The 230686-nt window shown below is 43.6% G+C and carries 182 protein-coding genes, 2 tRNA genes, 1 other RNA gene, 1 pseudogene and 2 riboswitches (2 of these 188 cut by a window edge); of the genes and pseudogenes, 93 read left to right on the top strand and 93 right to left on the bottom strand.

What is annotated here, in order from left to right; genetic code table 11:
* On the top strand, positions 1 to 784 hold the end of the coding sequence (locus ACMFL8_RS04805) for a heavy metal translocating P-type ATPase (protein WP_413190249.1). Its footprint begins 2051 nt before the window's first position; the window shows 784 of its 2835 coding nt (coding positions 2052-2835); its start codon lies off the left edge, out of view; its stop codon occupies positions 782 to 784.
* 356 nt (positions 785 to 1140) lie between these two features.
* On the opposite strand, the gene ACMFL8_RS04810 is transcribed toward ACMFL8_RS04805, so the two are convergent.
* Positions 1141 to 1863, bottom strand: coding sequence for a Bax inhibitor-1/YccA family membrane protein (locus ACMFL8_RS04810; protein ID WP_010199412.1), 723 nt, complete (start codon positions 1861 to 1863; stop codon positions 1141 to 1143).
* Positions 1864 to 2161: 298 nt separating this feature from the next.
* Here ACMFL8_RS04810 and ACMFL8_RS04815 point away from each other — a divergent pair, with 298 nt between their 5' ends.
* Positions 2162 to 3166 (top strand): NAD(+) kinase, encoded by a 1005-nt coding sequence (locus ACMFL8_RS04815; RefSeq protein WP_010199415.1) that lies wholly within the window; start codon positions 2162 to 2164, stop codon positions 3164 to 3166.
* 38 nt (positions 3167 to 3204) lie between these two features.
* A complete protein-coding gene (locus ACMFL8_RS04820; RefSeq protein WP_010199419.1) occupies positions 3205 to 3516 on the top strand; it encodes a YeaC family protein in 312 nt (103 codons plus the stop codon).
* A gap of 110 nt (positions 3517 to 3626) precedes the next feature.
* Here ACMFL8_RS04820 and ACMFL8_RS04825 read toward each other — a convergent pair whose 3' ends face one another.
* The 5 genes and pseudogenes from ACMFL8_RS04825 to ACMFL8_RS04845 form a co-directional block, all read right to left on the bottom strand.
* Positions 3627 to 4001 carry a HopJ type III effector protein gene (locus ACMFL8_RS04825; RefSeq protein WP_010199421.1) on the bottom strand — a complete coding sequence of 125 codons (375 nt, stop codon included), beginning with the start codon at positions 3999 to 4001 and terminating at the stop codon, positions 3627 to 3629.
* Positions 4002 to 4195: 194 nt separating this feature from the next.
* Positions 4196 to 4363: pseudogene (csrA, locus tag ACMFL8_RS04830) on the bottom strand (carbon storage regulator CsrA); the annotation flags it as partial.
* Between the two features lie 360 nt (positions 4364 to 4723).
* Complete coding sequence (locus ACMFL8_RS04835; RefSeq protein WP_210540794.1) at positions 4724 to 6010, bottom strand: aspartate kinase; 1287 nt, start codon at positions 6008 to 6010, stop codon at positions 4724 to 4726.
* Between the two features lie 310 nt (positions 6011 to 6320).
* Positions 6321 to 8993, bottom strand: a complete 2673-nt coding sequence (alaS, locus tag ACMFL8_RS04840) for an alanine--tRNA ligase (protein WP_413190250.1) — start codon at positions 8991 to 8993, stop codon at positions 6321 to 6323.
* Between the two features lie 169 nt (positions 8994 to 9162).
* On the bottom strand, positions 9163 to 10878 hold the full coding sequence (locus ACMFL8_RS04845) for a TIGR00341 family protein (RefSeq protein ID WP_413190251.1): 1716 nt from the start codon (positions 10876 to 10878) through the stop codon (positions 9163 to 9165).
* A gap of 310 nt (positions 10879 to 11188) precedes the next feature.
* Here ACMFL8_RS04845 and ACMFL8_RS04850 point away from each other — a divergent pair, with 310 nt between their 5' ends.
* Positions 11189 to 11401, top strand: a complete 213-nt coding sequence (locus tag ACMFL8_RS04850) for a hypothetical protein (protein WP_189584363.1) — start codon at positions 11189 to 11191, stop codon at positions 11399 to 11401.
* Between the two features lie 202 nt (positions 11402 to 11603).
* Here the strand turns inward: ACMFL8_RS04850 and ACMFL8_RS04855 are convergent, their stop codons facing one another.
* Entirely contained in the window at positions 11604 to 12857 is a 1254-nt protein-coding gene (locus ACMFL8_RS04855) for a L,D-transpeptidase family protein (RefSeq protein ID WP_413191367.1), read from the bottom strand.
* Positions 12858 to 13332: 475 nt separating this feature from the next.
* Between ACMFL8_RS04855 and prmB the strand changes: the two genes are divergently transcribed.
* Both prmB and aroC read left to right on the top strand, forming a co-directional pair.
* Complete coding sequence (prmB, locus tag ACMFL8_RS04860) at positions 13333 to 14499, top strand: 50S ribosomal protein L3 N(5)-glutamine methyltransferase (RefSeq protein WP_194620136.1); 1167 nt, start codon at positions 13333 to 13335, stop codon at positions 14497 to 14499.
* Positions 14500 to 14575: 76 nt separating this feature from the next.
* Complete coding sequence (gene aroC, locus ACMFL8_RS04865) at positions 14576 to 15679, top strand: chorismate synthase (protein ID WP_413190252.1); 1104 nt, start codon at positions 14576 to 14578, stop codon at positions 15677 to 15679.
* Positions 15680 to 15886: 207 nt separating this feature from the next.
* Here the strand turns inward: aroC and ACMFL8_RS04870 are convergent, their stop codons facing one another.
* The 4 genes from ACMFL8_RS04870 to ACMFL8_RS04885 form a co-directional block, all read right to left on the bottom strand.
* Positions 15887 to 16087, bottom strand: coding sequence for a hypothetical protein (locus ACMFL8_RS04870; RefSeq protein ID WP_413190253.1), 201 nt, complete (start codon positions 16085 to 16087; stop codon positions 15887 to 15889).
* A 161-nt stretch (positions 16088 to 16248) separates the two neighbouring features.
* The gene (gene creC / locus ACMFL8_RS04875; RefSeq protein WP_413190254.1) at positions 16249 to 18078 is read right to left on the bottom strand and encodes a two-component system sensor histidine kinase CreC; all 1830 of its coding nucleotides are present in this window, start codon (positions 18076 to 18078) and stop codon (positions 16249 to 16251) included.
* Between the two features lie 214 nt (positions 18079 to 18292).
* The gene (locus ACMFL8_RS04880) at positions 18293 to 19075 is read right to left on the bottom strand and encodes a response regulator (protein ID WP_194620128.1); all 783 of its coding nucleotides are present in this window, start codon (positions 19073 to 19075) and stop codon (positions 18293 to 18295) included.
* Positions 19076 to 19488: 413 nt separating this feature from the next.
* The gene (locus ACMFL8_RS04885; protein WP_413190255.1) at positions 19489 to 20874 is read right to left on the bottom strand and encodes a glycerophosphodiester phosphodiesterase family protein; all 1386 of its coding nucleotides are present in this window, start codon (positions 20872 to 20874) and stop codon (positions 19489 to 19491) included.
* A 160-nt stretch (positions 20875 to 21034) separates the two neighbouring features.
* Here ACMFL8_RS04885 and ACMFL8_RS04890 point away from each other — a divergent pair, with 160 nt between their 5' ends.
* The 3 genes from ACMFL8_RS04890 (at position 21035) to ACMFL8_RS04900 (ending at position 22911) form a co-directional block, all read left to right on the top strand.
* A complete protein-coding gene (locus ACMFL8_RS04890) occupies positions 21035 to 21706 on the top strand; it encodes an alpha/beta hydrolase (RefSeq protein WP_413190256.1) in 672 nt (223 codons plus the stop codon).
* 85 nt (positions 21707 to 21791) lie between these two features.
* Positions 21792 to 22170, top strand: a transfer-messenger RNA (tmRNA) gene (gene ssrA, locus ACMFL8_RS04895).
* A gap of 366 nt (positions 22171 to 22536) precedes the next feature.
* Positions 22537 to 22911, top strand: coding sequence for a hypothetical protein (locus tag ACMFL8_RS04900; RefSeq protein WP_413190257.1), 375 nt, complete (start codon positions 22537 to 22539; stop codon positions 22909 to 22911).
* Between the two features lie 188 nt (positions 22912 to 23099).
* On the opposite strand, the gene ACMFL8_RS04905 is transcribed toward ACMFL8_RS04900, so the two are convergent.
* From ACMFL8_RS04905 to ACMFL8_RS04915, 3 genes are all read right to left on the bottom strand, one after another.
* Positions 23100 to 24764 (bottom strand): alkaline phosphatase D family protein, encoded by a 1665-nt coding sequence (locus ACMFL8_RS04905; protein WP_413190258.1) that lies wholly within the window; start codon positions 24762 to 24764, stop codon positions 23100 to 23102.
* 224 nt (positions 24765 to 24988) lie between these two features.
* Complete coding sequence (locus ACMFL8_RS04910) at positions 24989 to 25378, bottom strand: hypothetical protein (protein ID WP_194620121.1); 390 nt, start codon at positions 25376 to 25378, stop codon at positions 24989 to 24991.
* A gap of 108 nt (positions 25379 to 25486) precedes the next feature.
* Entirely contained in the window at positions 25487 to 25720 is a 234-nt protein-coding gene (locus ACMFL8_RS04915) for a hypothetical protein (protein ID WP_194620120.1), read from the bottom strand.
* Between the two features lie 182 nt (positions 25721 to 25902).
* On the opposite strand from ACMFL8_RS04915, the gene ACMFL8_RS04920 reads away from it, so the two are divergent.
* Positions 25903 to 26217, top strand: a complete 315-nt coding sequence (locus tag ACMFL8_RS04920; protein ID WP_194620119.1) for a hypothetical protein — start codon at positions 25903 to 25905, stop codon at positions 26215 to 26217.
* 115 nt (positions 26218 to 26332) lie between these two features.
* On the opposite strand, the gene ACMFL8_RS04925 is transcribed toward ACMFL8_RS04920, so the two are convergent.
* A complete protein-coding gene (locus ACMFL8_RS04925) occupies positions 26333 to 26848 on the bottom strand; it encodes a hypothetical protein (RefSeq protein ID WP_010199475.1) in 516 nt (171 codons plus the stop codon).
* Between the two features lie 320 nt (positions 26849 to 27168).
* Here ACMFL8_RS04925 and recJ point away from each other — a divergent pair, with 320 nt between their 5' ends.
* Positions 27169 to 28980: a single-stranded-DNA-specific exonuclease RecJ gene (recJ, locus tag ACMFL8_RS04930; protein ID WP_413190259.1), complete on the top strand. Its 1812-nt coding sequence runs from the start codon at positions 27169 to 27171 to the stop codon at positions 28978 to 28980.
* Positions 28981 to 29245: 265 nt separating this feature from the next.
* Here recJ and ACMFL8_RS04935 read toward each other — a convergent pair whose 3' ends face one another.
* From ACMFL8_RS04935 to ACMFL8_RS04960, 6 genes are all read right to left on the bottom strand, one after another.
* A complete protein-coding gene (locus ACMFL8_RS04935) occupies positions 29246 to 29911 on the bottom strand; it encodes a trimeric intracellular cation channel family protein (RefSeq protein WP_010199481.1) in 666 nt (221 codons plus the stop codon).
* An 89-nt stretch (positions 29912 to 30000) separates the two neighbouring features.
* On the bottom strand, positions 30001 to 30636 hold the full coding sequence (locus tag ACMFL8_RS04940; RefSeq protein WP_189584397.1) for a trimeric intracellular cation channel family protein: 636 nt from the start codon (positions 30634 to 30636) through the stop codon (positions 30001 to 30003).
* Between the two features lie 14 nt (positions 30637 to 30650).
* Positions 30651 to 31787: a multidrug resistance efflux transporter family protein gene (locus tag ACMFL8_RS04945; RefSeq protein WP_413190260.1), complete on the bottom strand. Its 1137-nt coding sequence runs from the start codon at positions 31785 to 31787 to the stop codon at positions 30651 to 30653.
* Positions 31788 to 31965: 178 nt separating this feature from the next.
* Complete coding sequence (queE, locus tag ACMFL8_RS04950; RefSeq protein WP_352310179.1) at positions 31966 to 32697, bottom strand: 7-carboxy-7-deazaguanine synthase QueE; 732 nt, start codon at positions 32695 to 32697, stop codon at positions 31966 to 31968.
* A 227-nt stretch (positions 32698 to 32924) separates the two neighbouring features.
* On the bottom strand, positions 32925 to 33746 hold the full coding sequence (gene dapD, locus ACMFL8_RS04955) for a 2,3,4,5-tetrahydropyridine-2,6-dicarboxylate N-succinyltransferase (protein WP_010199491.1): 822 nt from the start codon (positions 33744 to 33746) through the stop codon (positions 32925 to 32927).
* Between the two features lie 165 nt (positions 33747 to 33911).
* Entirely contained in the window at positions 33912 to 34853 is a 942-nt protein-coding gene (locus tag ACMFL8_RS04960) for an alpha/beta fold hydrolase (RefSeq protein ID WP_413190261.1), read from the bottom strand.
* A gap of 302 nt (positions 34854 to 35155) precedes the next feature.
* Here ACMFL8_RS04960 and ACMFL8_RS04965 point away from each other — a divergent pair, with 302 nt between their 5' ends.
* From ACMFL8_RS04965 to ACMFL8_RS04990, 6 genes are all read left to right on the top strand, one after another.
* The gene (locus tag ACMFL8_RS04965) at positions 35156 to 36271 is read left to right on the top strand and encodes an FAD-dependent oxidoreductase (protein ID WP_413190262.1); all 1116 of its coding nucleotides are present in this window, start codon (positions 35156 to 35158) and stop codon (positions 36269 to 36271) included.
* Positions 36272 to 36541: 270 nt separating this feature from the next.
* Positions 36542 to 37540: an arsenosugar biosynthesis radical SAM (seleno)protein ArsS gene (gene arsS, locus ACMFL8_RS04970; protein ID WP_194620107.1), complete on the top strand. Its 999-nt coding sequence runs from the start codon at positions 36542 to 36544 to the stop codon at positions 37538 to 37540.
* A gap of 12 nt (positions 37541 to 37552) precedes the next feature.
* The gene (locus ACMFL8_RS04975; RefSeq protein WP_189584415.1) at positions 37553 to 38398 is read left to right on the top strand and encodes a DUF547 domain-containing protein; all 846 of its coding nucleotides are present in this window, start codon (positions 37553 to 37555) and stop codon (positions 38396 to 38398) included.
* 14 nt (positions 38399 to 38412) lie between these two features.
* Positions 38413 to 39126 carry a TIGR04283 family arsenosugar biosynthesis glycosyltransferase gene (locus ACMFL8_RS04980; RefSeq protein WP_413190263.1) on the top strand — a complete coding sequence of 238 codons (714 nt, stop codon included), beginning with the start codon at positions 38413 to 38415 and terminating at the stop codon, positions 39124 to 39126.
* A gap of 17 nt (positions 39127 to 39143) precedes the next feature.
* Complete coding sequence (locus ACMFL8_RS04985; protein WP_413190264.1) at positions 39144 to 39791, top strand: TIGR04282 family arsenosugar biosynthesis glycosyltransferase; 648 nt, start codon at positions 39144 to 39146, stop codon at positions 39789 to 39791.
* Between the two features lie 98 nt (positions 39792 to 39889).
* Positions 39890 to 40933 carry a methyltransferase domain-containing protein gene (locus ACMFL8_RS04990; protein ID WP_194620101.1) on the top strand — a complete coding sequence of 348 codons (1044 nt, stop codon included), beginning with the start codon at positions 39890 to 39892 and terminating at the stop codon, positions 40931 to 40933.
* A 312-nt stretch (positions 40934 to 41245) separates the two neighbouring features.
* On the opposite strand, the gene mtnP is transcribed toward ACMFL8_RS04990, so the two are convergent.
* Positions 41246 to 42139 carry an S-methyl-5'-thioadenosine phosphorylase gene (gene mtnP / locus ACMFL8_RS04995; RefSeq protein WP_194620100.1) on the bottom strand — a complete coding sequence of 298 codons (894 nt, stop codon included), beginning with the start codon at positions 42137 to 42139 and terminating at the stop codon, positions 41246 to 41248.
* A gap of 408 nt (positions 42140 to 42547) precedes the next feature.
* On the bottom strand, positions 42548 to 43024 hold the full coding sequence (locus tag ACMFL8_RS05000; RefSeq protein ID WP_189584441.1) for a GFA family protein: 477 nt from the start codon (positions 43022 to 43024) through the stop codon (positions 42548 to 42550).
* 496 nt (positions 43025 to 43520) lie between these two features.
* Between ACMFL8_RS05000 and ACMFL8_RS05005 the strand changes: the two genes are divergently transcribed.
* Genes ACMFL8_RS05005 through ACMFL8_RS05015 form a run of 3 tightly spaced genes read left to right on the top strand, consistent with a single transcriptional unit; the run spans position 43521 to position 47080 of the window.
* Positions 43521 to 44543: a TAXI family TRAP transporter solute-binding subunit gene (locus tag ACMFL8_RS05005; protein WP_189584442.1), complete on the top strand. Its 1023-nt coding sequence runs from the start codon at positions 43521 to 43523 to the stop codon at positions 44541 to 44543.
* The gene (locus ACMFL8_RS05010; protein ID WP_194620099.1) at positions 44521 to 45066 is read left to right on the top strand and encodes a DUF1850 domain-containing protein; all 546 of its coding nucleotides are present in this window, start codon (positions 44521 to 44523) and stop codon (positions 45064 to 45066) included. The genes ACMFL8_RS05005 and ACMFL8_RS05010 overlap by 23 nt, the downstream gene beginning before the upstream one ends.
* 10 nt (positions 45067 to 45076) lie before the next feature.
* The gene (locus ACMFL8_RS05015) at positions 45077 to 47080 is read left to right on the top strand and encodes a TRAP transporter permease (protein ID WP_194620430.1); all 2004 of its coding nucleotides are present in this window, start codon (positions 45077 to 45079) and stop codon (positions 47078 to 47080) included.
* A 144-nt stretch (positions 47081 to 47224) separates the two neighbouring features.
* On the opposite strand, the gene lipA is transcribed toward ACMFL8_RS05015, so the two are convergent.
* Entirely contained in the window at positions 47225 to 48271 is a 1047-nt protein-coding gene (gene lipA / locus ACMFL8_RS05020) for a lipoyl synthase (protein WP_189584448.1), read from the bottom strand.
* A 368-nt stretch (positions 48272 to 48639) separates the two neighbouring features.
* Between lipA and acnB the strand changes: the two genes are divergently transcribed.
* The 3 genes from acnB (at position 48640) to ACMFL8_RS05035 (ending at position 53278) form a co-directional block, all read left to right on the top strand.
* Positions 48640 to 51243 carry a bifunctional aconitate hydratase 2/2-methylisocitrate dehydratase gene (acnB, locus tag ACMFL8_RS05025; RefSeq protein ID WP_194620098.1) on the top strand — a complete coding sequence of 868 codons (2604 nt, stop codon included), beginning with the start codon at positions 48640 to 48642 and terminating at the stop codon, positions 51241 to 51243.
* Between the two features lie 241 nt (positions 51244 to 51484).
* Positions 51485 to 52657 (top strand): Shedu anti-phage system protein SduA domain-containing protein, encoded by a 1173-nt coding sequence (locus ACMFL8_RS05030; protein ID WP_413190265.1) that lies wholly within the window; start codon positions 51485 to 51487, stop codon positions 52655 to 52657.
* 177 nt (positions 52658 to 52834) lie between these two features.
* Positions 52835 to 53278 (top strand): PACE efflux transporter, encoded by a 444-nt coding sequence (locus tag ACMFL8_RS05035; RefSeq protein ID WP_194620095.1) that lies wholly within the window; start codon positions 52835 to 52837, stop codon positions 53276 to 53278.
* A 119-nt stretch (positions 53279 to 53397) separates the two neighbouring features.
* Here ACMFL8_RS05035 and ACMFL8_RS05040 read toward each other — a convergent pair whose 3' ends face one another.
* Complete coding sequence (locus ACMFL8_RS05040) at positions 53398 to 54195, bottom strand: enoyl-CoA hydratase/isomerase family protein (RefSeq protein ID WP_194620093.1); 798 nt, start codon at positions 54193 to 54195, stop codon at positions 53398 to 53400.
* A gap of 369 nt (positions 54196 to 54564) precedes the next feature.
* On the opposite strand from ACMFL8_RS05040, the gene ACMFL8_RS05045 reads away from it, so the two are divergent.
* Positions 54565 to 55377 (top strand): alpha/beta fold hydrolase, encoded by an 813-nt coding sequence (locus ACMFL8_RS05045; RefSeq protein WP_194620091.1) that lies wholly within the window; start codon positions 54565 to 54567, stop codon positions 55375 to 55377.
* 112 nt (positions 55378 to 55489) lie between these two features.
* Here the strand turns inward: ACMFL8_RS05045 and ACMFL8_RS05050 are convergent, their stop codons facing one another.
* The 5 genes from ACMFL8_RS05050 to ACMFL8_RS05070 form a co-directional block, all read right to left on the bottom strand.
* Complete coding sequence (locus ACMFL8_RS05050; RefSeq protein ID WP_413190266.1) at positions 55490 to 56569, bottom strand: HpcH/HpaI aldolase/citrate lyase family protein; 1080 nt, start codon at positions 56567 to 56569, stop codon at positions 55490 to 55492.
* 69 nt (positions 56570 to 56638) lie between these two features.
* Positions 56639 to 57865: a cysteine protease StiP domain-containing protein gene (locus ACMFL8_RS05055; RefSeq protein WP_413190267.1), complete on the bottom strand. Its 1227-nt coding sequence runs from the start codon at positions 57863 to 57865 to the stop codon at positions 56639 to 56641.
* A 32-nt stretch (positions 57866 to 57897) separates the two neighbouring features.
* Complete coding sequence (locus ACMFL8_RS05060; RefSeq protein ID WP_413190268.1) at positions 57898 to 58722, bottom strand: HAD hydrolase family protein; 825 nt, start codon at positions 58720 to 58722, stop codon at positions 57898 to 57900.
* Between the two features lie 42 nt (positions 58723 to 58764).
* Complete coding sequence (locus tag ACMFL8_RS05065) at positions 58765 to 60087, bottom strand: phosphoribosyltransferase domain-containing protein (protein WP_413190269.1); 1323 nt, start codon at positions 60085 to 60087, stop codon at positions 58765 to 58767.
* Between the two features lie 65 nt (positions 60088 to 60152).
* A complete protein-coding gene (locus tag ACMFL8_RS05070) occupies positions 60153 to 61385 on the bottom strand; it encodes a S1 family peptidase (RefSeq protein ID WP_201591542.1) in 1233 nt (410 codons plus the stop codon).
* Between the two features lie 859 nt (positions 61386 to 62244).
* Between ACMFL8_RS05070 and ACMFL8_RS05075 the strand changes: the two genes are divergently transcribed.
* Positions 62245 to 62952 (top strand): hypothetical protein, encoded by a 708-nt coding sequence (locus ACMFL8_RS05075; protein ID WP_352310162.1) that lies wholly within the window; start codon positions 62245 to 62247, stop codon positions 62950 to 62952.
* A 121-nt stretch (positions 62953 to 63073) separates the two neighbouring features.
* A complete protein-coding gene (locus ACMFL8_RS05080) occupies positions 63074 to 63814 on the top strand; it encodes an MHYT domain-containing protein (RefSeq protein WP_352310161.1) in 741 nt (246 codons plus the stop codon).
* Between the two features lie 251 nt (positions 63815 to 64065).
* Here ACMFL8_RS05080 and ACMFL8_RS05085 read toward each other — a convergent pair whose 3' ends face one another.
* Positions 64066 to 65208, bottom strand: a complete 1143-nt coding sequence (locus ACMFL8_RS05085; RefSeq protein WP_413191368.1) for an ATP-grasp domain-containing protein — start codon at positions 65206 to 65208, stop codon at positions 64066 to 64068.
* A gap of 728 nt (positions 65209 to 65936) precedes the next feature.
* Between ACMFL8_RS05085 and ACMFL8_RS05090 the strand changes: the two genes are divergently transcribed.
* Entirely contained in the window at positions 65937 to 67241 is a 1305-nt protein-coding gene (locus ACMFL8_RS05090; RefSeq protein ID WP_201591534.1) for a TerD family protein, read from the top strand.
* A gap of 139 nt (positions 67242 to 67380) precedes the next feature.
* On the opposite strand, the gene ACMFL8_RS05095 is transcribed toward ACMFL8_RS05090, so the two are convergent.
* The 12 genes from ACMFL8_RS05095 to queC form a co-directional block, all read right to left on the bottom strand.
* The gene (locus ACMFL8_RS05095; protein ID WP_010199561.1) at positions 67381 to 67989 is read right to left on the bottom strand and encodes a TerD family protein; all 609 of its coding nucleotides are present in this window, start codon (positions 67987 to 67989) and stop codon (positions 67381 to 67383) included.
* 181 nt (positions 67990 to 68170) lie between these two features.
* The gene (locus tag ACMFL8_RS05100) at positions 68171 to 68923 is read right to left on the bottom strand and encodes a TIGR00266 family protein (RefSeq protein ID WP_189584490.1); all 753 of its coding nucleotides are present in this window, start codon (positions 68921 to 68923) and stop codon (positions 68171 to 68173) included.
* A gap of 222 nt (positions 68924 to 69145) precedes the next feature.
* A complete protein-coding gene (locus ACMFL8_RS05105) occupies positions 69146 to 69721 on the bottom strand; it encodes a TerD family protein (RefSeq protein WP_189584493.1) in 576 nt (191 codons plus the stop codon).
* Positions 69722 to 70201: 480 nt separating this feature from the next.
* Positions 70202 to 71269: a DUF475 domain-containing protein gene (locus tag ACMFL8_RS05110; protein ID WP_189584496.1), complete on the bottom strand. Its 1068-nt coding sequence runs from the start codon at positions 71267 to 71269 to the stop codon at positions 70202 to 70204.
* Positions 71270 to 71563: 294 nt separating this feature from the next.
* Positions 71564 to 72139 (bottom strand): TerD family protein, encoded by a 576-nt coding sequence (locus ACMFL8_RS05115; RefSeq protein WP_189584499.1) that lies wholly within the window; start codon positions 72137 to 72139, stop codon positions 71564 to 71566.
* Positions 72140 to 72393: 254 nt separating this feature from the next.
* Entirely contained in the window at positions 72394 to 74736 is a 2343-nt protein-coding gene (gene rlmKL, locus ACMFL8_RS05120; RefSeq protein ID WP_194620073.1) for a bifunctional 23S rRNA (guanine(2069)-N(7))-methyltransferase RlmK/23S rRNA (guanine(2445)-N(2))-methyltransferase RlmL, read from the bottom strand.
* A 602-nt stretch (positions 74737 to 75338) separates the two neighbouring features.
* Positions 75339 to 75866, bottom strand: a complete 528-nt coding sequence (locus ACMFL8_RS05125; RefSeq protein WP_194620071.1) for a peroxiredoxin — start codon at positions 75864 to 75866, stop codon at positions 75339 to 75341.
* Between the two features lie 506 nt (positions 75867 to 76372).
* A complete protein-coding gene (locus ACMFL8_RS05130) occupies positions 76373 to 77560 on the bottom strand; it encodes a mechanosensitive ion channel family protein (RefSeq protein WP_227669940.1) in 1188 nt (395 codons plus the stop codon).
* Positions 77561 to 77711: 151 nt separating this feature from the next.
* Complete coding sequence (locus tag ACMFL8_RS05135; RefSeq protein ID WP_413190270.1) at positions 77712 to 79208, bottom strand: dihydrolipoyl dehydrogenase; 1497 nt, start codon at positions 79206 to 79208, stop codon at positions 77712 to 77714.
* A gap of 132 nt (positions 79209 to 79340) precedes the next feature.
* Positions 79341 to 79838, bottom strand: coding sequence for a peroxiredoxin (locus tag ACMFL8_RS05140; RefSeq protein ID WP_194620064.1), 498 nt, complete (start codon positions 79836 to 79838; stop codon positions 79341 to 79343).
* Between the two features lie 158 nt (positions 79839 to 79996).
* Complete coding sequence (locus ACMFL8_RS05145; RefSeq protein WP_189584517.1) at positions 79997 to 80326, bottom strand: hypothetical protein; 330 nt, start codon at positions 80324 to 80326, stop codon at positions 79997 to 79999.
* A gap of 229 nt (positions 80327 to 80555) precedes the next feature.
* Positions 80556 to 81272 carry a 7-cyano-7-deazaguanine synthase QueC gene (gene queC / locus ACMFL8_RS05150; protein ID WP_265087668.1) on the bottom strand — a complete coding sequence of 239 codons (717 nt, stop codon included), beginning with the start codon at positions 81270 to 81272 and terminating at the stop codon, positions 80556 to 80558.
* A gap of 342 nt (positions 81273 to 81614) precedes the next feature.
* Here queC and ttcA point away from each other — a divergent pair, with 342 nt between their 5' ends.
* A complete protein-coding gene (ttcA, locus tag ACMFL8_RS05155) occupies positions 81615 to 82691 on the top strand; it encodes a tRNA 2-thiocytidine(32) synthetase TtcA (RefSeq protein WP_413191369.1) in 1077 nt (358 codons plus the stop codon).
* A gap of 263 nt (positions 82692 to 82954) precedes the next feature.
* Here ttcA and ACMFL8_RS05160 read toward each other — a convergent pair whose 3' ends face one another.
* From ACMFL8_RS05160 to ccoN, 6 genes are all read right to left on the bottom strand, one after another.
* Entirely contained in the window at positions 82955 to 83536 is a 582-nt protein-coding gene (locus tag ACMFL8_RS05160; protein ID WP_010199599.1) for a FixH family protein, read from the bottom strand.
* Between the two features lie 175 nt (positions 83537 to 83711).
* Entirely contained in the window at positions 83712 to 85121 is a 1410-nt protein-coding gene (ccoG, locus tag ACMFL8_RS05165; protein ID WP_194620049.1) for a cytochrome c oxidase accessory protein CcoG, read from the bottom strand.
* A 490-nt stretch (positions 85122 to 85611) separates the two neighbouring features.
* On the bottom strand, positions 85612 to 86760 hold the full coding sequence (ccoP, locus tag ACMFL8_RS05170; RefSeq protein WP_413190271.1) for a cytochrome-c oxidase, cbb3-type subunit III: 1149 nt from the start codon (positions 86758 to 86760) through the stop codon (positions 85612 to 85614).
* Positions 86757 to 86939: a CcoQ/FixQ family Cbb3-type cytochrome c oxidase assembly chaperone gene (locus ACMFL8_RS05175; protein WP_010199605.1), complete on the bottom strand. Its 183-nt coding sequence runs from the start codon at positions 86937 to 86939 to the stop codon at positions 86757 to 86759. The genes ccoP and ACMFL8_RS05175 overlap by 4 nt, the downstream gene beginning before the upstream one ends.
* Positions 86939 to 87577, bottom strand: a complete 639-nt coding sequence (gene ccoO, locus ACMFL8_RS05180; protein WP_010199607.1) for a cytochrome-c oxidase, cbb3-type subunit II — start codon at positions 87575 to 87577, stop codon at positions 86939 to 86941. The genes ACMFL8_RS05175 and ccoO overlap by 1 nt, the downstream gene beginning before the upstream one ends.
* Before the next feature lie 9 nt (positions 87578 to 87586).
* Positions 87587 to 89065 (bottom strand): cytochrome-c oxidase, cbb3-type subunit I, encoded by a 1479-nt coding sequence (gene ccoN, locus ACMFL8_RS05185; protein WP_010199609.1) that lies wholly within the window; start codon positions 89063 to 89065, stop codon positions 87587 to 87589.
* An 865-nt stretch (positions 89066 to 89930) separates the two neighbouring features.
* Here ccoN and ACMFL8_RS05190 point away from each other — a divergent pair.
* Positions 89931 to 90320: a hypothetical protein gene (locus ACMFL8_RS05190; RefSeq protein ID WP_010199611.1), complete on the top strand. Its 390-nt coding sequence runs from the start codon at positions 89931 to 89933 to the stop codon at positions 90318 to 90320.
* A 158-nt stretch (positions 90321 to 90478) separates the two neighbouring features.
* Here the strand turns inward: ACMFL8_RS05190 and ACMFL8_RS05195 are convergent, their stop codons facing one another.
* Positions 90479 to 91459 (bottom strand): hypothetical protein, encoded by a 981-nt coding sequence (locus ACMFL8_RS05195; RefSeq protein WP_189584545.1) that lies wholly within the window; start codon positions 91457 to 91459, stop codon positions 90479 to 90481.
* 447 nt (positions 91460 to 91906) lie between these two features.
* On the opposite strand from ACMFL8_RS05195, the gene ACMFL8_RS05200 reads away from it, so the two are divergent.
* From ACMFL8_RS05200 to ACMFL8_RS05210, 3 genes are all read left to right on the top strand, one after another.
* A complete protein-coding gene (locus ACMFL8_RS05200) occupies positions 91907 to 93142 on the top strand; it encodes a lipoprotein-releasing ABC transporter permease subunit (protein ID WP_413190272.1) in 1236 nt (411 codons plus the stop codon).
* Positions 93143 to 93257: 115 nt separating this feature from the next.
* On the top strand, positions 93258 to 93938 hold the full coding sequence (gene lolD / locus ACMFL8_RS05205; protein WP_010199619.1) for a lipoprotein-releasing ABC transporter ATP-binding protein LolD: 681 nt from the start codon (positions 93258 to 93260) through the stop codon (positions 93936 to 93938).
* Between the two features lie 378 nt (positions 93939 to 94316).
* Positions 94317 to 94625: a hypothetical protein gene (locus ACMFL8_RS05210; RefSeq protein ID WP_010199620.1), complete on the top strand. Its 309-nt coding sequence runs from the start codon at positions 94317 to 94319 to the stop codon at positions 94623 to 94625.
* A 36-nt stretch (positions 94626 to 94661) separates the two neighbouring features.
* On the opposite strand, the gene ACMFL8_RS05215 is transcribed toward ACMFL8_RS05210, so the two are convergent.
* On the bottom strand, positions 94662 to 95237 hold the full coding sequence (locus tag ACMFL8_RS05215) for a DUF2062 domain-containing protein (protein ID WP_227676173.1): 576 nt from the start codon (positions 95235 to 95237) through the stop codon (positions 94662 to 94664).
* Between the two features lie 305 nt (positions 95238 to 95542).
* Between ACMFL8_RS05215 and ACMFL8_RS05220 the strand changes: the two genes are divergently transcribed.
* The 4 genes from ACMFL8_RS05220 to ACMFL8_RS05235 all read left to right on the top strand — a co-directional run bounded on the left by ACMFL8_RS05220 (position 95543) and on the right by ACMFL8_RS05235 (position 101893).
* Positions 95543 to 98569, top strand: a complete 3027-nt coding sequence (locus tag ACMFL8_RS05220; protein ID WP_413190273.1) for a ComEC/Rec2 family competence protein — start codon at positions 95543 to 95545, stop codon at positions 98567 to 98569.
* Positions 98570 to 98819: 250 nt separating this feature from the next.
* On the top strand, positions 98820 to 99875 hold the full coding sequence (sppA, locus tag ACMFL8_RS05225; RefSeq protein WP_413190274.1) for a signal peptide peptidase SppA: 1056 nt from the start codon (positions 98820 to 98822) through the stop codon (positions 99873 to 99875).
* Positions 99876 to 100119: 244 nt separating this feature from the next.
* Positions 100120 to 101010, top strand: coding sequence for an alpha/beta fold hydrolase (locus tag ACMFL8_RS05230; protein WP_413190275.1), 891 nt, complete (start codon positions 100120 to 100122; stop codon positions 101008 to 101010).
* A 91-nt stretch (positions 101011 to 101101) separates the two neighbouring features.
* Positions 101102 to 101893, top strand: a complete 792-nt coding sequence (locus ACMFL8_RS05235; RefSeq protein ID WP_352310153.1) for a CPBP family intramembrane glutamic endopeptidase — start codon at positions 101102 to 101104, stop codon at positions 101891 to 101893.
* 68 nt (positions 101894 to 101961) lie between these two features.
* Here ACMFL8_RS05235 and dusA read toward each other — a convergent pair whose 3' ends face one another.
* From dusA to ACMFL8_RS05250, 3 genes are all read right to left on the bottom strand, one after another.
* The gene (gene dusA, locus ACMFL8_RS05240; RefSeq protein ID WP_352310152.1) at positions 101962 to 102933 is read right to left on the bottom strand and encodes a tRNA dihydrouridine(20/20a) synthase DusA; all 972 of its coding nucleotides are present in this window, start codon (positions 102931 to 102933) and stop codon (positions 101962 to 101964) included.
* A gap of 108 nt (positions 102934 to 103041) precedes the next feature.
* Complete coding sequence (locus tag ACMFL8_RS05245; protein WP_352310151.1) at positions 103042 to 104346, bottom strand: MFS transporter; 1305 nt, start codon at positions 104344 to 104346, stop codon at positions 103042 to 103044.
* A gap of 236 nt (positions 104347 to 104582) precedes the next feature.
* Positions 104583 to 106226 carry a phospholipase D family protein gene (locus ACMFL8_RS05250; protein ID WP_201591426.1) on the bottom strand — a complete coding sequence of 548 codons (1644 nt, stop codon included), beginning with the start codon at positions 106224 to 106226 and terminating at the stop codon, positions 104583 to 104585.
* A gap of 691 nt (positions 106227 to 106917) precedes the next feature.
* Between ACMFL8_RS05250 and ACMFL8_RS05255 the strand changes: the two genes are divergently transcribed.
* The 4 genes from ACMFL8_RS05255 (at position 106918) to ACMFL8_RS05270 (ending at position 110924) form a co-directional block, all read left to right on the top strand.
* The gene (locus tag ACMFL8_RS05255; RefSeq protein ID WP_413190276.1) at positions 106918 to 108192 is read left to right on the top strand and encodes an O-succinylhomoserine sulfhydrylase; all 1275 of its coding nucleotides are present in this window, start codon (positions 106918 to 106920) and stop codon (positions 108190 to 108192) included.
* A 94-nt stretch (positions 108193 to 108286) separates the two neighbouring features.
* The gene (locus ACMFL8_RS05260) at positions 108287 to 108616 is read left to right on the top strand and encodes a YbaB/EbfC family nucleoid-associated protein (protein ID WP_189584573.1); all 330 of its coding nucleotides are present in this window, start codon (positions 108287 to 108289) and stop codon (positions 108614 to 108616) included.
* Positions 108617 to 108853: 237 nt separating this feature from the next.
* Complete coding sequence (gene recR / locus ACMFL8_RS05265; RefSeq protein WP_010199654.1) at positions 108854 to 109447, top strand: recombination mediator RecR; 594 nt, start codon at positions 108854 to 108856, stop codon at positions 109445 to 109447.
* A 151-nt stretch (positions 109448 to 109598) separates the two neighbouring features.
* Positions 109599 to 110924, top strand: a complete 1326-nt coding sequence (locus ACMFL8_RS05270; protein ID WP_413190277.1) for a ribonuclease D — start codon at positions 109599 to 109601, stop codon at positions 110922 to 110924.
* On the opposite strand, the gene ACMFL8_RS05275 is transcribed toward ACMFL8_RS05270, so the two are convergent.
* The 5 genes from ACMFL8_RS05275 to gcvT form a co-directional block, all read right to left on the bottom strand.
* Entirely contained in the window at positions 110914 to 111603 is a 690-nt protein-coding gene (locus tag ACMFL8_RS05275) for an esterase/lipase family protein (protein ID WP_413190278.1), read from the bottom strand. The genes ACMFL8_RS05270 and ACMFL8_RS05275 overlap by 11 nt on opposite strands.
* 220 nt (positions 111604 to 111823) lie before the next feature.
* Complete coding sequence (gene gcvP / locus ACMFL8_RS05280; RefSeq protein ID WP_413190279.1) at positions 111824 to 114721, bottom strand: aminomethyl-transferring glycine dehydrogenase; 2898 nt, start codon at positions 114719 to 114721, stop codon at positions 111824 to 111826.
* 62 nt (positions 114722 to 114783) lie between these two features.
* A complete protein-coding gene (locus tag ACMFL8_RS05285) occupies positions 114784 to 115542 on the bottom strand; it encodes a nitroreductase family protein (protein ID WP_189584601.1) in 759 nt (252 codons plus the stop codon).
* Between the two features lie 328 nt (positions 115543 to 115870).
* Positions 115871 to 116251 (bottom strand): glycine cleavage system protein GcvH, encoded by a 381-nt coding sequence (gene gcvH / locus ACMFL8_RS05290; RefSeq protein WP_189584604.1) that lies wholly within the window; start codon positions 116249 to 116251, stop codon positions 115871 to 115873.
* A gap of 69 nt (positions 116252 to 116320) precedes the next feature.
* Positions 116321 to 117493 carry a glycine cleavage system aminomethyltransferase GcvT gene (gene gcvT, locus ACMFL8_RS05295; protein ID WP_413190280.1) on the bottom strand — a complete coding sequence of 391 codons (1173 nt, stop codon included), beginning with the start codon at positions 117491 to 117493 and terminating at the stop codon, positions 116321 to 116323.
* A gap of 168 nt (positions 117494 to 117661) precedes the next feature.
* Positions 117662 to 117825, bottom strand: a riboswitch (glycine riboswitch).
* Between the two features lie 54 nt (positions 117826 to 117879).
* A riboswitch (glycine riboswitch) is annotated at positions 117880 to 118051 on the bottom strand.
* A 237-nt stretch (positions 118052 to 118288) separates the two neighbouring features.
* Between gcvT and ACMFL8_RS05300 the strand changes: the two genes are divergently transcribed.
* The 5 genes from ACMFL8_RS05300 to ACMFL8_RS05320 all read left to right on the top strand — a co-directional run bounded on the left by ACMFL8_RS05300 (position 118289) and on the right by ACMFL8_RS05320 (position 123594).
* Positions 118289 to 118609 (top strand): YcgL domain-containing protein, encoded by a 321-nt coding sequence (locus tag ACMFL8_RS05300; protein WP_010199666.1) that lies wholly within the window; start codon positions 118289 to 118291, stop codon positions 118607 to 118609.
* A gap of 282 nt (positions 118610 to 118891) precedes the next feature.
* Positions 118892 to 119536, top strand: coding sequence for a hypothetical protein (locus ACMFL8_RS05305; RefSeq protein WP_413190281.1), 645 nt, complete (start codon positions 118892 to 118894; stop codon positions 119534 to 119536).
* Between the two features lie 368 nt (positions 119537 to 119904).
* Positions 119905 to 120768, top strand: a complete 864-nt coding sequence (locus ACMFL8_RS05310; RefSeq protein ID WP_413190282.1) for an AAA family ATPase — start codon at positions 119905 to 119907, stop codon at positions 120766 to 120768.
* 94 nt (positions 120769 to 120862) lie between these two features.
* Positions 120863 to 122086: a vWA domain-containing protein gene (locus ACMFL8_RS05315; protein WP_189584617.1), complete on the top strand. Its 1224-nt coding sequence runs from the start codon at positions 120863 to 120865 to the stop codon at positions 122084 to 122086.
* Between the two features lie 311 nt (positions 122087 to 122397).
* Positions 122398 to 123594: a globin domain-containing protein gene (locus ACMFL8_RS05320; RefSeq protein ID WP_413190283.1), complete on the top strand. Its 1197-nt coding sequence runs from the start codon at positions 122398 to 122400 to the stop codon at positions 123592 to 123594.
* 198 nt (positions 123595 to 123792) lie between these two features.
* Here the strand turns inward: ACMFL8_RS05320 and ACMFL8_RS05325 are convergent, their stop codons facing one another.
* Both ACMFL8_RS05325 and ACMFL8_RS05330 read right to left on the bottom strand, forming a co-directional pair.
* Entirely contained in the window at positions 123793 to 124614 is an 822-nt protein-coding gene (locus tag ACMFL8_RS05325; protein ID WP_413190284.1) for a phosphodiester glycosidase family protein, read from the bottom strand.
* A gap of 83 nt (positions 124615 to 124697) precedes the next feature.
* Entirely contained in the window at positions 124698 to 126500 is a 1803-nt protein-coding gene (locus ACMFL8_RS05330; RefSeq protein ID WP_194620007.1) for an FMN-binding glutamate synthase family protein, read from the bottom strand.
* Between the two features lie 303 nt (positions 126501 to 126803).
* Here ACMFL8_RS05330 and rluF point away from each other — a divergent pair, with 303 nt between their 5' ends.
* Both rluF and ACMFL8_RS05340 read left to right on the top strand, forming a co-directional pair.
* A complete protein-coding gene (rluF, locus tag ACMFL8_RS05335) occupies positions 126804 to 127808 on the top strand; it encodes a 23S rRNA pseudouridine(2604) synthase RluF (RefSeq protein WP_413190285.1) in 1005 nt (334 codons plus the stop codon).
* Positions 127809 to 127909: 101 nt separating this feature from the next.
* Positions 127910 to 128353, top strand: coding sequence for an SRPBCC family protein (locus ACMFL8_RS05340; RefSeq protein ID WP_189584631.1), 444 nt, complete (start codon positions 127910 to 127912; stop codon positions 128351 to 128353).
* Positions 128354 to 128428: 75 nt separating this feature from the next.
* Here the strand turns inward: ACMFL8_RS05340 and ACMFL8_RS05345 are convergent, their stop codons facing one another.
* Positions 128429 to 128740, bottom strand: a complete 312-nt coding sequence (locus ACMFL8_RS05345; protein WP_010199695.1) for a DUF1244 domain-containing protein — start codon at positions 128738 to 128740, stop codon at positions 128429 to 128431.
* A gap of 477 nt (positions 128741 to 129217) precedes the next feature.
* Here ACMFL8_RS05345 and ACMFL8_RS05350 point away from each other — a divergent pair, with 477 nt between their 5' ends.
* The gene (locus ACMFL8_RS05350; protein WP_194619999.1) at positions 129218 to 130270 is read left to right on the top strand and encodes a TRAP transporter substrate-binding protein; all 1053 of its coding nucleotides are present in this window, start codon (positions 129218 to 129220) and stop codon (positions 130268 to 130270) included.
* Positions 130271 to 130389: 119 nt separating this feature from the next.
* Here the strand turns inward: ACMFL8_RS05350 and ACMFL8_RS05355 are convergent.
* A tRNA-Gly gene (locus ACMFL8_RS05355) sits at positions 130390 to 130464 on the bottom strand.
* A gap of 260 nt (positions 130465 to 130724) precedes the next feature.
* Here ACMFL8_RS05355 and ACMFL8_RS05360 point away from each other — a divergent pair.
* The 3 genes from ACMFL8_RS05360 (at position 130725) to ACMFL8_RS05370 (ending at position 134985) form a co-directional block, all read left to right on the top strand.
* A complete protein-coding gene (locus ACMFL8_RS05360) occupies positions 130725 to 132395 on the top strand; it encodes an alpha-keto acid decarboxylase family protein (protein ID WP_413190286.1) in 1671 nt (556 codons plus the stop codon).
* Positions 132396 to 132589: 194 nt separating this feature from the next.
* Positions 132590 to 132925 (top strand): GlpM family protein, encoded by a 336-nt coding sequence (locus ACMFL8_RS05365; RefSeq protein ID WP_240215896.1) that lies wholly within the window; start codon positions 132590 to 132592, stop codon positions 132923 to 132925.
* Between the two features lie 275 nt (positions 132926 to 133200).
* Positions 133201 to 134985: a potassium/proton antiporter gene (locus tag ACMFL8_RS05370; RefSeq protein ID WP_413190287.1), complete on the top strand. Its 1785-nt coding sequence runs from the start codon at positions 133201 to 133203 to the stop codon at positions 134983 to 134985.
* Between the two features lie 187 nt (positions 134986 to 135172).
* Here the strand turns inward: ACMFL8_RS05370 and ACMFL8_RS05375 are convergent, their stop codons facing one another.
* Complete coding sequence (locus ACMFL8_RS05375) at positions 135173 to 136093, bottom strand: LysR family transcriptional regulator (protein ID WP_413190288.1); 921 nt, start codon at positions 136091 to 136093, stop codon at positions 135173 to 135175.
* 247 nt (positions 136094 to 136340) lie between these two features.
* On the opposite strand from ACMFL8_RS05375, the gene speB reads away from it, so the two are divergent.
* The 8 genes from speB to ACMFL8_RS05415 all read left to right on the top strand — a co-directional run bounded on the left by speB (position 136341) and on the right by ACMFL8_RS05415 (position 147151).
* The gene (speB, locus tag ACMFL8_RS05380; protein WP_010199708.1) at positions 136341 to 137309 is read left to right on the top strand and encodes an agmatinase; all 969 of its coding nucleotides are present in this window, start codon (positions 136341 to 136343) and stop codon (positions 137307 to 137309) included.
* Between the two features lie 172 nt (positions 137310 to 137481).
* Complete coding sequence (locus tag ACMFL8_RS05385; RefSeq protein WP_194619987.1) at positions 137482 to 138828, top strand: purine-cytosine permease family protein; 1347 nt, start codon at positions 137482 to 137484, stop codon at positions 138826 to 138828.
* On the top strand, positions 138825 to 139625 hold the full coding sequence (locus ACMFL8_RS05390; RefSeq protein ID WP_413190289.1) for a carbon-nitrogen hydrolase family protein: 801 nt from the start codon (positions 138825 to 138827) through the stop codon (positions 139623 to 139625). Before ACMFL8_RS05385 ends, ACMFL8_RS05390 begins: the two co-directional genes overlap by 4 nt.
* Positions 139622 to 140365 (top strand): MBL fold metallo-hydrolase, encoded by a 744-nt coding sequence (locus ACMFL8_RS05395; protein ID WP_413190290.1) that lies wholly within the window; start codon positions 139622 to 139624, stop codon positions 140363 to 140365. Before ACMFL8_RS05390 ends, ACMFL8_RS05395 begins: the two co-directional genes overlap by 4 nt.
* Before the next feature lie 92 nt (positions 140366 to 140457).
* Positions 140458 to 142191 carry a 5-guanidino-2-oxopentanoate decarboxylase gene (locus ACMFL8_RS05400; RefSeq protein WP_413190291.1) on the top strand — a complete coding sequence of 578 codons (1734 nt, stop codon included), beginning with the start codon at positions 140458 to 140460 and terminating at the stop codon, positions 142189 to 142191.
* A gap of 64 nt (positions 142192 to 142255) precedes the next feature.
* The gene (dld, locus tag ACMFL8_RS05405; protein WP_413190292.1) at positions 142256 to 144094 is read left to right on the top strand and encodes a D-lactate dehydrogenase; all 1839 of its coding nucleotides are present in this window, start codon (positions 142256 to 142258) and stop codon (positions 144092 to 144094) included.
* Complete coding sequence (locus ACMFL8_RS05410; protein ID WP_413190293.1) at positions 144075 to 145481, top strand: YjiH family protein; 1407 nt, start codon at positions 144075 to 144077, stop codon at positions 145479 to 145481. Before dld ends, ACMFL8_RS05410 begins: the two co-directional genes overlap by 20 nt.
* Positions 145482 to 145639: 158 nt before the next feature.
* On the top strand, positions 145640 to 147151 hold the full coding sequence (locus ACMFL8_RS05415; protein WP_413190294.1) for an aldehyde dehydrogenase family protein: 1512 nt from the start codon (positions 145640 to 145642) through the stop codon (positions 147149 to 147151).
* 169 nt (positions 147152 to 147320) lie between these two features.
* On the opposite strand, the gene ACMFL8_RS05420 is transcribed toward ACMFL8_RS05415, so the two are convergent.
* From ACMFL8_RS05420 to ACMFL8_RS05430, 3 genes are all read right to left on the bottom strand, one after another.
* Positions 147321 to 148166, bottom strand: coding sequence for an IclR family transcriptional regulator (locus ACMFL8_RS05420; protein WP_010199717.1), 846 nt, complete (start codon positions 148164 to 148166; stop codon positions 147321 to 147323).
* 475 nt (positions 148167 to 148641) lie between these two features.
* The gene (locus ACMFL8_RS05425) at positions 148642 to 149907 is read right to left on the bottom strand and encodes an MFS transporter (protein WP_210540698.1); all 1266 of its coding nucleotides are present in this window, start codon (positions 149905 to 149907) and stop codon (positions 148642 to 148644) included.
* Positions 149908 to 150054: 147 nt separating this feature from the next.
* Entirely contained in the window at positions 150055 to 151209 is a 1155-nt protein-coding gene (locus ACMFL8_RS05430) for an acyl-CoA dehydrogenase family protein (RefSeq protein WP_010199721.1), read from the bottom strand.
* A 328-nt stretch (positions 151210 to 151537) separates the two neighbouring features.
* On the opposite strand from ACMFL8_RS05430, the gene ACMFL8_RS05435 reads away from it, so the two are divergent.
* The 6 genes from ACMFL8_RS05435 to ACMFL8_RS05460 all read left to right on the top strand — a co-directional run bounded on the left by ACMFL8_RS05435 (position 151538) and on the right by ACMFL8_RS05460 (position 158903).
* A complete protein-coding gene (locus ACMFL8_RS05435) occupies positions 151538 to 152314 on the top strand; it encodes an enoyl-CoA hydratase (protein ID WP_413190295.1) in 777 nt (258 codons plus the stop codon).
* A gap of 143 nt (positions 152315 to 152457) precedes the next feature.
* The gene (locus ACMFL8_RS05440) at positions 152458 to 154035 is read left to right on the top strand and encodes a 3-hydroxyacyl-CoA dehydrogenase (RefSeq protein WP_413190296.1); all 1578 of its coding nucleotides are present in this window, start codon (positions 152458 to 152460) and stop codon (positions 154033 to 154035) included.
* A 90-nt stretch (positions 154036 to 154125) separates the two neighbouring features.
* Positions 154126 to 155328: a 3-oxoadipyl-CoA thiolase gene (locus tag ACMFL8_RS05445; RefSeq protein WP_413190297.1), complete on the top strand. Its 1203-nt coding sequence runs from the start codon at positions 154126 to 154128 to the stop codon at positions 155326 to 155328.
* 119 nt (positions 155329 to 155447) lie between these two features.
* Positions 155448 to 157169, top strand: coding sequence for a fatty acid--CoA ligase (locus tag ACMFL8_RS05450; RefSeq protein WP_413190298.1), 1722 nt, complete (start codon positions 155448 to 155450; stop codon positions 157167 to 157169).
* 97 nt (positions 157170 to 157266) lie between these two features.
* Complete coding sequence (locus tag ACMFL8_RS05455) at positions 157267 to 157737, top strand: acyl-CoA thioesterase (RefSeq protein WP_413190299.1); 471 nt, start codon at positions 157267 to 157269, stop codon at positions 157735 to 157737.
* A gap of 134 nt (positions 157738 to 157871) precedes the next feature.
* Complete coding sequence (locus ACMFL8_RS05460; protein WP_413190300.1) at positions 157872 to 158903, top strand: hypothetical protein; 1032 nt, start codon at positions 157872 to 157874, stop codon at positions 158901 to 158903.
* Positions 158904 to 159088: 185 nt separating this feature from the next.
* Here ACMFL8_RS05460 and ACMFL8_RS05465 read toward each other — a convergent pair whose 3' ends face one another.
* A complete protein-coding gene (locus ACMFL8_RS05465) occupies positions 159089 to 159253 on the bottom strand; it encodes a hypothetical protein (RefSeq protein ID WP_413190301.1) in 165 nt (54 codons plus the stop codon).
* A gap of 270 nt (positions 159254 to 159523) precedes the next feature.
* Here ACMFL8_RS05465 and ACMFL8_RS05470 point away from each other — a divergent pair, with 270 nt between their 5' ends.
* Positions 159524 to 161206 carry an NAD-dependent malic enzyme gene (locus ACMFL8_RS05470; RefSeq protein WP_189584705.1) on the top strand — a complete coding sequence of 561 codons (1683 nt, stop codon included), beginning with the start codon at positions 159524 to 159526 and terminating at the stop codon, positions 161204 to 161206.
* Positions 161207 to 161665: 459 nt separating this feature from the next.
* Here the strand turns inward: ACMFL8_RS05470 and ACMFL8_RS05475 are convergent.
* From ACMFL8_RS05475 to ACMFL8_RS05505, 7 genes are all read right to left on the bottom strand, one after another.
* Positions 161666 to 161742, bottom strand: a tRNA-Ile gene (locus ACMFL8_RS05475).
* Between the two features lie 93 nt (positions 161743 to 161835).
* On the bottom strand, positions 161836 to 162642 hold the full coding sequence (locus ACMFL8_RS05480; protein WP_413190302.1) for a pteridine reductase: 807 nt from the start codon (positions 162640 to 162642) through the stop codon (positions 161836 to 161838).
* A 33-nt stretch (positions 162643 to 162675) separates the two neighbouring features.
* A complete protein-coding gene (locus ACMFL8_RS05485; RefSeq protein ID WP_413190303.1) occupies positions 162676 to 163878 on the bottom strand; it encodes a tRNA nucleotidyltransferase in 1203 nt (400 codons plus the stop codon).
* Between the two features lie 163 nt (positions 163879 to 164041).
* Positions 164042 to 166366: an NADP-dependent malic enzyme gene (locus tag ACMFL8_RS05490; protein WP_413190304.1), complete on the bottom strand. Its 2325-nt coding sequence runs from the start codon at positions 166364 to 166366 to the stop codon at positions 164042 to 164044.
* A gap of 352 nt (positions 166367 to 166718) precedes the next feature.
* Positions 166719 to 168185 (bottom strand): protein adenylyltransferase SelO, encoded by a 1467-nt coding sequence (locus ACMFL8_RS05495; protein ID WP_413190305.1) that lies wholly within the window; start codon positions 168183 to 168185, stop codon positions 166719 to 166721.
* Positions 168186 to 168461: 276 nt separating this feature from the next.
* Entirely contained in the window at positions 168462 to 169640 is a 1179-nt protein-coding gene (locus ACMFL8_RS05500) for an acyl-CoA desaturase (RefSeq protein ID WP_413191370.1), read from the bottom strand.
* Between the two features lie 450 nt (positions 169641 to 170090).
* Positions 170091 to 170819: a glycerophosphodiester phosphodiesterase gene (locus ACMFL8_RS05505; RefSeq protein WP_413190306.1), complete on the bottom strand. Its 729-nt coding sequence runs from the start codon at positions 170817 to 170819 to the stop codon at positions 170091 to 170093.
* A gap of 426 nt (positions 170820 to 171245) precedes the next feature.
* Here ACMFL8_RS05505 and ACMFL8_RS05510 point away from each other — a divergent pair, with 426 nt between their 5' ends.
* Entirely contained in the window at positions 171246 to 172226 is a 981-nt protein-coding gene (locus ACMFL8_RS05510; RefSeq protein ID WP_413190307.1) for a hypothetical protein, read from the top strand.
* 137 nt (positions 172227 to 172363) lie between these two features.
* Here ACMFL8_RS05510 and ACMFL8_RS05515 read toward each other — a convergent pair whose 3' ends face one another.
* Positions 172364 to 173005 (bottom strand): cob(I)yrinic acid a,c-diamide adenosyltransferase, encoded by a 642-nt coding sequence (locus tag ACMFL8_RS05515; RefSeq protein ID WP_413190308.1) that lies wholly within the window; start codon positions 173003 to 173005, stop codon positions 172364 to 172366.
* 239 nt (positions 173006 to 173244) lie between these two features.
* On the opposite strand from ACMFL8_RS05515, the gene cysS reads away from it, so the two are divergent.
* From cysS to pdxH, 5 genes are all read left to right on the top strand, one after another.
* Positions 173245 to 174705 (top strand): cysteine--tRNA ligase, encoded by a 1461-nt coding sequence (cysS, locus tag ACMFL8_RS05520; RefSeq protein WP_413190309.1) that lies wholly within the window; start codon positions 173245 to 173247, stop codon positions 174703 to 174705.
* A 313-nt stretch (positions 174706 to 175018) separates the two neighbouring features.
* Positions 175019 to 177013, top strand: coding sequence for a mechanosensitive ion channel family protein (locus ACMFL8_RS05525; RefSeq protein WP_413190310.1), 1995 nt, complete (start codon positions 175019 to 175021; stop codon positions 177011 to 177013).
* Between the two features lie 697 nt (positions 177014 to 177710).
* Positions 177711 to 179183: an IMP dehydrogenase gene (gene guaB / locus ACMFL8_RS05530; RefSeq protein WP_189584734.1), complete on the top strand. Its 1473-nt coding sequence runs from the start codon at positions 177711 to 177713 to the stop codon at positions 179181 to 179183.
* 230 nt (positions 179184 to 179413) lie between these two features.
* Entirely contained in the window at positions 179414 to 180781 is a 1368-nt protein-coding gene (glmM, locus tag ACMFL8_RS05535) for a phosphoglucosamine mutase (protein WP_010199765.1), read from the top strand.
* A gap of 239 nt (positions 180782 to 181020) precedes the next feature.
* Positions 181021 to 181674 carry a pyridoxamine 5'-phosphate oxidase gene (pdxH, locus tag ACMFL8_RS05540; protein WP_189585264.1) on the top strand — a complete coding sequence of 218 codons (654 nt, stop codon included), beginning with the start codon at positions 181021 to 181023 and terminating at the stop codon, positions 181672 to 181674.
* A gap of 298 nt (positions 181675 to 181972) precedes the next feature.
* On the opposite strand, the gene ACMFL8_RS05545 is transcribed toward pdxH, so the two are convergent.
* The 7 genes from ACMFL8_RS05545 to ACMFL8_RS05575 form a co-directional block, all read right to left on the bottom strand.
* Positions 181973 to 183250, bottom strand: a complete 1278-nt coding sequence (locus ACMFL8_RS05545) for an HlyD family secretion protein (RefSeq protein ID WP_413190311.1) — start codon at positions 183248 to 183250, stop codon at positions 181973 to 181975.
* Positions 183251 to 183339: 89 nt separating this feature from the next.
* Positions 183340 to 185028 (bottom strand): MFS transporter, encoded by a 1689-nt coding sequence (locus ACMFL8_RS05550; protein ID WP_413190312.1) that lies wholly within the window; start codon positions 185026 to 185028, stop codon positions 183340 to 183342.
* Positions 185029 to 185221: 193 nt separating this feature from the next.
* The gene (locus ACMFL8_RS05555; RefSeq protein WP_010201074.1) at positions 185222 to 185857 is read right to left on the bottom strand and encodes a glutathione S-transferase family protein; all 636 of its coding nucleotides are present in this window, start codon (positions 185855 to 185857) and stop codon (positions 185222 to 185224) included.
* Positions 185858 to 185887: 30 nt separating this feature from the next.
* Positions 185888 to 186565 carry a type 1 glutamine amidotransferase domain-containing protein gene (locus ACMFL8_RS05560; protein ID WP_010201076.1) on the bottom strand — a complete coding sequence of 226 codons (678 nt, stop codon included), beginning with the start codon at positions 186563 to 186565 and terminating at the stop codon, positions 185888 to 185890.
* Positions 186566 to 186739: 174 nt separating this feature from the next.
* Positions 186740 to 187789, bottom strand: a complete 1050-nt coding sequence (locus ACMFL8_RS05565; protein ID WP_413190313.1) for an NADP-dependent oxidoreductase — start codon at positions 187787 to 187789, stop codon at positions 186740 to 186742.
* Positions 187790 to 188115: 326 nt separating this feature from the next.
* Positions 188116 to 189327, bottom strand: coding sequence for an iron-containing alcohol dehydrogenase (locus tag ACMFL8_RS05570; RefSeq protein ID WP_189584749.1), 1212 nt, complete (start codon positions 189325 to 189327; stop codon positions 188116 to 188118).
* 272 nt (positions 189328 to 189599) lie between these two features.
* On the bottom strand, positions 189600 to 190202 hold the full coding sequence (locus ACMFL8_RS05575; protein ID WP_189584752.1) for a TetR/AcrR family transcriptional regulator: 603 nt from the start codon (positions 190200 to 190202) through the stop codon (positions 189600 to 189602).
* A gap of 377 nt (positions 190203 to 190579) precedes the next feature.
* Between ACMFL8_RS05575 and ACMFL8_RS05580 the strand changes: the two genes are divergently transcribed.
* Positions 190580 to 192064 carry an aldehyde dehydrogenase family protein gene (locus tag ACMFL8_RS05580; protein ID WP_210540675.1) on the top strand — a complete coding sequence of 495 codons (1485 nt, stop codon included), beginning with the start codon at positions 190580 to 190582 and terminating at the stop codon, positions 192062 to 192064.
* Between the two features lie 123 nt (positions 192065 to 192187).
* On the opposite strand, the gene ACMFL8_RS05585 is transcribed toward ACMFL8_RS05580, so the two are convergent.
* Positions 192188 to 192436, bottom strand: coding sequence for a hypothetical protein (locus ACMFL8_RS05585; RefSeq protein WP_010201084.1), 249 nt, complete (start codon positions 192434 to 192436; stop codon positions 192188 to 192190).
* Positions 192437 to 192914: 478 nt separating this feature from the next.
* Between ACMFL8_RS05585 and ACMFL8_RS05590 the strand changes: the two genes are divergently transcribed.
* The 4 genes from ACMFL8_RS05590 to ACMFL8_RS05605 all read left to right on the top strand — a co-directional run bounded on the left by ACMFL8_RS05590 (position 192915) and on the right by ACMFL8_RS05605 (position 196851).
* A complete protein-coding gene (locus ACMFL8_RS05590; RefSeq protein WP_413190314.1) occupies positions 192915 to 194309 on the top strand; it encodes a DASH family cryptochrome in 1395 nt (464 codons plus the stop codon).
* 69 nt (positions 194310 to 194378) lie between these two features.
* Complete coding sequence (locus tag ACMFL8_RS05595) at positions 194379 to 194816, top strand: DUF3429 domain-containing protein (RefSeq protein WP_413190315.1); 438 nt, start codon at positions 194379 to 194381, stop codon at positions 194814 to 194816.
* Between the two features lie 210 nt (positions 194817 to 195026).
* Entirely contained in the window at positions 195027 to 196268 is a 1242-nt protein-coding gene (locus ACMFL8_RS05600; protein ID WP_413190316.1) for an NnrS family protein, read from the top strand.
* Positions 196269 to 196338: 70 nt separating this feature from the next.
* Positions 196339 to 196851 carry an Rrf2 family transcriptional regulator gene (locus ACMFL8_RS05605; protein WP_194619934.1) on the top strand — a complete coding sequence of 171 codons (513 nt, stop codon included), beginning with the start codon at positions 196339 to 196341 and terminating at the stop codon, positions 196849 to 196851.
* 88 nt (positions 196852 to 196939) lie between these two features.
* On the opposite strand, the gene ACMFL8_RS05610 is transcribed toward ACMFL8_RS05605, so the two are convergent.
* From ACMFL8_RS05610 to ACMFL8_RS05620, 3 genes are all read right to left on the bottom strand, one after another.
* Positions 196940 to 197686 (bottom strand): hypothetical protein, encoded by a 747-nt coding sequence (locus tag ACMFL8_RS05610; protein ID WP_194619932.1) that lies wholly within the window; start codon positions 197684 to 197686, stop codon positions 196940 to 196942.
* A 333-nt stretch (positions 197687 to 198019) separates the two neighbouring features.
* The gene (locus ACMFL8_RS05615; RefSeq protein ID WP_413190317.1) at positions 198020 to 198775 is read right to left on the bottom strand and encodes a hypothetical protein; all 756 of its coding nucleotides are present in this window, start codon (positions 198773 to 198775) and stop codon (positions 198020 to 198022) included.
* 146 nt (positions 198776 to 198921) lie between these two features.
* Positions 198922 to 199908: a dienelactone hydrolase family protein gene (locus ACMFL8_RS05620; protein WP_413190318.1), complete on the bottom strand. Its 987-nt coding sequence runs from the start codon at positions 199906 to 199908 to the stop codon at positions 198922 to 198924.
* 601 nt (positions 199909 to 200509) lie between these two features.
* Between ACMFL8_RS05620 and ACMFL8_RS05625 the strand changes: the two genes are divergently transcribed.
* From ACMFL8_RS05625 to mmsB, 9 genes are all read left to right on the top strand, one after another.
* Entirely contained in the window at positions 200510 to 201643 is a 1134-nt protein-coding gene (locus ACMFL8_RS05625) for an MFS transporter (protein ID WP_210540830.1), read from the top strand.
* Positions 201644 to 201852: 209 nt separating this feature from the next.
* On the top strand, positions 201853 to 203523 hold the full coding sequence (locus ACMFL8_RS05630; protein WP_413190319.1) for a fatty acid--CoA ligase: 1671 nt from the start codon (positions 201853 to 201855) through the stop codon (positions 203521 to 203523).
* 245 nt (positions 203524 to 203768) lie between these two features.
* Positions 203769 to 205814, top strand: coding sequence for a propionate--CoA ligase (locus ACMFL8_RS05635; RefSeq protein WP_413190320.1), 2046 nt, complete (start codon positions 203769 to 203771; stop codon positions 205812 to 205814).
* Between the two features lie 161 nt (positions 205815 to 205975).
* Complete coding sequence (locus ACMFL8_RS05640; protein WP_413190321.1) at positions 205976 to 207364, top strand: GntP family permease; 1389 nt, start codon at positions 205976 to 205978, stop codon at positions 207362 to 207364.
* A gap of 506 nt (positions 207365 to 207870) precedes the next feature.
* The gene (locus tag ACMFL8_RS05645) at positions 207871 to 209355 is read left to right on the top strand and encodes a CoA-acylating methylmalonate-semialdehyde dehydrogenase (RefSeq protein WP_189584786.1); all 1485 of its coding nucleotides are present in this window, start codon (positions 207871 to 207873) and stop codon (positions 209353 to 209355) included.
* A 176-nt stretch (positions 209356 to 209531) separates the two neighbouring features.
* Positions 209532 to 210692, top strand: a complete 1161-nt coding sequence (locus ACMFL8_RS05650) for an acyl-CoA dehydrogenase family protein (RefSeq protein WP_010201119.1) — start codon at positions 209532 to 209534, stop codon at positions 210690 to 210692.
* Positions 210693 to 210797: 105 nt separating this feature from the next.
* A complete protein-coding gene (locus tag ACMFL8_RS05655) occupies positions 210798 to 211580 on the top strand; it encodes an enoyl-CoA hydratase (RefSeq protein WP_210540662.1) in 783 nt (260 codons plus the stop codon).
* A 57-nt stretch (positions 211581 to 211637) separates the two neighbouring features.
* The gene (locus ACMFL8_RS05660) at positions 211638 to 212870 is read left to right on the top strand and encodes an enoyl-CoA hydratase/isomerase family protein (RefSeq protein WP_413190322.1); all 1233 of its coding nucleotides are present in this window, start codon (positions 211638 to 211640) and stop codon (positions 212868 to 212870) included.
* A gap of 140 nt (positions 212871 to 213010) precedes the next feature.
* Complete coding sequence (gene mmsB / locus ACMFL8_RS05665; RefSeq protein WP_210540660.1) at positions 213011 to 213946, top strand: 3-hydroxyisobutyrate dehydrogenase; 936 nt, start codon at positions 213011 to 213013, stop codon at positions 213944 to 213946.
* A gap of 90 nt (positions 213947 to 214036) precedes the next feature.
* On the opposite strand, the gene ACMFL8_RS05670 is transcribed toward mmsB, so the two are convergent.
* Positions 214037 to 214795, bottom strand: a complete 759-nt coding sequence (locus ACMFL8_RS05670; RefSeq protein WP_194619914.1) for an IclR family transcriptional regulator — start codon at positions 214793 to 214795, stop codon at positions 214037 to 214039.
* Positions 214796 to 215385: 590 nt separating this feature from the next.
* Here ACMFL8_RS05670 and ACMFL8_RS05675 point away from each other — a divergent pair.
* Positions 215386 to 216258, top strand: coding sequence for a hypothetical protein (locus ACMFL8_RS05675; protein WP_194619913.1), 873 nt, complete (start codon positions 215386 to 215388; stop codon positions 216256 to 216258).
* 120 nt (positions 216259 to 216378) lie between these two features.
* Here the strand turns inward: ACMFL8_RS05675 and ACMFL8_RS05680 are convergent, their stop codons facing one another.
* The 3 genes from ACMFL8_RS05680 to ACMFL8_RS05690 all read right to left on the bottom strand — a co-directional run bounded on the left by ACMFL8_RS05680 (position 216379) and on the right by ACMFL8_RS05690 (position 218676).
* Complete coding sequence (locus tag ACMFL8_RS05680) at positions 216379 to 217173, bottom strand: 4'-phosphopantetheinyl transferase family protein (RefSeq protein WP_210540659.1); 795 nt, start codon at positions 217171 to 217173, stop codon at positions 216379 to 216381.
* Between the two features lie 172 nt (positions 217174 to 217345).
* Positions 217346 to 217864, bottom strand: coding sequence for a peptidoglycan-associated lipoprotein Pal (gene pal, locus ACMFL8_RS05685; RefSeq protein ID WP_201592843.1), 519 nt, complete (start codon positions 217862 to 217864; stop codon positions 217346 to 217348).
* Between the two features lie 170 nt (positions 217865 to 218034).
* Positions 218035 to 218676 (bottom strand): DUF6231 family protein, encoded by a 642-nt coding sequence (locus tag ACMFL8_RS05690; protein WP_413190323.1) that lies wholly within the window; start codon positions 218674 to 218676, stop codon positions 218035 to 218037.
* Between the two features lie 480 nt (positions 218677 to 219156).
* Here ACMFL8_RS05690 and pepN point away from each other — a divergent pair, with 480 nt between their 5' ends.
* Entirely contained in the window at positions 219157 to 221757 is a 2601-nt protein-coding gene (gene pepN, locus ACMFL8_RS05695) for an aminopeptidase N (protein ID WP_413191371.1), read from the top strand.
* A 174-nt stretch (positions 221758 to 221931) separates the two neighbouring features.
* On the opposite strand, the gene ACMFL8_RS05700 is transcribed toward pepN, so the two are convergent.
* Positions 221932 to 223014, bottom strand: coding sequence for a 3-deoxy-7-phosphoheptulonate synthase (locus ACMFL8_RS05700; protein ID WP_010201135.1), 1083 nt, complete (start codon positions 223012 to 223014; stop codon positions 221932 to 221934).
* A gap of 395 nt (positions 223015 to 223409) precedes the next feature.
* Here ACMFL8_RS05700 and lpxB point away from each other — a divergent pair, with 395 nt between their 5' ends.
* From lpxB to ACMFL8_RS05715, 3 genes are all read left to right on the top strand, one after another.
* Entirely contained in the window at positions 223410 to 224729 is a 1320-nt protein-coding gene (gene lpxB / locus ACMFL8_RS05705) for a lipid-A-disaccharide synthase (RefSeq protein WP_413190324.1), read from the top strand.
* Positions 224730 to 224942: 213 nt separating this feature from the next.
* Positions 224943 to 225809, top strand: a complete 867-nt coding sequence (locus tag ACMFL8_RS05710) for a ribonuclease HII (protein ID WP_413190325.1) — start codon at positions 224943 to 224945, stop codon at positions 225807 to 225809.
* Positions 225810 to 226144: 335 nt separating this feature from the next.
* On the top strand, positions 226145 to 227323 hold the full coding sequence (locus ACMFL8_RS05715) for a CAP domain-containing protein (RefSeq protein WP_413190326.1): 1179 nt from the start codon (positions 226145 to 226147) through the stop codon (positions 227321 to 227323).
* Between the two features lie 124 nt (positions 227324 to 227447).
* On the opposite strand, the gene ACMFL8_RS05720 is transcribed toward ACMFL8_RS05715, so the two are convergent.
* A complete protein-coding gene (locus ACMFL8_RS05720) occupies positions 227448 to 228113 on the bottom strand; it encodes a DUF924 family protein (protein ID WP_413190327.1) in 666 nt (221 codons plus the stop codon).
* 159 nt (positions 228114 to 228272) lie between these two features.
* On the opposite strand from ACMFL8_RS05720, the gene ACMFL8_RS05725 reads away from it, so the two are divergent.
* On the top strand, positions 228273 to 229511 hold the full coding sequence (locus tag ACMFL8_RS05725) for a carboxynorspermidine decarboxylase (protein WP_413190328.1): 1239 nt from the start codon (positions 228273 to 228275) through the stop codon (positions 229509 to 229511).
* A gap of 235 nt (positions 229512 to 229746) precedes the next feature.
* Positions 229747 to 230686 carry the 5' portion of a saccharopine dehydrogenase NADP-binding domain-containing protein gene (locus ACMFL8_RS05730; RefSeq protein WP_413190329.1) on the top strand. 335 nt of this gene lie beyond the right edge of the window, so only the first 940 of its 1275 coding nucleotides appear in the window; its start codon is at positions 229747 to 229749; the stop codon falls past the right edge of the window.

Genomic DNA, 230686 nt, shown 5'->3' on the forward strand with positions numbered 1-230686 from the left:
CGCTTATCAATTACATTTGCCACCCACTCAAGCCTTGCAGCATTATCCAGCAGGCGGGGTAGAAGCCATGATTGATGGCGTTCTATATCGTATTGGTCATATGGATTTTGCTTTGGATAAAAGCGCCACTGGTGAAAATGTAGACAATAATTTAACGATTGATTTGTTGAGCCATCGTGCCAGCTCAGCGGTTGTGTTGTCTTGTCAAACAAGCTCCTCAAGCACATGGCAAGCACTGGCGTGTTTTTACTTTAGCGATAAAGTGCGTGATAACGCCCGCTCAATGCTGGATACGCTCAAAGACTTAGGGATTGAGTCTGTGATGCTGACGGGCGACCCCAGTCCACAGGCGCTGGTCATGGCGGAGAGTTTGGGCATGCAGTCGGCATATAATGGTTTGTCGCCAACGGATAAGGTCAATCATATCCAGCAGCTGCAAGCGCAAGGGTCAGTCGTGCTGATGGTTGGTGATGGTATCAATGATGCACCCGTATTGGCAGCAGCAGATGTGTCGACTTCGATTGCTGGCGCGGCAGATTTGGCGCAGGTGTCGAGTGACAGTATCATTCTAAATGGACAGATTGAAGCCATTACAGCTGCCAAACGTATCGCGGATAAAACGGAAAGTATCATCAAACAAAACTTCCGCTGGGCATTAGCTTATAACAGTATCGTATTATTGCCTGCCGCGTTCGGTTATGTCCCACCTTGGCTTGCCGCCATTGGAATGTCATTGAGTTCATTATTCGTGGTATTAAATGCACTGCGTCTAAAACGTGCTTAGGGTCTGTTGAACATTCAAATATTAGGACTGCTGATCGCTAAAACCGCATTAAACTATGCGTAAACCGACGATAATGTCGAGACCTTAGCTAGGTTTGCAACAACGTTTGGGCTGATTTTAGTATCAGCCCCAAGTATACAAGCAGGGGCAGGACTATTTTTTGCCAATACATGGCGAAATTGCCTAACCTAGAACGACTAGGCGTCAAAAATTTCACTGCGTATTGTCTAAAAAATAGCCACTGCCAGTTCCACATTTGAATGTTCAACAGACCCTAGTTTCACCCATAAAAAAACCGCCTTTAGCAAAAGACGGTTTTTTATTTTAGGTGTCATTATTATTAGATAGGTTTTACATTAGTCTTGTAGGTAGCTGAGCAGACGCATAAATTCGATATACATCCATACTAGCGTCGCAAGAATACCGATACTAAATAACCATTCGTAGTCTTCAGAAATACCAGCTGCTACGCCGCGATCAATGTTATCAAAATCAAGTAATAGCGTAAAAGAAGCGATAACAATCACGAACAAACTGAAGCCAATAGCGATAACGCCACCTTCAAATAAGAAAGGTAAGCTTGAACCGAACGCTAAAGAAAGTACCCACTGCGCAACATAGACGAGCATGATGGCAATAAGCGCTGAGGTGACGATAGAGCGGAATTTCTGCGTTACCTTAACGAGACCAGAGCGATATAGCCCTAGCATAACGGCTGCTGTCACAAAGGTCGCACACATTGCCGTCACTGGCACGCTTGGATACATTCTCATAAAGAACAGCGAGATGCCGCCTAAGAAGATACCTTCTAAAAGTGCATAAGGGACGGCAAAGGTTTTGGCCTTTTGCGGTTTAAAAGTGATAAAAATCGCGAGACCAAAAGCGGCAAACATACTACCAAAGGCCGCCATGGTAATAAAGCTTTGTGATAGACCTGCCATCAGCGCATAAAAGAAAAAGCCGATACCAGTGATAGCAGATAAACCAAGCAACAAGCTGGTCTTTTGGATGACACCTTTGACGGTCATCGGCTGACCGCCGATCGCAAGCTCTGCGCGACTGACAATAGGATTGGCCATACATATGTCCTTAATTAAAAATGATATAAATTACTGCTACTTTAGCAAAAGCTCGGTTATTGTCAACTGTGTTTGCGTGACGGCTGTCGAGGCCTGATGCAGCTACGGTATGACTTATTTGTGTTTGATAGGCATTGATGCTCAGTAGCGCTGTAAACACGCTATAAAGGGGCGTGCAATGGTAGATATATGGGGTCGATTACGACAGTTAACAACGATAATTGATAAAACATGCTAGTTTAAGCGCTCATTTATCGCTATCATTACTCTGTACTTTACCGTTATTCCGAGTCGTTTTATGGAAAACTCCGCGCAGTCCGAAAGATTGCCACACTTACATGAATCAGAGCTGTTCCACGCCATCAAAAACCCTGCGTTTCGGCGTATTGGGCTAATGGGGCGCGCAGGCAAGCGCAGCGTCACCCAAAGTCTGGTGCAGATTGCCCAAACGATCAATGAGATGAATCTCACCTTGATAATGGACATGCAAACCGCCCATCTACCAACCTTGGATCTCACTGAGATTGAAAAAGTCAAAATCGTTAAGCGTAGCTTGATTGGTGAGATTTGTGATTTGGTCATCGTCGTCGGTGGTGATGGTTCCATATTGCATGCTGCTGAAGCACTGGCACGTTATCGCGTACCTGTGTTGGGTGTCAACCGTGGTCGTCTTGGATTTTTGGCCGATGTCAAACCTGACGAAGCTGCTTTTAAATTGCGTCAGGTATTGATGGGTGATTATCAGTTGGATCATCGGTTTCTACTGACGATGGAGATACGAGAAGGGCGCAACATCATCCATGAAGATATGGCGCTCAATGACATCGTATTGCATGCGGGTAAGTCGGTACATATGATTGATTTTCAATTGAAAATTGATGGTCATGATGTCTATAGGCAACACAGCGATGGCTTGATTGTTGCGACGCCTACCGGCTCGACAGCCTATGCACTCTCTGGTGGTGGGCCTATTATCCATCCGAGTATGGATGCGATATGTTTAGTGCCCATGCATCCGCATACCTTATCCAGCCGTCCAATTGTGGTCAGTGGTAATAGCGAAGTTTGTATTCGTATCCATGAGGACAATCGCACGCAACCAATGGTCAGTGCAGATGGCAAACCCAGCATACCACTCGATCAAGAGCAGCGGCTTTATATTCGTAAGCACCCTGATAAGCTGACGCTACTGCATCCACCAGGGTTTGATTTTTATGAAGCCTGCCGTACCAAATTACACTGGAATGTCCATGCCGAAGAATTCAGTCTTGATATCGATGATGATATTATGGATGATGAATAAAAGCAGTTGTCGTATAAAAAATAGTAGCGGAGAGTAAGATGGACAAGCAAACAATATTAGCAACACTAACGCCTGACATGGTCGATAAATTTCGTATGGCTATTGAGCTTGGCAAATGGCCGGATGGTCGCAAATTAACGGCTGAGCAGCGCGACACCTGTATGCAAGCAGTGATGGTTTGGGAACATGAGCACCTACCTGCTGCCGAGCGTACCGGTTATATTCATAAACCCGTAAAAGACAATGGCTCCATCGTCGGTGCTGAATGTGATGTGGAGCATGAGCATCATTATCCCAATATGCCCAATCCTAAAGGTGCTATCCAGCCGGTTAAATTTCTTGATAAATAAGCTTTGTGATAATGATAAATAAGCAAGAGTATCGCTAATCACAGCAGTAGTCGCTCAATAAAAAAGCCACGCTATATAATAGCGTGGCTTTTTTGCATGCTCAAAAATAATTAAAGTGCAGTAGTATCAACACTAGGGCGAACGGTCAATGGATTTTTTTGCATCAAAAACCCTTGCCAACCCCAATGTAAAAAGTTGCGAATATTGGCGTGGTCAGTACCGTTAGGCGTCGCTTGAACCTTGGCATAGTGCTCGCCGAATAGCTTTAGCGTGTCCAACTGATTCAGACCATGGTGCTTAGCAAAACCAAAAATCTTCGCACTACCTTCATTTTCACCCGCTGCATTATGCACCATACCATTAACGAAAGGAGCGGGCGCATAGCGATAAAAATCATCAATAAAACTGATGACATCATTGAATCCAATGGCTTTTTTATTCAAACCATTAAGTAGAGCCGATACATCTGATTGGCGGATACTCATAAATAAATGACCTCAGAGCAGATTAAAAAATACAGTATTTGTGTACACTGCTTATAAAAATATAATGCTTATATATATTCAATAATAATTATTGATTAAGCGTTAACTGTTATAGCTTAGCGATTGAAATAGTCTTCGTCATCAAATGAAGGCGCAAAACTGCCTTGCTCAAGATGCTGCATTTGCGACTGTACAGAACGCTCATGCTGAATACGTTGATAAATTTCTTCGCGGTGTACGGCAATGTCTTTTGGTGCATTAACACCGATACGCACCTGATTGCCTTTAACGCCCAAGACAGTCACACTGACCTCGTCGCCAATCATTAACGTTTCGCCCACGCGGCGTGTCAAAATTAACATGCGTCACACTCCTTATGTCGCATCAACAGATTATTACTCATCAGATTACATCTCAATTGCAGGACATTACCATCGCACTAGACATCTCTTGTATTTAACTTACAAGCTACTATGTCTAAAGTTAGGCGAATAGCGGTAATGATAGGTAGATTCATTTAGCCCAAATGAAAGCCCCATTATAGGGGGCATAACAGATACTGTCACGGGTTTTCACAAAACTATTAGCTATATACGAACCAGAGCAATAATAAAAAATAAAAATAGGATCTAATAAGACCCTATTTAATTAAATTTTACTAAAAGTAATCAATAGCTTTTTAATTGATAACTATTAACTCTGGCACATGCTCGTTATAGCATTTATAGTCCAGCGATTTTGCTTTCACCGTCTTCACGATCAAGGCCAAATGCGGTGTGTAATGACTTAACGGCTTTTTCCAAGTGTTGGTCTTGAATCAGCACAGACACTTTGATTTCGCTGGTCGATATCATTTGAATATTGATGTTGTTTTCGGCTAAGGTTTGGAACATTAGGCTGGCAACACCTGCGTGTGAGCGCATGCCAACGCCAACCAATGAGACTTTAACAACTTCGCTGTTACCTGATATCTCTTTTGCACCAATCTCATTTTTGACTTCTTCATTAAGCACTTTTAGCGTCTTGTCTAAGTCAGTGCGATTAACCGTGAAGGTAAAGTCGGTGGTACCATTATCCGAAAGGTTTTGGACGATCATATCGATTTCGATATTGGCACGACCAATTGGGCTTAAGATAGCAGAAGCGATGCCAGGGTGGTCAGGCACGCCGCGTACTAAGATTTTTGCTTCGTCTCTATTGAACGCGATACCTGAGATGATTGCCTGTTCCATATTGTCTCCTTCGTCTATCGTAATTAGGGTGCCCACGTTGTCTTGAAACTCTTGGTCAAAGCTGCCGTCAGTATTTTCATCAAAGCTAGAGAGTACACGCAGTGGCACGCCGTACTTACCAGCGAATTCTACCGAACGAATCTGTAGAATTTTAGAACCAAGACTGGCCATCTCAAGCATTTCTTCAAAGGTGATTTTTTCAAGCTTTTTGGCTTTTGAGGTAACGCGTGGATCAGTGGTATAGACGCCATCGACGTCGGTATAAATCTGACACTCATCAGCACCCAAAGCCGCTGCAATCGCAACGCCTGTCGTATCAGAGCCGCCACGCCCTAGTGTGGTTGCATTGCCTTCGTCGTCGATACCTTGAAAGCCTGCCACAATGACGATATTGCCAGCATCTAGCTGTTCGCGTATGTTTTTGTCGTCGATACTTTCGATACGCGCTTTGTTGTGCGAGCTATCAGTTTTGATCGGCACTTGACGACCAGTAAATGAACGGGCGCCAATACCAAGCTCTTTAATTGCCATGGCCAGCAGTGAGATAGAAACCTGCTCACCCGTTGAGACCATTTGATCGTATTCACGAGGGTCAGGCTGAGAGCTAATTTGGCGGGCCAGATCAATCAAACGGTTGGTTTCGCCGCTCATGGCAGAGACCACGACAACCACTTGATGACCATTGTCATGCCAGCGTTTGACTCGTTTCGCGACGTTTTTGATGCGGTCGATACTGCCCATCGAGGTGCCGCCATACTTCTGTACTATTAACGCCATAAAAATCTACCTATTATTCAATAATGACCTTTTATTATCATCGATAAGAGTCAACATGATACTCGTCAATGTTTATATAGATAAAGCCAGATTATAAGAGTTACGCCCTATGTCTTTCATTCATATAGTGGTATTTGCTTCAACCTCAGTGAATGAGTAATATCTTCAAACGTCGACCTTTATACCATATCTACAGCGTAACTTTAAGTCTCAGTACTACTTAGATATATGGCGATTGGTTATAATGGTTATAACCAATCACGTATTCTATGCGTTATAGATCAGCGTGAAGCTCCGTGTTTTTGCCAACTTAGCTAAGCTGGGCTTCAATCCAAGCAGGTAGCGCATTGATAACCGCTGCACTGTTACCAGATTTAGGTGCGCCGCCCTGTGCGTAGTCAGGCTTACCGCCGCCTTTGCCGCCAAGCTCACCCGCCAAATGACGAATGATATCACCGGCTTTCACTTTAGCAGTGACAGACTTTGCTACGCTAGCTGCTAGCGCTAACTGGTCATCTTTGTCACCAATTAATACAATGACGCTATCAGGCAGTTTTGACTTGATATCGTCCATCAGCGTACGAATCGATTTGCCATCAACACCGCTTAAGGTACTGATAAGAACTGGCGTACCTGCGATAGTCTGTACGTCGTCGAGTAAGTTCGCTGCTTGTGCGCTGGCTATTTTTTGCTGCAAACGCTCTAGTTGTTTTTCTAGATCGCGCTGCTTATCTGCCATGGTACGGACACGCTGAGCAACTTCAGGGCGTTTTACTTTAAGCTGACTGGCAAGCTCGCTCAATTGTTGTTCGCTTTGCTGAATGTTTTTGACCGCATTCATACCAGTGACGGCTTCAATACGGCGGATACCAGCTGCAATACCTGATTCGCTAGTAATTTTAAGCACACCGATATCACCAGTACGCTGTACATGCAACCCACCACATAGCTCGATAGAGAAGGGCTTGCGTTGACCATCAACGATAGTGTCTGTACCCATAGTCAGTACGCGAACGTCACTGCCGTACTTTTCGCCAAATAATGCCATTGCACCGTTTTTCATGGCGTCATCAATCGACATATTCTCAATACGGGCAGGAGTGTTGGCTTGGATTTGTTCATTAACGAGACGTTCGATACGGCTAATTTCAGCAATACTGACGGGCTTGTCATAAGAGAAGTCAAAACGTAAGACTTCGCTTGAAACCAATGAGCCTTTTTGCGTGACCGCGTCGCCCAATACTTCTCTTAGCGCTGCATGCAATAGATGCGTGGCTGAGTGGTTTTTGGCACTGGCCGCACGGATGCTAGAGAGTACTTGTGCTTCAGCCGTTTGCTTAGTGCTAATGTCGCCCATGGTCACGACACCATAATGGATAATCGCCTGACCAGATTTTTTGGTATCTTGTACTTCAAAGACCCCTGATGCAGTGCGGATTTCACCAAGCTCACCAACTTGACCACCACCTTCAGCATAAAATGGTGTGCGATCAAGTACCACAACGCCTTCCATACCTTCCGTCAAGCTGTCTGCTGGATTGCCGTCTTGATAAAGCGCGTCAACAGTCACGCCATCTTCTTCAAGCTGTTCATAGCCGATGAATGTCGTTGGCGTCTCTACTTGGATAACGCTGCTGTAATCGACGTCGAATTTGCCAGCATCACGCGCACGCTCACGTTGTGCTTGCATATGCTCATCAAATTCTGCTTCATCAATAGCAATACCGCGCTCGCGAGTGATATCAGCGGTCAAATCAAGCGGGAAACCATACGTATCATAGAGCTTAAAGGCTGCTTCACCAGAGAGCGTATCGCCATCTTGCAACCCTTCAAGTTCGCTGGCAAGCAAACGCAGACCTTGTGCCAAGGTTTTAGCAAACTGTGCTTCTTCTTTTTGAATGGCGTTTTCGATGACGCTTTGTTTGTCTTTTAGCTCAGGGTAGGCTGTGCCCATTTCAGCCACGAGTGGGGCTACCATTTTGTAGAAAAAGTCACTATCAGCGCCCAGCTTATTGCCATGACGTACGGCGCGGCGAATCACACGGCGCAGCACATAGCCACGCCCTTCGTTACTTGGCATGACGCCATCAGCGATTAAGAATGACACGGCACGAATATGATCTGCGATGACTTTTAAGGATGATTGCTGTTCATTATCAATCTCTAAAATCTCAGCAGCAGCATCCATCAAATGAGTGAATAAATCTATCTCATAGTTGCCATGCACGCCTTGCATGATGGCACTAATACGCTCAAGTCCCATGCCCGTATCGACACTTGGGGCTGGTAGCGGTAACAATGTACCGTCCTTTTGACGGTTAAACTGCATAAATACGCAATTCCAAATCTCAATATAGCGATCGCCATCTTCTTCAGGCGTGCCAGGCAAGCCACCTTCGATATCGGCACCGTGGTCATAAAAGACTTCGGTACAAGGGCCACAAGGACCCGTGTCGCCCATCGTCCAAAAGTTATCAGAGGCATAAGGCGCGCCTTTATTATCGCCAATACGGATAATGCGCTCACTTGGAATACCGATGTTCTTATTCCAAATATCAAAGGCTTCGTCATCGGTTTCATATATAGTGACATACAAGCGGTCTTTATCAATCGCTAGCCATTTATCTGACGTCAAAAACTCCCAAATGTATTCAATACCTGCTTGCTTGAAATAATCACCAAAGGAGAAGTTGCCAAGCATTTCAAAGAAAGTATGATGACGGGCGGTGTAGCCGACATTATCCAAATCATTGTGTTTACCGCCAGCACGTACGCACTTTTGCGACGTCACCGCACGTGTATAGTCGCGTGGTTCCATACCCAAAAAGGTTTCTTTAAACTGATTCATACCGGCATTGGTAAACAGCAATGTCGGATCATTATGTGGAATCAAACTAGACGAAGAAACAGGGGTATGCTGCTTGCTTATAAAAAAATCGATAAAAGCTTGACGAATATCGGCTGAGCGAAATGGCTGGCTCACAGCGGCTCCTTACTGACGGATGGGATTAAAGATGGCTTTAATATAAAAAAGGATTAAATAATTTTGCAAGCGATTTTAGCACAAACGCCTAAGCTCTTGGTACAAGAGTTACAACTGCTGCGTTATTCTGCGTCTCTAGATAGTCGATGGTTTTGGTAGCGTATAAAAGCTAATTGGTCAAAATCGCCGCATCTGTCTTGTCGAGTTTGTCTTGTATCAATGGATCCGATTCAATTACTTGCACCGGCAAGTAGCGTAATTGTATTTTGATCGGTAAATAATCAGGGAAATTTTCCGCCATGTCTTGGGTAATAGCGGCTTCAATTTGGCGGACATCGTAATAGCTAGGAGTGGTCTCACCGCGAATAACAGCACGAACGATTTGATTTTTTTCCGCCGTATCGAACTGGGTGTTGGTCAGTACATTACCTTTGTCAATAAAGTAGCTGTTGATCGCCTCTTTGACACTGCTTTCAAAGACTTGTTGCTTGGCATTAGTTTGTAGATTGATAGTCAGATAAGTACCCAGTCCTGCTAATAACAGCAAAGTCACGGCATTACGTTGCAAAAAAGTCAGATAAGTATTGGATTTATAATCGTCCTTCACCAAACGGCGGAAACCTAAAACCCACAACACAAGCGCATTGGTAAATTGGATCGCAATAATGTTGGTAATGGCCAACAGTAGGGCACCAAAGCCAAGCTGAATCTCACTATTGGCAAATAAAATACCACTGGCGGCAAGAGGTGGCACTAAGGCCGTGGCGACTGCCACACCCACGACGGCGACTGATAAGTGCGGTGACACCATCGCATAAGCACCAGCAGTACCACCCGCTAAGGCAATCATTAAGTCCATGGAAGTGGGCTGGGTACGCGATAGTATCTCTGTCGTCAACGGTTGATCTTTGTGCAGCCAACCAACGATGAAACCGACCAATACGACCAGTGAGATACCAGCAATAACCGTAATAAGCGACTTACGTAACAGCGGCGCACGGTAGTCGATAATCGCTAGCGCCACTCCTGTGATCGGACCTAACATCATGGCGACCAACATCGCACCAATGACGACAGCGGCTGAATTGGTCACCAACCCGTAACTGGCGATGATGGCAGAAAGTATGTTCATGATGAAATACATTTTGCTGGGCAGCGCATTTGCTTCAATTCTGACGCGTACTTCTGGATAGTCTACCTTTTGATTATTAAACTGCTCAGCGACAAATTGCTTATAAGACTCTAGTTTGGCTTCTTTTTGTTCTTTGACTTCGTCCTCTTCCTCACCGTCTTTATTTTGCGCCTTTACCATAGTATTTGTATCTGGCGCAGCGTTGGCGTCATTGATTTTTTCTACATTCGTATTTTCTACGGACATGTTTTCGTCTGTCTTAGAATAAGTTGCATCTGATGTCGGTTCATTATGACTGGCTTTGCTAGCAGTATTCAGCGCCGCAGAATCGTTAGCATCCTCTGCTTCAACTGTGGCTTCATCGACTAGCGGCTCCTGACCATTTTCAGTATGTTGTTTTTCTACATCATCAGCACTTGACGCGCCAACTTCTGTTTTTTCCATGTCGGCAGACGCTTGGGTTTCTGGCTCCGATGTTTCAACGCTCGCAATCACCACATCCGGTCCAAGCGATTCCATTGTTACTTTAGCTTGAGGCGGCTGTGCACCTAGGGTTTTTTGCTCGATACCGTCTTGCTCAATGTCGCTTTCAGGATTCGTTAAATTTTCACTATTTAAAGCTTCACTATTTACAGTTTCATCAGTCGCATTTGTATGAGCAACAGATTCTGATACCTGTTGAAGGTCAATCTCGTCTGAGGCGTCTTTTGTCGTTGCTGACTCAACAGGTAACTGTTTATGAGATAAGGTCATAGCGGAAAACTTTCTTAGAGAATGACAGAAAGTCACTATTGTAATGATAAATTTAGAAAAGCGTATAAGTTTTTTACGACTAGGCAGGCGGGAAATAAGCAGATATAAAATCAACTGATAGCTGATAAAAGCAATGTATTTTGCTATTTCTTGCAATGAATACTATTGTAGATAAATCCTTAATTATATTGGGGTCTTTATGCTAGGTCACCCGATATAACTGGCTTGAAGGTTTTAATTAAATACTTACTTTTTTTGTGGGTTTAGTGTATAAAGGTATTATATCCACAACAAAAATGAGGAATAAATTATGAACTGGCCATTATTTTCTGTCATCTATGCAATCGCCTCAACAGTTACCATTGGTGTCTTTATGATTGGCGCCTTGGTCACAGGGTTCAATGAGATACCCCATATCCAAATGGCAGTAGCAGCGGGTATTTTGTGCTCTATTCCTGCAGGCTTATTTTTCACCAAAAAAGTCGGCAGCATTACTGGTAACGAGGAAGGTTACAAAGTATAAGGCGCAGCACGATGGGCAATTCTAAAATTCCTTGACTATATTTTACATTGATATTTTTTCTGCTGATTTATGAACGATGTGTCAGTGTTTGGTGAAATTTAGCCATAAAAAAAGACCCTACCAAGAGGGTCTTTTTTGTTTAGTATTTCTGATTGCTTATTCAATCGACGAATACGAGTGGTACATTCGTCGTTAAGCCAATTTAGTTAAGGACAACAGTTGCGCCGTTTTCGATATTGGCATAAACCTCTAACACATCCCAGTTGGTCAAACGTACACAACCTGCTGACCCTTGGCGACTGATACCTTCAGGTACTGGTGAGCCATGTAAGCCATAAGAAGGTTTAGACATTCCCATCCATACCACACCTACTGGATTGTTCGGTCCAGGCGGTAACATATGAATTTTCTTTTGAGCACCTTCGCCAACGGTTGCTTTATACCAAGGCATTTTGACTTTATTGATGATTTTAAATGTACCTTTTGGTGATGGTGTGGCATCACTACCAACAGTCGTTGGGTAAGTGGCAACCAGTTTATCATCATTGTAAGCGTACAGCGTTTTGTCTGCTTTATTGGCAACCACGCGATTGATACGTTGATTGAGCTTTTCACGAGTATTCAATACGGTGATTGTCTCACCAGCGGTATACGTTTTATTTTTATTGAGCTTGTCTAAATAACGTACGTCCATGTGGAAGCGCTCACCCAGCATCTCTTTGATATCTTGGTAATACAAGCCTTTCATTTTTGACTTTGCTTCTGAACCAGAAGGAGTGGCCGCGAAGTTGGTTTTTATATCATCCTCAGTCAGCGTATAAGTCACTAGCACCGGCTTATTAGGAGCGATGTTTTTAACCAAGGCATTCCAAGTTTTTTGATCCATTTTTCCGGTTGGTGGCAAGCCTTTCATGGTTTGGAAATTGATCAGGGCTTTTTTGCTGTTCATACCCCAGCCGCCATCGATAGGACCAGGAGAAGCATGGTTCCAATCGAGCAATGCCTGCATCTTAATGGTCATCGCTGAGTTAACCTTCATGCTTGGTGACCAAACAGCATCGTTAACTTGTGTGGCGTAGTTGGACAAGTTTAGCGTGGTATATCTTTTGCCATCTTTGTCTTCGATGTTTTTGATGGTGGGGTCATCACTGAAGTCTTGACGTTTTTCGCTGTCAGGCAATTCAAAAGCTAAAGGGTCAGATGAGTCAATAGACGAGACATCGCTAGGGGCGGCAACGGCCTGACCTTCGCTCATATCGTCAGTTCTGTCAGATTGCTCATCCTTACGGGTCAGCTCTTCTGCGCTTATGTTATCAGCAGTGGCTGCTGGCGCTGACGGCTTAGTCTTTTGCTTTGAATCAATCAATTGCGTCATGCGGTCAGCTGGTTTTGCGGCAGTGACAGGAGCGCGACTCTCTTGCACATTAAGGCTGACTTTCTTGGCGATACTAGGCATTGAGTCAGCGGTGCGTACTGGCAATGTGCGAGTACTGTCAGCGGTGGCAGCAAATGCAGTAGCACTGGCGCTAACAACAACGATAGATATGGCAGTAATAAGCGGTTTTATTTTCATCATATTGAGTTACTTGTGGTTGCTACTAATGAAGCTATTATGCGCATAATTAATAAGCTTCGCAAACTTTTGACACATATTTTTATGTCCGTAGGGTGCTAAACGTCAACTGCTGACGTATTCACTACAGTTGGGCAATAATTTAGCCATGGTATGTATGAAGTTTTGCTGGATTTTAACGTAAGTCACTTGTTATATATGCTATTTTTTTTACACTAAAAAGCACAGTGATTGGCGCTATCTAGCGTTTGCGTCTATAATGGTTGGCTAGATTCTTATTTAATAAGTCAGCTCATTATAAAGAGCAATTTAACTTACCCGCATGTCGTCAGTGGACATGTAATCAGCAAGGTGCGATATGTCAGAAGACCAAACAATGAGCGCAGAAGAGTTTCAAAATCAGTACCTCAACGACGATGGTCTAGAGGGTGGTATGGTATTTGATTCAGAGACTGGGCTTCTCGGTGAAGATGATCAATTTGCCAATTTGCCTGCAGAGCTCGAAGAAGCACGCGAGCAGCTGGTCAGTATTCGTGATTTTATACGTTTTTCGGTTACTCAGCTTCGTAATTATGATGTGGTCGTGGCTCAAGGAACGACTGATGAGTTTGCTGAAGCATCGGCGATAGTATTGCATTCTTTGTCGTTAGATTGGTCGGCGAATGAGCAGATTCTAGACTGCCGGTTGACTACATCAGAGAAGCAAGTGGTACTGAGCTTGCTAGAAGAGCGTATCGCTGAGCGTAAGCCTTTGAGCTATTTGATTAATTTATCGTACTTTTGTGATTTGCCTTTTTATGTCGATGAGCGGGTTTTGATTCCGCGTTCACCTGTGGCAGAGCTGATTCGTCAGCAGTTCCATCCGTACTTTGATACCAATGAGCTGGCCAAGCCATTGGGTATGAATGTCAACGATCAGGCAACCGCTTTTTACGATCATGGTTTAGATATCAAGCAACTATCGCAGCCTGAGCGTGTTTTAGACTTATGCACGGGTTCTGGTTGTATTGCGATTGCGATTGCAACACGTTTCGTCGATGCCTTGGTCGATGCCGTGGATATTGATAAAGGTGCGCTTGAAGTGGCGATGGTCAATGTAGATCACCATGATCTTGGTCATCAAGTGAATGTGATCGAGTCGGATCTGTTTGCCAAGATTCCTGCTGAAAATCAATACGAGCTTATCGTTACCAATCCTCCATATGTCGATGCTGCTATCATGGCAGATTTACCGCCTGAATTTTTATATGAGCCTGAGCACGCATTAGCGGCAGGTCAAGATGGACTGGATCTGGTACATCGCATTCTTTTTGAAGCACCAGATTACCTAAGCCCAGAAGGTCTACTTGTCTGTGAAGTGGGCGATAGCGAATGGGCACTAAAGCAAGCCTATCCTGAGATTCAGTTTGACTGGTTGAAGTTTGCTCATGGCGGTCATGGGGTGTTTGCGATTACCTATGATGAGCTAATGGCACATCGTCAGCTGTTTGCTCCTTTTGTGCAGATGTTAGACAGTCATCAATAAGTCTAGACTGGCAGTCAATAATTATAAATAATGGGTCAAATTAGCATAAGTTGCGTTTACTTGTTTAAGGATAAATATGGCAGGCAATAGTATTGGGCAAGTTTTTACGGTTACCACGTGCGGTGAGTCGCATGGTGCTGGTCTCATGGCAATCGTCGATGGCGTACCACCGGGTTTAGCATTATCCGCAGAAGATTTGCAGATTGATCTAGATCGCCGTAAACCGGGTACGTCTAAGTACTCGACCCAGCGCCGCGAGTCTGACGAAGTTGAGATTATCTCTGGTGTGTTTGAGGGTAAGACAACTGGCACGTCTATTGGCCTGCTGATTCGTAATACCAATCAAAAATCCAAAGACTACAGTGAAATTAAAGATACCTTCCGTCCTGGTCACGCCGATTATACTTATAGTATGAAGTATGGTTTTCGTGATTATCGTGGTGGCGGGCGCTCTTCGGCGCGTGAGACTGCGATGCGCGTGGCGGCAGGTGCTATCGCTAAGAAATATCTACAAGAACGCTTGGGTGTGCAAGTCCGTGGTCATGTCACCCAAATTGGCAATGAGTACAGCAATATCCTAGAACCTAGCAAAATCGATTGGGACTTTGTAAATAGTAACCCGTTCTTTTGTGCGGATGCCGATGCTGTCAGTCGCTTTGAGACTTTGATAGATAACCTACGCCGTGAAGGTACTAGCTGTGGTGCACGTTTAGAGATTATCGCTAGTGGTGTACCCGTTGGACTGGGTGAGCCAGTATTTGATCGTCTCGATGCAGATATTGCTCATGCCATGATGAGTATCAATGCGGTCAAAGGCGTTGAGGTCGGTGATGGTATGGCAGTCGCAGGGCAGTTTGGTCATAGCTCTCGTGATGAGCTGACGCCAGATGGCTTTACTGCCAATCATGCGGGTGGCATCTTAGGTGGTATCTCATCAGGACAAGATATCCGTGTCAGTATTGCACTTAAGCCAACCTCTAGTATTACGACGGCTGGCAAGAGTATCAATACGCAAGGCGAGTCGGTTGATATGCTCACCAAAGGTCGTCATGACCCTTGCGTTGGGGTACGTGCCACGCCCATTGCAGAAGCCATGCTAGCCATTGTTTTATTGGATCACTATCTGCGTCATCGCGGTCAAAATGCGGATGTGATGCAGCCAGTAGAGTCGATTACTTAGGGTAGCTTTTCGAATTATATCCTAGAGATTTAAGCCCTTGATTGTTTCTGATAATTTTATTAGAAACAACCAAGGGTTTTTTTGTGGAAGATTAAAAATGAGCGATTCAACAGGTAGGGCGCGATCAACAGACCCTAATAAAGTGGATTTACTTTGAAACAGATGCAGTGCGACTGGGATGAGTTTTTCGTAGCCTTAATAATAGTTCTAAGCAGCTACTTGATAATCATCAACCGCCACACACTGCTGATAGCGAAATACTAGTAGCAATTGCTGACTAGGAATTGCCAACCAATGGCCGAATTCGATACTATCGATGCCTTGGTTCGATAAGGCCTGCGCGCAATACTGACGATTGTAGCCTAAGCAATTTTTTATCATTTGGTTTTGGTTAGTAGATTTTTTCATAGCATTTCTATCCTTAGTTTTGATAACGAATTTGAATAACGCTATCGTAAAACAAGCAAATAGAAAATCTGTGTAGGAACGATGGAAATTTAATGAATTGTCGTTATTAATCATTTTATTTTTGAGTATAGAAAGTGAGCGCGTCTATTTTAGCCAAACATTTATTCTTTAGTTAAAGGCAAGGTAATACTGACCATCACGCCTGAATACTGCTTAATAGCAGCATTATTTTCAGTGAGAATGCTACTACTGTCATCATTATTTGCTTGAATATTGCTAATAGCGACCTGACCGCCGTGATGCTCAATAACTTGCTTGACCAAGGTTAAGCCAAGTCCCGTCCCTTTTTTTGGCGTATTACCAGACATGCTAGGCTGCGTTTGCTCAGTATCGGGAGTTGAACTTTTCTCTGTTGAAAATATTGATAGAGGCTCTGATGTAGTATCAGTAGATTGACTCTGGTGCGATAAACTGAAATAACGGTCGAATACTTTACCAACGGCGTAATCAGGTAATAATTTACCATTATTAAATATATCGATAGTCACAGTTTGCGCAGAATTGTTTTGCGCGGTGCTGTGCAGATAAATAGCGACTGTGCTATCGGCAAAATGAATGGCGTTATCCAATACGTTTTGCAGCACCTGTACCAACCAAAACTGATCAGCGCAAACGCTGGTATTTGCCAAGATATCTGGCGATAAAGTCACTGTTTCAGTAACCCGTTTATCATCAAGATAAATGCCGATAGGCGCTAGGTGCTGCTGTTGCAATTTAGCGGTGTTGTCTTTTGCAAGGGTTTGCAGTAACGATAGTAGAGGTGTCAGCTGCCGATTCAGCTTAAAGCTCGGTTGTTCAACCTTAGCAAGTAATAGCAAACGGTCAATTAATTGCTGCATTTTGATACTTTGTTCACCAATGGATTGGATGAGCATCTGTCGGTCTTCCTCATCAAGCCCGTCGTCTTCTAGCAACTCACTGCTGGCACGGATAGCGGTTAATGGGCTTTTGAGCTCATGGGTGAGGGTATGGACATAGTCGGTGACATAGGCACGATTTTCCAACCGATGCTTCATAGATTCAATGGTATTTGTTAGGCTGTTAAGCTCATGACCTAAGTAAAAATAGGGCTTTTTGGTATCCTCTGCCAGCGCACTGGTATATTGGGTAACCAAGGTGATGCTTTGCTTAAGCCACCATGCGACCAGTCCTGCTAATATTAGGGCAGCAATACTCATGAGCAGTGCTGTGATAAGCATGCGATTGCGCGTATTGTCCAAATAAGGCAACACGCTCGCGACAGGCTTGCCGACGCTGACGATACCAATCAGGTTGCCAGCGTTATTTTTTATCGGCTGCGCCACATACATGACCGTACCATCGCGCTGACTATGATCTCGTGTCGTACTTCTAGCGCCATATTGACCTTTTAAGGTTAAATAAACATCGTTCCAGCGACTATAATCTCGTCCTTCATCATTGTCGGGTTCAGGTAGAGAGTCGTATATGACGATGCCTTTATCATCTGTTACGTATATCCGAAAGCTGCTATAATTTTTATTTTTATACTCAGGCTCTTGAGTTTCGCCAATTACTGGCATGCCAATAAATGCCGCATCAAGTCTTCTTTGATAGGCATCATCGTATAGCTGCCCTGAAGACAGTGGCATCTGTAAACTTGCCGCCAGCAATTTGCTGGTATCTAATAACGTGTCTTCGATGACTTGCTGCGCCGTCGGTTTGACATAACCAAACAGTTGAGTAAATGCGACGACACCGCAGATAATCAACACCAACGCCAAGGCAAGCCAAATCCTAAAAAAAATACTCAAATTCAGTAGTCGTTTTGGTTTAGTCGTTTGCTGCGCGGTGCCAATGGGATGCAGTTTTGCATACCAATTGCTTTGGCTGGCATGAGTGCTATTGTCAGCCTTGTTATTAATATGAGTATTAGGGCGGCTATTCACGCTATTACTGGTTTTATGATTCATATTTTTAGGTATGCTATTTGACGTTATAGAAGATCGGTTTTAATCAAAATATGGCTATATAGTCGATACTAAATAAAATGGGTACACGACATAATGATGCGTGACTGGCACAAACTTTTCTTGCTTGCTGTGCCTACGCAGACAGAGGCTACGAAAAATTTATACCAGTCACGCTGTCTCTTTTTTATATTGACCTGACTATAGTTAGTTATGACTAAGCGGGACATAATGCGTAACCCAATCCACGGTGAGTATGAATAACCTCAATGCTCGCGTCGACAGTGGCCAGCTGCTTACGAATGGACTTAATATGACTGTCTATGGTTCTGGCCAAGCGATGATCAGGGTAGTCGCTCACAGCGCTGAGTAATTGCTCACGGCTAAAGACTTGATTGGGTGCTTGTAATAATGTCAGCAAAATTTTGCGCTCGGTATTGCTGAGCTCCAGCTTTTGCTCTTGCCACATCAAGGAGTAATTGAGCGGTTGGTAATGCCAAACGCCAGATTGACATTCAAACGTCAATGCTTGCCCTGACATACTATTCGAAGAAGCACGGTTAGTTGTATTATCGGTGGCTGTGGTATGAGTAGCAGATTGCTTAGACAGTAATTGCTCACGTCGCCAAATGGCTTTTAGACGGGCAACCAACTCGCGCGGGCTAAAAGGTTTGGCACAATAATCATCACCGCCCATCTCTAAACCCAAAATCCTATCAACCTCGTCGCTACGAGCCGTCAAAAATACGATAGGGATGTCTTTTAAGCCATCGATATCAGGGGTGTGTCGTATTTGTTGGCAGAGGCTGAGACCATCACCATCTGGCAAGCCAACATCTAAAATAATCGCCGATAGATCTTGCGCCTCAAGGCTATGAAGCATTGGTAACACGCTGCTCGCATTGTCTAGCCAAGTGATTTTCCAGCCTTCACGTTTGCAAGTAACTTTGAGTGACATCGCAATAGCAGGATCGTCTTCTACCAGTAAAATATGGGTCATAGTTTCTATATCGTTTTATAATTTTAGTAAATTATCGTAGCACAAAACAGCAGCCTGCTCTTGCTACCACTATCCAAACAGTGTGAAAACTTGATGGAAAAGCAGGGTATTAGGGCATGTCCTCATTTTGAAAATGGAAATAAAAAGAGATAGATTTTTGCCAATCGATGGAAATTTTGCAGAGAATATGAACATATTGTCTATAAATTTTCGAAAAGTGGCGAGAATATAGCCTTTTTTAACCCATTTAAAAGGTTTTGTTCAGATTGAGGACACGCCCTAAGCAAATGGTTCTTATCCAATGATGCTGATACAACCAATGGAAAATAAAAAACCAGCTTAACAATAATTAAGCTGGTATTGGGCGTGTCTTAATATTAGACACTTAGATAAGAAAAAGGAGTCGGATTAACCTATTTTAAGCCTTTGCAGTTGGCATAATAACTCACTGTAGCAGGCCAATCTGAAAAGATACCTTGAACACCGACGTCTTGTGCCAACACATCGATATAATTCATCATATCACCATCATTATTGATAGCCTCGCCAAGACCACTATAATACCAGTCACCGCCATCGGTTAATGGCCCTGAACGCTCTATCGACCACGTAATGATTTTTAGGTCATTGGCTTTTGCTTGTTTTGCATAGGCTGACGGTATCATTTTTCCATTGTCATCAGTTGTGACTAATAGCCAAAGTGCTGGCGCAATGATGTTAATGCCACGGGCTTTGATCTCAGCCAAGGAGTGCTTCCATGTTGTCGCATCATCTTTATCAAACGTCTTGTTTTTAGCGGTTTCATTACTGTCATCGATGAGATAAACGGCATTGGCACCATAAGCTGGCTCATTTTTTATCCAGTAATCAAGGTCTTCTATATTGAATGACTGCGCAAATACATCGTTTGCAGGCACACCCGCTGTCTTATAAGTCTCTATGAGCTGTTGGCGGTAATCGTCTAAACGGTAACCATTGAACGGCATGGTCACGGCAGGCGCTTTTAGCTCAGGCGTGTGCTTCATGCCCAGTTGGCGTGCTAATGCGATATGCTCTTTCAAAGTCAATACCTTGCCATTTTGTGAGTATAAGTCCGTTCGCCAAGGCGCAGTCGCATTCATATATTCATCGATACTGGTCGCTTTTTTATTCGCGGCGTCCATTTTCCCTGTGAGGGTTTTAAATTCACTTGCGCTAATGTCTGAGGTACGGCATTCAATACTGTCAGCATTGGTCAGTACACCATTGGCATCTATGATTGGCGGTACGGTGCACTGTTTGGCCAGCGGGGTAGCAAGGATATTAGTAGTGGTATGCAGATCGTCTTGTGCATGGCGGCAGACCAGCTCACCGTCATTGGTAAAAGCCACGTCACATTCTAATATGCCTGCACCCATTTGCGCTGAGGCAACATAGCTATCATAAGTATGTTCAGGTAGTTGTAATGGCGCACCTCGATGGGCAATAGAAAAGTTCGTTTTACTAGGTAATTGTGCTTTGCAAGCCAACAGCTCTTCTTTTAATGGGCTCTCATCCATATCATTGATCAAATAAAATGGCCGCACACCATAGGTATAGGCGAGAGGCTTAGCAGGCAAGCTTTTTGGTAATTGTTTTAGTGATGGCTTGATAGTTTGATTGGATGTTTGAGTCAATGTGGTATTGCGTATATCGTCTGCGGCCATTGATAGGGTGCAAGTAGCCCCTAGTGCTATGGCTATACTGACCGTCTTAACGGTTTTAAATGGCGTTTTTTTGAGTTGATTGAGCGTCGCCACTGAATTATCTAACATTGTCATGTAAACTGTCCCTACAAAAAGTGAAAAATAATAAGTACAATATTGCTGTCATTTATCCATCCCTTACGTTACCTGATAATTTTTAAAAGATAATGACAGGCGAGTGATTGTTACAAAAATATTTCACTCCCAATTCTCAAAACTGTATTAAGGATCAGTCATGACTGACTATTTAGACGCTGTTACTGTTGAACATAACCCTTCTCAAAAAAAGATAGATCGCGCTGTCATTTGGTTGCATGGTTTGGGTGCCAGCGGCCATGATTTTGAGCCAGTAGTACCGCAGTTAGAATTGGCTAATGATATGGCAGTACGCTTTATCTTTCCACATGCACCTAAGCGCCCAGTGACCGTGAATGGCGGGATGGTGATGCCTGCTTGGTACGATATTTTAGAGATGAGCCTTGAGCGCAAAATCGATGTGGCTCAAATTGAAGAGTCTGCCCAACAGATCAATGATTTGATTAGCCGTGAGGTTGAGCGCGGTGTTGCTCCTGAGCATATTGTGATTGCAGGGTTTTCGCAGGGCGGGGCAGTGGCTTATCATGTGGCACTCGGCTATCCGAAGCGCTTGGCTGGCCTGATGACGCTCTCTACGTATTTAGCAACCAATGATAATATTGATTATAGTGCTGCTAATAGAGACATGCCAATATTGATTGAGCATGGTACTCACGACCCAGTCGTTCCTGTGATCTTAGGCGAGCAAGCGCAGCAGCTTTTATCAGCAAAAGATTATAATGTGTCTTATAATACCTATCCAATGGCACATCAGGTATGTATGCCACAAATTCAAAATATTGGTAAATGGTTAAATAAAGTATTGGCTTAGAGAATTGAGCTGTAACGTAATGTAATGAGGGTGTTTTATAGGTTGAAAGTTGGTACTTAATTCCTATATAATACTCGACCTTATTGGGGATGTTCTGGCTTCGACGCTGGTGATGAAACTCAATGATGCATGTCGAGAGTATATGTCCTCTCGTTAATCCAACATATATTGTTATAGTCGCAAACGACGAAAATTACGCTCTAGCAGCATAAACCCAGTTTACTTGGTTTAGACCCTGCTTACTAAGTTGCTGATCACCTACAGTTGGTCAACTAAGTTGAAGCGTCCGCATGTAGGCTCGCCACAAGGGATTGTCTCAATCGCTTGGGTTCAAAAGTAGAGAATCGGCTAATCCATCCTGACTGTCGGATCGGTGCAGACTAAAATTAAAGACAGAAACTAAACATGTAGATTCATGAGCGTAATGCTGGCGGACGCGGGTTCAACTCCCGCCATCTCCACCAAATATTTTAAATGAAGTCAGTCACTTAGGTGGCTGACTTTTTTTATGGCAATTTTTTGTTATTAGCTTTCCTGATTAGCTTATATAAGCTTAACCATATCAACTATAGACAATAGTTACTTGGAGGAGTTTAGTTGATTCGGTGTAATGGACATTTTTTATGCTGGCTCAGGTTTTAAATCTATATACCGTCTTACTATTACCAACCGCACACGCAGTTTTACATTTCCTGTCTTAAAAAATAGCCCTCTATCTTATAGGATACATTAACAAAGCACGACCTACCAAGCATGCAAATGAATGCTGGGTGATGGTCATAAAGTCAGGCGTGCTAACGTATATTATAATTGAGGTCAGGGATATATCCATGTTTGATATCAAATCATTTTTTAAAAGAGAAGTAGAAAAAAAACTCATCAATGTAGACGATTATATTTTTATGCCTGAGCGAGTAGAGATGGAGCTGGAGGACGGATTATTAAATTGTGTACTCAACAGTGATGGTCGAGTCGATATTTTTTATAGTAAGCAAGGCGTGACAGAGGTCAGCTCGGCATCGCGTAAGCATCCCTTTACGGCATTCGAAACCGAACTATATCATGGTGTTTATGATGACGTTATTAATGATTTGATCAAAGAAGTAGACAAGATTATCGATGGCTCTTCTAAGTATTTTAGTCGCAGTAAAATACTGCCTTTCGCAGCAGCTCTGTCACAGAGTCCAGTTGACAAAAACAAGTAATAAGCCAAAGTAATAAGCCAAAGTAATAAGCCAAAGTAATAAGCCAAAGTAATAAGCTGAGAGGAGTGGATAGTACAAAGGCTCAGCAATAAAAAGGGTGCGTTATAAATAACGCACCCTTTTTGTTGTTTTGTATTCTCAACGAACATTACTTTAATGCTTTAAATATCTGTAGCACTTAACGATACTTATATTTTCATCCCGACGGCTTTATTTGCAGCAGCTAAAGCAGCGACGTTGGTGATAGGACGAGATTGACTGCCTTCAACCAAATGATTGGTCTTCGTCTGGGTATACAGCCCTTTGGCAAAGCGAGTGCTGTCATCGCGCTCAGTCAGTGTATCCGTATAATACCAATCGCACTGGCAGGCCTGCTCGGTGATATCGAGTAGCATATATCCATGATCGGTTTGATTGTTAAACTTCTGATGGGGATTAGCCTCTGGTCCATTGTTATTTTCAGGGAAGGCAAGGGAAGTCAGAGCAGGGCAAACGAACTCGACAGCCAGCGACCCTGCACCAGTATTTGGGTTGTAGCTGCTAGCATCAAATGGGTTTTTACAGACATCAAAAGCGAAGGAAGCATGGTAATCGCCAGTCAGCACGACGGTGTTATCGATATTGTTGTCTTCAATAAAATTGAGCAGACGATCGCGCGCACTGGCGTAGCCATTCCAAATATCTCCAGAGTTGGTCGCAGATGCACCTTTGAACGGCGCTAAAATGACTTGTTGTCCCAGTATTTGCCATGTCGCATCGCGGCGCTTTCCCTCTAGCATATTTAGATAGAGCCAGTTTTCTTGCTCAAGTCCTAGCAGTTGACGCTCAGGCTCATTACTGGCTGTCGCATCTAGCTTTTCACGGCCAAATATACGCGTGTCTAACATATTTAGATCAAACAACTTACCAAACTCAAAGCGTCGATAAATCCGCAGCTGACTGTCGAGCTCGTTGCTGCTATCGTCACGGATAGGCATCCACTCGTGATAGGCGCGAACCGCTGACATTTTACGTTCTATATAGCTGCCTTTACTGTCAGTATGGAACCGAGCACCACCCTTCCATGAGTTGTCTGCAATCTCATGATCGTCCCAAACGGCGATAAAGGGATGTTGGCGATGACATTCTTGCAAGTCAATATCAGTGCGATAGCAGGCATAGCGACGACGGTAATCTTCTAAGCTAATGATTTCATTCTTTGGGTCTATCGGCCGCTCTTCTATCAAGGATTGATCCCGATAAAACCCCTCTGGATACTCATAAATATAGTCACCCAAATGCAACACGGCTGATATATCTGCTTGTTTAGCGATATCTGCATAGCCATTAAAGTATCCATAGCCATAATTAGAGCAGGAAACCACTGCTAAGCGCACGTGATCTACTTCGCTGGCTGGCAAGTCTGCATTGGGTATCGTGCGCGTGCGACCGATAGGGGATGTATAGCCTAAAGCTTCAAAAGTGTAATAGTAAGTGGTATTAGGTTGGGGAAGTTTTGGGTCGACTTTGACCGTAAAGTCAGACTCTGAGGTGGCCAATGCTCTGCCGCTAGCGACAATGTTTTTGAGCTCTGGATCTGTCGCGATGACATATCCGACTGGAATGCTAGTGGTACTGATACTGCCGTCATTGGTGATTCGTGTCCACAGTATCACTCGATCATGCAAAGGGTCACCGCTGGCGATTCCATGTACGAAAGGTGCTGCACCTTGATAGCTCAAATCATCTAATGGCGCCAAGCTATCTGACTTCACAAAATCATTATTATCATCTCCACAAGCACTAAGCTGGGTCAATAATGCGCCAGCGACAGTAGCTTGACCGCCTAGTTTTATAAACTCACGTCTTTTCATCTATCATCCTTGATATCTGTTAAAAGTAATGATCATTTAAAGTCAGCTTAAAATAACTAGGATAACAGTAATTCAGCGAAAAATACTGCTAATAGTCGACTGAATTTGACAACGTATCCGATTTATATAGGGCTGACTATATTTTAATAATCTATATGAAGAAGCTGGGTTAAGCAATCGCTAACCCAGCTTATGTTCACTCCAAAAATACAAAGCGTTTTAATTTATTTGGTGAAACTTGCATAACACGTTTGTAAAGATTTGGCGACGACTCTGGTTACCAACTGTGTGCGATACTGTGTGTCTATCGCTGCATTACCCAATTCAACAAGGGTCACTTGCTGCGGGGCTTGCTCACTGACACAGCCACAGACATTGCTTTTTATGGCTTCTTCTTGCGTTTCAGTCATGGCTACACTGGCAATGCGCCAAGCGCTTTGATTTTCAATCTGACTACGGCACTGATTATCAACTGCTGCTTTAAATACGTTCATACCGATATTATTTGCTGTACCAATCGCATTGCCAGCATTAGTATTCATACCGTCCGTCGTTGTGCAACCCGCTAGGGCGAAGGTAGCAAGCATAGCCGTTGAGATTAAGATTTTTTTCATGGGTTAGTCCTTTAAAGTGTCGGCGCTATTTAGAACTGTATATTATCAGCAAAACCTAATAATGACACCATCAACTATACCGTATCTGATTTTAGAGGATTCACTCTGTTAATCCAGCCATGCATAAGGATGATAATACGTATAGGCTTTATAACCAATGTATCCAATAATCATCAGTAAACCACCCACGATAAATAACCACGTAGTGATGTGTTTCCACGAAAAGTTATCAAAACTGTCATTAAACACCGCAGAAATACTGGCGATGAAAAGCATGATGCAACCCAACAGCAGCATTACTGTTGACGTGAACTCATAACCATCTATTCTAAAATGTGGCATGTAATAATCTACGTATAAAATTCATCTTAATGTAACGAGTTTTATAGATAAGAGAGATGAAATTTACATGGAGTATTTATGTAGTAAATCCACTATAAAAGTTCGCATTGTCGACCCACTTGGATCTGACTATGCACAGAGAAGTGATTCAAAATATATTTTAACTAGGGGTAAAATGTCATATGAATCGTAAGTTACTTATTTTCTGTGTCTTAATTGCTTTAATACCCAGCCTGTTTTTTATAAGAAGTGTATATGTGATGTCTGATTATCATATAGAGCAGTGTCATTGGAAAGGCTCTACATCAAAAGTCATGGGAGATGGATTTAGTTTTGATAACGATGTTCGGCTCGAAGATGGGGTAATTCTCATAGAGAACAAACCAACAGCGAAAATAATGGTTAGAAAGTATCGTCCTTATGCAGATAACATTATTATAATTAGTGATATAGAGTATTCTGAGTTAGAAATGTATTATGAAAAAGGCTGTCATTAAATTGAGAAATTAAACCTATATATGCATATGCGTAACTAAGCACAAAAAAACCAGCTAAGACAATGCGTCTTAGCTGGTTTTACTTTATAGAGCTATTCTCTATTGTTTAACAGAGTTAGACATTCTTGCCGTGTTGCTTTTGCTGAATGTCTTTTGCTAATTTGTAGCACTCTTCGATATGATCATTCGCGATTTTTTTGAAAATCATATAGCCCATCGTAGCAGCAACCATTTGGCCACCTAACGGGATGAATTTCGTCACTTGCTTGGCAGCGATACGACCGCCGAAGCCTTGTACGGTCTTTTTGACGATACCGCGCGTCGCCATTAATCCTGCAAAATCGACAGTACGATCTTTTAGAGCACCCCAATGAATCGCGCGTGACTCTAGGTCAACTGCTGATTGACGTCCTTCAATCAAGCCAAAGCGTTCACTGATTTCTGGCAATAGTTGGGTAAGCATGCCCGCATCCACAGCAACATCAAAAAATGGCACAGGAATGATGGCGACACCGGCAGAATATTTGGCGCGTTTTTTGACCAGCTTTTGGCACTCTTTTTTTACTGTTTCCAAATCTAAGCTAGGATCGATAGTATTTGGTAGTTTTTCAGCGGTTGGTGTGGTTTTCATAACGCATCCTTATAAATAGTTAAAATAAAAAAATCAGATTAAAAGTCTCAATAGATAGCAAGTCTCTCAGTTGGTTACTATTTTATGGATTTATAAGAGGCATACAATCATTGCTTTGTAGCAAAATGCAGAAAAATACGGTCACTATGCACCGTTTTTGTAAATGCGCAGTTATGTGCGCTAGGTAGGTAAGCATGGATAACTTGATTTACGCAGGCAGTAAAGTATGATTTATTACAATGTAATGCAATCAAAAACGATATACCGAGGCATTATAAATTACCATTGTGACCCTCTGCTAAAGCCAGTAGAATAGCCTCATGCTAAATTTAACCCCCCGTTATACCAGCACTCGCATCGACGAGTTGCCCACCGCGTTGCAACCACTTGCCGCCCAATCATTAACGCTCGCTCGCTTATATGCAGCTCGCGGTATTACCCAGCCCGATGAGCTTGAGACTGGCCTGTCAGGTCTGTTGCCCGCAGAGATGCTGCATGGCGTCACAGAAGCAGTGCGTCTATTAGACGTTGCCATCGATGACGGTCAGCGTATCCTTATCGTGGGCGATTTTGACTGTGATGGCGCGACCAGTACCGCGCTGATGATGCGTGCACTCAAAAAAATGGGCGCAGTTGTCGACTTCCTAGTACCAGATCGCTTTAAATACGGCTATGGTTTGACGCCAGAGATTGTCGAATTAGGCATTAAGACGTATCAGCCAGAGTTGATTGTCACGGTAGACAACGGTATATCAAGTCATGAAGGCGTGGCACGTGCGCAGGCCGACGGCATCACTGTGATCATTACGGATCATCATCTGACTACCAAAGAGACACCACCTGCTGAAGCGGTGGTCAATCCCAACCAGCTCGACTGCAACTTTACCAGCAAAGCGCTCGTAGGGGTCGGCGTGGCATTTTATGTGCTCGGACGCTTAGCTAAGCTGCGCCGTGAAGCCGATAAATCTACCGTGCAAGTCAGTCAGTATTTGGATTTGGTGGCGCTTGGGACGATTGCAGACGTTGGTGTACTGGATAAAAATAATCGCATCTTAGTGCATCATGGACTGGCGGCTATCCAGCAAGGACGCTGCTGTCTGGGTATATTGGCATTGCTTGAGCAAGCGGGCCGTGATCCCCAAAAGATGCAGGCGCAAGATTTTGGTTTTGTATTAGGACCTCGTATCAATGCTGCCGGACGTATGGACAATATGCGCATCGGTATCGAGTGTCTATTGACCGAAGACTGGAGTACGGCGCAGCGCTTGGCGCAAGAGCTTGAGCAGCTAAACCGTACCCGTCGTCACGTAGAAGGTGAGATGCGCGCGCAAGCGGATAGCATCGTACAAGCATTAGCTGCTACTAATAACGATAATGATGCTGACGAAAGCGGCGATACTATTATTCAGCATAACACTGAGAGACAGGCTGTTAATAATCAAGATCGCAGCATTATTTTGTATCAAGATGACTGGCATCAAGGTGTTATCGGTATCGTCGCTGGACGTTTAAAAGAAAGTCATTATTTGCCCAGTATCGTTTTTGCGCCAGCAGATACAGAGCGTACAGGTGACGACGATGCCATTAAAGGTTCTGCGCGGTCTATCGCTGGCGTGCATATTCGTGATGCGATTGAACAAGTTGCTGAGCGCCATCCTGACCTAATCAGCCATTTCGGTGGTCATGCGATGGCAGCAGGTCTGACCTTGAAGCGTCGCAACTTTGAGGCATTTGCCACAGCGTTCAATGACGTCATGGCAGAGATGGAGGATGACGTATTTGCTGAGCAGAAATTCACCGATGGAGCGTTGCAGGCGAGCGACTTTAGCTTATGGTTTGCTGAGCATTTGGCCAATGCCAGTATTTGGGGTCATGGCTTTGCACCGCCGATATTTGATGGGGTATTCGAAGTATTAAGCTTTAAGGTATTAAAAGACAAGCACCTTAAACTATCACTGCGTTATCCTGATGTGCAGTATCCGATTGAAGCGATTTATTTTAACTTCGATAGCGAGGCATGGGACTATCGTGCCGAAAAAGTGCATGTGTTATTTCAATTGGATATTAATGAATGGAATGGCAAGCAAAGTCTGCAACTGATGGTAAGGGACTTAGCAGTCGTTAATGAATAAGGATGTTACCTTATTCTAAGACTACGAAAAGACAATAATAAGGCGTCAACTGTGTTTAAGGTTGACGCTTTTTTAATATTGGCATTGTAGGGCGTGTCTTCATTTCAGAAATGGCGATAAAAATGAGATAAATTGCCGTCAAACAAGAAAAATAGCGTAGATAATATCGGGATATTAACAAGCTATTTGACGATGTTTGGCAAGATTTAGCCATTTTTAGCCCATTTAGATGACTATCGAGTGAATTGAAGACACGCCCTAGGGTTTAATACTTCCATTCAAGAGCAGGGAATTGCCAATCGTAGCGAATGGCGAGCATTCTTAACGTAAAAATCGTAGTCATGGCAGAGATGTCAGCAATCCAATCCGCCACGCCTAAATTGTGCAGGGCAAAGTATAGAATGCCGCCTGTTAAGGCTGCGGTGATATAAATCTCTTGCTGTAGCACCAGCGGAATCTCATTGCAAATCATATCGCGGATGATACCGCCGACAATAATAGTAATCACCCCAAGCAATAACGCCACGGGCACATTGGCGCCCATACTATCGGCAACCTTGATACCAATCAAGGTAAAGGCTGACAGACCAATGGTATCGGAGAGCTTGAGAAATCTATCGACGCGTCTTGAATTAGGACGAAAAAATATTTGTGTCGCTAATGAGCAGAAGGTGATGACGGTCAAGTAGCTCATATCTACCATCCAGAACAGTGGATGACGATCCAAAATTACATCACGGACGGTGCCGCCGCCGATAGCGGTCACGATTGATACCAACAAGCAGCCAAAAACGTCGAATTTTTTATGTTTTGCTAGGATAGTCCCTGAGATACTACAAGCCACAATGCCGATCATGTCAAACAAGTAGAGCAAAGAACGCGGGTCGAACGTCGTGATCAGTACCGTAGGGTCCAACGCGATAGCCAACATGTGCGAATCTCAGTAAGTTTTTATGATGATTGGCTAAGCATTATAAGCGAATATAAGAGAGGTTGCTTTTTAAACAATCCAAATCCGTCTTATTTAACCAAGCGAATAGAAGGCAGGTGCCAATCAAAGCGCAACGCTAACATTCGCACTGCAAAGATAACGCCCAGCATAACAAATTCATTCAATCCGGCATCCATACCCAAACTGTCAAGCAGCAAATAAGTGACCGAGCCTACAATACTTGCAGAGATATAAATCTCGCGCTGTAGCACCAGCGGTATCTCATTACAAATAATATCACGTAGCATACCGCCAATGATGGCTGTCCAAACACCCATCATAATGGCAATCACGGGCGACATATCTTGGGTCAATGCTATTTTAAAACCAATAACGCTAAAGGCGGCTAGCCCAATGGCATCAAAGAGTTTGAGGGCGTTATCAATCTTGTGATACAGATGAAAAAATATCTGTAGGATAAGGGAGGTGACGGTGATGACAATCACATAGTTAAGATCGGTCATCCAAAATAGCGGATGGCGATCTAGCGCCATATCGCGTAGCGTACCACCGCCAATGGCATTGACCATCGAAACTAAGATGCAGCCAGCAATATCGAACCCTTTATGTTGGGCGAGCAAAGTACCGGCGATAGCACAAGCAATCACACCAACCATATCGAGTAAATACAGCAGAATATCAGGAAAAATAAAATTATTCATCATAGCGTTATTTGGTCTCACCCATCTTTGGCAAATAGTACCAGTCCCAACATAATCAGCCCAATACCGACCAACCCCAATGTGGAAGGTATCTCGTTGTTGAGCAATAATATACCGCCTATCAAGGCAAATATCACCTCGCTGGCTTGAGTAGAATCAACGCCCGCAACCTCACTTGAGGTAACCGCTTGCTCACGTGCATACAAAAATATGGTGGTCGCTGCCACACCCGCCAATAGAGCAACGAGCAACGTATTAAATATTTGTGAGACTTGTGGTTGATCAGGGCGCACTATAATGCCTAAAAACATCCAAAAGGGCAAACTCCCGAGCGTCATTAGCCATACTTTATTAAAGGCATTTTGCAGCAGCGTGGTTTCGATAGAGGGAATACGAGCAATTAGGTTTTGTAGGGATGATGTTGCCGTCTCACTTTTATATGTACTATCGATATCGGTAGCATCATAAGTGGCAGCTGGTAAATCATAGGCTTCAGATATGAGTGGCTCATTACTATTGAGATTGTCTCGTTGAGCCTTTAACGCCGCTGCTTCTTGTAGATGAGTATTACGCTGGCGAGCATTATGAGACGCTTGCCAAACCAATTGATTGCCAATGGGATAGCTAAAAGCGGCGATGAGAGCAGGTAATGCGCCATAGAGCAGCATATCAGACATGGGGACGGCATCAGCATCGACTATGGCCGCCGCGTGCAAGCCTTCGCTGACATTGACCAGTACCACACCGATAAAGACAATAACGGCATAAACGATGAATTTTTTATCAAAACGTTGGCCAAATGCCAGTAAGACGAGCAGGCTAGTCACGACGGTAAACATAAAGGTGGCTGCTACCACCCAACCGGCGACATGGTCGGCGGCATAGCAAATACCCGTATAAAATAGCCCAAATCCGATACTGCCAGTCAGGCACCAAAAACCCCAGTGCTGAAAAAAAATCGCTGTTAGCGCTTTGATACGACCAAAACCATGCTGCATAACAATAACAGCGGTGATAATCAACCACATAAAGACATAGCGGAGACTGGCTGACCAAAACCAGTGACCGCCTGCATCACTCATCAGCTCGTTTAAAATAAAAGTGGAACTAAAGAACGCACCCGCCAACAAGCCGAGCAAAATGAGTTTGACCATCCCTGAATCCTTACCGTTGGCTATATAGAGTCAATCCTCTATAAATTGGATACGGTGTCAAGCTTGCTCAGTCTACTACTTGTAGTACTTTCACTCGCCTTCCTTGTATCCAAATTATACTGAACCGACTATATGTCCGTTCGTTTAGTGATTTTTACCTGCTTTTTTATGGGCTTTTCTATTTACCTTTAGCATCTGCCCAAATGATTTTGTGCAATTGTAATTGAAAGCGGACAGGCAAGGCATCAGCCAGCATCCATTCAGCAAGTTCTCGTGCTAACACAGGTACGTCAGGGCTGAACTGTTCATCGATATCATCGGCGACGTTAAACATCGGAGAAAACCAAACGGTTCCGACCAATTCATTTAGCTTATGCTCGATTAGCATAGCTTGCGCCCAGTCGTAATCTTTACGGTTCATGATGACAAACTTGATTTGGTCATGCTGAGTAAGATGGTCCAAATTTGACCATAAGTTTTTATCGACCTCGCCTGAGCTTGGCGTTTTAAGATCCATCACCTTGCTGACCGCTGTTGGTACGTTTTCTACCGTGAGCGCGCCTGCGGTTTCAAGGGATATCTCATAACCGTCGCTCAGCAAACGTTTCATCAATTCAATGGCATTCGGCTGCGCTAATGGCTCGCCGCCTGTCAGACAAATACGCTTGCAAGGATAAGCTTTGATAGTTTCTATAATGGTCTCTAGCGACTGACGTTCGCCGCCCGTAAATGCATATTCGGTATCACAATAGACACAGCGCAGCGGGCAGCCAGTCAGACGCACAAATATCGTCGGCAAGCCTGACGTTATCGCCTCACCTTGCAAAGAGTAAAAAATTTCAGTCAGACGTAATCCTGCTTCAGGATCAGTGACAGGAATAGCGGCGGTGCGTAATGGTGATTCACTCATAATATGTCAAATACAGTTAAAGGTTGATAAGGCGATCAGGCACTTATCAATCGTAATAAAAAAGGCAGATGGTTGTGTGGGTGTTTTTATGTTTGCATAAAGCCAAACCAACAAAGGATTATAACGCAACACCTTATATTAAGCTGCAAAAAAGATGCTGGAGTCATCCTCCAGCATCTTTATATAAAGTATATGTTATTTAACAAATAATGGTACGTGCTAAATATTTAGGCTAAGCGTAATAGCTCATTTACCGATGTTTTTGCACGAGTTTGCGCATCTACTTTTTTCACGATGATAGCAGCGTACAAGCTGTGCGTGCCATCTTCTGACGGTAAGCTACCCGGTACGACAACAGAACCTGCTGGTACACGGCCGCGATGAATCTCGCCAGTCTCGCGATCATAGATACGCGTTGACTGACCGATAAATACACCCATCGAGATGACTGAGCCTTCTTCGACGATCACGCCTTCAACAATTTCAGAACGCGCACCGATAAAGCAGTTGTCTTCGATGATCGTTGGATTCGCTTGCAATGGCTCCAATACACCGCCGATACCAACGCCGCCTGATAGATGCACGTTTTTACCGATTTGGGCACATGAACCGACCGTTGCCCACGTATCGACCATCGCGCCTTGATCGACATATGCGCCGATGTTGACATACGACGGCATTAATACTGCGCCTGCCGCGATGAATGAGCCTTTACGAGCGACTGCCGGTGGTACAACGCGTACGCCTGCTTCTTTAAACTGTGCTTCAGTCCAGTTAGCAAATTTAGTTGGTACTTTGTCATAAAACTGTACATGCTCGCCAGCTGCTTGAACGTAGTTGTCGTTTAAGCGGAATGATAGTAATACCGCTTTTTTTGCCCATTGATTGACGACCCATTCGCCATCTTTCTTTTCGGCAACGCGCAAGCTACCGTTGTCTAGTTGCTCAAGGACTTGATTGATAGCATCACGTACGTCTTGTGGCATAGTGCTTGGGCTGTATTCATTGCGGTTTTCAAAGGCTTGTTCAATGGTTTGTTGTAATGACATGGATAAAAATTCCTAAGATGGATGAAAGGTAAATAAAAAGATTTTATCGTTAACTATATCGTAAAGAATCGACTAAAAATATTGCCTGCCACATTGTCGCTAATTTGGCAGCTTTTAGCAAATAAGTTGGGCGTAATGGTCATTGCTTATAATAAATAATGCCGTCTAGACCGTTGAGCTATTATCGTCTATCCATTCTAAGATATCGTGATAGACCACTTTATTAGCCTGCTCATGTAGGGGCTCGTGGCGCATGTTTGGATAGAGCTTTACACTCACGTTATTAAAATTTTGTTTCTTTAGGCGGCTGACAATATTGCGAATGCCGCTGCCCATGTCACCGATGGGGTCGCTTTTTCCACTGGCAAAAAGCATCGGAAAGTCTTTGGCAATTGTCGTGGCCCAGCCTTTATGCAAGCTAGTTGCCATCAAGGTAAACAACGTCATAAAACCATTATTGGTAAAGTCAAAACCCGTGAGTGGATCGGCTTCATAAGCGGCGATATTGGTTGGGTTTTCACTGATCCAAGCAAACTGTGAATCAGAAGTACGGTTATTAAGCTTGCTGTTAAGTACCTTGTTCATTACCTTGGCAAATACGGCGTTTGGCTTTCTTGGTGCAGCTTTTGCCAATAGTTTATTGATTGGTAGTAGCACTTTGGTCAACGGATTGGCATCAGCAGTGCCCATCAAGATAGCACCGGCAAAGTCTTGAGCATGATGTTTGAGGACATTACGGACAATAAATGAGCCCATAGAGTGTCCCATGACAAAGTGCGGCACATGAGGATGACGAGCCTTTAAGCTATCAGCCATAACGATGACGTCTTTTAACAATGACTGCACCGGATGCTCGCTGCCAAAAAACCCCAAATCAGCGTGTGTTTTTACCGTTTGACCATGACCAAGCTGATCGTAAGTTGCTACTGCAATACCATTATCAGCCAAAAACTGGGCAAAGTCCGCATAGCGACCGCTATGCTCTGACATGCCATGGACGATCAGTAGCGTGGCTGTAATCTTTTTGTCGCTATCGCGCGGCTCAAAGAAGGTATGATGCAGATAGTGGGTATTATCAGAGGAGGTGATCTGGTCAGAATTACTCATAAGCGTAGAATCCTTGCATGGTTAGAGGATAAAAACAAACTGTTTTTATGGTTTTTAAGTGTTTAACGACGAGCACTAAACGTATTGTCAATATGGCTTTGCTAGAGAATAAGCCGTCAGTCAGGTTGTATTATCAGGATAGGTGATTGCTGCCACCAATTTAATCACAAAGCCTTAGCAGGTCAATATTATTTACTGAATCGTCGTTATCGTACAATAGTCTTGCTTTAAATGCTTTTAACTTATGTTTTAATTTCTATTGCCAAACCATTCAAAAACTATCAAAGACACTGAGCGATGAGATGCCCACAAAAAAAATGCCTGTAAAAAAACTGCTGTTGGCAGGTGCTGGTCATGCGCATATTGGCTTGTTGCGTCGACGCTGTATGACACCTTCCATCAAATTAGATATCACATTAATCAGCGCACAGCCGCAGTTTGTTTACTCTGGTATGTTACCTGGTTGGATGGCGGGACATTATACTTTAGATAATATCCGTATCGATATAAAGTCACTCTGCTCTCAAGCAGGTGTGCGCTTTATTCAGCAGCCAATCACAGCAGTAGACGCTAAATCTCAGCAAGTCATGACCGCTGACGATAGGCATTATAGCTATGATGTATTGTCATTAAACACCGGTGCAGATACCGATATGCGCTGGTTACATAATGCTGAGACGAGTAGCGTTATCGCTATTAGGCCATTATCAGAATTTATCAGACATTGGCAGCAGATTCTGACGGATGCTCGACAATCTAAAAAGTATCAACTGGCTATCATTGGGGCTGGAGCGGCAGCGATAGAGTTGGTCATGGCTGCTCAAGTAGCACTACAGCAAATCAACACTAACCATCAAGTGACACTGGTGTGCGGTGAGCATCTTTTATCGGGATTTAATCCGCGTTTTCAGCAGCGTGTTATGAAGCAGCTATATCGCCATGGCATTAAGATGGTTCAGGAGCGAGCAACAGATTATCGTGATGGTCAGCTGTCAACCGCTACTGACTCGTTGACGATGGATGCGGTTATCGCTGCGACTGGCGTGATGGGGTCGGCATGGACAGCCGCTACTGACTTGCAAACCATTGATAATGGTTTTATCGCTGTCAATGCCCTGCAACAGAGTGTCTCCCATCCGAATGTGTTTGCTGTCGGCGATGTAGCAACGCGAGTAGATGAAGACATGGCACATTCGGGAGTTCATGCGGTACGTGGCGGTGCTATAGAAGCTGATAATTTGCTAGCATATCTGAGAGGTGAGCCTATGCAGAAGTATCAGCCCAAAACACGTACGCTATATTTATTGTCTTGCGGCGATAAATACGCTATCGGCAGTTGGGGCAAGTTTAGCGTGCAAGGTCGCTGGGTTTGGTATCTAAAGCGGCAAATCGACAAGCGCTTTATAAATGCAAAATAACGCTTTTGACCCGCTTTATAATTTACATTTGACCATGATATTTCCTTTTTAATAGAAATACTAGGGACATAATACGGTATCATTGATTAGTTAAACTGGAAAGAAAGCATAAATTGATTAGCAACTTGTCAATAATAGCTATGATTTCTATTGTGGTTTAATGATGATACTCAAGATTTTTCATTATCAATGAGTTTGTATGACTTCTGAGACTGAGTCAAAACTGACTTAATCTGCTAATAAAATGCTACTGAATGGATTCAATAATTTATGAAATCTACCATTGAACTACTCGAATTTACCGATTTCCCCGCTATCAAACGCCGTCAACTGACGATATTACAAGTCAATATGGGCTACTTATGCAATATGTCTTGCGTCCATTGCCACGTGGCTGCCAGTCCTTATCGGACAGAGATGATGTCGCGTGAGCTGGTTGAGATGATACCCAAAGTGCTGCAAGCGCAAAATATTGATACGCTCGATTTGACGGGCGGTGCGCCTGAGATGCATGAGGACTTTAAGTATTTGGTAAAGGCGGCTCGCGCCCTAGGTGTCAAAGTAATAGATCGCTGTAATCTGACTATCCTCATGGAAGATGGGTATGAGGACATGGCGCAGTTTTTAGCAGACAATCAAGTTGAAGTGGTGGCATCTTTACCTTGTTATTCCTTAGAAAATGTAGACAAACAGCGCGGTAAGGGTGCGTTTGATGACAGTATATTGGGACTGCAAAAGCTCAATGCCTTAGGTTATGGCAAGCCTGATTCAGATTTGACATTGAATTTGGTCTATAACCCACAAGGTGCCACGCTGCCGCCCAATCAACAGCAGCTTGAAGCGGACTATAAGCGCGAGCTAAAAGAGCATTTCGATATTGAGTTTAATCAGTTGTTCGCTTTGACCAATATGCCGATTCAGCGTTTTGGCGCGGTGCTGTTGGCCAAAAACCAATTCCACCCGTATATGGATTTGCTCAAAGAAAATTACGTGGCTGCCAATTTAGCGGAAGTCATGTGCCGCTCGACCATCAGTGTCAACTGGTTGGGTGAATTGTTCGATTGTGACTTCAATCAGCAGTTAGAGATTCCTGTACCCAATAAGTCACGTCAGCACCTAAGCGATTTGCTGACTCAAAACCCTTCTGGTGACGTCATCGCTATTGCTGACCATTGTTATGGTTGCACAGCAGGACAGGGGAGTAGTTGCGGTGGCGCGCTAGAAGAAGAGACAGCAGACCAGACGATAGAAAACACCTCATCGATTTAAACGGAGTCACTCATGAATATTTTTGATAACATCAGTAAGAGCACAAGCAGTTTTTCAAGCAGTCGTTTAATGATCAAAACGGCAGTGGCCACTTCTATATTATTGGCCAGTGTCGCCAGTTATGCTGATTTTAATCATAGCACTTGGGACAGCTTACTCAACAAAAACGTCACTATGACGAATGGTGGCAAAGCCTCTGTCGTTAATTATAATGGCATGAAAGCGGATAAGAGCAAGCTTGATAGCTATATGGCGGCCACTAGCAAAGTCAGCCAGTCAGAATTCAATCGCTGGAGCAAAGACGAGCAATTGGCCTTTTTGATCAATGTTTATAACGCAGGTACGGTAGAGCTAGTGTTGACCAAGTATCCTAGCATTAAGTCGATTAAAGATATCGGTGGGATATTTGGCTCGCCATGGAAACAAGATTTTGTCACGCTACTAGGCAAAAAGCGCTCGCTCGATGACATCGAACACAATCTAATCCGTGGCTCCAAACGCTACAATGAACCACGTATTCACTTTGCGGTGAACTGTGCTAGCATTGGCTGTCCAGCCTTGTTAGACGATGCTTTTACAGGCAGCAAATTGGATAAGCAATTAGAGCAAGTAACCAGTAAGTTCTTAGCCGATAGCAGCCGCAATCGTCTCAAAGGAGGCACACTTGAGGTATCGCCAATTTTTAAATGGTATAAAGAAGACTTTGAGTCTAATTGGCGCGGCACCAAAGATTTAGAAGGATTTTTAGCTCGCTATAGCTCATCTTTAAGTCTGGATAAATCGCAAACGGCTGATCTAAAAGCAGGTAAAACGAAGATTGGCTATACCGATTACAATTGGAATTTGAATAAAAAGTAAGAATACGGCCAACTATGACAGCGACGGTTTCTATCATTATTCCAGTACTCAATGAGGCAGATAATTTGCCTCATTTGTTTGCAAATATAGACAGCCTAAATCCCATACCGAAACAAGCTATCTTGGTCGATGGTGGCTCAAGCGATGACTCTATCGGCATAATGCAAAGTTTTATTAAAGAGTCAATGCTCGATAATTATCGTAAAGTGGATTGGCAAATGATTGAGTCCAAAGCAGGGCGTGCGCAGCAAATGAATGCAGGTGCAGCATTAGCAACTGGCGATATTTTGCTATTTTTACATGCAGATACGCAACTGCCAATCCAAGCTATTGCAGAAGTAACGACTGTTATAAATTCCTCAGAATGGGGTCGTTTTGATGTGCAGCTTAATAGCCGTCAGCCGATGCTGCGATTGGTCAGTCAAATGATCAATTGGCGCTCACGATTGAGCGGAATCGCTACGGGCGACCAAGCTATTTTTATTAGGCAACCTTTATTCGAGAAAGTCGGTAATTATCCTAATCAGGCATTAATGGAAGATGTTGAGCTTTGCAAACAACTAAAAGGTATTGCCAAACCTGCTTGCTTGAAAAGTAAAGTCATCACCTCGGCCAGACGCTGGCAACAATATGGCACTTGGCGGACGATTGTCTTAATGTGGCATTTACGTTTTGATTATTGGCGTGGGGTGTCGGCTGATAATATTAAAGCGCGCTATTATAAATAAAAGAATAAACGCTTACCATGAATCAAAAATCACAAACTTGCATCATTCTTTTTGCCAAATTTCCCGCACAGGGTATGGCAAAGACCCGTCTGCAACCAGCGCTTGGTATTGAAGGCGCCGCGCAAATGGCACAGCAACTGCTGTTGCATAGCATAGAAGAGGCCGTTGCTACTGGCTTTACAGTTGAGCTATGTGTTAGTCCTGCGCCAAGTGATCCTTGCTGGCAAGCGCTTGATTTGCCTGACCCACTGCAATGGTCAGCGCAAGTGGAGGGTGATTTGGGCTTTCGTATGCTGGGAGCCAGTCAGCGAGTATTGCAACGTTTTGAAAAGGTTTTATTAATTGGTACGGATTGTCCTAGCCTCATGGCAGCGCGTATTCAACTAGCAGCACAGCAGCTAGATCAGCATGATGCAGTCATGATTCCTGCATCAGATGGTGGTTATGTGTTGCTCGGATTTAAACAAGCGGATAAAAGTCTTTTTTCAAATATCAGCTGGAGTACGGCTAGCGTGGCTGCGGTGACTAGGCAGCGCTTTGCAACATTAGATTGGACACTCGCACTATTATCACCTTTACATGATATTGATGAGCCTGAAGATTTGCAGTATTTGCCAAATGGCTGGCTGGATTCTCACGTCAATATCAAGGTCGATGACAGCTGATAAGCGTTTTAATAAATTGGCTAAAATAGTGCGGCTATATTTATCAAAGTCATCACTAAGACTTTTAACTGGATTGTACATTCAATAAGGATATTGTTATGCAGGACGTGGTTCAGGATTATTATGGTAAACAGCTACAAAGCACTGCTGATTTAAAGACCTCGGCGTGTTGCGATATTAGTAATATGCCTGAATGGCTCAAACCGCTGCTGGCTAATATTCATGATGACGTCTTGAGTCGTTATTATGGTTGCGGATTGGTTTGTCCGGCGTTACTTGAAGGCTGCCGCATTTTAGACTTAGGAAGTGGTTCGGGCCGCGATGTCTATGCACTAGCGCAATTAGTTGGCGAGACGGGGCATGTGGTCGGTGTCGATATGACCGATGAGCAATTGGCAATCGCAAAACAGCATCAAGACTATCATGTCGACAAGTTTGGCTATGATAATGTGACTTTTATAAAAGGCTATCTTGAAAAGTTAGATGAGCTAGCGTTAGCAGATAATAGCTTTGATATTATCGTCTCAAATTGCGTCATCAATTTATCCACTGATAAAGCTGCAGTGATGGCCAGTGTGCAGCGTTTACTTAAGCCTGGTGGAGAGTTTTATTTTTCTGACGTCTATGCTGATCGCCGTATTCCGCAACATCTAATCGAAGATCCTGTCCTTTATGGAGAGTGTTTGAGTGGTGCCTTGTACTGGAAGGACTTTACCCGTTTGGCAAGAGGCGCAGGATTTTTAGACCCGCGTCTGGTCGAGGATCGCCCACTTGAGATTACTGATCCCGCACTGGCGGCTAAAATCGGTGACATTCAGTTTTTCTCTGCTACTTATCGTTTGTTTAAGATTGCCGCGCTTGAAGACGCCTGCGAAGATCATGGACAAGCAGTGATATACAAAGGATCTATTGAACAGTCACCTCATCGTTTTGATCTGGATAAGCACCATGCTATTGAGGCGGGTCGAGTGTTCCCTGTCTGTGGCAATACGTTTCGAATGCTACAAGAATCTCGCTTTGCACCGCATTTTGAATTTATCGGTGATGACAGTCGCCACTACGGTATTTTTGCAGGTTGCGGCGAGCTAATGCCATTTAATCAGTCTGTAACGCTAGCACCTGAGCTGGGCGGCTGTTGTTAGTGTCAAAGCTGTGTATAGTCAGTGAAAAGTAATATCGACACATGACGTACTGCTGATATCAATTTTTCTTGCTTACTGTGCCTGCGCAGACAGAGGCTACAAAAAATTGATATCAGCAATACCGTAGCGTTTTTAGGATACTTTGACTATAGTTAGCGTACGTTGCAAATATACGAGCTAAAATCCTAAAAAAGGCCATTAATTCAAGTTAATGGCCTTTTTGTATGTGCATGTTTGTATGTGTATGGAAATTTAACACTTTGCTGTCTGTCATTATTTCAGACAAGCATCTATCGATACACTTTTAAATATTTAGTACAGTAATGCAGCAAGTCTGGTTTTGGTCTGCTCGTCCATCACGTTCACAGGCGTTACCAGTGCTTGGGCTAAGGCATTATGTGCGATTGAATCTGGCAGTTCAGCGGCAATCAGAGCGACCGCTTCCTTAATCACTTTCTGAGCATTTTCAGCATTTTTCATCAGGTTTTTTATGGCGTAATCTGCACTGACTGCTTCTTCGGTAGGATGCCAACAATCAAAATCTGTCACCAAGGCCAACGTAGCATAAGCAATGCTGGCTTCACGTGCCAGTTTGGCTTCTGGCATATTGGTCATGCCGATAATACCTGCCTGCATTTGCCGATACCACTGGGACTCTGCACGAGTTGAGAACTGTGGCCCTTCGATACAGACATAAGTTGCCTGTGAGTGACATGCTCCCTCAAAAATATCTGCTTTGTCGTAAGCTCGCTTTAGGATATCTGCTAGGGCAGGACATAGTGGATCTGCCATCGATACATGAGCGACTGCGCCTTCACCAAAAAACGTACTGACTCGCTGCTTGGTCATATCAATCATTTGATCGGGTACGACCATATCTAGCGGCTCAATATGCTCTTGCAAAGAACCGACTGCGGATACTGACAAGATATAGCGCACGCCTAATGTCTTTAGTGCATAAATATTGGCGCGATAAGGGACTTCAGACGGGATGAGTTTATGACCTTGACCATGGCGTGTCAAAAAAGCAACCGTCACACCCTCTAATTCACCAAGGACAATATCATCAGAAGGGCTACCATAAGGCGTCTGTATGGTGATATTGCGTTTATTGGCGAGTGATTGCATTTGATAGAGACCACTGCCGCCAATGATAGCAATGTCGGCAGAGTGTTTTTGCGTGTTTTCTACTGCAATTGAAGTCATATCAGGTTCCAAATGATAGCTAGTAAAAGTCGTAAAAGCTGGTGTTACTCGCTTTTTCCTCAAAATATAGGCAATAACAAAGGTCTTGGTAAATGTGTTCTGAGAAAGGGTTTTACATTCTAAATATAGCCACTAACGTTTAGGGCGTGTTGAACATTCACAAATAGGCACTGCTGATTGCGAAAACTGTTCTAGACAAGGCGTAAAACGACGGTAATGCTCATGCCTTAACTAGGTTTACAACGCAGCATAGGACAGTTTTCGCATCAGCTCTAATATCAACAGAGGGAGACAGGACTATTTTTTGCCATTTCATGGTTAAAAGTAGACGCTTAGAATGACTAAACTTACTGTTTTTAACGTCGAACTGTCTAAAAAATAGTCTCTGTCAGTGCCATGGTCGAATGTTCAACACGCCCTAGTGACTCTCTTATACATACCTTGAGCAAGCGCCTTAACTGTCATCGCCTGACTTTGTACAAAGCCATTGCACTTAGGCAGGTCATCATCCATATCTTGGACTCGGCGATTATAAAATAGATGCATGCTAGGTTCAGGTAGCGCGGCGACATTAGGGAGATTTGTCGTGGGTATTAATATGAGGTTTCCGCCCACTGCTGTTTCTATACTGGGTTTATTGCAGCGCGTACACAGCCCGCGGCTAATATTCGGCGGAAGTTTCCAACGGCGGAATTTGGTTCTAATCAGGTTTAACTTACTCACATCCGATTTGAGTAAAATCGTTACATCATTATACGCTTGGCCAGTGAATTCTTGGCAAATAGTACAGTGGCAGATAAAGCGGCCGATGGGCTTATTATTGATAGTATAGGTGTTGCTAGAACAGGAGCAAGAGCCTTCCTGTGGTATAAATTCGCTGCTCATTGGTCAATCCTTATCAACAAAGTTGTTATTATTTATCATACTCAAAACATAGCACTATCTTAGCTTACTATAGTCGGTTCAAGATGATTTAGATACAATAAAGGCGTGTGACAGTACTACAGATAGTAGACTGAGCAAGCCTGACCCCTTGTCCAATTTGTATAGGATTGACTGCTCTATAAGTATTATTGAAGGTAATCACAAATACCCTTATTTCTGTTTGGGTAATGATAAAGGTTTACACTCGGTCTAATTTTTGTTTAAATAGTTTAACTAATGAAACTTTGTTCCGCATGGCAGAACATGCTAAATGCCCATCAATTAGACAAATTACTATTTTTGACTCAAAACGCTTTATTTGTAAGGTTTTGAGAGAAGGTAGGCTACGGTTTATTTATGACAGAAATTACTATACTATTACAGGTCTGTAACGCATTAACATTTAAATGTTGATGCCGTTAGATGTATTAAACTGATTATTTCAAGGATGAATGCAATGCTCAAATTCACAAAATCTCCGTTATTTTTATCAGCGATGTTAAGTGCCACTCTAGGCCTAACCGCGTGCTCATCGCCAAGCTCAGAAAGCACTGACAGTACGGAAACAGACAGTGCTGCCACCGAGGCCACTGCTGCCGATAAGCTGGATACCAAATTTCTTACCATCGCTACAGGCGGGGCATCTGGTCCTTATAACATCATTGGGACGTCATTGTCCGAAATCTATGTCAAAACTTTTGGGGTCAACTCAAAGACACAAACCACGGGCGCATCAGTCGAAAACGTCAATCTATTGACCCAAGGTAAAGTCGATATGGTATTGGCGCTCAGTGATGTGGTCACGGACGCAGTCGAAGGTAAAAATAACTTTGATAAGCCGATCGCTAACATTCAACAGATTGCTGTCTTGTATCCTAATGTGGTGCAAATCGTCACCACCAAAAAATCCGGCATCAAAAGTATTGAAGACTTACGTGGCAAGCGCATCGCTGTAGGCGATCAAGGCTCTGGAACGGAAGTAAATGCGCGAACTTTATTAGAAGGGTTTGGCATCACGTATGATGATGTCACGGTCGATTATTTGGGCTTTTCTGAAGCGGCTGATGGTATGAAAGCAGGTAAAATTGAAGCGGCTTTCTTTAGCAGTGGTCTACCAAACTCTTCATTGATGGAGCTAGAGCAGGGCTTAGACTTGCAATTGATTACCATCAACCAAGACAAGCTAAAAGAAATCATTGCGACCAAGCCTTACTTCAAAACCTTTGAGATTCCTGCTGGCACGTATGGCAACGAAACTGCCATTCCAACCGCAGCAATCATGAATGCTTTGTTGGTTAGCTCTGATCTATCTGAAGCTGATGGTTATAAGTTAACCAAAACATTATTTGAGAACTTGGAAGGTCTAAAAACAGCGCACCAAGCGGCAAATGATATCAGCTTAGAGACTGCCCGTGAAGGCATGGTCGCCCCAATCCATCCTGGCGCTAAAAAGTACTATGACGAACAAGCAGCCAAATAATTCATTATGGCTATCAACTGGCGCAGCATTTATTGCCGCGCTGGTTTTTTTTACGCTATGGATGGGGCTTATTCTCCAGCCTGTGGTCGAAGTGCGGATCAAAGGATTAGAGGGATCTGACGATAAGGTGTGTTATTTCGTCGAGCCTGATTTTCAGCTACGCTGGATACATTCTGTAGAAAAGCAATGGTGGGAGGAGCAATACCAACGTGAGAGCGATGGCCTGCTGCTGACCACCACGTATTTTGAAGCCTTTGGCGCAGGTACACCCTCAACCGAAGCGCTTGCTCCCATACAAAAACCTGGCTATCTGGGTTATCAAATCAATGAAAAGCTCCCTAACTTAAATTGGATCGTATCCAGACTGACCAAAGGCGAGATTGATTATGGCGACCACCGTGTTTTGATTCACCAGATGGTGCCGGACTATTCTGAAGTGGTGATCATGCCTAAGACGTATGGTTTAATTGATAGATTTAAAAAGGACTTGTGTCATGAACTCCCAAGTGACGGATCACGGTAGCGTAACTACCATGCCAGACGCTGATGTTGATAAAGATGCTGAGGCAGATGCGATCAACAAAGCGGTATTGGAAAAATATGACCGAGAGTCAATCACGCGTCATATCACCCAAGGACCAGTGAAGTATCTCATCGCTGGAATTTGTATACTCTATTCCCTTTTTCACTTATATATTACTTTTAATCCGATGCCAGCATTGCTACAACGCTCTGTACACGTGGGCGTTGGTTTTGCATTAATATTCTTGATTTTCCCTGCTAGCAAAAAAAGTAGCCGAAAAAGTGTGGCATGGTATGACTGGATTTGGTTTGCACTGTCTTTATCTGGCATGGGCTATCTGATTTATGAGTATCAAGACATTGTGACCTCGCGTGGCGGTATGGCAAATCAGGTTGATGTGATATTTTCACTGATTACCGTGGTCTGTGTACTAGAAGGCAGTCGCCGAATCACTGGTTGGATTTTGCCGATATTAGCAGGGATATTCTTAGCGTATCCATTTGTCAGTCATTTGGATTTTATGCCCGATCGGCTACTGACTCGCCCTTATGATATGGGTGATATTTTTGGTCAACTATTCTTAAAAACGGAAGGCTTGTATTCGGTTGCGATTGGTGCATCAGTCACGTTCATTTTCTTGTTCATTCTCTTTGGTGCGTTCTTAGCACGCTCAGGAATGGGACAGTTATTTAATGATTTGGCACTGGCAATCGCTGGTCATAAAAAGGGTGGGCCTGCAAAAGTAGCAGTCATCTCTAGTGGTTTTATGGGCAGTATTAATGGCTCTGCGTTATCGAACGTGGTCAGTACCGGTGCCTTTACAATTCCGTTAATGAAAAAGGTCGGCTATCATAAAGATTTTGCGGGTGCCGTTGAGGCAAGTGCTTCTGTAGGCGGGCAGATATTGCCACCGATTATGGGCGCGAGTGCGTTTATTATGGCGGAGACAACAGGACTGCCGTATAGCACGATTGCGTTGGCCGCATTACTACCAGCGATTTTGTATTACTTGGGCGTCATTGCGCAGGTGCATTTTCGCGCTGGACGTCGTGATTTAAAAGGCATCGCTAAAGAGAACTTGCCAGCAGTAAAAGAGGTGCTAAAAGCGCGCGGTCATATGCTATTACCGATCGTCTTTTTGGTTTTCTTATTAATCAGAAATGTCCCTGTCGGCTATGCAGCGGCTTATACCATTGGTTTTACAGTCGTGGTTAGTATGCTGCGAAAAGAGACTAGAATGGGCTTTTCCGACATTTTGGGGGCATTAGAAGATGGCGCTCGCCAGTCGCTCGCCGTGATGGCTGCTTGTGCGGTCGTCGGTATTATCATCGGGGTCGTGAGTCTGACCAGCTTCGGGACAGTGATGACCTCCTCTATCGTAACATTAGGCGCAGGGTCGTTATTCTTTACGCTTATTTTAACGATGCTTGCCTCAATGGTCTTAGGCATGGGGCTACCGTCTATTCCTGCCTATATCATTACTGCAACGATGGCAGCGCCTGCATTAGCAGGTTTTGATATTCCGATTTTGTCAGCGCACATGTTTGTTTTCTATTTTGGTATCTTTGCCAATATCACACCGCCTGTATGTCTGGCAGCCTTTGCTGGTGCGGGTATATCCGGTGGCGATCCGATGAAAACAGGATTCTTGTCGCTGAAATTAGCTTTGGCTGGATTCATCGTACCGTTTATGTTTATCTACAATCCAACGATGCTGATGATAGATCCAACGGGTCTGGCAGTTACGGCGAAAGATTTCCCACTGCCGCCTATTATCGATATCATCACGGTGGTAGTGACTTCAGTGACGGGTGTCATCGCGTTAAGCTCGGCACTCGAAGGATACTTCAGAGGCGGTATGAATACACTGACTCGTATCATCTTGGCTATTGGTGCTTTACTATTGATTTATCCTGAGATTACCACTGGTATCGCAGGTGGGATTATTGTCCTTGGTATTGCTGTGTTGAATATAAAAACGAACGGAAAGCCAACACCAACTTTAACTGTTTGAAGCGTTGGCCTTGAAGGCTTTACAAGTTTATTAAAGTCACAAAAAAAGGGTGAATAACAAATCTGTTATTCACCCTTTTTCTATTCTTAGGAGATGTCTTAGCAATTATCTTAGCAACTATTCTCACATTACTTTATTGCTAAATTAGCAGCCAAGTTTGCCTTCAGCTTCTAATGCTTTTTTGCTGCGAATTGGTGCAGGGCAATCTTCGCCATAGTATTGACGATCTGCGAAGTAGCTTGAGCGTACCATTGGGCCTGCCCAAATGCTAAAGAAGCCAATTTTTTTGCCGTAGTCCATATAGCGTTGGAACTCATCTGGATGGACATAACGATCAACGGGCGCATGATTTTTACTAGGCTGTAGATACTGACCAACCGTAATCATGTCTACATCATGGGCTTTTAGATCATCAAGTAGTGCATAAATCTCTTCTTCGGTCTCACCAAGGCCGACCATAAAGCCACATTTGGTAGCGATATCTGGACGACGCTCTTTATACAGCTTGAGCAAATCAAGTGAGTGCTGATAATCAGAACCCGGACGGAACGCTTTATATAGGCGTGGCACGGTTTCGATATTGTGGTTAAAGACATCTGGCGGCGTTTCAGTTAGCAAGTCTAATGCTACTTCCATACGACCACGGAAATCAGGAACCAATATCTCGATCAGGCAATTTGGGCTGAGCGCTCTGGCTTCATTAAGCACTTCAACAAAATGAGCGGCACCGCCATCTTTTAAATCATCGCGATCGACTGAGGTAATAACCGCATACTTCAGTTTTAGACCTAAGATCGTCTCAGCCGTATGACGAGGTTCGTCGGCATCGAGATTGTTAGGGCGACCATGTCCGACATCACAGAATGGACAGCGACGGGTACAGATATCACCCATAATCATAAAGGTGGCCGTACCATCAGCGAAGCACTGTGGTAAGTTTGGACAAGCCGCTTCTTCACAGACGGTATAGAGCTTTTGCTCACGTAGCGTTGCTTTGATGCGAGCCACTTCAGCAGGTGATGACATTTTGACCCGAATCCAATCTGGCTTTTTCTTCGCCTCGATGGTCGGGATCACTTTAATTGGGATACGTGCAACTTTATCGTAGCCACGTAGTTTTTCTCCCTGAACTGCTTTTTTGGGTTTAGCTTTGGCAGCAGGAACGTGTGTTTGTACGGCTAATGAGCTCATAGTCTTATCCTAAACCCTGATAATCCTAAACCTTTGTAGGATAAGGGTTTTGTTTATTATTTTCTAAGAATAGGTCGTAAAATTCGTATAGGGATTATAGCAAATCTCAGTCTAAATTTCATCCAACCGTTTTATAATACTGTTATTGATTTTTCAGCATTGAAACAGGCCAAGTAACCGTATAAAAATACCTTATATTTTTTTAATAAATATTGACTATGGAGGCGGGAAAGCGCTTTGCTGGTTAACATTTTGCCCATTTTAAGCTATATTAGCGGGGATAATTATTCCATTTGGTACATAGGCGCAGGCTGTCATGCTGACTACCCACGTATTGTGCTAATCCCCAACTGACGAGGACGACTATTGTGTTAGAAGCTTATCGTAAACATGTCGAAGAACGTGCTGAGCTAGGAACGGTTCCGCTACCACTGAACGAAAAACAAGTAGCAGAGTTGGTTGAACTTTTAAAAACGCCACCTGCAGGCGAAGATGCGTTCTTGATGAACTTGCTAGAAAACCGTATTCCTGCTGGTGTTGACCAAGCTGCTTACGTTAAAGCGGCGTTTTTAGCGGCTATCCTTAAGGGTGAAACATCTTCACCACTTATCAGCAAGCAAAAAGCTGTTGAAATTCTAGGCACCATGCAAGGTGGCTACAACGTTCAGCCGTTGGTTGCTGCATTAGATGATAAAGAAGTTGCACAAGACGCAGCTGAAGCACTGAAAAAAACGTTGCTCGTATTTGATGCGTTCAATGACGTGACTGAAAAATCGGAAGCTGGCAATACCATCGCAAAAGAAGTTGTTCAATCTTGGGCTGATGCAGAATGGTTCTTGAACCGTGCTGAAGTACCACAAAAATCAACTTATACGACGTTTAAAGTCACTGGCGAAACCAACACTGATGACTTGTCACCTGCGCAAGATGCGTGGAGCCGTCCTGATATCCCATTGCACTCATTAGCCATGCACAAAAACTCTCGTGACGGTATCGTCGCTGACGAAGAGGGTGTTGTTGGTTCTATGAAGCAGATCGAAGAGCTGAAGAAAAAAGGCCATCAATTGGCTTATGTTGGTGATGTCGTCGGTACAGGTTCTAGCCGTAAGTCTGCGACCAACTCAGTACTTTGGTTAATGGGTGATGATATCCCTAACGTGCCAAACAAACGTGGCGGCGGTCTAGTACTTGGTAACAACATCGCGCCTATCTTCTTTAACACTATGGAAGATTCTGGCGCATTGCCAATCGAAAAAGTGAATGTTGATAACCTAAACATGGGTGATGTATTTGACATCTATCCGTATGAAGGCAAAATCACTAAGCATGACTCTGATGAAGTATTGTCTACGTTCAAGCTAAACTCGCCAACTTTGCTTGATGAAGTTCGCGCTGGTGGCCGTATTCCATTGATCGTTGGTCGTGGTTTGACCAACCGTGCTCGTGAATACATGGGTCTTGGTCATTCAGACATTTTCGCTAAGCCAGAAGAGCCAGTTGATACTGGTAAAGGCTTTACTCTAGCGCAAAAAATGGTTGGTAAAGCTTGTGGTCTAGAGGGCGTACGTCCTGGCATGTACTGTGAGCCTAAAATGACTACCGTAGGAAGTCAGGATACGACTGGTCCGATGACGCGTGATGAGCTAAAAGATTTGGCTTGCCTAGGTTTCCAAGCAGATCTAGTAATGCAGTCATTCTGTCACACTGCTGCTTATCCAAAGCCAGTTGACGTTGAGACTCAGCACACACTACCTGACTTCATCATGAACCGTGGCGGCGTAAGCTTACGTCCGGGCGATGGTATTATCCACTCATGGTTGAACCGTATGCTACTTCCAGATACCGTTGGTACTGGTGGTGACTCGCATACTCGTTTCCCAATGGGTATCTCGTTCCCAGCGGGTTCTGGTCTGGTTGCATTCGCAGCAGCGACTGGTGTTATGCCACTTGATATGCCTGAGTCTGTCCGTGTACGCTTCGTTGGCGAACGTCAGCCTGGTATCACGCTACGTGACTTAGTCCATGCGATTCCTTATCAAGCCATCAAAGAAGGTCTATTGACTGTCGATAAGAAAGGCAAAATCAACGAGTTCAACGGTCGTATCTTAGAGATCGAAGGTCTAGAAGACTTGACTGCTGAGCAGGCGTTTGAGCTATCTGATGCCTCAGCTGAGCGTAGTGCTGCTGGTTGTACGATTACTCTATCTGAAGCGTCAGTGACTGAGTACCTAAACTCAAACATCACGCTACTTAAGTGGATGATCTCAGAAGGCTATGGCGATGCGCGTACTATCAGCCGCCGTGTTGAGCAGATGCAAGAATGGTTGGCTAACCCAAGCCTGATGCGTGCTGATGACGATGCTGAATACACGATCGATATGACTATCGATATGAGCACGATTAAAGAGCCGATTCTTTGCTGCCCGAATGATCCAGATGATGCTAAGACACTAGCTGACGTCGCTGGTGATACCATTGATGAAGTATTCATTGGTTCATGTATGACCAACATTGGTCATTTCCGCGCCGCTGGTAAACTGCTACAAGATGTACCAGCAGGTAGCTTAAAAACTCGTCTATGGATTGCGCCACCAACTAAGATGGATGCGCGTCAATTGATGGAAGAAGGGTACTACAACATCTACGCTCAAGCCGGCGCTCGTACTGAGATGCCAGGTTGTTCACTATGTATGGGTAACCAAGCACGTATCGCACCGAAGTCTACTGCGGTATCGACCTCAACTCGTAACTTCCCGAACCGTCTAGGTCAAGGCGCTAACGTATACCTTGCTTCTGCAGAGCTTGCAGCGGTAGCAGCGGTACTTGGTAAATTGCCGACTAACGACGAATATCAGCAGTATGCTGGCATGCTTGATAGCATGGGTGAGGAAGTGTATCAATACATGAACTTCGACCGTATGACTGATTATACTGAAGAAGCAGACAAAATTAACGTCGCTCAGTTGACCTAATTTTGTTTAAATCTTAAGTTAAACGTTTTTAAGTTCTAAAAATAAACCCCGTATCGTGATGATGCGGGGTTTATTATATGTTTTCTATCTATTAATTAACAAAAGAAGGATCTTATTAATCAACAATATAATTAAAACTTTAATTTATATGCTTAACTTTACTGTTCTAACGTTATACTTACTTCTTTGTAAATGCATATCAACGAGATATTAACTGGCTTTTAATAATATAGAGGTTTTAATGCTGTTTGAAAAATATGTTTCAGAGGTTAAAAGTATATTTGAAAGTTATTTTAAATATGTATTAGAGATGCAGAAAGAAGGGAGTCTAGATTCACAAGGTAATACTATACTTTATCCAAACATTTTATTAATTACAAATTGTTCTGGGTACTATGTAGCTGAGCTTATAGGTGCTGTTAGAGTATATGATGGTCTTACAGTAAAAAGGCATAAGGAAAAATCTATATATCGTTATTTAAGTCAATTTGATGGTTCGAAACCTGATCCTTGCTTTAACCTTGAGGGTAAAAATTCTGGATTTAGATTTTTGTGTTTAGCTCAAGATGCAGACTTTAAAGCGCTGAAAGAAAGATTTCCATCTATAGAAACTTATGGTTCAAAGTTAAATAGAACAGGTGGTAAAGGAAGTGTCTTTTCTTTCGGAGAAAATTTTGAGTCATGTTCAATTGAAAACTGTATTCTTGTAAATCGGTTAGATAATCTATATCGTTGTAAAAATATATTGGCCACATACATTTTTAAAAGTGCTGTAACTAAAATAGAATTAATCGATTTTTTTAATAAAAATTTAAGTGAAAAAGAAGTTAAAGGTATTCATACCGTTAAAGGAAAAAGCGAAGAGCAACTTATTGTTGCAGGTCAATTGCAAAGTATGTATTTATTTCCTGGAATACATGAAACTACAATTGGAGAGTTCTTAAAATTACACCCTGAAATAATAAAAAAAGCATTTAAAACAGAACACTTTGAATATGAGCCTTATTTAAAGTGGCTTGAACATGATGGGACATGTGATGATACTGCAATAAATCCTGACTTGCTGATTAAACGCTCTGATGGATATTATGATATATATGATTTGAAAACTGCTGCGTTAGCAAAAAAAAATATTACTAAAGGTGGAAGAAAAAGACGTAGGTTTATTGATTATGTCGAGGAAGGTGTTGCACAACTTGCCAATTACGAAGAGTATTTTACATATCAAAAAAATTCAGATTTTGCAAAAGAAAAGTATGGGATTGAAGTTAAAAACCCCAAATTAGTACTAGTCGTTGGAAGTTGGGAAAACTCCTCACCTGAGGAAGTTGTTCAAGCAAGAAGAAGATATGCGGGAATTGAAATAATAGATTATGATACCTTTTGCCAATTGTTTATTGGCACAGAACAATAAGTTATTTAAATAAGCCCTTTATTACTTTTGTTTTGCTATAAGCACTAACTGATTTTCTCAGTTATCTTCTGTATAATATAAGCGCAGGCGGAAACCGTGGCTCTGCACTCAATCTATATTTTTTCTCTCGGGACGGACCGATACTTTGATATGCACTTAGGTGCTTTGGAGTCTTGGTTGATTACTTTATCCCCACTCAAACGTCGTATCGTCTACGTGATTGTGTTTGAGATTATCGCAATTATTTCCTCTACCTTTGTATTAATGAAGCTAAGCAATAGCGATGCAGCAGACTCTCTACCCGTCGCGATGATGGTATCTTTGGCTGCAATCATTTGGAACTTTGTATACAACACCGCTTTTGAGACTTGGGAGGAGCGCAGGCAGATAGCAGAGCGCACGCTGCTGATTCGTAGTGTCCATGCATTGATATTTGAAATCGGTTTGGTTTTGATCTGTTTGCCGTTATATATGTTTTGGTATCAGGTTGGTTTGCTCCAAGCATTTATAATGGAAGCCGCTTTACTCGTATTTTTCTTGATTTATAATTTTGTGTTTACCTTTATTTTTGACAAGGTATTTACCTTACCTTATCACTATAAGTCAGCATCTGCTTCTTAACCACAGACATAAACGAAAAAAGGGCTACCATATTGGCAGCCCTTTTTTTGATGCTATGAATAGTGAATTATCTGGTTAAGAATAGGTTCAGCCGCCAAATTGAACAGCCTATTACCCAGTTATTTTCCCTGATAAACTGGCTTGCGCTTTTCCATAAAAGCGGTAATGCCTTCTTTAAAGTCATCCGTGACTGCCATCATGTTTTGTTGTTCAACTTCCATATCAAGCGCTTCATTGAGACCAGAAAAAGCGTGAACATTAATCATATGCTTCATTGACGCCAATGCTTTACCCGGTAATTGACTCAAACGAGTGGCAAGAGCCTGCACGCTTGCGTCTAATTCACCTGCGCTGACGACACTATTTACTAAGTCTAAACGTGCCACATCGTCTGCTTTGAGCTTATCACCTAGCATCACCAGCTCAGTGGTCTTGGCAGCACCAATCAATTGATTTAGTAGATAAATACCACCAGCATCTGGAATCAAACCGATATTGACAAAGGCTTGGACGAATTTTGCATTGTCAGCGGCGATACGGAAATCGCAAGTCAGTGCCAGATTCATGCCCGCACCAGCGACCGCACCTTCCAATTTAGCAATAATTGGCTTGTGAATATTACGCAGCTTTAAACTCACTTCAGCGACTTCACGTAGCATAAAATCAAGCTTTGCGACCAATGCCTCAGACTCCATACCGTTCTCTAGCATTTCACCGATATGACCACCACTAGAAAAATTATTATTTGACCCTTGTAGCACAATCACGCGTACGTCTGCGTCTTTATCCGCTTTATCAAGCGCATCTATCATTGCGTTTTTTAATGGCGTGCTAAAGGCATTCAGGGTCTTAGGATCGTTCATGGTGATGGTAGCGATATGATTTTCGCTTTGATACTCGACTAGAGATGGTGACATCTTGGCTTTCCTTAGTTAAATTAGCTGGGTAATAGAGGGTTTAAAATAGAAGCTGAGCAGGTTTTGTAACAAATAATTCACTATTGATTACTATAGCAGCTTGCTATGATTATAAAAGCAGGTTTTGTGGGCGCTTAGGACAAATCGACAGTGTGGTTTAATTTATCTCGCTGTGCTAATTCCTTAGGAGGCCCCGATAAAAACGGCCCATTCAGAAATAAGACTATTAACTGAGTGGCTGGTGAATTATGCTAAAAGAACAGTGGAAAAAGTAAAGTGTTAGAAAGACAGGGCTAAAAAGAAAAGACAGTCATATGCTTAGGGTCTGTTGAACATTAATTTTTTAATCGATTACACAAGGAAGTTGTTATGCCAAAGATAAAAATCAATAACGCCAATATCTATTACGAAGATAGCGCCCCAAACGATACGCAAAAACCAGTCATGGTCTTTGCTCACGGGCTACTTTGGAACACTAGAATCTATGACAAACAAGTTGAGCATTTTCAGGACAGCTATCGCTGCATCGCTTTTGACTTTCGCGGACAAGGTCAGTCGCAAATTACCAAAGACGGCTACGACATGGACACCTTGGCAGATGATGCTATTGGTCTACTAGCAGCGCTCGATATAGACAGCTGTCATTATGTCGGTCTATCGATGGGCGGCTTCGTTGGACAACGCATCGCTATCAAAAAACCAGAGCTGCTAAACTCATTAACCCTAATAGATACTTCGGCTGATGCTGAAGACCCTGATAATATTCCTGGCTACAAAAAGCTCATTACGGCTATTCGTTGGTTGGGTATGAAAAGGGTGAGTAAAAAAGTCATGCCTATTATGTTTGGCAGCACTTTTTTGACAGACAAAGCCCGTAAAACCGATCAAAAAGAATGGTTGGCGATGCTCAACGGTAATCGCAAAGGTGGCGTCGTCAAAGCCACGATGGGAGTCATCGAACGTGACGCTGTCTATGATCAGCTTGATAGCATCACGACGCCTACTTTAATCATCGTTGGTGATGAGGATGTCGCTACTCCTTACGACAAAGCTGAGCGTATGCACTTCGCCATCGATGGCTCTAAGCTTGCGATAATAAAAGGCTCTGGACATACTTCAACGGTAGAAGAGCCTGAACAGGTCAATAAAGTGCTCAGTCATTTTTTGACGAGCTGTGTATGATAAATACTGCTAACTCATAATAATAAAGACGCCGTTATCATTGATTTGATAACGGTGTCTTTGGTTTTAATGCTAACTAAGCTAGAGCTCTAGGCGTGATGTGTAGCTAAAGCTACAGTCGCGATGCATAGTCACTATGACCATCATTGATGGTGCCGAATACGTCGGCACGATTGACGATTTCGGTTGCCCATGCACGATGCGTGGCAGGCTCTAGCATGGTGTTGTTGTATTTAAACACCGCTTTGGCTTCGCTATGCAATATGGCTTGTGCCTCATCTAACGTGCTCATCGGCACACAGTAGGCCTGTTGGACTAAAGCGATTTGGCTAGGATGGATGACTGTTTTACCGACTAAGCCCAAGCTGACATCTCGGGTCAGCTCTTGCATAAACAGCGTTGGCTGATCTAAATACTCAAAGACCGGCGCAGTGAGGTAAAAGCCATGCGGCACAAAGCAGCCAAGCAGCTGATAAACAAGAGTACCGATAGGGGTGTCATAGACAATACTGTTTTTCGGACGGCGCAAGCGCAGCGCGGCAAACAAGTCATTGCCGCCGATACGTAGAGCAAAGACTGGCTGGCTAAAGGCTTCTTTAAAACCAATGGCCAGTTCTTGATTGTGATGCGGGTTAAATAGCGCAGCGGTCTCAAGCGTGGGCATGAGCAACTGATCGATGCTGAGATTCTGACAGGCCATCCGCCAGTCGGATAAGCTATACATATCGACTTTGGGCATGACGAAGCCGTCGATAAGATCTATATGAGTATAGTCTGCCAGTTGTTGCAACATCATCGGATTGCGCGGACGTATAAAGACCAGTGGACGCGTCGGATGCTGGTTTTTTTGCTCTGATTGCTGCTCTGATTGAATGCCAGATTCTCTTGATGGATCATTGATACTATCGACGTGTATCGCCCAAGTATTGAGCAGGGTTTGCAGTCGTGTCAGTGCCAGCTCGACATCGCTGTGACTAACGGCATCTTCTAGGCAGATAATAATACTATTAATCGTTGGTAATTTATCACGCTTAATAACTTGCCAAATATCTTGGCGAGTAGCAGGCATATAAAGGCTTGCACCTAGCTGATACGGATGATGAGTACTGGGCTTGACCATCACATGCCGTTCAGTGATGAGATGCGCATAAGACTGAGTATAGTTATAAAGGTTTGATTCGTTGTTTGACATAATTGGCATCGTAAATAGTGATAAATGAGTGGTTATACATGGTCATAACAGACAGCTTATATCGTTGATTCAACTGTCTTTGCTACGCTGCTTGATAAGAGTGATGGCTTGATAGGGTAGTATTTTATCACCTAATACACTGATATTGATATTTCGCTGCGCACATAAATGTCGCAACAATACAGTATCAGGATGCTCAGCAGTGGCTAATAGGATGCGCTCAGGGTCACGGCGCAATATCGCCCGTGTTGCCTCCGCAATCGTTGGCTTAATACGGTTACGATTGGTGATAGCGTAGTCCGCTGCCAGCTTATTGATTAATTCAGCAGTTTGGTAGCGCGGCTGCTGGTAGGTTGGCAAGCACTGTGGGGGTGTGCTCAATGAACGCCGTGCCGCATCAATATGATTGATAAATGCTAAGCTATGATCTACCGCGACCAAATTATCATAAAAGACGCTGCGATGGAGACCTGATTGCGGCTCGGTATATAAGCTACGCGAAATCAAACCCGAGACGGTACTGTTTAGCAGTCCCGATGGTATCAACCAATCTTCTTCACTAGCCGACAGCCAAGCAACACCAGCGGGATCAGCGAGTGTTAAGAGGGGTATGACGGTAGTGTTATTGACAGTACCTTGATCAGAAGTGCTTTGATCAAAAGTATCTTGACCAAAAGTGCTTCGATGAAAAATATTGGCAAAATGTGCATGACTAGGGTCGCTAAAGGCTTCAAGACTCCGCGCCAATTCTTGATAAATGGCACCTTTTCCTGTCCAGCCATCGACGAATACTATCGGACTGTTTGGATAAGCATCCAGCAGCATTTGCAAAGCGACTGGATCAAGCCCGCGATCTCGAATGATGCTGATGCCATAATGCACACATGGCAATGTGTAGCTGCTATCGATATCTGTTAAAGCACGCTGCAATAATACCCCAATCGGCAAACCAGCTCGCACCAAGCTGACCAATACTAATGGGCGTTCAGCGTTAACCGCTTGCTCGAAAGTATTGTGCAATGTGTAAGCCAAGTTGGCAATATCAGTCGCAGTCCTCGTTGTGCCTTGCTTTAGCGCCTGAGAATATAGCTGCTCATGCATCGCAGTTGGCGCGACCTCTAAGGTCAGCATATCTGAATAGTGCCGTTGCCCACTTTGGATCAGCGCTTCTTTTTGGCTAACAGGTACATCAGCGACCGCGTCTTTATCGACAATATCGAGCAGCACGGTCACATCGCTGGCAAGATAGCTGCCTGAGCCGTATTTCTCTAGTTTTTGAATATAAAGGTTAGTCATAGAAGGTCTTTTACTCGTATAAGCTACTGTTGTTATAATTGTTGAGAACTAAGATGGTCATGTAGCTGACCATGGTTGGGCATACCGTACCAGTCCAATAGCTGTAGAAAAGGCAAGTCGGCTAAGCTATCACCAAAACCAAAACTGGGGCGCTGGCTGTCTAAATAATTCTCTAATAAAAACTGTACTGCATGGCGCTTGTGAACCGCATGCGGCAGTATCGCTAAGTTATTGGCATTCACATGGACATAAAAATCTTGATCAAAATTTGGTATGAGTGTGGGTAGCTGCTTGGCTAAATCGGCTAATACTTGATGATCTTTTTGCGCGTGTTTAATCGCCAAATAAATAGTGAGTTCACTGGCAATAAAAACATCGCTATGCGGGGTAAGTTTTAAGCCATTATTAGCCCCAATGTCTTCTTGGTTATGATTACCAATCAAGTCAGTCAACTGCTTTAGTTTGGCTTGTAATGGTGCAAGCTGCTCATGCATATACTGCTGCCATGCGCTTAACAGCTCACCCTCAGCCGTTAAAATAATCGCGCCATGGGTTAAGACTTGCCAACTGTAAAAAGGCAATTTAACACGTTTTATTTCATCGCGGTCACGTGCCGTCACTACTATCAATTCGGTACTAGCCAATAGCCAATTAAAGAGTGAGGCTTGGCGCTGACTCATAAAGCTTAACGGTTCGCCTTGCTTATTGACCGTGGCGCAAACCAAATTTTCAGGTTCAGTAGTAGGCAAATCCCATGCGTCGATTTTACGCTGGGTTTGAAACAAGGTATCGTCCAAATCCATAAGTGTGTAAGGTTTAATAATGTCGGGGTTGGCTTGGAAAAATGGCGTAGTCATAGAAATGTCCGTAAATCGTGGGTTTGAAAATCATTGAATAACTTACAGCGTAGGACTTACCACCAGTACATTATCTAAATTTTGCCACAGGTCATCAACACTATCGCTTGAGGTTTCTACACACAATACGATCAAGTCCCAATCACTAGGCTCGACATTATAAGCAAAATTGGTCATACCAAGCCCATAATTATCGCCAAAGCTCAGCATCGTCTTAATTGCACCACCAAGCGCAATCGGTGAGCGGGTCAACGCACTAAATTTAACGATAGCATCTGTGTCTGAATCTGACTTTTGAGCCGCTGCCTCAAGCCATTCCGCCAATAAAAACGGTAACCAAACAAACTCATTGCTGCCCAATACCAAGATTCTTTTTGGCAACTGAGTAACATCAAAGCTTTTTTGATCAAGAAAGCTTTCTTGGTTATTAAAGCGTGCAAATGCAGCCTGAAAACTTGAAAGATACTTATCAAACCCCTCTGTACTATCTAGCGTTGGAAAACGCCCCCAGTTGCCCGTATGACCAAGCGCCTGACTACCAGCAGCAGTGGTATCGACCGATGGCATCGTGATGGGTTCAGGATTGGGTGCATCTGTCCATTGCCATGCGCCAGACAGTAAGTGATGACGATGAAACTCAATACCTGTCAAACGATCCGCCATCCGCGCAGGCTTGGTATCCTCTGTCTGCTTGTTTGTGTTTTCTTGATCTAATGACCAATCCACCAAAGTGGTGAGATGTACTTGCTTTAATTGTGTCAGCCCTGCATTGCGTAAGGCAGTGACGACATTGACGCATGTATTACCCGTTGACGCCTCATCATCGACCATAATCAGCGTTTTACTAGCAAGTAGCTGCTCCTGAGTAACGCTATCTTTGCTCTGATAAATCAAATGCTGGCTAGCATGACTGTGGTCTTCACAGAAAGTCGTCAGTAAAGAGTTGGCACCATTAGGATCACTATTTTCATCATGTTGTGCATGACGAGTAGAGTTCAATAGTAGCGCTTGAGGATAGCGCGTTTGTAATGCTTGATGGACGCCAGCAGATAGACCGACAGCGGTCTCTGCCATACCAATGACCAGAATTGGCGTTGGCAATTCATTAGGCACTAGGTTTGCCAAATCCGTAAAAGCATGTCGCATGGTACTGGGCGCGACTGGAATATGGCGACCTAGCACTTTTGATACAAATAAAAATGCACGTTTGGGATTAATGCGCTGAGCAAAGCCAAGCAAGTCTTTTAATTGATAGCTATCGTCTCTTTCTGAATCACGGTTACTCACGACCATATTCGTTTGATAAGTGAGATCAAGCGTACCGCGTGGTAGCGTGATGGTGGTGCTTTGTTGCTTGTTTGACATTCATATTCCTTAACACACTCTGTTGAAGTGGCTATTTTTATATTAACTTGATTTTTTTAGATATTTTAACCTTGACAGCCCACCAGCCAAAGCGCCCCGCGACTCTGTTTACTGAGTTGCGGGGTAGTCAGTGGAGCAGTTGTGGCGTTAGATCCGTGAGCAGCGCTATCCAAACTGATACCAGCGCTCGCAAGTAGGGCAGATAATAACTGAAATTTTACCGCATAGTTCATATTTTGTGCATGTTCATGGACGAGGCTGGCAGTCACCATGCCGATTACCTCGCCTGTTGGCAGTAACAGTGGACTGCCACTAGAGCCGGGCTGAATTGGTGCGGTAAATTGCATGTAACGAATGTCATCGCTTAAGCCTGTTAGTCCTGAAATACAGCCCTGCGTGACTTGTAGTTGACTACTAAGTCCTGATAGCGGGAAGCCCAAAGTGGTGATAGTCTCGCCCAAAATATCCGAACACTGCTGCGCCAATGGCAGGTGGCAAGGTAAAGGGTCGCTCACTCTAATAATGGCTGAATCGCTACCGATATCACTGAGTACCACTTGCGCCTCACGGTCAGGCTGACCTTGCTGGCGTACACCAATCATCGCCGCCGATTCAATGACATGATAACAAGTCAGTAGGTGATACTCATCAATCGCAAAAGCCGTACCTGTCCATGTTTCACCAGCTTGAACTTGGCGAGGCGTGCGAGTGTCACTATTGGGAGAACCACGCTGCTGCTGCTGCGCCTCTTGAATGAGCGCATGAGTATCTGGCGGACGAATATCTAGACTGACTTGTACTCGTTGCTCAAGGCTTGCCAGTCCTTGAGTCGAGCTTTCACCGAGCGCTCGACATTTAAATTGCCCATTGCGTTTATAAATCTCAAACACGATTGCGGCTTTGACATGGCGCTCGCTTGCTAGGAAGTCATAGTGAATAGCACCACCGTTTAATGTCAAACTTACCTTGTGTAATTCGACAGCGGGTAAATTAAGTGTTGGCTCTTGATAAGTATAAGCGATTAGTTGTAAGAAGCTAACCCCTTGCACATCAAATAAATCAGGTAAATCAAGCTGCCATTCGCGTGGCGTATCGCTATTGTCCAGCTTTGCCCAGTCTTTAGGCTCGTGCAAATAGGCGGGACTACAGACCGCTTTGCGCTGCTCATTTAGAGGTAGCCATAATAGTCCAAGTTGCTGCCCAAACCTAAGCGAATCTGAGGTCGTAAATTCAACAGTACAGCGTTCTTGAGTGATCACTGTGTTTGCGCCTAACACTAATGTGGTCTGTGCTGTCATCGTATGTATCCTAATTGATATTTTCGTGTAGTCGTACTCGCGCGGAGGCTTTATTCGTATGACTGCGATAGAAACCATATTTAGCTATGCTAAGAGTTTAACTCAGATGTTATATCAGTGATTTTAGAAAAATGAATATGCTATGGGGTAAATAGTAAGTGAAAAGCATAGCGTCAGTTTAAAGTAAAAAACGTGTACTCGTCACAATGTTTTACTGACAAGCTTTCGCTATTAATAAGAATGATAGAAGCTAAAGAAAATCTATTAATAACGTCACATAGTTTTAATATGATTCGATAGAAACTCTATTGAGTTGAGTAAAACCTTATCCAAATCATGGCTTTAAAGAAATAAGATGTCTATAAATTAGTAAACTTATATTCTGTATTATGCCTTGAGCCATCTATCGGATAATGTCACCACCTATCGGACAATGGCTTGTGAAGTATTGCTAGACCATAAGAATATCGTGATAATGCGATAAAAATTCATTACTGTTTAGAAACTTTACTGTAGCCTGCTGCTCGTAAAGAGATTTCAAAAGTAACCCCGTATCTGAGACCACCGTTCCTGTCTTATTTTAGCGCTCACTTTTTATTTTTAAATATACAAAAAGCTAAGAATTGCATAGCTGCGAGTAATGCTGTGTTTGATAACTATGCTTATAAATTTATCAGTTATTACAAGTAAGACGGTTTAGTCACTCTATGTTTAATCGCATAGTTAGAAAAGAATTTTACATATTGCCTTCCCATCATATTTATACGACATAACAGTTAACGAGATAGAAGCTCGCTGTCTGATTTATACAAATGGTTTGGTATAAAAGCTTAGCAGTATTTTAGAAAAGGAATGACTTTTGAAATTTTCTTGTGCATTAGAGACGTCTTCTGAACGCATTCGTTTGGTTAATGTTATTTCACCACTTATCAAAGCAGGTTATCAGCTCGTCTCCCAGAGACAAGAATCATCAGGCAGTGGTGGCAACATCATTCATGTCATTGCGAGAAGTATAGGCGCTAAGACGCAAGCGGATTTGATCGACGACTTGTCCTCTATTGATGGTTGTACCTTGTTTAAACTCGAAATTGATGAAGAAGGTATCTCATCATCAGCACCTGTGCAAACAGGCGAGGATGAAAAAACGACGTTAGCCGCTATTGGTGCTCAATACCCCAAAATAACAGATATCGTCAGCCAATACGAGGTTAGCTTGCCTAGCGATCAGCGTGCCGCTGCACTGCATCAGTTAGGACGAAAGGTTGGCGGTGGTATTTATCAACGTGATTATTCACTTGGTAGTCCACTAAAAATGCCAACGACAATCAGCCGAGAACTCGTACCAGCCTTGAAAGGGTTTTGTAAGGTCAAAGCGAAGAATAACGTGGTTTCTTTAATTAAATGTCCATTCTGTAAGTCATCAGACAGCAATCATTCAGGATGTCATTTTGTCATCGGTTATATCGAAGGATTTTTGGCGAGTAATCCTGCTATAGAGACAGTCCAAGTTGAGGAAACCAGCTGCGGTGCTGGTAGTACCAATATTTGTGAATTTACCATCGGGTAAACAAAATTAATCATAGACGACTCAATGTCTATATAAAACAATAGTGAGCGCATGGTGTGTAAGGGCTTATTCAAGTCTACGCTAAAAGGCTCAATTCTCATTAAATACAAAAGGCGAAAAAATGATTGAAGTTGAATATAACCTGCTTTTGGTGTTGGTTTCATATGCCATCGCAGTGTTCGGCTCTTATGTGGGTCTAAATCTTGCCATTCGAGTGCCATCTGCTAAGCCAGGATCAGACCTATATTTTTGGGTCGCGCTATCTTCGATTGCCATTGGTGGTGCTATTTGGTCAATGCATTATATTGGTATGATGGCAGTCGATATGAAAATGCCAGTTACCTATAATCTGGGCATGACAATTGTTTCGATGCTGCTTGCTGTTGGTTTTGTGGCTATTGGTATCATGATCGTAGGGCGCGGTGCGTCTAGCATGAGTAAACTGATTGGCGGTGGTGTCTTGACTGGACTTGGCGTTGCAGCCATGCACTATACTGGTATGGCTTCAATGCAGATGGAAGCTACGATGTCATACAATATTCCACTTCTGATCACCTCAGTGATTATTGCCATTGTAGCTGCTATCGCGGCATTATGGTTGGCATTTAACCTACGCGGTACCTTACAGCGTTTCGGTAGTGCGTTCATTATGGGTCTTGCCGTTTGTGGTATGCACTATACTGGTATGGCGGCTATGGAGATGGATGCTACTAACCATATGATGTCTATGAGTTATACGCATGATAGTGCAATCTCTTCAGCGATCATTATTTTTATTGGCTCAGCGATCGTATTGAGCTTGTTGTGGGTTCTTGCATCTAAGAATGCCCCTAAGAAAGCAACACTAGTATTTGGCGAGTAATTCTCAGCCGTTGTTTTTCATCGTTAATGTATGATGTAAACAGTAAAAAAGGTTTTTAGATTGCTATCTAAAAACCTTTTTTGTGCTTGACGATCTTGACTATCAATTAGGCTTATAGTCAATGAGGCCTATAGTCGATTCAATTTAAAAGTAGTACAAGGCAACCGAGTGTAGATGTATATGTGATACTTCAAGCGAGGTTAACGCTGTAATACTTTTATAGTGGAATGACTATATCCTCACTTAGTAAGTTACTCAGCGTCTGTCTCTTCAATTTTGACACTCATCATCAGCGAGCGCACCTGACAAGGCTTAATTTTTTGAGCAATGTCCTCTAACTGTGGCTTTGCCGTTAATCCTAGCCAATAAGCAAATCCGACTTGTGTGAGATCGATACCGCTATGCGCTGTATAACCGATGCCGCCAGAAGGGCGACTGTTAATCTCAAGGACACGGTGTTGACCGTCATCATCTGCCTTGGTCTGTACGCTGACGATACCATCGCAACCAAAGGCTTTAATTAATGGAATCACCACATCCATAACGTCCTGCTCGTAGCCGACATGCTGGATTTTGCCAGTTTTATGACGAGTAACGGCTGCCAATACTTCACCATATTCACAGACAACATCGATAGAATACTCTTGCCCTGATAAGTAAGGCATCAGCAGCATCGGAATAGGGCGCTCATGTACCATTTGGCTATGAGTATAGGCATTCACAAACTGCGCGGTATTGATTTTTTTCTCTTCGGTAAAGTATAAATGCTCAAAGCTATCGTAATGCACGCCATCGTCTTTGGCCAGATCCAGCCGCCAAAAGCCTTGTGCAAAAATACCAGTGACCGGTTTGACGCATAAAGGCTGATGACCATGCTCGCTAAGTAAAGCTTCAAGCTCAGCAGTATTGTCAAAGCGCCAAGCGTCTGCCACCGGAATGTTATGGGCATGGCACTGCTGCATAAAGGCAAATTTATCATCGATACACTCTAATGCTGCGACGCTGGTTGCTCCTGTCAATAATCGAATGCCAGCAGCACTAAATGCCTCACGCTGCGCTTCATAGTCGATACCATTACGACCAGTCAGCAATACTTTTACGTTGTGTTGTTTGGCTTGCTCTAAGACAAATTGCCAGCGCGGTGTGACGGGTTCAGGTATGATTTGCTCATCACTGTCGAGTACGGTTTTGGATGGCTCAATATATGTGCTGTCGGCAAACTCAAAAATTTCAGGTCTGTCATGGCGGTGTGACGCTATAACATTAAAGGGCGATTGCGCTTGTGCTTTTAGGGCTTGCAGGCTGGCTAACATATCACGCTGGCTAGACTGACCTTCTGCCAACCAAGCGGCAACGGGGGTCATAGAAAGGCTATCGTTAGCAAGGTTACTCATAATTCTCTCAGCATCATTATCAATGTTATAGGTAAGTGTTATAGGTATTAGATAACCGGGTGTGATTGTCGCACGTTTCTTATCAAGATGGTCAATACTCATCCGTTGCCAAAAAAGCCACGCTGCGCCGTCATTTATAGCAAAGTCTATTATATAGAAATGCTACGCTCTAGGGCGTGTCCTCATTTAAAAAATAGCGATAAAAATGAGATAGGTTGCAGTCAGGCAAGGAAAATAACGCAGATGATATCGAGATATTAGTCAGCTATTTGATGCTATTTGGCATTGTTTGGCAAGATTTAGCCATTTTTAGCCCATTTCGATGACCATCGATTGAATTGAGAGCACGCCTTAGTGTGCTGATTAAAAATCTGACATTATCCATGCTACTATACGACGATAGTGAACATAAAAAACATTAGGGCGTGTTGAACATTCACAAATAGGCACTGCTGATCGCTAAAACTGCTCCAAACAAGGCGTAAAACGACGGTAATGCTAGTGCCTTAACTAGGTTTACAACGCAGTATGGGGAAGTTTTAGCATCAGCTCTAATATCAACAGAGGGAGACAGAACTCTTTTTTGCCACTTCATTGTTAAAAATAGACGCTTAGAATAACTAAACTTACTGTTTTTAACGTCGAACTGTCTAAAAAATAGTCTCTGTCAGTGCCATGGTTGAATGTTCAACACGCCCTAATATAATAAATAACTCAAAGGACATATGATGAGCCAGAACCAACCTCAAAAACTGATTGCTGGTGCCAATGCGCCACTACCGACGGACAATATTAGCATTCGCATTTTAAGTCAAAATGCCATCGATTGTGCTGCTTATCGTTTGACCACTGACGGTAAAGTACGTGGTGATGGCGATATGATATTTTATGGGCAGACGCGTAGTGATGACGGCAATGTCAGCTTCCGAGGTCACGATAGTGATGGATTTTTCGACATTAATTTAGCAGCGCAACCGGCGAATATTGACAAAATTGCCTTGGCATTTTCTAGCGCGCAAGCCTTGGCGCAAATCGGTGATGTTGATATCCAAGTATTGCAAGGCAGTCAAGTGCTGATGACTTGTCAGCTTAGTAGTGCTGGGCGTAATGAAAAAGCCATTATCCTTGCAGAATGCTATCGTCGGCAGGGCAGCTGGAAGTTTCGCTTTATTGCCCAAGGTTTTGAAGGCGGTCTGAAGCCGTTGTCTGAGCATTTCGGTGTTGAAATCGCCGACGAAGCACCAGCTCAGCCCCCATCTCAAAACAACAATCAGGCTCAAAATCAAAACCAGTCACAGGGTCAGTCTCAACCTATCAATACGCAAAGACCTATTAACACGCAAAAAGCAGGCAGTGCCACTCAAGCAAGTACGCCGCCACCAATTCCAGCCAGTCCTTCGATCAATTTAAGCAAAATCACCTTAACCAAAAACCAATCCAGTATCAATCTTAAGAAGCGCGATGACTTTGGCAAAATCTCTGTCAACCTAAACTGGAACCAACGTCCAGATATGGATAAGCAAGCACCGAAAAAAGGCTTGTTGGGTGATCTGTTCAAGCAGCATAAAGCGGGCGGTATTGACCTTGATGTCGGGGCAATGATTCATCTAAAAAATGGCGAAAAAACCCTGATTCAAGCCTTAGGTAATCGCTTTGGCAGTTTGCAATCAGCACCTTACGTCTGTCTGCGTGCTGATGATAGGACAGGACAAGTGAGTGGCGGTGAGTGGCTCGATATCAATGGTCAGCAGTGGTCGCAAATTGAGGAAGTATTTATCTTTGCTTTCATCTACGAAGGCGCGCCGAACTGGGCAAAAACGGATGGGGTAGTGACCATTCATGTGCCCGATCAGTCGCCGATTGAGACGCGCTTAACAGAAGGCACAGGCAACTTGCCAATGTGTGCCATTGCGCGTTTGGTCAATCAACAAGGCAGTATCAACGTTGAGCGTATCAATCAATACTTTAAAGGCCATCAAGAAATGGATAAAGCCTTTAATTGGGGCTTTAGCTGGAAACGTGGTAGTAAGTAAGTGCTTGAATAGCACCCCTTAATACAAAAAATCAGCCCGTCTATTATAAATAGACGGGCTGATTGCTTTTGAGCGTTAACGTTTTAAAATGCTGATTTTCAAGCGTTACGAGCAAAAACTATTTAGACTTTATAAGTTATTAAGCATGTGGCGTAATAGCAGGCATCAAATCATGGAAAGTACGACCTGAGGCAGTTTCGCCAATGGCATGCATTTTCCATTCGTTATTATGACGATAGACTTTTGCCATTACCATCGCTGTATGACTGCCTTGCGCTGATAGGTTATAGCGCGCGACCTCTTGGTTATTATTGGCGTTCACGATACGGCAAAAGGCGTTTTCTACTGTCTCAAACGTTTGACCGGTAAAGCTATTGACGGTAAATACCAGCGAGACGACATTGGCAGGTATACGAGACAGATCGACGTTGATGACTTCGTCATCGCCATCGCCATCGCCAGTACGGTTGTCGCCTGTGTGTACGATGCTGCCATCTTTTGATTTGAGCTGGCTGAACCAAATGGCATCGACTGCCTGCTTGTTGCTATCGAACATGATGCACGAAGCATCCAAATCGATAGAATCGCCGCCGCTACCGCCGCCAAATAATTTGCCTAAGAAGCCACCTTTTTTCTCTTGTGGTCCTTGTGCTACGTCCCAACCTAGACCCAATTTTACTTGAGTCAGATCGCCGCCGGCTTCTTTGCTTAGGGATATTTTTTGTCCCTTTTGTAAACTAACTGCCATGATAAAATCCTTATATCAATTTCAAAAGTACGATTAGCTGTGTCGAACTCGCTTAGTCTACAAGGCGTAGTACTTGCACTTGTTTTCCTTACTAATCAAATTTTTGTACATGATATTATAATAATTGTGGGTGATAAATTGTGAGTAAAATTGTCTTGAAAAATTGTCTTGAAAAATTAAGCTATAAAATATTATCTAAAAAACCACCACCGCCGCCACGACCTCCGGAGCTACTGCCCAAGATGCTTTGTAGCCAGCCTTGATAGCTGTCACGATTGCGTGAGCAGATGATGACTTTACCATTGCCTGAGAAGTTCAACACCATGCCTTCGCCACTAGTGACTGAATTGATGATGCTGCTCATGATACCTTTCTTCTTGCTGGTTGAGACCGACAGCTTGTACTCAAGATTTGAGTCCCAACAGACCACATGACCATTATCGATGATGACGTCTTTTTCTGGGGTGACATCAATCTCAAACAACGAGCCAAAGCCAGATACCACGACCTGACCTTGACCTTGCGTCTGCATAACCATAAAGCCACCAGTATCACCAAACACTGCGCCGCCAAGGTTACGTTGAATATTGGCTCTGATATCGACACCCGTTTGTGCAGCGACGAAAGCGCCATCGCTCAAGGTATATTGCTGATTACCGACATCAATGATTTGCATATCACCATCCAAGGTTGGCGCAAGCAAACAATCGCCTTCACCATTCACCGCTTCAATTTGCTGCTGAAACAATGATTCATCGTTCGCAAAACGGCGCATCAATGATTGCATGAGGCCACCTTGCAGCTTACCTTTAAGCTCAAGATTGGATTCCATCATGACCATCGCATTGGCTTCACAATAGATCGAGTCGCCTTTTTTGAGATTGCAATGTAAAAAAGGCTCAATGGTACCGATTAAGCTAAACGTTGCGGCCATGGGGTGCAAATCCTTATTCTAATACAGTTGAAATATGCTTTTTTAATATGATATCTGTGATTCTAAATCATTAACTTGATTGATTTTAGAGACGCTATTAAATTTAAAGCCATCAAATGCTTTAAAAGGGCACACTTGATGGCTTATGTAGATAGCCGACAATCAGGTGTCTGACTGCCGCTATTAACTGTTTGAGTGATTAACGTTGCTATTAATAAACGTCTAAACGTTGACGCCATAAGAGCCGGCTAATGGTCCAAGACCACCGCTGAAGCCTTGACCAACGGCGCGGAATTTCCAATCACCGCTGTGACGATACAACTCGCCAAAGATCATCGCAGTTTCAGTGCTACCGTCTTCTGATAGGTCATAACGAGCGATTTCAGTATCGCCATTGTCGTTTACGACACGGATATAGGCTTCGCCTACTTGACCGAAGTTTTGGTTACGGCTTTGACCTTCATAAATGATGGCACAAATAGCAACTTTGCTGACATCAGCAGGGATACTAGCAAGGTTGATTTTGATTTTTTCATCATCGCCATCGCCTTCACCAGTGCGGTTATCACCAGTATGCTCAACCGCGCCGTTGTCTGATTTTAAGTTATTGAAAAAGATAAAATCTTGGTCGTTACGAACCTTACCTGCTTCATTGACCAAGAAGCCAATCGCATCCAAGTCAAATTCTTGACCGTCAGTGGCGCGTGGATCCCAGCCAAGACCGACCGTGATATTGGTCAAACCTGGTGCTTCTTTTGATAAGTTTACGTTGCCGCCTTTTGTTAAGCTAATAGCCATATAGATATCCTTTAGATTAATAATTAAGTGGATTGGGTTGTGAAATAAATGAACTAAAATTATGCAGTGACTGATATATGTGGGTAAATCATAAAAAAACTACCTGTATGCCATACCCTGCATATCATTACGTTTTACTATACTAAGCGTTTGCTCACTAAGCAAGGCGTATTTTGTGCGCTTACCAGATGGTTACTAAGGGACATATCAGTGCTGCAACTCTGATACTTTTTAACAAACCTAGTAACAGTGGTTAAGATATTGTTATCGCAAAGTATTTTATGAGTCTTCAGAAGTTGGCTAAAGGCTCAGATAATAAGCAGCTGAAAAACTTTGTAAAAGTTGCATGCCGTAAATAAAAAATGCTCATAAACGAAAACAGGTTATACCAACATCTTGGTATAACCTGTCATTAAAACGTATTATGCTAAACAAAACGTATTATGTTTGATGCTTACTACGCTTCAAACTCACTATTTATCAGTTAAGAGATTTTGCTTCTTGTTTGCGATAATTGAGTGAGGCCACAAACGCCCAACCAATAAAGGCAATACCGATAAGACCAGTGATAATTTCTGGTACATGAAACTTCACCGATAACAGCATGATAATGGCTAAAGCACCGATGGCGTAATGCGCACCATGCTCAAGATAGACAAACTCATCAAGCGTGCCTTTATCGACTAAGAAAATCGTCATCGAACGCACGAACATTGCACCGATTGCAAGACCGAGCATAATAACAATAACGTCATTGGTAATTGCAAATGCGCCAATCACGCCATCGAAACTGAAAGAAGCATCAAGAACTTCTAAGTACAAGAAGCCAATAATACCGCCTTTCATAATCGCGCTGGTCGCCGCAGCGCCCGAGCCATTTTCTCCGTTTTCTAGATCTTCTTCCAGATCACCTTCAAGCATACCAGAGACTACCTGTACACCTAGATAAACTAAGATACCCCAAACACCCGCAATCAAAACGGCAGAAGCTTGTTCAGCGGTGGCCCAAGATACTGAAATCATCAAGACAATAAGCGCAACGAAGACGCTCATGGCATCCACTTTGCCTAGTTTCGCAAGACGGCTCTCAAGCCAGTCAAACCAATGCACTTCTTTTTCATCGAATATAAAGTTTAAGAAGACCAGTAGTAAGAAAATACCACCAAATGCTGAAATTTCAGCATGATGTGCCATTAGTCTTGCTGAGTATTCTTTAGGATCGTTCAATGCCAAATCTATAACTTGCATCATACCAAGGTCAGCGGTAACCGCGACGATGACAATGGGGAACACCAAGCGCATACCAAATACGGCGATTAAAATACCAACCGTTAAAAATATCTTTTTCCAAAATTCGTCCCAGCCCTTTAGGACTGAGGCATTGACCACTGCGTTATCAAAAGACAACGAGATTTCCATAACGGCCAAAATAGCAGTAATCGAGAGAGTGGAAATCATACCACCCATACCGCCATGTGAATATCCCCACCATGCCGCGACCGCTAAGGCAATGGCCGTGAAGATAAAGTCTAAATAAAAATGTCTCATGACACATCCTGTCTAGTTGCGTAAAGCTAAGGTTGTCTATTATAGACACAGCACAAAAAAGCGGTTATCGCTAACCACTTTTTTATGCATAATTCTAAACGAAACATAAAGCATTATTGGTCGTTTAGCTATCAATAATTGTGGCTATTTTGCAACTAAAAGTACGTTATTCATTAGCTTATTCAGAACTCTACAAAGCTACTTAGCATAGCTAACTAATAAAGGTGCTTTGAACGCTAGTTTTAGCAGTGCTTATCACCCTAATTGTGATAATGATATCATCTAAACACGGGTTTAGATATCAACGCCGTATTGCTGGCACATGGCTTGCAAGCCGCCAGAATAGCCCTGACCAACGGCGCGGAATTTCCATTCGCCGTTATGACGATAGACTTCACCAAATACCATTGCGGTCTCAACAGAGTAGTCTTCTGCCAAATCAAAACGTACTACTTCGGTGCCAGTATCTTCATTGACGACACGGATGAAAGCATTGGCTACTTGCCCAAAGTTTTGGCTGCGAGCTGCTGCATCGTGAATGGTGACAGTGACGACGATTTTATCGACATCGGCAGGTACTTGGGTTAGGTTTACTTTGACGACTTCATCATCACCGTCACCTTCGCCAGTACGGTTGTCACCAGTATGCTCAACCGCGCCATTGTCAGATTTGAGTTGGTTGTAAAAGATAAAGTCATGATCGCCGCGTACTTTGCCAGCGGTGTTTAATAAAAATACGCTGGCATCAAGGTCGAACTCGGCACCAGAAGTAGCACGCTCATCCCAGCCAAGACCGATAAGTAGCTTGGTTAAATTTGGGTCAGTTTTGGTTAGCGATAAATTACCGCCTTTATTAAGTGATAATGCCATGAGATTGTCCCTGTTGTTAGCGTAAAAATTTTTGGTATGAAGTAATGAAAATAAAAGCGATGTTGAACCAAAATTGGTGCAAGACCATCGCTTGATAACGCTCTATCATAACAACAAAAAATGACCCAATCAAAGTAGATTGGGTCATTATTGTGTTTCATCGTCATTGGGCAAAAAAACCAAATTTTGAGGAGCTAGACTGCTGAGATGAATTTCTCTATTTGTCTAGCACTTTTGTATCGATAAGCGCTTGATTACAGGCTTTGACGGTGACGAATCTCAAAACTTTGATGGATTGGTTTTTTGATATTAAAATCGAAGCCAATGGTTTTTTGGGTGATATCAACGATGTCATAGCGCTCGATTAACTGCTCATCGAGCTCAAAACGGGTAAAGTTGTTTGAGAAGTATAAGACGCCATCAGCGGTCAAGCGGTTCATCGCGCGGTTAATAATAGCGGCATGATCTCGCTGCACATCAAAAGTACCTTGGAACTTTTTCGAGTTTGAAAAGGTCGGTGGATCAATGAAGATGATATCGAATTGCTCGGTATTTTCCTTAATCCACTCAAAAATATCGGCAGCAACGAATTGATATTTATTGCGGCTGACATCCAAACCATTTAGGACAAAGTTTTGCTTGCCCCAATCGAGATAGTTCTGCGACAAGTCAACGCTGGTGACTTTTTTCGCGCCAGCCAATGCCGCATGTACACTTGCCGTACAGGTATAAGCAAATAAATTCAATACTGATTTATTACGACTGTTGTCTTTAATCCGAGCGCGCATATTACGATGGTCAATAAACAGACCGGTATCGAGATAGTCGGTAAAGTTGACGTAGAAATACGCGCCATCTTCGCGAGCAACATGAAACTTGCCACGCTTTTCTGTGGTGTTCTGCTTACTATACTGATCATTACCAGACTGGCGTGCCCGAGTTTTGATAAAGATTTGTTCGCGATTAATATCAAACACTTCACGAATACCCATCAAAGCTAGATTAAAGCGTTTTTTGGCGGTCTCGGGTGGAATGGTTTTTGGTGGTGCATATTCTTGCACGTGCGCATAGTCACCGTATAAGTCGATAGCCACTTTAAAATCAGGCAAATCGGCATCGTAGACACGCACATTACTCACATTGTCTTTTTTGGCCAGTTTCTTGAGTTTGGCAAGATTTTTTTGCAGGCGATTGATAAAGTCTTGACCGTCTTCTACTTCAATCTCACGCTTTTCAAAACGGCTCACAAGATTACCTGTTTGCCCTGCAATCAACTTGCCATAGCGGAAATAAACGGTAATGGCACCATTATGACAGCGTAAGGTTTTTGGTTCTTTAATTGGTAAGATATCGACTTGCTCGACATGAGAGGCCAATATACCAAGCATCGGATCGACACCACTACCAGCAAAGCTGTCTTGCAATATAAGCCCAATCGCTTGATACAAGGGCTTAATCATCTCTTCATCACCCAAACGCTCGCCGTAAGGTGGGTTGGTGATAATTAGAGGATTGCTCAATCGACCATCATCGACCAACGGCTTTAGCACACTGCTTAGCTGGTCAAGGGCGCGGGTTTCAATGTCGAGTAACGGTAGCAAGTCCTGTAAACCAGCGGCAATAAGGTTTTTTTCTGTGGCGATAATCGCGCCACTATCGGCATCAAAACCCAAAATGAGCGGTAGGGTATCTGGCTGCTCGTTAGCGATTGCTAAGCCTTCACGGAAACGTGTCTGGGCATCATCAATCATCTGCTGCCATAGCGTCTCGTCATGATGCTGCCATTGGTAAAAACCAAATTGATTGGCGGCTTTGTCGATACCCACCGCATAATCACAATGCATGAGTAGCGCTTCAATGATAAAGGTGCCAGAGCCACACATTGGATCGACTAAGGCATTATAAAAAGGCGCGTCGCCAGCATCATTTTTCTTATGCCAGCCTGCGCTATAAAGCAAAGCTGCTGCTAAGTTTTCTTTTAATGGTGCTTCGGTCATCGCCACGCGATAGCCACGGCGGTGTAAACTGGTGCCTGACAAATCTAAATACAGTTCAGCTTGCTTGTCATTAACCGTCGCAAAAATAGCAAAATCCGGATGTTTGCTATCGACGTTAGGGCGACTGTCATAAACTTCATTAAAGGTATCAGCAATGGCATCTTTGATACGTAGCATCGCAAACTGTTGACTGACAGCGACGCGTTTGTCGACGGATAGACGGATGGCAAAGGTTTGCTCTAAGTTGAATTGCTCCGTCCAATTGACCGATTTTGCCAAACCATAAAGCTGCTCGGCCACATCATACTCAGCATTGATGTTTCTGCGTTTGATTAACATCAATACCCGTGACGCTACCCGCGACCATAGGCAAATAGTATATAAGTCACGCAACGTACCCGTAACGGTCAGACGCCCCGTACTTTTGATATCGCTTGCAATACCAAAACTCGTCAGCTCAGTCTGTAGTGGTGCCTCAAGCCCATCGGCACAAGTGATAATCAGCTCAAGTGACAACTCTGCTGAGATCGCTGGTGAAAGTGCTTCTGACAACGCTGGTGAAGATGCGGCGGCAAGGGCTGGCGCGGTTGTTTCGGTCATACGGATACCTGTGGGCTAAATTGATAAGTAATGATAAATAAGGCACATCATAAGATAAGATGTTTAACCGTCAATTTTACCATAATTACGCTATGGATGGTTTAAGTGGCTTTGATTAAAAGACGGCGTTTAAAATTTTGGCGTTAAGGTGTTATTAAAACTACTGCTATCTATAGTGAGTGAAAACTATAGTGAGTGAAAAGTAGTACAGATACACCACGCAATGCTGATATCCATTTTTCTTGCTTGCTGTGCCTGCACAGACAGAGGCTACAAAAAATTGATATCAGCAATACCGTCGCATTTTTAGGATATTTTGGCTATAGCGTCAGATTAAAAAAATGGCTCATTATTGGTTTTTAATCTAAGGCGTGTCCTCATTTTAAAATGGTAATACAAATGAGATAAATTACAGTCAAACAAGGAAAATAACAAAGCTCAGAGATAGATGTTCTTGTAAAAAACATAAAAAAACTGCGTAGCCCTTATGTTCAAGGACTATGCAGTTTGGCAGTTTGGCAGTTTGGCAGTTTGGCAGTATTTGAGCCTCAGTACTTAAGCATCTATCGACGCCTGATAATACCAGTCAAAAGTCAATGTACTTAAGCCTTACTTTTCAAATAATCTAACATAGTGTCTGCATCTGATACTTCAAATGGGTCTATTGGACAGTTGTCGCCAAAATCAGGTTCCTTAAACACTTTTTTGATGGCTTTGTTGTCGACAAGCATCGAATAACGCCATGAGCGCATACCAAAGCCAAGATTACTCTTATCAACCAGCATGCCCATTTTACGAGTGAACTCACCATTGCCATCAGGCAGCAAAAAAACGTTTTCGCGGTTTTGCTTTAGGCCCCACTGATACATGACGAAGGCATCATTGACAGAAATACAAACGATTTCATCTACGCCTAACGCCTTAAACTCATTGTAAAGCTCTTCATAACGAGGTAGGTGGCTGGTCGAACAAGTTGGCGTAAAGGCACCTGGTAGTGAGAACACAACCACTTTTTTATTGGCAAATAACTCATCTGTGGTGAGGTCATACCATGTGAATGGGTTATCTCCTCCAATAGATTCATCACGAACACGAGTTTTGAAAGTCACATCAGGTACATGGGTAATCATTATTTACTCCGATTTGGGTTATTGTCTTTTTGTTTTCAAAATGCTGCATTTATATGATAATAGTTATAGTAATCCATAAGCAAATCTTTAGGCTTATATTCACTATATAGTTAATACTAAATAAAATGGATAAGTTATTTAATAACGCGAAACTGCTATAGTCGATTCAATTTAAAAGTAGTACAAGGCAACCGAGTGTAGATGTATATTTGATACTTCAAGCGAGGTTAACGCTGTAATATTTTTATAGTGGAATGACTATATAAATTTTTCTGGCTTGCTGTGCCTATGCCGACAGAGGCTGCAAAAAATTCATCCCAGTCCCGCTGTATCTTTTTCATATCGGACTGACTATATAAGCTATCAAAATATATGAGCTTTTTTTAGACCTTACAAGCTACGCTAGCTGCTTTGGCCATATCATAGAGAGCTATGTTTGAAGTAGTCTCTGTCGCTTAAGATTTTTGAATTTACTTTTCCAGATTAGGGGCATTCCTTAATAAACGTTATTTATTATCCTTGGTTAGCGGCCGTTTTTCTGATACGACCTGCGTTGTGGTCGCAAAGGGTTTGGTAGCGATAGGATAATCGACGTCTTTTGGCATCAGTAAGCGCATATGCGGGTAAGGGGTGGAGATATTGGCGGCATCAAAGGCACGCTTGATATCCTCTTTTAGACCTTCCTTGATTTTGGGCATGCGCGCGACAGCGGCAGGCTTGACCCAAAAACGCACGATAAAAAACACTCCGTACTCACCAATTTCATCCACGGTAGCTGAGCATTCAGGACGATTGAGCACCACTTCAGTATCAGCAAGGACTTGCAAAATTTCCTTGCGAGCAGTGTCGACATCATCTTCAAAAGCGATACGCACACGAATATCGAAGCGAATAAAGTTCTTGGAGGTTAAATTGGTAACTTCAGAAGAGGCAACGTTAGAGTTGGGAATAATGACGGTGATGTTGTCTCGAGTCAAAATATGGGTGGTGCGTAATGCAATGAGTACGACACGACCTTCATTGTCATTGATATGAATCCAGTCGCCAACCTGAAAAGATTGTTCGAGCAAAATGGTGATACCCGCAATGAAATTAGCAAGGGTTGATTGGGCAGCAAAACCGACTGCCAAGCCCACAATCCCTAAACCTGCGACCAATGAGACAATATCAAAACCAAATTGCGCCATGACGCTGGCAAGTCCGAGTACCAATAGCAGCACTGACAAGATGTTTTGAAGCAGCTGCTCTATAGAAGCGTTGAGACCATAATGCTGTAGCACTCTGTGAATAATCTGTCCAGATGACGTCCAAAGTACGTAATAAATACCCGCCCATGTACTGGCTTTTGCAGTGGCCTTGATAGTCTCTGGCTCAAAGTAAATTTGGCTCATAATGGCAATCAAGCTGGTAACTATCCAGATATAACGCAAAACGGAACGGACGATTTTGGCACGGCGCTCATTCAGTCGAATGCGAGATTTGCTTTTTTTGACAATATAAATAGCCAACCAATAACAAAACCCCAATACCGCAAGCAGTATTAGGATTTTGATACCAGTGCTAACCAACTCTACTGCTTGCGATGTCCAATCGAATGACTCTTCGTCTATAGAGCCGCCCAAAGCGAGGTAAAGGCTGGTGTGCAGGTCACGAATAATCTCTTTAAAAAAGTCGGTAACACTGGCGATTGGCATTTTTTCGTCCATGCAGGGTGTGTTTGTACAAAGTTTTGTACACGAGATGCTTGGCTATAAACTACCTCAAGTTATCAAAGCAATCAAACATAACATGAGTGGTGATTGAGACTAAGCCCTCACTTCTTGGAAAGTGTGACTGAGGTATCCATTAAGAGTTATCTTTTTGTGTGTCTTGAGATTGGAAAGGTATCTCCATCTTATACTGGACATCACGTAGCGCGGTACGCAAACCTTCTAGTATCGTTGGATGATAGAAAGGAGTATCGAGCATGGCTTTGATACTCAAGTCATTGGTAATTGCCATAGCGAGTATATGACCGATATACTCGGCATCAGGACCTACCATGCTAGCGCCTAAGATTCTATCGGTTTTTTTGCATCCATAGATATGCAACAGACCACAGTTGACACCCATCACACGACTGCGACCTTGGTTATCAAAACTGACGCGACCAATGACATACTCCAATTCTGGATCTTGTTGTATTTCTGGTAGAGACATACCGACATTAACGATTTGGGGCGAACAAAACACGATAGAAAAGGGCACTGCTGGTGGACGGATATAGGCAGCGTCTTTATTGTCACAGACCATATTACCTGCACTAAAACCTTCATCACTGGCCACATGTAACAGTGGAATATTGGCATTGGCATCGCCAACAATAAAGACATTCAAATCACCAATTTGACCGGTTTTCTTGCTCAGATCTTTTGGGCGGTTTTTTTCATCGAGTACAACGCCTAGGTTTTCAACGCCTAGCTCGTCAATATTGTTACGGCGACCTGTCGCGACCAGTACGTATTCCCCTTGCCACTGCTGTGTCTCACCTGCGCTGTCTTCATAGTCAATAAAAGCGAGTGAACATTTATTGCCTTCAGCCGTTTGTACACCGACATCGTTAATTTTACTACCTAAGTGCATCATCAGCTCGCGGCTTAAGCAGTCGATGGCCTTATTGCTAATGTCTGGATCTTTCAGTCCAGCCACCTTTTTGACGCGATTAAATAATGTCACATCCACACCCAAGCGATTAAATGCTTGGGCGAGCTCCAAGCCAATGGCACCTGCACCAACGACCGCCATAGATTTTGGTAAGTCTGGCAGCTCAAAAACGGTATCAGAGGTGAGCAAGGTATCACCAAGCTTGTCCGCCCAACCTTCTGGAATAAAAGGGGAGCTACCTGTGGCCACGATGATTTTTTCTGCTTCAATCACCTCGTCATTGACCTCAATCATACCTTGTTTATTGATATGAGCGTGACCCGCTATTTTTTTGTGATCAGGCCAGCTATCTACTTGCTCTTCGAGATAGCTTTCGAAATGACTGCGTTCGTCGCGTACGCGCCCCATCACTTGTTTGCCATCTATTTGCACAGTTGTGTGAATACCGAATTCAGCAGAATGGTTGGCATCATGTGCACGGTCAGCCGCTGCGATCAATAGTTTGCTAGGCATACAGCCTACAGTGACACAAGTCGTCGTCCAAAAGCCTTCGTTAATAATGACAACATCGTCTTTGATTTTACTGGCTTGGCGAAAGGCGTTTTGTCCTGCTGTACCTGCACCAATGATGGCAACAGAGACTTTACGGGTGACTTGATGGTTTGTGCTATCGACAGCGGTGTCGGACTGGTTTTTCATATTGTTCTCAAGTAGTTATATTTTATAGGATGTGAGTGACTGATAAGACGTTGGCTTTTAATCGTTTGTGCTCAGCGACTCAATAAACGCTATTTTATGACCAATAATTAGTGCCACTAATTATAATAAAAGTTATGGTGCCAATATCGTCAGTAAACGCTCAGTATAATCTTTGGCGCGTAGATTGCGCTGCGCATGCGTGAGATTGCCGTCTTTATCGAATACGAAAGCTGAGCGTACCAGACCTAGCGTTATCTTACCGTACATGTTTTTTTCTTTTATGACCTCAAAGTACTGGCATAGTTTTTCGTCGCTATCACTGATCAGTGGAATCTGTAGATCATATTTCGCGATAAACCTTTCATGAGATTCGACACTATCACGGGAGACCCCGACAATATCATAGCCCAAATCATCAAACTCACTAAGACGCGCCGTGAATTCTGTCGCTTGTGTGGTGCAGCCTGGAGTGCTGTCTTTTGGATAAAAATAAAGGATCAGTCCTTTGTCGGTATGCGCAACCAAGTCTTTTAGGTCAATGTCATCATGAATAAAGTGACCATCGAGCTCACGCACCATCGTCACTGGAAAGTCGGGCAGGGCGATAGTTTCTGTGGTTGGTTTAGCCATGGTAAAGTCCTTAGTCATTTTAATGTTTGTTTGAGTTATGATTGTCTTATTATAGGCAGATTAGCAGAAATAAATACTCAGTTTTACACTTCACTTATTCATTGGCAACAAAAAAGACTGGTAATGACCAGTCTTTTTTGTGTTGAACCTTTTATCAATTATGCCGGTTTTTGTGGTTTCTTTAGATCTAAGCCGACGGTGCATTGCTGCAAGTCTTTTTGCATTTCCTTCACGTAAGATAGGCCTGACGGGTCTTTCTTGTCTTGGGCGTAGCTTTCAATTTCCCACATTTGACCGATCGTCATGTTGCTACGAACGCCAATGGTGCAATTGCACAGTTTGGTCGCGTTATTTTTATCAGCAACTTTATATTTGACGGCCCCGCTCACACAGGTATTAATATTGTCTTGCTCGATATCGGTAGCATTGGCCTGTGGTATGGCAAAAAGAGCCGCTAAGGCTAGGGGTAATACTGGCAAAAACTTCATAAACATCCTCTCAAGGGTAGCGTCAATTTTGTAGATTTTTACTCAAAAATTAAATTACTGAGGTAAATAAGGGTATTTCTCTATCAGTTGTCTATCTGATGACAGAGAGAATCGTCCATACCATAGCAAGTATCGTAATTAAAATACAACGGCGGCGTGCTGTGTTAATGCAAGCGAATGTTTCGCTAATGTTTAGTTATACTGTCTGTCGCTATGAGTACTTAAACTGTTAAGGTTGATAATGAGTAGGATCAGCGATACCTGCTTGGGCGAATCCTTGGCGACGCAAGGTACAGCTATCGCAAACACCGCAGGCAAGACCATTTGCATCGGCTTGATAGCAAGAAATCGTCTGACCATAATCGACACCCAATGACAGCCCAAGCTCGATGGTTTTTGCTTTTGACAGCTGCTGTAATGGTGTCTGAATGGATAAATGATGGCCAGTAACGCCCGCTTTTGTCGCCAAGTTTGCCATGTGCTCAAAAGCGGCAATGTATTCAGGACGACAATCTGGATAACCTGAATAATCGACTGAGCTGACGCCAATAACGATATGGTTGGCGTCGGTCACTTCAGCGACGGCTAAGGCATAAGATAAAAATATGGTATTACGAGCCGGTACATAGGTGTTTGGGATGGCATCGTTATCAATCTCATCACGGTTTTTATTAGGGAACTTCTCCGCATCCCCATCAGGAACCATCATACTGTGATCCGTCAATGATGAGCCACCAAGCTGAGCGATATCAATATCGATAATGCGATGGTTGACCGCTGCCGTTTCGGCGATATTTTTTGCGGCGACAAGCTCACTATTATGGCGTTGACCATAGTTGAAGCTGACCGCAGTCACCGATGCATAACGTGCCTTGGCCCAATACAAACAAGTCACCGAATCAAGCCCGCCCGACAGTAGCACAACGGCATTTTGGCTTTTATGCAGAGCATTTAAGTCAGTATCGGAGGCTTGATTATTGGAGGTGCTTTGCGAAGTAACGTTAGTCATAGTGTTATCTATTATTGGTTTACGAAAAACGGTTATTTTAGCAAAAATCCAACCATTACAGAACCATGCAGCCATTATTTAATGTCCTCTTTTCAAACTGTTAGCAAATTTTGTTATAATCCCTGCTTTTAAAGCATCAGTGTTAACGCTTGCCCATCATGTATGACAGCACTGTAATAGCAGTTTGCTGTATAGCAAAATCACCCTTGTAAAGATATTGAGTAACTTATGACCGCAGCGACCTTGTTTACACCAAAAATTACGCCAGAGTTTGATGAGATGTCTGCTGATGCAGGTATGGCTGACTATACTTTAGAGATTGATAGTATGGAAGATGATGATGCCGCTGAGGATGATTTGATGGCTGAGCAGTTATCACCTACTCAATCAGCACAGTTTCGCAAGCTACAGAAGAAACTGCGTAGACAAGTATCTTGGGCGATTCGTGATTTTAATATGATCGAAGAGGGTGATGTGGTGATGGTCTGTGTTTCAGGAGGCAAAGACAGCTATACCTTATTGGATATTCTATTGCTGCTAAAACGTATTGCACCGATTAATTTTGATATCGTCGCGGTTAATTTGGATCAAAAACAACCCGGCTATCCAGAAGACATTTTGCCAGCGTATCTAAACGAGCAGGGCATTGCCCACTATATTTTAGAAAAAGACACTTATAGTATCGTCAAAAGCGTGGTGCCGGAAGGTAAGACATATTGTTCGGCATGTTCGCGTTTGCGTCGTGGCTCATTATATGGTTTTGCCAAACAAATTGGCGCGACTAAAATTGCTCTTGGTCATCACCGTGATGACATGCTCGCGACTTTCTTTTTAAACTTGTTCCATGGTGGCACGCTAAAATCCATGCCACCGAAACTGCTCAGCGATGACAAGCAAAACATGCTCATTCGTCCATTGGCATACGTTGAAGAAAAAGACATCATTGAATATGCACACCTAAAAGATTTTCCGATTATCCCGTGCAATTTATGTGGTAGCCAGACCAATCTACAGCGCGCTATTATTAATGACATGCTACGCGAATGGGACGATGCTCATCCACAGCGTTTGGCTTCTATCTTTAAGGCGATGCAAAACGTGGCACCGTCGCAACTAGCAGACCGTGAATTGTTTGATTTTGAGCGATTAAGTCTCGATCGTGATGATAATAAGCGTTTGTTTGAAGGGGATAATATTCAGGCAGGGCAGACCGATAGCTTGGCTGAAATTGGCTTACCAATAGCGCCACAAACGCAAACTTTTAATCCAAAGTTTGCCAGTAAGCAACAGTCAGATAAAACGATAGAAAGCAGTCGACCCACACAGAAGATTCCAACAATTAATCCTGTTATCTAGGGCGTGTCTCCAACTCAATCGATGAATATATAAATGGGCTAAAAATGGCTAAATTTTGCTGATATTAATTTTTTGTCGCCTCTGTCTGTGCAGGCACAGCAAGCAAGAAAAATGGATATCAGCAGTGCGTGATGGTTCGATATCACTTTTTACTCACTATAGCCAAATAATAGCCAAAAAAAACCAGCTTATTAATGGCTGGTTTTTTTATGTCTTAATGAATTGATTATTCGCTGAATCTACGAAGTCTATATTTGTATAAGTTAACTCTCAGCAAATACTGGTAGCGGGTCAAAACTAACCTTTGAACGTGGCAATTTTGCCACATCTTGCATACGCCAATCATCTTTGCCTTCATTGCTCACTTGCAAATAGTACTTGGCTTTTACGGGGTCAATATCTACCTTAGCGCTATATTTATTACCTTCTTGGTGCTGTAACACCACATCACGATCTTTTTTAATGTCGGTCGCATGGGAGATTGATAAATCTAATTTATCAGGATAAGTAAGCGGGGTGCCATTAAGTAATTTGCCCGATTGTAAGCTTTGCTCAGGATAATTCAAATAAAACACAATATTACCGTCATCGGCAAACTGCATCTCGCCATGCAGGTCTAAGTCATAAGTCAGCTTGTCACGGGACACATCATGATAAAGCGTCTTGCCATCCATATACCAATCGTCACGAACCACACTGTCACGGATCTGATAGGAGTAATAAACAAACCAGAGGCAAGCAATCACCACAAAGGCTGGCATGCCAATCACAAAGATAACCACCATATAGTTTTTATACCATGGCTGGCTATCTTGGTGCTTAAAATTTGGTGCTGGAGTAGACATAAAATACCTGTTAATCAAATAGCTGTTTATAGATATCCAGTTATCGGATATCTATACAGTGGTATCGACGGATAAATTGACGGCTAACGGCTGTCAGTTTAATGATAATCTATAACCCGCTCGTCGATGACTAACGGGTGAAATATATGAGTCTACACTTGCCACACGCAAGCGTTTACTGACCTTGGGTGGTAAAAACGTTTTGTTTGCTGACCATGTACTGACCATCATTGCTGTTCACATTTAGGGTAACAAGTGTTTGACCAGATTCAATGACATCAGGATCACCATAAATACTGACGGGCATATCAAAGCTTTCACCCGCTTCTAATGGTACATCATTAAAACGCAATTCCAAACTCAGACCTTCTTGCGGGGCAAGGGTTATCTTGTAGGTATGCGGCTCTTGGGTTTTATTGGTCAGCTTGACGATATAGCTGTTTTCAATCATGCCTTGAGTATTGATCGATGACAACTGATTACGGTCACGGCGAATGTCAATCTCTAAGGGGACACGATCGGTCAAGGCATAAACGACACCACCGCAAAGCACGGTCAGTAGCGCTAAATAGGCAAAAAACCGTGGGCGAAATACTCGGCTTTTCTCTTTTTCTGCCAGTTGCCGTTCTGTCGTATAGCGAATCAAACCACGGGGATAACCCACTTTATCCATGACTTCATTACAGGCATCGACGCACGCGGCACATTGAATACAGGCCACTTGTAAGCCATCACGAATGTCGATACCAGTAGGGCATACTTGCACACACATCTGACATTCGATACAGTCGCCTAAATGCTCCGGATTGGTCCCTTTTTTGCGCGCGCCTCGTGGCTCACCGCGCTCATAATCATAGGAGACAATCAGTGTATCTTTATCAAACATAACGCTTTGGAAACGCCCGTAAGGACAGATCTGAACACACATCTGCTCACGCATGTAGCCGGCATTCACATAGGTAGAAAAAGCAAAGATAAAGACAGATACCCAAATCCACGTAGGCCAATCAGGGAAAGGTATAACGCCTATCATCTGCCAACTATGATATAAGCTATCAGTGCCGGAGACGTAGCTGACGAATGTAGTCGCCGTAATCATTGAAAAAACAAACCAAATAAAATATACCAAACCACGTTTAAAGGCTTTTTTTGCACTCATTGGTTCTTTATCGAACTTCATGCGCTTATTACGGTCACCAATCACCCATTTTTCAACGTACTGATATAGATGCGTCCAGATCGTTTGGGGACACGCATAGCCGCACCATACCCGACCAGCGTATACCGTTACCATAAATAAGGTAAAAGCGGCAATCAGCGCAAAGGCGGCAATGAAATAAAAATCTTGAGTCAAAAAAGTCATGCCAAAAATATAGTAATGCTGCGAGGGCACATCAAACCATATTGCCTGCCTATCATTATAACGCAGCCATGGCAGTAACAAAAACAGCGCCAAAAACGCATACATACTAACGACGCGGATATTTTGATAAAAACCCGTGATAAATCGAGGATGAATACGATGCTTGGTGGCATCAAGATCAATCTGCTGTACAGGGATTTTATTGGGTTGTGGTGCTGACATAAACGTGCCTCTTTAAAAAAAGAATCAGTCTGCTGGCATGATGAACAAACACCTATAATAAAAAGATGTCGGGATGTGCGATGTTATCAATGTCAGTAAGTAGCTGAGTAGGATAATCACTGTAAAAAACAGCGAACCCTGCTACCAAATGAGCGATTGTAAATAGCCAATTACGATTGAACCATTCATACTAAAAATGGCGATCGATTCGTGGTTTTCAAATCGTGCTATTTTAGCATTATCCCTACTATAAATGGGGTAATAATGCTCAAAAACAATCATTGTATCCAAATTATATTGACCGACTGGTTACCGTCGAGTCGCCAGCACAGCTGGCTTTGCAGAGTAAATAAGTATCATGACAAAGACATGAAAGCGCTTAAACTAAAATCTTCAGCCAAATTGCCAAACAAAAGGGAGAACTGCAATAACAGTTCTCCCTTTTTTCGATCTTATCCATTTATCCTAATAACGACGGACTAAAGTAGTCTTAGTTAACGGTAGCTGCTGCCGGTGCTGCTGCTTTTGGCGCAGTAGCAGTAACAGGTAGGGCTTGAGTGGATTTAGCTGGCTTGTCTGACAAAGAGTAAATATAAGCAGCAAGTAGCATAATACGCTCATTACCTAGCTTCGTTTCCCACTGCGGCATCACACCTGCGCGTCCGTAACGTAAAGTATTACGTACCGTTTCACGCTCGCCGCCATATAACCAAATGGTATCAGTTAAGTTTGGCGCACCCGCTGAAATCATACCTTTGCCATCTTTATCATGGCATAACGCACAATTTTGTTGGAAGATAGCTGAACCTTGAGCAACCAATGTCTGATCAAGTTTGCCATTGCTTTTACTACCGTTATTCGACGACAACGATAATACATATTCTGATGCTGCACGCACACCGTCTTCACCGATCTGATCGCGCCATGCTGGCATACCACCAACGCGGCCGTTGTGTAGCGTGGTCAAAATATTTTGTGCTTCGCCGCCATATAACCAATCATTATCAGTTAGGTTAGGGTAGCCTGTTGCACCTTTCGCATTCGAGCCATGACATACCGAACAGTTCTGTAAGAACAAACGGCTACCGACTTTTAGGGCGTTCGGATTTTCAGACAGCTTTTCAATATAAGGGGCAAGCTCAGCAATTTTTCCATCAATTTGTGTTTGCAAATCTGCAGGTGGTGTCTCACTACGACGCATGCTTGCTTGCAACTCATTAAGTGTGCCCAATGTCGCAGTCGCGCCCGCTGCATCTGCTTTCACCAAGATGCTTTGCTCAAAATTATCGGTAAAGATTTTATTATTGCTTTCAAGCTCACTGAATAGCTCGTTCTTAGAGGTCCATGGTACGGTTTCGCCATCGACTTCTACGGTGGCGATGCCTTCCCAGTGTGCTGGGAACATTGCTGGGAAAAATACCCAGTAAGCGACACCCCAAACGATTGAGCCAAAAAATATCACCAACCACCATTTAGGGAGTGGTTTGTCGTATTCTCGGATACCATCATATTCATGACCAGTGGTACCGTCTTCCTCGACGTCTGGCTTGTATTTTAATACAAACAGTAGAACGCCAAGAATGAAAAGCCAGCAGCCGAAACTGAATAGCGTGATCCAAGAACTCCAAAAAAATGTCATCGTTTATCCTTATTGCGCTGCTCTTCAGACAGAGACTTTATATCCTCGTCATCAAGCGCAAGTTGTGCATCTTCTTCGAAGCGTTTTTTGTTTTTTGGCGAATACGCCCACCATGCAACGCCTACGAAGGCAACAAAGGCAGAGACGGTCGCAATTGTTTGTAATTCACCAATACCCATTAGCGCTGTCCTTCCATTGCGGTGCCTAACTGCTGAAGGTAGGCGACTAAAGCATCAAGCTCAGTGGCACCAAGCACAGCATCAGGAGCACCTTCAATATCTTCTTCAGTGTAAGGTACGCCAAAACGATCGCGGAATAGACGCATCTTCGCTTGTACGTTCGTACCGTTGACTTCGTTGGTCGCAAGCCAAGGGAAACCTGGCATCACTGACTCAGGTACTAGTGACCGTGGCGCAATGAGATGTTGCTTTTGCCAGTCTTCTGAATAGCGTCCACCAACACGTGCTAGGTCAGGCCCTGTACGTTTTGAACCCCATAAGAATGGATGATCCCATGTTGATTCAGCGGCACGTGAATACGGCCCATAACGTTCAACTTCAGCACGCAGTGGGCGAACCATCTGCGTGTGACAGACGTGACAACCTTCACGAATATAAATATCACGACCTTCAAATTCAAGCGCAGTCCATGGCTCCATAGAAGGTAGTGGGGCGTTCACGCCACCTTCCTCTGGACCCTTGTTATCATAAATCAGCGGTACGATTTCAACTAACGTTGCAAAACTAATCGCAATAACGATACCGATGACCAACAAGCCTGTATTTTTTTCAATAATTTCATGCGGTGTACCAGCCATGATCGCTCCTTATACTTTAGCTGTCGAGGTATTGACACTAGATTCGTGATCCGTAGGATCAGCAACATCTACAGGCTTACCTTCAGGCATCTTAAGTGTTTTATAAACGTTATATGCCATCACAAACATGCCCGACACATATAAGAAGCCACCGAAAGCACGACCAATATATGGGAAATGTGAGAACTCAACCGTATCAACGAAGCTATATACCAAAGTACCATCTGGGTTAGTAGCCAGCCACATCATGCCTTGGCCAATACCTGAGATCCACATTGATACGATGTAAAAGATAGTCCCTGCCGTCGCTAGCCAGAAATGCGTGGTGATTAAGCTGATAGAGTACATTTTTGGCTTATTATAAATACGAGGCAACAGTACATATAGCGAACCAATAGTAATCATGCCCACCCAACCAAGTGCACCTGAGTGTACGTGACCAATTGTCCAATCCGTATTATGCGATAGCGCATTAACGGTTTTGATAGACATCATTGGGCCTTCGAATGTCGACATGGCATAGAATGACAGTGCCACAATCATAAAGCGAATGATCGGATCGGTACGTAACTTATCCCAACTACCAGATAGCGTCAAGACACCATTAATCATACCACCCCAAGAAGGCGCGAATAAGATGATGGAGAACACCATTGCCAATGACTGCGTCCAATCAGGAAGCGCCGAATAATGCAAATGGTGACCGCCAGCCCACATATAAGACGCAATCAATGCCCAAAAATGAACAATAGACAAACGATACGAATAAATAGGACGACCAATCTGTACTGGGACAAAGTAATACATCATCCCAAGGAAAGCTGCCGTCAAGTAAAAACCGACCGCGTTATGTCCGTACCACCACTGCACCATGGCATCGGTTGCACCGCCAAATAACGAGTAAGATTTAAACGCACTAACCGGAATCGCCATACTATTTACGATGTGTAGTAACGCAATCGTAATAATAAAAGCGGCAAAGAACCAGTTAGCCACATAGATATGTGAGGTTTTGCGTTTGATGAGTGTTCCGAAGAAAACAATGGCATAAGATATCCACACCAACGCAATCAATATGTCGATGGGCCACTCAAGCTCAGCGTATTCTTTACTCGAGGTCAAACCTAGCGGTAATGTAATGACAGCAGAAACGATAACAGCCTGCCAACCCCAAAAGGTAAACCAAGCCAAATACGGTGCGAACAAGCGTGTCTTACAGGTACGCTGAACGATGTAGTAAGACGTTGCGAACAGGGCAGAGCCACCGAACGCAAAAATAACCGCATTGGTATGTAGCGGTCTTAGACGGCTAAAGGTCAGCCATGGGATGTCAAAGTTGAGTGCTGGCCATGCCAACTGTGAAGCAATGAACACGCCAAGACTCATGCCGACGATGCCCCATACAACGGCCATTATCGTAAAAAATCTTACGACAGTAATTTCGTACTCACGGTCAACTGGGGCGACTGCTGTGTTTTGTAAACTCATTGGATGATTCCTTTACAGCCCGAATTATCAACAGAATTAACTAACTCTCCGCGCTATCTGTATCAAATAAATTGATGCAAGCAAATAGTGACTGCGGTACATGCTGTTTTTTGACTCATTTATCATCTTAAGGTTATTAACTATCAAGCTAAGCTTCCACTCGGTATCTACTGATGCAAAGAGGAAGGGGGAAGCGCTAGAAAAATATCTCGCTTACAACCAGTTGATAGTAGGATTGTTAATAACTCGTTAAGGGGAATAAGGAGTGGCGCCGTATAATTAAGCATCAAACATCTAGCGATGTTAAGGATTTATCTTAATTACTACTGAAAATAACAGCACTAACGAAGATAGATACTGGTATCCATCTGGTAATAAAATATTATTGACCATTGATGTATGCTAGCGGCGGCTGACAAAAAAACAGATTAACGTAATGTTTAGTTAAAACTCCCGACTCTGTTTAAGGGTATTGTAACGCAATCCTAATCAAATATCATCAGAACTATGCGGCAAAATACAAACTCTTTGGTAAAAATATAGGCAGGCAACTCTTTGTAGTTATGCTAGGAGCCTATTTTATACCCAATTTTAAGACTATTCTAGAGGGTTAAATGATACGAATTGCAGGGTACAAGGATAAACTCTAGAGAAATTTTTGTAACAATGGCAACATTAGCCTTATAAATAGGTTTTACTTATCATCAAATCGCCCTTTATAATGAGGCTGAAGAATATCGATAGTAGATTTCCTATCCATTGTTATGACAACAATGACAAAATAACGAGTTTAATCATTTGGACACAATTGGGCGGCGGTAATCCATAAGGTGAACCCAGTACCCCATTCATTAAGGATAATAAGATGGCAGTTTTTTTGACAGATGCATGGTTCGATGACGTTGAGAAGTTAGGTAGTGAAGCTGGTGAGCTAAATTTGCCGCCAGCGCTGGCTAATATGATTATTAACCTAAAAGTGTCCGACACGGACAAAGACATCGAAGCCAACTTTGCTGATGGCTTGTTGCATCGCGGTTTGAATGATAATGCGACCACCACACTATTGCTTGACCGTAGTATCTTGCAATCTATCATCACTGATTTCGACACTAATGAAATTATGGGCGCTTTTATGGGTGGCAAAATTCGTGTCGAAGGTGACATGTCACAACTGATGGCGGTACAAACTGCGCGTCCAAGTGCTGAGCAAAAAGAATTGTACAAGCGTATCAAATCAATGACGACGATGGCTTAATGGCTTAAGCCTGTATTCTCTAGATTTTCCCAATCGGTTAGTTTTGATCAATCTCATTCACACTGACCATAAAAAAATCCCCTAATGCTATGTTAGGGGATTTTTTATGATCGGTAACTGTCACAATGACGTATAGTTAAGGATAGTTGTTAAATTCTCTAGCTGGCTTTTGATTGCGCCGTCGCGTCTTGTGACTTTTGATTTTCTTTGTAAATGGCGGCTTGTAGCCAAACATTTGCCTGAATGTAGTCATGTACTTTGATAGAAGCGGTCTCTATTGTATTGAGCGCGCCAATACGTACCACGAATGGATCGGCATCTTGCTCACGTAGTATTACCACATCAAACAAGATGATTGATTTGCCATTAAAGAGAGTTTCTTGCTTGCCAAGTACTTGACCTTGGCACCATGCTTCGTCTTCTTGTCCCAAAGTATCACCGAACAGATACGCACACATGTGACCCAAGTTAATCTCTACAGGAGCCATTTGTTCTTTGGTTTCAGGCTTCCATTCTTTGATTTGCTCTTGTAGATCGTCTGGTATTTGGCCGTCATTGGCAGCGACGATGTCATTAAACGCGCGGTGGTAGCGGATGGCTTCTTGATCTTCGACCATAATGACTTCTTGCTGTTCGCTCAGCTTAATTTCATGCGCCCAAGCACTGAAATTCGCAAAATACGAACTGTCGCGCTGATATAAGTGACGATTGGCCGTATAAAGCTGGTCAAAGGCATAAATAATACTGCCATCAGCCGTACGTAAGCGCAGTACTGCGTCATGCGAGTTGTCATTGGCGATGATACGCTCGATTTTGCAATGCAGCCCATAAGGACTGTCAACACAAGGGTAGGCGTTGATAAAACGTTCTGGTTTGCCGTCTTTCATTGCCAGTACTTGGTTGATGTGGCAGGGCTGATCTTCAGATAACAACAAGCAACTGTCTTTGGCGCTGACGTTGGGGTTGAGACCTTTGGGCATGGCTGCTTTTTCGATCATTTTTTGTAGCCACTCTGGCACATCCTGACTCATGTCATCGGTTAAAATACGCCAATGATCGGCATGACCCGCAGCTTGCTCGTCGGATAATGTGATTTTGGTAGGAGATTGGATGTTTTTATACTGATAATTAATGGTCATGAAAATACTCAAACTTAAGTCAGCGATGAAGTTTAGACCTAACGCTGTGATTGCTTATCTAGCATCCAATATTTACAATCATTGGTCTATGATAGCCAGCAATGTCAGCAGCACAGGGTCAGCAAACAACAATGAGGGGTTAGTGACAATTGTCCTTAGCATACAATATATAGGTATAGACGCAAGTAATAGCAAGCCCCTCATAAAAAATAATAACAAAACCCTATTTTTATTAAAAAATACGCGCAGTTTTTGCTAATGACTGGCACATATCCGCCAAATTGTGTCAAACTAGCTCCCTTTTGATGGCCAAATCTGGCCTATTTTAAACCCTATTTTTGTGTTCGATTTATATGTTGGTATGGCAGACGCCATATATAAGGCGTTTGTCGCTGCTCGTTTTGGCGCATATAAAAGTCGCACGTAGATAAGATAAAGAGTTTGAATATGTTTCGTCCTTTAGCGTTATTTATCGGCTTACGATACACCCGAGCAGAGCGTAGTAATGGTTTTATTTCCTTTATATCGCTGATCTCGATGATAGGTTTGACCCTTGGGGTTGCCGTATTGATTACGGTACTGTCGGTCATGAATGGTTTTGACCGCGAGCTAAAAACCCGTATTTTGGGTATGGTGCCGCAAGCAACGGTTATCTCAAGTGAGGTGATTGGCGATTGGGAACAATTGGCAGATCGTATCAAAGAAGATCCAGAAGTGGCTGCTGTGGCACCCTTCATTCAATTACAAGGCATGCTGACGTCGAATGGCCAAGTGGCAGGTATCATGGTCACTGGCGTCGATCCTCAGTACGAAAAAAATGTCTCGATCATCAACGATCATATGACTGAAGGCAGTATCGACACGCTACAAGCTGGTGATTTTAGTATTGTACTGGGTGAAGAGATGGTGCAATCGCTGGGCTTAAGTATCGGTGATAAGGTGACTTTGGTGTTGCCAGAAGCATCGCCATCACCTGCTGGTGTGATACCGCGCTTTAAGCGTTTTACCCTCACGGGTATTTTTAGTATCAGTCCAGAAGTGGACAGCCTCATGGCCTTTATCCCGATGAGTGATGCTGGCAAATTGTTACGTCTGCCAGCTGGTGCTCAAGGTATCCGTATGAAGCTAAATGATATCTTTACCGCGCCCATCGCTGCTCAAAAAGCGGCTGCCATTGCCCCTGATCGACTCTATCCGAATGACTGGACGCAAACGCATGGCAATCTATTTGGGGCGATCCAAATGGAAAAAGCCATGGTAGGATTGCTACTGTTCTTAATCATCCTAGTGGCAGCATTTAATATTGTTTCAAGCTTGGTGATGCTGGTCACGGATAAAAAAGCGGATATTGCGATTCTAAAGACCTTTGGCGCGTCACCTCGTCTGATTACGCAGGTCTTTATGGTACAAGGCGTAGTCATCGGCGTCATCGGTACGATTGCGGGTACGATATTGGGCGTTATATTTGCCCTCACGGTTAGCGACATTCTAGGCTTTATTAATCAAGCCTTCGGTCTCAATCTTTTTGATGCTTACTTTGTCAATTACCTACCATCACAGCTGCGCTTGACGGACGTGGTATTGATTACTGGTGCATCGTTCATATTGAGCTTTTTGGCCACGATTTATCCAGCACGCCGAGCGGCTAAAATTCAGCCTGCACAAACACTGCGCTATGAATAATTAAAGCCGTAAGCGAAGGATTGAGCCGCGGATTTGCTTGCGCGCTCAAGGCTAGAATGTTTAGTCAGGTTTAAAAAATCATGAATATCGGTATAAATAAAATAAAGGAAGCGCTATGTCTGCCATTCTAAAGGCGACCAATATTAATAAGATATATGATGAAGGTGCAGTTAGCACCCAAGTATTGACAGGCTTGGATTTGACCGTCCACGCGGGTGAACGCATCGCTATCGTTGGTACCAGCGGCTCGGGCAAAAGCACTTTGCTACATTTGCTGGGTGGACTGGATACGCCAACCAGTGGTGAAGTCTGGTTGCATGGTCAGCTATTAAACAGTATGAATGAAACCGAACGCGGTGCGATGCGCAACAAGCACTTGGGGTTTATTTATCAATTTCATCATCTATTGGCAGAGTTCACAGCGATTGAAAACGTCGCGATGCCATTGCTGCTACGCCCAAAAGTATCAACGACTGAGGCGAGAGATCAAGCAATAGCGATATTAGAGAGCGTTGGTCTAGAGCATCGTTTGGCGCATAGACCTGGCGAGCTATCAGGCGGTGAGCGTCAACGCGTGGCCATTGCTCGTGCACTCGTCACCAAACCTTCGCTCATATTGGCAGATGAGCCAACGGGCAACTTGGATTATGACAATGCGCAAAGCGTTTTTGGCCTACTATCAGAGCTGCAAAGTACCATGCAAACGGCACTACTGATGGTGACGCATGACCGTAACTTGGCGGCATTGGCGGATCGTCAGCTGTTACTGCGTAATGGTCATTGGGAACAATACTAAATGGCTTAAGTATGAGGTATCCTAAGTATTTAAGTATGTTCTCAATTCAATCAACAGTCATATAGATAAGCTAACAATGGCTGAATTTTGCCAAAAAGCGAAGATAATATCCAGTTAATACCTCGATATTATCTTCGCTTTTTTTCTTGTTTGGCTACAATGTGGCTCATTTTTATCACCCTGCTTAAAATGATGACACGCTTTAGAAGAAATATCATAAAGTAGAGTATAAAAAATAGGTTGCCAACTATAGTTTGCTGAGTATAATTGGATGCAGTAAAGAGTAGTGCAGACAGAGTAATCCTAACAATGTACCTGATGTATTTTTATATAGAATCGGCTGTAGTAGCCTTATTTAATAGAACAAGGATAATGACAATGAATGAAGATGAAGATCCAATCGCTGCTTTTGGCAGTGCCGAAGAAGGCAATGAGCCATTGAAGCCGTATATTGATCCAACGTTGTTTGACACCGTCGACAAAGATGCACAGATCGAACTACTTACTTCAGTTTTTGATTCTATTACGCTGGCAGGTGTTGATTACGATTTAAAAGCGCAGGATAGCGCCACTGGCAAACGCTATACCCTGCTCAAAGACGAAAAAGTGGTCGATATCTTTGTGATGGATAGCAGCTTTACAGACAATGTTTTGGCAGCGATAGAAAAAGACAAAGAAGACGAGTAATTGGATTCAATGAGCCGTATGTGTTGAGGTTGCAGATTATCGTTTAGGCGGTTTATCTTCTGCGGTATGTTGACGTTTTTGCCAGCTTGACACGGTTTTATAACGCCAAATAGCTTTAAATGCCAATCCGCAAATGATGCTGGTAATAATAGCGAGTATGGCGCTTCCCACACAAAACGCGGTTAATGAAACAGTACCGTGATAAGTGATAAAGGGGTTAGCGCCATCAGATAGTACCCACAAGCTAAAATCAGCAATCATCCTGCCGATAAGTCGTAAACTGATCATCGGCACATCAATAATTTTGGCACCGATGTAGTAACCAGCATAAAAGATAGGCAGGCTAGTGACGGGGTTGGTGATCCACGTCAAACCAAGCGCCATAGGGACATTGGCACGAAAAATTAGCGAGCCAATTAATGCCAATAGCATCTGTCCGGGCAGTGGAAAAAATGCACTGAGTACACCGATATAGACCGCTTTATTTAAGCTGTGCCGGTTAAAATGCCATAAACGCGGATCAGCCAAATGCGGTGCAAATAATTTCAAAATGCGGCTTTCTAGAATTTTCTCTGGTGTGGGCAGCAAGTCTTTAAGACGTTTTTGGGGCACAGTATCGCCTTTAATCGTTATCAACCGCAGGCTCAATCATATTGATGGGCTGATATAAAGAGATATTAGGAATAAAATACGGGTGGGAATAGTATCAGAAAAAAAGGGTAATAGTGTCGAATAATTATTATTGTAATACCTCTCATCAGTATAGGGCAATACTAAAATAAATGCTATCACTTGACCAACGAGACAGTCGTCATTGCTAGAGTGAAACGACATATTCGCACCCATTTTTGTGAGCAATAATAATCCGTTAAAATTGACTGTATTTAAACAGTCAGCTCATTAAGCAAGGAGCGCTGGTGTACTGGTTACTTGGTAGTCTGGTGATTATCGTTATGATGGGCGTTTTGGCAGTCGCGGATAGTCTGGCGATACCAATCAACTCATTAATAGAGCTGCATAACGCTAACAGTTGGCCGCTATTATTAGTCATTATTGCTATTGTCTTGATAGCCATTAATCAGCGTCAAGCGCTGTCTATAAAATCAGTTAACGTCCAAAAGCTTTCTTCTAAACACCAACCTTCTCAACCTTCTTTTTCTCAAGACACGTCTAAATATTTTTCTTCTTCCTCTAAATTTCCCATTCGAATTATTAATTATTTGCTAATAATGATACTGGCCATGGGGCTGGTAATTGGTAGCGCATTGCAATCCTTGATGGGTTATCAGCAGGCTGAAGCGACTAAAATTACTGAGTCTATGCGTGTACAGGCTTTGGTCACTATCGAGGGTATTAGTGATAGCGTTTATGATGGTGTCACCAATAGCGGTTATCGACAAGTCGCTACCGTCAGTCATATATCGCCCCTAATTTCTGAGTTGACGGCTCAAGAATTAGATAGTGCTAAGGTCAATTACTTCACAAGTATGGAAAATAGCCTAAGCAATAATTTCTTTAATGATACTTTAAATGAAAGTAGTGACAGCAATATTGAATATCGAGTGCTACTCAATGCTTATCCAAAAAACGGCTCTAAAAGCGCTCAGGTCGCTGATCTAAATCAATTGCGACCGGGTGATCAGCTGTTTATGACGTTAACGCTCGCACCGCTTGCTACCTCTGAGCAAGCTCTCAATAATCCCTCTGGATTTGACAGTTATCGCTGGTTGCGAGGTCGTCATATCGATGGGGTGGCAAATATAGTGACGACCAGTATGTCGTCTTTTGCGCTCGATGAGTCGTCTGCATTGGAAGCTGATTCTCGCTCCTATCTTAAGCGCTTTCGTACTCGGATTGACCAAGGGCGTTGGCAATTGCGACAGCATTTTTATCAAAAGTGGGCGGGACAAACTACAGCCACGCAGCAAGCAAAAGCGGTGACTCTAAGTTTGCTCACAGGCGATCGCAGCTTAATCAATCGCGATACCAAAGATCTGTATCAATTGGCTGGTATTTCACATTTGCTGGCTATTTCGGGCACTCATGTTTTGTTTTTAGCGATTATGCTGGCAGGGGCAGTCGTATTATTGCTCAATCGTCTGTATCCAGCCTTATATCGGCACATACCACGTTGGCAAGTGCGCTGGTGGGTAATGATCAGTGCCGCTTTTATTTATGCGCTATTCACTGGTTTCGATGTACCCGCTGCTCGTACTGCCTGGATGTTATTGGCGATAGGTCTGGTACGATTAACCTTACTGCCCATTAGTACGATGCGAGTATTGTTGGCGCTGGCAGTCTTGATGGCATGGTTTGATCCCTATGTGCTCTGGCAAGCTGGTTATTGGTTGTCCTTTATCGCTGTGGCGCTGTTGCTAAAATACGATAGTGCTTCACAGTCGCAAATTAACTCAGTGTTATCACAATCAGAGAAACCTCTCTCTCAGCATGATATTAAATATAGCTGTATTTTACTTATAAAAGTATGGCTCACAGGCAAACGTGTCTTTAAGTTGCAGTTCTGGTTATTTATCTCGTTGCTACCCATTACGTTGTTATTGTTTGGCAAAGCTTCACTATGGGGTCTAGTCATCAATTTATTTGCTATTGGTTTATTTGGCTGGGTTATCGTACCGCTCAATCTACTAGCTGGGCTTTGCTACTTATTATGGCCTGCGCTTGCTGATAGTATCTGGGTGTTGGTCAGCGCAATCATCAGTAATTTACATGATTTGATTACGTGGCTGACGTCATTACCAGCGCTGTCAGAGGCGTGGCTGTATACGCCAGTGAATATGGCGATATTACTGATGGTATTGCTGGCGATGTTGCCTTGGTTATTACCACGTGGACTTATCAGTCGTTGGCTGGCGCTACCGCCTTTGACGCTATTAATGATGACGGTATATGCCAACCAGCAGTCATTAGCCACGTCACCAACTTTATATATATTACCCACTGGAGATCGCTATATAAGCGCGGCGGTGCTGCAATATCCTATAATGGATAACGAGGTTGGGGGTAAGGATAATAAGGCGCAGTCAGCGAAGGGAATCGTGAGTTGGTTGTTTTTGGCAGACCACAGGCCTAATGCGACACGTACCATGCCAAGTACCTTGACGGCAGAGAAGCTGTCCGCGATATTAGAGCAGCAATTACGCACCTTATCGATTAAACGCTTAGAAGGGCTCGTAGTACAGACCAGCAGTGTAGGATTGACCGATACGCTCACGACTAACGATGCCAGCAATACATTTAAACCTAACGCCTCAGAGTTGTTGCCGATGACCGTTGCCAGAATAAGTCAGCGCCTACCGACCAACCAGTATTGGCAAGCAGGGCGTAGTGATCGTTGGTTTGAGCGAGAAAAACTTTATAAAGAAGCAAACGAATCTAACAATGCTAACAATGCAGCGCATGTCACTACCAAAACGTATATCAGCCCTAAAAGCTGTGAGCAAAATGACTCATGGCAGCTCCCCAACGGGGATTTATCATTACAAGCAATGACGGGCTGGAGTAAGATAGATGATGCCAGTGTGTGGGACTGTACAATTGCCATCGATAGCAGGTTGCCGATACAAATAGTGCAGTATAATGCAGCTGATCCACTCAATTCACCGCTGGCCACCTCTCAACTACTAACGGCAATTCCCGCTACAGCAAAAAATACGCAACCAAATAACCAAGAACTTACTATGCAAGCTCAGTCTTTGCCATCACGTATCGTTGTTGATGCCGATACCCATCAGCGCGTTTGGCAACTGTGGTCACTGCTCTGCCAAGCTGAACCGTTCGATGATAGCGCCTATAGTCATTATACTTGGCTTGGGCACAGCGCCTCACACCTAGCGACCGATGATATCAAGCGCCAGCGTATCAATGAGGTCATTACTTATGATGATAATGCACTTGAGGCGGCACTGTCTCTAAATGCTCATTGAGTCTTAGAATAATATTTGGACGCAACATCTTATTTTGACAATCCATTCTGAAAATCATCTTAACCATAGCAGCGTTATAATATGGTGATATTTCACGGTTACACTCTTGAACCATAACCGAAATAGCACCATACTTAGCACTCTATTAATATAGATGACCCCTACAGTGAGAAAATTTGATTTCTCACTGTATTTATTTTCTATATCATCTCTTTTATCGTTTTAGACTGTTTCTGACTTAGGAAGTTATATGCCCAACTGGCCACCAGACCCTAACAAACGTTCTGACAATTCGGCAAATCAGCCAACACAGATGCCACAGTCAAGCCAGCCAAGCGGACAAGAATGGCGTCTGATTGAAAACACCTTATTGGCTAGTGTGGTTGAGCAGCGCCGCGCTCGTCGCTGGAGTATTTTCTTTAAACTATTGACCTTTGGTTATATCTTATTGATATTTTTGACCCTTGGTCGTGGGTGCAGTAGTTCGCCAACGGGTATGGATGCAGTAGATACCAGCGCGCCGCATTTGGCCGTGGTTGAGCTGCAAGGCGTCATCAGTAATGACGATGTTGCCAATGCTTATGATGTCAATGAAGCTTTGAGAGATGCTTTTGCGAATAGTAATTCCAAAGCGGTGGCATTAGACATCAACTCACCTGGTGGCTCACCTGTACAGTCTGATGAAATCTGGCAGACTATGATGGATTTGCGCAAAGAATACCCAGATAAAAAGCTTTATGCTGTTATCGGTGATATTGGTGCTTCAGGTGCTTATTACATCGCTTCTGCGGCAGATGAGATTTATGTCAATCCATCAAGTTTGGTTGGCTCTATCGGTGTCATTATGCCAAGCTACAATGTCAAAGGTTTGATGGACAAGGTTGGTGTAGAAGATCGAACTATTACGGCTGGTGAGTACAAAGACATTTTAAGCTTGTCGCGCCCATTGACTGATTATGAAGAAAATCATGTCGAAAAAGTATTGGCCAATACGCATAAGCATTTCATTAATGCTGTAAAAGAAGGTCGCGGTGACCGCTTGAAAAACCCTGAGCAAAACAAACTGTTCTCAGGATTATTTTGGACAGGCGAGCAGTCGATTGAGCTAGGTTTGGCAGACAAGACAGGTAGTATCACAAGCCTGAGTAAGCAACTAGATCTTGATACTGTGATTAGCTATAGCCCAACTGATCCGTTCCAAATGTTTATGGATCGTTTTGCCGTGCAACTGGGTGCAGGCATTGGCTCTAGCGTTAGTCTTGATGGTTTTTTACCACAAGAAGAAGGTAACGTAAAGATGCGTTAAGCGTTTAATGTTTTAGATATACTGTGTATGATTGTTGAGGCTGGGCATGTAATTGTGCTCAGCCTCAATTGTATGTAATGCTAAATAAAATACCTTATTTAAGAGTAAATCTTTAAGAGTAAATCGTTATCAATGTCGCGATAGCTATCAATTTTGCTATATTGGTGATATTTAGCTTAAGTATGCTTTAAGGTTCAATCATTAAAAATAATATATAACATAAACCATCCCACGAGAGCCTGTTATGAGTGATGAAATAAATTTGCAGACCTTTGCAGCGCTACCTGTCTCCAAAAAAACCAATAAGCCCGTTATACATTTTGCCCATGCCAATGGGATGCCAAGTGCCGTTTATCAGCCGTTTTTTGAGCATTTGACAGAGTTTTTTACCATCGAATATATTCCGATGTTAGGTAATACGCCTGATTATCCAGTGGATGATCATTGGCGTCGACTGACTCAACAGATTATCGACAGTGTAAAAAGCACCTGTGAGAAGCATGGCATCTCGCAAGTCGTGGCCGTTGGGCACTCGCTGGGTGCTATGTGTACGTTACAGGCGCTGTACCGTGCGCCTCAGCACTTTGCTCAGGCGGTATTAATGGATCCGCCTTGGATTTATGGCAAAGTCAGTTTTTTGTGGCATTTGGCAAAGACAGCAGACAGATTGCCTCTTATGAATAATCGTTTGATGGACAAGCTGTCACCAGCTGGCGTGTCTAAGCATCGCCGCGATGTGTGGGACAGCCGAGCCGACGCGTATGAAAAAATGCGGCATAAAGGTTTTTTTAAAAACTTTGATGAGCGTAGTTTTCAAGGATATATCGAGCACGGCTTACATGAGCGTGCGGATGGCAAGGTAACATTGGCGATTCCGAAAGCAAGCGAAGTGGCGGTCTTTCGAACCAATCCATCATGGTATTGGCTGGCACCAAATCGAGGGCCCAAAGTACCTGTCACATTGATTATTGGTCAAGACAGTATCTTTCTGAAACGCCGCTTCCCGCAGCAAATCAAATCCCGACTCAATATTCCTTATGCAACCCATGCGGGTGGTCATATGTTCCCGCTTGAGCATCCAGAGTCTGTGTCACGGCAAGTATTGGATTTAATCAAGCAACAACTCCCAACATGAATGATGCTCGCTACTTATTTAACGGCTTATATGAATAACTATATGAAGCTGTCAGGAGCATTGCTCGTTTATTTTTTTGAGTCACCGCCTTATGCCAAACCAACCTAGTGCTACTAATGACCCGTCTATAAATGCGCCCGAGCGTTTGCCGTTATTTTCACGCTTCGGTGCATTTTCAATGACCGTAGGAATGGTCATATCGTTTTTTATCAGTCAATTGTTAGGAGTATATGTTGCAGGCAAGCTGTTATTACCAGCAGCTAAAAGCTCAAGCGTGGCTGATGTATTTTTCTTTGGCAGTAATAATGGTACGGTCGTGAGTGTGTCGATCATGATTGGCGGTATCTTGCTAGTCGCCCTCATCGTTATGCTGATTCAATTAAGAGGTGGTAATTGGCAACAGTATCTAGCGCTCAAACCGTTTTCGGTAACGGTGGGTGTCGGTATGCTGGGCTTGCTATTGATATTTATGATTGGCAGTCAGGCATTGACTTACTGGCTCGATAAATCACCATTGGTATTTGTAGACCCGCTGTATCAGTCAGTCAGCTCAGTGTGGCTACTGGTGTTTGCGATGGTGATCGTTGCGCCATTATACGAAGAGCTGGTCTTTCGCGGCATAGTATGGTCTGCCATTGCTGAGCAATTCGTTGCCTCACCAAGTCAAGAGCAGCGTGGGGCGATCATTGCCAGTATTATCACCAGTTTGATATTTGCGGTGATTCACTTACAATATGGCGTTTATGAAATCAGCACTATCGTGGTGTTGGCATTGATATTCTGCTACGCACGTGTCAAGTCTGGCTCGCTGTTACTACCAATGCTGCTACATATTGTGAATAATGGCGCAGCGATGTGGCAGTATTTAGCGCAAACAGCTTAGCTGACATGAGCGCCATACCGATGGCTAGTATGTGAACTCTATCAAACTATTGGTATATCAGGATTTGGCTATGCGTCAGAATTTAACGATAACACCTCATCTGCCGCTCGTTTAATATCATCAAGCGTTAGTTGAGGTTTGCCACTCAGTGATTGACGCCATTTTCGAGCACCTGTCAGCCCTTGAAACAATCCTAAATAATGACGCGTCATCGTGGGTAGTGCCTCACCTTTGGCGACTTTTTCTTCTAGATAAGGATAAAGCTGCGTCAAAATGTCTGAGCGCTTAGGTGCTGGCTCACCCCATAAGCTGTTGGCTTCTGCCAGTAGATAAGGGTTGTGATAAAACGCGCGGCCAATCATCACACCGTCTATATGCTGTAAGTGCGCTTGAATATCTGCAACTGTCTCAATACCACCGTTTATCTCGATATCGAGTTGTGGAAAGTCTTGTTTGAGACGATACACATCCTCATAGCGCAGTGGCGGAATGTCGCGATTTTGCTTGGGACTAAGACCCTTTAGCCACGCAGTACGGGCATGAACGATAAAACGGCTACAACCTGCAGCAGCGACTTTCTGCACAAAATCTGCCATAAACTCATAACTGTCAAAATCATCGATACCAATGCGGTGTTTAACCGTCACTGGGATATCGACAGCCGCTTGCATATGTTTGACTAAATCGGCGACAGTGTTTGGCTCGGCCATGAGACAAGCGCCAATTTTATTATGCTGTACCCGATCTGACGGGCAACCAACATTGATATTGACTTCATCATAGCCATGCTGCTGGGCGAATTCAGCACACTGGGTCATCTCACCAATATCTGCACCGCCAAGTTGCAGGACAAGTGGGTGCTCAAGTGTATCAAAGCGCAAATGCCGAGCCCGATTGCCATGTATGAGCGCACCAGTACTGATCATTTCGGTATATAGATACGTGTGCGGATTAAACAGCCGTGCAAAATAACGGTAGTCGGTGGTCGTCCAATCAATCATTGGGGCAACGGACAGTCGCTTATTGGTCATATCAACCATGGGTATTAAGCCTTAATATTTGTGTCTTAAATAAATGGATAAGGTGCAATGGATGAGACATACCATTGCACCTTAGTTTCAATCTTGATGTGGATACTGGTCAGCTATTTACGAGATCACGTGATCAATTTTTTTGTATTCAGGCAGATTATAAAAATAAAGCCCCATGATAATACCAATAAAGCCGATAAACGTAATGTATAGTGCTGGTGAGAAGCTTATTAGAGTAGTGGCATAGCCTAGACCGAAAGGTACTAATACGCCCACGATACCGTAGGTAATATTATAGCAAAAAGCCATTCCTGTGAGGCGCACATTGGTCGGAAACAATTGCACAAGGATAGCAGGTACCATACCGACGATGCCAGCGCAGAAGCCTAATAGCGCATACATGATTAATATGTAATCACCACCTGCCTGCAAATGGTAAAAGAAGGCCAGCATTTGAGCAATGAGTAGAACAGAACCAACAACTAAAATTTTACCAAAGTTCTCATGGTTAGACACCATGCCATAAAATATGCAGCCAAAAATCATAAATATGATGGCCAAACTATGAGAAAACCCAAATAGGTCACTATCTAAAGTAAAGTTTATCTCTATTAAGTCTGGTAGCAGTAGAATGACAACAGAGGTAATGCTAGAAATGACCAACGTCAGTACCATACCAACAAATATAGAATGCTTACAATGTTTAAAAAGTATGGTAAATGGTTCGCTCGCGCTAGTGCCAATTTTTGACTTGTCCAGTGCAAGAAAGAATGGTGTCTCTCCGACGAGTCGCCACATCAATAATGGCAAAAAGCTTAATACAGCGGCAACTAAGAATGGCAAACGCCATCCATAATCAGTCAACTGATCCGTCGTCATAAAGGTAGAGAGCCACATAAAGAATGCATTTGAAAATAGCACACCTACTAAAAAGCTGGCAGTGACATAGCTACAGGCTACTGATAAATATTGCCGTGGTACATGCTCTGCCACAAAAACCCAGGCCAAGGGGACATAAAGGCCATATGCCATACCCTGTATAAGCCTTAGGAAAATAAATAAAGCGGGCGCAATCCATCCCCACTGTGCATAATTGGGCAGAAACGCCATCGCCAACAAACTTGCAGCGGTCACTATCAGACTTAGCAACAATATGGGCTTTCGACCTTTTATATCGCCGTATCGACCAAAGAGGATACCACCAATTGGACGTGCTAAATAACCAACAGCAAAAAGTCCCAGCCCTTGTAGTTTAACAATTTGAGGGTTGGTGTTCGCAGGAAAAAATGCAGCCGAGATGATATCTGCCATGTACAAATAAATCAAAAAATCAAAAAACACCACAGCGCTGGTAAAGCTAATAAACAGCACTACATTTTTGTCTCTAGCAGACATTAACGCATATTGAGAACGAGACGGCATAATAGATCACGCATCCACAGAGTAAAGTGGTCATTAAGACGGTCATCGTTTGGATAACCGCTCATCATAAAAACCGGCAAATCAACGTAGATAGATAATGATTTGCCGAAACAGTAGGTTTGGGTATTTTGTGTTAATAATTTTGGTTGCAGGGGTTTGATTTAACAGAAACTAAATCCGAAATCCTGAACTTTTGAGTGTCAATTAAGGGTCAGTGAGTAAAAGGTCTTACGTCTTTATAGCAGCCAGTCGATTGGTAACCATGACATGATGGTGAGCCAAATGTGATCACTCATATCAACGCGTGGCTCCGAATTATAAATCACTTTTTTACCATCTTCCATGGTATGCCATTGCAAAGCGCCGCTCTCTAGCAACTTGACTTCATAAGCTTGATTTAACAAATCATCGCTGAGTGCACCGTGCAGCTGGCTTGCTAGTTCCTCATCGTTAATAATGACACCCATTTCGGTATTGATATTGGCAGAGCGCGGATCGACATTGTATGAGCCAATAAAGACTTGATAATCATCCACGGCAAAAGTCTTGGCATGTAAGCTGGTCGATGATTGACTACGTGCTCGCCACAGCTTGTTTTCACGTTCTTCTTCGGCAGCCGTTGATTTTAGCTCGTATATTTTGACGCCTGAGCGAAGCAAGTTGGGTCGCCATTGACTATAGCCAGAGTGAACGGCAGTGACGTCCGTCGCATCAAATGAATTGGTCAAAATCTTAATATCAACACCAGATTTGGCCAGCTTGACCAAGGTATCGACACCATCTTTAGTCGGCACGAAATAAGAAGAGATGATAGTCAGCTTTTTGGTTGGGCTACCGAGCAAAGTGCGTAGCTGATGTACCAAATTGGTGTCAGTAGGAACCGTTTTGCTCAGTTTACCGACATCATCACTCAAAAACTGCATATCTGTCCAACGAAAGGGTACCCGTTTATTGATCAGATCACTGTCTATAGTAGAGTCTTTGATCGCCGCTTTATAGACCGTCAAACTGCTGCCTTCGTTATTGTCTTCGTCGAGACCGAGCTTATCCAATGCGGATAGAAAATCAGGTGTCACATCATCATCAAATTTTGCCAACGTTTCGATATCAAATGATAAAGGTGATGACCAGTAACTGGCAAAACTGTTGTCGATATCTGCGACGACTTTGCCAATAAGTAACACATCCAAATCCGCAAATTGACTGCTCTGATCATTACTCAGGTATTCGTTACCAATATTACGACCACCAATGATGGTGATTTGCTTGTCAAAGGTCATGCTTTTATTATGCATACGCCGATTGATACGCGGCAATCCTGTGACAAAGTTCAAGGTTTGAAATTTACGATGCATCAACGGATTAATAATGCGCACCGCAATGTTTGGATGGCTGGCAAAACGTAATAAATGCTGATCGAACTTCGCGCTATTATTAAAATCATCGAGCAACAAGCGCACGATAACGCCGCGTTCAGCTGCATCCCAGAGGTCTTTTAACAGTAGTTGACCGGCTTGGTCATTATGCCAAATATAATACTGTGCATCGATGTTACGTGTGGCCATATCTGTCAAGATACTGCGCGCGGCAAAGGCATTTGCCCCAGTCACTATCGGGTGATAGCCTGACAAATCAGGGTGAATGTCATTCTGTGCACTGATAGCGGACACCAAATCGATATTACTGGTGTCAGTCGCTGCAATTTGTTTAGGCTGTTGGTTGCTTTCTTGCTGATATAAAGCATTCACTCGCGCTGACAAGGCTTGGCTTTCAGGCAAATGTGGCTGTTCGGGCAAAATCTGACATCCACTCAGTCCTAAGGTCAACCCGAGTGTTAGGCTCAGCGATAAATTGCTTGGTTCTATATTTAGCATCGACATAACTGATTAACCCTAATAAGCCTTGATTTATTGAAAGTTTGCTGAGTATTTTCGTTTATTTTCAAATAATAGCGCTGATTATAATGCTTATAAAAATAACACTCGAGACAAAGCGTAGGACAAAGCCTAAATGGTCGCTAAGCTTAGCAGCTGTCGTCCTATCTGCCTATTATAAATACGTTATTTTTTTAGTTTATGCACTTGACTAAGCTCGCGTTTTATTCTGATTATAGACTTGGTGGTTCTATCAAGACGTATTCAAAAATAATGTTTAGTAGGGCTCTGAAACCAGATGTTTGGAATAAGTTGACATGCTATGATAACGCTGACAAATGGCATCCATAATTAGGGTCTGTTGAACATTCAAATATTAGGACTGCTGATCGCTAAAATCGCATCAAACTAGGCGTAAACCGACGATAATGTCGAGACCTTAGCTAGGTTTATAACAACGTTTGGTGCGATTTTAGCATCAGCCCTTCGGGGCGGGACTATTTTTTGCCAATACATGGCGAAATTGTCTAACCTAGAATGACTAGGCGTCAAAAATTTCACTGCGTATTGTCTAAAAAATAGCCACTGCCAGTGCCACATTTGAATGTTCAACAGACCCTAAAAACAAGCAGCCATTCTATTACTAATCGTTTTATTACCAACACATTTTACTATTAACAAAAGTAACGGAAGATTTATGAGTCAGTCGCAAACGCAGAATGAGAGCAAGGTGAGTAAGTTAGATCCAAACTGGCGTAACGACGCCCTAGATTTAGGGCTTGATTATGGCATGCAGACCATCGCTGTACGAGCAGGGCAACATCGCACGGATGAAGGTGAGCACTCAGAGGCTATCTTTACTACCAGCTCGTATGTTTATACCTCAGCGGCAGATGCCGCCGCTCATTTTAACGGAGATAAGACAGGCAACGTCTACTCGCGGCATACCAATCCGAGCGTACGTACCTTTGAGCGTCGTTTGGCAGCGCTTGAAAATGGTGAGCGCGCTGTTGCGACAGCTTCGGGTATGGGTGCGATTTTGACCATGTGCTTGGCGTATCTAAAAGCAGGCGATCATCTGCTGGCTGCCAATCAGCTGTTTGGTTCATCCATCGGTCTATTCAATAATTATATGGCCAAGTTTGATGTTGAGGTCAGCTACGTTGATTGCTTCGACAATGACGCTTGGGCAAAAGCGGTTCAGCCGAATACCAAGGTTATTTATTGCGAAAGCCCTAGCAATCCATTGGCGCAGATTTGTGATATTGAGTATTTAAGTAAGCTGTGCAAAGCCAATGACATCTTATTGGTGGTAGATAATTGCTTTGCCACGCCAGCCTTGCAGCGTCCACTCGACTTGGGTGCTGATGTGGTGATTCATTCTGCAACCAAGTATTTGGATGGTCAGGGTCGAGTATTAGGCGGTGCCTTGGTTGGTAGCGATGCGCTCATGCAAGAAGCGTTTACCGTGGTACGCTCAGGCGGTATTAGCATGAGTCCGTTTAATGCGTGGGTGTTTACCAAAGGGCTTGAGACACTGAAATTGCGTATGCAAGCGCATTGTCAAAATGCCAATCAAGTGGCGGATTTCTTGGTCAATCACCCCAATGTCAGTACCGTGCATTTCTCAGGGTTGAGCGATCATCCGGCTCATGAACTGGCGACGCGTCAACATCATATGAAAGGTGGTTATGGTGCTATCATGGGTTTTGAAGTCAAGCCATCTGCTAGCCTTGATTCAAAAGCCGCTGCATGGCATGTGATAGACTCAACGCAAATGGTTTCTATTACTAATAATTTGGGCGATGCCAAAACCACGATTACCCATCCAGCGACGACTACCCACTTTCGCTTGACCGCTGAGGCGAGGGCAGAAGCAGGCGTCAAAGATGGTCTTATTCGTCTGTCTGTCGGTTTGGAAGATGTAGAAGATATCATTAAAGATTTGGCGCGTGGTTTAGACAGTTTGTAAAGATAACGGTATAATCACCGTTAACGCATAAACTTTACGTTATTATTTACGTTAATAAAAATTACTCATTACTATAAAAGACAAAGAGGCAACTATGAACATCCAAGCATTAATGCAACAAGCACAAACGATGCAAAAGAAAGTCGAAGCAAACGTTGAAAATGCTAAAAAAGAGCTAGGCAATAAAGAAGTTCACGCAGAAGCGGGTAGTGGTCTGGTAAAAGTCACCATGACGGGTCGCCATGTGGTTAAGCGTTTGACCATTGATCCAAGTTTGCTTGAAGATGAGCCAGATATGATCGAAGACTTAATCGCTGCTGCTATCAATGATGCGGTGCGTCAAGCGGATGAGCTATACGAAGAAACCATGGCTGGCGCGACCTCAGGTATGGGTTTACCACCTGGTATGCAAGGCATGTTCTAATATCTATCCCAAAAATAAGCTAACTTTGTCAGACTCGCTAAGCCTACTAAGGGTAGCGCTTGCACTCGTCTTCCTCGTTATCTCAAGTTTTTGGTATCGATATACGACTGGCTTTATATTTAGCTAATTATATGTTATCTGACTATGATCATATAGAAAATGGGGTTGTTATCGACACGATACGACCCCATTTTTATAGCTACGGTTTATAAATTAAGTTAAATAAAGGAAGTTACTTTGCTGACAGCCAAATTTGATCAGCTGGTCAAACAGCTGCGTATTTTGCCGGGTGTGGGTCAAAAAAGTGCCCAACGTATGGCGCTGCATTTGCTTACCAAAAAGCGCCCACAAGGCATGGCACTCGCCCAAGCACTTGATGAGGCGATGCGTGATATCGTCGAATGCCAGCGTTGTCACAGCTTTAGTGATGAGGTCGTTTGTCCGCTGTGTCAAGATCCAAGGCGTGATGATGGCCTATTATGCGTGGTCGAAACGGCGGCAGATGTGATGGCTATCGAGCAAACGGCAGGTTATCGTGGACGCTACTTTGTTTTAGGTGGTCACTTATCACCGATTGATGGGATTAGTGCCGACGACTTAAACATCGATCAGCTAGTATGGCGGGTTAAGCAAGAGCCTGTTGAAGAGCTGATATTGGCAACGGGTACAACTGTCGAAGGGCAGACCACCGCACACTTTATCAGCGAAGCGGTCAGTCGTCATGTCAATAAAGTCACACGTTTGGCGCAAGGCGTACCGATGGGTGGCGAGCTGGAATACCTTGATAGTATGACCCTTGGACAAGCGATGCAAAATCGTTCATTCCTATAGCAATTTTATAAGTTCTCTATAAAACCCAAATCTTGCCCATTTTATTTTATGAACTTGTTATAATTGCTTAATTGCCACTATTTTTCTCGTTTTTTTTTATTAAAACGCAGTTTGGCGTTTTCTTTCCCCCTATTTATGCAGGTATCTGCCCGTGTCTAACCATGTTCCAACCGCTTCAAGCGCTGCCACCCAATCAAACCTTGCAGACAACGCTGCTGCTATTGACGATTCATCAAAGCAATCAGTTAATACTGAAATAGCGTCAGCAGCTGTGCCGCCTGAACCAAATATCGATGCATTATTGGATATTGCGGATGAAGTTGCCATCACGTGGGTGCGTGAGCAAGATGGTTTGGCTGAAGTTATCGATGCATTGGCGATTTGCGGACGAGTGGCATTAGATACCGAGTTTATCAAGCGCGATACTTATTACCCGCGCTTGGCACTGGTACAGCTAAATACAGGCGATCACATCTATTTACTAGATGCACCACAGTTGCAACTGGGTGATTTTTGGCAAGCGCTCAGTGAAGTTGATGTGGCGATTTGGCATGCTTGTGGTGAAGATTTAGGGATTTTTTATCTATTGTCTGGTTGCCCACCGTTGACTAATATTTTTGATACGCAAATTGCGTTGTCTTATTTGACGGGACAGTTGCAAATGGGCTATCAGCAGGCGCTTGATGATCAGTTAGATATGCATATCGATAAAGAACAAAGCCAATCAGATTGGTTACAGCGTCCGCTCTCAGATGAGCAAGAGCAATATGCGATTGATGATGTACGCTTTTTGCCAGCGCTTTACTTGAGCCTCGAATACGAGCTAAAAAAGCAAGGACTGTTTGAATATGTATGGGCGGATTGCCAGCTTTATGCCAGCGATTTGTACGACGCTCAGCATGTTGAAGACGAAGCGATGTACCTAACGATGGCTGATTATCGCTATAACTCGCAGCAAATGGCGATACTCAAAGGAGTGGCTACGTGGCGAGAAGAGCTAGCGCGTTCGACCAATCAGCCGCGTACTTTTGTGATTAAAAAACAAGCCGTACGCGAGATTATCACTGAAAAGCCAAGCAATATGCGAGAGCTTGCGCACAAAACCACGATGCATCGCAGTATGTTGCGCCTATACGGCGAAGAGTTGCTTAAGGTAATAAAAGAGGCAAAAAACCTGCATCCTACTGAATATCCAGACTGTCTATTGCCGCCGTATCGCTCAAAAAACAAAGTATTGTCAAAAGCCGTGCAACAAGCGATCGATGAGCAAGCAGAAGTTATTGGTGTACCTGCTAATGTATTGATGCGCAAAAAATGGCTAGGGCAGCTGTATGAAGTGATTGCGTTTGATAAAGACCTAAGCGAGTTGCCAGAAGGCTTAAAAGGCTGGCGCAATGAGTGGGTGACGCAGACTTTGATACCAGTGATTAACAAGCATAAAACCGAGTTGCAGCAGGGTATGGGAATTAATGTCTAAGTTTTTTATGCTCAAACTGTCCATGTTGTAAAAAATACATCACTTGTGTGGTGACACCTTTATCGACCAGCATCCCAGTATGCGAAACTGGTAAAACAATATGATCAGTGGCTGCCTCTATTTTAGTTTCTTCTATATATACTGTGCCATCGTGTAGCAGATGTTCTGCTGATGGCATATTGTCTGCTTTACGCAGTTTACGGTTATGATACTGCAAAAATAACTGCCCCAATCCATACGGACGATTTCCTGCAATCACGCCCAAGGTAATATGTGCTGGTAATGGTGGGACTGTTCCATCTAAAGCATCGACATATGAGCGTCCTACTACAGCGGGGCTTAAGCGCCAGATATAATCTGCACAAACACTCCCTACATGCGGTGTCCCAAGCGTCACGCAGCGTCCAATCTGCCACTTGGGATACTGAGTGACGAAATCACGAATAATCAAACCACCCAAACTATGACCGACCAAATCTATCGGCTGATCAGGCTGATGATGCTTTTCTAGCCAAGTATTAAGGCCTGCGCTATTGGTCTTGATGCCATCACGCATACTGCGGTAGCTATATTGATGGGTATCGAAGCCTGCTGCTTGCAGGCGCTTTGCCAATGGTCGCATGATCCAAGCGGTTTGATGCAGACCATGAATCAGAATAACGCGGTTTTTTTGTTGCATAGTAAGATCCAAGTCATTGCTTCAAAAATTTACGGCTTCAAAGATTTAAGATAAATATTTTGTTATCGGCATAAGCCTTTATTTATCGCTTATCCATTAATAATGTTACCTGTTAATTTGATAGATAAAAAGTAAGCAAAATAAAAACCTCCAAATCAGCTACTGACTTGGAGGTTTGTTTTTCTATAAAAAGCTACTTATGATTTATCGAAGACTTCGATTACAGATAGTTTTCGATACTTGGGCACGAACACATCAGATTCTTATCACCATAAGCATCATCGATACGAGCAACGCTTGGCCAGAATTTATGAGCGCGTACATAAGGCAATGGGAATGCAGCAACATCACGGCTGTATGGATGCGTCCACTCGCTGTTGGTGATCATAGAAGCGGTGTGCGGTGCATTGACTAGTGGATTGTCTTCTAGCGTCCAATTGTCTTCGCCTGCTTTGGCTTTCATCGCTTCGGCTTTGATAGATTTTAGCGCACTGATAAAACGATCTAACTCTTCTTTTGACTCAGACTCAGTTGGCTCAATCATCAACGTACCTGAAACTGGGAAGCTCATGGTTGGTGAATGGAAACCATAATCCATTAAGCGCTTGGCAATATCGCTTTCGCTGATACCTGTTTCATCCTTTAATGGACGAATATCGATGATACATTCGTGCGCGACGCGGCCGTTTTTACCAGCGTATAAGACAGGATAATGACCTTTTAGCTCGGCTGCTACGTAGTTGGCATTTAACAGCGCCAGTTCAGTGGCTTTAAGCAAACCATCACGGCCCATCATGGCAATATACATCCACGAGATCGGCAAGATGCTGGCTGAGCCATAAGGCGCTGCCGATACAGCTGAACAGTCTTTTTGCGCATTATGCACAGGGCTTAAGGTATGGTTGGCCATAAATGGTGCTAAATGTGCCTTCATACCGATAGGACCCATGCCAGGACCGCCGCCGCCATGTGGGATACAGAAGGTTTTGTGCAAGTTCATATGTAGTACGTCTGCACCGACATCCGCAGGCTGCATCATGCCGACCTGCGCATTCATATTCGCGCCATCCATATAGACTTGGCCGCCATGCTTATGAATCAAATCACAAATGTGACGGATGCCTTCTTCGAACACGCCATGCGTCGACGGGTAGGTGATCATCAAGGCACCTAGGTGCTCGCTATGCTCTTCACATTTAGCGGTCAAATCTTCGATGTCGACGTTACCGTTTTCATCGGTTTTAACCACGACGACTTTCATACCCATCATCATGGCAGTCGCAGGGTTGGTACCATGCGCTGACATTGGAATGAGACAAACATCACGGTTGGTCTCGCCCAATGATTCATGATAGCGGCGAATCGCTAGCAGACCAGCATATTCACCTGAAGCACCAGAGTTTGGCTGCATTGATACATCGTCAAAACCAGTGATGGCTTTAAGTTGATCTTGCAGACTGTCAATCATCGCAATGTAGCCGGTGACTTGATCGCGCGGTGCAAAAGGATGCACATTGGCAAACTCAGGCCACGTAATTGGTATCATCTCACTGGTTGCATTGAGTTTCATGGTACAGCTACCCAATGAAATCATGCTACGGTTCATCGCTAAATCTTTGTCTTCAAGCGATTTTAAATAGCGCAGCATCTCATGCTCGGTATGATGCGAGTTAAATACTGGATGGGTTAAGATGTCGTCGGTACGCAAATGCGCGCTATCAAGTGACAGGCTAGCAGTCTCAGGCAAGTCATGCGATTTACTAACGAACAGCTGGGTTAATACGGTAAAGTCATGCTGGTCGCTGATTTCACTAAAAGCGACACCCAGTTTGTTATCATCTAGACGCCATAAGTTATAACCAACATTGTCTGCATTTGCAAAAATTTGCGTCGCCAGTTTTTCTGAACCGCAATCGACAACGACGGTATCAAAGAACTGATCATGTACTACACTTAGACTGCTATCGTTGGCTTCTGTAATGACATTAGCAAACGCTGTAGCAAAAGCATGGATACGAGTGGCAATACGTTTTACGCCACCTGGACCATGATAAACGGCATACATACCAGCGAGGTTAGCCAGCAATACTTGTGACGTACAGATGTTTGAGTTGGCTTTTTCGCGGCGGATATGCTGCTCACGAGTTTGTAATGCCATACGTAGGGCGGTATTACCTTGCGAATCTTTTGAGACACCAATGATACGACCAGGTGCTGAGCGCTTGGCTTTATCAGAGAATGCAAAGTAGGCGGCATGAGGACCACCAAAGCCCATTGGAATACCAAAGCGCTGGGTGCTACCCAAAGCGACATCTGCGCCCATATCCGCTGGTGATTTTAACAGCACCAAGCTCATGATGTCGCTGACGACGCTGACGTAAGTTTTGTTTTTCTTAACCGCAGCGATAACGTCAGTTAAGTCTTTGACATCGCCTTCAACACCGACGTATTGGAATAGCGCACCGAAATAATCACCAGATTTGGCGGTTTCAAAATCACCAACGACGATTTCCCAGCCAAAGTATTTTGCGCGAGTATTGATAACGTCTAACGTTTGTGGATAAACACGATCATCAACGAAAAACTGCGTTGATTTGCTTTTGCTCACACGCTTAGACATCGCCATGGCTTCAGCGGCTGCCGTTGCTTCGTCAAGTAACGATGCGCCAGCCATTTCTAGACCCGTTAAATCGATACAAACTTGCTGGAAGTTAAGCAAAGCTTCTAGACGACCTTGGGCGATTTCAGCTTGATAAGGCGTATAAGCCGTATACCAACCTGGATTTTCAAGGACATTACGCTGAATGACCGCAGGCATACGCACAGGCGAATAGCCTTGGCCGATATAGCTTTTATTAACGGTGATATTATCTGCCATGGCGCGCAATTTAGCCAACGCTGCATGCTCACTCATTGCCAATGGCAAATCTAAGTCTTTGTGCAAGCGTACGGGCTCAGGCACCGTATCATTGATAAAACTCGCCATGTCTTTATAACCAATTTTGCTGAGCAAATCAGCTTGTTTGGTCTCATTTGAGCCTAAATGACGATAGACAAATTCAGCTTCGTTGAATAAACCTTGAAAGGTATCAAACGTCGGGTTTTGAGAAATAGTCATGACAATCCTTGGTTAAGGGAGTAATAAAAGGGTTTATTTAAATAGAGTAATATGGTGATGCATTAAACGTAATGTACAAATTGCTTTTGATCAAAGCGGAACTGGCTGTTGTAAATGCCATTGTCGGCGCGTTCGCCAGCACCAATCATCATGATAATGTGCTGATCATTGCTTAAGCCTAACAAGCGCTTCATGGCAGGCTCGTCGAAACCGCCCATCGGACAGCTATCAAAGCCGTGCGCGCGTAGTGCTAGCATAAGATTTTCGGCAGCAAGTGCGGTATTGTTGGTCGCCCAGTTTTTGGTGTCTTCAAAGGTATAGTAAGGCGATTTAATAGGCCCTTTTACCCGTCTGACGACTTGAGTTGCGCTCCATTTAGCCGCTGATACGACGTTGGCAGGTCCACGTAAAAAGTCCATGGCAACGACTTTGGTATAATAGTCTTTAACTTTCTTCGGTACTGGCGTCTCAGGATACTCACGTAAGATCTGCTGGGCGTGGTCGTGCCAAATGTCAGTACGGGCGACAACTGCGATCAAGCGCGCTGCTGTTTTTGCTGCGTTTTGATTCATGCAGTTTTTGACGGTACGTTTGCGTTTATCAGCATTATCAATCACATAAAATTCCCACGGCTGTAGATTGCTTGAGTTCGGCGCTAGCATGGCCAAACGCAGACAATCTGCTAACACATCGTCAGGTATCGGCGTGTCAGTAAAACGACGGACTGAACGACGTGACTCGACCACCTCACGAAACGCTTGCAACTGCGGTGTGTGTTCGGGTGTGGCAATGTTGTCGTTGTTATCAGAGTTGGAAGTCATATTAGGATCCATGCTGGGGATTAAGTGATTAATTTGCTTATTACCGATGGCAGATTTTTATAGACCAAGTCAAATAGATAAGGCAAATACATTAACGAGCATATGAGGTAATAACATTGAGTAACGATCTTTCATGGCAGTATGCGTATTTAGCACAGTTGCTGAATATTTTGAAATGATAAGTGCGTCTAAAATAAAGCGTACAGATACCAGTTAGCACCAGTATCTGTCATGTTTTCACGTCATATGACTAGCGAATATAAGTGATTATCGAATATAAATGACTATCGAATATAAGCTAAATATTGATTACAAAAGAAAGCTTGGACTATAGATCGTTTTCGTACTCATCAGCCGTCATTAGTGCTTCGTAGTCAGCGATGTTGTCAGGCTTCATTCTAAAGAACCAACCTTCGCCATATGGGTCAGAGTTGATGATTTCTGGATCGTCTTCTAGCGCTTCATTAATCTCAACCACTTCACCTGAGATCGGGGCATAAACGTCAGAGGCGGCTTTTACTGACTCAACGACTGAGATTTCGTCATCAACGGCGATGATGTCACCCACGTCAGGCAGTTCAACAAACACCACGTCACCAAGCAAGTCTTGAGCATGGTCTGTGATACCGACAGTGATTGTACCGTCGTCTTCTAGACGTAGCCATTCGTGGCTGGCAATGTATTTTAGTTCTGCTGGGATATTACTCATGGTCTCTCTCCTAAGTGATAGAGGATGGTTAACAAAAAAAGTGAAAGCTAATAATAGAGTTTATAATGCCTATGAGTCAAACTGCTGCTTGCCATTACGGACAAACGGTAACTTGAGAACGCGTACATCAACGAACTTGCCTTTGCCGCGTAGATCAACTTGGACATTATCATCCTCTGATACGCTGGCAGGAACACGGGCAATCGCAATGGAGTTTTTTAGACTAGGGGAGAATGTACCACTGGTGATAATGCCAGTTTGCTCATTGTCTGAGCCTTGATTGATGGTGACCGTCATGCCTTCACGCAACACACCGCGCGTCGTCAATAGGAGACCCACTTGCTTCATGGCTGTATTGTCGTCTTTTGACTGCTGGCGTTTGCTAACCAACGCTGCACGACCAACGAAGTCGCGCTCATCTTTTAGCGCGAGCGTCCAGCCCATATTACATTCGTAAGGGCTAATGGTTTCGTCCATATCGTGACCATAGAGGTTCATGCCCGCTTCCATACGCAAGGTATCACGAGCGCCAAGACCTGCTGGTTTTACACCATTGGCTTTTAATAGCTCAAAGAACGCTGGTGCATCATCGCCATGCATGATCACTTCGACACCGTCTTCACCAGTGTAGCCAGTACGAGCGACGAACCAATCAGCGCCTTCGATATCAGTCAAGTCAGCACCGACGAAAGGTTTGAGTTCGGCTAACGTTTCTGCCCAGCTTGGTTTGGCTTGTGCCAGTTTTTCGACCGCATGTGGCCCTTGAACTGCCAGCATAGCAAGCTCTGGACGCTCAGTGATGGTGATGTCAAAACCTTCTGCGACTTTATTGAACTGCGCCATATCTTTATCGCGAGTGGCGGCGTTTGAGACGATACGATATTCGGTTTCATCTGCATTCATTAGATAGACGATCAAATCATCGATAACGCTGCCTTGCTCGTTTAGCATGCCAGAATACAGCGCTTTGCCAGCAGTCTTGAGTTTATTGACATCATTAGCGAGCAGTTTTTGTAACCATGCCTTAGTGTCAGCGCCTTTGATATCTGCGACAACCATATGTGAGACATCAAACATACCAGCGTCAGTACGTACCGCTTCGTGCTCTTCGATTTGTGAACCATAATGAATCGGCAATTCCCAACCAGAAAAATCCACTAACTTGCCTTCACTATCAACGTGAGACTGGTAAAGGGGCGTGCGTTTAGGAGCTGAGGTATTGGTGTTTTGAGAGTCGGTCATAACAAATCCTTATGTGTACATTAGTCATACTCGGTAGAGTAATGAGCGATGCGCAGTATCATAGTAGCGAGAAGCAACGTTGCAGGGTGCAAGCATTGCAACCAAGGGTAGCACAGAAAAAAAAGATAAAGCCGCCAGCCAAACAGACGCTGAACGTCAGTTTAAGCAAAAGCCCTATCTGTCCTGTAACCTGAGATTTTCAACACGAACCATCACTGTTAGTTTCTAAAGCATAAGCTTCAAAAAATCAAATCAAATCAAATGATGTCGCATTTTCTCCCCTTCGGTGGGTAAGACGTCGTCCGTCTTTACCGCTCTCCAGATTTGTTATGCCCTATGTTTGGATGTGCTACGCGATTGACGGTAGACAGCGAAACAGTCGTGACATGCGTTTTTCAGTCCTTTTACCTGAGCGATTGGCAGGGTGGATGCGCCTTCGGTGGTCGTGTAGCAATTATATACGTCGTATGACCAATGCGGTTTGATACGATATTTTTTATGTTATAACTATATATTATAGTATAACTATGCTCACAAACTCTCTCCTGAAAAACGCTTTTATTATGAAAGGTTCAGGGCGCTTTTACAAGTCATCAACACCATTAAAATCAATAATTTCGGCAAAAGTGCCTGTTTGTGAGGATAATCAGGCACATCCGCGATAAACCGAGTACCTTTATTGCTATTTTATCATCTGAGTTTTAGAGCGGTTGCTTATATCAAAACGTAAAGCAACTACTGAAATTTGGCTAAATTATGCTAACCTACGCCTATAGTTTCTGACAGGTGGTTTTTATGCATTGTGATATTTATAAATTTTCTAAACATGACGGCATGTATGTCTATATTGCCCGCCCTGATTATCCTGATGACACTGACGAGATTAAGGACTGGCTGGGTGTGCTACCAAAAGACTTCCGCGCAAGCTTAGGTCGCAGTAAATTTGTGATGCATCTGGATTTGGCAACCACGCCAACGCTTGCACGTGTCGATAAAGAAGAGGTGCTCGCAAAATTACAGTCGCAAGGGTATTTTGTACAAATGCCACCGCAAGACGTTATGCGCCGCCAAGCGGAATTACGTGCGCGCGAGGCACAAGACAACATTTACGATTGATACGTTTTTTTGAAAAGTTTTCTTGATAGCTATCTCTTTGATATGTTGAATGAAAGCTACTAAGAAAAAGTTTACGACACATTTGCGCTCATGCATTTTGATAGAAAGTCATGATAAACTAGCAGGCTATCAATGAGTGATGAATGGCAAGGTGAGTAGTTTTGTCTCCAAGGCTTCTTTCGATAATATATTCGATATTATGGTTCGTTGAAATAGCACACTGTCTATCATTAAGCGCAACAACGCGACGCACAATTTATAAACGCAGGTAACTACACACGCATGGACTGGTTAAAAGGTATTATAAACAGCTTACCGCTGGAAGCCATTAGCGATATTCTCGGTGAGATTGCTATTTGGTGGGGACAGCTGGTAAAAGACGTGCCACCCGCAGACTTACCAATGTATGCGTATCTTGGTGGTGTCGTTATTGTGTTGGTATTGTGGTTGTTGGTCGCTCGTATGCTGCCGCGACCGTTGGGTGGTATGAGTTGGATGATGTTGTTTGCTGTGTTATTGGCACCTGGCACTGCCCTTAGCGACCCAAGTGTGATTGCACCGGCCAGTATCTCTGTAGTCTATGCGATTATGATGAAAGACACAGCTGGCGCGATTACCAACATGTTACCGATATTGGTTGTCTTGGTATCAGGCTTGTTTATTGGCTTTGTTTGGCAGCTTATTCGTGGTGCGTTTGAGTCAAGTCTAGACAAAGCGCGCAGTCGTACCGCAGAAGATACGCAAGCGACAATGCAACTGACGACGGGCAGTTATTTGACAGAAAACGCGACTTTGATGGATCCGCCTACTGTCGCTGAGCAGTCTAATAAAACGCCTTTAGCGGCTAATGCTAAAGCAGATATTAGCTTAAAAAAAGACGGTGGCTTAGCTAAGCAACCCGATGCTGAAAAGCTTGATAAGCGGTAAAGTGATATCAGAAAAGTTATACCAGAAAAGCGATATCAAAATTTTGCTAGAGGCGACTGGGTCTTTGCTTTAGGCTTATGGTAAGTACGATCAAAGCCGCTATGAATAAGAGACACTGTTAATAGATAAAAGATATTATGAATAAAAAAAGACACCATGCGTGTCTTTTTTTATGAAAAAACGTTTTATGACTGCGATGATAAATAGTTAAAAGGCGCTCCCTATATATGTTGTTTATTAGCAATTGCGAACGCATGAGTATTTTGGCAATCAATCATGCTGTGCTAATCTAAATGATTATTTATTTGCCATCGATTGCTTTTAGGCTCTTGATAGCCTTAATCTATAACAATAACTGAGACTTGATTATGACCACGACTGATAAAACGAAGAAAAGCTTTACCGGTACGCAAAACTATATAGCCACTGACGATTTGCAGCTGGCGGTTAACGCAGCGATGACGTTACAAAAGCCGCTCCTGATTAAAGGTGAGCCGGGTACTGGTAAGACGTTATTGGCAGAAGAAGTGGCTGAGAGTTTGGGTATGCCGCTGATTACGTGGCATATCAAATCAACCACCAAGGCGGAGCAAGGTCTGTATGAATATGATGCGGTCTCGCGCTTACGTGATTCGCAGTTGGGTGATGATAAGGTGTATGAGATTGGCAACTATATCAAGCCCGGTAAGCTATGGGAGGCCTTTACCAGTAACGAGCGTAGTGTGCTATTGATTGATGAAATTGATAAAGCCGATATCGAGTTCCCAAATGACTTGCTACATGAGCTGGACAAAATGTCTTTTTATGTCTATGAGACAGGCGAGACCATTACCGCGGCACAGCGTCCAGTGGTTATCATCACCTCGAACAATGAAAAAGAGCTGCCCGATGCCTTTTTGCGTCGTTGTTTCTTCCATTATATCGACTTCCCAGAAGAAGAGACCATGCGTCAAATCATCGACGTACATTTCCCTGATATTCAAGAAAAGCTGGTCAATGATGCGCTCGATATTTTTTATAAGCTGCGTAATGTTCAAGGGCTTAAAAAGCCGCCATCAACGTCTGAGCTTGTCGATTGGTTAACTTTGCTACTGGCTGATGATATGGCACAAGCAGAGCTGGAAGAAAATTTACGCGGTGAAAAATCTATTCCGCCATTATATGGTGCGCTGCTTAAAAATGAAGCCGATGTGAGCTTGTTGCAACGCTTTGCTAATATGATGCGTCGTTAAGCAACAGACCACTTGTCATGATTAAAGCTCATGATTGAAGCTAATAAAACGGCTTCATTCGTCACCATATCAGCCAATAAGCGATGCGACTCTTATGTTTATCAAATTGTTCTATACCTTACGTACTTACGGTGTGCCAGTCAGTACGCGCGAGCTGCTTGATCTAAATGCTGCGCTAGATAAAGGGCTGATGATGCACCCGCATCCTGAAGATTCGGCATTGACTACCTTTGCCAGTCGCGAAGATATGTATCGGTTGATTCGATTGTGCATGGTCAAAGACGAGCGCCATTTTGATAAGTTTGATCGGGCAATGGCAGATTATTTCGAGGGTGTCGACAGTCTGGATATGGATGAGCTATTGTCTAAGCTCACAGACGTGCCCAAAGAGTGGCTCGATTTAAAGCTCGATCCAAAGAATCTGACCGAAGAGCAGCGCCGATTGCTGAAAAAATATGGCTCGTTAGAGGAACTGATGAAAGCCTTGGAAGAGCGTCTCAAGGAGCAAAAAGAGCGTCATCAGGGCGGTAGTAAGTGGGTTGGCACTGGCGGTACGTCACCATTTGGTGCCTATGGCGATCATCCAGAAGGGGTGCGTGTTGGCGGTGAGTCACGTAAGCGTAGCGCGGCTAAAGTCTGGGAGCAGCGTAAATATCGTAATCTCGATGACGACAGTCAGCTTGGCACCCGTCAAATTCAGATGGCGTTACGGAATTTGCGCCAGTTTGCTCGTACTGGTAGCGCGGATGAGCTAGACATTCATGAGACTATCAAACGCACCGCCAAAAAAGGCGTGCTCGATATCCATATGCAAGCGGAGCGTCGTAATCGTGTCAAAGTATTGATGCTGTTCGATGTTGGTGGCAGTATGGATATTCATGTCGAAGCTCTAGAAAAGCTATTTTCGGCGGCTAGAAATGAATTTAAAACTTTAGAGTTTTTTTACTTTCATAACTGTCTGTATGACTATGTCTGGAAGGACAATGATCGTCGCCACAGTGCGCCGATGCCAACGTATGAGCTGCTCAATAAATACGGTCGCGAGTATCGCGTTATCTTCGTCGGTGATGCCTCAATGTCGCCATATGAGCTGATGACAGTAGGCGGTAGCGTAGAGTATATGAACAATGAGGCGGGTATTGTTTGGCTCAAGCGGGTACTTGATCATTTTGATAAAGTAGCTTGGCTGAATCCTGAAGCGCCTTCTTACTGGCAATATACCCAAACCATCGTTGAGATCAAAAAATTAGTGGATCATAAGATGTATCCGATGACGTTACATGGCGTAGAAGAGATGACCAATTATTTAGCGCGGTGATTTTGGCGTTTTCACCAACTTGTAAAACCTGTTGATTCCCATATTTTTTTGATAAAAGCAGCCGTTATGACAGCATAACGGCTGCTTTTTTGGCTAATAAATCAGCTTTATAGCAATGCGGCATTGGTATACTCAGTAAAATATGATAAGATTCATTTAAAATGAATGTTATATATAGGTTGACGGCTTTCACAAAGCTTGACGACAGAATTTTAAATTTTGTTGGCGCCACTTATTTAAGTTCTTTATTTTAAAATCTCTATCTTCCATTTTTAAACTGATCAATACCATCATTTATTAAGAGAAATAACATGGCCTCACCAAAAACGTTAGAAATCGTCACCGCAACTGTTCCCGTCCTTGAAGAGCATGGAACGGCAATTACCACGGTGTTCTATAAAAACATGTTTAAAGAGCATCCCGAGCTGTTGGACATATTTAACGAAACCAATCAAAAATTGGGCCGTCAACAGACGGCTCTGGCGACGACCGTATTAGCCGCTGCTAAGCACTTGGATAAATTGGCGACGTTATTGCCACAAGTCACGCAAATCAGCCACAAGCATCGTGCTTTACAAATTTTGCCCGAGCATTATCCCATCGTTGGTAAGCACTTAATCGGTGCAATCAAGGAAGTGCTAGGCGAGGCTGCCAATGATGATATCATTACGGCTTGGACGGAAGCTTATGATGAGATTGCTTCAGTATTTATTCAGATTGAACATGGCATGTATGAAGAGGCGATGTGGCAGGATTTTGCGCCTTTTACAGTGACTAAAAAGATAGCAGCCGCTACGGATATTGCTGCTTTTACAGTTGTGCCAGTCAATGATAACGCCGACAGCAATCAAGATATTGACCTGAGCAAATTGACTTTAACCGCGGGTCAGTACATCACGGTGAAAACAGACCCAAAAGACAGTGACCATGTTGCCCTGCGTCATTACTCTTTGTATTCCGCTAGTACCGATGCAGGCATTCAGTTTGCAGTCAGACGTGACAACCGCAATGAGCATCATGGTTTGGTCTCTAACTATATGCACGACCAATTAGAAGTGGGTGACACGGTTCTATTATCGGCACCAGCGGGCGACTTTGCACTCAATCAAGATTTGGTACAGCAAAATGAGATTCCGCTGGTATTGATGAGTGCGGGTGTTGGTGTAACCCCTGTGCTATCTATGTTAGAAGCACAAGTATTAGCCAATCCAAAACGTCCTATTATCTGGGTTTATGCTTGCCAAAGTGAAGCGCATCATGCTTTTAATACCGAAGTAAATAAGCTATTAAAAAAGGCTGAGACTGTAGAAAAGCATGTCTTCTATTTTGAGTCGGGACAATTATTAGATGAGGCATGGCTTGCTATATTGCCTGAGCCTGCTGATATTTATGTCTGTGGCTCGATGCCATTTATGGAAAGTATGATTGATGGGCTAGTGACGTTAGATCACGGTGTCGATAGTGTCCATTACGAACCGTTTGGTCCCAAGATGAGTCTGGGCGGCTAGTTTTTAGCTATTGACTGTTGCTAGTAATAAAAAAAGCACTTGGATGACAAAGTCGTCTCAAGTGCTTTTTATGCGACATACTATAGTCGATACTAAATAAAATGCATACAGGACACCATGCTGTATCTCTTTTATATTGACATAACTATATGAGGGCAGGCAGTTGATTAGATATTAACTTTGAAATATAAAGGCATATTAGTTTTTGTTTTCAACCAACGCTATCATCACACCCATCTCTTTTTTATCGTGCTTATCAATGCTGGGCGCATATAACGCTGACGCAATCCCACCATCTAAAAAGAGCGCGTTTGGACAGCTTAAGTCATCCTTAAACAACGATGCAAATTGATAAAACGTGACTGGTTCATCGCTATTAACAAACTGTAGGCTGCCGTCATCACAAACCCCTGCGCCATTACGAATCTTGAGTGAGGTGCTATCAGGATTAAATTGCGGGTGTATCTCGTTATTGATGACCAGCATAGGACCTGATTGAGTGGCATACCTAGGTTCTGCCTCATCATTTTTAAGCTGCTCATTTAAAGCATTGCTTTCAGTGATTTGTACTTTACCAGCTTTATCCCACCACAGCACACCATTGGGCAGTAAATGAAAATTGCCGCCACCTTCTTTGGTATTTAACGCACGAATCTCTTTACCGTCGATGACAGTATAGCCAATCGGTGCATAATTTTCGTTATACATGCCCGCATTCATGGCAAAGGTGAGTGTTTGGTTGGCTGGTAAAGTCGCTAATAAATTGTCAAAGGTCAGTAGCGGCTGACTGCTATCGGAGGGCTGCCAAAACAGCTGTAGAGAAGAGTGTTCGCTATTTAATGCATCAGCATCGACACGACAGACGCTGTAAGTAAACGGTGAATTTTGCGTCTGGCACGACCAAATTCCTGTATTACTTTCAGAATCTTGTTTGGTGATGGGTTGGCAAGCACTGACGCTTAACGTAATAAGCGCTGCTGTCAGTAGAGTGTGTGGTAAGGTGAAAACGGAACTTGGCATCAATCATCTGTCTTTTTGATAAAGAGTAAAATAGAAACGCTCACGGATAGTGAAATACTCATCACTATTTTTCAATACTATTTTCAGTCATTGCTAGGTGGAAATTCGCGAAAAGTATTGTTGACGTTGCCGATTAACTGCCCACCGCCACTGATACTCGCAAAGTTCCCAAGACTCTGTTCCGCTGATGTGATGGTTTCTCTACCTTTATCTCGTGAGTCTTTATTATAAGCAATGAGGGCATCATCATTGGCTAAGAAGCTATCAGGGTTCGCCATTACCCACATCTGATTGAACACGTCCGCGCGGGCGCTACTATTAAGCAGAGCACCTCTATCAGTGAAATAAAAGAATTTCGATAATAGCTTTATCTGCCCGTCATCGAGGCGTCGAGCGATATGATAAGGTTGCAATTGGCTTGGGTGTTGCAAGCCAACTGCACCCACGATACTGGCAAGCGATTTTAGGGTGTTTTTATGGAAACTTGCAACACGCTCAGCTTTGCTCGGCACATCCAACGCCTTTTGACGATACGGGTCTTGGGTGGCAACGCCAGTCGGGCAAGTGTTGGTATGACACGAGCGTGATTGAATACAGCCCACGGCAAACATAAAACCGCGTGCTGAATTACACCAGTCTGCGCCCAACGCAATCATACGGGCAATATCGAAGCCAGAGACGATTTTACCGCTCACGCCAAGTTTGATTTTATCGCGGATGCCTGCACCGACCAAGGTATTGTGTACCAATAAAAACCCTTCGACCATTGGCATACCAACATTGTCCATAAACTCGACAGGGGCGGCACCCGTACCACCTTCTGCGCCATCGATAACGATAAAATCAGGATAATTGTCCGTCTCTATCATGGCTTTGACGATGGCCATAAACTGCCAAGGTTGGCCAATACATAGCTTAAAGCCAACCGGCTTGCCACCAGACAATTCACGCAGCTGCTGCCAAAATGCGACTAATTCACGCGGCGTGCTAAATGCCGTATGCGAAGAGGGTGAAACGCAGTCTTGCCCCATCGGCACTTGACGTGTATCAGCGATTTCTTGAGTGATTTTGCTGGATGGTAAGACGCCACCTTTACCAGGCTTTGCGCCTTGAGATAGCTTAATCTCAATCATTTTCACTTGTGGATCAACGGCTTTTTCGGCAAAGGATTGCGGACTAAAATCACCGTTTTCATCGCGGCAACCAAAGTAACCCGTACCTAGCTCCCAAATCAAATCACCACCGAACTTGCGATGATAAGGACTGATGGCACCTTCACCCGTGTCATGGGTAAAACCGCCTATTTTTGCGCCTTGATTGAGCGCCATGATAGCGTTTGCTGATAGACTGCCGAAACTCATCGCCGAGATATTAAATACCGACATATCATGCGGCTGCTGACAACGCTCACCGCCCACCATAATGCGAAAGTCTTGGTTTTCTAAAGGCTGGCTGATGGCGGATTGCAAAAACCATTCTTTACCATGGGTGTAGAGATTGTCTAGTGTGCCAAAAGCATTGGTATCACTAACGTTCTTGGCACGTTGATAAACCAAGGCGCGCTGCTGGCGTGAAAACGGTACTTGCTCTTTATCGTTTTCTAACAAATACTGACGAATCTCAGGACGGAAGTCTTCAAGTACGTAGCGGATATGCCCAGCCACTGGATAGTTTCTCAAGATGGCATGCTTTGACTGTATAACGTCATAAATCCCCAAACATACCCCAAACCCGCCAAGAATAATCAGCCACCAATTCATCAATAATAGCCCTGCTAAAAACAGCAAGACAGCAGCGGCAAAAGTGCTGTAACGTAACAGCACACCGACTAAATAAGGCGAGTTGGTTTTGGGTTCAGGGTTTAGATTGGTACGAGATTGGGGCATAGCGAGGCTCAATAGTAATGGTTAAATATAGTATAGATAAGATGCTCAAATTTATCGTGTATATCATACGCCAATAATATCATGGCTTAATGATTATTGAGTAACGGTGTGCTAACGTTGGCTGTATTGAGTCAACCGCTTCGATTTATACGATTCTGGATATGTTTATAGGTTCTTACCCATCTCTCCTCAAAGGGACATTGAATTTCCTATATAATGTGAGCTATTTCGTTGTTGACGATCCATTCAATTTAGGCTTTTTTCTTAGTAAAAAAGGCTTCTTATCAGGTAAAACGGTGCTTTATGTTTAACGCTTCCTCGACTCGTTTAAATAAATACATCAGCGAAAGCGGCATTTGCTCTAGGCGCGACGCTGACCGCTTTATTGAGCAAGGTAATGTGTACGTCAATGGCAAGCGTGCTCAAGTAGGCGCGCAAGTGGTTGCTGGAGATGCGGTGAAAGTTAACGGGCAGCTCATCGAGCCACGAGAGGCAGATGATTTTGTGTTTATTGTCTTAAATAAGCCAGTGGGCATTGTGAGCACCACAGAAAGCTCTGAGAAAAATAACATTGTCGACTTTGTGAGACACAGTTTACGTATTTTCCCGATTGGACGTTTGGATAAAGATTCCCAAGGGTTAATATTTTTGACCAATAATGGTGATCTGGTTAATAAAGTGTTGCGTGCTGGTAATAACCATGAAAAAGAGTATCTGGTCACGGTCAATAAGCCGTTAACCGATAGTGTTATCGAGGGTTTGGCCGGTGGTGTGCCGATGCTTGGCAAAATGACGAAAAAATGCCCAGTAACTAAAGTAGCGCCCAACGTATTCAACATCACGTTAGTTCAAGGTCTAAACCGTCAAATTCGCCGTATGTGTGAGCATTTTGGCTATGAAGTCGTGAAGCTTGAGCGTACGCGGATTATGAATGTCAGTCTTAAGGGTACGCCCGTTGGAGACTGGCGAGACTTAACCCCAAAAGAGTTGTCTGTTTTACTTAAATCTGTAGAAGACTCTTCTTCGCAAGACAGTAAACCGGCTAAGAAATCTCGTAATGCACCACGAAAAAACCCTCGTGCCGATGACTCGTCAAAAGCAAAGTCGTCTTCAAAACCAGCGGGTGCGGCAAAGGGAAATAAAAAATACTCCAAGGATGATGCTAGAAAACCAGCGGGTTCTAAAGGTAGGGATGGGCGTCCTGCTGGTCGTGGTAAGCCGTCAGGGGGTAATGGTAAGTCTGGAGGCAATGGCAAACCTGCGACAAATGGCAGGCGTCCTTCAAAAGGCCGAGGGTCTAAGCGGTAGTAGTTTCGCGATCATAAGTTTTTGACGTGCGACTGCTTTATTCATGTTTTAAATGTCAGTAAGCTAAATAATTTCAACTTTGATCTTAACGGGATAATATTATGTTTAAAATAAAAGTAGAACGCATTGTCAAAAAACCGATTGATGAGGTGTTTGAAGCACTGAGTGACCATGCCAGTTATGGCTCATTTAAAGCTGTGGGGGTTGCTAAGCTAGTGGCTGAAGGTGACGAGGAGCGCAATGGCGTTGGGGCTTTACGTAGCATTCAAACGGGACCTGTTAAGTTTTGGGAGCGAATTACGGCGTTTGAGCGTCCTACTCATATGCAATACCAAATCGAAAAAGCCAAACCGATAAAAATGCAACACGATAAAGGCGCCATTGATTTAAAAGACTTGGGCGATGGCACCACACACGTGACTTGGGTATCTGAGGGTCGATTGATTGTACCATTGCCATTAATCGGTCGCTTATTTGACCATCAAATGCAGAAACAAGGAACCATAGGGTTTAGTAGCATACTCAAATCTATAGAAAGCCGCTAATCTAGCGGCAGTATTGGCTTTTTTGATATAACTATTTAGTGGTGGCTTACTTTATTTGAGCCATCACTGTTAGTTTTAATCCGATTTTTTCTTAGCAGCTTCAATCTCGTTAAAACGCGCTAACTGCTCTGGCGTTGCTTTCTGTTGATACTTCTCTTTCCACTCAGCATAAGGCATACCATAAACAAGCTCGCGCGCATCCTCGTATTCGATTTCAATACCACGCTCTTCACCAGCCGCTTTATACCATTTGGATAAGCAGTTACGGCAAAAATCGGCAAGGTTCATCAGTTCGATATTTTGTACATCTTTACGCTCGTCTAAATGAGCTAGTAAGCGACGAAATGCCGCTGCTTCTAATTCGATGTTTGATTCTAATTTTGCCATAAAATTTTTCCTAATTGTAATTGAGTCATCTCAAAACTGAAATGATACTAACGATATAAATATTGCGCAACCTATGTCGTTCTATATTAAAAAAGTCTATCAGTAAACTTGGCAAACTTATTATAGTAAGGTTTATCCACTTAAAGCCTTTTAATCATGATATTAAATCACGCTTCATTCCTATCTGCTCTTTGGTCAATCGTGAGCTAAGTTTCTTCTTTGAATTCATGAATATTTTTTTACCAGTCACGCATCATAATGTCATGTATCCATTTTACGTAGTATCAGCTATATCATCACTTCTAGAGAATCGTCGTTAAATGATTTGACTGTTATCATTTTAGCTGTTAATTTTAAGTAGCGTTTTGAATGTTAAGCAGTTTTAATTTAAAGTGCTTATGTCTTTTAAGGCAGATTAATTAAGTCTTAATATCAATCAAATGTCAAAAAAATAATCGCTATCAAAAGGAATTGATAATGAAATTAGCACCTTTTTTTTCGATAGGTGCACTAGCAGCTATTAGCCTTTTTGGTTGTTCTGGCCAATCTGATAACAGTAGCGAAGTTGCCTCAAATCAAGAAGTTACCGTTCTACGTTTCTCCCATTTTTATCCCGCCACTGCTGATGTTAATAAAGAAATCTTTGAGCCATGGGCCAAAAAAATTGGAGAAGATTCTAATGGTCGTCTTAAGGTTGAGGTATATCCATCGGCAACACTCAGTAAAGCAGATACCGCTTATGAATCCACAGTAAAGGGAACGATTGACATCGGTTCTCAAGTACAGGGTTATACTAGTGGCCGCTTTCCACTGACCCAGATTGCAGAGCTTCCCGGTTTGTCTAATTCATCAACACAGACAGGTTGTATGCTGCAAACCCTTTATGAAAATGGCACTATATCTAGCGAATATGAAGATTCACATCTCCTTTTTATGTTCGCTACCGGCCCTGGTACATTACATAGTGCTGATAAGCTTATTCGAACTCCCGAAGATATGAAAGGGATGCGTATTCGCAGGCCATCTGCTGTAGCAGGTGATATTATTGAAAGTATGGGTGCCTCTCCTGTGGGTTTACCTGCCAATGATATATATACGTCTCTACAGCGCGGTGTGGTTGATGGATTAAGCTTTCCATGGGAGGCGATCACAACTTTCAAGCTTGATGAGTTAACCAAATATCATACCAATATCCCATTTTATAGTTCTGCTCTGATGATGACTATGAATAAAGATAAATATGAAAGTTTGCCTGATGATTTAAAAAAGGTCATTGATGATAACTCAGGTATGGCTCTTACTAAGAAAGTTGGTGAGATGTGGGATAGAACTGATTTATTAGGTTTGCAAGCTGCTAAAGATAGAGGTGATGAGATCATTGATATTCCAGATCCACTTAATGATCCAGATTGGAAAGGACCTCTGCTAAAAGGAACACAGAAATACTTAGACGATGTAAGCGCATTAGGACTCGATGCTGAAAGTGTCTATGAAAAAGCAAAAGCTGCTAGTGTGGCCTGTAAGGTCTAATTTATTAGAAATTTCTAAGGCGTGTCATCAAATCTCCTATAAAGCCCAAAAATTGGACAAAAAAAAGCCTCACTTCCTATTTAAGGAGTGAGGCTTTTAGTGCTTTTTCAAGCCATATTTGGAGCGGGAAAAGAGATTCGAACTCTCGACCCCAACCTTGGCAAGGTTATGCTCTACCACTGAGCTATTCCCGCTAATTATCAATTAACTATCGTCAGTTGATGATGGCGTATTATACGCAGTTTTTTTGGTGTGTCAACACCCATGACGAAAAAAACCAAAGTTAGTAAAATAGGCGTGTCTTCTAGCCATAAATGTATGTTATAACAGTTTATTATAATATGTATTCCAAAAGCTTTGCATTACATAAATAAGCTGGGATGCACTTTATAATTTAACCTCAATTACATTCACAGTTATCAATACTTATAAAGATAAGTCATAGGGATATACAATGAGTCAACACTATACCATCGCCGATTATTTGTTTGATCGTGTCGCAGAAGCAGGCGCCTCTGAGATATTTGGCGTACCTGGTGATTTCAACTTAACTTTTTTAGACAATGTTCTCGCATCTGATAAGCTGCGCTGGGTAGGTAATACTAATGAGCTAAATGCCGGTTATGCTGCTGATGGTTATGCACGCGAGCGTGGGTTTGCCGCGATGGTAACTACTTTTGGTGTGGGCGAGTTATCAGCGATTAACGCGACGGCAGGCTCTTTTGCTGAGTACGCGCCTGTATTGCATATCGTGGGAGCACCAAGTACCGCTCTACAAGACTCAAAGCGCCGTATTCATCATTCGCTTGGTGATGGCGTATTCAATCATTTTATTAAAATGGTCGAGCCAGTGACAGTGGCACGGGCGCAAATTACACCAGAAAACGCCGCCTCAGAGATTGACCGTGTCATTCGTCTGGTGCTCAAAAAGCATCGCCCCGGCTATCTGTTACTATCGCCTGATGTTGCGCGTCAGCCTATCTATCCACCAACCACCAAGCTGATTGACAGCCAAGAAGACATCACCAGTCAAGCGGCACTGGCAGATTTCAAACAAGCATTGACGGAGTTTTTGCCAAACAAAACCATGATGCTTATGGCAGATTTGATGGTGCATCGTTTAGGATTGCAAAATCAGCTCAAAGCACTTATCGCTGATACCGATATTCCTTATACCACGCTGTCTTGGGGCAAAACGCTGCTTGATGAAAACAGTGATCGCTGGGCAGGAACTTATGCAGGTGTTGCCTCGCGTCCTGTGGTCAAAGATGCGGTGGAAAACTGTGAATGCCTGATCAAAGTAGGGGTGCAGTATACCGATACGACTACCGCAGGATTCAGCCAAGATATCAATGAGGATGTGGTCGTAGACTTGCATTATGAACGGGCTTCTATCAGCGGTCAAAACTTTGCACCGATTGCGCTAAAAGATGCGCTGCAAGCGTTACATGAAGTGATGACCTCTGGCATCAATATCGTACCAAAATCTTTCTGTGAGCCGGTCAACCCTCATGAACAAAATGGCAAGGATGATGAGGCTATCCGCCAAGACGATCTGTGGCATATCATTGCTGCGCGCTTAGATCATAATAATTTGGTTTTTTCTGAACAAGGAACGGCCTATTTTGGTATCAGTGATGTGCGTCTGCCAGAAGGGGTGACCTCTTATGGGCAACCGATGTGGGGATCAATTGGCTATACGTTGCCAGCCAGCTTAGGTGCTGCTATTGCCTCGCCAAACAAGCGTGGTGTTCTATTAATCGGTGATGGCTCAGCATTATTGACTATTCAAGAACTGGCGGTCATGATTCAGGAGCGTATTAATCCAGTCATCGTCTTAATTAACAACGATGGCTATACCGTGGAGCGTGCGATTCATGGCGAAAACCAATACTACAATGATATTCCTAAATGTGATTGGCAGATCATGCCACAAGCCTTTGGTGCCAACAAAGAGAACAGTCTCATACTCAAAGTAGAAACGGCAGGTGAGCTAAAATCTGCCCTCGATAAGGCCGCTGCTACCACGGATAAATTAGTGATGATCGAGGTGATCGCGGATAAGCATGATATCCCGCCATTACTTGCAGATATCAGTGCCGCGCTGAAGCCAAAAAATGATTAATTAGTTCGCAAACAGCATCAACAATTATCAGTCATCGCCCCATTTAGTACTATTGCTAGGTGGGGTTTTTTTGAGCCTTTTTATGGTGTAAGTCAATTAAGCTGTTGTTCCTCTTATATCGCTTTGCAGACTTTAGTATCATGGTGGATTGGGCTATGTTCAGCCCTTAGCATTCAACAGGAGATGATCCCGTCGTGATTTGGTTAAAAATGCTTATTGGCGCTTTAATGGTACTGGCAATTCAATTATTTGCGCAAACTCGATTTTTTTATTTGGCGGCACTTGCGCCACTTTTCCCCACTTTTACATTAATCAGTCACTTCATTGTCGGTACTGAGCGTAGTCCTGCTGATTTAAGGGTCGCATTGATATTTAGTATGCTTGGTGTCATTCCGCACCTTATTTATACCTTTGTGGTGTTCTTTAGCATCAGCTATATCAGTTTATATAAGGCCTTACTGCTCGGCGTTGTCGCTTGGACAATAGCGGCTGCTATTTTGGTACTAACATGGCAATACATTCAGGCTTAGTCAGTATTGAAAAGAGTATGCCAAACAGTTTCAACTGTATTTATAGGACTGAGGACATGTCATCAAACTCACTTGTATGATCATGACTAAAATGAGAGCAAGTATTAGTAAAAATCTTTATAGATAGTTTTTGTAGAAATGATAGTAGATGTTATTCTTAATGATATTTTTAATATTCAGATGTGGCGTCTACTGGTAAAGATAAAAGAGTAAATTGTAATACTTTCGCACCAACTTAATTCATCACCATTGATAAAAATAGGGCTTAAAAAAAGATGGATACCTTAAATATCCTATACCTCGTAGGAGCATTGTTAATTTTTGCCAGTATCATGGCCAGTACGTTATCTGCGCGTTTGGGCGTTCCATTATTGCTGTTGTTTTTGATGGTAGGGATGTTGGCAGGCGAGCAGGGTATTTTAGGTATTGAGTTTTCTCAATATGGTATTGCCAATTTCGTTGGGCAAGCAGCCTTAGCCTGTATCTTGTTAGATGGGGGTTTGCGCACCTCTTTTAAGTCGTTTCGGGTTGGTCTTAAGCCGGCAATCACCTTGGCAACGTGGGGCGTACTGGCCACGGTAATGGTGCTAGGGGTGTTTGTTACTTGGTTACTCGATGTCGATTGGCGCTTTGGGCTATTGATGGCAGCCATCGTTGGTTCAACTGATGCGGCAGCGGTATTTTCACTATTACGTAATGGCGGTGTCAAGCTCAATGATCGCGTTCAAGCCACACTCGAATTAGAGTCTGGTGCCAACGATCCCTTGGCTATTTTATTGGTGACGGGTCTTATCGCTCTAAATGTTGATCCAGCGGGACAGACAGTATTTGGCTTTTTGATATTACTGTTCCAGCAGTTGAGCTTTGGGCTAGGGATGGGTTTGCTATTCGGTTATTTGCTGTCCCGATTATTGCCCAAGATACATTTAGCAGAAGGCATGTATGCTATTTTGATACTATCTGCTGGCTTGTCCGTCTTTGCCGCGACCAATCTAATTGGCGGTAGTGGATTTTTAGCGGTTTATCTCACGGGTGTGATGATTGGCAATCACAAGGTACGCTCCACCGAGCATGTGATGCGAGTGATGGACAGCTTTGCTTGGTTATCACAAGCGGTGCTTTTCGTAGTGTTAGGACTATTGGTCACCCCATCAAACGTCATCAATGTCTGGCATTATTCAGTCGCGATTGCCGCCTTTATGATCTTTGTTGCCCGTCCTATCGCTGTCTATACCAGCGTTAAACCTTTTAAATTCAAAGACAGAGAGATAGGCTTTATCTCTTGGGTTGGCTTGCGCGGGGCAGTACCTATTACCCTTGCGATATTGCCTGTTATGGCAGGGATAGATAACGCCTTTATGCTGTTTGATATTGCCTTTGGGGTCGTGGTTTTGTCCTTGATTTTGCAAGGTACAACAATTCCTATCATGGCCAATTTGTTTAAGGTGCGGATTCCGACCAATGATGATCCAAAAGAGGAGCATGAGGTTTGGGTGTCGGATAAGGCAAGTATTACTTTGTATGAATTCGAAGTTCAATCAGGGGCATTTGCGATTGGTCGTCATCCGATGGATATCTCTAAACGCATTAGCTCTGATGAGATTAGTGTGTTTGCGCTGGTACGTAGGCAGAGAATCGTGGTCGTTGACGAAGACACGAAGCTGAAATTTGGTGACGGTGTCTGGTACGCCATGCGCGGCGATCATGCCAGAAAAATTGCTAAAATTTTTAATGATACGACATTAGATCGTAAAGCCATCGATGATTTTTATGGCGACTGGCTACTATCACCTAGCGTCAAGCTTGGAGATTTACCCTTCTTTACGGCTATGATGCAATCTGAATCACTGGTAGACAGCCTACAGTTTGATCCTAATGACAGCCCAAAAAGCATGTGGGAACAAACGGTCGCTGAATATGTGACAGGAAATCTAGGTACAGCACTGGTCTCAGGAGATACCGTTGCCATTAATGATAAGTGGTCATTGGTCATCAAAGAAATGGATGATAAAGGCAAGCTAAGAACCATTGGCTTAAAGCGTCAGGAGCAACCAATCTAATCAATCCACTATAAAAGCGTTACAGCGTTAACCTCGCTTGAGGTATTAAGTATACATCTACACTTGGTTGCCTTATACCACTTTTAAATTGAACCGACTATAGCGATATAGCCATTTATCGTTGTGATGAGCCATGATTTAAGCTGGCTTATATTAGCTGGCTCATGCTAGGAAACGCCTTAGTCATTTATAGCTTTGGCGAGCTTTTTGATAATAGATGCATCATTTGACTTAAAAAATCAGCGACCTGTTTGTGCAAGTTTTCTCGGTAAGCCCAATGATGCTTGACCTCATAACTGGCCTCGGTGGGCAGTAGTACTTTCATCAGTCCCATTTCTTCATAACGCTTGGCTAAGTCATTGGGCAGGTAACCAACATGATGACCTGCCAAAATCAGCTGCGCGGTTGCCTCCATATGGTAAGTGGTGGCACTCAAGGTTTTTGGGCGCACATGATTGATACTCAAATCAGTAATATAGCCTCGTTTTATCCATGGATAGTTTTGTTCCAAATCCTCAAAGGTTAGCCCTTCTGACTCATAAAACAATCGATGCTCGCGTCCACAGCAAACTACCTGCTTCTCAATAAATGCTGGCTGGAACGTTAATAGTGGTGGAAAACTGCCAAAATATCCCACACCAATATCACTCTCGTTGCTTAGTAGCTTCTCTAACATGCTTTCAGGGCTTTGCACGTCGATAGAAAAGTGGATAAGGGGATTGTCACGATAGCTAGCAGCCAAGCATTGGCGCAAGGCATCATAAAAAAATGTCGGCATTTGATCAATGAGACACAATCGAATATGACCGCCATGCACGGAGTCTAATTGACGAATATAGTGCAGTTGATGTTGAAAGCTGGCAACCGCTTCGGTAAAACTCAAGCAGGCTTCATATACTGCTGCACCATCTTCTGTCAGCTTAAAACCCGCGCGTCCACGATAACAAAGCGTCATACCCAAGCGGTCTTCTAAATGGGTCAAATGACCACTAATGACAGAGGTCGTCACATTCAAGCGCGACTGGGCGGCTGTCACGCCCTGACACTCTACAATCGCCATAAAGCTACGCAAGGTTTTGATGTCTATTTTTATCAATTCATCTAACATCAGTAATTATTCCTCAGCACTTGTGATGTTTATCAACATGAATTTTCTATTCATCACTTTTTTAGCATAAAATTTATATCAAACTTCTGATAATAACGGTTAAATCTAACTTACTACGAAAAACCAGAAGTTTACTTCTAAATTTTACCATGGTTTGTATTCAATTATTTAGGTATTGTCAGAGTCATATAAAAAGTGACATATAACAAATTGGCTATACCGACACACTAAAACAAGGATGTGATTTATGAAATTCAATCAACCATTAAGCGGCAACGACATGCCAAGATTTGGCGGCTTTGCTTCTATGATGCGCCTGCCGACTCAGGCTGATGCAGAAGGATTAGATGTGGCTTTCGTTGGTGTACCTTTGGACATCGGTGCATCCAACCGTAGTGGTGCTAGATTGGGACCAAGACAGATACGCGATGAATCACGCATGATTCGTCCTTACAATGTGGCCACTCGTGCTGCGCCTTTTGAGTCTTTACAAGTCGCTGATATTGGCGATGTACCTATCAATACTTTCAACCTGTTAAAAAGCGTTGATATCATCGAAAAATTCTATACAGAAAAAGTCGTCAAACATGGCGCGATTCCACTAACGTTGGGCGGCGATCATACCATTGCCTTGCCTATTTTGCGTGCGCTTGCCAAAAAACATGGCCCTGTCGGTATGGTACATATCGATGCGCATGCAGATATCAACGATGATATGTTTGGCGAAAAAATCGCTCATGGCACCCCATTTCGCCGTGCTGTCGAAGAAAACTTAATCGATGGTAACCGTGTAGTACAAATCGGTCTGCGTGGTACTGGTTATAGTGCCGAAGAGTTTGACTGGTCAACCCAGCAAGGCTTTCGCGTTGTACCTGCTGAGGAATGCTGGTACAAGTCGCTAACACCGCTCATGGCAGAAGTGCGCGAAAAGCTAGGCGATGGACCTGTCTATTTAAGTTTCGATATCGATGGTATTGACCCAGCGTTTGCACCGGGTACGGGCACCGCTGAAATCGGTGGTCTGACTTCAACTCAAGCTATAGAAATCATTCGCGGTATGCGCGGACTGGAAGTAGTCGGTGGCGATTTAGTAGAAGTGTCACCGCCGTATGACCCATTCGGTAACACCTCAGTACTGGCAGCGAACTTATTGTTTGAGATGCTATGTATCCTACCGGGTGTGCGCTATGACGATAAGGTCAAAGCTGTTTACTAATAGCTGTGTCTCATCATGATAATCATAAAATAATGGATCATTAACAATCTCTTATTAGCTAGATTTGGCGTATAGGGTAGCTATCCCAATACGGTATATGAGCGGATAACGGCATCGTCACCAGTGTATTTGAGTTGCTGGTATTAATATAATTTGGTTAAGGAAGACCGCAATGAGCAAACCCTCTTCATTTTTTGGTCAAGATACGCTCTCTCCAAATGAGGCTGGACACAGTTTAGGTTCGATTGGTACGTTTGCGCTGTGGTTTGGTGCCAATATAGTCGTCACGACTATTTTAACTGGGATGCTGTTGGTACCTGATTTGCGGTTTACTACTGCTATAACGACGGTACTGATCGGCTCATTGATCGGTGCCATTCCGTTACTCTTAGTTGGTCTAATGGGTCAGCGCACTGGTTTACCATCGATGGCGCTCACACGTAGAGCTTATGGGCCATTGGGTAGTCAGTTAATTTCATTGGTAAACATGGGCGTGCTCATCGCGTGGAGCTGTATTCAGGCTTTGCTCGCTGGCATGAGCCTTAACTATGCCGTTGAAGCCACAACAGGCTACAGCAATCTGCCACTATTTGTCATCCTGTGCGAGACAGTCGTGGTGTTGATTGTATTACGTGGTCACCTTGGTATTGAACTTGTCGAGCGCTGGGCAGCATTAGCAATGGCAGGTCTTACGGTCGTGGTGCTATATCAGTTAAATCAGCACTATGATGTTTCTACGCTATTTGAGATGCCAGTTGAGTCGCGTAATGGTATTACGTTAGGTATCGCTTTTGATATTGTCATCGCCACTGCATTTTCTTGGATGTCTTCGGCAGCCGATTACAATCGCAATTGCAAGACCTCAAAAATTGCAGTATGGGGTACTTATTTTGGTTATATCGTGGCTGCTATCGTTGCGATGGGTTTGGGTGCGACAATTTCAGGGCTTTCTATCCTAAATGGCATGGAGCAGACTTACGATCCGACTCGTTTGCTTGCTGAATTCGGTTTTGGTTTACCAGCTGCACTGGTTATTTTCTTCTCAGTCATGACAACCAATGTGATGGCAGTCTATAGCGCAACGCTATCATGCATGAACATAGCGCCTAACATGAGCTTTTGGAAACCTGCACTTATCATTGGCTTAGTCACTATTTTTGGTGCACTGATTCCTGGTATTTTAGATCAGTTCCAAAACTTCTTGTTAATCGTTGGTGCATTGTTCATCCCAGCATTCTCAGTCATGATTGTTGATTATTACCTTGTGGGTCAAGAAGGTTATACGGCAAAACTGCTTGATTCTACTAAACAATTGGGCCGTCCTACGGCAAAGATTGCTATCGCGGCTTATTTAATTGGTGCTGCTCTTGCAGCTTACTGGACTTTGATCTCTCCTCCTTCTTTTGGTGCCTCGTTACCTGTCTTTATCATCACTGGCGGACTTTACTGGTTAGGTGCTACTTTATTTACTCGTCCTAGTGATGCCATCACTTCCGCTCAAAAGGAGCCTTCATTATGAGATTGATGATTGCTCAAACAAATCCTTTATGGGCTGAACATGCTGCTAACTTAAAAGCATTGGAGTCATTATGTCGCCTAGCAGCAGAAGCCAAAGTAGACTTATTGGCACTGCCAGAGCTGGCATTCACAGGCTACAACATCTTTGAGCGGCTTGATAGCCTAGCGGAACCTGCTGATGGCTCAATCGTGACCGAAGTAGCCACGCTTGCTGATAAATATAATTTGCACTTGCTATTTGGCTTTGCTGAGCAGGGTGCTGATGGTGAGTTTAGCAATTCTGCCGTATTGTTAGATGATAACGGTCAGCACCTTGCCACTTATCATAAGCGGCATTTATGGGGCCGCGAAAATAAGTTCTTTGTCGCAGGTAAGCAATCTTGTGTGGTTGATACTCGATTCGGAAAATTAGGATTGATGATTTGCTATGACAATGAGTTTCCAGAAGTGGCAAGAGAGCTGGCACAAGCAGGTGCAGAAATCATACTGTCACCGACGGCAAATATGTTGCCAAATGCAGAGCGGCAGGTGCTACAAATACGCGCTCGAGCAATGGACAATCAATGCTTTGTTGCTTGTATTAACCGATCAGGTGTAGAAGAAACGCTTCATTACTGTGGGAATAGTATCGTCGCTGGTCCGGATGGTGAGGTGCTCGGCCGACTTGGCTTAGCGGCTGGCACCTTGATAGTAGATATTGATCTCGCTTGCATTGATGAGAGTCGCACACACCAAGACTATCTTAAAGACTTGCGTGTTCTTAAAGATACTCATGCCTTTAGTGGAGCGAACTCATGAGTGAACAGTCATCACCACGTATCAAACCAGAAAACTGGTATCGAACAACAACACTTAGCGATGGCATTACGCTCATCGATGAGCCGTGGATCAAGCCGTTTTTTCGCTGTAATCTATGGCACGTGCGAGGAAGTCAGCGCGATTTATTAGTCGATTTTGGATTAGGGGCTGTACCATTGCGCCGCCACGTTGCTTTGCTTGCTGATCGCGATATCGTTGGTGTTGCCAGTCATACTCATTTTGATCATATTGGCGCGGCAAGTGAATTTGACTGCTGTCACGTACATTCTGCTGAAGCACATATTCTCGCTGAGCCAGATAACGCACGTACTTTAGCTGATATGTTCGTCAACGATGAGATGTTTGATGCACTGCCTCCTGAGCCTTATGCTCATTGCGGCTATAAAATTGCTGCACCAGCGAAAATAATGCAACTTGAAGACGGTGACATGATTGATTTGGGCAATCGTCAATTTGAAGTGATTCATACACCCGGTCACTCCCCAGGTGGTATTGCCTTGTGGGAATCAGCTAGCGAGACTCTGATTTCTGGTGATCTTATTTATGACGGCCCATTGATCGAAGATACTTGGCACAGCAACATGTCCGATTATGCCAAGAGTATGCGCCGTTTAAATGCACTGCCTGTGCGTGTTGTACACGGTGGTCATTTTCCCAGTTTTTCAGGCAAACGCTTAAATATCATGATTGATGATTGGTTACGGCACCATGAATTGTGATTTGTAGCATTTAATAACTATTTAAAACAAACAGCTAGCCAATATAAAAAGCTTAACTTAATACTTATTACATTTTTTAGGATAACTGACTCATGACCCAATTGACGCAAGCGTCTTCTTCATTTCCTGCAACCCCATCTCTGACATGCGGTGAGCTGTTGGTACAGTGGTTAGAATACTATGGCGTAGAGACCGTATTTGGCATACCCGGTGTGCATACGGTCGAGCTATATCGTGGTCTGCCAAACACCAATATCCGCCATGTGACGCCGCGTCACGAGCAAGGCGCTGGGTTTATGGCTGACGGCTATTACCGCGCTTCGGGCAAGATTGGCGTTTGCTTTATCATCACCGGCCCTGGTATGACCAATATCATGACTGCCATGGCACAAGCATTGGCGGATTCTATACCGATGCTGGTGATCTCTAGTGTCAATAAAGTGGCAGATACGGGCAGCGGTGAAGGGCACTTGCATGAATTGCATGATCAGCAAGGTATGGTCAGTAAAGTTGCGCTTACGAGCAAAACAATCTGGAAGCCTGAGTCGCTACCCAAAGTCATCGCAGAAGCCTTCGCTTTATTTAATGGTGCGCGTCCGGGGCCAGTGCATATCCAGCTACCAATCGATGTGATCACCGCTGATGCCAGTCATGTCGCCAAGCCGCCTGATTTAACGCCTTACTTGAATAGTCCGGCAACCAGCCAAACTGATGCAAATAGTTCAACGTTGCCTCGAGTAATGAGACCGCTGCCCAATCCTGCACAGCTTGATTTAATTATCGAGTCTCTCAAAACCGCAGAAAACCCAGTATTGCTCTATGGTGGTGGCTGCGTCGATGTCAATCAAGATGCGCAAAAACTGGCAGAGCTGATCGATGCACCGACATTTTTGACCATCAATGCCAAAGGTTTGCTACCACCCGCTCATCCGTTAAGTTTGGGCAGCAATCAATCATTAGCAGCAGGTCGAGCCGTTATTACTGAAGCCGATTTGGTATTGGCGATTGGTACTGAGCTTGGTGAGACTGATTATGATGTGTTTTTTAATGGCGAGTTTAAAATCAACGGTAAGCTGATTCGTATCGACTGCGATGCTCAGCAATTGCAGCGTCCTTTTAGAGCGGATATCGCCGTATTATCCGATGCGCAAATGGCTGTAAGTGGCCTTTGCACACGTCTAGAAAACCAAGCGTTAAATCATAAAGCGGTGTCACGAGTCGCCGAGGCAAAACAGGCATTGTTAGCAGAAATGACACCAGATTTTGCGGGTCAAAATGCACTACTTCAGCTGATTCGAGATGAAGTAAAAGACGTCATTTTTGTTGGAGATTCAACGCAGCCTGTCTATAGTGGCAATCTTGGTTTTGAAGCACTGGCAACCCGAAAATGGTTTAACTCGTCGACTGGGTTTGGCACGTTAGGTTATGGCTTACCCGCTGCTATTGGTGCCATGATTGGCTCAAACCTTCCCGTCATTAGTCTTATTGGCGATGGTGGTATTCAGTTTACGATTGCAGAACTCATCTGCGCTGCCGAGCTTGAGCTACCATTGATTGTGCTGCTGTGGAACAACCAAGGCTATGGCGAGATTCGTCGTTATATGGAGGAGGGTGGTCTACCACTGATTGGGGTCAATATTAAGACGCCACATTTTGAGCCATTAGCCGCAGGATTTGGTGCCGGATATCGCCGAATTACCGATAAGCAGCAACTGCTAGACGCCTTGCAAAAGGATATCAACGGCAAGCAGCCTTTCATTTATGAAGTTGATGAAGCCGATGATTTTCTGACTGAGATAGGCAAGGACTTTATCTGTTTTAGCTGATGGTAATGACTTAACTGTGACTTAACGGTACTAAAGGCTAGTCACTCAAGGAAAAATGTCTGCAATGCTAAATTCTAACCACTCGTCTAATAGTTGGAATGCGTCGCAGGCGAGTTTGTTAGCAGACTTAGCAGCCGTTGCTGGCGCGCCCAATGTATTGACCAAGCCGAGTCAGCAGCAGTCGTATATACAAGGGGCGATTGCTGCTATCACAGATGCTATCTTGGCAGTGGTGACCCCACATTCTCTTGTGGCACTATGGCGCGTCATTAACCTCTGTGCAGCATCTGATGTGATCATTATCGCTCAGGCTGCTAACACAGGGCTGACCGGTGGCTCCACGCCGTATGGGAAGTATGATCGACCAGTCATCGTTATTTCTACGCAACTATTGGGCGGTGTTCATCTGCTCAATGACGCAGCAGAGCTTGTTGCCTTGCCAGCGGCGACCCTTCAGCAATTAGAATACAAGCTTGCACCTTTGGGGCGTGAGCCGCATTCAGTGCTGGGCTCTAGTTGTGTTGGTGCTTCGGTGATTGGTGGTATTTGCAACAGCTCTGGCGGTATGTTGGTGCAGCGTGGTCCGGCGTATACCGAGATGTCGCTATTTGCCAAACGTAATGCTATAGGTGAGTTTGAATTAATCAATCACTTAGGCATTGATTTAGGTGTAGATCCAGAAGAGATGCTTGGTAACCTACAAGCTGGCACGTTCAATAAAAATCCAGATAGTGCCAACAGTAAGTCCTGTACAAACCAGCATTATCAACACAAAGTGCGCGATTGCGAGGCAGACACACCTGCCAGATTTAACAATGATCCTAACGGATTGTATGAAGCCTCTGGTTCAGCAGGCAAAGTTATCGTCTTTGCGGTTCGAGTCGCGACATTTGCCAAACCAGCGCAAGAGCAAACATTCTATATCTCTACCAATGACGCTGATACCTTGACCACACTCAGGCAGCAGTGGTTAAAAAGCGAGCTGAACCTGCCTGTTTTGGCAGAATACATGCACAAAGACTATAACGATATAACCATGCGCTATGGCCGCGATACTTGTTTAAGTATGCGCAAACTGCCAGCCAGTAAGATAGGCGCGTTGTATCGGTTACAAGCCAAGATTGGCTATTATTTGGATAAATGGCGACTGCCTCAGACTTTACCAGATCGGGTGCTACAAATGGTATCGACCTTTATGCCGCCATCATTGCCTGCGCCTTTAAGCACGCAAGCGCTTTCGTACCGTTATCATTTGATCATAAAAGTCGCGAATGCCAGTGACAGTGACAGTGATAGTGATAGTGATAGTGACGATGATAATGATAATGACAGTGCTAAGGCTAGTAATCAGCATGTTGCCGCTGCTCAAGCATTTCTACAGTCCCATATGCAGCAGCATCAAGGCGTCGTACATCTTTGTACAGCTGAAGAATCCCAAGCATTATTGGTGTTCCGCAGTGCGGCAACCGCTGCCATGTTTCGTTATCACAATCTTAACCACACAAAGTTTGGCGAGCTATTAGCGACTGATATTGCCTTACCAAGAAATGCCGTAGATTGGGATGAGGTGCTACCTACTGACTTGCAAAAGCAGGTAAGTAAAACCTTTTATCTGGGGCATTTTTTCTGTCATGTCATGCATCAAGACTATCTGTTATACCCTGAAGTGGATGCAAAAAAATTCAAGGATGAGCTATTGGCGTTTTATGATCGACGTCGTATAGAGTACCCTGCTGAGCACAACGTGGGACATGTCTATACCGCAAAATCTGCACTACATAATTTTTATAAAAAACTAGATCCAACCAATTCGCTAAACCCAGGCATTGGTCAGACAGCAAAATGGAAAAATTGGCGGTCGTCGCCTATCATGGAGGAATTAAATGACGAGTCATATCAGTAAGTCACAGCAGCCAGTCTTAGGTAATAATGCTGTCGATCCAAAAACACCACAGGGCGAGCAATGGCGAGCGTCATTGTGGAAATTTCTTTTATTTTCAGTCCTTGGTATCGCGCTATTTATCATTCCCTTTCAATGGGATGGCAAGGTTACTATTTTATTGGGAGTATTGACCGATGCACTACAAGGCTGGATAGGCGGTTATGTGGCTTACGTAGCACTGGCGATTGTTACCATCTCTTTTGTTGGCGCACTCGCGGTCAAGCTGTTACGACCTACCTTGCACGAAGACTCTATGATAAAGAAGCTCTTCGATGTTGAGTGGCTGTGGTTTGGTGCCCGTTTTTTGGGCGCAGTATTTATCTGGATGATATTTTTACAAGTAGGCCCCGAGTTTATTATTAACCGTAATACCGGCGGCGTTATTTTTGAAGATTTGATTCCGATTTTGATTCCTTTATTTTTCTTCGCTATCTTATCCTTGCCGTTCTTAACAGATTTTGGTTTGATGGAGTTTTTGGGAACGTTAGCCAGCAAAGTCTTTATCAAACTATTTAAACTACCCGGACGCTCAGCGGTAGATGCGATGTCTTCTTGGTTTGGCGCGGCCTCTATCGGCTTGCTAGTGACCATGCAAGAGTATGACAAAAGTTATTATAGCCAGCGTGAAGCGGCGGTTATTGCCACAACTTTTTCGGTAACTTCAATCGCTTTTACTTATGTCGTAGCGAAAACAATTGGCGTAGACAACAACTTTGTCTTCTTTTATCTGACCATCGCGTTGACTGGTTTTATAGCAGCCATTATCATGCCACGCATCCCGCCATTATCACTGAAAGCGGACACCTATCATTCTGGCAAATGTATGCTAGATGAAGAGATTCCTACTCAGTATAGTATGCCGCAGTGGGCGCTAAATCGTGCTGTGACGCGTGCGTATTCTATGCCAAGTCTGGCAAGTGTGTTCAAACACAGCCTAAAGAATTTATTTGATATTTACTTTGGTCTGATTCCTGTTATTTTTGCTATTGGCACCATTGGTCTAGGGCTGGCAGAGTACACGCCAGTATTTAACTGGATATCTGCGCCCCTCGTGCCTTTGCTTGAACTGTTACAAATTCCAGAAGCGGCAGAAGCGGCGCCTGCCATGATTATGGGCTTTGCTGATATGTACTTACCAGCGTTGGTCGGTAAGAGTATTGAGAGTGAAATGACACGATTCATCGTTGGGGCATGCTCTATTACGCAGATTATTTATATGTCTGAAGTGGGTGCGCTGATTTTGAAGTCAAACATTAAGCTTAATGTTCTAGAGCTGTTCATGATTTTCATCCTTCGTACTTTGATTAGCCTAGTGATTATTACCTCAGTAGCGCATCTCCTGTATTAATCAGAAGACCCCGTGACAAAGGTAGGATAGGGTAAACGACAGTGATTTTTGGCGGGTGATTGATGACAATGACAGCGTAGGTAGGCAGTAGCGTCAATCACCCGTAATCATTATCAATAAATACGCTATGAATAAACAATGAGAGAGGACATACCATCATGGAAACGACAAATGCTACTGATATAACCAGACAAATTGCAAAAGAGACAATGCAAAATGAAGTGGTATTAAATGCGGCCTATATCAATGGTAAATGGACTGCCATCGAAGCATCATCGGTTGATAGCGAAGACACTGATATGCAGAATCTATATGACCCAAATACTGGTGAGGTGTTAGCATCGACACGCTTATGTACCAGTGCCCATGTAGAAACAGCGGTCAATGCTGCCTCTGCTGCCTATGTAAATTGGTCGCAAACCTCAGTAAGCGTGCGTGCGCATTATTTGCATGCGATTGCTGACGCTATGGAGCAGCAATTTGAAAAATTAGTGGGACTGTCTGTTTTAAACAACGGTAAGCCCATCGAAGAGGCAAAAATAGACGTCGGTGATGCTATCGCTTGTTATCGCTATTATGCCAATCTGATAACAGATCAAGAGACGTGGTCGGAAGTATCCACGAATGAATCTGGCATTCGTCTGCTAAAGACTTTTGCGCCCGTTGGCGTGTGTGCATTGATTGTACCTTGGAATTTTCCAATGGTGACGACCTCTTGGAAGTTGGCGCCAGCGCTAGCAGCAGGCTGTACAGTGGTATTAAAGCCTTCTGAGGTGACCTTATTGCCAGAATTGATGCTGGGCAATATATTGTCTAGTATCGAGCTGCCAAAAGGCGTGGTTAATATTTTGCTCGGTGCTGCCGAAGTTGGTGCTGCCATGACCAGTCATCCGCTGATTGATAAAGTCTCTTTTACTGGTAGTAATGTGGTGGGTGAAAAGGTAATGACCCAAGCGGCAAAGAGCATCAAAGACATCAGTCTTGAGCTTGGTGGCAAGTCTGCTATTGTGGTGCGCGCGGATGCCGATATCGATTACGCTTGTGACCTTATCATTGGCGGTGTATTTACCAATGCTGGTCAAATATGTTCAGCGACCTCTAGATTGCTTGTTCATGAAGATATCGCACCGACTTTATTTGAAGCGTTGAAAGTAAAAACCGCAAGCCTGCAAGTTGGTGATGGTTTTGATACAGTCACTCAAATGGGTCCAATGGTCAGCGAGCAGCAGCTTAAGCAAGTAAAAAAATACTGTGATATTGCGACTGCCGAAAACCTTACTTGCCTGACTGGTGGAGAAATATCAGCTAGTCAAGGGTATTTTGCCGCGCCCACTATTTATATCGATGTTCCTGAAACCAGCCAATTGTGGCTCGAAGAAGTGTTCGGACCAGTATTGGTTAGCAAAACCTTCAAAGACGATGCAGAAGCCATTAGTTTGGCCAACGACAGCAAATATGCGTTGGCAGCGACCATTGTCAGTACTGATGAAAAGGTCGCATTGTCGATGGCATTACAGATTGAAGCGGGTCATGTTTGGATCAATGAACAACAAATCGTGCTGCCTGAGTCAGGGTGGGGCGGCTTTAAGCAAAGCGGCATCGGTCGTGAGTTAGGTGGGGGCGGTCTGTCCGCTTACCAAAAGAGCAAGCATGTATTGTTATCTGACTAAATATTTGAATGTTCAACAGACCCTAATATTTTAAGCTTATCGATTACCCATTAAAAAACCCCTTTAAATCTTAAAATTTAAAGGGGTTTTTATTTGATTAACTTTGGATAATGAACGACAGTAGTACGATTGAGTCTTCAATTTTTGCCACGTTAATGGGTCATCTACTTTAGCTGATGTAAATATTACTTTCGATATTATTCTTCATATGAAGCAACCGAGGGGCAATGTCTTCTTCTAGTTTAGTACGACTAAGAACAAAACTTGGTGCGCCGCAATTAAAAGTCAGTAAGCCCTCAGTCGGGTGCATGATGGCGGTAGCGACAGCGTTGACGTCTTTTTGCCATTCACTAATCGAGAAGCAATACCCATAGTCGTCATAATCTCTAAAGGCTTTATCCAGTCCGCGTCTAATCTTTAACCAATCATCTTTATACTTACTGCGAATAGCATCAAGGATAAATTCTTGCTCAGCAGCAGGCATACTGGCTAAGCATGCGCGTCCCATCGAACTCAAATGAATGGGGAGGTATGAGCCGACATTACGTCGCATGGTCGTCGTGCCAGACCCTTGCACGACGTTTAGATACACCATTCTCAGGCGGTCACGGGTTGCCATAGCGACCGCACTATTGGCATAATCTGCCAGTTCTTCCATATAGGGGGTGACTAAATTGTTGATAGAGATATTCGCCATCATCGTATAGCCAAACCCTAACACACCGGCAGAAAGCTGATATTTACTACTATTGGTCGATTGCTTTAGATATCCTAACTTGACTAAGGTATAAGTCAGCCGCGTGATCGTCCCTTTAGGCAGGCCAGTCAATTGACTCAAGTCTTGATTACCCAAATAGGGACGCTGCGGGGTAAAACAACGCAGCAGCTCTAAGCCGCGTGCCAAAGCGGTAATAAACTGCCTATCGTTTTTATCTCTCATGTCACTAATCGGCTCTAACAGCTCAATGTGTGTTGATTTATTAGAGTCTTCATCATCAAGGATATTAGTTGTCATATAAGATTTATTGCTCTCAATTACGTTAATTTAAATAGCATAAAATTCACTACTTTTAGGGCGTGTCTTCAATTCACTCGATAGTCCTCTAAATGGGCTAAAAATGGCTAAATCTTGCCAAACATCGTCAAATAGCTGGTTAATATCCCGATATTATCTGCACTATTTTTCTTGTTTGACGGCAATTTATCTCATTTTTATCACCATTTTTGAAATGAAGACACGCCCTAGTACCTTATAAGCCAATAGTCGTACGCTGATATAGTCATTCCACTATAAAAGTATTACAGCGTTAACCTCGCTTGAAGTATCAAATATACATCTACACTCGGTTGCCTTGTACTACTTTTAAATTGAATCGACTATAGTAATTTGTTGCTTTTAATAACATTCTATTAATGTACATTGAAACTATTAACATAGCTATTATAAATATAAGGGATTTCGCTATGCGGAATATATGTATTTAATAGTATCACGCCTTTTGTGGATCATATTGCTGCTCTTTGATGAACAACGTTGGAATAAGGCCGCATAAGAAATACGCGCCTGCCATAAGCAACAAACCTGCACCAATAGAGTTTTGCATGGCCATATAACCAATGGCAACCGGTGCAATAACTGAGCCCAGTCGTCCGATATTGAACGCACCGCCAATAGCCGTACCTCGAATAGCGGTAGGAAAGCTTTCCGTCAAGTAGGTGGCATTAATAGCATAAGGGATGCCATATAAGAAACCAAAGGTTATCATCAACCAACCGATGTTTTCTGGGGTATGCATATAGACTAACACTGGAATGAATAGCGCTGTGCCCATAGTACCGAAGGCAAATACTATTTTTCGACCAATTCTATCAGCCACTAAACCTGCCACGACTTTAGCAAACATCATCGTCAAGTAAGTACCTGCCATATATAGGGCCATCTCCTTAAATTTGATACCCAGTTCAGTTTCTAGATAAGACGGTAGCCAGTTGCTTACGCCAAAATAACCAAACAATAGAAGCCCTGAGCTCATCGACCATAAAATGAACATAATGCGATGTTTGGGGTTTTCAAATATGGCTTTATAAGGATTTTCAGGTTTTGTGAGTGAATTTTTCGCGCCGCTAAGTTTGAGGGCACGAGCCTCTTTCCAAGACTGTGGTTCAGGGATAAGAAAATACATCGATATCGAGAGAATGATAGGTAGGAACGTTAAGAGATATAAGGTGCGCCAACCATAGACGGGAATAATCCAAGCTGAAATGCTCGTGATCACTAAAGACCCCAAGGTAAAACCTGTCATTAGCGCTGCGAGTACCGTCGTTCGATGTTTGGTAGGTACCATTTCAGACATCAGGGTGTTAGTGGCAATATATAAACTGCCAAGACCCAAACAAGCAGTGAACCGTAATGCTATAAACTGCTCGTAGCTCTGTACAAAGCCACTGAAACCAGATAATACAGAGAACATCGCTGTCGCAATCACGATAACACGTACTCGGCCAAAACGATCACAGGCCCAACCACCGAAAAATCCACCGATTGCCATGCCAAATAATGACCAACTGCCCAAAGCGCCAGCTTGTATATTGGTCAACCCAAATTCTTGCTTGAGACTTGACAGAGTAAAGGCGAGAATCCCAATATCAGCCCCATCACATAACAGTACTAGAAAACAAAAAAAGAAGGCCAATTTCCAAGGTTGCTTTTGGGTAGAATTTGAGCTTGGATTTGACGTTATAGCGGCACTTTTCACAATTTATATCCTTATTGTTGTGAGAAAGAAATTTTATGGTAACAGCGACATAAACCAGGTATCTGCGTCCTAGCAAATACCTCGATATGCTTTGATCATGTAAATACCTTTTAATAATCAAATAAATAGCATTCAAATAAATGACAACTACTCGCTAACTTCTTTAATCATATTGCGGGCAATAATGATCTGCTGGATTTGGGTCGTGCCTTCATACAAACGATATAAGCGCACATCACGATAAAAACGTTCAATGCCATAATCGGCAATATAACCAGCACCGCCATGAATTTGCACGGCTCTATCAGCAACACGGCCACACATTTCGGTGGCAAACATCTTGGCACATGACGACTCGGTAACGACATCTTTGCCATCATCGCGCAAGCGTGAAGCATCTAATACCATCGATTTGGCCGCATAAATCTCTGCTTTTGAGTCAGCAAGCATCGCTTGAATCAGCTGAAAATTGGCAATGGGTTGACCAAATTGTTTACGCTCGACGGCATAGCGTAGCGCGTCATCTAACATGCGAGTGGCTGCGCCTGTACTCGCTGCAGCGATATGTAAGCGGCCTTTATCCAGAACCTTCATGGCGGTTTTAAAACCTACGCCTTCTACACCACCAATCAAAGCATCAGCAGGTACGACGCAGTTATCAAAAATGACATCACAAGTATGTGCGCCTTTTTGACCCATTTTTTTGTCGATTTTACCAAGCGTAATACCAGGAGTATCGCTCTCAACGATGAATGCTGAAATACCACCAGACCTTTTGTTTTCGGGATCAGTGCGTGCCATGACGGTAAAGATACCGGCTTGAGGGGCATTGGTGATATAACGCTTAGTGCCGTTGAGTACGTAAGTATCGCCGTCTTTGATTGCAGTGGTTCGCAGCGATGCCGCATCGGAGCCTGACTCAGGTTCGGTCAAACAAAATGAGCCGATGATTTCACCACTGGCGAGCCTTGGTAGATATTTTTGTTTTTGCGCTTCAGTACCATCGATGACAAGGCCAGAGGAACCAATACCGTTATTAGTGCCTATTAATGAGCGAAAAGCAGGTGAGGTGCGCCCTAATTCAAATGCCAATGTGACCTCTTCTTCCATCGTAACGCCAAGCCCGCCGTACTCCTCGGGAATGGTCAGTCCAAATAGACCCAACTCACGCATTTGACTGATGATATCTTCTGGCAGACGGTCATTTTCTGCCACCCAGTCTTCTTTTGGGATCAGTTGGTTATTCACAAATTGACGAATGGTTTGGACGATATGGTCGAGTACTTCCTTATCTCTAATCATGTGATTCTTCCTTGTTTAGATGACGTCTAATATTGATTGATGAGGGCTTCATAATTAATTTGAATAAACAGCATAATCGATAATTTATTGGATTACAATACTTTTGGTTTAAAAAACCGCAATGCGGTATTTATAAAAGAGACGAGGTATTAACGGTCTGTTTATTTATCAATTTAACTGGCTTTTACTCTTCACAAAAGAAAATAAACAGTATATATTGGTACTTAATATCGCTATGCGGTATTAATAATCATAATTATTAGTCTGTTTTAAGGGTGGCGGTTTACCTAAAGACATTACCTAAAGACATTACTTAAAGGACAGCATCATGGAAGAGCAAATCATCATTTGTGAAACGTTAGACAATGGCGTGAGCCTGATAACACTCAATCGTCCCAAGGTTCGCAATGCTTTGAACACTGAATTACGTGAAAAAATGGCAGAGATTTTCATCAAATTAAACGATGACCCAAAGACCAAAGCTATCGTGCTGACGGGTGGTGATAAGGTGTTTGCGGCCGGTGCTGATATTAATGATTTCCTAACTACCAAAACAGTCGATGTGTATTTACGCCACAGCGAGCGTTATTGGGATGCCATCACCAATTGTCGCAAGCCGATTATTGCAGCGGTCAATGGCTATGCGCTTGGCGGCGGCTGTGAGCTTGCTATGCATGCCGACATCATCGTCGCTGGCAAGTCTGCTAAGTTTGGCCAACCAGAAATCAAAATAGGACTGATGCCTGGAGCAGGAGGTACGCAGCGTTTGTTTCGCGTGATTGGCAAGCATAAAGCCATGAAGCTGATACTAACAGGCGACATGATCAACGCTGAGGCAGCGGATCAAATGGGGCTGGTCTCTGAAGTGGTCGAAGATGAGGCGACTATTAATCGTGCCATCGAGATTGCTGAACAACTCGCAGGTTATTCGCCTATTGCTTTAACCCAAATTAAAGAAGTCGCCAATCTTGGGGTAGATATGCCGCTACAAGCTGCCTTAGCTTTGGAGCGTAAAGCCTTTCAAATTTTATTTGATACCGAAGATCAAAAAGAAGGCGCGAAAGCCTTCTTGGAAAAGCGTGACGCGAATTATAAAGGTCAGTAGCCTGTCAAAGCATAGACTTTTTGAAACATAGATTTCTTAAAGCATAGTTTTCTCAAAGCATAGAAAGAAACAGCACATATACTTTGAAAACGAGACTATTCAATAAGAGCATATAAATTAACAAGACCATATAAAGGATTATTATGACTGTTAAATCATTGGCCATTGTTGGCACCGGTATTATGGGTATGGGTATTGCCCAAATCGCCGCCCAAGCAGGCATTCAAGTGCTGTTATTTGATGCCAAAGGAGGTGCTGCTGAGCAGGGACGTCAATCGCTTCAAGCTATGTTAGAGAAGCTAGCGGCTAAAGGCAAATTCACCGATGAGCAGCTACAGTCTACTTTATCGAATCTAACCGTGATTGAAGATATAGCCAAAATTGCCAAGGTAGATGTCGTTATTGAAGCAATCATTGAAAATTTAGACATAAAAAAGCAGCTGTTTAAACAATTAGAAAGCATTGTCCCTGCCGAGACTATTTTGGCAACCAACACTTCATCGCTAGCGGTGACAGCGATTGCCTCCGATTGTGAGCACCCAGAGCGCGTGGCAGGATTTCACTTTTTTAATCCAGTACCCTTAATGAAAATCGTTGAAGTGATTCCGGGTATCTCTACCAAACCTTCAGTAGTAGAAACGCTTACAACTCTAGCCAAACGTATGGGGCATTTAGGAGTCGTCGCAAAAGATACCCCAGGGTTTATCGTCAATCATGGCGGTAGAGCTTTTGGTACAGAGGCCTTAAAGATATTAGGCGAGGGGGTTGCAAGTTTCGAGGACATCGACCGTATTTTACGTGAAGGCGCTGGCTTTCGCATGGGGCCATTCGAGCTGCTTGATCTTACTGGTATCGATGTCTCTCATCCGGTTATGGAGTCGATTTATAATCAATATTACTTTGAGCCTCGCTATCGCCCTCATCCCTTGACCCGTCAAATGCTAACGGGTAACAAGCTTGGTCGTAAAGTTAGCGAAGGATTTTATCACTATAAAGACGGTCAAAAATCAACAGCAGATACGTCTAAACAATTACCTTATAAGACAGATTTCAATACCTCAAACCTCTCAGTTTGGATTGGCGCAGATTTAGCAGAAGATAAACAACAACTGGTTGACCATCTAAACGCTAGCAATATTATTATCGACGATAATGATCAGCCAAATTCTGACAGTTTGATATTACTGGCAATTTATGGCGAAGATACCACCAATGCGGCTATTCGCTATCAGGTTAATCCTAAACAAGCGGTCGCCATTGATATGCTGACTGACTTATCCAAGCATCGTACTCTCATGCCAAGTATCGTCACAGAGGATAATTTTGTGGTACAAGCTTATGCCCTATTTGGTAGAAATAATAAGTTCGGTAAAAGCTCGGATCAGGACTCGAATGTTGCTGTCGTTGCCACGCTAATTGCCGAAAGTACGGGCTTTGTGGCGCAGCGAGTCGTTGCTATGGTGATTAATTTAGGTTGCGATATTGCGATGCAAGGTATTGCCACACCAAAGGATATCGACAATGCTGTCAAGCTTGGATTGGGGTATCCGTATGGTCCTATCTCATGGGGAGATGAGCTTGGTGCCGAGCGAATTTTACTTATCTTAGAGCGTATCTATGGGTTAACAGGTGATCCGCGTTACCGTCCAAGCCCATGGTTGCAGCGCCGTGCCAAGTTAGGTATCTCATTATTTACTCAACAAAATAATTGCTCAGGCTAATGGCTTACTAATGACTTAGCGCGCCCAAGTACAGTTACGAAACCATATATTTCAATCAAACACACCCTTAAAACACAACAAGGAACAGTTATGTTAGACGCCTATATTTATGACGGATTAAGAAGCCCTTTTGGTCGCCATGGTGGTGCATTAGCCACGGTGCGTCCTGATGACATGATTGCGACAGTAATGAAAGCTTTGGTCGAAAAGCACCAACTGCCTAACGATATTTTTGACGAAGTGCTAATCGGTAACACCAATCAAGCGGGCGAGGACTCACGAAATATCGCTCGTAATGCCGCATTGCTAGCAGGATTAGATGTCACGACGCCCGGTCAAACCGTCAACCGTTTATGTGCCTCAGGACTGTCTACCGTCATCGATGCTGCTCGTAGTATTACTTGTAACGAGGGTGACATATTTTTAGCAGGTGGCGTTGAGTCAATGACCCGCGCGCCCTTTGTGTTTGCTAAGACCGAAACGCCTTTTAGTCGTGAATTTAAAGTATTTGATACCACTATTGGCAGCCGGTTTCCCAATCCTATTTTGACTAAAGAATTTGGCAGCGACAGCATGCCGCAAACGGGCGATAACGTCGCTCGCAAATATGGTATCACTCGCGAGCAAGCAGACAAATTCGCAGCAGCCTCACAAGCTAAATACCAAGCGGCAAAGCAAGCTGGGTTCTTTGATGATGAAATAACACCAATTATGGTATCGCAAGGTAGAAAATTACCAGAAAAGGCGATAACAGAAGATGAGCATCCTCGCGCCACATCTACTGTGGAAGCGCTACAAAAACTTAAACCTTTAAATGAGAATGGCGTAGTTACAGCAGGGAACGCATCGGGCATTAACGATGGTGCAGCTGCACTGATTATTGGCTCAAAGCAAGCAGAGGAAAAGTTAGGCTTTAAGCCTATTGCAAAGATTCTCTCATCTGGCGCCATGGGCGTAGAGCCAAATATTATGGGCGTAGGCCCTGTTGAGGCCATCAAACTGGCATTGAAACGTGCTGACTTGACCCTTGATGATATGTCTATCATTGAGATTAATGAAGCATTTGCCTCACAAGTACTAGGCTGTCTAAAAGGTCTAGAAATTGACTTTGATGACAAGCGCGTTAACCCCAATGGCGGTGCGATTGCCGTTGGACACCCGCTGGGCGCATCAGGTGCAAGACTTGCATTAAGTACGGCACGAGAGCTACAGCGCACGGGCGAAAAATACGCAGTGGTCAGCTTGTGCATTGGCATTGGGCAGGGGCTTGCCATGGTAATAGAACGAGTTTAATTCTTTCGTTAATCCACTATAAAAGAGTGACAGCGTTAACCTCGCTTGCCTTGCTCTTCTTTTAAATTGAATCAACTATATGCCCTCGCCATACTATTTTATTATCAAGGACGACAATAATGACTTCTATACTTAACCAACATGAGGATTACCAACAAGCTCAAGAAGCGTATGGCTTTCCTTTGATTATCAAACAGCTACTAAACCGTGCAAAAATTGCTTCTACGGATCAAACCATTAGTTATGCCGATAAGGTCACTTATACCTATGCTGAATTTTTTAAGCGCGTTAATCGCTTGGCAAACGTACTTAAAAACATGGGTTTGCAAGCAGGCGATGTGGTTGCTGTTATGGATTGGGACAGTCATCGTTACCTTGAAGCGTATTTTGCTGTGCCGATGTCTGGCATGATTTTGCAAACGGTCAATGTACGCCTAGCTGAAGATAAAGTGCTGTACACCATCAACCACGCCAAACCCAAAGCCTTGTTACTAAATGCTGAATTTGAGCCAATGGCTAAAAATTATCGTCATGAAGCCCCTTCTATCGAGAAAATTGTTTGGCTCGATGATACTGGCTTTGATGATGCTGAGTATGGCGAAGACGATACAAAGAACGATACAAAAACTGAGCAAGTTAGCATGCCAGATTATGTCGAAGGTGAATATGAAGCCATGCTAGCGGCGGCTAGTGATGCGTTTGATTTTCCAGATTTCGATGAAAACACCATCGCCACCACATTTTATACCAGTGGCACAACGGGCGACCCAAAAGGGGTTTTCTTTACCCATCGACAGATCGTATTGCAGACGCTGGCAAGCACGTTAGCATCCGCGCTAAATGCCGAAGGTCAAGGCGCGCGCTACAATGATGTCTACATGCCAATGACACCGTTATTCCATGTGCATGCTTGGTGCTGGCCGTATGGGGCAACCATGATAGGGCTTAAGCAAGTGTATCCGGGGCGCTATCTAGCTCCCACGTTAGTGGACTTAATCGAGCAGCACAAAGTCACGCTTTCACATGGCGTTCCAGCAATTTTGCAGATGCTATTAAAAGAGATGGCAGCACGAGGACGTAAGTTTGAGGGTCTGAAGTTGTTACTCGGTGGCTCAAAATTGAATGAAGGGTTGGCCAAAGCCGCCATTGAAAGCGGTATTGAGTTTATGTCGGGATTTGGGATGTCAGAGTCTTGCCCCGTGTTATCGAGAGCGGTATTCGATGATAAAACGGACTCGATGGAAATGAAGGATCAGCTCAATTATCGGTGTCTTTCTGGCTCACCAATTATGCTCGTCTCAATGGAAATTTGGGATGAAAACGGCAAAGCTTTACCAATGGATGGTGAATCGACAGGGGAGCTTGTGATTCGAGCGCCTTGGCTGACCCAGAGTTATTTTAAAAACCCAGATGCTGGCAATGAGTTATGGCGCGGTGGCTGGATGCATACCCAAGATATTGCCTGTATTACCTTTGACGGCACTCTAAGCATTACGGATCGGCTTAAGGACGTGATCAAGTCTGGTGGTGAGTGGGTATCTTCGCTTGAGGTCGAAACTATTTTATCCTTCCATCCCAGCGTCGCTGATGTTGCCGTCATTGGCGTGCCAGATGAAAGATGGGGCGAATGTCCTTTAGCGTTAGTGGTTTTAAAACCTGAATATGTCGATACCAAAGCGGATGATATTTTAGCCTTAGGTCATCAAGCGGTAGAGAAAGGCCATTTACCAAAGTATGGCGTGCCAAGCGAAATCAAGTTTTTAGCAGAAATGCCAAGAACCAGTGTGGGTAAGCTCGATAAGAAAAGAATGCGGATAATGTGCGCAGAAAAACTCATTTAATCCAATTTTTTTTGTTAAACATTGTCGAAAACACTCATTACATCTGACTGAATATTTTTAATATCGGTGTCAATTGGCATGACGAGACGAGAAAACTATGAAAGCTTTAGCGATATTACCGGAAACCCAAGAGGTGCTGGATAAAGACAAAAACCATCCCATGCATGGCTTCGCGGTTATCTACTCTCAACAAGTAGCGTGGGGCGATATGGATGCTTTTGGTCACGTCAATAATGTGGTCTATTACACTTATGCCCAAAACGCTCGTATTTACTACAACAGTCAATTGAATCTATTTAATGAAAATACTTTTTCCGTCATGGCAGCATCATCCTGTCAATACTTCAAACCCGTGACTCACCCCGATACCTTATGGATTGGAGTTCGAGTCAAGAAAATTGGCAATGCCAGCTTGATTCATGAATATACCTATTATAGTACGGTGTTAAATACCATCGTTGCTAAGGGTGAGTCCGTGCTGGTATATCTCGATAAAACCAGTGGAAAAAAGAAAAATATCGATGACACCAAAAAAGCCGCGATTACTGCTTTTGAAAGTTTTAACTAAAATAGGCTGCATGGGTTTTACACAAAAAGGTGGCGCTGATAGTTATGGTATTAAAAGCACGGTAGCAGCAGAGATTTGAATAAATTTAAATTAACTTAACTGGATTTTAAAACAACACAAGGAATGTGTAGGTTATGCTTTATATCAAAAAGTTGTCTTTTGGTTTGGCTGTTCTTGGAGCATGCGTACAGGCACAAGCGATAGATCTTGTCACCAATGGAGATACCACTTTAAGTATCGGTGGTTATGTTAAAGCGGAAGGCATATTTTATTCTCCCGATGAAGGGGAGTCTGAGTTCAAAGGAAGTGGACGACAATCTCGGATTAATGTTAAAACCACGAAGAACGTAGAGGGTAAAAAGTTAACGGGTTTTATTGAAGGCGACTTTTATGGCAATGCCGCAAACGGTGGTTCAGACTTGCGGCTCCGCCATGCTTATGTTCAGGTCGATGATTTGACCGTTGGTAAAACGTGGAATGGTCAGTTCTTAGCGGTCTATCCACTTTTGACTGATCAGCTTGACTTTCGGGGCACGGGATTGGGTACTATATCTGGTGGTGGCGCTGATATTCGTCCAGATTTGACGGTGCATTACACTCATAAAGGGTTTCGTTTTACCGCTCAAGACCCTGTTTATGACGAAGCTAATCTGCCTGATATGGTAGTTAGCTACAAGAATAATATATCTGATCTTAGCTATAACGTGGCAGTCACTGCTCGTGAGGCCAAAAATGGAGACGATTCGGATGTAGGCGTCGGTGTCTCTTTGGCAGGTAAACTGAAACTGGGCAATGACTCGCTACATGCGAGCGTATATAACGGTAAAGGGATGGGCGTCTATTCTACCGTCTGTGTGGGAAGAGCCCTTGGCACGACGGGCGATTTAGATTGCGATGCGGAAGACGGTAAGCTTGTCTCGCAAACGGGCTACACGGTCGGTTACAGGCACAAGTTCACAGAGAAACTGATGAGCAACATGCGCTATGGTGAAATTATGGTGGATGATGAAGCAGATACTTCTGTAAATGTAAAAAGTATCAACCTTGTCTATGAGTATCTACCAGATCTAGACATTGGTATTGAGTGGAGAGATCGTAGCGACAAAACGCTGTCACAGGTAAAAAAAGGTCAGCAAGTTGAAATAATGGCCAAATATAACTTCTAAATTATAGTCAGTGAAAAGTAATATGGATATCAACAGTATCGTAGCGTTTTTGGGGTATTTTGACTGTATATGTTGAGAGATAATAAGCAAACCACCTCTGCCTTGGTGCTTTAAAACCCAAACCCTTCTGAATTCCAATGCGAGCACAGCTTTCATCTTATGTAGAGACAAAGCCGTGCCCCGCTTCATCCTTCCTTATTTAACATCTCTCGTTCTTCTTCAGCTATTTTTAATTGGCGTTTGAGTTGCTTGATTCCTTCAAGAGCTGACACAACTCCAGTATAATAGGGTTCTGTGGCGACAAGCTTGCCTTGATTGGTTTTGTTCTGCCAATTGGCTAGCTTTTGCATCGCTTTTCCTAATTGCTGAGCGGTTGCAATCGAATTAGCATTATTATCTGCTATCTTTTGACCGATTCTACTTTGAATTCCGTATTATCGCTCTGTATTTTCTTGGTCATGATACACTTATCGTCGAGTGGTTGCTTGACCAAGTTTACTGCTACGATTTTTTCAGCATCGCTCAATAAATGTAAATAATGACTGCGAATTTAATGAATAAGTAAAATATTTAACCCATTAATTTTTTCACTCATACGCCTCTAACAAGAAGATTTTATTATGCAAACCAAACGTCCGTTATATATTCCCTTTGCAGGCCCTGCATTATTAGAAACCCCTTTACTAAATAAGGGTAGCGCTTTTTCATCAGAAGAGCGCGATAGCTTTAATTTAACAGGCCTACTGCCTCATAACATTGAGACGATTGAAGAGCAGTCATTACGCGCTTATCATCAACTGCGTTCATTCACTAATGATATGGATAAGCATATTTATCTGCGTAACATCCAAGATACTAATGAAACCTTATTTCATCATCTGATTGAGCAGCATATTGAAGAAGTCATGCCGCTCATATATACCCCAACCGTTGGCCAAGCATGTGAAAAATTCTCTCAGATTTATCGCCGCAAACGGGGTTTGTTTGTCTCTTATCCTGAGCGTCATAAAATCGATGACATGCTGCAAAATGCCACCAAACAAAACGTCAAGGTAATCGTTGTCACCGATGGTGAACGTATATTAGGCCTAGGCGATCAAGGCATTGGCGGTATGGGTATTCCCATTGGTAAATTGTCGTTATATACGGCTTGTGGTGGTATTAGCCCCGCTTATTGCCTACCGATCTTATTAGATGTCGGCACCAATAATCAGCAATTGCTTGACGACCCTATGTACATGGGCTGGAGAAACCCGCGCATCTCTGGCGATGAATATAATGAGTTTGTAGACTTATTTATTCAAGCTGTCAAACGTCGCTGGCCTGAGGCATTATTACAATTTGAAGATTTTGCCCAAGAGAATGCGACACCATTATTGAATAAATATCGTGACCAATTATGCTGTTTCAATGATGATATTCAAGGCACCGCTGCTGTGTCAGTCGGTACCTTGATTGCAGCATGCTTGAATAAAGGTCAAAAGCTTAGCCAACAGAATATCGCGTTTTTAGGTGCAGGATCTGCTGGCTGCGGTATTGCTGAGCATATCATTCGCCAAATGCAGCGTGAAGGGTTGACGGAGGCGCAGGCTCGCAGCCAAGTATTTATGGTTGACCGTTATGGCTTGCTTACTGATGGCATGACAGAGCTACAAAAATTCCAAGAACCGTTAGTACAAAAAGAATCGGCTATTGCAAGTTGGGATAAAAGTAAAAAACTTGGTTTGGCGCAAGTGGTGAAGCAAGCAAAAATAACGGTATTATTTGGCGTCAGTGGACAAAAAGGTTTGTTCACCCAAGAGGTGATCGAAGCTTTATGTGTGAATACTGAGCATCCTATTGTCTTACCGCTTTCAAACCCAACGTCTCGTGTTGAAGCGACACCGCAAGAAGTAACAAACTGGAGTCGTGGTAAGGCAATCGTGGCAACCGGAAGTCCTTTTCCTCATACTACTTTTGAAGGACAGACTTTCGAAGTGTCGCAGTGTAATAACAGCTATATTTTCCCCGGTATTGGTCTAGGTGTTTTAGCATCACGTGCGACGGGCATCAGCGATAATATGCTAATGGCGGCAAGCCAAGCACTTGCCGATATATCAATGGAATATGAAAAAGCACCAGGTGCAATATTACCGCCCATTAGAGTCATTAGAGAGATCAGTGAAAAAATAGCCTATGCAGTTGCACGACAAGCGATTGAAGATAAATTGGCATTACCTGTCACTGCAGAGAATTTAGAGCGCCAATTAAAAGCCAATTTTTGGTTGCCTAAATACCGCAACTACCGCCGTACTTCTTTTTAGCGGTCAGACAATAGCTGCTAGAAAGTACTTATAAAAAAGTACCTATAAAAAACATATATAAGAAAGCCAAATGTTACCGTTAAAAGTAGCATTTGGCTTTCTTGTTATGTAGCGTCGTCGATAAAGCGTTTGGTGAGTTTAACCCTTGCCATTTTTGTTTGCCTGTTCCGTAGATTTACTTGGGTATCATATAGTCAAAATACCCCAAAAACGCTACGATACTGCTGATATCAATTTTTTGTAGCCTCTGTCTGCACAGGCACAGCAAGCAAGAAAAATTGATATCAGCAGCGCGTGATGTATCGATTTTACTTTTCACTGACTATAGCTGATAAGTGATATTATAAGAAAAACCCACAAAGTGCCCATACAGAGGTTTATCGCATACTACGACAAGCCAGCCTAAAACCTACAGACAACAAAAAACCCCGTAAACAGTGCGTTTACGGGGTTTGAATTTGGTGGGCCCAGTAGGACTTGAACCTACGACCAAAGGATTATGAGTCCTCTGCTCTAACCAACTGAGCTATGGGCCCTAACGTTAGACGCCCAATGATACCTGATTTTTTTAATTTTTCAAGCAAAAGATAAGAAGTAATCAATAAATTCTTTATAAGTTTTTACTTTGATCAAGCAGTACCACCCGCCAAGGTCAAACTACGCCCGCCATCAACCGCGATAATCTCGCCAGTCACATAACTTGCCCCAGCCAAATAGAGCACGCAATGGGCAATTTCATCAGGCATTCCTATTCTTTGCATAGGAATAGAGTCAATAATGCTGTGTTGTTGCTCATTATCAAGCGCTTGATCGCTATCAGTCTCAGGTAAAATGTTGACTCCAGGAGCAACACCATTGACGCGCACATCAGGTGCCATATCGAGTGCGAGGGATTGTACCATCATCCGATGTGCAGCCTTTGCCATATTGTAGACGGTATAAGTGCTGAATGGCTTATTATGCGCATGGATATCGAGTAGGCTAATGATGCAACCTTGCCGTGCTTTCAGATACGGATATAACGCTTGGCTTAATAGTAAGGGCGCTTTTGCATTGGTCAAAAACAATTCGTCCCATTGTGCTTTTTCGATACTACCAAGCGCACTCGGATAAAACCGTGAAGCATTATGTACCAGCACATCGAGCTGACCAAAACTTCCTATGATATTTTCAATAAACTGGCTAAGAGCACGGCTTTCATTAACGATTGCCAAATCAGCGACAATTACCACGGCACTATCGGCTCGATTTTCATTGAGCTCATCGGCTAGGGCATTGGCTTCTTGCTCACTATGATGACAATGGATAATGACACGGTAGCCTTGATGGTGTGCGGCTTTAATAATAGCAGCACCGATACGCTTAGCGCTGCCAGTCACCAGCATCACTGGTGCAACGGTATTTTCTGCTAAAGAGGTATTAATTTTTTGATTCATAGTTAAGTTTTAGTAGACATTTGAGAGTGATTTTTAAGCCATCTTTTCAGAGAGTGTTAAAGACATATCGTGCGCTTGTAAGTGTTCAATTCTGGCTTGTCGCAATGCGGCACCAATCGCTGGACCTTTAAGGTCTGACTCGATATCTTTGACACCGATAGCATGGAAGCTGCCTAAGGATAGCATCATCTCACGGTGCTGAGAGGCGAGCTGTAACACGTGGCTGGTCACTAGCAGTTGCGAGAGCTTATCAGGCTCTTTATGGGCGCTACAGGATTGGATAAGGTCTATTTTTTCACTCGCGCTAAGCTCATTTATACGTTTTAATTTTTCGCCTTGCTGCACGAATAAAGTCGCAAACTGAGTTTGAGCTTTTGGTACTTTAGCGGCGTTGCCTATTTCAGTAATAGCTTTTGTGGCAGGCATCGTTTCACTGGGTGTTAAACCAAATAACGCTGGATTAAGACTGGACAGTAATAACGCCCAGCGTTGTGATAGATTCAATTGCATTTGACCCGCGAAATACAGCGCGGTCTGTACCGTCTCTCGTATGTGACCATTAGCGCTCCACGTTTGATGTAAGGGCGCAAAGTATTCTGTTAAAGCATCTATTTCGAACAGCTGCTGCCAGTATACCTGAGGAGAGACCTGCATCATTGCGCGGCTCGATTCTTGCCAAATGCGCTCACTACTCAAATGTGACAGTTCGCCCGAGCTGACCAACTGGCGCATTAATGCCAAGGTCTCATCAGCAATCGTAAAGCCTAAGTCATAATAACGCCCATAAAAGCGCGCCGTTCTAAGCACTCGTAATGGATCTTCGTTAAAAGCGCTGGAGACATGGCGTAGGGTTTTGCTTTTTATGTCACTCAGTCCACCATAATAATCGACTACTTCGCCACTGATAGGAGTGTCGTCAGTGAGGCTCGTGACTTCGATTGCCATGGCATTGACGGTTAAGTCGCGTCGTTGCAAATCTTCCAACAGCGTCACTTCAGGGCTGGCATGGACACTAAAGCCCTGATAGCCTCGTCCTTGCTTGCGTTCGGTACGTGCTAGCGCATACTCTTCATGACTGGTAGGATGCAAAAACACAGGGAAATCTGCGCCGACTTGTTGAAATCCAGCAGCAATCATCTCTGCTACAGTAGCGCCAACGACAACGAAGTCTTTGTCTTTAATAGGACGATCTAGCAATCGATCACGTACTGCTCCGCCGACGAGATAAACTTGCATAATAGTTCCTATTTATTGACTTAATTGACGCTAGTGAAAGGGTGATTAACAAAAAAACCAGTCAGTGCTTTTAATAAAGCACTGACTGGTTTTAGTATAGCAGACCATCTCCATAAATAAATTACAGTGATGGTGCTAATAACACACTCATACTATCGCTGAGCTATTTCTGAGCTTCGTTTTCTAAATCCTGAGCTTCAGTAACGGTCAGTGCAGTCATGTTGACGATACCACGTGCTGTCGCTGATGGCGTCAAAATATGCACCGGCTTATTGGTACCTAATAGGATAGGGCCAATAGAAGCACTGCCAGTTGCGGTTTTAAGTAGGTTGAAAGCAATGTTTGATGCATCAAGTGTTGGTAAGATGAGCAAGTTCGCTGCACCTTTTAACGGGCTTGATGGCATGTCGTTTAGACGGATATGCTCATTCAGCGCGGCGTCACCTTGCATTTCGCCTTCGAATTCAAAGTCGACATTCATATTGGTTAGTAGCTCATGAACCTTACGCATTTTGACAGCGCTGGCACGATTTGAAGCACCAAAGTTAGCATGAGAAACTAGCGCGACACGTGGCGTGATACCAAAACGACGTAACTGATCAGTTGCCAAGACCGTCATTTCAGCCAACTGTTCAGCCGTTGGATCTTCGTGGATATAGGTATCCGCGATAAAGATATTACGATCTTGCATCAATACGGCATTCATCGCATAAAAATCGTTCATACCTTCTTTTTTACCAATGACGCTTTCAACGTATTTTAGATGCAATTGATAATGGCCAAATGTACCACATACCATGCCATCTGCCGCACCATTTTCGACTAGCAAAGAACCAATCAGAGTCGTCTTACGGCGAACATCACGACGAGCAAGCTCAATGCTTACACCGCGGCGTTTGTTCTTCTCGTAGTAGCCCTGCCAGTAGTCTTTGTAGCGAGGATCGTCATCAACGTTGACGATGGTAATATTCTCGCCATCTTTTAGACGTAGGCCCAGTTTTTTGATATTGGTTTCAATAACTGAAGGGCGACCAACCAAGATAGGTTGTGCTAGCTTCTCATCCACGACGACTTGCACAGCGAGCAAGATATTGTTGTCTTCACCTTCACAATACACAATACGTTTTGGATCAGCTTTGGCACGAGCAAAGATTGGCTTCATCACAAACGCTGAGTTATAAACAAACTCAGACAGACGCTGACGATATGCTTGCATGTCATCGATAGGTAGTGTGGCAACGCCTGAATCCATTGCTGCTTTGGCGACAGCAGAGGCAATCTCAATGATTAGATTTGGCTCTAGAGGGCCTGGAATCAAGTAGTCACGACCAAAACTCTGCATCTTTTCGATGTTTCTAGCGCTGGTAGTTGGAGTAGCTTCAACATGTGCCATTGCAGCGATTGCTTTTACGCAGGCGACTTTCATCTCTTCATTGACGGTCGTTGCGCCAACATCCAATGCACCGCGGAAGATATACGGGAAGCATAGCGCATTGTTTACTTGGTTTGGATAGTCTGAGCGACCAGTTGCCATGATGACGTCTGGACGTACCGCATGAGCCAATTCTGGCATGATTTCAGGTGTTGGGTTGGCAAGTGCAAAGACGATAGGGTCTTTTGCCATACGGCGTACCATATCTTCTGATAGTGTGCCTGGCATTGATAGACCTAGGAACATATCGACATCGTCCATGACTTCTTCGATAGAAGTAGCCGTGATATCACGAGCATAGCGCTGTTTGGTTTCGTCAAGGTTTTCACGGCTGGTACTGATAATACCGCGTGAATCTGACACAATGATGTTGTTCTTATTAACACCAAGGGCGCAAATGATATCTAAGCAAGAAATGGCTGCTGCGCCTGCGCCTGAACAAACAATTTTAATCTCTTCAATTTTTTTGCCAGTAATCAACAGAGCGTTTAGCATGGCTGCGGCAACAATGATTGAGGTGCCATGTTGATCGTCATGGAATACGGGAATGTTCATGCGCTTACGCAATTCACGTTCGATTTTGAAACATTCTGGTGCTTTGATGTCTTCTAGGTTGATACCGCCAAATGTTGGCTCAAGAGAAGCGACGGCTTCAATGAATTTGTCTGGATCATTTTGTGCAATTTCAATATCAAAAACATCAATACCCGCAAACTTTTTGAACAGAACCCCTTTACCTTCCATCACTGGTTTTGATGCCAACGGGCCGATATTACCTAAACCTAGTACGGCAGTACCATTGGTTATGACACCGACCAAGTTGCTACGCGCCGTATATTTAGCCGCTAACGCTGGATCTCTTTGAATTTCAAGACACGGTACAGCAACACCTGGAGAGTAGGCAAGTGCTAGATCGCGTTGGTTGGCCAATTGCTTGGTAGGGGTAACTGAGATTTTACCTGGTCTTGGAAACTCATGGTAATGGAGGGCAGCTTGTTCAAACTGCTCTTTTTCCGTATTAGGGTTATCCGTATTCAAAGTGATATCGTCATTCATAATAATTGCCATGGTTGGAATAAATTGGAATAGATTAAATGGTGATAAAAAACTAACGCTGAACCCTCAAAAAACCATGAGATATGATAAGAAGAGGGCACAGTTACACTAAAAAAGGTAATGATCGATAAAAAGGTAATGATTAGCGCTTAGATTGCAGCGAAAAAAGCAATTTTGCAAAATAGTTATTCTAGCACTATTGACAATTCGCGCCTAGTCAATAGCCGTGAATTGTCCGAACAATATAATAAAATGATATTCATTATTTAGCTGGTTGATAATGCCAAAGAACAGAGCCAAATATCAACCTTAATTTTACAATGTTTTAAAATACTATCGAACAGTAGATGTATTAAGACGAGCAGCTAATGGGCATTTGCGGTGCGTGAGGTGCAGGCGGCGCACTATCTAAATCGGTAGCGATAGCTTGGACATCATAAGGATTGGCAAGTAGCTCGAATACACGATTAACTTCCTCGAATTGACCTTGTTCAGCGGCGGTAATGGCACGCTGAGCCATGCTGTTACGCAATACATAAGCAGGATTGTTCGCTTGCATGTCATTGAGCGCTTGTTCCATAGACAAGGGCTGTAATTGCGCCAGATAACGTGCTGACCAGTCTTGCCAAACTTTATTTGCTTCGTCGTTGAGCTCTGCCGTCATGGTAGACAGTAGGCGCTGCTCATAAGGATAATCGTTTGGCGCTACGAGAGCCAATAACGCCCGAAAGCTATTGGTATAGTCGAGTAAATTGTCTTCGAGAAAAGTGAGCCATTCAAAGGCCAACATTAAGCTTTCTTTTTCATGCGGCAATCCAAGTTTACGGCATAGCCCTTGCTGATAGTGCTGCATAAAGGTCGCCTCGTAAGGTGCCAAACAGTCAGCCAGCGTTTCACGTGTTACTCCCTCTAAGCGCATGAAGTGTGGTAGCCAAGTATTTAGATTCCAATGTCCGATAGCGGGCTGATTCTGATAAGCGTAACGCCCAGTGTGGTCAGAATGATTGTTAATCCACGCCGGATCGAAGCGTTCCATAAAGCCAAAAGGACCAAAGTCCAAGGTACTGCCCGTGATAGATAAGTTATCTGTGTTCATCACGCCATGAGCGAAGCCAATCAGCTGCCAGTCGGCAATCATCCGTGCGGTACGCTCAACCACTGCGGTCAAAAATGCCAGCACTGGTGTCTCGCTTTGGCGGCACTCTGGATAGTAAGTGTCAATCATATAGTCGGTAAATTCACTGAGTAAATCAGGGGCGAAGCTGGCAATCCACTCGACATGACCCAACCGAATGTGACTGTCAGCCACGCGCATCAATGCCGCACCAGCTTCTATGCGCTCACGGCGTACTCTGGTATCAGAGACCACAAATCCTAAAGCGTTAGAGGAGGGAATACCCAATTGCGTAAGCGCATGACCACATAAATATTCACGAATAGTACTGCGTAGTACAGCGCGTCCATCACCCATCCGCGAGTAGGGCGTCAGGCCAGCACCTTTAAGATGTAAGTCTTGTGGTTGGTCGTTATTATCGAGCACTTGTGCCATCAATAATCCGCGCCCATCACCCAATTGACCAGCCCATTGCCCGAACTGATGACCCGCATAAGCCATGGCTAACGGTTCAAAATCTGCTGGTAGGTATTGACCACCGAGTATCTCAACCCAGCGTGCCATTAAGTCCTCATCATCTGCCCAGCCCAATTGCTGTGCCACCTGCATATTGAAGTGACCAATCCGTGGATTGTCTAGTGGTGTAGGAGGCTGTTTATGATAGAGACGTGTGTCTAGATTGACGTAGGTGTTTTGATAGCGCATGCAAGGCTTTCCCATCGAATGATATAATCGAATTATAAATTAAGTGACTTATTTGAGTGATTTGCTTACTATAGCATAGCCTTACCATTGCAGCGTTTCACTCTGTCCATCTCTTGTAATCTGCGCCTCTCAAGACTGTCTAATGAATCCTGTCCGACTCCATAAATCTCATAAATAAGTGCTGTGAATAAACGTTAGATAAAAAAATCCCTCTATCTATTACAGATAAAGGGAAGGAAAAAAGTCAAAATAGAAAAGTCAGATTACTGTTAACATTTAAGCCGCTTTGGCGTTATGACCAATAGAGCGAAATGCCGTCTTTAAATTGCTATTATGCTCAAGGATTTTTTGTTCAATCTTGGCATAGTCATTTTTCAGTATATCTTCAGCTTCATGCAAGCGATCTGCATACTCTGTCTTTTTCAGCTCGATAGTTTTCGCTTTTAGCGCTTGCCACTCTTCAACGGTTTGCATAAAGGCATCATATTCAAACTTGATACGATCTTGGAAGCTTTTCATCGCATGAGGCAAGTCAATGCCGCCAACGGTTGCTGTATCAATTTTTTGTTGTGCTGCCTTAAACTGCATTTGCACTTCAGCATGCTTGATGGTCGTGTCATCTACTGTACGTAGATCTGTTGTCAGACCCAGCTTCGATAAACCTACAATCAACCATTTGGTTGGATCATACTGCCACCATTTCACGCCATTACGATAATCGTATTGGAAGAAGTGATGATAGTTATGATAACCCTCACCCCATGTAAATATGGCCAAGAAGAAGTTATCACGGGCTGTATTAGTATCCGTATAAGGACGGCTACCAAACATGTGGCATAACGAGTTGATAAAGAACGTAAAGTGATGCGTCAATACTAAGCGTAGCAAACCAGCTATAACCAGCGTACCCCAGACATCACCCAATAACCAACCAATAGCAGCGACCATACCAACGTTCAAGGCAACGACCCATAGACCGTAGTATTTATGCTGAATCTGTAACGTTCTGTCTTTGGTCAAGTCAGGAATGTTTTTATAGTCAAACTTGCCGCTAGGGTAGTTGCGTAGCATCCAACCAATATGGCTGAACCAAAAACCGCGTTTTGCTGAATATGGATCATCCAAACGATCGTCTACATGGCGATGGTGAGTACGATGGCCAGACACCCAGTCAAACGCAGAGCCTTGCACCGCTAGGGTTGAGCCAAGCAACAAGAAGTTTTTGACAATTGGATGCGCTTTATAAGCACGATGCGCCAATAGACGATGGTAACCGGTTGTGATGCTCATGCCCGTCCATACCATAAAGGCACCAAATACGCCCCAAACAGGCGCGCTCACGTCATGCGTAAATAAATACCATGGTGTAATAATGGCGGCAGCAATTGGTGTGGCTACCAAGATAGTCGCTGGAATCCAGTTGATCGGCGCTTTTGTGAACTCAAACTCACGCATATCAATGCTTTGCTCTTCTGTAGAAACGTCAGTTTGTGCAGAATCTGTCGCATAGTTGCGTTTTGCTACAGGTTGCTCATCAAAAGCAGCTTGCGCCTTTTTTTCGTCAAAACGAGTTTTAAAACGCGTTACTTGAGTGCTGGCAGTTTTTACAAGCGTGTCGCCAGATTTGATAGCGAAACGTAAGCCTTTAAGCGGTAAGCCAAGTGCTTTTTTTGCAATCATATAATATCCCTAACGGTATTAATTTAAGACACCATAGTACCTTAAAAACTAAGTAAAGTGAACACTTATACACTATAAAAATATTGCTAAATAACAATAACTTGTATCAATTATAGTATTCATTGCTGTAAATAACCGGTGACTTATCAGGCATAGCGTAAAAGTGTAAGTAGCACGACAGATATGTAGGGGGTGTGAGGTTTTTTCAAGAGGGGTGTCGGACCGTTAGTGTACCAATAGGTGGGTCGGAAAATCCGTAATAATCACATCAACCTGCCACGTTATTAGTGATTTAATGGTATCGATGTCGTTGACCGTCCACGCACTAACAGGTAAACCATAACGATGACTGTTTTTAATGATGGACTGGGTTAGGAGCGGGTAATGGATGCCCAGTCGACTACAGCCCAGTTGCAATGCGGTATTGGGCGCCGTTGCCAAGGCGTCAGGTGTGCGAATAAGCAAGCCGCGTGGGGTATGCATTAATAGCGGATGACGTTGCAAGCGAGCATGCAGCTCGATATCAAAGCTAGTAAGGACAATAGGTAAACTGGCAAGTGGTGTGTCAATGAGATTGCATGCTAGCGCGTTTACCAACTGCGTGTAATTGGTGCGCTCATGGGTCTTTATCTCAAGCTCGATATAGCGAAAATTGGTCAGTACATCATAAGCGCACGCTAAAGTCATGACTGGGTATCCATACTGCCGATAGCGTTTAATCTCAGCGAGCGTTAACTGGTCGATATGCGATTGCTGACCACACATGCGTTCTAAGTTATCGTCATGGAACACAACCAATTGTCCATCAGCACTTAGCTGAACATCAAACTCAACCCCCGCTAAACCCCGTGCTTGTAAATGCTGTGCATGCTCAAAACCTGCCGAAGTGTTCTCGACTTCTTCACCGCGTGCACCGCGATGACCGAGCAAAAGCGTGTTTTTTAGCTGTATCATATGAATGGCTATCGGTTATTTTCATGCCTCATAATATAGGGTGTAACCGACAGAATCTAATAAAATTCGCAAAATATTTTTTGCTCAGGCGTTGCCGTAGAGAGTGGTAATATAAAAAAGTAAGTTGATATTTGAAAGTCGTTTCAAAAAAGGTTTGTTGTAATTTTCCGCTAGAAATAAACCGTTGTTTAAAAATTATTAGCGATGATATAAGTATGTATTTGTTATGTTTTTGCAACCAAACATAGGTTTTGGGCAGAATGTTGGACATTATTTGTACAGTAGGGAGTTACACTAATGACCATCCTATTCAAACACCGTATAATAATCTGATTTTCAAATCTATCGCGGCAAATGTTGCGATCTGAATGTCAAATACCGTCCATCGCTGGCGGTAAGCATTAGTAAATTGGGAGTAAATTGAGTATGAGCGTAGCAAAAAGCAAGTGGATCAAATGGCAGCACGTCGCGGGTATTAGTCTGATATGTGGTTTGGCCGTGACAGGTTGTGATCGCTCAGACAAGGACGATAGCGCTGAAACGACAGCAGCAACGGCAGATCAACCAGCGACTGACGATAACGTAATCGCTCCTGCCGTCAGTTGTGATGATCCGCTGGTACAAGATCGCTTGAAATCCACGCTGAAAAACACGCTCAATCAGCAAGCCCAAACGTTGGCTGCCAATTATGCCAATGAGGCAGAAATCAGTCTAAACGGTGGTGTTGTCACTGACAAAATCAATGGCATTATTATCGATGTGCAAAATGCTGCAATCTTACAAGAAGCCAATAACAATGGTATGACGACTTGTCAGGCAAGCGTTAGTATGACTTTGCCAAGCGAAGATTTATATCAAGCAAGTCAAGTACAAGCAGCTGGTAACCAACCAAGCTTGCAGTCTCGATTAGCGCAAAACAATATTCGTATCAATAATAATATGCTCGTTGACGACGCTTTTACGTATGTCGTCGGTACTCAAGGTGGTCAAGTTCGTACCCGTATTGCTGGACAACCGGCACTACTGACTGTCGTGGCAGATGTGATGGCAGGCTCGGTGTTTAAGTCAGCGGTTGATGAGCAGCGCGCCCAACGTGCCGCTCAACAGGCTGAAAGTCGCCGTGACACTGCACAGAACAATAACAGCGATCAATCAGCGCCAACCCGTCAGCCAAGAATAGTGACGCCAACCGCCCCTGTTCGTCCAGTAGAGCCTGCTACGCCGCCGACCATTAATAATCCAAGCAGTAGCCAAAGCAACAGTCAGAGTAGCGCTACAGAAAACAACCAAGCCGCCGCGGCAAGTGCTGACGCCAAAAAGCCGGCAACACAAACAACGCCAAAGTTAGTGCCTAATGATGACAGCATTGATATGGTCATCGTCGAAGATGATAGCGCTACATATTAAGTCATCAAGACGAAGCAGTTGCTAATAGCATCTTAAAAAAGCCCGCAACTTTTACGCTGCGGGCTTTTCTGTATGAGCTATTGGCTTATCGATAGGGTGGCATATAGCCTCATATCGCTGTGCTGTGCTATGAGTGATTATTTATCATTGGTGAAATTTTGCAAGACTTGACTGTCCCACAGCACTTCAGAGACTTGGGCAGGATCGGTGCAAAAACGCGCCGCGACGAATAACCAATCAGACAAGCGATTTATAAGGCTAATCGCAGTACCGCGAATGGCTGGTGGACGTTGTTGCTGTAAGAGTACCGCTTGGCGCTCAGCACGGCGACAAACGGTACGCGCTATATGCAGCTGACTGACTAATAGTGAGCCTGTCGGTAGAATAAAGTCCTTTAACGGTGGTAAGGTCGTGTTCATCGCGTCAATCTGTTGCTCCAACCATTCGATATGAGTGGCATTGACACCTTCATATTCTGGCATGGCCAACTCGCCACCGATATTAAATAATAAATGCTGAATAATGACTAAGGCTTGAGCAAAGTCTAATTCTTTTTGCTGCTGTAAGCGTTCAGGCAACTGCTGTTGGTTTGCGTTTTCATCATTATGGGCAGCTTGTGCCAAGTGCGCCCGTACCAGACCGATGTGTGAGTTGAGCTCATCGATATCACCCATCACGCTAAATAGGTTGTCGGCTTTACTCACGCGGCTGCCATCTGCCATACCGGTACTACCATCATCTCCGGTGCGTGTATATATTTTGCTCAAGCGATTGGCCATTTCTACATCCTTAGCGGTTTTTATCATTGAATAGGGTTAGTTGTGCGCTCATTGTAGTATTTTCCGACTGATTTCGCTAAGATAATGGGTTAAGTTTTATAAAGTGATTATTTTTTATAAAGCGGTAACTTTTAAATTTATCATCTCATTAGTCGCGGTTGGTGGCTAATAGTACGGTACTCATATTTTATCGTCATCTCAATTTATCTATCTTGTTCTAATTAAAAGGCTTTTATACCATGACCACACCTCTTGCCGATGCGATGTCTCAGCTTGCCATTTATGATTCACTCACTGGCGGTAAACGTCAGTTTGTACCACTCAAAGCCGGGCAAGTAGGTATGTATGTATGTGGCATGACTGTTTATGATTATTGTCATATTGGTCATGCACGCATGATGATTGGCTTTGATATGGCAGTACGCTGGCTGACGCAACTGGGCTATGACGTCAATTATGTGCGTAATATCACCGATATCGACGACAAAATTATCACGCGCGCTGCCGAAAATGGCGAAGAGATTGGTGTATTGACTGAGCGTTTTATTAAAGCGATGCACGAAGACTTCTCTGCACTTGGCTGCTTGACGCCTGATGCCGAGCCGCGGGCAACTGACCACATCGACGAGATGCAGCAAATGATTGAGACATTGGTCACTGGTGACTACGCGTATGCTGGCGACAATGGCGATGTCTATTATGCCGTCGATAGTTTTGCTGACTATGGCAAATTGTCCAAGCGCAATCTTGATGATATGCAGGCAGGCTCGCGCGTCGATGTCGAGAACGATAAGCGCAATCCGTTTGATTTTGTATTATGGAAAGCTGCAAAACCTGATGAGCCGCAATGGGCGTCACCATGGGGTCAAGGGCGTCCAGGCTGGCATATCGAATGTTCGGCGATGTCGACCAAGTGCTTGGGCAATACTTTTGATATTCATGGCGGTGGTCATGACTTACAGTTCCCGCATCATGAAAACGAGATTGCGCAGTCTGAAGCAGCGACTGGCTGTGAGTATGCACGTAATTGGATGCATGTTGGTTTTATTAATGTCGATGGCGAAAAAATGTCTAAGTCATTGGATAACTTTTCCACCATTCGTGATGTCATTGCGCATTTCCATCCTGAAACGTTGCGCTTTTTCTTATTATCAAGCCATTACCGCAGTCAGGTGAATTTCTCTGATAGTGCCTTGGAAGAAGCCCATAATAGCCTAAGCAGATTATACAATACATTAAAGCTGGCTGAACAGCAAAAAGGTGAAGCATTGGTAATCAATGAGGCGTTAATAAATGATGCTTACAGTAGCGCGGCTGGGCAAGACTTCATTAAAGCCATGAATGATGATTTTAATAGCTCGACGGCAATTAGCGTATTGTTTGGGCTGGCCCGTGATATCAATAAAGCCATCAAAGCCGAAGACGTGGCGAGTGTTTGGCAATGGGCGCAGCAGCTCAAAGCCTTGGCACAGGTATTAAATGTACTACAGCAACCAGTGTCACAGTTCTTACAAGCAGTCGTCGGTGATCAAGCAGATGACGGGTTAACTGATGCGGTGATTGATGGTCTAATCATTGAGCGAGCAGAGGCTAAAGCCAATAAAGATTTTGCGCGTGCCGATGAGGTGCGTGAGCAATTAAAAGCGGCAGGCATTGAGCTTGAAGACAGCCGTGCTGGTACGACTTGGCGCCGTGCCTAATGCTGTGCTTAATAGTGCTTTGCTCAACATAGATGGTATCAACCATAAAATACGTTAACTAGGGCATGTCCTCAATTCAACCGATAGCGATCTAAATGGGCTAAAAGTGGTTAAATCTTGCCAAACATCGTCAATTAGCTAGGTAATATCTCGATATTATCTGCGCTATTTTTCTTGTTTGACTGCCATTTACCTCACTTTTATCCTCATTTTTAAAATGAGGACACGCCCTAATAAATTAAGTCAGCATTGCGCTGGCTTTTTTTTGTAGACTGCATTAGGTTAGAAACACACTGAGGCCAAGATTTCTCTTATGCAAAATTTCCTTCATTCTCTAGACACTACGCACGTTAAAAACGTCAATGATAAACCTAACGCTATTTATGATGTTGGTGGCAGTGCTGTGCGCCATCATAGTAGACTGACACTTTTACTCAGCATGCTGGTCATGGTATGTAGTGTGTTTTATCTTCCTGCGACAGCGGCTACCAACAACGATGCGGTCGTCGAAAATCAAAGTAATGCACTAAATACTGTGCTTGCGAAGCCAGAAAACTTGGCGGATTACACGGCACAGAAAATTGAACAGATCAAAAAAGAAGGCATTAGTGTCTCGGAGATTGCAGATGAAGTTGTCAATCCTTTAGACAAGGATGCAGTGCAGCAAGCAGGCGTAATGCAAGGAGATACAGGTCTCACTGGTGATTATAACGAAAGCTATTATTCTTTAAACAAACTAAATGCAGGCTTGCCACCGCTCGCTGAGCCACCGAATTTATCCACGCCTCTGGCTACCTTGGAGTTTTTTCAGTCAGCCGTCATGAAGCAGCAGTATGATTTGGCTGCTTATGCGCTCAATATGAATTTGATTGATGGTAAGTTGCAGCGTAGTCGGGCGATAGATCTGGCCAAACAACTTGATTTTTTGTTGATTGAAAAAAAGCTCTATGTTTTTGATGAGTTGCCAGATCGCCCTGACGGTTTGATTGAGCCACCGCTTGGTAGCACGAATAGTATTCAAGGCATTCCTAGACGCTCTATTCAGCTTGGTTATATCGATTATCGTGAGCGCCGTGTACCCATACATCTAGAGCGTGTGCGCATTGATGATAGTGCGCCTTTTTGGATATTTTCTGCCCAAACGGTTGGTAATATTGATAACCTCTATGAGCAATATCATCCTGCAAAGTTTGAGCGTTATTTACCAGCGTGGACAAAATTACAGTTATTTAGTATCGCCATCTGGGAGTTTTTAGCATTACTTATTTTCTTCTCTTTTACCATGGGAGTGGGCTGGTTACTCAGTAAAGGTGCTGGCAAGCTTCTCAATTGGTACGTCAAAGATAAAGCAGGCAATCGGCTGAGTACGGTTCATCACAATAGCGTGGAAGATTTGGTCAATAAGCTGACAGTACCGCTAACCTTTACCATCAGCTTCTCATCGGTATTTACCTTGGTATCGGGTGGCTTTCCTTATCTGGATGCAGTCGCTTCCTCGACACGTCCGATTATTTGGATTGGATTGGTCTTTAGCGCCATGTGGCTCGGTATACGCGTTATCAACTTTTTTGCCAACCGCTATCAAGATATGCAGATTGAAAACCTAGGAGATGAGCAGTTTGACAAAGTGCGCCGTCGTCGCACTTACGTATCGATATTTCGCCGCGTCTTCGTATTTGTCATGGTGTTGGGCAGTATTTGGATAGGTCTGAGTGAATTTGCCAACATGGAAGGCTTTGGTAAAACCTTACTGACTTCGGCTGGCATTGCTGGCGTGGTCATTGGTATCGCCGCTCAACCAATATTGGGTAACATCATTGCTGGAGTACAGGTTGCAGTGACACAGCCCGTACGAATTGGCGACAGCGTAATAATGGATGGCAACTTTAGTACCGTTGAAGACCTGCGTTACACTTATGCGGTACTAAAAACATGGGATGAACGTCGATTAATCGTGCCGATGCGCGAATTGATCACCGAAATGGTAGAGAACTGGTCACATACAGAAGTGCATCAGACCTGTCCCGTGTTCTTATATATCGATTATGGTGCAGATATTAATGCCATTCGCCAGCAGTTTATCTCGGTGGTGAAAGACAACAAGCTTTGGGACAACAAAACTGAGCCTGAAATATTTGTCGTTGAGGTGACTGAAAAGACCATTCAACTGCGCGGCGCTGTTTCAGCGGTAGGCCCTGTAGAAGCATGGACACTGGCCTGTGAGATACGTGAGCAGATGCTTGATTATTTGTACCGTGAACAAAAGCATTATTTACCAGCTGAGCACCTTGTATTGAGACAAAAGTAGTCAATGTCTATTAGGGTCTGTTGAACATTCAAATATTAGGACTGCTGCTTGCTAAAATTGCCCCAAACCTTTTATCAAATCAGGCGCAAACCGACGATAATGTCTAGACCTTAGCTAGGTTTATAACAACGTTCGGGGTGATTTTAGTATCAGTCCCAAGTATACAAGCAGGGGCAGGGCTATTTTTTGCCAATACATGGCGAAATTGTCTAACCTAGAATGACTAGGCGTCAAAAATTTCACTGCGTATTGTCTAAAAAATAGACACTGCCAGTTCCACATTTTAATGTTCAACAGACCCTAGTTTGACGCTTAAAAAAATTGAATGTACAGCCTCACTATCGATAGACAGCTTTGGGTAAAACCCACTGACAAATATAGCATGCGATTTGCTTGCTTATTTGTTATAATATGGCGTTATTTTTAAGGGATAACTGAGCGATTAAAGATAAGGCCGCGCAGTATTTGCGTTTTCTTACCACTGATAAATCAATAGCAGTTTTCTAGTGTCTTTATTTGATGACGAATAATGTTTGATTATAAATAACGACTGGTACATTGCTTATTATCTAAAGCTCTATGATTCAAAGCCTTTAACAAATAAGGGTTGAACGTCGTAAAGTCATAATGGTGATCTTGATTGATTGTCTTAATGCGAAAATCCCACCCATCAAAATAACCACCACTAGGGGTCTGTATGTTACGAATTGTCGATGAAGCCTTCACCTTTGATGACGTTTTATTGTTACCAGCCTACTCTGAAATCTTGCCAAAATCTGCCGATCTGTCCACGCGTTTGACCAAAAGTATCACACTAAATCTGCCGCTAATCTCGGCTGCTATGGATACTGTCACCGAATCTGAAATGGCTATCACCATGGCACAGCTGGGTGGTTTGGGTATCTTGCATAAGAGCATGGATATCGATAAGCAGGCCACACAAGTACGTCGCGTCAAAAAATTCGAAGCAGGAACGGTAGTCGATCCTATCACTGTGCATCCTGAAATGACGATTGGTGAATTATTAAGACTGACCCAAAACAACAATATCTCAGGTGTACCTGTGGTAGAGAAGGGCACGGATAAAGTCGTCGGTATCGTCACACATCGTGACTGGCGTTTTGAGACCAATCTGTCGTTACCAGTTAGCTATATCATGACGCCAAAAGAGCAGCTAGTCACCGTGCAAGAAGGTGAGAGCAATGAAAATATCAAAAAATTGCTGCATGAGCACCGTATCGAAAAAGTGATCGTGATTGATGAAGACTTTCGTCTGCGCGGTCTGATTACGGTCAATGACTTTGCCAAAGCTGAAAACAACCCAAATGCTTGTAAAGATGAGCAAGGCCGCTTACGTGTCGGCGCTGCTGTCGGTACGGGTGCAGATACGCAAGCGCGCGTTGAAGCATTGATTGCAGCTGACGTCGATATTATCGTGGTCGATACGGCACATGGTCATTCAAAGGGCGTGATTGAAAAAGTCTCTTGGATCAAGAAAAATTTCCCTCATGTACAAGTTATCGGTGGCAACATCGCTACCGGTGATGCAGCTCTAGCGTTACGTGATGCGGGCGCTGATGCGGTAAAAGTTGGTATCGGTCCTGGCTCTATTTGTACCACACGTATCATCGCGGGTATTGGTGTACCACAAATCTCAGCCATTGATAATGTGGCCAGCGCCCTAAAAGACAGTATCCCATTGATTGCTGATGGTGGTATTCGCTTCTCAGGTGACATGGCAAAAGCCATCGCAGCTGGTGCTTCTTGTATCATGGTCGGCTCATTAATGGCCGGTACCGAAGAAGCCCCAGGCGAAGTTGAGCTGTTCCAAGGTCGTTATTATAAAGCATATCGCGGTATGGGTAGCTTAGGTGCGATGTCAGGTCAGAATGGCTCATCAGACCGTTATTTCCAAGATGCCAAAGATGGCGTAGAAAAACTGGTTCCAGAAGGCATCGAAGGTCGTGTTCCTTATAAAGGACCAGTGGCAGGTATCGTGAATCAATTGGTAGGCGGTTTACGTTCATCAATGGGCTATACTGGCTGTGCGACTATCGAAGATATGCGTACCAAACCACAGTTCATCAAGGTGACGTCTGCGGGCATGAAAGAGTCGCATGTGCATGACGTGCAAATCACCAAAGAAGCACCGAACTATCGAGTGGATTAATTAAAACACTTTAGTCCTAATAACTTCTTAATCCTAATAACTTTTTAGTCCTAAGAACGTCGATAGTCACTGACAGACAGCATGACAGTGACATCAGGATACAAACAGTCAACAATGCCCCGTCATTGTTGGCTGTTTTTTTTGTAAAATACACCAATAGATTATAATAACTATTGCCTTGCCTGCGCGTACGTCTGGCGTTTCATTTTTAGACTTGAGGAACATTTGTAATGAGCTACTTTGGCACTGATGGTATTCGCGGAAAATTTGGTGAGTTACCGATCACCCCTGATTTTATTCTAAAATTAGGTTATGTGACTGGACTGGTGCTCATAGAAAACAATGACAATCCTAGCCGTAAGCCGAGCGTGGTCATCGGCAAAGACACTCGTCTCTCAGGCTATGTGATCGAAGGGGCGCTACAGGCCGGTTTTAACGCAGCAGGGGTCGATGTAAACATGCTTGGCCCATTACCAACGCCAGCTATCGCTCACTTAACTCGCAGCTTTCATGCAGATGCAGGCGTCGTTATCTCAGCATCTCATAATCCATACTATGACAACGGCATTAAGTTCTTCTCAGCTGACGGTAAAAAGTTGACCGATGAGATGCAAACGGCGATTAATGACAAATTAAAAGCCATTATGAGCGACTCTAATGGCAGCGATGTGCTCATGCCTATTCTTGATCCAGCACAATTGGGTAAAAATAACCGAATTAATGATGCTAAAGGTCGCTATATTGAATTCTGTAAAGGCAGCTTCCCTTATCAGTACGACTTAGCTCATCTAACTATTGTTGTCGATTGTGCCAATGGCGCAGGCTATAGCGTTGCTCCAAGAGTCATGCGTGAGCTTGGTGCCAACGTGATTGCTATTAATAATACGCCAGACGGTATCAATATCAATGCTGACTGCGGCTCGACCCATCCAGAGAGCTTGCAAAAAGCCGTACTTGAGCACGAAGCGGATGTCGGTATTGCCTTAGATGGTGACGGTGATCGTATCGTGATGGTCGATGAGATGGGTAAACTGGTCGATGGCGATGGCATTTTATACGTGCTTGCCACCCAAGGCAAAACGCCTGCGGTAGGGGTGGTTGGTACGCTCATGACTAACATGGGTCTAGAGTTGGCATTGAAGGAGGCAGGTATTGCCTTTACTCGTGCAAAAGTAGGCGATCGTTATGTCATGCAAGAGCTTGCCGCTCACGACTGGATACTAGGTGGTGAACCATCTGGGCATATATTATGCTTAGACAAGAGCCGTACGGGCGATGCGATCATTGCAAGCTTACAAGTATTGGCCGTTATGCAAGCGCAAAATAAAGCTCTAAGTGACCTTACAGAGGGCTTTGAAGTACTGCCACAGAAGCTGGTCAATGTACGCTTATCTACCATGCAAGATCCTTTTGAGCATAAAGAGTTAGTCACCGCTTTTGATAAAGCACGTGCTACTCTAGAGGGTCGTGGTCGTCTGTTGATTCGTCAATCGGGCACTGAGCCGATGATTCGAGTGATGGTCGAGTCAGATGATGAGATAGAGTGTGATGTGATGGCCAATGATTTGGCTGAGCAGATTAAGGCAGTATTGGGCTAGGGCGTGTCTTCAATTCACTCGATAGTCATCTCAATGGGCTGAAAATGGCTAAATCTTGCTAAACATCGTCAAATAGCTGGTTAATATCCCGATATTATCTGCACTATTTTTCTTGTTTGACTGTAATTTATCTCATTTTTATCACCATTTTTGAAATGAAGACACGCCTTAATAATCTCGATAAATAGGTCATTAAAAAGGGCTTAATAATATAACGCAATCAAGGAATAGTTATGAGCATGGACTTTACCGATCAACGTTTATCGTACGAAAAAGGCGCTCTTGACCAGCAGTCGATTCCTACATCACCATTTGAGCTATTAAAAGGTTGGATTAGCGATGCGACCGAGCAAAAAGTGCAAGAGCCCTATGCGATGAGCCTTGCTACTTGCGGGGCAGATAATAAACCCAGTGTGCGTATTGTATTAATGCGTGAGATTACTGAGACTGGTGTGGTATTTTATACCAACTATGAAAGTGCTAAAGGTCAAGATATCGCTGAGAACCCCAATGCAGAAGTGCTGTTCTTTTGGCATGAGCTTGAGCGGCAAGTCCGTATCAGCGGTAGCATTGCTAAAATAGATGCCAATAAGTCAGCTACGTACTTCCAAAAGCGTCCACACGATAGTCAAGTAGGCGCATGGGTCAGCCAACCACAAAGCGGTGAAGTTGCTAACCGAGAAGTTATGGAACAGACCTTTGACCAGCTACAAGCTGATTATCCCGAAAACAGCCAAGTGCCAACACCAGCGTTTTGGGGCGGTTATGAGATTACGATCAATGAGATTGAATTTTGGCAAGGTCGTGCCAACCGCATGCATGACCGTATTGTGTACACCCAAGATAGCAACGAGGACAAGGCAGGTTGGACAACTAAGCGCTTATTACCTTAGACGTTAAATTAATAGGTGTGAGGCTGATAGATGTCAGCTTATTTTAACGCTAAACAAAACCCCCTTTAAATCCCTTTATACTGGTATTTAAAGGGGGTTTTTATGCTAGAGCGTACTTAATATGCCCCAGTTTTTTGCTTTAATCTATAGTTAAAATACCTCAAAAACGTGACGATACTGCTGATATCAATTTTTTGTAGCCTCTGTCTGCACAGGCACAGCAAGCAAGAAAAATTGATATCATCAGTGCGTGATGTATCGATATTATTTTTCACTGACTATAGTTTTTCGCTTTAATCTAGCTTTTCGCTTTGATATTAGTATCTACATCGACAGAGACCGACATACCGGGACGTAATTGAGCAAGCTCAGCCTGATTTTGGTCTAAGTCAATACGCACGGGGATACGCTGGGCTATTTTAATATAGTTGCCAGTCGCAGGGTTTGCCGCGCCTGCGCTAAATTCACTTCCAGTCGCTGGTGAGATATTGCTGACACGCCCGTGGAATTTGGCACCACCAAGCGCATCTACATGGATAGTAGCGGGCTCGCCGACCGCCATACTGGTTATTTGGGTTTCCTTAAAGTTCGCAATAATCCAAATTCCTTTTGGCACGATATACATGAGCTGTGTGCCTGCACCAACATACTGACCTTCTTTGACGCTGACTTGGCTCAACTGCCCTGATTCAGGTGCTGTGATGATGGTATTGTCCAGATTGATTTGCGCCTGCTTAACCCCTGCTTCAGCATTTTTGATATTTGCATCTAGGGATGAGCGACTACCACTGGTTTTTTCACGGTTCTCTTGAGCAGCTTGTAGGTTGGCTTCTGCTTGTTGCACGCCTGCCTGTGCTTGAGCAAGTTGCGCCTTGATGTGAGCCACTTCTGCTTTTGATACAGCACCGATAGCATCTAAGCCTTGATAGCGGTTTACATCTTCACGAGCACTCTCTACATTGATTTTGGCACTATAGAGGTCGGCTTTGCGTGCTTCTATTTGTGCTTGACTAGATTGGGTGTCTTGATCATTGCTAGAGCGGTTGGTGACAGCCACTTCAGTATTGGCCTCGGCTTGTTCGAGTTGCTGCTGAAAGGTTCGATCGTCTATTTTTATCAATAGGTCACCGGCTCTGACATTGGCAAAATCTTGTACTGCTACCTCGGTGACATAGCCAGAGACTTGCGGGCTGATGATGGTCGTCTGGCCTTTGACAAAGGCGTTATTGGTTTGCTGTACCGTTGGGGTAAACGGTGGGAGCTTCCATGCATACAAAATCAATGCCACACCAATGACAATCATTACAACCAATAATCCTAAATTCAGATAGGATTTTTTCTTTGGCGACCAGCCAGTAGCCGCTGCGATAGGTTCTTTTGGTGGCATAGGCGTCTCATCACGTGAGCCTTTTTGTATGTCAGTAGCTGGATTTGTCTCAGAGGTATCCGTTTGCTCTATTGTAGGATTTTCGGCCTGATTGGTATCGGTATTTGACGCAATACGTGCGTCTGTTATGGGAGCATCAGTTGACGTCTGAGGTGTTTGATTCAGTTCACTGGGTTTCTTTTGGCTCATGACGCGCTCCTAAATGTTTAATTAGCAAATACTTACACGGTGTGGCGATAAATCAATAAAGTGAAAAATCACTCATGCAATAAAAGGCATTATTTTGGTTCACGCATTTTTGCAATAACAGCAAGCTCTTTAGCCAGAGGATTGCGTTTGTGATAACGATAGTAAAAATAATTGAGTAATAACATAGCAGTAGCCATAGTTGATAGAATGGCCATGATAAAAAACAAATCACCATAAGCGGAGACCGTTGCTTGGCGCTGAATCCCTTGCAAAACTTGGCTCATTGCAGCTACATTCGCTTGCGCTGCGTCCGTCGTTTGGTTTGACAATACACTACGAGTACCAGCAATTTGAGCACTGAACGCAGGATCCCCCAAATTCAGTGAGCTGACCATATCGGCATAATGCACTTGCGTACGAATGGTTGTAAATGCCTGAATTGCCGCTGCACCTGCCAAGCCACCAACCGTTTGTGAAATACCAAAAATAACGGAAAAACTAATAATATAGGCAGGACCACTGGCAATCGCACGCAAAAATCCTTCAAAAACCAGAGGCCCCATAAAATACACCGCGGCAAATGCAATCAAAAATTGGCTGAGATAAAACATATAGGGTGCAGAATTAATAGACACACCCACATCCATCCAAGAGCCTAATGCAATCAATGCCACGGCAAAAATAACGGGTCGGCGTAAATCCATCGGATTGGTGCTAAAAATACTAATCACCAAAGCCAACACACTGGCAGCCAATATGACCGCATAAAAAGTAATGAGCTGATCGTTACCATAGCCTAAGTTGGCAAGTAATCCTGCCGCACCGACATTTTGCTCAGATAACAAAATTCGCATGACAGCGCCCGTAATCATAAAAGCGATAATATTACGGCTACGCATCCAGCGAACTTGCAGCATTGGGTTTTTGCGATGCGTTTCAATCCATAAGGCGATGCTGATTCCAACAATGGCAATCATCAGTGGATAGACAAGCCAAGGCGTCGTCCACCATAAAATCCTACCTTGCACCAAAATGACCGCTAATGCAGCCAGACCGCTCGCAAAAAACCCAAAGCTGAGAAAATCGAGTTTCTCAAACACTTTTTCTGTATTACCTGGTGGTAGCTCTAAGATGTTAATAAGTCCAAAGCAAATCAGCGCCAAACCAAATTGGAATAAAAACAAGTTTTCAAGCTGACCATCGATGGTGAGGTAGGGCGAGATGATGCGTGATAGTGGAATACCGAACTGTACCAAGCCAAAGCCCAATATGAGGCCACTAGTACGTTTGACAGTTGGCATACCTTGCAAGCAATAAAATAAGCCCAATATGGTCATGCCACTGGCCACCATACCGCTAAGTCCCCTTGCGACAATCTCTAGGTAATAGGGCTCGATGCCAATGTTAGGCGTATCTAATAAGTGACTACTGATCAGCCACTGTAGACTCGTGGCGGCTAACAGAAAAAATAGGGTGATTTTACTAAACAGTGACATGCCAAATTGTTGGCGAATTTTGTACAGTAGAACGGTAATACAGGCATTGGTCATATTGTAGCTGACAGATATCCAACCCCCTTCGGCAGGCGTTAATCCCAGTTGGCCTTGAATTTGATTGAGATTTGCGACAAGTAGACCATTTTGAAAGCTGGCTGTGAGACCAACGAAAATTCCAATCAGCAAATAAAACACTTTACGGCGTGCAGGATGGTCAGGATTGGCTGGAGAGCCCACCATCATTGGTTGTTCGTGGGGTTTGAACTGGTATTCAGTACTCATGGTCGTATGATGATTTGTGTGAATGAATAGAGTAAGGACATGGTACAGCTCCCCTATGATTGGCGGCGCTAGCTGCGCGTGTCAGTAACTGATCTTAGTACAGTTATTAATGGAATAAAACAACAAAAATAGCCCAAGATAGACTTGGGCTATTTTATCATATTTTTTATTGAGCATTTATTATGAAGCGTGTTTACGCTTGCTTTGACTCGTCATGCTCAGCTTCAAGATTCATCGCACGTTGATAGCTATCAAGACTGGCCAGCTTTTCAGCATATTGTTTAATATGTGGATAAGCATCTAGTTTTTGACGTTGAGCAAGAATGATCAAGTCAAACGACAGCATAAAATCAGCACCGCTCAATTTATCACCCACAATAAACGACTTACCCTCAACTGAGGTGTCTAGGTATTTGAACAGTCTGGTTTTTTCTATCTCTATATAACCGTTCAAAAACTCATTGTCGTTGATACCTGCTTTTTTGGTAAACAATTCAAGCATCAATGGCAACATCAGCGAGCTTTCAGCAAAGTCAATCCACTGTAGATAATGCCCATAATCGGCGCTATCAGGAGCAGGGCGTAGACGATCTGGCGCAAAGCGTTCGATCAATAGCTCAGTAATGGCCCCTGACTCCGAGTATATTTCACCATCCATTTCAATGACCGGTGATTTACCAAGAGGATGTACAGCTTTTAAGCTATCAGGTGCCAGATGCGTTTTAGCATCACGCTGATGACTGACGATCTCATAAGGGACGCCAAGCTCTTCTAAAAGCCATAAAGTACGTAGCGACCGTGATTGGTTGAGATGGTGTAAACGAATCATAATAGTAGCCTTTTTACTTTGTTAATTGGATCAACCGTTAAGCTTTGCCATTAGACGCTTAGCTGCTTCTTCTGACGATGCTGGGTTTTGACCTGTGATTAACAAGCCGTCTTCTACCACAAACGATTCCCAATCAGCCGCTTTTTCGTAATTACCGCCATTGGCTTTAAGCGCATCTTCTACTAAGAAAGGCACTACATCCGTAAGGCCAACTGCGTCTTCTTCTGAATTGGTAAAACCAGTAACAGTTTTGCCTTTCACTAGGTACTCACCATCAACTTTGACGTTTTTAAGCGCGGCAGGAGAGTGACAAACAAAAGCAACAGGCTTATCTTGTTTTACAAAGGTCTCGATCAGATTGATAGAGTTTTCATCAACTGCCAAATCCCACAATGGGCCGTGACCACCAGGGTAAAAGACTGAGTCAAAGTCTTCTGCTTTCATATCAGCCAGTTTTTTGGTGTTAGCTAAATGCTCTTGAGCGTCTTTATCATCTTTAAAACGGGTGGTATCTTTTGTTTGCGCATCTGGTGTGTCGCTACTAGGATCTAGTGGTGGCTGACCACCAGCAGGAGAGGCGATCGTGACATTGGCGCCAGCATCAAGAAAAGCATAGTAAGGTGCGGCAAATTCTTCTAGCCAAAAACCTGTTTTCTTACCAGTATCGCCCAATTTATCGTGTGAAGTTAGTACCATTAAAATATTCATGATTGTCCTTATTTATTATTAACGTTGTTTTTAAATGATTGATGGTTAGCAGCCATCTTTAACCAATCGTACTTAGTCAATAATAGCGATGACTGCCAACAGTATTCATGGTTAAGATGTCATTTTCAGTGGTTTTCTTAACAAATTATGTTGTTAACTCGTTATCTAACCGATTTATTCGACATCAGATACTTTTACGACGGTCTTGCCAAAGTTATCACCATTGAGCATGTCAACGAAGGCGTTCGGTGCGTCATCCAAGCCATCTGCAATGTATTCTTTGGTTTTGACATCACCTGATTCTACCCATTTACTCATGGTTTCTAAAAATTCTGGGAAGTGATCGCCATACTCTTCAAAGATGATGAAGCCTTTGACGGTTAAACGGTTGGCCAATACTTGACCCATTAGCATACCCAAGCGGTCTTTGCCATCAGGTAAGTCAGTGGCGTTATATTGTGATACTAGACCACATACTGGAATACGAGCATGCGCGTTCAATAGTGGTAATACTGCATCGAACACTTTACCGCCAACGTTTTCGTAATAGATGTCGATACCATCTGGGCACGCTGCTTTTAATTGCTCAGCGAAGTCATCGGCTTTGTGATCGATACAGACATCAAAGCCAAGCTCGTTGACCGCAAAATCACACTTTTCTTTGCCGCCTGCGACACCGACAGTGCGCAGACCATATTGATTACCCACTTGACCAACCGTTGCACCGACAGGACCAGTAGCCGCTGCGACAACCAAAGTTTCGCCTTTTTGTGGTTTGCCGATATCGGTCAAACCCATATAACCAGTAAAGCCTGGCATACCAAGGACACCTAAACCATAAGAAGGGTTCGGCATGTCTTTGTCTAATTTGAGGATGCCTTCGCCATTACTGACGCTGTAATCCTGCCAGCCTGAGTTTGAGACCACTAAATCGCCTTTAGAGAAACCATCGACATTGGATTCAACGACTTGAGCGACTGTGCCGCCCATTATAACATCACCAACCTCTAAGGGATCAGCGTAGCTTTTGGCATCGCTCATACGTCCGCGCATATACGGGTCTAATGATAGATAGACCGTACGCAGTAGCATCTCATTGTTATTGGGTGTTGGGATGTCGCTAGTAGCCATGTCAAAATTTTCAGCTTTTGGCTCACCAGTAGGACGACTGGCCAGTTTGATTTGACGATTTTGTTGTTGGTTTTGTTGTTTTTCAAAGCTCATAGTAAAGCCCCTTTTCTATTTATTGAGTGTTAGATGTTGATTGTCAGTTAATGACTAATACTTAGAAAGTTAACTGTTTAATCATTGGGTATTGCATAGCCGTTTTTTAATAATTATTGGCTAGTTACTGATTGAAAACTAATGACTGATTAAGAGGGCAGTAACTACTCACTGTTGAATAGTTACTGTTATTTTCATGATAATTTTATTTTGACGATACTTTTATCTTCACGACAATATCATTTCGGATAGTGTCACTTAAAGGAGGACAATCACAAACAAATACTATTTAACCTAACATCGCATTTATTTGCTGTATTCATTGGTTACGAAGCCTTGCTAGTAACCGCACGGTCCAAGATACGACGTGATACGTCAAGATCGTTTTTGCCGTGCTCACCCAGCTTGACCATGTTATGAGCTTCAAGTTGTTTGATAATAGGATCAATGGCAGCATTGTCTAAATCAACATCTTCTAAGCTTACTGGCAAGCCAAGCTCGCGGAAGAAGTTTTCAGTGTTGACAATCGCTGTCTCAATGATGGTGTCATCATCTTGGTCAGTATCGGTGAGGTTCCATACGTTACGTGCATACTGAAGCAATTTTTCTTTTTTGCTTTCTTTTAGCTCGCGCATCACTGATGGTAAAACGATGGTTAATGTACGTGCATGATCGATAGCGTGCAATGAAGTTAATTCATGACCAACCATATGCGTCGTCCAATCCTGTGGCACACCAGTACCAATCAGACCGTTCAGTGCCATGGTCGCTGTCCACATGATGTTTTTACGCGTTTCCATGTTTTCTGGGTCTTTTTTGACTGCTGGACCTTCTTCAATCAGAATTTTCAACAAGCTTTCAGCAAAGGCGTCTTGGACTTTAGCATTGACTGGATAAGTCAAATATTGTTCCATCACATGGACGAATGCATCAGCAACACCATTCATGACCTGACGCTCAGGCAAAGTCAATGTCTTAGTAGGATCTAAGATTGAGAACTTAGGGAAGGCAAGTGGGTTACCAAACGGTAGTTTTGCTTGGCGTTCGCTATAGTTAACAACGCCGCCAGAGTTCATCTCTGAACCAGTCGCTGGAATCGTTAAGACTGCACCTAGGTCAACGGCAGAGTCGATATTTCTGCAATAGCTTGTCAAGGCATCCCATGCTTGATCGCGTGAGACAGTACCGTCTTCTTCTGTTAATGAAGCCACAAGCGCCACAAACTTACTGCCATCAATGACTGAACCGCCACCGACTGCTAATAAGAAATCGATATTGTGCTCGTTAACCATGTCAGCAGCTTTTAATAGTGTGACAAATTCTGGATTTGGCTCAATACCACCAAACTCAAAGACAGTACGGTTTCCGCTCGCAGACAAAGCATCTTTTACTTCGTCTAATGTACCAGTGCGCTGTGCTGAACCGCCACCATAAGTAATAAGAACACGGGCATCAGTAGGGACTAGATCTGATAATTGCTCGATTTGACCTTCACCAAAAACGATACGTACTGGGTTGTAATATTGAAAGTTATTCATAATTTTCCTAAAAGTTATAGAGTGTATATCTGAAATTAAAAGCTAAAATTCGTGATGCTTGTTTTAAACATCTGCAGGCATTGTACATTAATTAGACCGGTCGTCTAGTATTTTCTGTAAATAATTACAAAAGTATCGTAAACCAAATGATATGAATCCAACGAACCGTTATTTACTATTAAGGTGCTTTTCATTTAAGGCGCTTTTCATTGAAAACACCTAGGGATTGAGAGTGGTGATTCAGACCAGCGACTGAGAATAGGTAACGGCCGTTAGCGCCCCATTTGCGAAGTCGTCATTTGCCAGACTTCCGCAAGCGGCGTATTGGTTTGACTGGTCTTAGCGATTAAGCTGGCTCCGAGCCATGCAAAATACCAGCGCTTAGCCATACTCTCAGCAGCGATATTGTCAGGCTGTGGTACAGACCCATCGACCCAGCCCGCTTTTATTTGTGTGGCTAGCCAAGTGACAGTCTGCTGATAGCCAGCATTTAACGCCTCACGCATCGTCTCTGACATGTCTGCCACCTCGGCGCTGAGCTTGACGACCAAGCATTTCTCGTGGTCACAGCCATTCTGTTGGGTGTCGTACCAATTCTGAAAATAGTTATACAGTTTTTGCTGCGCACTCACATCTTGCCCGCCGATCGCTTCTAGACGATTCTTATAATTGACAAAATAGTGACTGATAATCGACTCACCAAAGGCTTCCTTTGAGGCAAAATAATGATAAAACGAGCCTTTGGGCACCCCTGCGGTATCCAATATTTGCTTGATACCAACAGCGGTAAAGCCTTTTTTGGCTATTAATTGGTAGCCAGTCGCAAGTAAATGAGCTTTGGTATCGGGTGTAGTAGTGTCTGTTATGTTAGACATAGGTAGGATGTTCTCCTTTAATAGCAGTATTTATATAAGGTAGTCAGCGTTCATTTGAACGTCATGTTGATAGCGTATTGTAATAGGATATATTTATAGGTGTTACGTTTTATCAACAATATTTACTGACAAAGTAGTCTTGTTTTATTGATAGCTATGGTAGCATTAGACCAGTCGTCTAGCAAGGTAGGTTTTGTTGTTATCCGTTATCACAGCGTCTTTATTCTAACTGATGGCTTTTAACTAATTGTTTAACCATAACTTCACACTTACTACTTATAAGATATGCTTTTAATTGAGATATCTCCGACTTAATAATTTTATTCAAATAATCGAAAATAAATATTCAGCACAACAAACCAAAAATAAGGCTAATTATGTCAACCAACAATACAACTACCAGTGCATATACTGACTTCCATTTGCAGTTCATCGCTGGTGAATGGCAAACAGGTAAGGACGACAGCAGCAATACTAATACCAATCCCTATAATGGCGATACGCTCGTAGAAATTCAGCAAGCGACCAAGGATCAGCTTAATGAAGCATACGATGCTGCGAGCCAAACTCAAGAAGCATGGGCTAAGCAAACGCCTGCAACGCGAGCCGCAGTGTTATATAAAGTGGTCAACATACTGGATCAGCGCCAAGAAGAAATCGTTGATTGGCTAATCAAAGAGTCGGGCAGCACACGTATCAAAGCGATGGTCGAATTCAGTGCGACGCGTGCGATTACCCTTGAAGCAGCGACGTTCCCTAACCGTGTACATGGTGAGATTCGTCCATCGAACACGCCTGGTAAAGAAAACTTTATTTATCGTGAGCCTATCGGTGTCGTAGCAGTTATTAGCCCATGGAACTTTCCGCTACATTTGACTCAGCGCTCTATCGCACCAGCCCTAGCGCTTGGTAACGCAGTGGTACTCAAGCCTGCTAGCGATACGCCAGTGACAGGTGGTTTGCTATTGGCCAAAGTATTTGAAGAAGCAGGTCTGCCAAAAGGTCTATTAAACGTAGTGGTCGGCTCAGGTAGCGAGATAGGCGATGCAATCGTTGAACACAAAGCGCCAAGCCTAGTGTCGTTTACAGGTTCGACCTCAGTGGGTAAACATATCGGTGAGTTAGCGAACGGCGGTGAGTACATTAAACAAGTGGCGCTTGAGCTTGGCGGTAACAGTCCGTTCGTCGTACTAAAAGATGCTGATATCGAACAAGCAGTAAAAGCGGCTGCCTTTGGTAAATTCTTGCATCAAGGTCAAATCTGTATCGCGATTAACAGAGTCATCGTAGAAGACGAGATATATGATGATTTCGTAGCGCGTTTCTTAGCGCATGTCAAAACATTGAACGTTGGAGACCCTAATAAGCAAGACACCGCTGTTGGCCCAATCATCAACGAAAAACAAGTCAAATCGCTCAAAGAAAAAATCGCTAAAGCGCAGGAAGAAGGCGCAAAAATGATACTAAGTGGCGAGATTGAAGGCCAAGTCGTACCACCGCACATCTTTACCGAAGTCACTCGCGAAATGGATCTATCACGTAATGAAGTGTTTGGACCACTGGTCGGTATCATTCGTGCTAAAGACGAAGACGATGCACTATCGATCGCCAATGATTCTATGTACGGTCTGTCTAGTGCGGTGTTCACTGCTGATATGCAAAAAGGTCTGCGTTTCGCTCGCGGTATCAGAGCTGGCATGACCCACATCAATGACATCTCGGTCAATGATGAAAGCAATACGCCATTCGGTGGTGAGAAAAACTCAGGTATCGGTCGCTTCAATGGCGAGTGGGTACTAGAAGAATTCACTAGAACACATTGGATCTCAATGCAAAATGAGCCACGTGAATATCCGTTCTAATTGTCTTAAGTTAGCTATTAAATCTAGCTTATAGCTAATAAAAAAGACCGCTTTGATAGCGGTCTTTTTTTGTGATATTTGGCAGCTTACTGAGAATGATGTATTTGAAAGTTAGTCAATCTCTTATCTAGCATGAAAGCCCAGTAATCCTTCAATCTCTTCAATAGTCATGCGTCTTACCAGTGCTTGTTCTTCTACCGACAAGCGATTGGTATGTTCTTTTATCATCGTATGAATACTCCGCGATATCTCAGAGGTGGTCGCGTAATACATTTGAGGCTGCTCTTTTGTCAGTCTCATCAAAAATCGATTAATAAGTTTACGCTTTTCATCTGATTTATTTTCTTCAGTCGTAGTATTATTTTGAGTCATGGTGTTCTCCTAGAGGTAAGCCATTTAAGCAGTCAGACATATGAGAGTCAATGCTTATAAGTGGTTTCTGGGGCTGAGCGCATTGCCTTACAAGTATTAGATTAGCATCAAAGTTGAATGCCAGGGCGTGTTGAACATTCACAAATAGGCACTGCTGATGCTAAAACTGTTTCAGACAAGGCGTAAAACGACGGTAATGCTCATGCCTTAACTAGGTTTACAACGCACTGCTTATATAGATCTGGGGGGCAGTTTTAGCATCAGCTCAAAGAGACAGAACTATTTTGTGCCATTTCATTGTTAAAGATACACGCTTAGAATGACTAAACTTACTATTTTTAACGTCGAACTGTCTAAAAAATAGTCTCTGTCAGAGCCATGGTCGAATGTTCAACACGCCCTAAGTATGTTCTACACTGTATACGATATTTCAAGGTTAAAGACTAAAATAAGCGCTAAACAGCCAGAAGGATAGGGTATGTCAAATCAATCAGCGAACAACTCAGAGAACAACTCAGAGAACAACAATGTCACATTGGTACTATTTCATAATGACTTGAGAGTGGCGGATAATGCCACTTTATTAAAAGCGTCTGAAATATCCACTAAAGGCAAATTATTGCTAGTTTATGCGTCATCGTTGACAGATATATTAGATAGTAAAGACCATTACGATGCCTATCGTTATGACGCTATTGGTCAAGCCCGCCAGCAGTTTCTACATGAGAGCTTGGCTGATTTAAATGCGTCACTGATACAGCGTGGTAATAGGTTGCTGTATTTACAGAAAGGCGAAGAAGCATTGGACGTCTTTACTCAGTTGAGTGATCTAATAGAGCAGCAACAAGTGACAGATATCTGCATCAGTCAGACGGCAGATTATAATCAAAACAAAGTATATGACCTTATACAGGCGAAGCATCCCGAGATACATTGGCATATCCAGACAACAGCGACTTTGTTTGACGAGTTACCGCTAGAGAGCCTGCCCAAAAGTTTTACGCAGTTTCGTAAACAAATAGAAACTGATTATGATTTGCTGCATGCAGAAAAAGATATAGCTATTTATCTAACGCCAGAATCACTTGCTCCATTGCCTGAAAATATGCAGAGTAGGGACGAGTACTTTTTTGAATCTCAGTTGTCTAATGAGGCAGGGCATGATAAGCCATCACAGCAGCTATCCAGTTTTAGAGGTGGTGAGTTAAATGGCCTCAAGCACTTAGATGCTTATTTCGATTCCGATGCACCCAGCACTTATAAAACAACCCGAAACGCGCTAGATGACTGGACACATTCTACGAAGTTCTCCGCTTGGCTTGCAAACGGCTCGCTGTCTGTAAACACAGTATTGAATCGTCTACGTCGCTATGAGCGCGATATCATCGAAAATGACTCTACTTACTGGATATGGTTTGAGCTGCTGTGGCGTGAGTATTTCTACTGGTATGCTGTCACCCATCAGCAAAAGTTATTTTGGTTCAAAGGTATCGCTCAGTACGCGCCATCAACCCAATTGGACGAAAATTTGTTAGCACAATGGAAGAGTGGTACAACACAATATCCTATCGTCAACGCTTGCATGAATCAATTGAGTACGACAGGCTATATGTCGAATCGCGGGCGACAACTGGTTGCTAGCTGCTTTATCCATGAGCTAGGGCTTGATTGGCGTTACGGGGCAGCTTACTTTGAGCAACATCTTGTTGATTACGATGTTGGTAGCAATTGGGGTAATTGGCAGTATCTGGCAGGCGTGGGTGCTGATCCAAGAGGATGCAGACAGTTTAATCTCGACAAGCAGACCCAGCAATACGATCCAAACGGTGAGTTTGTCCGTCAGTGGCAAGGCAACACTCAAAAGAGTGATTAATGTATATTGAAAACCACCAATCAACCAGTAAGAACTATTATTAGACTAATCATAAGATAGGTTTAAACAATGAAAAAGCCCAGTCCTTATCTAACTTTTGCAGGTACGATTCCATTTATAGCCTGTGCATTTTTGCTGATGATAGACGTTGTTACCGTGCCTATACTTGGCTCAGTAGCCAATATATTGAGTGCTTATGGTCTAGTGATTGCATCGTTTATGGCAGGTGCACATTGGGGCAATCATTTAGATTTAGCTGATGGCAATAAGTGGGCTGTTAGGCTTCCACTGTATAGCAATGTCATTGCGCTTGGCCTTTGGCTTGGTTTTTTGAGCTTATCCGCCAGTAGTTTTATTTGGCTATTAGTGATTGGTTTTATGAGCCTGCTAGTTATCGATTATAGTCTGCATCGAGCGCAGATTATCAGTCATACATACTTTCAAGTGAGGAAGTATGTCACGACGATAGTGGTCATATCGTTAGTCATTGCGGCATTACAGTTGTAAGTGGTATTGACTAAATCATGGCCAAATACTAGCTAAAGAACAGCCAGCTTGATTTCTCTATTTTTATACTTGGGACGTTGATTTGAGGGATTTCCGCAGGCGCCGCATTTCGGTGAGTAAAGTATTTAATAGTTAGACTAAAGATTAGTAAAGTTCATTTAAAATGAATGTTATAATTAAAGCCATCTATATTCCTCTAAGAAGATGGCTATGCAATCTATCACGTTACCTAGCAAACCACCAAGCTCTCCGCATCCTATCCTTAATTTGAGCTTTCGCATATTTTTTAGTGCAGCTGCGCTATTTGCCGTAGTAACGATGCTGCTATGGGCGTTTGTGTTCACTGGTCACACGGAAATCGATGCACAGGTATTGAATCCGTTGTATTGGCATGGTCACGAGATGATTTATGGTTATGCACTCGCAGTGATTGCTGGGTTTTTGCTAACCGCGGTGAAGACTTGGACAGGGGTGATGATGCCGCATGGTTATTCGCTACTGGCAATCTTTACTTGTTGGTTGCTGGCGCGTTTAGGATGGTTGGCTTTTGGGCTTGGTGTCGCTATTGCGGGGAGTAGTGTGTGGTTACTATATGCAGCGGCACTATTTGATATGTTGTTCATCGGAGCGATGGCCTTTGTCATATGTCGTGCAGTGCTACAAGTTAAGCAATACAAACAAATGGGAATTTTGGCAAAGCTGGCGCTATTAACACTGGGCAACGGGCTGTGCTATTGGGGCATTATTAGTGCTGATATGGCCATTACCAGAGTAGGTATATATCTAGGCTTTTACTTAATCATTGGTCTGGTATTGACCATCGGGCGACGGGTAGTTCCTTTCTTTATTGAGCGCGGATTAAGTGGGGGTGGTACAGACAATGTAACGCTACGAAATAGTAAGACTCAAGATATTGCCAGCTTGGCTTTTTTGTTCGCTTTTTTTATGGCTGATTTGTTTTATCCTAATAAGTACTTGCTGACGATCACAGCACTTGGCGTAGCCGTGGTCAATATCATTCGTTTACTAGGATGGTATAATCGCGGTATTTGGCAAAAGCCATTGTTGTGGTCATTGTATATTGCGTTTTTAGGAATGTGTCTGAGTTTCTTATTGTATGCATTACAGCCTTGGCTAGGTTATCCGCACAGCATCGCTATGCATGGACTGGCAATTGCTGGTGTTGGTATGATGACCGTGGCGATGATGACTAGAGTATCGCTTGGACATACGAGTCGCAGTATTCATCAGCCACCAAAAACGGTAAACGTTATGTACGGTTTGATGGTATTGGTATTTATCAGCCGAGTGCTATTACCGCTGGTCGATATGAGTCATTATCTAGCATGGATTATGGTGGCTCAAAGCGCGTGGATTGCTTGCTTTGTATTATTTTGCATCAGTTATTTGCCGATGCTGACACGACCGAGACCAGACGGCTTATTTGGGTAATGTGCTTTAGCTCATCAATGTTGAAACCGTAAAATTTTAATACTCTCAAAACAGACAGGAGCGTGAATCAATGCGATTAACCAATTATAGTGACTACGCACTGCGCTCATTAATTTATTTAGCAGTGAAGCCAGATCAGCACTCATTGGCTAATATCAGTGACATAGCAGACAGCTATCATATTTCTAAGAGCCACTTAACTAAGATTATTCATCAGCTGGGTCAGCTCGGGTACATTGATAGCGTCCGTGGCAAAAATGGCGGTATTCGGTTGGCTTACGCTCCAAAAGATATTAACTTAGGCGTATTGATTAAACAAATTGAACCAGATTTTGCGTTGGTAGAATGTTTTGCCGCGCAGTTGCCCAATACCGAGACAAAACCTCATTCAATAGGCTTACCCATCACCTTGGTAGCGGAATCAGCGCCGACGCCTACTTTGGGCTGTGTAATTAGTCCAGTCTGCCAATTAAAAGGGGTGTTTTTTGAAGCGCTCACTGCTTTTATTACCGTGCTTGAGCGTTATACGTTGGCAGATATCATCAATAATGAGGATGAGCTGGCGACCTTGTTATTTCGATGAGGTTATAGCCACCTCAAAACATAAAAAAAGGCTACCAGAATGGCAGCCCTTTTTTTCACAAAATACGTCGGTCAAAATACGTTACAAGCTATGATTTTTCTAGCTTTGGACGTGCTTTATCAATGGCTTTTAGCAGTGCTTTTTCAAACTCACCTTCTTTAAATCGAACCAGATAAGAATGCGCTGCGCAGAAATTGCGAACGTCGCGCCACTCACTTGCCAAGTTGGTCGCCCAATCGCAATAGTGTGCACCAGCATTTGGCTCGTTTGTGAGGGCTTTTTTGGTAGTAGGGTGCAATATCAGCTCAGGTAATACTGCCTCTAGTAATTTCATTGGGGGACTCATAAAAGTGTCATCAACGTGTAAGCTCTGGCTGGCAGGGTGATAAGCCAATAAAGAACCTGCATGGATCATCTCGTTAGGCGAGATATAGTGGACACCTTCAGATAACGAAAATTTTAATTCAGGGTAGCGCTGTGCCACCGCTTCGCTCTCAACCAAATCCTCTGCCCACTTAATCTCTGGCATTTTTTTATGATGACGGCTGCTGCCATACATAGTGGCTTGCGGAAAGTCTTTTGCCATTTGTGCACAGCTCACCGTGTGGAAAGGATGAACGTTAAGTACCGCTTCGACATCTTGACCATTATTGGTTAGTGCCATGACTTCATCTCGAACGTCACCCGTCAAGGCGTAACTGTCCAAAAATATAAAGCGTCCCGATGCCAGCTTGACCAGTGAGCATTGAGTGCCGATATTTAGCACGCCACCAATACGGAATGTTCCGCGTATGTTCCAAAATCCTGAGCCTAAATCTATAATTTTGTCTGTCATAAATATTGTTCCTTAATTGATCAATGATGAGGTGTAGCAATTTAATAGGGTAGTTATGGGTGACTATAAAAACAGTAAATCACTAAATATAAGCAATTAAATATAAGTCACTAAGTTTAAGTCACTAAATATAAGCAACTGTAAATACCAAGATATGGATAATGACGTATGACAGGCGTAAAGTCTGTTATAAAAAAGATGTCAAAGACGGCAATATCCCATCGACACCATAAGTTCAATAGAAATTGTGATGAACCACCCATATTTTTTCAGCGTTTTTTGATGTTGATAGCTTTTTTACGCTTGTGATTTATTATTGTTTCTTGGATTTGTTTAAGTCATGCAAGCTTTTTCAAGCTCAGGACGGGCGCTGTCAATAGTTGCTAATAGCGCTGCTTCAAATTCACCTTCTTCAAACACTACCAAACCTGAATGCGCACTACAAAAGTTACGCACGTCATGCCAGTCATGCGCCAAGTTGATGGCCCAATCACAATAATCTTTGCCAGCATTTGGCTCATCTTTGAGTGCTTTTATGGTTGTAGCATGTAAGTTTATACTTGCTTGTACCGCATTAAATCGCTTCGAAGGTGGGGTCTCGATGGTATCGTCGACATACAGACTTTGGCTGGCAGGATGAAATACCAAAAGCGAGCTTGAGTGCACAGCGTCATCAGGGGCAATATAGTGAATGCCTTTTGGCAATGAAAATTTAAGCTCAGGATAACGCTCGGCGACCGCTGTACTTTCAACGTAATCTGCGCTCCAATTCACTTCTGGCACTTCCTTATGGTGACGTGCACTGCCATAAAATAGAGCATGTGGAAAGTCTTTTGCTACTCGCGCACAGTGCACCGTATGAAAAGGATGCACGTTGAGTACCGCTTCTATGTCCTGCCCATTATTGGTCAGCGCCATCACCTGCGCGCGGACCTCCCCAGTGAGCGTATAACTGTCCAGCAGCACAAACTTTCCAGAGGATAATTTTACCAATGCTGATTGATTGCCTATATCAATCATGCCTTGTCTCACGAACGAGCCGCGAATATTCCAAAAACCTGCACCCAAATCATGTATCTGGTCTTTCATTGTAGACAGTCTCCTTTAAGTCATAGCCAGTTTAAAAGTCATCGCTAAATTTAAATTTTCTTAAGCCATATTAAGTTTTCTTAAGTCATAATAGTACGCAAATAAAGGAGTAATTAAAGCAAATGTCACCATTCCTATACACCGCTTTACGAACAGTCTTTATAATCATAAGCAGAGATACGTGGGCTTTTGCTGTAGTTTTCGTTGGCACATAAAAATTTATCGAAGCGTGTGTCATTATTGATATAGCGCTGCATCCACGCGATACCAGGCTTACTCAGCAGTATCTCGTTAAAGCGGTAGGTTGGACAAAAATGACTGCCATTGTCCACCTCAATTTTCATCTTGGGGCCGGTGGCATTATGATAAAAAACGTTGGTATATTTCTCATTAGTGGCAATACGGTCACGCTCGCAGGCGATGACTAAAGTTGGTGTCTTTACCTCACCATAGCTTTTGTCATGATAGGGTGCGAGTGGCATAATGGCTCGTACTGTGCTGCGCTCCTTTGCTAGCTTAAGCGCACCGCCACCGCCCATAGACCAGCCGATAGCGCCCAATCGCTTAGGATCTATCTTATTGCCAACGGTATCATCAGCGATTATGTGGTCTAGTGCGGCATTCAATTGAGTAGCTCTACTATTCGGATCGTCATAGATAGAGTTGGTATCGATAGTGATAACGACGAATCCCCAAGAAGCCAAACGCGGTCCCCACCATTTGATAGCAGCCTCGTAAGACACGTAACCTGGAACCACAGCGATAGCACCTAACAAGCCGCAACCGATAGCATCGGTTGGGTAGTGAATCGTGCCACCACCGAAGCCCTTTGCTGATTGGCGCGCAACGTGTTTGGTACTGACAGAGAAGGGGCCGTTATCACGAGTATCAGAAAGCGCCGCTGCTGTGATTGCGCTATCAGCAATACAGTTTGATGGCACTGTTGGTAATGTTGGTAATGTTGGTAATGTTGGTAATGTTGGTAATGTTGGTAATGTTGGCACTGTGGGTAATGCTTCGTTTGCTGAAATAGTCGTGGTTTCTGATAAGCTGACTTCAGCCAAAGTTGGCATAGAAAAAATCAGCGCGCCTATGGTGATAGTGGCTTTTTTAAGCCAAGCATTTTTTATCATGATAAATATTCTTTTAAGTGAAAGTCGTGTACTTGTGCTGAGCGGCTTATTTGTATTGTTTTATCTTATACTTAAGGCAAAACAATAGTAGACATTAATCTTGTCATTGTCAAAGTTGTGCGCTGTCTGCACGGTATCGAATGCGACTAGGTAGCAGTGCAAATTTAAAAGGTAAAGCGAGGCTGCTTTAAAGAAGTGAATTTCTATAGATGACGTGGGCATCATAGACATAAAATCGTCGGTATCTATTGGTTAAATAACAAAGCTAATGTAGTGCCAATAACACATCTAGAACTGAGTATATGGCTTGATGTGATAACATAAACCGCTTGTCTTTACGATATGAATGTATCATTTAAAGAGACTGTCTTACCTTCTGGATTTATCGTGCAACTAGATTTATTGTGCAGCGTGTTTAGAACATAGCTCTGTCACCCGTCTCTCATCCAAGCCAATAACAGGTGTGTATCACTGTCGTGGCATAACCAATAAAGTCAGCCTTCTTGTGAATCATTCTACCGACCAGACCCAAAATACCGTCCCACAGCCTTCTGTCTCACCAAATCATTCAACGTCATGGGTTTTAAAGCTCACTTTTGGCTTGATTGGCATGTTCGCTTTTTTACAAGTGTATTCTATTCAAGCGGTGCTACCCGTCCTGATGGTAGATTTTGCGGCGACTGAAGTGCAAGCCGGTATGATCGTTGGGGCAACCGTGTTGGCAATCGCCATCATGTCACCGTTTTTGGGCATGCTCTCTGATGCGGTCGGGCGTAAGTCATTTATCGTTGGTGCTTTGCTATTTTTAGCGATACCGACGGCGCTCATTGCGCAAAGCCCTAGCATTGGTTGGATGGGTATATGGCGCTTCATACAAGGACTCTCTGTGCCCGGTATTACCGTGGTGACCATTGCCTATATCGGAGAAGAGTTTGAGGGTCGGGCTGTCACTGAGTTGATGTCATTTTATGTCTCAGGTTCGGTATTTGGCGGCTTTATGGGACGGTTTTTGCTCGGGCATTTACACGAGCTTATCGGCTGGCGTGCCGGCTATTATGTGATGGCAGCGATGACGCTGATAGGTGCGCTCTGGGTCGGTAAAATGCTACCCTCATCGCGTCACTTTGAGGCCAATCCGAACTTTCGCTCAGCGATACAGACGCTGGGTGAGCATTTGACCAATCGTTACGTCGTGACTGCCTGTTTGCTTGGTGCTTGTGTATTATTCTCATTAGTTGGCTGTTTTACCTTTATTAATTTGCACTTAACAGGCACGCCATATGAGCTCGGTACGGGTGCGCTGGCCAATATTTTTGCGGTGTACTTGATTGGGGTAGTCATTACGCCATTGTCCTCTACATTGCTACGTCGATTTGGTTCAGCACGAACCGTTCGGGTGGCCGTTATTGTGTCGATATTTGGGATGTTATTGACGCTGGTGACGCCACTTTGGGGTATTGTCGTAGGACTGGCGATTATGTCCTCTGGCGTGTTTGTCACTCAGGCGGCAACAATTAGCTATATCGCGGTCAATGTCAAAAAAGGTCGCTCACTGGCTTCTGGCTTATACTATATGGGCTATTATGCAGGCGGCACCTTAGGGGCATGGCTATGCGGGATAGCGTACGCGCGTGGTCAATGGTCACTTACCGTATGGCTGTTATTATTCGTGCAAGTATTGGCATTATCGGTCGCTAGTTTTGGCATGATAAAAACCAAACCCCGAACCACTTAACCTATATATAGCCCGTCAAATATGACATAAAAATCACAGCTACTATCTTAATACTTACGTAAGCAGCCTTTACATGGTTGAGGTTTTTTCTTACTATCATTACAAGGTTTTTCGAGCATATTTTTTATTAAAATAATAATTTCAGTTCGCCTCAAACCCTTTAATAGCCATTAAAATTACTGTAAATAATTAACAAGGACGTCAGATTTATGTCAAATATCTATCACAGTGCGCCAGCTGCTTATGAGTTCCCATTACTGATTAAGCAGTTGTTAAACCGTGCCAAAACTGTCTCACAAGATCAAGAAATCGTTTATGCAGATAAAAAGCGCTTCACTTATAAAGATCTGTTTAATCGTATCAATCGCTTGGCCAATGTTTTAGCCGACCTGAATCTTGCTACTGGTGATGTGGTTGCCGTCATGGATTGGGATAGCCATCGCTATTTAGAATCCTACTTTGCGGTGCCGATGTCGCAGTATATTTTGCAGACCGTCAATATCCGTCTATCACCAGAAAAGGTGCTGTACACCATCAATCATGCAAAACCAAAAGTGCTGATGCTGAACTCTGAGTTTGCCGCACTGGTGAAGGATTATCAGTTTGAAAACTCCAGTATCGAGCATATTATTTGGCTAGATGACAACGGCATGACGGTAGAAGGCGTTTTTGGTGATAACCAAAGTCGCGTAACGGGTGAGTATGAGGCATTGCTAGAAGCCGCTGATGACACTTTTGAGTTTCCAGATTTTGATGAAAACACGATTGCGACGACTTTTTATACCTCAGGCACTACAGGCGATCCAAAAGGCGTGTTCTTTAGTCATCGTCAGTTGGTACTACATAGTATGGCAGAGGCCGCCACACTGGGTATGTTGCCGAACAAACAAGGCGTGAGTAACGGCGACGTTTATATGCCGATGACGCCGATGTTCCATGTGCATGCATGGGGTTTTCCGTTTACCGCGACCATGGTCGGTCTCAAGCAAGTCTATCCGGGACGCTATGCGCCTGATACTTTGCTCGATTTAATCATCAACGAAAAAGTTAGCATCACCCATTGTGTGCCGACGATTCTGCAAATGGTACTCAAAGAAGCGCAAGATCGAGGTGCCAGTTTTAATGGTCTAAAAATGATCATTGGTGGTTCAAGATTGACCGAAGGGTTAGCAAAATCTGCATTGGCACAAGATATCGAAGTCTATACGGGCTACGGTATGTCGGAGACAGCGCCGCTCATTAGCCTGACAGAATTTAGCCTCAACGAGCCAGAAATGACGGAAGAAGAAGACATCGCTCGCCGTTGTATGACTGGTAAACCAGTGGTTATGGTGGACGCCCAGATATGGAGTACGAATAATGAGCCAGTTGGCACTGGTGAAGAAAATACTGGCGAGCTGGTATTACGCGCACCGTGGTTGACCCAGAGCTATCTAAAAAATGATGACGCTGGCAAAGAGCTGTGGGAAAACGGCTATATGCATACTCAGGATATCGCCTATGTACGCCCTGATGGCTACATTAGAATCACGGACCGTCTAAAAGATGTGATTAAATCAGGTGGCGAGTGGATTTCATCATTGGAGATTGAGACGATTTTGTCGCTGCATCCATCAGTGGCTGATGTGTCGGTCATTGGCGTTCGTGATAAGCAGTGGGGTGAGCGTCCATTGGCATTAGTGGTGCTCAAGCCTAACGCTCAAGAGACCAAAGTCGAAGATATCAAAGCCATTGCTGAAAAAGCGGTAGAGCGCGGTATCATTCCTAAGTATGGTGTGCCCAGTCAGTTCAAGTTCGTTGATGAATTGCCCAAAACTTCTGTAGGCAAGCATGACAAAAAAGTCATGCGTGAGATGTATGCTGATCAGACCGAAGTATAACTTTACGTGTCTCATTATCTAAAGTCGTTAGCTGTTAAAGTATTTAAATGTTCATTATGATCGAACAGATTAAACGCTTAACAGTTGACCTTTATTGTTAGCTCTGCTACATTTTAAACCGATACATTATGTATCGGTTTTTCAGTTCTGGCACGGATGACCAGTACCTCATTACGATATTGTTTATCACAACTATATTCAAAACTATATTGCATCATATCTTGTTTACGCTAAGGACAGCTATTATGAGCGACCCAATCAACAACCAAGTGGCAACCGAACTTTCTGAAAATGGCCAAACTCCAGCCACTCAGACCCCGAGCTTTGCTGATATTTACAACAGCTCTATCAACGATCGCGAGCAATTCTGGGCAGAGCAAGCGAAACGTATCTACTGGCATAAAGAGCCGGAACAAATCCTTGATGACAGTAATTTGCCGTTTGCTAAATGGTTCGTCGGCGGTGAGACCAATCTCTGCTATAACTGCGTCGATCGCCATCTGCCTGATCGTGCTGAGCAAGATGCTTTTATTTGGCTGTCCTCAGAGATTAATCAAGAGCTAATAGAAACCTTTCCCACCGTGGCTGATGCTTTTAGCGATTTGGGCAATAACGTTGAGTTCTATACAGACTATACCAAGCGTCGCCTAACCTATAATGACTTGTATAAAGAGGTCAACTACTTCGCAGATGTGCTGCAACGTCATGGTGTTGGAGAGGGCGATCGAGTCATCATCTATATGCCGATGATTCTGGAAGCCGCTTATGCCATGTTGGCTTGTGCGCGTATCGGTGCCATCCATTCAGTGGTATTTGGTGGGTTTGCCGCGCACAATTTAGCCATTCGTATGGATGATGCCGAGGCAAAAATGGTCATCACGGTCGATGCTGGTCTGCGCGGTGGTAAAGTTATCAATTACAAAAACCTTGTCAATCAAGGGGTAGAGCAAGCGACAGCCAAGCCTGAGCATGTATTGGTCGTTGATCGTGGTATTTTACCTTTTGCAGCGCAAGCGATAGATATCGATTATGCGACTGAGCGCCGCATCAGCTGCGAGGCCAATGCCATCGTTGATCCCGTATGGTTAGAGTCCAACACCCCATCGTATTTACTTTATACTTCTGGTACGACTGGTACGCCAAAAGGAGTGCAGCGTGACACGGGCGGTCATGCCGTGGCGTTAACGACCTCGATGGACTATATTTATGATGGTAAAGCTGGTGAGACCTTTTGGGCAATATCCGATATTGGCTGGGCAGTGGGTCACTCTTATACTATTTATGCGCCATTGCTGGCAGGTATGACCAGCGTTATGTACGAAGGTCTACCGCATCGTCCCAATCCGGGCATCTGGTGGCGTATCGTTGAGGCCAACAAGGTGAATATTCTTTTCACCGCGCCTACAGGTGTGCGTATGCTCAAAAAGCAAGATGAAACTTGGATGACACGCTATGATGTCTCTAGTCTTAAATCTTTCTTTTTGGCCGGTGAGCCGCTTGATCAGTCCACAGCAGATTGGTTAAAGAAACATCTGGGCGTGCCTATTTTAGATCATTACTGGCAGACTGAGTCCGGCTGGCCCATTCTAAGCAATACCCCAAAATTTGATGATAAACCGCACAAACAAGGCTCACCTGGTTATCCGATGTATGGCTATGATGCGCATGTGATCAATGAAAAAACAGGCGAGCGTTGTGCTGCAGGCGAAAAAGGCTTGCTGGCAATTACTGCGCCACTACCACCTGGCTGCCTGACAACCGTATGGCGCAACGATGAGCGCTTTATTAGCAGCTACTTTAGTTTAGCTGATGGCAATGAGTACTCTACATCAGACTATGCCGTAACTGATGAGGATGGTTGCTTTTATATCCTCGGCCGTACCGATGACGTCATCAATGTCGCTGGTCATCGGATTGGTACTCAAGAGATTGAGGAGGCGATTAGCACCCATCCTGAGATGGCTGAGTGTGCTGTTGTGGGCATTCATGATGAGCTCAAAGGCGAGTTACCCATCGCGTTTTGTGTGCTAAGAGACCACACCCAAGTGGCCACAACCGAAAACCGCTTTCGTCTTGAACAACAAATCATTGGTGCAGTCGTCAAGTCGCTTGGCGGCATTGCGCGTCCAGCAGCGGTTTATTTCCCGCAATCAGTACCAAAGACCCGTTCTGGTAAAATACTACGCCGTGCCATACGTGCGCTGGCCGAAAACAAGCCCACAGGAGATATGTCAACACTCGACAATCCAGCAGCGATTGATGCGATTAAGCAGTCTATGAAAGATTATTAGAAAATAATCACCCTAGGTCTTATTGGTTAGAGTGTGCTAGATATTCAAAAATAGTCTCTGTCGGAGCTATGGTCGAATATCTGGCACACTTTAAGAGAATACCCAATTTTACCCAGTGCATTTCTACGACTTATTCGTTTGCGTTAAAGGAAGTTGCTGTTATGGATATTTTTGCCATTGTATTGTCTTTGGTATTGTTAATGTATTTTGCTTATCGAGGAGTGAGTGTTTTAATACTAGCCCCTGTTCTTGCTATTTTAGCTGTTGTTCTAAGCGGCGTTGGCAGTCAAAGCATGGGAATGTATACCCAGATATTTATGGAGGGGATGGGCAGCTTTGCGGTTAAGTATTTTCCCTTATTTTTACTCGGGGCTATTTTTGGCAAGCTGATGCAAGACTCAGGCTATGCTTATGTCATTGCCAAAACTTTAGTGACAAGATTAGGAGACAAGCATGCCATGCTATCGGTGGTATTGGCTTGCGCTATTCTTACTTATGGCGGGGTATCCGCTTTTGTGGTTACTTTTGCCATATACCCGATTGCCGCTGCTTTGTTCAGACACGTCAATATTCCCAAAAGATTGATACCGGGTGCGATTTGTATTGGTGCCTTAACACTGACCATGACCGCATTACCGGGTACCCCTTCAATTCATAACGCTATTCCCATGCCTTACTTTGAGACAGATGCGTTTGCAGCCCCTGGATTAGGCATTATTGCCGCAATAATTATGCTGGGTGGCGGTATGTTATGGATGAGTCGCCAACTTCGTATTGCCCGTGTGAATAATGAAGGGTATGGCAATCATACTTTAAATGAACAAGACAGCCCTTCGAACAACGATATACCCAATTTCTGGCTAGCACTATTGCCCATTGTCATCGTCATATCAGGCAATTATGTCTTTTCAAAGATCATAATACCTTTGTGGAGCAACAGCTACTTAGCTGATGAAAAATTTGGAGGGGTAGAACTAAGCTCGGTCATTGGTATTTGGTCCATAATTCTATCGTTGGTTTTGGCCTGTATTTTTGTTATGGCATTTAATTTTAGAAAAATGGACAGTGTAAAAGAAAGTTTAAACAAAGGCGCTATGGGATCTTTACTGCCGATTTTTAATACGGCATCAGAGGTGGGCTATGGGTCTGTTATTGCGACGCTTGCAGGCTTTGCCATTATCAAACAGTACCTTATGGGGTTTGCGCCAGGCAATCCATTGATATCTGAAGCGATCATGATTAATGTTTTAGCGGGTATCACAGGATCAGCGTCTGGTGGGTTGGGTATTGCCTTAGAGATTATGGGCGCAAGTTATATGCAATTAGCAGAGCAGTATAATATTGACCCTGAACTGATGCATCGTATCGCTTCTTTAGCGGCAGGTGGGCTGGACTCATTACCACATAACGGGGCCATCATAACCATGCTCGCTATTTGTGGGCTCACCCATAGAGAGTCCTATAGAGATATCTTTGTGACGGCTGTCCTAGTCCCATTGATAGCACTAATCACAGTGATTACCTTAGGAACAATGTTTGGGTCGTTTTAATACTTTGTAGAATGATAGTTTGTTACCTAGAAACAAGGTAAACGCTTTAATTTATATATAAAATTTGTTTATATTGCTACTTATGTTGTTTTTTACTCATATTTCACCTTTGAGCTCATGGACTCTCATGGGCTTTTTTTGTTCTTAAATTTTACTCTGCGTTTTTAAGTTAGCGATAAATAATGGCTGATATAAATTTCTGACATTTATGTCTAACATTCAGGTCTAGCGTCCATATTTACCGTCAAAAATACCACTCGGAAGGCTAATAGACTTTTACCAGCGCCCATACTAACAAGGATATTTTTCTTTAGAAGGAACTCCTTTACTAAAACTTCAACAAAGCCCTTGACCCTAAAATTGTTTTATTGTTATAGTCAATAACGATACGTAATAAATCATTTTATAATTAACGTGATTTGTAGCAACCTATGAATTTTTAATCCTCCTCATAACTATAAAGACACCGTTACGCGGTAGTCTCGCAAACAAGATAAGGATATCTTATGCACCACGTTCAGCAGCTCATCAATGGCCAGTTTGTTGATTCTAATACCAGCGAGTGGATTGATATCACCGATCCTGCCACCCAAGAAGTCATCGCTAAAGTCCCGCAGACCACAGATGATGAAATCAATCAAGCCGTTGCTGCTGCCCAAGCGGCTTTTCAGACTTGGCGCAAAACACCGATTACCACTCGTGCTCGTATCTTTTTAAGATACCAAGCGTTGATCCGTGAGCATATGGATGAACTGGCAGCAATCTTGACCGCTGAACAAGGCAAAACGATTGCAGACGCTCGTGGTGATGTATTCCGTGGCCTAGAAGTGGTCGAGCATGCCGCAGGTATTGCGAATTTACAGGTTGGCGATTTCGTTGAAAACGTGGCCTCAGATGTGGATACCTACAGTATTTGGCAGCCACTTGGTGTCTGTGCAGGCATTACACCCTTTAATTTCCCAGCGATGATTCCGCTTTGGATGTTCCCGATGGCGATTGCTACGGGCAATACTTTTATTTTAAAGCCTTCTGAGCAAGATCCAATGGTCACCATGCGTTTGGTGGAGCTGGCAGTCGAAGCGGGCGTACCCGAAGGTGTGCTAAACGTGGTACATGGCGGCAAAGCGACCGTTGATGCTATTTGTGACCATCCCGATATCAAGGCGGTTTCTTTTGTTGGATCAACCAACGTCGGCAAACACGTCTACGAGCGTGCCAGCAAATCAGGCAAGCGTGCCCAGTGTATGATGGGTGCCAAAAACCATGGCGTTATCTTACCTGATGCCAATAAAGAGCAAACACTTAATCAACTAGCGGGTGCCGCCTTTGGTGCTGCTGGTCAACGTTGTATGGCGTTGTCAGTCGTGGTGTTAGTCGGTGCTGCTGGTGAGTGGATTGATGACATTAAAGCCAAAGCAGAAGGCTTAATCGTCTCAGCTGGTAAGCATGATAAAGATTTAGGCCCGCTGATTTCTCCTGCCGCCAAGGCTCGTGTTGAGCATTTGATTGGTACGGGCGTAGAAGAAGGCGCTAGTCTGTTGCTTGATGGTCGCGGTATCACCGTCGAAGGCTATGAAAAAGGCAACTTCGTCGGGCCAACTATCTTTGATAATGTCACAAGCGATATGCAGATTTATAAAGAAGAAATTTTTGGTCCAGTGCTTTGTATTATGCGTGCCGCCAGCCTTGATGAAGCGATTGAGCTGCTTAATGCCAATCCACATGGTAATGGTACGGCTATCTTTACCCAGTCAGGCGCTGCTGCACATAAATTCCAGCAAGACATTCAGGTCGGTCAAATCGGTATCAACTTGCCGATTCCTGTGCCGCTACCAATGTTCTCATTCTCAGGCTCACGTGCCAGCAAACTTGGTGATCTTGGTCCTTATGGTAAGCAAGCCGTTCAGTTTTATACTCAGACCAAGACGGTAACTGCGCGTTGGTTTGATGATGAGGCGAGCCGCGGCGTCAATACCACTATTTCAATTTAATCGTTAATCCACTATACGTGTGGTATAGCGCCAATCATATTTAATATGTTTTTTAATATCAAAGCATAATTTTGTGATGGTCGTTATGCCACTGCTATACTGTATAAACGATATTAAACGAATGACTCATCAAACCTGAGTCACCATATTTGCTTTGCAAGCACAAGGATGATCTTATGGATTTCTCATTGACAGACGACCAAATTGCCTTTCGCCAAACTGCCAGACAGTTTGCGCAAAAAGAGCTAAAGCCAAATGCCGCTGAGTGGGATCGCACCTCACATTTCCCAGTCGATGTTATCAAAAAATCAGGTGAGCTTGGGTTTTTGGGACTGTATACCAATCCAGACTATGACGGTTTAGGATTACCGCGCTTAGATTCTGCTATGGTTTTTGAAGAGTTGGCATGGGGTGATACGTCCGTGGCGGCTTATATGAGCATTCATAATATGGCAGGCTGGATGATCGGTGAATATGGTAGTGATGTCCTATGCAAAAAATATTTGCCGAAGATGGTCAGCGGTGAATGGCTGGGCAGCTACTGCTTGACAGAAGCTAATGCTGGTTCTGATGCAGCCTCATTGCGTACCAAGGCTGATAAGCAAGGCGACCATTATGTGCTTAATGGTGAAAAAGCCTTTATCTCCGGTGCTGGTGAGACTGATGTCTTGGTAGTGATGGCACGGACAGGTGGCGCAGGGCCAAAAGGCATCTCAGCATTCGTTATCGATGCGCATAGCGCTGGTATTGAATATGGCAAAAATGAGCATAAGATGGGCTGGAAAGCGCAGCCAACGCGAACCATTAGCTTTAAAGACGTCAAAGTGCCAGCAGAAAACTTAATAGGCGAGGAAGGTCAAGGCTTTCGTATCGCTATGAAAGGTTTAGATGGTGGACGTATCAATATTGGTATCTGTGCAGTTGGTACGGCACAGTCAGCGCTAGAGACCGCAACCAATTATGTGCAGGAGCGTAGTCAATTTGGTAGCCAGATTGCAAGCTTGCAATCAGTACAGTTCAAGCTTGCTGACATGCTGACGCAAACCATTACTGCACGGCAAATGCTGTATTTGGCGGCTAGTAAAGTCGATAACAATGATGGACAAGCGTCTACCTACTGCGCCATGGCAAAGCGTCTCTCGACTGACCTTTGTTTTGATGTCGCCAATGAAGCACTACAGCTACACGGCGGATATGGCTATCTAAATGAATATCCACTTGAGCGCCATGTGCGAGATTTGCGTGTGCATCAGATTTTGGAAGGCACCAATGAGATTATGCGAGTGATTGTCTCGCGTCAGCTATTACAGGACGATGCGTTGGATCAATTACGTTAACTGCATTAGTCAGCTAATCTGATTTAGCTATGATTAGCTGCAGCTTTTGTACCTAGCGCCTAACCAATAAACCATACCAAATTCAGATAAAATAAAGGACTATTTATGACGGATTATACCAATCTCAAGTTATCGATTGACGGTCATACTGCTACTGTGACATTGAATAACCCGCCAGCCCATACATGGACAATGGATAGTCTGCCAGCGCTAAAGCAGCTGGTGACTGATCTTAACGCCAATGATGATGTTTATGCCTTAATTATTCATGGCGATGGTGAGAAGTTCTTTTCAGCGGGTGCGGATTTAAACAATTTTTCAGATGGTGATAAAGGCCGAGCAATAAGCATGGCCATCGCTTTTGGCGACGCGTTTGAAGCGTTGTCGGCTTATCGCGGTGTCAGTATCGCGGTTATCAATGGCTATGCCATGGGCGGCGGACTTGAGTGTGCGTTGGCATGCGATATCCGTATCGCAGAAGCACATGCACAGATGGCCTTACCAGAAGCTGGTGTTGGTTTATTGCCATGCGCGGGTGGCACACAGAATCTAACAGCTTTAGTGGGTGAAGGTTGGGCAAAGCGCATGATATTGTGCGGCGAGCGCGTTGATGCAGATACCGCATTACGTATCGGCTTGGTTGAAGAACTCGCTGCTAAAGGGGAAGGGCTACAAGCAGCACAAGCATTGGCGCAAAAAGTCGCTAAGCAATCACCCGTTGCCGTCAGTTATTCTAAAACACTTATCCAAGCCGCTAGAAATACTCCGCCTGCGCAAAACCTTATCCATGAGCGCGAAGCTTTCGTGAAATTGTTTGACACCAACGATCAGCGCGAAGGGGTACAAGCATTTTTAGAGAAGCGCAAACCTACGTGGCAAAATAAATAGTCTGTAGGCATGTCTTGATATTTACTTTACTCATTTTAATTTTGGTAGGTCTCTTTTATGACAGCAGCAACAGAAAACACAGAACAAGCAGCGCCTGTATTGTTTAATACTGAGCCGACAGAGTGTGGCCATCTCATTGGTATCATGACGTTAAATACCCCAAAATCACTCAATGCCTTAAGTGTTGAGATGTGTCAATTGTTATCACAACAGTTAGAGCAATGGCAAAGTGATGAGCACGTAGTGGCGATACTATTAAAAGGAGCAGGCGATAAGGCGTTTTGTGCTGGCGGGGATATCCGCAAGCTTTATGACAGTATGTCGGAAACTGCGCCAATGCCAAACCCTTATGCCACTGAGTTTTTCAGCAATGAATATCGTCTATACCGCCAAATGCACTTTTATACTAAGCCACTAATACTATGGGGTGACGGCATTATTATGGGCGGTGGCATGGGATTGATGTCAGGTTGCAGCCATCGTCTGGTCACCGAGCGTACCCGCTTTGCGATGCCAGAAGTGACTATTGGACTGTTCCCCGATGCTTCTGGCAGTTGGTTTTTACAGCGTATGCCAGCCAAAGCAGGTTTGTTCTTAGGACTAACGGGTGCGATGTGCAATGGTAACGACGCAATGTTGGCTAACCTTGCAGAGTATGCTGTCGCCAGTAGTGATTATGATGCCGTCATACAAAGTTTAAAACAGAGCGATTGGCAGGTTGCAGCTAGTAGTACGGATAAATGTGATAACAATAGCGCCTACAGTATCGTTAGCCGCGCACTGGCAGCACAGCCTGTTGCCGAGTTGCCTGCGAGTAAGCTAGCAACATACTGGCAGCCTATCCAGCAGTTGATGAATAGCGGCGGTCTAGGCGATATTGATGCGCTCCTACAAAGCGACGAGGCATTGGCAAATCTAGATGCAAACTTTGCTGATGATAGCTGGACGCAGCGAGCAGTGACCACTTATCGCCAAGGTTGCCCAGTGACCGTTGCTTTGACCTATGCGCTTTATCATAAAGTCACAGATTTATCGATAGAGCAGGTTCTATATTTAGAAACCAATGTGGCGGTACATTGTGCGGCCAATCCTGACTTTAGAGAAGGCGTACGTGCGCTATTGATTGATAAAGATCGCAATCCGCAATGGTCGCGTTCATTAGCCGACTGTCTCAGTACCGAAGGTCAGAATTACATTCATCAGCACTTTGTGAACCCTTATTCTAAAGGCGAGCATCCCTTGGGCGATTGGTTGGGTGATGAGGCAGCAGGCAATCAGCTGGTGCGTTAAAGACTGCATGTGTCAATTCAATATAAATATTAAATATAAATTAAACTCAAATAAACAGCATACAACTATATATGTAGCATTATATGTAGCAAGCAATGCCTGCACGTATGATCAATACTTAACCATCAAGGAATGATGAGATGAATACAAAGGATGTAAATGCCACCAGTAGCGATACTACTAAGCCAAATATCGCCTTTATTGGGCTTGGTAATATGGGCGCACCGATGGCAGAAAACTTGTTAAAAGCAGGTTATGCGTTATCTGTCTATGATTTGTCTGAGGACGCGACTCAGCGCTTACAGCAAGCGGGTGCTAGCGTGGCGGATAGCCCGAAAGATGCTGCAAACAATGCCCAAGTCGTCATTAGTATGTTACCAGCTGGCAAGCACGTCCATTCTGTCTATCTTGGAGATAGTGGTCTGCTGGCGAATTTACCAAAAGGCACCTTGGTCATCGATAGCAGTACGATAGCCGCAGCTGATGCAAGGACGGTAGCAGAGGCGGCAAGTGAGCTTGGCATCGACTTCCTAGATGCGCCAGTCTCAGGCGGTACGGGCGGCGCTATTGCAGGCAGTTTGACTTTCATCGTAGGCGGCAGTGCTGATGCGTTTGCCAAAGCAGAGCCAATACTAGCCGTTATGGGCAAAAACATCTTTCATGCAGGTGACCACGGTGCCGGACAAGTCGCAAAAATCTGTAATAACATGCTGTTAGGTATTCTCATGGCAGGGACGGCAGAGGCGATCAATTTGGGTGTCAAAAACGGCTTAGACCCTAAGGTGCTGTCAGATATTATGCTACAAAGCTCAGGTCGTAACTGGACACTAGAAGTCTATAACCCTTATCCGCAAGTGATGGAAAATGTGCCATCCAGTAATGGTTATAAAGGCGGCTTTATGAGTAAGCTGATGCAAAAAGATCTGAATCTTGCGATGCAAACCGCTCAGGACACCAATGTTGAGACACCAATGGGTGCCAAGGCGACAGAGCTGTATGAAGCTCACACAGTAGAGAATGGTGATAGGGACTTTTCTAGCATCATGGGTCGTCATGACGCATCGTTGCTGTCTTAGAAATACCAAGACTTATAGATAAAAAAAAGGTCTGCGCTAGTATTATAGCGCAGACCTTTTTTTTGAGTTTGGTTTTGATTGTCAATGTTGTTAACTTTGTAGGTCATATACTAGCGTCTGCACATCCTGCGCGGCTTTTCGCAGTCGTGGTACATGGGTCAACAGCTCGTCTAGCGACACGCGTATGGTTGGTGCGTGCAGATATAATGAAGCCAGATAGCGTGACTTCTTGTCCAATATAGGCACAGCGACTGCCACCATCTCAGAGATAAACTCCTCATTGTCGATGCCGATACCAGTATCAGCGATACGATCAAGCTCAGCATTCAATGCATCAATATCGGTGATAGTGTTTTTGGTGAACTTATCTAGTGGCAAACCTTGCAATATTTTATGACGGCTAGTATGAGACAACTGGCTCAAATATAGCTTACCTGTCGCTGTACACCACATGGGTGATTTTGCCCCTACAGGGAGATAAATCTGCAATGGTAAGGTCGTTTGTGCACGGTTGGTATAAATCATATCCATATGATAGGGAATACCAATCCCGCAACTTTCTTTAATTTCGTTAACCAGCTTTTGCAGGATCATCTGCCTTTCATTAAAGAACAGTCGTTGTTGCCAGAGCTCAACACTCAGATTACGTACCCGCTTACCAGGAATAATACCGCCACCAATATCAACGGTCAAAAAACCATCATCAACTAAGTTTTGAATTAATCTATGGATGGTCGGTTTAGGAATGTCTAGTTCCTGTGAGAGCTCAAGTGGAGAAAGCGGTTTTGAAGCATAGGACACCGCTTCTATGATTTCTAGTACACGGGTAATCGACGATACTTTAGGCATATGTATGGCTCAGTAGGAGTAAAGAAATAAAGCAGACAGCATCACAAGATTTTCATAAATAAGATAAATAGTGACATTACTGACGTTCTATAACAAATCTATCATAACAACTAATTTAGCATAATATTCGGTTGAGGCAAGCGTTAGTCTCGTTATATGAGATCATTTATATCGTTTTATTTGTTAGCGTGAATTTTTATATAAGTAATAAAAGATACGTCAACTCACAAATCACAACAAATGGTAGTAATAAGCTAACTAACTACTATTGAGTTGGTTCAGCGGCTCATTCATCATAATGACATATTTTGTAATACCATCACATGAATATTAAGCCAGCTGATATTCATGTCTGTGCTCTTGAGTTACTTTGAGAGCGTTGTGTAACAGGAACATGAAGTTTTGCGGGTTAGTGTAGTAATTATTACAATTTCTATGCAATCTTTACATAATGGCAAATAAAAAGCGCGTCAATAGGGGTGACTTTTTGAGTCAAAATTGTTTTAATCTGCTCAACAAAATGGTGGTTTAAAAAAAGCTAAATTATCATTTTTTACGGGCGAGTTATTTCACACTTTAGGAGAGTAATTATGAAACTTATTAAATTATCTGCAATCTCTGCTGCTATCTTAGCATCAACTGCGGCTCTAGCTGCTGAACCTGTTATCGTTGTTGATAGTGCTGATGCCGTCGTATACGAAGCTGAGCCTGTAGCTGTTGCTTACCAAGCTGAGCCTGCTTATGCATACAATGCTGATGCTGGCATAGTACGCAACACGACTGGTGCAGTTGTTGGTGGTACTAAAACTTTCTTTCAAACAGCTGTTAATCCAGCCGCTGTTAGTGCTGAAGTTGGTACACTAGGTTATGGCGCTAACGTTGCTTGGGCAATGAATGACAAAACTGAACTACAAGCCGGTTGGGCAGGTGGTGATGTAGCTGACCTTTTCGGCGGTGATTTTGACGCTGACGACGTAAACTATGAAGTTGATGCAGATTTCAGCAACCCGTACCTAGGTGTTCAATACCGTCCTGTAGCTAACTGGTTCACTATGGGTGCTGGTATCATCGTTCCTGACAACGATATCGACGTAACTGCTAATGCTGATGGTGATTTCTTCGAGCTTGACGGTATTCAATACAATGCTGCTCAAACTGGTAACTTAGAAGGTAGCTTAGAGCATCGTAACAAGCTAGCACCTTATGGTACTATCGGCTTCCGTCCTAACATCGGCAACAATTGGGGTGTATTCGGCGAAATCGGTGCAGCATATATGGGTAAAACAGATGCTAAGGTTCGTTCAACTAACCCAGATGCAGACGTAAATTACACAGATGAGCAAGGCGTTACTCAAACCATCAAAGGCAGCGAAGTTGCTAATATCGCTGAGCAAGAACTTGAAGATAAAGATTGGTTAGAGTGGTTCCCAATTGTTAAACTTGGTGCAACTTACCGTTTCTAATCTAATCACAGTCTAAGCACTGTATTTAGATTAAGCGTAAAAAAAGGCGACCTTCGGGTCGCTTTTTTTCGTTTAAAATAAAGAGGAAGTATTATCTGCGGAGATTGTTGCAAATATTATTTAAAAAACAATAACAGTTTGCTGAGAGGGCAAAACGACAATATGATAGTTAGCCTTATTATCGCTGATGACAGATAAAGCAGTATTTTCATTGATGATGTTGATCAGGCTAGGTATTAAGTAGGAATAATCTATTCCTAAGCCTTGTGCCAACTTATACTGATAAACCTTGATAAAACTTTCTTTTATTTGCCATAGCAGTTTAGTGAGAGCATTACGCTCACTTTTGGGTAATGCTTGTAATGCAGCAGTTTCATGAGGATGATAAAAACGCTGCGCCACATGCCATGCAACCTCATTGGTTTCTATATCGATCCCCACGGCATGATGATGACTGATGACTACTGCGATATAATTGCTTGGGGTTATATTATTGTTATGCTCAGAATCTTTACCGCTATCACTTCGATGACCCATATCTGTATGACTGAAACATACATAATGTTGACTCTCAACCAGTCGATAGGGGAAGCTTGATTCATTTAAGATATCAGTGATTTCTAACTTATTGAGTAAGGCTTTTAGCAGTAACCGAACGCCTTTACGCTGCCGTTGACGTTGGTTGTGAGCAACTTCTTTTACGGATAACTGGCTTTGCAAGGGATAGTAATACCAGTTAATACGAGGTATCTTATGAAAATCCGTATCTAAGGTATGGGAAACTGATAAGCGTGTCGATTTACCCCATATAGCTTTAGTGTTTACATACAGCGGTTCGCTCACCTGTGCGGTTGCGCACCATGTCATCGGATCGAGCTGGGTGTACTGAATATGAGTTAACGGTAAGGTTGGCATTGTTTATATTTAATAATCATTAATGGGTTAGCTATTTTTAGCATAAAAAGCTTGGAAATGAGGGATTCCGTTATCTTAGCGCAATAAAAACTCAAAAGCCCAGCAATATTAATATTACTGGGCTTTTATAAAGCGAATGACGCTTTATTGATTGTTATCAGTTGTACCGGTTTTAGTAAGACAATTCAGCACGGCGATTCTGTGCATAGGCGTCTTCAGTATTGCCGGTAGCAGCAGGACGCTCTTCACCATAACTGATGACACGGATATTGTTAACAGCAACACCTTGAGCAGCAAGGTAGTTACGTGCTGCTTGGGCACGACGTTCACCAAGGGCGATATTGTATTCACGGCTACCGCGCTCATCGGTATGACCAGCGATAACAACACCAGCGGCTGGGTTTGAGCTCAACAAGCCTGCGTGTTGGTTCAAGACGCTTGCCGCTTGTGAGGTGATTTCACTGCTGTCAAAGCCAAAGTAAACAACCGCTTGCAGATTCTCAGCACCAGTAATAACCGCGCTTGAATTATCTACAATCACGGCACCGTTGTAGCCGACTTGGCCACCTGGGATGCCTAATGGCGCAACCACGACTTCAGAAGTAGTACGTTTAGTCGCACAACCAGTGGTTATTGCAACGGCGCTTGAGAGTACAGCGAGGACAGCGATCTTAGAAAAACTGATTGACATGATGAGCTCCTGAAATTTTAATAAAATTTGTTGTTCTGAACTGCTAATGATAAAAATTAGGCAATTATCATCTATCATATACTAAATGTTACTTTATGTAAGTAGTATTACTGTAAACAATCTATAAATTACATAACCGGCTCTACAGTATTCAAATAACCTTTCGACTTCTACCAGCGATGCTTGCCCCAGTTTTCAGGATTGGCCCAGTAGTCAGCGTTCAGCCAGTTGGGTAATTGCTTATAGTCGTACAAATTAAACTGCCATAGTGTTGGTAATGAGTCAGTTGACGAAGAGGCATGAATAGCATGGCTACCAGCGTCTTTCAAAGAAGGTTCGCTTAAAATATCAAATGGTGTAAAACCATAAGCTTTTAAGTCTAGGGTGCTATCGAGTGCAATCAGTAGGTGCGCGGCATAAAGATCACGATAGCGCATGAGCAATGGGATATATTGGGGCAGCAGCTCTGCTGATAAGGTTGGTAGCCAAAAGCAAGCGAGCTCATAACGTTCAGGGAGTTGCTGCTGGGTGAGTTCTGACAACGTTGATAAATGTGTTTTCCCTTTTTTATTATCGAGATTTTTTAGGGATGTTTGTAGTGCCAAACGTTCAGCTTTATCTTGCACAACCCATAACAGCTCGGAGCTATCATCGGAGCTACCATCAGAGCTATCACTAGTCTGTCTAATAGCAGTTTGCTCAGGTGTTTCTGGTGTGCCTACCTGTATTGCTAACGATGGCAATAGTACATCAATGTAATCCATCAAAAGTGGTAAGGTAATGGTTGCGCGACTAGTAGGTTGCGTTGTCATAAAATAGGCCGTTTATCGATTGTTGGTGATCAGTGCCTCTATTAAATCATTTTCATTGATACTATCCAATTGATGATTGACGTTTTTGATCTTTGTTTTGGATGATAGGCGTAATAATCTGAAGGGCGGCTCTTGAAATTTGGCTGTTTAGGTCAATGTAGCTAGGGCGTGTCATCATTTAGATTGTGAGGCTTAAACTGAGGAAAATTGCAGTCAAACAAGAAAGGAATTGCCATAAATATGAATATATTGACAAGATTGCTGACGATGTTTGGCAAAATTTATCTATTTTAAGACCACTAAATATATCAATGTGCTAATTGATGATAGGCCCTAAATGTCGCTATCATTCTAACAATCATAAAAATTGTGCTAATTGATTACCCGTTACAACGTAATTTATCATGCTTTTTACCATAAATAATAATAGGAATCCCTATGTCTACTGCTGAAACTGATGCTCAAATTATCAATCCTGACATGCCAGATGTGCCGCCGCATGCACCAAGTAAAATCAACTTAAAAGATTATAAAAAACCAAGCTTCGATGTGGAAACGGTTGATTTAGATATTAAGCTGTTCGAAGATCATGCGCAGGTAGACAGCACCCTGAAGATGCTACGTCAAGCAGCAGGAGATCTCGTATTATTCGGTGAGGAGTTGGATCTAATCGCCGTTACGATGAATGGTAAGCCATTGACGGTTGAGAATTATCAACAGCAAGCAGGCACGTTGACGATTGCGAATGTACCTGATGAGCTTGTTTTAGAGATTCAAGTACGGATCTGCCCGCAGACCAATACCGCCCTCGAAGGACTTTATATGGCGGGTAGCGGCGACGACACCATGTTTGTGACTCAATGCGAGCCAGAAGGCTTTCGCAAGATTACTTTTTATCCAGATCGCCCTGATGTGCTCGCGATATTCACCACCCGTCTTGAGGCGGATAAGCGCTATCCGACACTACTAGCCAATGGGAACTTAGTTGAAGCAGGTGAGGTGGCCGATGCACCAGATCGTCATTATGCGATCTGGCACGATCCGACCAATAAACCAAGCTACCTGTTTGCCTGTGTCGTCGCTGATTTGGATGTATTGACGGATTCTTATACTACCAGCGAAGGTCGAGAAGTTTTGCTGGAAATATACGCCAAGTCTGCCGATATCGATAAGTGTGATGTCGGTATGCAAGCCCTAAAAGATTCTATGAAATGGGATGAGGTCAATTATGGTCGAGCCTATGATTTAGACCGCTATATGATTGTCGCCGTTAGTCAGTTTAATATGGGCGCGATGGAAAACAAGGGTCTCAATATTTTTAACACCGCTTGTGTGTTGTCTAGCCCTGAGACCACGACGGACTCGCGTAGCTTTAGTGTGAAAGCCATCATCGCGCATGAGTACTTTCATAACTGGACGGGCAATCGCATCACATGCCGTGATTGGTTCCAGTTGTGCTTGAAGGAAGGCCTTACCGTCTACCGTGATCAATCTTTTTCAGCCGATCAACAGTCAAGTGCCGTACAGCGTATTGATGATGTCGCGACTTTGCGTGCGCATCAGTTTGCTGAGGACGCAGGGCCGCTTGCACATCCTGTACGCCCTGAAAGTTTCGTCGAGATTAATAACTTTTATACGACGACCGTCTATGAAAAAGGCGCTGAAATCGTCCGTATGATTGCCAATACCTTGGGGGCAGATAACTTCCGTAAAGGTACGGATGAGTATTTCCGTCGTTACGATGGGCAAGCGGTTACCGTTGAGGACTTCTTGTCTGCGCTCAGTATTACTGATGATAAAATTGAAGACTTTATTGATTGGTATCGTCAGCCCGGTACACCAGTGGTGTCTGGTCATCAAGATTACGATAGCACCACGCAAACGTTAACCATTACTTTAAGTCAGCAAACCCGTCATGTTAGTGGTTTTGATGCGCCTAAACCTTTACCTATTCCCGTAGCGACCGCGTTATTTGACAAAGATTCTGGTGACATCATTACCGAGCGTATGCTGCTGCTCGATCAAGAAAAGCAAACCTTTGTCTTTGAAAATGTGGCTAGTGAGCCGGTCGTATCGCTGCTACGTGATTTCAGTGCGCCAGTCCAGCTTAATTATGATTATCAAGATGAAGATTTGGCATTTTTGCTTAAGCATGAAACCAATGGTTTTAACCGCTGGCAAGTGACACAAATGCTGGTAAATCGCATTTTACTACAGGGACGAGGCTCGAAAAGCAGTCCTGACGTCTATCTACAAGCAGTCGCCAAGACATTACCTACATTGGCTACTGACGATGCAATGTTGGCAGCGCGTTTGCTCGATATCCCATCCGCGCAAGAGCTGGCATCTGCTATTCATACAGATTACGACCCAGAATTGGTTAAACAACAGCGCGAAGGCTTATATCAACAGCTAGCAGATGCTTTAAAAAATCAATGGGCAACACTTTATAAACAGCTGCCCATGCAGTCTTATGAAGATAGTGCCGAGGCTCGTGGCACCCGTGCCTTGCGCAATGTGGTATTAGACATGGCATTGACGGCTAACGTTGATGGTGCCAATGAATGGGCACAGCAGCAGTATGATAATGCCAGCTGTATGACAGAGCGTTTCGGCGCGTTAAAGGTGATGGTCAATCATCAATTGGCAGATGCAAATGCCTATTTGGCAGACTTTTATAATCGCTTCCAAAATAATGATTTGGTCATCGATTTATGGTTTAGCGTGCAAGCATCAGCTGATACGGTCACTACTGAAGCTATCCAATCGCTGCTCACTCATACTGATTTTGATTGGAATACGCCTAATCGTGTGCGCTCAGTCATCAGTGCCTTTACCTCGCAGCCGACCGTCTTATGGACGGCAGAGGGTTTAGATATCTATATTGCTGTGATTAAAAAGTTGGATGATGCCAACCCGGTCTTAGCATCGCGTTTGTTGCAAGTGCTGGCACGCTGGAATACCTTGGCTGAGCCACGTCGTCAGATGGCGCATGATAAGCTGTTAGATTTACAGCAAGCCGTGTCTTCTAAACATGTGCTTGAAAGCTTAACGAGCGTACTAGGTGCCGCGAATAAGTAGGGTGGCTAGCTTAGGGCATATCCTCAATTTATCTCGTTTTCAAAGTGAGGACACGCCCTAAAAAAGCACATGATTTTATAAGTTAAAGCATAAAAAAAGCCCGTTTGACACTAATTATGTCAAACGGGCTTTTTGCTGAGTGGCTTAATAATGATTCATTATGGCCAATCGCCATTAACGGTTAGGCAATACATCTTTTACCATGTCACGTAGACTGTATAACGCAGTGACTGTGCTATCCCAATCTAAGCAACCATCGGTGATAGATTTACCATACTCAAGCTGGCTCAAATCAGCAGTAAGCTTTTGACTGCCGCCTTTTAGGTGACTCTCAATCATCATACCGATAATGGATTTGTTGCCATTTTGAATTTGCTCGGCGACGTTATTAATAACCATCGGCTGCAAGTACGGGTCTTTACCCGAGTTGGCATGGCTTGAATCAATCATAATCTTGCTATTGGTTTTGCCTTTTGCCAGCTCGTTTTCAACTTGCGCAACGGCTGTCTCATCATAGTTGGGCTTGCCATTACCACCGCGAAGTACCACGTGAGCGTAAGGGTTGCCTTTAGATTTGATGATAGAGACTTTGCCATCTGATGATAGCCCTAAGAAGCTATGGCCTTCTTTAACCGCTTGCATGGCGTTAACTGCGACTGTCATACCGCCGTCTGTACCGTTTTTGAAGCCAACTGGGCACGACAAGCCAGAGCTCATTTCGCGATGCGTTTGGCTTTCAGTGGTACGAGCGCCAATTGCTGACCAGCTGATCAAATCTTGCATGTACTGCGGGGTGTTTGGATCCAATGCTTCAGTCGCGCAAGGTAAGCCTTTTTCATTCAAATCAAGCAGTAACTTACGAGCGGTACGCAGACCCTTTTCGATATCAAAGCTGTCATTCATGTCAGGGTCGTTGATCATACCCTTCCAGCCGACCGTGGTACGTGGTTTTTCAAAATACACGCGCATCACAACAAATATGCTGTCTTCGATCTCTTTTGCCAATATAGCTAAGCGATCGGCATATTCGTGAGCGGCTTTGATATCGTGGATCGAGCAGGGGCCAATGACCACAAACAGACGCTTGTCTTTACCGTCCAAAATATCTTGGATAGTGTTACGACCTTTTAAAACGGTTTTGTAAGCTTCTTCTGATAAAGGCAGCTCAGTTTTTAGCTCATCGGGAGTGATCAAGGGAATAAATTTTTCAATATTCACGTCGTCAATATCTGCATTATGGGTAGCTGTAGTTGTCATGATTATATATCGTCTAGCTGATTTATAGGAATAATCATTATGAGGACAAAAGTGCTGGTTGACAAGGGCAGTCGTGCAGTTAATTGACTGATAACTGGAATGTCCAAACCAAAACTTAGTTATACTTGTATACACTTAACGCTATATTTGAATGTTCAATAGACCCTAATAACGGTCAGTTAGATTTTTGGAGGCTTAACGTTCAGCTTTTATGCGTGAATTTAGCTATTTGTATCATCGTCACGTATGATAGCAACATTAACGATAGAAGCTTAAAGCCATGCAGGCTAATAATGTGTATCGATCAAAAGGCACTATCGCTGATTTGCTACGTTATATTTTATAATAACGGTTCATTTATTTTATTTGTATATTTCTAATATTGAGAGCTTGTCATGACAGATTCTGCTACGTCTCATCACCAGACTGACCTTATTCATCAAACAGAGACGGATTTTCAGGTACCTAATATAAATGCTGCACCGCTGGTGATAGCCATCGTTGCAGGCGAGGTATCTGGTGACAGTTTGGGTGCAGATTTTATGCAGCAGATGAACAACCTGCGTGATGATATCGTCTGGGTAGGTGTAGGTGGTACAAAAATGCAAGCGCAAGGACTGCAAAGTATTTTTCCATTAGAACGTCTAGCAGTGATGGGCTTGGTGGAAGTCATGGCACAGCTGCCAGACTTGCTGAAAGCACGGCGCGAGCTATTGAGCGCATTTAAGACGGCCAATATTGACTGGTTTATCGGTATCGATGCGCCTGATTTTAATCTACGAGTCTCTAAAAAGTTAAAACCAAAAGGCGTCTTCTGTGTACAGTATGTGAGCCCTTCTATTTGGGCGTGGCGCGAGTCACGTATTCATAATATTAAAGCAGCGACCGACCTTGTGCTCTGCCTATTTCCGTTTGAGCTGCCAGTATATGAGCGCCATAATCATCCAGCGATATGTGTGGGTCATCCTTTACTACGTACTATTGATCAGGCATTGATAGAGACGCCCATCAATCAGAGGCGCAGTGAGTTGGTCTGGCACAACGATGGTTTGCAGCAGTTTTTTATCGAGCGGTTCGATGACGTTAGCCAGCTTATTTGTGTGATGCCAGGCTCTCGGCGCGGCGAGATAACGGCTATTTTGCCCCTCATGCTGGATGGCATTCAAAAGCTCATATTGTTAGATCCAAAGCTGTGTTTTATCATTCCGACGGTCGATCAAAATCATCAATATATTGTCCAAGATGTCATTGACCAGCGCTCAGAGCAGCTGCGTGCCGCGATCGTTGTGGTCTATGATGACAGTCAACCAGCATTCAGTCAGCAGGCCATGGCTGCATCGGATATCGTGATGCTGGCGTCAGGTACGGCAACGTTAGAGGCGATGCTGCTTGAGCGTCCAATGGTGGTGGTGTATCAATTAAATCAGCTGACCTATCAGATCGCCAAGCGTCTGGTCAAAGTTCCTTATGTGGCGCTACCCAATATCCTAGCCGACACCGCCATCGTACCTGAGCTGATACAAGAGCAGGCGAGTGGCGATAATATCTGTCGTACCGTCATGCGTCTCTTGCAACCGCGTGCTTACGCAGAGCAATTGAAAGCGCTTGTCGCAACCAAACAGCTATTACAGCAGCAAAGCAATCATTACCCTGCTGATAGCGTAATTGAGCAATGGTTTGTGCGAGAAAAGACCAGCATAAGCAGTAAGGGATAATTGTTCATCATCTATCTTCACTACTCTAGTGCGTGTCTTCAATTAACTCGATAGTCATCTAAATGGGCTAAATCTTGCACAAACACCGTCAAATAGCTGGTTAATATCCCGATATTATCTGCGCTATTTTTCTTGTTTGACGGCAATTTATCTCATTTTTATCACCATTTTTAAAATGAAGACATACCCTAATCAATAAGACAGCAAAAAATCATGAGCATTCAGAACGAAGTTAAAGATCTTATTATTCCGATTGACAGAAAAATTCAACAGATTGATATAAAATCTCAGTACATTGATTTAGCCCAACCTATCCATTTATATGGGCAAGTCAATGTGACTAAGCTGCTCGCTGAATATGGGATAAATAAAGAGCCACACTTAAATACCCAACAGCATGTAGAACGCTCAACGCTACAAATAGGTGTGGATGAAGCAGGGCGTGGCCCACTTCTAGGCAGCGTCAATGTTGCGGCGGCAATACTGCCTATGACTTGGGCAGGACTAATTGAGGCGCAACCGTTAAAAGACACACCTTTATCTATATTGACGGATTCTAAGCAGTTGAGCGAAAAAAAACGCGATATTCTCTATCCGTTGGTACAGCAGCATGCCATAGGTTTCATCATCGCTGACATTCCAGCAGCAGTCATCGATCAGGTCAATATTTTACAAGCGACGATGCTCGGTATGCGCTTATGTACGGAAGTATTGTTGGAAATTATTGCCAAACATATGGCTACCTCTATGATGCAGTTTGAGGTTTTGTTTGATGGTAATCGCTGCCCTGATATAGACTATGTGATGCTGGCCAAGTTAGGTATAGAAACCTCTGCAATTGACTGTCAAGCATGGGTAAAAGGAGACGCACGTCATACCAGCATTGCTGCAGCCAGTATATTGGCAAAAGTTAGCCGTGATACTGCCATGTATATGCTTGATACTGAGTACCCAGAATATGGTATTGCCAAACATAAAGGCTATCCGACCAAAGCACATATAGAAGCGATTGAAAAATATGGTGTGTTGCCAGCGCATAGACGTAGCTTTGCACCAGTACGAAAAGCGATAGAGAATTGAGGTTAAATAGAAAAAAATATATTTTATAAATAGCTCGTACATAATAATTTAATTTTACACGTTTAAAAAAATCCGTTTACTTATTAATAAGTAAACGGATTTTTTTAAACGTATAAAAGCATATATCTGTTGTAATACAATATATATTTAGTTATATTAAAAGCTGGCTAATTCATAATTAAGGTTGTGATGCTGATTTTTATCATAAGTCATATAGATAGTTTAAAATATTTTGGATGCTAAGGAAGGCACAGAATAATATTAATAACACATTAAGTGAGCCTGACACCGTATCCGATTTATATAAAATTCACCATTTTATAGGATAAGAGATCATGGTTAATACTTCTCAAAAAAACCTTACTGCAGTCATATTTTTGACGATGTTTTTAACGGCTTGTGGCGGTGGTGGCGGGGATTCAGATAGTAAGTCGAACAGTGCTACACCACCTGCTGCTATTCCAAATGAGACCGCGACTGATGAGCCTAGTGGTCAAAGTGACGATATTGTCAGTGACAATGATGCAAAAGCAGCATTAATAGCAAATAACACATTTAGTTTGGCACGTACTGGTTGTGGTCTTGGTGGTTTGTCCGTTGACCCCGCGCTTGCTAATATTGCAACGCAGCATGCCAAGTATATTAAGTATGTGTTTGCCAATAGTACGCCGACTGTCTTTAGTGCCCATTATGAAAACCAGATAGAAGATATCGCGGACGTTACCGGTCGTAACAACCCGTTTTTTAAAGGGCTTAGCTTTACAGATCGGCTAATACAAGCAAACTACAGAAACGTTCAATATGGTGTGATGGAGAATATTGCTCAATCTGCTTATTATAGCTCTGTAGGCAATATAATTGGCTCCGATATAGTGGCAGGTGCAATGGCTAAGTCGTTATTAGCAGCGCCTTATCATCTACGCTCTTTGATGTTGCCAGGCTCGAGTTTGACAGGGACGGGCATGGTCACTTATAAACCCTATCAAAAAGACAAGGCTAATAACCAAGGCTATGTGCTGGTGAACCATTCGGCAGTGATGGAGAAGAGTAAGGATAAAAAGGTTGAAGGAATATTCACTTATCCTTGTCAAGGCGTCAGTGGCACTGTGACTGCGCTGTATAACGAAACACCAAGTCCGGTCGAAGGAACGGGTCGCGATTTGCGAGATGACCCTATTGGGCAACCTATCTATATCAATATGCCTTCAGCTCAAACGATTGAACTCAGTAATATCAAGTTCCATGATGTCCAGCGTAATATTGATGTGCCTACTGAATTGCTCGATTATGGTCAAGATCCTCATAAAAACACCGTAAATGAGCTACCAGCAAACGAAGCTTTTATTTTACCTATTACAGACAATTTAAAAAGCTGCAACATTGCCAGCAAAAAAAATAAAAACTGTGGTCTTCATGGCAATAGTGAATATCGTGTCAGTTTTGATGTATTAGTGGATAATGCAACCTTAGAAAATAAACAATTTACCTTTAAAACGGGTACTGTAAATTATTGATGATTTCATATTTTTGATGTTTTCATTTTTTAACGATGACCATCATTACTGATTCGATTTTGCTGACTATTTTTTTCATATTAATTCGTGTTTAATACGCCTTAATATGAAAAAATAAATAGCATTAAAACGAAGAATTTGGCTGTTTTAAAAATATTTTTTCGTCACTAGTTGTTTCTCTACCTAGCGTTTCATTACGATGCGGATAACGACCGAACTGATCGATAACATCTTTATGACGATGTTCAAAGTCTAAAGTAGTCGCGTCATTTAGTTGCTCAAACAACGTCAAATAGCGCTCATGGATAACGGCTGATTCAGAATGCATAAACGGTATAATAGTAAATCGACGCCACTCCATCGGTAACGTGTCAAAATGCGGCTGTTGAATGGCTTCTTGTGCTAGTACCACTGCCATACTGTCTTGGGCAAAAGCGCACGCTTGCCCGCGGCATAGATTGCGTGAAAACTGATCTAAGACGATAATTTCTGCCAGACGTCCTGCCAAATTAGTCATTGAGCTATTCACATCATTGTGATTTTCAGACCATCGCCAAGGCGCACATTCACCGTGTTTTGCTGCCTGCCAGATTTTGCCAAACTTATCGTGAATACGCTGATCAAAATCATCATTTTTTGCAAACCAATGCTGCTCATTATTTTTATCAAACCAAAAATCCAACACTGCACGTGCATTAGGGTCGAGATGGGTCAAATCAATATTTCTGGATTCAAGTTTGGATAAGTTGGTTTGGCTGGCAGCGCTGGAATAATCGGTTGATAGTGACATAAGATATTCTAATTATGATGGATTTAGTCTACTATAGCGCACTTAATTAGCGATGTCACAATGCTAAGAAAGCACAGTACTAAAAAACGCTCATACTACAAACAAGCATTGTTATCACAAGCTTTACTACCGCATATACAAGCCATTAGGTTGTCTCTTATGAACTCAACAAAAAACACCAAACCAGTTTCGATGCCAACTTCGATACCAACGCCTTATTATCTGCTCGATGAAGCAGCAATCGTTACCAATATGCAGATAATTGCGCGACTTTGTGAGTTGTCTGGTGCAAAAGCGTTATTGGCGCTCAAATGCTTTGCTACGTGGGGCGTGTTTGATGTCATGCAACCCTATTTACATGGCACTACTTCGTCGTCACTCAATGAAGTGCGCTTGGGCTATGAGACCTTTGGCAATAATAGCGCTGATAAGAATGATGAAGGGAATGGTAAAGATAAAAAAGAAACGCATGCTTATAGCGTTGCCTATAGCGCTGATGAAATCGATGAAGTATTGAGCTATGCCGATAAGATTATCTTTAACTCTATCTCGCAGCTTAATGCGTTCAAAGACCAAGCTGGCGCAAAAAATATTCCAGTTGGGCTACGTTTAAACCCAAAGACTAGCAACTCATCGTTTATCATCGCTGACCCTGCGCGTCCTTTTAGCCGTCTTGGTGAGCATGATAAAGATAAGATTGCAGCAGTGCTTGCTGACATCACTGGAGTCATGATTCATAACAATTGTGAAAATGACAGTTTTGAGGCCTTTAGTGACAGTTTGACGGATATCGAAGACAGGTTTGGTGACGTTTTAGCACAGCTTGAGTGGGTCAGTTTGGGCGGTGGCATTCACTTTATCGCGCCTGATTATCCACTAGAAAAACTCGCCATGCGATTGAAAGATTTCAGTGAAAAATACGATGTGCAAGTCTATCTAGAACCAGGTGAGGCGAGCATTCATGGTGCTGGATCATTGGTCACGACGGTCTTAGATACGATGCACAACGGAAAAAACCTAGCCGTTGTTGACGCTTCTATCGAAGCGCATATGCTGGATTTGTTGATTTACCGTGAGTCAGCACCCATTGCGGCTATTAACGAAGCGTTGATTGATATTGTGCCTGCCGATATGGCTAAAACAGTGGACATTTCAGACAACACTATTATTTATGGTCGTTCTTGCTTGGCAGGTGATATCTTTGGCGAGTATGCCTTACCTAACCATTTACAGGTAGGCGATAAGATTGCCTTTGGTAATGCGGCGGGCTATACCATGGTGAAGAAAAACTGGTTCAATGGCGTCAATATGCCAGCGATTGTTATTCGTCGTTTGGATGGCAGTATTGATGTGCAGCGTGAGTTTGATTATCAAGATTATAAGGCGAGTTTGTCTTAGTATTCGCCGTTCGATGATGCTTGAGCACAACCAGATTGTATCTTAACCATTAATTATTGCCGAAAAGCCTGCAAAAATTGTTATAATCGCCACGGGCAAAACCAGCTATTTTTGCCCGACGGGTGCGTGGGTTTTCCTCGGTCTTCCTTTTTAATTCACGCATATCATTCACTCGTTTCTGTTTTGACTGGCCATTTCTTAGGCGATGACAGGGACACAAAGGAGGATTGTTGCATTGAATACCAACCAACAAGCTAAGCCCAACAAAAAAGATGTACTCATCATCGGAGCAGGCGGTGTCGCTCAAGTAGTCGCGCATAAATGTGCGATGCATAATGATGTGCTCGGCGAGATTCATATCGCCTCTCGTACTCAAGATAAGTGTGATGCTATTGCGCAAAGTGTCAAAGACAAAGGTAGTTTTAAACAAGCAGCTATTTTGCACACGCATCAAGTTGATGCCATGGACAGCCCAGCACTCATACAGTTGATACAAAATACTGGTGTGCAAATCGTTATCAATGTCGGCTCGTCATTTATCAATATGACAGTGCTAGAAGCCTGTATTGAGACAGGTGTTGCTTATATTGATACCGCTATTCATGAAGACCCACGCAAGATTTGCGAGACACCGCCATGGTATAACAACTATGAATGGCAGCGTAAACAGCGCTGTGCGGACAACAATATCACGGCGATTTTGGGTGCAGGATTTGATCCCGGCATGGTCAATGCTTACGCGCGTCTTGGCTATGACATGATGGATAAAGGCTCGGTGACTGATATTGATATTATTGATATCAATGCTGGCAGCCATGGTAAGTACTTTGCCACCAATTTTGACCCTGAGATTAATTTCCGCGAATTTACTGGCACGGTCTATTCTTGGCAGGACAGCAAGTGGCAATCTAATAAAATGTTTGAAGTAAAGCGTACTGATGATCTGCCCATCGTTGGTGTGCAAAATAGCTATTTAAGTGGTCATGATGAAGTGCACTCGTTGTCTGCTAACTTGGATGTGCCCAACATCCGCTTTTGGATGGGCTTTGGTGAGCACTATATTAATGTATTTACGGTATTACAAAGTTTAGGTCTACTCTCTGAGCAGCCAGTAATGACCGCTGAAGGACAAGAAGTCATTCCGTTGAAAGTGGTCAAAGCAGTACTACCAGACC

Origin of the sequence: Psychrobacter sp. AT9, from assembly GCF_047272965.1 — a bacterium.
Taxonomy (GTDB): Bacteria; Pseudomonadota; Gammaproteobacteria; order Pseudomonadales; family Moraxellaceae; genus Psychrobacter; species Psychrobacter glaciei.

What these genes read in the sequence shown, in the direction of transcription:
- ACMFL8_RS04810 (WP_010199412.1), bottom strand. Translation starts at nt 1,863, where the DNA reads ATGGCCAATCCTATTGTCAGTCGCGCAGAGCTTGCGATCGGCGGTCAG.
- ACMFL8_RS04815 (WP_010199415.1), top strand. Translation starts at nt 2,162, where the DNA reads ATGGAAAACTCCGCGCAGTCCGAAAGATTGCCACACTTACATGAATCA.
- ACMFL8_RS04820 (WP_010199419.1), top strand. Translation starts at nt 3,205, where the DNA reads ATGGACAAGCAAACAATATTAGCAACACTAACGCCTGACATGGTCGAT.
- ACMFL8_RS04825 (WP_010199421.1), bottom strand. Translation starts at nt 4,001, where the DNA reads ATGAGTATCCGCCAATCAGATGTATCGGCTCTACTTAATGGTTTGAAT.
- ACMFL8_RS04835 (WP_210540794.1), bottom strand. Translation starts at nt 6,010, where the DNA reads ATGGCGTTAATAGTACAGAAGTATGGCGGCACCTCGATGGGCAGTATC.
- ACMFL8_RS04845 (WP_413190251.1), bottom strand. Translation starts at nt 10,878, where the DNA reads ATGACCTTATCTCATAAACAGTTACCTGTTGAGTCAGCAACGACAAAA.
- ACMFL8_RS04850 (WP_189584363.1), top strand. Translation starts at nt 11,189, where the DNA reads ATGAACTGGCCATTATTTTCTGTCATCTATGCAATCGCCTCAACAGTT.
- ACMFL8_RS04855 (WP_413191367.1), bottom strand. Translation starts at nt 12,857, where the DNA reads ATGCCTAGTATCGCCAAGAAAGTCAGCCTTAATGTGCAAGAGAGTCGC.
- prmB (WP_194620136.1), top strand. Translation starts at nt 13,333, where the DNA reads ATGTCAGAAGACCAAACAATGAGCGCAGAAGAGTTTCAAAATCAGTAC.
- aroC (WP_413190252.1), top strand. Translation starts at nt 14,576, where the DNA reads ATGGCAGGCAATAGTATTGGGCAAGTTTTTACGGTTACCACGTGCGGT.
- ACMFL8_RS04870 (WP_413190253.1), bottom strand. Translation starts at nt 16,087, where the DNA reads ATGAAAAAATCTACTAACCAAAACCAAATGATAAAAAATTGCTTAGGC.
- creC (WP_413190254.1), bottom strand. Translation starts at nt 18,078, where the DNA reads ATGAATCATAAAACCAGTAATAGCGTGAATAGCCGCCCTAATACTCAT.
- ACMFL8_RS04880 (WP_194620128.1), bottom strand. Translation starts at nt 19,075, where the DNA reads ATGACCCATATTTTACTGGTAGAAGACGATCCTGCTATTGCGATGTCA.
- ACMFL8_RS04885 (WP_413190255.1), bottom strand. Translation starts at nt 20,874, where the DNA reads ATGACAATGTTAGATAATTCAGTGGCGACGCTCAATCAACTCAAAAAA.
- ACMFL8_RS04890 (WP_413190256.1), top strand. Translation starts at nt 21,035, where the DNA reads ATGACTGACTATTTAGACGCTGTTACTGTTGAACATAACCCTTCTCAA.
- ACMFL8_RS04900 (WP_413190257.1), top strand. Translation starts at nt 22,537, where the DNA reads ATGTTTGATATCAAATCATTTTTTAAAAGAGAAGTAGAAAAAAAACTC.
- ACMFL8_RS04905 (WP_413190258.1), bottom strand. Translation starts at nt 24,764, where the DNA reads ATGAAAAGACGTGAGTTTATAAAACTAGGCGGTCAAGCTACTGTCGCT.
- ACMFL8_RS04910 (WP_194620121.1), bottom strand. Translation starts at nt 25,378, where the DNA reads ATGAAAAAAATCTTAATCTCAACGGCTATGCTTGCTACCTTCGCCCTA.
- ACMFL8_RS04915 (WP_194620120.1), bottom strand. Translation starts at nt 25,720, where the DNA reads ATGCCACATTTTAGAATAGATGGTTATGAGTTCACGTCAACAGTAATG.
- ACMFL8_RS04920 (WP_194620119.1), top strand. Translation starts at nt 25,903, where the DNA reads ATGAATCGTAAGTTACTTATTTTCTGTGTCTTAATTGCTTTAATACCC.
- ACMFL8_RS04925 (WP_010199475.1), bottom strand. Translation starts at nt 26,848, where the DNA reads ATGAAAACCACACCAACCGCTGAAAAACTACCAAATACTATCGATCCT.
- recJ (WP_413190259.1), top strand. Translation starts at nt 27,169, where the DNA reads ATGCTAAATTTAACCCCCCGTTATACCAGCACTCGCATCGACGAGTTG.
- ACMFL8_RS04935 (WP_010199481.1), bottom strand. Translation starts at nt 29,911, where the DNA reads ATGTTGGCTATCGCGTTGGACCCTACGGTACTGATCACGACGTTCGAC.
- ACMFL8_RS04940 (WP_189584397.1), bottom strand. Translation starts at nt 30,636, where the DNA reads ATGATGAATAATTTTATTTTTCCTGATATTCTGCTGTATTTACTCGAT.
- ACMFL8_RS04945 (WP_413190260.1), bottom strand. Translation starts at nt 31,787, where the DNA reads ATGGTCAAACTCATTTTGCTCGGCTTGTTGGCGGGTGCGTTCTTTAGT.
- queE (WP_352310179.1), bottom strand. Translation starts at nt 32,697, where the DNA reads ATGAGTGAATCACCATTACGCACCGCCGCTATTCCTGTCACTGATCCT.
- dapD (WP_010199491.1), bottom strand. Translation starts at nt 33,746, where the DNA reads ATGTCATTACAACAAACCATTGAACAAGCCTTTGAAAACCGCAATGAA.
- ACMFL8_RS04960 (WP_413190261.1), bottom strand. Translation starts at nt 34,853, where the DNA reads ATGAGTAATTCTGACCAGATCACCTCCTCTGATAATACCCACTATCTG.
- ACMFL8_RS04965 (WP_413190262.1), top strand. Translation starts at nt 35,156, where the DNA reads ATGCCCACAAAAAAAATGCCTGTAAAAAAACTGCTGTTGGCAGGTGCT.
- arsS (WP_194620107.1), top strand. Translation starts at nt 36,542, where the DNA reads ATGAAATCTACCATTGAACTACTCGAATTTACCGATTTCCCCGCTATC.
- ACMFL8_RS04975 (WP_189584415.1), top strand. Translation starts at nt 37,553, where the DNA reads ATGAATATTTTTGATAACATCAGTAAGAGCACAAGCAGTTTTTCAAGC.
- ACMFL8_RS04980 (WP_413190263.1), top strand. Translation starts at nt 38,413, where the DNA reads ATGACAGCGACGGTTTCTATCATTATTCCAGTACTCAATGAGGCAGAT.
- ACMFL8_RS04985 (WP_413190264.1), top strand. Translation starts at nt 39,144, where the DNA reads ATGAATCAAAAATCACAAACTTGCATCATTCTTTTTGCCAAATTTCCC.
- ACMFL8_RS04990 (WP_194620101.1), top strand. Translation starts at nt 39,890, where the DNA reads ATGCAGGACGTGGTTCAGGATTATTATGGTAAACAGCTACAAAGCACT.
- mtnP (WP_194620100.1), bottom strand. Translation starts at nt 42,139, where the DNA reads ATGACTTCAATTGCAGTAGAAAACACGCAAAAACACTCTGCCGACATT.
- ACMFL8_RS05000 (WP_189584441.1), bottom strand. Translation starts at nt 43,024, where the DNA reads ATGAGCAGCGAATTTATACCACAGGAAGGCTCTTGCTCCTGTTCTAGC.
- ACMFL8_RS05005 (WP_189584442.1), top strand. Translation starts at nt 43,521, where the DNA reads ATGCTCAAATTCACAAAATCTCCGTTATTTTTATCAGCGATGTTAAGT.
- ACMFL8_RS05010 (WP_194620099.1), top strand. Translation starts at nt 44,521, where the DNA reads ATGACGAACAAGCAGCCAAATAATTCATTATGGCTATCAACTGGCGCA.
- ACMFL8_RS05015 (WP_194620430.1), top strand. Translation starts at nt 45,077, where the DNA reads ATGCCAGACGCTGATGTTGATAAAGATGCTGAGGCAGATGCGATCAAC.
- lipA (WP_189584448.1), bottom strand. Translation starts at nt 48,271, where the DNA reads ATGAGCTCATTAGCCGTACAAACACACGTTCCTGCTGCCAAAGCTAAA.
- ACMFL8_RS05030 (WP_413190265.1), top strand. Translation starts at nt 51,485, where the DNA reads ATGCTGTTTGAAAAATATGTTTCAGAGGTTAAAAGTATATTTGAAAGT.
- ACMFL8_RS05040 (WP_194620093.1), bottom strand. Translation starts at nt 54,195, where the DNA reads ATGTCACCATCTCTAGTCGAGTATCAAAGCGAAAATCATATCGCTACC.
- ACMFL8_RS05045 (WP_194620091.1), top strand. Translation starts at nt 54,565, where the DNA reads ATGCCAAAGATAAAAATCAATAACGCCAATATCTATTACGAAGATAGC.
- ACMFL8_RS05050 (WP_413190266.1), bottom strand. Translation starts at nt 56,569, where the DNA reads ATGTCAAACAACGAATCAAACCTTTATAACTATACTCAGTCTTATGCG.
- ACMFL8_RS05055 (WP_413190267.1), bottom strand. Translation starts at nt 57,865, where the DNA reads ATGACTAACCTTTATATTCAAAAACTAGAGAAATACGGCTCAGGCAGC.
- ACMFL8_RS05060 (WP_413190268.1), bottom strand. Translation starts at nt 58,722, where the DNA reads ATGACTACGCCATTTTTCCAAGCCAACCCCGACATTATTAAACCTTAC.
- ACMFL8_RS05065 (WP_413190269.1), bottom strand. Translation starts at nt 60,087, where the DNA reads ATGTCAAACAAGCAACAAAGCACCACCATCACGCTACCACGCGGTACG.
- ACMFL8_RS05070 (WP_201591542.1), bottom strand. Translation starts at nt 61,385, where the DNA reads ATGACAGCACAGACCACATTAGTGTTAGGCGCAAACACAGTGATCACT.
- ACMFL8_RS05080 (WP_352310161.1), top strand. Translation starts at nt 63,074, where the DNA reads ATGATTGAAGTTGAATATAACCTGCTTTTGGTGTTGGTTTCATATGCC.
- ACMFL8_RS05085 (WP_413191368.1), bottom strand. Translation starts at nt 65,208, where the DNA reads ATGAGTAACCTTGCTAACGATAGCCTTTCTATGACCCCCGTTGCCGCT.
- ACMFL8_RS05090 (WP_201591534.1), top strand. Translation starts at nt 65,937, where the DNA reads ATGAGCCAGAACCAACCTCAAAAACTGATTGCTGGTGCCAATGCGCCA.
- ACMFL8_RS05095 (WP_010199561.1), bottom strand. Translation starts at nt 67,989, where the DNA reads ATGGCAGTTAGTTTACAAAAGGGACAAAAAATATCCCTAAGCAAAGAA.
- ACMFL8_RS05100 (WP_189584490.1), bottom strand. Translation starts at nt 68,923, where the DNA reads ATGGCCGCAACGTTTAGCTTAATCGGTACCATTGAGCCTTTTTTACAT.
- ACMFL8_RS05105 (WP_189584493.1), bottom strand. Translation starts at nt 69,721, where the DNA reads ATGGCTATTAGCTTAACAAAAGGCGGCAACGTAAACTTATCAAAAGAA.
- ACMFL8_RS05110 (WP_189584496.1), bottom strand. Translation starts at nt 71,269, where the DNA reads ATGAGACATTTTTATTTAGACTTTATCTTCACGGCCATTGCCTTAGCG.
- ACMFL8_RS05115 (WP_189584499.1), bottom strand. Translation starts at nt 72,139, where the DNA reads ATGGCATTATCACTTAATAAAGGCGGTAATTTATCGCTAACCAAAACT.
- rlmKL (WP_194620073.1), bottom strand. Translation starts at nt 74,736, where the DNA reads ATGACCGAAACAACCGCGCCAGCCCTTGCCGCCGCATCTTCACCAGCG.
- ACMFL8_RS05125 (WP_194620071.1), bottom strand. Translation starts at nt 75,866, where the DNA reads ATGATTACCCATGTACCTGATGTGACTTTCAAAACTCGTGTTCGTGAT.
- ACMFL8_RS05130 (WP_227669940.1), bottom strand. Translation starts at nt 77,560, where the DNA reads ATGCCAATCGCCAGTGTTACCGACTTTTTTAAAGAGATTATTCGTGAC.
- ACMFL8_RS05135 (WP_413190270.1), bottom strand. Translation starts at nt 79,208, where the DNA reads ATGAAAAACCAGTCCGACACCGCTGTCGATAGCACAAACCATCAAGTC.
- ACMFL8_RS05140 (WP_194620064.1), bottom strand. Translation starts at nt 79,838, where the DNA reads ATGGCTAAACCAACCACAGAAACTATCGCCCTGCCCGACTTTCCAGTG.
- ACMFL8_RS05145 (WP_189584517.1), bottom strand. Translation starts at nt 80,326, where the DNA reads ATGAAGTTTTTGCCAGTATTACCCCTAGCCTTAGCGGCTCTTTTTGCC.
- ttcA (WP_413191369.1), top strand. Translation starts at nt 81,615, where the DNA reads ATGTCTGCTGATGCAGGTATGGCTGACTATACTTTAGAGATTGATAGT.
- ACMFL8_RS05160 (WP_010199599.1), bottom strand. Translation starts at nt 83,536, where the DNA reads ATGTCTACTCCAGCACCAAATTTTAAGCACCAAGATAGCCAGCCATGG.
- ccoG (WP_194620049.1), bottom strand. Translation starts at nt 85,121, where the DNA reads ATGTCAGCACCACAACCCAATAAAATCCCTGTACAGCAGATTGATCTT.
- ccoP (WP_413190271.1), bottom strand. Translation starts at nt 86,760, where the DNA reads ATGACATTTTTTTGGAGTTCTTGGATCACGCTATTCAGTTTCGGCTGC.
- ACMFL8_RS05175 (WP_010199605.1), bottom strand. Translation starts at nt 86,939, where the DNA reads ATGGGTATTGGTGAATTACAAACAATTGCGACCGTCTCTGCCTTTGTT.
- ccoO (WP_010199607.1), bottom strand. Translation starts at nt 87,577, where the DNA reads ATGGCTGGTACACCGCATGAAATTATTGAAAAAAATACAGGCTTGTTG.
- ccoN (WP_010199609.1), bottom strand. Translation starts at nt 89,065, where the DNA reads ATGAGTTTACAAAACACAGCAGTCGCCCCAGTTGACCGTGAGTACGAA.
- ACMFL8_RS05190 (WP_010199611.1), top strand. Translation starts at nt 89,931, where the DNA reads ATGGCAGTTTTTTTGACAGATGCATGGTTCGATGACGTTGAGAAGTTA.
- ACMFL8_RS05195 (WP_189584545.1), bottom strand. Translation starts at nt 91,459, where the DNA reads ATGACCATTAATTATCAGTATAAAAACATCCAATCTCCTACCAAAATC.
- ACMFL8_RS05200 (WP_413190272.1), top strand. Translation starts at nt 91,907, where the DNA reads ATGTTTCGTCCTTTAGCGTTATTTATCGGCTTACGATACACCCGAGCA.
- lolD (WP_010199619.1), top strand. Translation starts at nt 93,258, where the DNA reads ATGTCTGCCATTCTAAAGGCGACCAATATTAATAAGATATATGATGAA.
- ACMFL8_RS05210 (WP_010199620.1), top strand. Translation starts at nt 94,317, where the DNA reads ATGAATGAAGATGAAGATCCAATCGCTGCTTTTGGCAGTGCCGAAGAA.
- sppA (WP_413190274.1), top strand. Translation starts at nt 98,820, where the DNA reads ATGCCCAACTGGCCACCAGACCCTAACAAACGTTCTGACAATTCGGCA.
- ACMFL8_RS05230 (WP_413190275.1), top strand. Translation starts at nt 100,120, where the DNA reads ATGAGTGATGAAATAAATTTGCAGACCTTTGCAGCGCTACCTGTCTCC.
- ACMFL8_RS05235 (WP_352310153.1), top strand. Translation starts at nt 101,102, where the DNA reads ATGCCAAACCAACCTAGTGCTACTAATGACCCGTCTATAAATGCGCCC.
- dusA (WP_352310152.1), bottom strand. Translation starts at nt 102,933, where the DNA reads ATGGTTGATATGACCAATAAGCGACTGTCCGTTGCCCCAATGATTGAT.
- ACMFL8_RS05245 (WP_352310151.1), bottom strand. Translation starts at nt 104,346, where the DNA reads ATGCCGTCTCGTTCTCAATATGCGTTAATGTCTGCTAGAGACAAAAAT.
- ACMFL8_RS05250 (WP_201591426.1), bottom strand. Translation starts at nt 106,226, where the DNA reads ATGTCGATGCTAAATATAGAACCAAGCAATTTATCGCTGAGCCTAACA.
- ACMFL8_RS05255 (WP_413190276.1), top strand. Translation starts at nt 106,918, where the DNA reads ATGAGTCAGTCGCAAACGCAGAATGAGAGCAAGGTGAGTAAGTTAGAT.
- ACMFL8_RS05260 (WP_189584573.1), top strand. Translation starts at nt 108,287, where the DNA reads ATGAACATCCAAGCATTAATGCAACAAGCACAAACGATGCAAAAGAAA.
- ACMFL8_RS05275 (WP_413190278.1), bottom strand. Translation starts at nt 111,603, where the DNA reads ATGCAACAAAAAAACCGCGTTATTCTGATTCATGGTCTGCATCAAACC.
- gcvP (WP_413190279.1), bottom strand. Translation starts at nt 114,721, where the DNA reads ATGACTATTTCTCAAAACCCGACGTTTGATACCTTTCAAGGTTTATTC.
- ACMFL8_RS05285 (WP_189584601.1), bottom strand. Translation starts at nt 115,542, where the DNA reads ATGACTTCCAACTCTGATAACAACGACAACATTGCCACACCCGAACAC.
- gcvH (WP_189584604.1), bottom strand. Translation starts at nt 116,251, where the DNA reads ATGAGTAATATCCCAGCAGAACTAAAATACATTGCCAGCCACGAATGG.
- gcvT (WP_413190280.1), bottom strand. Translation starts at nt 117,493, where the DNA reads ATGACCGACTCTCAAAACACCAATACCTCAGCTCCTAAACGCACGCCC.
- ACMFL8_RS05300 (WP_010199666.1), top strand. Translation starts at nt 118,289, where the DNA reads ATGCATTGTGATATTTATAAATTTTCTAAACATGACGGCATGTATGTC.
- ACMFL8_RS05305 (WP_413190281.1), top strand. Translation starts at nt 118,892, where the DNA reads ATGGACTGGTTAAAAGGTATTATAAACAGCTTACCGCTGGAAGCCATT.
- ACMFL8_RS05310 (WP_413190282.1), top strand. Translation starts at nt 119,905, where the DNA reads ATGACCACGACTGATAAAACGAAGAAAAGCTTTACCGGTACGCAAAAC.
- ACMFL8_RS05315 (WP_189584617.1), top strand. Translation starts at nt 120,863, where the DNA reads ATGTTTATCAAATTGTTCTATACCTTACGTACTTACGGTGTGCCAGTC.
- ACMFL8_RS05320 (WP_413190283.1), top strand. Translation starts at nt 122,398, where the DNA reads ATGGCCTCACCAAAAACGTTAGAAATCGTCACCGCAACTGTTCCCGTC.
- ACMFL8_RS05325 (WP_413190284.1), bottom strand. Translation starts at nt 124,614, where the DNA reads ATGCCAAGTTCCGTTTTCACCTTACCACACACTCTACTGACAGCAGCG.
- ACMFL8_RS05330 (WP_194620007.1), bottom strand. Translation starts at nt 126,500, where the DNA reads ATGCCCCAATCTCGTACCAATCTAAACCCTGAACCCAAAACCAACTCG.
- rluF (WP_413190285.1), top strand. Translation starts at nt 126,804, where the DNA reads ATGTTTAACGCTTCCTCGACTCGTTTAAATAAATACATCAGCGAAAGC.
- ACMFL8_RS05340 (WP_189584631.1), top strand. Translation starts at nt 127,910, where the DNA reads ATGTTTAAAATAAAAGTAGAACGCATTGTCAAAAAACCGATTGATGAG.
- ACMFL8_RS05345 (WP_010199695.1), bottom strand. Translation starts at nt 128,740, where the DNA reads ATGGCAAAATTAGAATCAAACATCGAATTAGAAGCAGCGGCATTTCGT.
- ACMFL8_RS05350 (WP_194619999.1), top strand. Translation starts at nt 129,218, where the DNA reads ATGAAATTAGCACCTTTTTTTTCGATAGGTGCACTAGCAGCTATTAGC.
- ACMFL8_RS05360 (WP_413190286.1), top strand. Translation starts at nt 130,725, where the DNA reads ATGAGTCAACACTATACCATCGCCGATTATTTGTTTGATCGTGTCGCA.
- ACMFL8_RS05370 (WP_413190287.1), top strand. Translation starts at nt 133,201, where the DNA reads ATGGATACCTTAAATATCCTATACCTCGTAGGAGCATTGTTAATTTTT.
- ACMFL8_RS05375 (WP_413190288.1), bottom strand. Translation starts at nt 136,093, where the DNA reads ATGTTAGATGAATTGATAAAAATAGACATCAAAACCTTGCGTAGCTTT.
- speB (WP_010199708.1), top strand. Translation starts at nt 136,341, where the DNA reads ATGAAATTCAATCAACCATTAAGCGGCAACGACATGCCAAGATTTGGC.
- ACMFL8_RS05385 (WP_194619987.1), top strand. Translation starts at nt 137,482, where the DNA reads ATGAGCAAACCCTCTTCATTTTTTGGTCAAGATACGCTCTCTCCAAAT.
- ACMFL8_RS05390 (WP_413190289.1), top strand. Translation starts at nt 138,825, where the DNA reads ATGAGATTGATGATTGCTCAAACAAATCCTTTATGGGCTGAACATGCT.
- ACMFL8_RS05395 (WP_413190290.1), top strand. Translation starts at nt 139,622, where the DNA reads ATGAGTGAACAGTCATCACCACGTATCAAACCAGAAAACTGGTATCGA.
- ACMFL8_RS05400 (WP_413190291.1), top strand. Translation starts at nt 140,458, where the DNA reads ATGACCCAATTGACGCAAGCGTCTTCTTCATTTCCTGCAACCCCATCT.
- dld (WP_413190292.1), top strand. Translation starts at nt 142,256, where the DNA reads ATGCTAAATTCTAACCACTCGTCTAATAGTTGGAATGCGTCGCAGGCG.
- ACMFL8_RS05410 (WP_413190293.1), top strand. Translation starts at nt 144,075, where the DNA reads ATGACGAGTCATATCAGTAAGTCACAGCAGCCAGTCTTAGGTAATAAT.
- ACMFL8_RS05415 (WP_413190294.1), top strand. Translation starts at nt 145,640, where the DNA reads ATGGAAACGACAAATGCTACTGATATAACCAGACAAATTGCAAAAGAG.
- ACMFL8_RS05420 (WP_010199717.1), bottom strand. Translation starts at nt 148,166, where the DNA reads ATGACAACTAATATCCTTGATGATGAAGACTCTAATAAATCAACACAC.
- ACMFL8_RS05430 (WP_010199721.1), bottom strand. Translation starts at nt 151,209, where the DNA reads ATGATTAGAGATAAGGAAGTACTCGACCATATCGTCCAAACCATTCGT.
- ACMFL8_RS05435 (WP_413190295.1), top strand. Translation starts at nt 151,538, where the DNA reads ATGGAAGAGCAAATCATCATTTGTGAAACGTTAGACAATGGCGTGAGC.
- ACMFL8_RS05440 (WP_413190296.1), top strand. Translation starts at nt 152,458, where the DNA reads ATGACTGTTAAATCATTGGCCATTGTTGGCACCGGTATTATGGGTATG.
- ACMFL8_RS05445 (WP_413190297.1), top strand. Translation starts at nt 154,126, where the DNA reads ATGTTAGACGCCTATATTTATGACGGATTAAGAAGCCCTTTTGGTCGC.
- ACMFL8_RS05450 (WP_413190298.1), top strand. Translation starts at nt 155,448, where the DNA reads ATGACTTCTATACTTAACCAACATGAGGATTACCAACAAGCTCAAGAA.
- ACMFL8_RS05455 (WP_413190299.1), top strand. Translation starts at nt 157,267, where the DNA reads ATGAAAGCTTTAGCGATATTACCGGAAACCCAAGAGGTGCTGGATAAA.
- ACMFL8_RS05460 (WP_413190300.1), top strand. Translation starts at nt 157,872, where the DNA reads ATGCTTTATATCAAAAAGTTGTCTTTTGGTTTGGCTGTTCTTGGAGCA.
- ACMFL8_RS05465 (WP_413190301.1), bottom strand. Translation starts at nt 159,253, where the DNA reads ATGCAAAAGCTAGCCAATTGGCAGAACAAAACCAATCAAGGCAAGCTT.
- ACMFL8_RS05470 (WP_189584705.1), top strand. Translation starts at nt 159,524, where the DNA reads ATGCAAACCAAACGTCCGTTATATATTCCCTTTGCAGGCCCTGCATTA.
- ACMFL8_RS05480 (WP_413190302.1), bottom strand. Translation starts at nt 162,642, where the DNA reads ATGAATCAAAAAATTAATACCTCTTTAGCAGAAAATACCGTTGCACCA.
- ACMFL8_RS05485 (WP_413190303.1), bottom strand. Translation starts at nt 163,878, where the DNA reads ATGCAAGTTTATCTCGTCGGCGGAGCAGTACGTGATCGATTGCTAGAT.
- ACMFL8_RS05490 (WP_413190304.1), bottom strand. Translation starts at nt 166,366, where the DNA reads ATGAATGACGATATCACTTTGAATACGGATAACCCTAATACGGAAAAA.
- ACMFL8_RS05495 (WP_413190305.1), bottom strand. Translation starts at nt 168,185, where the DNA reads ATGCGCTATCAAAACACCTACGTCAATCTAGACACACGTCTCTATCAT.
- ACMFL8_RS05500 (WP_413191370.1), bottom strand. Translation starts at nt 169,640, where the DNA reads ATGCGTGAGTTTGAGTTCACAAAAGCGCCGATCAACTGGATTCCAGCG.
- ACMFL8_RS05505 (WP_413190306.1), bottom strand. Translation starts at nt 170,819, where the DNA reads ATGATACAGCTAAAAAACACGCTTTTGCTCGGTCATCGCGGTGCACGC.
- ACMFL8_RS05510 (WP_413190307.1), top strand. Translation starts at nt 171,246, where the DNA reads ATGAGCGTAGCAAAAAGCAAGTGGATCAAATGGCAGCACGTCGCGGGT.
- ACMFL8_RS05515 (WP_413190308.1), bottom strand. Translation starts at nt 173,005, where the DNA reads ATGGCCAATCGCTTGAGCAAAATATATACACGCACCGGAGATGATGGT.
- cysS (WP_413190309.1), top strand. Translation starts at nt 173,245, where the DNA reads ATGACCACACCTCTTGCCGATGCGATGTCTCAGCTTGCCATTTATGAT.
- ACMFL8_RS05525 (WP_413190310.1), top strand. Translation starts at nt 175,019, where the DNA reads ATGCAAAATTTCCTTCATTCTCTAGACACTACGCACGTTAAAAACGTC.
- guaB (WP_189584734.1), top strand. Translation starts at nt 177,711, where the DNA reads ATGTTACGAATTGTCGATGAAGCCTTCACCTTTGATGACGTTTTATTG.
- glmM (WP_010199765.1), top strand. Translation starts at nt 179,414, where the DNA reads ATGAGCTACTTTGGCACTGATGGTATTCGCGGAAAATTTGGTGAGTTA.
- pdxH (WP_189585264.1), top strand. Translation starts at nt 181,021, where the DNA reads ATGGACTTTACCGATCAACGTTTATCGTACGAAAAAGGCGCTCTTGAC.
- ACMFL8_RS05545 (WP_413190311.1), bottom strand. Translation starts at nt 183,250, where the DNA reads ATGAGCCAAAAGAAACCCAGTGAACTGAATCAAACACCTCAGACGTCA.
- ACMFL8_RS05550 (WP_413190312.1), bottom strand. Translation starts at nt 185,028, where the DNA reads ATGAGTACTGAATACCAGTTCAAACCCCACGAACAACCAATGATGGTG.
- ACMFL8_RS05555 (WP_010201074.1), bottom strand. Translation starts at nt 185,857, where the DNA reads ATGATTCGTTTACACCATCTCAACCAATCACGGTCGCTACGTACTTTA.
- ACMFL8_RS05560 (WP_010201076.1), bottom strand. Translation starts at nt 186,565, where the DNA reads ATGAATATTTTAATGGTACTAACTTCACACGATAAATTGGGCGATACT.
- ACMFL8_RS05565 (WP_413190313.1), bottom strand. Translation starts at nt 187,789, where the DNA reads ATGAGCTTTGAAAAACAACAAAACCAACAACAAAATCGTCAAATCAAA.
- ACMFL8_RS05570 (WP_189584749.1), bottom strand. Translation starts at nt 189,327, where the DNA reads ATGAATAACTTTCAATATTACAACCCAGTACGTATCGTTTTTGGTGAA.
- ACMFL8_RS05575 (WP_189584752.1), bottom strand. Translation starts at nt 190,202, where the DNA reads ATGTCTAACATAACAGACACTACTACACCCGATACCAAAGCTCATTTA.
- ACMFL8_RS05580 (WP_210540675.1), top strand. Translation starts at nt 190,580, where the DNA reads ATGTCAACCAACAATACAACTACCAGTGCATATACTGACTTCCATTTG.
- ACMFL8_RS05585 (WP_010201084.1), bottom strand. Translation starts at nt 192,436, where the DNA reads ATGACTCAAAATAATACTACGACTGAAGAAAATAAATCAGATGAAAAG.
- ACMFL8_RS05590 (WP_413190314.1), top strand. Translation starts at nt 192,915, where the DNA reads ATGTCAAATCAATCAGCGAACAACTCAGAGAACAACTCAGAGAACAAC.
- ACMFL8_RS05595 (WP_413190315.1), top strand. Translation starts at nt 194,379, where the DNA reads ATGAAAAAGCCCAGTCCTTATCTAACTTTTGCAGGTACGATTCCATTT.
- ACMFL8_RS05600 (WP_413190316.1), top strand. Translation starts at nt 195,027, where the DNA reads ATGCAATCTATCACGTTACCTAGCAAACCACCAAGCTCTCCGCATCCT.
- ACMFL8_RS05605 (WP_194619934.1), top strand. Translation starts at nt 196,339, where the DNA reads ATGCGATTAACCAATTATAGTGACTACGCACTGCGCTCATTAATTTAT.
- ACMFL8_RS05610 (WP_194619932.1), bottom strand. Translation starts at nt 197,686, where the DNA reads ATGACAGACAAAATTATAGATTTAGGCTCAGGATTTTGGAACATACGC.
- ACMFL8_RS05615 (WP_413190317.1), bottom strand. Translation starts at nt 198,775, where the DNA reads ATGAAAGACCAGATACATGATTTGGGTGCAGGTTTTTGGAATATTCGC.
- ACMFL8_RS05620 (WP_413190318.1), bottom strand. Translation starts at nt 199,908, where the DNA reads ATGATAAAAAATGCTTGGCTTAAAAAAGCCACTATCACCATAGGCGCG.
- ACMFL8_RS05630 (WP_413190319.1), top strand. Translation starts at nt 201,853, where the DNA reads ATGTCAAATATCTATCACAGTGCGCCAGCTGCTTATGAGTTCCCATTA.
- ACMFL8_RS05635 (WP_413190320.1), top strand. Translation starts at nt 203,769, where the DNA reads ATGAGCGACCCAATCAACAACCAAGTGGCAACCGAACTTTCTGAAAAT.
- ACMFL8_RS05640 (WP_413190321.1), top strand. Translation starts at nt 205,976, where the DNA reads ATGGATATTTTTGCCATTGTATTGTCTTTGGTATTGTTAATGTATTTT.
- ACMFL8_RS05645 (WP_189584786.1), top strand. Translation starts at nt 207,871, where the DNA reads ATGCACCACGTTCAGCAGCTCATCAATGGCCAGTTTGTTGATTCTAAT.
- ACMFL8_RS05650 (WP_010201119.1), top strand. Translation starts at nt 209,532, where the DNA reads ATGGATTTCTCATTGACAGACGACCAAATTGCCTTTCGCCAAACTGCC.
- ACMFL8_RS05655 (WP_210540662.1), top strand. Translation starts at nt 210,798, where the DNA reads ATGACGGATTATACCAATCTCAAGTTATCGATTGACGGTCATACTGCT.
- ACMFL8_RS05660 (WP_413190322.1), top strand. Translation starts at nt 211,638, where the DNA reads ATGACAGCAGCAACAGAAAACACAGAACAAGCAGCGCCTGTATTGTTT.
- mmsB (WP_210540660.1), top strand. Translation starts at nt 213,011, where the DNA reads ATGAATACAAAGGATGTAAATGCCACCAGTAGCGATACTACTAAGCCA.
- ACMFL8_RS05670 (WP_194619914.1), bottom strand. Translation starts at nt 214,795, where the DNA reads ATGCCTAAAGTATCGTCGATTACCCGTGTACTAGAAATCATAGAAGCG.
- ACMFL8_RS05675 (WP_194619913.1), top strand. Translation starts at nt 215,386, where the DNA reads ATGAAACTTATTAAATTATCTGCAATCTCTGCTGCTATCTTAGCATCA.
- ACMFL8_RS05680 (WP_210540659.1), bottom strand. Translation starts at nt 217,173, where the DNA reads ATGCCAACCTTACCGTTAACTCATATTCAGTACACCCAGCTCGATCCG.
- pal (WP_201592843.1), bottom strand. Translation starts at nt 217,864, where the DNA reads ATGTCAATCAGTTTTTCTAAGATCGCTGTCCTCGCTGTACTCTCAAGC.
- ACMFL8_RS05690 (WP_413190323.1), bottom strand. Translation starts at nt 218,676, where the DNA reads ATGACAACGCAACCTACTAGTCGCGCAACCATTACCTTACCACTTTTG.
- pepN (WP_413191371.1), top strand. Translation starts at nt 219,157, where the DNA reads ATGCCAGATGTGCCGCCGCATGCACCAAGTAAAATCAACTTAAAAGAT.
- ACMFL8_RS05700 (WP_010201135.1), bottom strand. Translation starts at nt 223,014, where the DNA reads ATGACAACTACAGCTACCCATAATGCAGATATTGACGACGTGAATATT.
- lpxB (WP_413190324.1), top strand. Translation starts at nt 223,410, where the DNA reads ATGACAGATTCTGCTACGTCTCATCACCAGACTGACCTTATTCATCAA.
- ACMFL8_RS05710 (WP_413190325.1), top strand. Translation starts at nt 224,943, where the DNA reads ATGAGCATTCAGAACGAAGTTAAAGATCTTATTATTCCGATTGACAGA.
- ACMFL8_RS05715 (WP_413190326.1), top strand. Translation starts at nt 226,145, where the DNA reads ATGGTTAATACTTCTCAAAAAAACCTTACTGCAGTCATATTTTTGACG.
- ACMFL8_RS05720 (WP_413190327.1), bottom strand. Translation starts at nt 228,113, where the DNA reads ATGTCACTATCAACCGATTATTCCAGCGCTGCCAGCCAAACCAACTTA.
- ACMFL8_RS05725 (WP_413190328.1), top strand. Translation starts at nt 228,273, where the DNA reads ATGAACTCAACAAAAAACACCAAACCAGTTTCGATGCCAACTTCGATA.